206 protein-coding genes and 1 tRNA gene (2 of these 207 cut by a window edge) are annotated in these 227,156 nt (G+C 66.3%); 112 read left to right on the top strand and 95 right to left on the bottom strand.

What is annotated here, in order from left to right:
* The 6 genes in view from rho to ATO3_RS06235 are tightly spaced (at most 27 nt apart) and all read left to right on the top strand, a layout consistent with a single transcriptional unit that may run on beyond the window.
* Positions 1-460: the 3' end of a transcription termination factor Rho gene (gene rho, locus ATO3_RS06260; protein ID WP_088648963.1), read on the top strand. It extends 812 nt beyond the left edge of the window; the window shows 460 of its 1,272 coding nt (coding positions 813-1,272); the start codon falls outside the window, past its left edge; it ends in the stop codon at positions 458-460.
* A gap of 13 nt (positions 461-473) precedes the next feature.
* Positions 474-1,751: a tRNA uridine-5-carboxymethylaminomethyl(34) synthesis GTPase MnmE gene (gene mnmE, locus ATO3_RS06255; protein WP_088648962.1), complete on the top strand. Its 1,278-nt coding sequence runs from the start codon at positions 474-476 to the stop codon at positions 1,749-1,751.
* Between the two features lie 27 nt (positions 1,752-1,778).
* A complete protein-coding gene (gene mnmG / locus ATO3_RS06250) occupies positions 1,779-3,647 on the top strand; it encodes a tRNA uridine-5-carboxymethylaminomethyl(34) synthesis enzyme MnmG (RefSeq protein ID WP_088649356.1) in 1,869 nt (622 codons plus the stop codon).
* Positions 3,644-4,267 (top strand): 16S rRNA (guanine(527)-N(7))-methyltransferase RsmG, encoded by a 624-nt coding sequence (gene rsmG, locus ATO3_RS06245; RefSeq protein ID WP_408630803.1) that lies wholly within the window; start codon positions 3,644-3,646, stop codon positions 4,265-4,267. Before mnmG ends, rsmG begins: the two co-directional genes overlap by 4 nt.
* Complete coding sequence (locus ATO3_RS06240; protein ID WP_088648961.1) at positions 4,260-5,063, top strand: ParA family protein; 804 nt, start codon at positions 4,260-4,262, stop codon at positions 5,061-5,063. Before rsmG ends, ATO3_RS06240 begins: the two co-directional genes overlap by 8 nt.
* Before the next feature lie 17 nt (positions 5,064-5,080).
* On the top strand, positions 5,081-5,974 hold the full coding sequence (locus ATO3_RS06235; RefSeq protein ID WP_088648960.1) for a ParB/RepB/Spo0J family partition protein: 894 nt from the start codon (positions 5,081-5,083) through the stop codon (positions 5,972-5,974).
* 31 nt (positions 5,975-6,005) lie between these two features.
* On the opposite strand, the gene hemW is transcribed toward ATO3_RS06235, so the two are convergent.
* The 3 genes from hemW to rph are packed head-to-tail and all read right to left on the bottom strand — an operon-like array spanning position 6,006 to position 8,483.
* A complete protein-coding gene (hemW, locus tag ATO3_RS06230; RefSeq protein ID WP_088648959.1) occupies positions 6,006-7,169 on the bottom strand; it encodes a radical SAM family heme chaperone HemW in 1,164 nt (387 codons plus the stop codon).
* Positions 7,162-7,773: an RdgB/HAM1 family non-canonical purine NTP pyrophosphatase gene (gene rdgB, locus ATO3_RS06225; protein ID WP_088648958.1), complete on the bottom strand. Its 612-nt coding sequence runs from the start codon at positions 7,771-7,773 to the stop codon at positions 7,162-7,164. Before rdgB ends, hemW begins: the two co-directional genes overlap by 8 nt.
* Positions 7,770-8,483, bottom strand: a complete 714-nt coding sequence (gene rph / locus ATO3_RS06220) for a ribonuclease PH (protein ID WP_088648957.1) — start codon at positions 8,481-8,483, stop codon at positions 7,770-7,772. Before rph ends, rdgB begins: the two co-directional genes overlap by 4 nt.
* Positions 8,484-8,595: 112 nt before the next feature.
* On the opposite strand from rph, the gene hrcA reads away from it, so the two are divergent.
* The 3 genes from hrcA (at position 8,596) to ATO3_RS06205 (ending at position 12,584) form a co-directional block, all read left to right on the top strand.
* Entirely contained in the window at positions 8,596-9,657 is a 1,062-nt protein-coding gene (gene hrcA, locus ATO3_RS06215) for a heat-inducible transcriptional repressor HrcA (protein ID WP_088648956.1), read from the top strand.
* A 9-nt stretch (positions 9,658-9,666) separates the two neighbouring features.
* Entirely contained in the window at positions 9,667-10,227 is a 561-nt protein-coding gene (locus ATO3_RS06210; RefSeq protein ID WP_088648955.1) for a nucleotide exchange factor GrpE, read from the top strand.
* 164 nt (positions 10,228-10,391) lie between these two features.
* Positions 10,392-12,584, top strand: coding sequence for a response regulator (locus tag ATO3_RS06205; protein WP_088648954.1), 2,193 nt, complete (start codon positions 10,392-10,394; stop codon positions 12,582-12,584).
* Here ATO3_RS06205 and ATO3_RS06200 read toward each other — a convergent pair.
* Together ATO3_RS06200 and mutS are read right to left on the bottom strand one after the other, a co-directional pair.
* Positions 12,572-12,994 (bottom strand): response regulator, encoded by a 423-nt coding sequence (locus ATO3_RS06200; RefSeq protein WP_088648953.1) that lies wholly within the window; start codon positions 12,992-12,994, stop codon positions 12,572-12,574. The two genes, ATO3_RS06205 and ATO3_RS06200, sit on opposite strands and share 13 nt — an antisense overlap.
* An 86-nt stretch (positions 12,995-13,080) precedes the next feature.
* The gene (gene mutS / locus ATO3_RS06195) at positions 13,081-15,687 is read right to left on the bottom strand and encodes a DNA mismatch repair protein MutS (protein WP_088649354.1); all 2,607 of its coding nucleotides are present in this window, start codon (positions 15,685-15,687) and stop codon (positions 13,081-13,083) included.
* Between the two features lie 225 nt (positions 15,688-15,912).
* On the opposite strand from mutS, the gene ATO3_RS06190 reads away from it, so the two are divergent.
* A complete protein-coding gene (locus tag ATO3_RS06190; protein WP_088648952.1) occupies positions 15,913-16,779 on the top strand; it encodes a ribokinase in 867 nt (288 codons plus the stop codon).
* Between the two features lie 65 nt (positions 16,780-16,844).
* Here the strand turns inward: ATO3_RS06190 and msrA (ATO3_RS06185) are convergent, their stop codons facing one another.
* Entirely contained in the window at positions 16,845-17,528 is a 684-nt protein-coding gene (gene msrA / locus ATO3_RS06185) for a peptide-methionine (S)-S-oxide reductase MsrA (protein ID WP_408630802.1), read from the bottom strand.
* A 140-nt stretch (positions 17,529-17,668) separates the two neighbouring features.
* Between msrA (ATO3_RS06185) and ATO3_RS06180 the strand changes: the two genes are divergently transcribed.
* Positions 17,669-18,484 carry a peptidoglycan-binding protein gene (locus tag ATO3_RS06180; protein ID WP_088648950.1) on the top strand — a complete coding sequence of 272 codons (816 nt, stop codon included), beginning with the start codon at positions 17,669-17,671 and terminating at the stop codon, positions 18,482-18,484.
* 125 nt (positions 18,485-18,609) lie between these two features.
* On the opposite strand, the gene ATO3_RS06175 is transcribed toward ATO3_RS06180, so the two are convergent.
* Positions 18,610-19,017 carry a DUF1810 domain-containing protein gene (locus ATO3_RS06175; protein WP_233152048.1) on the bottom strand — a complete coding sequence of 136 codons (408 nt, stop codon included), beginning with the start codon at positions 19,015-19,017 and terminating at the stop codon, positions 18,610-18,612.
* A gap of 77 nt (positions 19,018-19,094) precedes the next feature.
* Complete coding sequence (locus ATO3_RS06170; RefSeq protein ID WP_088648948.1) at positions 19,095-20,312, bottom strand: argininosuccinate synthase; 1,218 nt, start codon at positions 20,310-20,312, stop codon at positions 19,095-19,097.
* 102 nt (positions 20,313-20,414) lie between these two features.
* Between ATO3_RS06170 and ilvA the strand changes: the two genes are divergently transcribed.
* The gene (gene ilvA / locus ATO3_RS06165; protein ID WP_088648947.1) at positions 20,415-21,650 is read left to right on the top strand and encodes a threonine ammonia-lyase IlvA; all 1,236 of its coding nucleotides are present in this window, start codon (positions 20,415-20,417) and stop codon (positions 21,648-21,650) included.
* A gap of 28 nt (positions 21,651-21,678) precedes the next feature.
* On the opposite strand, the gene ATO3_RS06160 is transcribed toward ilvA, so the two are convergent.
* Positions 21,679-22,110: an Hpt domain-containing protein gene (locus tag ATO3_RS06160; protein WP_088648946.1), complete on the bottom strand. Its 432-nt coding sequence runs from the start codon at positions 22,108-22,110 to the stop codon at positions 21,679-21,681.
* Positions 22,111-22,461: 351 nt separating this feature from the next.
* Here ATO3_RS06160 and ATO3_RS06155 point away from each other — a divergent pair, with 351 nt between their 5' ends.
* Positions 22,462-23,739, top strand: a complete 1,278-nt coding sequence (locus tag ATO3_RS06155) for a PP2C family protein-serine/threonine phosphatase (protein ID WP_233152047.1) — start codon at positions 22,462-22,464, stop codon at positions 23,737-23,739.
* 170 nt (positions 23,740-23,909) lie between these two features.
* Here the strand turns inward: ATO3_RS06155 and ATO3_RS06150 are convergent, their stop codons facing one another.
* A complete protein-coding gene (locus ATO3_RS06150; protein ID WP_088648944.1) occupies positions 23,910-24,362 on the bottom strand; it encodes an NUDIX hydrolase in 453 nt (150 codons plus the stop codon).
* Positions 24,363-24,437: 75 nt separating this feature from the next.
* Here ATO3_RS06150 and hslO point away from each other — a divergent pair, with 75 nt between their 5' ends.
* The 9 genes from hslO (at position 24,438) to ATO3_RS06105 (ending at position 35,711) form a co-directional block, all read left to right on the top strand.
* On the top strand, positions 24,438-25,421 hold the full coding sequence (gene hslO / locus ATO3_RS06145) for an Hsp33 family molecular chaperone HslO (RefSeq protein WP_088648943.1): 984 nt from the start codon (positions 24,438-24,440) through the stop codon (positions 25,419-25,421).
* Positions 25,418-26,023, top strand: a complete 606-nt coding sequence (locus ATO3_RS06140) for a CoA pyrophosphatase (RefSeq protein WP_088648942.1) — start codon at positions 25,418-25,420, stop codon at positions 26,021-26,023. The genes hslO and ATO3_RS06140 overlap by 4 nt, the downstream gene beginning before the upstream one ends.
* Positions 26,020-27,192, top strand: a complete 1,173-nt coding sequence (locus ATO3_RS06135; RefSeq protein ID WP_088648941.1) for a CCA tRNA nucleotidyltransferase — start codon at positions 26,020-26,022, stop codon at positions 27,190-27,192. Before ATO3_RS06140 ends, ATO3_RS06135 begins: the two co-directional genes overlap by 4 nt.
* Positions 27,193-27,390: 198 nt before the next feature.
* Complete coding sequence (locus ATO3_RS06130) at positions 27,391-29,235, top strand: ABC transporter ATP-binding protein (RefSeq protein WP_088648940.1); 1,845 nt, start codon at positions 27,391-27,393, stop codon at positions 29,233-29,235.
* A complete protein-coding gene (locus ATO3_RS06125; protein ID WP_233152046.1) occupies positions 29,232-31,103 on the top strand; it encodes an ABC transporter ATP-binding protein in 1,872 nt (623 codons plus the stop codon). Before ATO3_RS06130 ends, ATO3_RS06125 begins: the two co-directional genes overlap by 4 nt.
* A 25-nt stretch (positions 31,104-31,128) precedes the next feature.
* Positions 31,129-33,015 (top strand): ABC transporter ATP-binding protein, encoded by a 1,887-nt coding sequence (locus tag ATO3_RS06120; RefSeq protein WP_088648939.1) that lies wholly within the window; start codon positions 31,129-31,131, stop codon positions 33,013-33,015.
* Positions 33,016-33,086: 71 nt separating this feature from the next.
* Positions 33,087-34,316 (top strand): class I SAM-dependent RNA methyltransferase, encoded by a 1,230-nt coding sequence (locus ATO3_RS06115; protein ID WP_088648938.1) that lies wholly within the window; start codon positions 33,087-33,089, stop codon positions 34,314-34,316.
* Between the two features lie 58 nt (positions 34,317-34,374).
* Positions 34,375-35,157, top strand: a complete 783-nt coding sequence (locus ATO3_RS06110) for an ion transporter (RefSeq protein ID WP_088648937.1) — start codon at positions 34,375-34,377, stop codon at positions 35,155-35,157.
* A gap of 59 nt (positions 35,158-35,216) precedes the next feature.
* Entirely contained in the window at positions 35,217-35,711 is a 495-nt protein-coding gene (locus ATO3_RS06105; RefSeq protein WP_088648936.1) for a L,D-transpeptidase family protein, read from the top strand.
* Between the two features lie 31 nt (positions 35,712-35,742).
* On the opposite strand, the gene dalA is transcribed toward ATO3_RS06105, so the two are convergent.
* Positions 35,743-36,243: a divisome-associated lipoprotein DalA gene (gene dalA, locus ATO3_RS06100; RefSeq protein WP_088649352.1), complete on the bottom strand. Its 501-nt coding sequence runs from the start codon at positions 36,241-36,243 to the stop codon at positions 35,743-35,745.
* 165 nt (positions 36,244-36,408) lie between these two features.
* Between dalA and ATO3_RS06095 the strand changes: the two genes are divergently transcribed.
* From ATO3_RS06095 to ATO3_RS06085, 3 genes are all read left to right on the top strand, one after another.
* Positions 36,409-37,035, top strand: a complete 627-nt coding sequence (locus ATO3_RS06095; protein ID WP_088648935.1) for a L,D-transpeptidase — start codon at positions 36,409-36,411, stop codon at positions 37,033-37,035.
* Positions 37,036-37,176: 141 nt separating this feature from the next.
* Positions 37,177-37,359 (top strand): hypothetical protein, encoded by a 183-nt coding sequence (locus tag ATO3_RS06090; protein ID WP_088648934.1) that lies wholly within the window; start codon positions 37,177-37,179, stop codon positions 37,357-37,359.
* A gap of 220 nt (positions 37,360-37,579) precedes the next feature.
* On the top strand, positions 37,580-37,762 hold the full coding sequence (locus ATO3_RS06085) for a hypothetical protein (RefSeq protein WP_088648933.1): 183 nt from the start codon (positions 37,580-37,582) through the stop codon (positions 37,760-37,762).
* A gap of 184 nt (positions 37,763-37,946) precedes the next feature.
* Here ATO3_RS06085 and hemH read toward each other — a convergent pair whose 3' ends face one another.
* Positions 37,947-39,020, bottom strand: a complete 1,074-nt coding sequence (gene hemH, locus ATO3_RS06080) for a ferrochelatase (RefSeq protein WP_088648932.1) — start codon at positions 39,018-39,020, stop codon at positions 37,947-37,949.
* Between the two features lie 64 nt (positions 39,021-39,084).
* Complete coding sequence (locus ATO3_RS06075; protein ID WP_088648931.1) at positions 39,085-39,903, bottom strand: methyltransferase domain-containing protein; 819 nt, start codon at positions 39,901-39,903, stop codon at positions 39,085-39,087.
* 18 nt (positions 39,904-39,921) lie between these two features.
* Here ATO3_RS06075 and ATO3_RS06070 point away from each other — a divergent pair, with 18 nt between their 5' ends.
* From ATO3_RS06070 to ATO3_RS06055, 4 genes are read left to right on the top strand one after another with little or no spacing between them, the layout of a single operon-like run.
* Positions 39,922-40,650 carry a double zinc ribbon domain-containing protein gene (locus tag ATO3_RS06070; protein ID WP_088648930.1) on the top strand — a complete coding sequence of 243 codons (729 nt, stop codon included), beginning with the start codon at positions 39,922-39,924 and terminating at the stop codon, positions 40,648-40,650.
* Positions 40,651-40,685: 35 nt separating this feature from the next.
* Positions 40,686-40,943, top strand: coding sequence for a glutaredoxin 3 (gene grxC, locus ATO3_RS06065; RefSeq protein ID WP_088648929.1), 258 nt, complete (start codon positions 40,686-40,688; stop codon positions 40,941-40,943).
* The gene (locus ATO3_RS06060; protein ID WP_088648928.1) at positions 40,943-41,776 is read left to right on the top strand and encodes a carbon-nitrogen hydrolase family protein; all 834 of its coding nucleotides are present in this window, start codon (positions 40,943-40,945) and stop codon (positions 41,774-41,776) included. The genes grxC and ATO3_RS06060 overlap by 1 nt, the downstream gene beginning before the upstream one ends.
* A complete protein-coding gene (locus ATO3_RS06055) occupies positions 41,773-42,216 on the top strand; it encodes a MarR family winged helix-turn-helix transcriptional regulator (protein WP_088648927.1) in 444 nt (147 codons plus the stop codon). Before ATO3_RS06060 ends, ATO3_RS06055 begins: the two co-directional genes overlap by 4 nt.
* A 278-nt stretch (positions 42,217-42,494) precedes the next feature.
* Here the strand turns inward: ATO3_RS06055 and ubiG are convergent, their stop codons facing one another.
* On the bottom strand, positions 42,495-43,241 hold the full coding sequence (gene ubiG / locus ATO3_RS06050; RefSeq protein ID WP_088648926.1) for a bifunctional 2-polyprenyl-6-hydroxyphenol methylase/3-demethylubiquinol 3-O-methyltransferase UbiG: 747 nt from the start codon (positions 43,239-43,241) through the stop codon (positions 42,495-42,497).
* 49 nt (positions 43,242-43,290) lie between these two features.
* Here ubiG and pip point away from each other — a divergent pair, with 49 nt between their 5' ends.
* The 6 genes from pip (at position 43,291) to infB (ending at position 50,713) form a co-directional block, all read left to right on the top strand.
* Positions 43,291-44,268, top strand: coding sequence for a prolyl aminopeptidase (gene pip, locus ATO3_RS06045; RefSeq protein WP_088648925.1), 978 nt, complete (start codon positions 43,291-43,293; stop codon positions 44,266-44,268).
* Positions 44,265-45,062 (top strand): ABC transporter substrate-binding protein, encoded by a 798-nt coding sequence (locus ATO3_RS06040; RefSeq protein WP_088648924.1) that lies wholly within the window; start codon positions 44,265-44,267, stop codon positions 45,060-45,062. Before pip ends, ATO3_RS06040 begins: the two co-directional genes overlap by 4 nt.
* A 247-nt stretch (positions 45,063-45,309) precedes the next feature.
* Positions 45,310-45,909, top strand: a complete 600-nt coding sequence (gene rimP, locus ATO3_RS06035) for a ribosome maturation factor RimP (protein ID WP_088648923.1) — start codon at positions 45,310-45,312, stop codon at positions 45,907-45,909.
* A gap of 1 nt (position 45,910) precedes the next feature.
* On the top strand, positions 45,911-47,551 hold the full coding sequence (gene nusA / locus ATO3_RS06030; protein WP_088648922.1) for a transcription termination factor NusA: 1,641 nt from the start codon (positions 45,911-45,913) through the stop codon (positions 47,549-47,551).
* Positions 47,552-47,576: 25 nt separating this feature from the next.
* Complete coding sequence (locus ATO3_RS06025) at positions 47,577-48,197, top strand: RNA-binding protein (protein ID WP_088649351.1); 621 nt, start codon at positions 47,577-47,579, stop codon at positions 48,195-48,197.
* Positions 48,198-48,205: 8 nt separating this feature from the next.
* The gene (gene infB / locus ATO3_RS06020; protein WP_088648921.1) at positions 48,206-50,713 is read left to right on the top strand and encodes a translation initiation factor IF-2; all 2,508 of its coding nucleotides are present in this window, start codon (positions 48,206-48,208) and stop codon (positions 50,711-50,713) included.
* 119 nt (positions 50,714-50,832) lie between these two features.
* Here the strand turns inward: infB and ATO3_RS28985 are convergent, their stop codons facing one another.
* The 4 genes from ATO3_RS28985 to ATO3_RS06000 form a co-directional block, all read right to left on the bottom strand.
* Positions 50,833-50,970, bottom strand: coding sequence for a hypothetical protein (locus ATO3_RS28985; protein ID WP_088648920.1), 138 nt, complete (start codon positions 50,968-50,970; stop codon positions 50,833-50,835).
* 170 nt (positions 50,971-51,140) lie between these two features.
* Positions 51,141-51,539, bottom strand: a complete 399-nt coding sequence (locus ATO3_RS06010; RefSeq protein WP_088648919.1) for a (deoxy)nucleoside triphosphate pyrophosphohydrolase — start codon at positions 51,537-51,539, stop codon at positions 51,141-51,143.
* A complete protein-coding gene (gene argJ / locus ATO3_RS06005; protein ID WP_088648918.1) occupies positions 51,536-52,762 on the bottom strand; it encodes a bifunctional glutamate N-acetyltransferase/amino-acid acetyltransferase ArgJ in 1,227 nt (408 codons plus the stop codon). Before argJ ends, ATO3_RS06010 begins: the two co-directional genes overlap by 4 nt.
* A gap of 5 nt (positions 52,763-52,767) precedes the next feature.
* Positions 52,768-53,616 carry a peptidylprolyl isomerase gene (locus ATO3_RS06000; RefSeq protein WP_088648917.1) on the bottom strand — a complete coding sequence of 283 codons (849 nt, stop codon included), beginning with the start codon at positions 53,614-53,616 and terminating at the stop codon, positions 52,768-52,770.
* Positions 53,617-53,795: 179 nt separating this feature from the next.
* Between ATO3_RS06000 and secA the strand changes: the two genes are divergently transcribed.
* The 3 genes from secA (at position 53,796) to ATO3_RS05985 (ending at position 59,351) form a co-directional block, all read left to right on the top strand.
* Positions 53,796-56,567, top strand: coding sequence for a preprotein translocase subunit SecA (gene secA, locus ATO3_RS05995; protein WP_088648916.1), 2,772 nt, complete (start codon positions 53,796-53,798; stop codon positions 56,565-56,567).
* Positions 56,568-56,694: 127 nt separating this feature from the next.
* The gene (locus ATO3_RS05990; protein ID WP_088648915.1) at positions 56,695-57,768 is read left to right on the top strand and encodes a hypothetical protein; all 1,074 of its coding nucleotides are present in this window, start codon (positions 56,695-56,697) and stop codon (positions 57,766-57,768) included.
* Positions 57,769-57,788: 20 nt separating this feature from the next.
* Positions 57,789-59,351, top strand: a complete 1,563-nt coding sequence (locus tag ATO3_RS05985; RefSeq protein WP_088649350.1) for a substrate-binding domain-containing protein — start codon at positions 57,789-57,791, stop codon at positions 59,349-59,351.
* 51 nt (positions 59,352-59,402) lie between these two features.
* On the opposite strand, the gene radC is transcribed toward ATO3_RS05985, so the two are convergent.
* From radC to dnaK, 3 genes are all read right to left on the bottom strand, one after another.
* Positions 59,403-60,158, bottom strand: coding sequence for a RadC family protein (gene radC, locus ATO3_RS05980; protein ID WP_088648914.1), 756 nt, complete (start codon positions 60,156-60,158; stop codon positions 59,403-59,405).
* Positions 60,159-60,456: 298 nt separating this feature from the next.
* Complete coding sequence (dnaJ, locus tag ATO3_RS05975; protein ID WP_088648913.1) at positions 60,457-61,608, bottom strand: molecular chaperone DnaJ; 1,152 nt, start codon at positions 61,606-61,608, stop codon at positions 60,457-60,459.
* Between the two features lie 85 nt (positions 61,609-61,693).
* Positions 61,694-63,616 carry a molecular chaperone DnaK gene (gene dnaK / locus ATO3_RS05970; RefSeq protein ID WP_088648912.1) on the bottom strand — a complete coding sequence of 641 codons (1,923 nt, stop codon included), beginning with the start codon at positions 63,614-63,616 and terminating at the stop codon, positions 61,694-61,696.
* Positions 63,617-63,831: 215 nt separating this feature from the next.
* On the opposite strand from dnaK, the gene ATO3_RS05965 reads away from it, so the two are divergent.
* Positions 63,832-64,440, top strand: a complete 609-nt coding sequence (locus ATO3_RS05965; protein ID WP_088648911.1) for an alpha-ketoglutarate-dependent dioxygenase AlkB family protein — start codon at positions 63,832-63,834, stop codon at positions 64,438-64,440.
* 25 nt (positions 64,441-64,465) lie between these two features.
* Here ATO3_RS05965 and ATO3_RS05960 read toward each other — a convergent pair whose 3' ends face one another.
* A complete protein-coding gene (locus tag ATO3_RS05960; protein ID WP_088648910.1) occupies positions 64,466-65,065 on the bottom strand; it encodes a COG3650 family protein in 600 nt (199 codons plus the stop codon).
* Entirely contained in the window at positions 65,062-65,883 is an 822-nt protein-coding gene (locus ATO3_RS05955; protein ID WP_088648909.1) for an ABC transporter permease, read from the bottom strand. Before ATO3_RS05955 ends, ATO3_RS05960 begins: the two co-directional genes overlap by 4 nt.
* Before the next feature lie 133 nt (positions 65,884-66,016).
* On the opposite strand from ATO3_RS05955, the gene cysQ reads away from it, so the two are divergent.
* The 9 genes from cysQ to ATO3_RS05910 all read left to right on the top strand — a co-directional run bounded on the left by cysQ (position 66,017) and on the right by ATO3_RS05910 (position 76,311).
* Positions 66,017-66,817 (top strand): 3'(2'),5'-bisphosphate nucleotidase CysQ, encoded by an 801-nt coding sequence (gene cysQ, locus ATO3_RS05950; RefSeq protein WP_088648908.1) that lies wholly within the window; start codon positions 66,017-66,019, stop codon positions 66,815-66,817.
* The gene (locus ATO3_RS05945; protein ID WP_088648907.1) at positions 66,814-67,614 is read left to right on the top strand and encodes a 3-deoxy-manno-octulosonate cytidylyltransferase; all 801 of its coding nucleotides are present in this window, start codon (positions 66,814-66,816) and stop codon (positions 67,612-67,614) included. Before cysQ ends, ATO3_RS05945 begins: the two co-directional genes overlap by 4 nt.
* 13 nt (positions 67,615-67,627) lie before the next feature.
* On the top strand, positions 67,628-68,890 hold the full coding sequence (locus tag ATO3_RS05940) for a glycosyltransferase family 2 protein (RefSeq protein WP_088648906.1): 1,263 nt from the start codon (positions 67,628-67,630) through the stop codon (positions 68,888-68,890).
* Positions 68,891-68,992: 102 nt separating this feature from the next.
* The gene (gene galU, locus ATO3_RS05935) at positions 68,993-69,886 is read left to right on the top strand and encodes a UTP--glucose-1-phosphate uridylyltransferase GalU (RefSeq protein WP_088648905.1); all 894 of its coding nucleotides are present in this window, start codon (positions 68,993-68,995) and stop codon (positions 69,884-69,886) included.
* 13 nt (positions 69,887-69,899) lie between these two features.
* A complete protein-coding gene (gene galE / locus ATO3_RS05930) occupies positions 69,900-70,883 on the top strand; it encodes a UDP-glucose 4-epimerase GalE (RefSeq protein ID WP_088648904.1) in 984 nt (327 codons plus the stop codon).
* A gap of 19 nt (positions 70,884-70,902) precedes the next feature.
* Positions 70,903-72,099 carry a glycosyltransferase family 4 protein gene (locus ATO3_RS05925; protein WP_233152045.1) on the top strand — a complete coding sequence of 399 codons (1,197 nt, stop codon included), beginning with the start codon at positions 70,903-70,905 and terminating at the stop codon, positions 72,097-72,099.
* A 55-nt stretch (positions 72,100-72,154) separates the two neighbouring features.
* Positions 72,155-73,165, top strand: a complete 1,011-nt coding sequence (locus ATO3_RS05920; protein ID WP_088648902.1) for a glycosyltransferase family 2 protein — start codon at positions 72,155-72,157, stop codon at positions 73,163-73,165.
* On the top strand, positions 73,162-74,862 hold the full coding sequence (locus ATO3_RS05915; protein ID WP_088648901.1) for a DUF5927 domain-containing protein: 1,701 nt from the start codon (positions 73,162-73,164) through the stop codon (positions 74,860-74,862). Before ATO3_RS05920 ends, ATO3_RS05915 begins: the two co-directional genes overlap by 4 nt.
* Positions 74,863-74,883: 21 nt before the next feature.
* Positions 74,884-76,311, top strand: a complete 1,428-nt coding sequence (locus ATO3_RS05910) for a sulfotransferase family 2 domain-containing protein (protein WP_088648900.1) — start codon at positions 74,884-74,886, stop codon at positions 76,309-76,311.
* A gap of 190 nt (positions 76,312-76,501) precedes the next feature.
* Here the strand turns inward: ATO3_RS05910 and ATO3_RS05905 are convergent, their stop codons facing one another.
* The 7 genes from ATO3_RS05905 to ATO3_RS05875 form a co-directional block, all read right to left on the bottom strand.
* Entirely contained in the window at positions 76,502-76,966 is a 465-nt protein-coding gene (locus tag ATO3_RS05905; protein ID WP_088648899.1) for a PTS sugar transporter subunit IIA, read from the bottom strand.
* Between the two features lie 45 nt (positions 76,967-77,011).
* Positions 77,012-77,575: a ribosome hibernation-promoting factor, HPF/YfiA family gene (hpf, locus tag ATO3_RS05900; RefSeq protein ID WP_088648898.1), complete on the bottom strand. Its 564-nt coding sequence runs from the start codon at positions 77,573-77,575 to the stop codon at positions 77,012-77,014.
* 269 nt (positions 77,576-77,844) lie between these two features.
* Positions 77,845-78,612 carry an LPS export ABC transporter ATP-binding protein gene (lptB, locus tag ATO3_RS05895; protein ID WP_233152044.1) on the bottom strand — a complete coding sequence of 256 codons (768 nt, stop codon included), beginning with the start codon at positions 78,610-78,612 and terminating at the stop codon, positions 77,845-77,847.
* Complete coding sequence (gene lptA / locus ATO3_RS05890) at positions 78,612-79,115, bottom strand: lipopolysaccharide transport periplasmic protein LptA (protein ID WP_088649348.1); 504 nt, start codon at positions 79,113-79,115, stop codon at positions 78,612-78,614. Before lptA ends, lptB begins: the two co-directional genes overlap by 1 nt.
* Before the next feature lie 6 nt (positions 79,116-79,121).
* A complete protein-coding gene (locus ATO3_RS05885) occupies positions 79,122-79,724 on the bottom strand; it encodes a hypothetical protein (RefSeq protein ID WP_088648897.1) in 603 nt (200 codons plus the stop codon).
* Between the two features lie 4 nt (positions 79,725-79,728).
* Positions 79,729-80,691 carry a KpsF/GutQ family sugar-phosphate isomerase gene (locus ATO3_RS05880; protein WP_088648896.1) on the bottom strand — a complete coding sequence of 321 codons (963 nt, stop codon included), beginning with the start codon at positions 80,689-80,691 and terminating at the stop codon, positions 79,729-79,731.
* Positions 80,688-81,302, bottom strand: a complete 615-nt coding sequence (locus ATO3_RS05875; RefSeq protein WP_088648895.1) for a ribonuclease D — start codon at positions 81,300-81,302, stop codon at positions 80,688-80,690. The genes ATO3_RS05880 and ATO3_RS05875 overlap by 4 nt, the downstream gene beginning before the upstream one ends.
* Before the next feature lie 135 nt (positions 81,303-81,437).
* Here ATO3_RS05875 and ATO3_RS05870 point away from each other — a divergent pair, with 135 nt between their 5' ends.
* Entirely contained in the window at positions 81,438-83,171 is a 1,734-nt protein-coding gene (locus ATO3_RS05870; protein ID WP_088648894.1) for an acyl-CoA dehydrogenase, read from the top strand.
* A gap of 148 nt (positions 83,172-83,319) precedes the next feature.
* A complete protein-coding gene (locus ATO3_RS05865) occupies positions 83,320-83,703 on the top strand; it encodes a response regulator (RefSeq protein WP_143747235.1) in 384 nt (127 codons plus the stop codon).
* A gap of 106 nt (positions 83,704-83,809) precedes the next feature.
* On the opposite strand, the gene ATO3_RS05860 is transcribed toward ATO3_RS05865, so the two are convergent.
* Both ATO3_RS05860 and ATO3_RS05855 read right to left on the bottom strand, forming a co-directional pair.
* Entirely contained in the window at positions 83,810-84,277 is a 468-nt protein-coding gene (locus ATO3_RS05860) for a PRC-barrel domain-containing protein (protein ID WP_158217914.1), read from the bottom strand.
* A 130-nt stretch (positions 84,278-84,407) separates the two neighbouring features.
* On the bottom strand, positions 84,408-85,268 hold the full coding sequence (locus ATO3_RS05855) for a formate/nitrite transporter family protein (protein WP_088648891.1): 861 nt from the start codon (positions 85,266-85,268) through the stop codon (positions 84,408-84,410).
* A gap of 317 nt (positions 85,269-85,585) precedes the next feature.
* On the opposite strand from ATO3_RS05855, the gene ATO3_RS28430 reads away from it, so the two are divergent.
* From ATO3_RS28430 to ATO3_RS05845, 3 genes are all read left to right on the top strand, one after another.
* Positions 85,586-85,801 (top strand): hypothetical protein, encoded by a 216-nt coding sequence (locus ATO3_RS28430; RefSeq protein WP_143747234.1) that lies wholly within the window; start codon positions 85,586-85,588, stop codon positions 85,799-85,801.
* Complete coding sequence (locus tag ATO3_RS05850) at positions 85,794-86,063, top strand: DUF7218 family protein (RefSeq protein WP_088648890.1); 270 nt, start codon at positions 85,794-85,796, stop codon at positions 86,061-86,063. Before ATO3_RS28430 ends, ATO3_RS05850 begins: the two co-directional genes overlap by 8 nt.
* A 140-nt stretch (positions 86,064-86,203) precedes the next feature.
* Entirely contained in the window at positions 86,204-86,398 is a 195-nt protein-coding gene (locus tag ATO3_RS05845) for a PLDc N-terminal domain-containing protein (protein WP_088648889.1), read from the top strand.
* Between the two features lie 185 nt (positions 86,399-86,583).
* Here the strand turns inward: ATO3_RS05845 and ATO3_RS05840 are convergent, their stop codons facing one another.
* A complete protein-coding gene (locus ATO3_RS05840; RefSeq protein WP_233152043.1) occupies positions 86,584-87,312 on the bottom strand; it encodes a Crp/Fnr family transcriptional regulator in 729 nt (242 codons plus the stop codon).
* Between the two features lie 80 nt (positions 87,313-87,392).
* Here ATO3_RS05840 and ATO3_RS05835 point away from each other — a divergent pair, with 80 nt between their 5' ends.
* From ATO3_RS05835 to ATO3_RS05815, 5 genes are all read left to right on the top strand, one after another.
* Positions 87,393-87,758 carry a hypothetical protein gene (locus ATO3_RS05835; RefSeq protein ID WP_143747233.1) on the top strand — a complete coding sequence of 122 codons (366 nt, stop codon included), beginning with the start codon at positions 87,393-87,395 and terminating at the stop codon, positions 87,756-87,758.
* 282 nt (positions 87,759-88,040) lie between these two features.
* Positions 88,041-88,208, top strand: coding sequence for a DUF1328 domain-containing protein (locus ATO3_RS05830; RefSeq protein WP_088648887.1), 168 nt, complete (start codon positions 88,041-88,043; stop codon positions 88,206-88,208).
* A 192-nt stretch (positions 88,209-88,400) separates the two neighbouring features.
* Positions 88,401-89,744 carry an NADP-specific glutamate dehydrogenase gene (gene gdhA, locus ATO3_RS05825; protein ID WP_088648886.1) on the top strand — a complete coding sequence of 448 codons (1,344 nt, stop codon included), beginning with the start codon at positions 88,401-88,403 and terminating at the stop codon, positions 89,742-89,744.
* Positions 89,745-89,755: 11 nt separating this feature from the next.
* Positions 89,756-91,456 carry a thiamine pyrophosphate-binding protein gene (locus ATO3_RS05820; protein ID WP_233152042.1) on the top strand — a complete coding sequence of 567 codons (1,701 nt, stop codon included), beginning with the start codon at positions 89,756-89,758 and terminating at the stop codon, positions 91,454-91,456.
* A 10-nt stretch (positions 91,457-91,466) separates the two neighbouring features.
* Complete coding sequence (locus tag ATO3_RS05815) at positions 91,467-91,964, top strand: Dps family protein (RefSeq protein ID WP_088649346.1); 498 nt, start codon at positions 91,467-91,469, stop codon at positions 91,962-91,964.
* 356 nt (positions 91,965-92,320) lie between these two features.
* Here ATO3_RS05815 and ATO3_RS05810 read toward each other — a convergent pair whose 3' ends face one another.
* A complete protein-coding gene (locus ATO3_RS05810) occupies positions 92,321-93,130 on the bottom strand; it encodes a response regulator (protein ID WP_088648884.1) in 810 nt (269 codons plus the stop codon).
* An 87-nt stretch (positions 93,131-93,217) separates the two neighbouring features.
* On the opposite strand from ATO3_RS05810, the gene ATO3_RS05805 reads away from it, so the two are divergent.
* The 6 genes from ATO3_RS05805 to ATO3_RS05780 all read left to right on the top strand — a co-directional run bounded on the left by ATO3_RS05805 (position 93,218) and on the right by ATO3_RS05780 (position 98,136).
* Complete coding sequence (locus ATO3_RS05805; RefSeq protein ID WP_143747232.1) at positions 93,218-93,487, top strand: NepR family anti-sigma factor; 270 nt, start codon at positions 93,218-93,220, stop codon at positions 93,485-93,487.
* Complete coding sequence (locus tag ATO3_RS05800; RefSeq protein ID WP_088648882.1) at positions 93,477-94,028, top strand: RNA polymerase sigma factor; 552 nt, start codon at positions 93,477-93,479, stop codon at positions 94,026-94,028. The genes ATO3_RS05805 and ATO3_RS05800 overlap by 11 nt, the downstream gene beginning before the upstream one ends.
* A 39-nt stretch (positions 94,029-94,067) precedes the next feature.
* Entirely contained in the window at positions 94,068-95,765 is a 1,698-nt protein-coding gene (locus tag ATO3_RS05795; RefSeq protein WP_158217913.1) for a sensor histidine kinase, read from the top strand.
* A 16-nt stretch (positions 95,766-95,781) separates the two neighbouring features.
* Entirely contained in the window at positions 95,782-97,254 is a 1,473-nt protein-coding gene (locus tag ATO3_RS05790) for a phospholipase D family protein (protein ID WP_088648880.1), read from the top strand.
* Between the two features lie 165 nt (positions 97,255-97,419).
* Complete coding sequence (locus tag ATO3_RS05785) at positions 97,420-97,617, top strand: CsbD family protein (RefSeq protein WP_088648879.1); 198 nt, start codon at positions 97,420-97,422, stop codon at positions 97,615-97,617.
* A 3-nt stretch (positions 97,618-97,620) separates the two neighbouring features.
* On the top strand, positions 97,621-98,136 hold the full coding sequence (locus tag ATO3_RS05780; protein ID WP_088648878.1) for a pyridoxamine 5'-phosphate oxidase family protein: 516 nt from the start codon (positions 97,621-97,623) through the stop codon (positions 98,134-98,136).
* Between the two features lie 282 nt (positions 98,137-98,418).
* Here ATO3_RS05780 and ATO3_RS05775 read toward each other — a convergent pair whose 3' ends face one another.
* From ATO3_RS05775 to ATO3_RS05745, 7 genes are all read right to left on the bottom strand, one after another.
* Positions 98,419-99,138, bottom strand: coding sequence for a gamma-glutamyl-gamma-aminobutyrate hydrolase family protein (locus tag ATO3_RS05775; protein ID WP_088648877.1), 720 nt, complete (start codon positions 99,136-99,138; stop codon positions 98,419-98,421).
* Positions 99,135-100,109 carry an amidoligase family protein gene (locus tag ATO3_RS05770; RefSeq protein WP_158217912.1) on the bottom strand — a complete coding sequence of 325 codons (975 nt, stop codon included), beginning with the start codon at positions 100,107-100,109 and terminating at the stop codon, positions 99,135-99,137. The genes ATO3_RS05775 and ATO3_RS05770 overlap by 4 nt, the downstream gene beginning before the upstream one ends.
* 199 nt (positions 100,110-100,308) lie before the next feature.
* On the bottom strand, positions 100,309-102,888 hold the full coding sequence (locus ATO3_RS05765) for an HWE histidine kinase domain-containing protein (protein WP_088648875.1): 2,580 nt from the start codon (positions 102,886-102,888) through the stop codon (positions 100,309-100,311).
* 6 nt (positions 102,889-102,894) lie between these two features.
* On the bottom strand, positions 102,895-103,524 hold the full coding sequence (locus tag ATO3_RS05760) for a heme oxygenase-like domain-containing protein (RefSeq protein ID WP_088648874.1): 630 nt from the start codon (positions 103,522-103,524) through the stop codon (positions 102,895-102,897).
* A gap of 364 nt (positions 103,525-103,888) precedes the next feature.
* The gene (locus tag ATO3_RS05755; RefSeq protein WP_233152041.1) at positions 103,889-104,809 is read right to left on the bottom strand and encodes an NAD(P)-dependent oxidoreductase; all 921 of its coding nucleotides are present in this window, start codon (positions 104,807-104,809) and stop codon (positions 103,889-103,891) included.
* On the bottom strand, positions 104,806-105,702 hold the full coding sequence (locus tag ATO3_RS05750; RefSeq protein WP_088648873.1) for an NAD-dependent epimerase/dehydratase family protein: 897 nt from the start codon (positions 105,700-105,702) through the stop codon (positions 104,806-104,808). Before ATO3_RS05750 ends, ATO3_RS05755 begins: the two co-directional genes overlap by 4 nt.
* A gap of 108 nt (positions 105,703-105,810) precedes the next feature.
* Complete coding sequence (locus ATO3_RS05745) at positions 105,811-106,458, bottom strand: GntR family transcriptional regulator (protein WP_088648872.1); 648 nt, start codon at positions 106,456-106,458, stop codon at positions 105,811-105,813.
* A gap of 79 nt (positions 106,459-106,537) precedes the next feature.
* Between ATO3_RS05745 and ATO3_RS05740 the strand changes: the two genes are divergently transcribed.
* Together ATO3_RS05740 and purU are read left to right on the top strand one after the other, a co-directional pair.
* Positions 106,538-107,602 (top strand): AbrB family transcriptional regulator, encoded by a 1,065-nt coding sequence (locus ATO3_RS05740; protein ID WP_088648871.1) that lies wholly within the window; start codon positions 106,538-106,540, stop codon positions 107,600-107,602.
* Between the two features lie 181 nt (positions 107,603-107,783).
* Positions 107,784-108,668, top strand: coding sequence for a formyltetrahydrofolate deformylase (purU, locus tag ATO3_RS05735; RefSeq protein ID WP_088648870.1), 885 nt, complete (start codon positions 107,784-107,786; stop codon positions 108,666-108,668).
* Between the two features lie 55 nt (positions 108,669-108,723).
* Here the strand turns inward: purU and ATO3_RS05730 are convergent, their stop codons facing one another.
* On the bottom strand, positions 108,724-110,526 hold the full coding sequence (locus tag ATO3_RS05730) for an OmpA family protein (protein ID WP_158217911.1): 1,803 nt from the start codon (positions 110,524-110,526) through the stop codon (positions 108,724-108,726).
* 228 nt (positions 110,527-110,754) lie between these two features.
* Positions 110,755-110,839, bottom strand: a tRNA-Leu gene (locus tag ATO3_RS05725).
* A 180-nt stretch (positions 110,840-111,019) separates the two neighbouring features.
* On the opposite strand from ATO3_RS05725, the gene ATO3_RS05720 reads away from it, so the two are divergent.
* Positions 111,020-112,003, top strand: coding sequence for a complex I NDUFA9 subunit family protein (locus ATO3_RS05720; RefSeq protein WP_088648868.1), 984 nt, complete (start codon positions 111,020-111,022; stop codon positions 112,001-112,003).
* 84 nt (positions 112,004-112,087) lie between these two features.
* Here the strand turns inward: ATO3_RS05720 and ATO3_RS05715 are convergent, their stop codons facing one another.
* A complete protein-coding gene (locus ATO3_RS05715; RefSeq protein WP_088648867.1) occupies positions 112,088-112,897 on the bottom strand; it encodes an undecaprenyl-diphosphate phosphatase in 810 nt (269 codons plus the stop codon).
* Positions 112,898-113,142: 245 nt separating this feature from the next.
* On the opposite strand from ATO3_RS05715, the gene ATO3_RS05710 reads away from it, so the two are divergent.
* From ATO3_RS05710 to queG, 7 genes are all read left to right on the top strand, one after another.
* Positions 113,143-114,591 (top strand): NAD(P)-dependent oxidoreductase, encoded by a 1,449-nt coding sequence (locus ATO3_RS05710; protein ID WP_088648866.1) that lies wholly within the window; start codon positions 113,143-113,145, stop codon positions 114,589-114,591.
* Between the two features lie 64 nt (positions 114,592-114,655).
* The gene (locus ATO3_RS05705) at positions 114,656-115,096 is read left to right on the top strand and encodes a GFA family protein (RefSeq protein WP_088649344.1); all 441 of its coding nucleotides are present in this window, start codon (positions 114,656-114,658) and stop codon (positions 115,094-115,096) included.
* A gap of 33 nt (positions 115,097-115,129) precedes the next feature.
* A complete protein-coding gene (locus ATO3_RS05700) occupies positions 115,130-115,897 on the top strand; it encodes an alpha/beta hydrolase (RefSeq protein WP_088648865.1) in 768 nt (255 codons plus the stop codon).
* Positions 115,898-115,923: 26 nt separating this feature from the next.
* Positions 115,924-120,447 (top strand): glutamate synthase large subunit, encoded by a 4,524-nt coding sequence (gene gltB / locus ATO3_RS05695; RefSeq protein WP_088648864.1) that lies wholly within the window; start codon positions 115,924-115,926, stop codon positions 120,445-120,447.
* A 171-nt stretch (positions 120,448-120,618) separates the two neighbouring features.
* A complete protein-coding gene (gene mtgA / locus ATO3_RS05690) occupies positions 120,619-121,371 on the top strand; it encodes a monofunctional biosynthetic peptidoglycan transglycosylase (RefSeq protein WP_408630800.1) in 753 nt (250 codons plus the stop codon).
* A gap of 55 nt (positions 121,372-121,426) precedes the next feature.
* On the top strand, positions 121,427-122,092 hold the full coding sequence (gene fzlA / locus ATO3_RS05685) for an FtsZ-binding protein FzlA (RefSeq protein WP_088648862.1): 666 nt from the start codon (positions 121,427-121,429) through the stop codon (positions 122,090-122,092).
* A gap of 206 nt (positions 122,093-122,298) precedes the next feature.
* Positions 122,299-123,342 carry a tRNA epoxyqueuosine(34) reductase QueG gene (gene queG, locus ATO3_RS05680; protein ID WP_088648861.1) on the top strand — a complete coding sequence of 348 codons (1,044 nt, stop codon included), beginning with the start codon at positions 122,299-122,301 and terminating at the stop codon, positions 123,340-123,342.
* 108 nt (positions 123,343-123,450) lie between these two features.
* On the opposite strand, the gene msrA (ATO3_RS05675) is transcribed toward queG, so the two are convergent.
* Both msrA (ATO3_RS05675) and msrB read right to left on the bottom strand, forming a co-directional pair.
* Positions 123,451-123,963, bottom strand: coding sequence for a peptide-methionine (S)-S-oxide reductase MsrA (gene msrA, locus ATO3_RS05675; protein ID WP_088648860.1), 513 nt, complete (start codon positions 123,961-123,963; stop codon positions 123,451-123,453).
* Positions 123,960-124,409, bottom strand: a complete 450-nt coding sequence (gene msrB / locus ATO3_RS05670; protein WP_088648859.1) for a peptide-methionine (R)-S-oxide reductase MsrB — start codon at positions 124,407-124,409, stop codon at positions 123,960-123,962. Before msrB ends, msrA (ATO3_RS05675) begins: the two co-directional genes overlap by 4 nt.
* A 102-nt stretch (positions 124,410-124,511) precedes the next feature.
* On the opposite strand from msrB, the gene ATO3_RS05665 reads away from it, so the two are divergent.
* Positions 124,512-125,042, top strand: coding sequence for a glutathione peroxidase (locus ATO3_RS05665; RefSeq protein WP_088648858.1), 531 nt, complete (start codon positions 124,512-124,514; stop codon positions 125,040-125,042).
* Between the two features lie 211 nt (positions 125,043-125,253).
* Here ATO3_RS05665 and ATO3_RS05660 read toward each other — a convergent pair whose 3' ends face one another.
* The 5 genes from ATO3_RS05660 to ATO3_RS05640 form a co-directional block, all read right to left on the bottom strand.
* On the bottom strand, positions 125,254-126,126 hold the full coding sequence (locus tag ATO3_RS05660) for a DMT family transporter (RefSeq protein WP_088648857.1): 873 nt from the start codon (positions 126,124-126,126) through the stop codon (positions 125,254-125,256).
* Positions 126,127-126,317: 191 nt separating this feature from the next.
* Positions 126,318-126,614, bottom strand: a complete 297-nt coding sequence (locus ATO3_RS05655; RefSeq protein WP_088648856.1) for an HU family DNA-binding protein — start codon at positions 126,612-126,614, stop codon at positions 126,318-126,320.
* Positions 126,615-126,919: 305 nt separating this feature from the next.
* Complete coding sequence (locus ATO3_RS05650; RefSeq protein WP_088648855.1) at positions 126,920-128,374, bottom strand: AMP nucleosidase; 1,455 nt, start codon at positions 128,372-128,374, stop codon at positions 126,920-126,922.
* Positions 128,371-130,173, bottom strand: a complete 1,803-nt coding sequence (gene ade / locus ATO3_RS05645; RefSeq protein ID WP_088648854.1) for an adenine deaminase — start codon at positions 130,171-130,173, stop codon at positions 128,371-128,373. Before ade ends, ATO3_RS05650 begins: the two co-directional genes overlap by 4 nt.
* A 121-nt stretch (positions 130,174-130,294) precedes the next feature.
* The gene (locus tag ATO3_RS05640) at positions 130,295-130,630 is read right to left on the bottom strand and encodes an ArsR/SmtB family transcription factor (RefSeq protein WP_088648853.1); all 336 of its coding nucleotides are present in this window, start codon (positions 130,628-130,630) and stop codon (positions 130,295-130,297) included.
* 128 nt (positions 130,631-130,758) lie between these two features.
* Here ATO3_RS05640 and ATO3_RS05635 point away from each other — a divergent pair, with 128 nt between their 5' ends.
* Complete coding sequence (locus ATO3_RS05635) at positions 130,759-131,181, top strand: VOC family protein (protein WP_088648852.1); 423 nt, start codon at positions 130,759-130,761, stop codon at positions 131,179-131,181.
* A gap of 186 nt (positions 131,182-131,367) precedes the next feature.
* Entirely contained in the window at positions 131,368-132,288 is a 921-nt protein-coding gene (locus ATO3_RS05630) for a hypothetical protein (protein ID WP_088648851.1), read from the top strand.
* 37 nt (positions 132,289-132,325) lie between these two features.
* Here ATO3_RS05630 and ATO3_RS05625 read toward each other — a convergent pair whose 3' ends face one another.
* Positions 132,326-133,510 (bottom strand): M24 family metallopeptidase, encoded by a 1,185-nt coding sequence (locus ATO3_RS05625; RefSeq protein ID WP_088648850.1) that lies wholly within the window; start codon positions 133,508-133,510, stop codon positions 132,326-132,328.
* 264 nt (positions 133,511-133,774) lie between these two features.
* Between ATO3_RS05625 and ATO3_RS05620 the strand changes: the two genes are divergently transcribed.
* From ATO3_RS05620 to ATO3_RS05580, 9 genes are all read left to right on the top strand, one after another.
* Positions 133,775-134,875, top strand: coding sequence for an ABC transporter ATP-binding protein (locus ATO3_RS05620; RefSeq protein ID WP_088648849.1), 1,101 nt, complete (start codon positions 133,775-133,777; stop codon positions 134,873-134,875).
* A gap of 81 nt (positions 134,876-134,956) precedes the next feature.
* The gene (locus ATO3_RS05615) at positions 134,957-136,063 is read left to right on the top strand and encodes an extracellular solute-binding protein (protein ID WP_088648848.1); all 1,107 of its coding nucleotides are present in this window, start codon (positions 134,957-134,959) and stop codon (positions 136,061-136,063) included.
* Between the two features lie 58 nt (positions 136,064-136,121).
* Complete coding sequence (locus ATO3_RS05610; protein ID WP_088648847.1) at positions 136,122-136,421, top strand: DUF1330 domain-containing protein; 300 nt, start codon at positions 136,122-136,124, stop codon at positions 136,419-136,421.
* Between the two features lie 104 nt (positions 136,422-136,525).
* Positions 136,526-138,205 (top strand): ABC transporter permease, encoded by a 1,680-nt coding sequence (locus ATO3_RS05605; protein WP_088648846.1) that lies wholly within the window; start codon positions 136,526-136,528, stop codon positions 138,203-138,205.
* 4 nt (positions 138,206-138,209) lie between these two features.
* Positions 138,210-139,391, top strand: coding sequence for an ABC transporter permease (locus ATO3_RS05600; protein ID WP_088648845.1), 1,182 nt, complete (start codon positions 138,210-138,212; stop codon positions 139,389-139,391).
* A 270-nt stretch (positions 139,392-139,661) separates the two neighbouring features.
* The gene (locus ATO3_RS05595) at positions 139,662-140,120 is read left to right on the top strand and encodes a RidA family protein (RefSeq protein ID WP_088648844.1); all 459 of its coding nucleotides are present in this window, start codon (positions 139,662-139,664) and stop codon (positions 140,118-140,120) included.
* On the top strand, positions 140,117-140,884 hold the full coding sequence (locus ATO3_RS05590; protein ID WP_088648843.1) for a glycerophosphodiester phosphodiesterase family protein: 768 nt from the start codon (positions 140,117-140,119) through the stop codon (positions 140,882-140,884). Before ATO3_RS05595 ends, ATO3_RS05590 begins: the two co-directional genes overlap by 4 nt.
* 45 nt (positions 140,885-140,929) lie before the next feature.
* Positions 140,930-142,117 carry a GNAT family N-acetyltransferase gene (locus ATO3_RS05585; RefSeq protein ID WP_088648842.1) on the top strand — a complete coding sequence of 396 codons (1,188 nt, stop codon included), beginning with the start codon at positions 140,930-140,932 and terminating at the stop codon, positions 142,115-142,117.
* On the top strand, positions 142,114-142,410 hold the full coding sequence (locus ATO3_RS05580; protein ID WP_088648841.1) for a 4a-hydroxytetrahydrobiopterin dehydratase: 297 nt from the start codon (positions 142,114-142,116) through the stop codon (positions 142,408-142,410). Before ATO3_RS05585 ends, ATO3_RS05580 begins: the two co-directional genes overlap by 4 nt.
* Positions 142,411-142,493: 83 nt before the next feature.
* Here the strand turns inward: ATO3_RS05580 and ATO3_RS05575 are convergent, their stop codons facing one another.
* Positions 142,494-142,841 (bottom strand): hypothetical protein, encoded by a 348-nt coding sequence (locus ATO3_RS05575; protein WP_143747230.1) that lies wholly within the window; start codon positions 142,839-142,841, stop codon positions 142,494-142,496.
* A 149-nt stretch (positions 142,842-142,990) separates the two neighbouring features.
* The gene (locus ATO3_RS05570; protein WP_088648839.1) at positions 142,991-143,479 is read right to left on the bottom strand and encodes a peroxiredoxin; all 489 of its coding nucleotides are present in this window, start codon (positions 143,477-143,479) and stop codon (positions 142,991-142,993) included.
* A 92-nt stretch (positions 143,480-143,571) separates the two neighbouring features.
* On the opposite strand from ATO3_RS05570, the gene ATO3_RS05565 reads away from it, so the two are divergent.
* The 4 genes from ATO3_RS05565 (at position 143,572) to ATO3_RS05550 (ending at position 147,214) form a co-directional block, all read left to right on the top strand.
* The gene (locus ATO3_RS05565) at positions 143,572-144,789 is read left to right on the top strand and encodes an NAD(P)/FAD-dependent oxidoreductase (RefSeq protein ID WP_088648838.1); all 1,218 of its coding nucleotides are present in this window, start codon (positions 143,572-143,574) and stop codon (positions 144,787-144,789) included.
* A 7-nt stretch (positions 144,790-144,796) separates the two neighbouring features.
* On the top strand, positions 144,797-145,351 hold the full coding sequence (gene rsmD / locus ATO3_RS05560) for a 16S rRNA (guanine(966)-N(2))-methyltransferase RsmD (RefSeq protein ID WP_088648837.1): 555 nt from the start codon (positions 144,797-144,799) through the stop codon (positions 145,349-145,351).
* Entirely contained in the window at positions 145,348-145,989 is a 642-nt protein-coding gene (locus ATO3_RS05555; protein ID WP_088648836.1) for an HAD family hydrolase, read from the top strand. Before rsmD ends, ATO3_RS05555 begins: the two co-directional genes overlap by 4 nt.
* A 364-nt stretch (positions 145,990-146,353) precedes the next feature.
* A complete protein-coding gene (locus tag ATO3_RS05550; protein WP_088648835.1) occupies positions 146,354-147,214 on the top strand; it encodes an LOG family protein in 861 nt (286 codons plus the stop codon).
* A gap of 29 nt (positions 147,215-147,243) precedes the next feature.
* Here the strand turns inward: ATO3_RS05550 and ATO3_RS05545 are convergent, their stop codons facing one another.
* Positions 147,244-149,148 (bottom strand): hypothetical protein, encoded by a 1,905-nt coding sequence (locus tag ATO3_RS05545; RefSeq protein WP_088648834.1) that lies wholly within the window; start codon positions 149,146-149,148, stop codon positions 147,244-147,246.
* 284 nt (positions 149,149-149,432) lie between these two features.
* Positions 149,433-150,617: a 23S rRNA (adenine(2503)-C(2))-methyltransferase RlmN gene (gene rlmN / locus ATO3_RS05540; protein WP_088648833.1), complete on the bottom strand. Its 1,185-nt coding sequence runs from the start codon at positions 150,615-150,617 to the stop codon at positions 149,433-149,435.
* Positions 150,618-150,813: 196 nt separating this feature from the next.
* Between rlmN and ATO3_RS05535 the strand changes: the two genes are divergently transcribed.
* On the top strand, positions 150,814-151,674 hold the full coding sequence (locus ATO3_RS05535) for a class I SAM-dependent methyltransferase (RefSeq protein WP_158217910.1): 861 nt from the start codon (positions 150,814-150,816) through the stop codon (positions 151,672-151,674).
* A 252-nt stretch (positions 151,675-151,926) separates the two neighbouring features.
* Here ATO3_RS05535 and ATO3_RS05530 read toward each other — a convergent pair whose 3' ends face one another.
* On the bottom strand, positions 151,927-152,457 hold the full coding sequence (locus ATO3_RS05530) for an invasion associated locus B family protein (protein WP_088648831.1): 531 nt from the start codon (positions 152,455-152,457) through the stop codon (positions 151,927-151,929).
* 174 nt (positions 152,458-152,631) lie between these two features.
* Between ATO3_RS05530 and ATO3_RS05525 the strand changes: the two genes are divergently transcribed.
* Positions 152,632-153,627, top strand: coding sequence for an asparaginase (locus ATO3_RS05525; RefSeq protein ID WP_088648830.1), 996 nt, complete (start codon positions 152,632-152,634; stop codon positions 153,625-153,627).
* 96 nt (positions 153,628-153,723) lie between these two features.
* Here ATO3_RS05525 and serB read toward each other — a convergent pair whose 3' ends face one another.
* The 12 genes from serB to ATO3_RS05465 all read right to left on the bottom strand — a co-directional run bounded on the left by serB (position 153,724) and on the right by ATO3_RS05465 (position 169,583).
* Positions 153,724-154,602 carry a phosphoserine phosphatase SerB gene (serB, locus tag ATO3_RS05520; protein ID WP_088648829.1) on the bottom strand — a complete coding sequence of 293 codons (879 nt, stop codon included), beginning with the start codon at positions 154,600-154,602 and terminating at the stop codon, positions 153,724-153,726.
* Between the two features lie 131 nt (positions 154,603-154,733).
* Positions 154,734-155,651 carry a Stf0 family sulfotransferase gene (locus ATO3_RS05515; protein WP_158217909.1) on the bottom strand — a complete coding sequence of 306 codons (918 nt, stop codon included), beginning with the start codon at positions 155,649-155,651 and terminating at the stop codon, positions 154,734-154,736.
* A 173-nt stretch (positions 155,652-155,824) separates the two neighbouring features.
* A complete protein-coding gene (locus tag ATO3_RS05510; RefSeq protein WP_088648827.1) occupies positions 155,825-156,796 on the bottom strand; it encodes a glycosyl transferase family protein in 972 nt (323 codons plus the stop codon).
* Positions 156,793-159,420 (bottom strand): nitrate reductase, encoded by a 2,628-nt coding sequence (locus ATO3_RS05505; protein WP_088648826.1) that lies wholly within the window; start codon positions 159,418-159,420, stop codon positions 156,793-156,795. Before ATO3_RS05505 ends, ATO3_RS05510 begins: the two co-directional genes overlap by 4 nt.
* Entirely contained in the window at positions 159,417-159,755 is a 339-nt protein-coding gene (gene nirD, locus ATO3_RS05500; RefSeq protein ID WP_088649343.1) for a nitrite reductase small subunit NirD, read from the bottom strand. Before nirD ends, ATO3_RS05505 begins: the two co-directional genes overlap by 4 nt.
* The gene (gene nirB / locus ATO3_RS05495; RefSeq protein WP_088648825.1) at positions 159,755-162,184 is read right to left on the bottom strand and encodes a nitrite reductase large subunit NirB; all 2,430 of its coding nucleotides are present in this window, start codon (positions 162,182-162,184) and stop codon (positions 159,755-159,757) included. Before nirB ends, nirD begins: the two co-directional genes overlap by 1 nt.
* Positions 162,185-162,198: 14 nt before the next feature.
* Positions 162,199-163,131, bottom strand: a complete 933-nt coding sequence (locus tag ATO3_RS05490) for a GAF domain-containing protein (RefSeq protein WP_088648824.1) — start codon at positions 163,129-163,131, stop codon at positions 162,199-162,201.
* A gap of 101 nt (positions 163,132-163,232) precedes the next feature.
* Positions 163,233-164,915, bottom strand: a complete 1,683-nt coding sequence (locus ATO3_RS05485; protein WP_088648823.1) for an ABC transporter ATP-binding protein — start codon at positions 164,913-164,915, stop codon at positions 163,233-163,235.
* Positions 164,916-164,921: 6 nt separating this feature from the next.
* Complete coding sequence (locus ATO3_RS05480; protein WP_088648822.1) at positions 164,922-166,007, bottom strand: ABC transporter permease; 1,086 nt, start codon at positions 166,005-166,007, stop codon at positions 164,922-164,924.
* 150 nt (positions 166,008-166,157) lie between these two features.
* A complete protein-coding gene (locus tag ATO3_RS05475) occupies positions 166,158-167,525 on the bottom strand; it encodes a CmpA/NrtA family ABC transporter substrate-binding protein (protein ID WP_088648821.1) in 1,368 nt (455 codons plus the stop codon).
* Positions 167,526-167,832: 307 nt separating this feature from the next.
* Positions 167,833-169,002, bottom strand: coding sequence for a CmpA/NrtA family ABC transporter substrate-binding protein (locus ATO3_RS05470; protein WP_088648820.1), 1,170 nt, complete (start codon positions 169,000-169,002; stop codon positions 167,833-167,835).
* Positions 168,999-169,583, bottom strand: a complete 585-nt coding sequence (locus ATO3_RS05465; RefSeq protein WP_088649342.1) for an ANTAR domain-containing response regulator — start codon at positions 169,581-169,583, stop codon at positions 168,999-169,001. Before ATO3_RS05465 ends, ATO3_RS05470 begins: the two co-directional genes overlap by 4 nt.
* 374 nt (positions 169,584-169,957) lie before the next feature.
* Between ATO3_RS05465 and ATO3_RS05460 the strand changes: the two genes are divergently transcribed.
* Positions 169,958-170,986 (top strand): ribonuclease T2 family protein, encoded by a 1,029-nt coding sequence (locus ATO3_RS05460; RefSeq protein ID WP_088648819.1) that lies wholly within the window; start codon positions 169,958-169,960, stop codon positions 170,984-170,986.
* A gap of 296 nt (positions 170,987-171,282) precedes the next feature.
* Here the strand turns inward: ATO3_RS05460 and ATO3_RS05455 are convergent, their stop codons facing one another.
* Positions 171,283-172,071: a tyrosine-type recombinase/integrase gene (locus ATO3_RS05455; RefSeq protein WP_088648818.1), complete on the bottom strand. Its 789-nt coding sequence runs from the start codon at positions 172,069-172,071 to the stop codon at positions 171,283-171,285.
* Between the two features lie 633 nt (positions 172,072-172,704).
* Positions 172,705-173,571 (bottom strand): hypothetical protein, encoded by an 867-nt coding sequence (locus ATO3_RS05450; protein WP_198963215.1) that lies wholly within the window; start codon positions 173,569-173,571, stop codon positions 172,705-172,707.
* Positions 173,572-173,921: 350 nt separating this feature from the next.
* On the opposite strand from ATO3_RS05450, the gene ATO3_RS05445 reads away from it, so the two are divergent.
* The 5 genes from ATO3_RS05445 to ATO3_RS05425 all read left to right on the top strand — a co-directional run bounded on the left by ATO3_RS05445 (position 173,922) and on the right by ATO3_RS05425 (position 179,645).
* Entirely contained in the window at positions 173,922-175,076 is a 1,155-nt protein-coding gene (locus ATO3_RS05445) for a phosphoserine transaminase (protein WP_088648817.1), read from the top strand.
* 98 nt (positions 175,077-175,174) lie between these two features.
* The gene (gene serA, locus ATO3_RS05440; RefSeq protein WP_088648816.1) at positions 175,175-176,770 is read left to right on the top strand and encodes a phosphoglycerate dehydrogenase; all 1,596 of its coding nucleotides are present in this window, start codon (positions 175,175-175,177) and stop codon (positions 176,768-176,770) included.
* A 170-nt stretch (positions 176,771-176,940) separates the two neighbouring features.
* The gene (locus ATO3_RS05435) at positions 176,941-177,546 is read left to right on the top strand and encodes a dimethylsulfonioproprionate lyase family protein (protein WP_088648815.1); all 606 of its coding nucleotides are present in this window, start codon (positions 176,941-176,943) and stop codon (positions 177,544-177,546) included.
* A 102-nt stretch (positions 177,547-177,648) separates the two neighbouring features.
* Positions 177,649-178,377: a metallophosphoesterase family protein gene (locus tag ATO3_RS05430; protein WP_088648814.1), complete on the top strand. Its 729-nt coding sequence runs from the start codon at positions 177,649-177,651 to the stop codon at positions 178,375-178,377.
* A 92-nt stretch (positions 178,378-178,469) separates the two neighbouring features.
* Positions 178,470-179,645: an acetyl-CoA C-acyltransferase family protein gene (locus tag ATO3_RS05425; protein ID WP_088648813.1), complete on the top strand. Its 1,176-nt coding sequence runs from the start codon at positions 178,470-178,472 to the stop codon at positions 179,643-179,645.
* Positions 179,646-179,859: 214 nt separating this feature from the next.
* On the opposite strand, the gene ubiB is transcribed toward ATO3_RS05425, so the two are convergent.
* Positions 179,860-181,389 (bottom strand): 2-polyprenylphenol 6-hydroxylase, encoded by a 1,530-nt coding sequence (gene ubiB / locus ATO3_RS05420; protein WP_088648812.1) that lies wholly within the window; start codon positions 181,387-181,389, stop codon positions 179,860-179,862.
* Positions 181,390-181,393: 4 nt separating this feature from the next.
* Positions 181,394-182,146, bottom strand: a complete 753-nt coding sequence (gene ubiE / locus ATO3_RS05415; protein ID WP_088648811.1) for a bifunctional demethylmenaquinone methyltransferase/2-methoxy-6-polyprenyl-1,4-benzoquinol methylase UbiE — start codon at positions 182,144-182,146, stop codon at positions 181,394-181,396.
* Between the two features lie 131 nt (positions 182,147-182,277).
* Here ubiE and mutM point away from each other — a divergent pair, with 131 nt between their 5' ends.
* The 9 genes from mutM (at position 182,278) to ATO3_RS05370 (ending at position 193,122) form a co-directional block, all read left to right on the top strand.
* Positions 182,278-183,129, top strand: a complete 852-nt coding sequence (gene mutM, locus ATO3_RS05410) for a bifunctional DNA-formamidopyrimidine glycosylase/DNA-(apurinic or apyrimidinic site) lyase (RefSeq protein ID WP_088648810.1) — start codon at positions 182,278-182,280, stop codon at positions 183,127-183,129.
* A 63-nt stretch (positions 183,130-183,192) separates the two neighbouring features.
* Complete coding sequence (locus ATO3_RS05405) at positions 183,193-183,969, top strand: enoyl-CoA hydratase (RefSeq protein WP_088648809.1); 777 nt, start codon at positions 183,193-183,195, stop codon at positions 183,967-183,969.
* A gap of 225 nt (positions 183,970-184,194) precedes the next feature.
* Entirely contained in the window at positions 184,195-184,458 is a 264-nt protein-coding gene (gene rpsT, locus ATO3_RS05400) for a 30S ribosomal protein S20 (protein WP_088648808.1), read from the top strand.
* 541 nt (positions 184,459-184,999) lie between these two features.
* A complete protein-coding gene (dnaA, locus tag ATO3_RS05395; RefSeq protein WP_088648807.1) occupies positions 185,000-186,481 on the top strand; it encodes a chromosomal replication initiator protein DnaA in 1,482 nt (493 codons plus the stop codon).
* A 358-nt stretch (positions 186,482-186,839) separates the two neighbouring features.
* A complete protein-coding gene (gene dnaN, locus ATO3_RS05390; protein ID WP_088648806.1) occupies positions 186,840-187,958 on the top strand; it encodes a DNA polymerase III subunit beta in 1,119 nt (372 codons plus the stop codon).
* Positions 187,959-188,051: 93 nt separating this feature from the next.
* Positions 188,052-189,161, top strand: coding sequence for a DNA replication/repair protein RecF (gene recF / locus ATO3_RS05385; protein ID WP_088648805.1), 1,110 nt, complete (start codon positions 188,052-188,054; stop codon positions 189,159-189,161).
* A complete protein-coding gene (locus tag ATO3_RS05380; protein WP_088648804.1) occupies positions 189,158-189,574 on the top strand; it encodes a VOC family protein in 417 nt (138 codons plus the stop codon). Before recF ends, ATO3_RS05380 begins: the two co-directional genes overlap by 4 nt.
* 318 nt (positions 189,575-189,892) lie before the next feature.
* A complete protein-coding gene (gene gyrB, locus ATO3_RS05375; RefSeq protein ID WP_088648803.1) occupies positions 189,893-192,310 on the top strand; it encodes a DNA topoisomerase (ATP-hydrolyzing) subunit B in 2,418 nt (805 codons plus the stop codon).
* Positions 192,311-192,768: 458 nt separating this feature from the next.
* Positions 192,769-193,122 (top strand): response regulator, encoded by a 354-nt coding sequence (locus tag ATO3_RS05370; protein WP_088648802.1) that lies wholly within the window; start codon positions 192,769-192,771, stop codon positions 193,120-193,122.
* On the opposite strand, the gene ATO3_RS05365 is transcribed toward ATO3_RS05370, so the two are convergent.
* The 8 genes from ATO3_RS05365 to ATO3_RS05335 all read right to left on the bottom strand — a co-directional run bounded on the left by ATO3_RS05365 (position 193,119) and on the right by ATO3_RS05335 (position 201,363).
* Positions 193,119-194,282, bottom strand: coding sequence for a GAF domain-containing sensor histidine kinase (locus ATO3_RS05365; protein WP_158217908.1), 1,164 nt, complete (start codon positions 194,280-194,282; stop codon positions 193,119-193,121). The genes ATO3_RS05370 and ATO3_RS05365 overlap by 4 nt on opposite strands.
* Positions 194,283-194,620: 338 nt before the next feature.
* Entirely contained in the window at positions 194,621-194,791 is a 171-nt protein-coding gene (locus ATO3_RS28980; protein ID WP_198963214.1) for a hypothetical protein, read from the bottom strand.
* 97 nt (positions 194,792-194,888) lie between these two features.
* Entirely contained in the window at positions 194,889-195,128 is a 240-nt protein-coding gene (locus tag ATO3_RS05360; RefSeq protein WP_088648800.1) for a hypothetical protein, read from the bottom strand.
* Positions 195,125-195,331, bottom strand: a complete 207-nt coding sequence (locus tag ATO3_RS05355) for a cold-shock protein (protein WP_088648799.1) — start codon at positions 195,329-195,331, stop codon at positions 195,125-195,127. Before ATO3_RS05355 ends, ATO3_RS05360 begins: the two co-directional genes overlap by 4 nt.
* Positions 195,332-195,663: 332 nt before the next feature.
* Positions 195,664-196,827 (bottom strand): M12 family metallopeptidase, encoded by a 1,164-nt coding sequence (locus ATO3_RS05350; protein WP_088648798.1) that lies wholly within the window; start codon positions 196,825-196,827, stop codon positions 195,664-195,666.
* A gap of 181 nt (positions 196,828-197,008) precedes the next feature.
* A complete protein-coding gene (locus ATO3_RS05345) occupies positions 197,009-198,154 on the bottom strand; it encodes a S8 family serine peptidase (protein ID WP_088648797.1) in 1,146 nt (381 codons plus the stop codon).
* A 123-nt stretch (positions 198,155-198,277) separates the two neighbouring features.
* Entirely contained in the window at positions 198,278-200,332 is a 2,055-nt protein-coding gene (locus tag ATO3_RS05340; protein WP_088648796.1) for a S8/S53 family peptidase, read from the bottom strand.
* Positions 200,329-201,363 carry a phosphatase PAP2 family protein gene (locus tag ATO3_RS05335; RefSeq protein ID WP_198963213.1) on the bottom strand — a complete coding sequence of 345 codons (1,035 nt, stop codon included), beginning with the start codon at positions 201,361-201,363 and terminating at the stop codon, positions 200,329-200,331. The genes ATO3_RS05340 and ATO3_RS05335 overlap by 4 nt, the downstream gene beginning before the upstream one ends.
* Positions 201,364-201,650: 287 nt before the next feature.
* Between ATO3_RS05335 and ATO3_RS05330 the strand changes: the two genes are divergently transcribed.
* Complete coding sequence (locus tag ATO3_RS05330) at positions 201,651-203,225, top strand: hypothetical protein (RefSeq protein ID WP_088648794.1); 1,575 nt, start codon at positions 201,651-201,653, stop codon at positions 203,223-203,225.
* 30 nt (positions 203,226-203,255) lie between these two features.
* Here ATO3_RS05330 and ATO3_RS05325 read toward each other — a convergent pair whose 3' ends face one another.
* The 7 genes from ATO3_RS05325 to ATO3_RS05295 are packed head-to-tail and all read right to left on the bottom strand — an operon-like array spanning position 203,256 to position 210,632.
* Positions 203,256-205,085, bottom strand: a complete 1,830-nt coding sequence (locus tag ATO3_RS05325) for a V-type ATP synthase subunit A (RefSeq protein WP_088648793.1) — start codon at positions 205,083-205,085, stop codon at positions 203,256-203,258.
* Positions 205,086-205,089: 4 nt separating this feature from the next.
* The gene (locus ATO3_RS05320; protein ID WP_088648792.1) at positions 205,090-205,785 is read right to left on the bottom strand and encodes a hypothetical protein; all 696 of its coding nucleotides are present in this window, start codon (positions 205,783-205,785) and stop codon (positions 205,090-205,092) included.
* Positions 205,786-205,789: 4 nt separating this feature from the next.
* Positions 205,790-206,464 (bottom strand): hypothetical protein, encoded by a 675-nt coding sequence (locus ATO3_RS05315; RefSeq protein ID WP_088648791.1) that lies wholly within the window; start codon positions 206,462-206,464, stop codon positions 205,790-205,792.
* Positions 206,461-206,907, bottom strand: coding sequence for an ATP synthase subunit C (locus ATO3_RS05310; RefSeq protein ID WP_088648790.1), 447 nt, complete (start codon positions 206,905-206,907; stop codon positions 206,461-206,463). Before ATO3_RS05310 ends, ATO3_RS05315 begins: the two co-directional genes overlap by 4 nt.
* Positions 206,904-208,700, bottom strand: a complete 1,797-nt coding sequence (locus ATO3_RS05305; RefSeq protein WP_088648789.1) for a V-type ATP synthase subunit I — start codon at positions 208,698-208,700, stop codon at positions 206,904-206,906. Before ATO3_RS05305 ends, ATO3_RS05310 begins: the two co-directional genes overlap by 4 nt.
* On the bottom strand, positions 208,697-209,293 hold the full coding sequence (locus ATO3_RS05300) for a V-type ATP synthase subunit D (protein WP_088649341.1): 597 nt from the start codon (positions 209,291-209,293) through the stop codon (positions 208,697-208,699). Before ATO3_RS05300 ends, ATO3_RS05305 begins: the two co-directional genes overlap by 4 nt.
* Complete coding sequence (locus ATO3_RS05295; RefSeq protein ID WP_088648788.1) at positions 209,271-210,632, bottom strand: V-type ATP synthase subunit B; 1,362 nt, start codon at positions 210,630-210,632, stop codon at positions 209,271-209,273. The genes ATO3_RS05300 and ATO3_RS05295 overlap by 23 nt, the downstream gene beginning before the upstream one ends.
* Positions 210,633-211,433: 801 nt before the next feature.
* Between ATO3_RS05295 and ATO3_RS05290 the strand changes: the two genes are divergently transcribed.
* The 3 genes from ATO3_RS05290 (at position 211,434) to ATO3_RS05280 (ending at position 216,914) form a co-directional block, all read left to right on the top strand.
* On the top strand, positions 211,434-213,353 hold the full coding sequence (locus tag ATO3_RS05290) for an ATP-binding cassette domain-containing protein (RefSeq protein WP_088648787.1): 1,920 nt from the start codon (positions 211,434-211,436) through the stop codon (positions 213,351-213,353).
* An 88-nt stretch (positions 213,354-213,441) separates the two neighbouring features.
* Positions 213,442-215,676, top strand: coding sequence for a glycoside hydrolase family 3 N-terminal domain-containing protein (locus ATO3_RS05285; RefSeq protein WP_158217907.1), 2,235 nt, complete (start codon positions 213,442-213,444; stop codon positions 215,674-215,676).
* Positions 215,664-216,914: a glucoamylase family protein gene (locus ATO3_RS05280; protein ID WP_158217906.1), complete on the top strand. Its 1,251-nt coding sequence runs from the start codon at positions 215,664-215,666 to the stop codon at positions 216,912-216,914. Before ATO3_RS05285 ends, ATO3_RS05280 begins: the two co-directional genes overlap by 13 nt.
* Here the strand turns inward: ATO3_RS05280 and ATO3_RS05275 are convergent.
* Both ATO3_RS05275 and ATO3_RS05270 read right to left on the bottom strand, forming a co-directional pair.
* Entirely contained in the window at positions 216,896-218,197 is a 1,302-nt protein-coding gene (locus ATO3_RS05275; protein WP_088648784.1) for a glycoside hydrolase family 15 protein, read from the bottom strand. The two genes, ATO3_RS05280 and ATO3_RS05275, sit on opposite strands and share 19 nt — an antisense overlap.
* Complete coding sequence (locus ATO3_RS05270) at positions 218,194-218,928, bottom strand: alpha/beta hydrolase (RefSeq protein ID WP_088648783.1); 735 nt, start codon at positions 218,926-218,928, stop codon at positions 218,194-218,196. Before ATO3_RS05270 ends, ATO3_RS05275 begins: the two co-directional genes overlap by 4 nt.
* A gap of 161 nt (positions 218,929-219,089) precedes the next feature.
* Here ATO3_RS05270 and ATO3_RS05265 point away from each other — a divergent pair, with 161 nt between their 5' ends.
* On the top strand, positions 219,090-220,715 hold the full coding sequence (locus ATO3_RS05265) for a glucan biosynthesis protein (protein WP_088648782.1): 1,626 nt from the start codon (positions 219,090-219,092) through the stop codon (positions 220,713-220,715).
* 91 nt (positions 220,716-220,806) lie between these two features.
* On the opposite strand, the gene ATO3_RS05260 is transcribed toward ATO3_RS05265, so the two are convergent.
* The 5 genes from ATO3_RS05260 to sucD all read right to left on the bottom strand — a co-directional run.
* Positions 220,807-221,595: a 3-hydroxybutyrate dehydrogenase gene (locus tag ATO3_RS05260; protein ID WP_233152040.1), complete on the bottom strand. Its 789-nt coding sequence runs from the start codon at positions 221,593-221,595 to the stop codon at positions 220,807-220,809.
* 28 nt (positions 221,596-221,623) lie between these two features.
* Positions 221,624-222,328, bottom strand: a complete 705-nt coding sequence (locus ATO3_RS05255) for an acetoacetate decarboxylase (RefSeq protein WP_233152039.1) — start codon at positions 222,326-222,328, stop codon at positions 221,624-221,626.
* Positions 222,279-223,499: a patatin-like phospholipase family protein gene (locus ATO3_RS05250; protein WP_088648780.1), complete on the bottom strand. Its 1,221-nt coding sequence runs from the start codon at positions 223,497-223,499 to the stop codon at positions 222,279-222,281. The genes ATO3_RS05255 and ATO3_RS05250 overlap by 50 nt, the downstream gene beginning before the upstream one ends.
* Before the next feature lie 332 nt (positions 223,500-223,831).
* Entirely contained in the window at positions 223,832-226,570 is a 2,739-nt protein-coding gene (gene ppc / locus ATO3_RS05245; RefSeq protein ID WP_088648779.1) for a phosphoenolpyruvate carboxylase, read from the bottom strand.
* Between the two features lie 196 nt (positions 226,571-226,766).
* Positions 226,767-227,156 carry the 3' portion of a succinate--CoA ligase subunit alpha gene (sucD, locus tag ATO3_RS05240; protein WP_088648778.1) on the bottom strand. The gene runs 492 nt beyond the window's last position, so 390 of the gene's 882 nt are visible here — the last part of the coding sequence; the start codon falls outside the window, past its right edge; it ends in the stop codon at positions 226,767-226,769.

Genomic DNA, 227,156 nt, shown 5'->3' with positions numbered 1-227,156 from the left:
GATCACAAGACTTGGTAGGGCGTTCAACACTGTCGTGCCGTCCTCGGGCAAAGTTCTTACCGGTGGTGTGGACGCGAACGCACTGCAGCGGCCGAAACGCTTCTTTGGCGCGGCACGAAACATCGAAGAGGGCGGATCGCTGACGATCATTGCAACCGCGCTGATCGATACCGGGTCGCGGATGGACGAGGTCATCTTCGAGGAATTCAAGGGCACGGGTAACTCTGAACTGGTCCTGGATCGCAAGATCGCGGACAAGCGCGTGTTCCCGGCGATCGACATCCTCAAGTCCGGCACGCGGAAAGAGGATCTTCTGGTCGACAAGGGCGATCTGCAGAAGACCTTCGTGCTGCGGCGGATCCTGAACCCGATGGGCACGACGGATGCGGTCGAGTTCCTGATTTCGAAGCTGAAGCAGACCAAGACCAACGGCGAATTCTTCGATTCGATGAACACCTGACCCGGGCGGCCCCATGGACACAATCTTTGCCGAGGCAACGGCGCCTGGAAAGGCGGGGGTCTCGGTGCTGCGGGTGTCAGGGCCGGGGGCTTTCAAGATATGCGAAACGCTGGTGGGCGCGGGCCTGCCGCGCGCCGGGCGATCCCTGCGCGTGGTGCGCGACGGCGCGGCCGAGCTTGACCGTGCGCTGGTTCTGACGTTCGAGGCGCCGGCGAGTTTCACGGGCGAGGATGTGGTCGAGCTGCATCTGCACGGCAGCCGGGCGGTTGTCCTGTCCGTCCTGTCGGCTCTGGGGCGTCTGGCTCGGATGGCGGAGCCGGGGGAATTCACGCGGCGCGCGCTTGAGAATGGCAAGCTGGACCTGGCCCAGGTCGAGGGGCTGGCCGATCTGATCGACGCCGAGACAGAAGCGCAGCGGCGCCAGGCGCAAAGGGTGTTTTCCGGCGGTCTGGGCACGCTGGCGGAGTCCTGGCGGGAGGACCTGATCCGCGCGGCGGCCTTGTTGGAAGCAACGATCGATTTCGCGGATGAAGAGGTTCCGGTGGATGTGACGCCGGAGGTGACCGACCTTCTGGCGAAGGTGCGTGCCGGGCTCGAGCGCGAGGTGTCCGGCATCGGGATGGCGGAACGGATCCGATCCGGGTTCGAGGTGGCCATTATCGGGGCGCCGAATGTCGGAAAATCGACGCTGCTGAATGCTCTGGCCGGGCGGCGGGCCGCGATTACGTCGGAGATTGCCGGAACAACCCGCGATGTGATCGAGGTTCGGATGGACCTGAACGGGTTGCCGGTGACGCTGCTGGATACGGCAGGGTTGCGGGACACGCTGGACAAGGTCGAAGGTATCGGTGTGGATCTGGCGCGGGAACGGGCTGCGGCTGCGGATCTGCGGGTGGTTCTGACCGAGGGGCCTTTGCCCGAGGGGCTGGACCTGGAGCCCGAGGATATCGTTCTGCGTCCGAAGGCGGATCTTCTTGAGGATGCTGACGGTGCCGTTTCCGGTGCGACGGGGCAGGGTGTCGATGCCTTGGTGGCGCAGATTGGCAATGTTCTGTCAGGGCGCGCGCGGCTTGCCGGGACAGCGACACATGCGCGGCACCGCATGGCGATGGAACAGGCGGTCTCTGGCCTGTTGGCGGCGCAAGCGGTTCTGGATGATGGCCCGGAGCTTTATGATATCGCAGCGGAAGAGCTGCGCTCAGCGATTCGGGCCCTGGAGGCCCTGGTTGGCCGGGTTGACGTTGAAAACCTGTTGGACGAGATCTTCTCACGGTTCTGTCTGGGGAAATGAACCCGGAATGGTATGGGAGTGTTTCACGTGAAACATCGTGATCTGGACGTTGTCGTGATTGGCGGTGGTCATGCGGGCTGCGAGGCGGCGCATGCGGCTGCGCGTATGGGTGTCCGGACGGGTCTTGTCACGCTGAGGCGAGACGGAATTGGCGTTATGTCCTGCAATCCGGCGATCGGTGGCCTTGGTAAGGGGCACCTTGTCCGGGAAATCGACGCCATGGACGGGGTCATGGGGCGCGTCGCCGACAGGGCGGGGATCCAGTTCCGTCTGTTGAACCGCCGGAAGGGCCCGGCCGTCCAGGGGCCTCGCGCGCAGGCGGATCGCAAGATCTATCGGGAAACGATGCTGGCCGAGACCGTGGCGCGACCCGGGCTTGAAATCATCGAGGGCGAGGCGGTCGACTTCCTGATGGAGGGCGCGCGCGTCGTTGGCCTGCGGCTTGCCGATGGGGCAGAGATCCGGGCCGGGGCCGTGATCCTGACCACGGGGACCTTCCTGCGCGGTGTGATCCATATTGGCGATGTACGGAAACCCGGCGGCCGGATCGGCGACAAGCCATCGGTGCAATTGGCGGAAAGGATCGATTCCTTTGCCCTTCCGTTGGGCCGACTGAAGACCGGCACGCCACCTCGTCTGGACGGTCGGACGATTGATTGGGAAGGATTGGAAAGTCAGCCGGGCGATGACGATCCAGTGTTTTTCTCGTTCTTGACCCGTGGTGTTCAGGCGCCGCAGATTTCCTGCGGAATTACCCATACAAACGCGCAAACCCATGAGATCATTTCGGAAAACCTCTCGCGCTCGGCGATGTACGGCGGGCATATCGATGGGATCGGTCCGCGCTACTGCCCCTCAATCGAGGACAAGGTCGTGCGTTTCGCCGACAAAAGCTCTCATCAGGTGTTCCTGGAACCCGAAGGCGTAGACGACCCGACGGTCTATCCCAACGGCATCTCGACCTCGCTGCCCGAGGACGTGCAGGAGGCCTACGTGCATTCGATCCGTGGGCTGGAACAGGCGAAAATCCTGCAGCCGGGCTATGCGATCGAGTATGACTACGTCGATCCGCGCGCGCTGACGCAGGAGCTGGCGTTGAAGGACGTTCCGGGGCTGTATCTGGCTGGACAGATCAACGGAACCACAGGATACGAAGAAGCGGCGGCACAAGGTTTGGTGGCCGGGCTGAATGCGGCCCGATATGTGGTGGGTGGAGACCCGGTACATTTCAGCCGGTCCGACAGCTATATCGGCGTCATGATCGACGATCTGACGACGCGCGGTGTAACCGAGCCCTATCGCATGTTCACCTCTCGCGCAGAATTCCGGCTGTCCCTGCGTGCGGACAACGCGGACCAGCGCCTCACACCAAAGGCTATGGAGCTTGGCTGCGTAAGCGACGCGCGCCGAATGACCTTCCTTGCCAAGCAGGAAAAGCTGGCGACTGTACGGGATCGGCTTACAGAAGGGACCTATACGCCGAAACAGGTCGCTGCGGCGGGAATTGCCGTCAACCAGGACGGCACGCGCCGGTCGGGGATGGACGTTCTTGCGTTTCCCAACGTAGGGTTTGCCGAAATCCAGAAGCTTGTGCCCGGTTTGGACCAGGTTGAGCCAGAGATCCAGGCCCAGACCGAGCGCGACGCGCTTTACGCGAATTACATTGCCCGGCAGGAAAAAGATGTCGCGGCGATGAAGCGTGATGAACAGCACGTCATTCCAGCGGATTTTGATTTCGACTTGCTCGAGGGCCTGTCTTCGGAACTGAAAGGCAAGCTGACACGCGCCCGCCCGTCAAATATTGGCCAGGCGGCAAAAATTGACGGTATGACCCCGGCGGCGCTTGCGCTTATCCTCGCGCGTCTGCGGCGGGACCTTCGGGTCAAGCGCGCGTGACGGTGGGCGAGGGGCCCGGAGCCGTCGCTCTCAATGTTTCACGTGAAACATACGAACGGCTTCAGATTTTCGCGGATCTTCTGGTCAAGTGGAATCCGAAGATAAACCTTGTCTCGCGTGCGTCGCTTCCACACCTTTGGTCGCGCCATATCGTTGATTCCCTTCAGGTCTATCGGGCCGCTCCGAGAACGGATCATTGGGCCGATCTCGGCTCGGGAGGAGGCTTCCCGGGCGTGATCGCAGCCATACTCGCCGCTGAACCGGCATCCGACACCCGCGTCACCCTGATCGAAAGCGATCAGCGCAAGGCCGTTTTCCTTCGCACCGCCGCCCGCGAATGCGGTGTTTCGATCAACGTTCTCGCCCAACGCATCGAATCCGCGCCCCCGCAAAGCGCCGGCGTCGTCTCGGCCCGTGCCCTGGCCGATCTCACGACGCTCCTCGGTTACGCCACACGCCACGCCGCCCCCGATGGCACGATGCTCTTCCTCAAGGGAAAAACCTGGGGAAAAGAGGTGGAGGACGCACGGGCCACATGGCAATTTGACTGCGACGCGGTTAAAAGTGAAACGGAGCCCGAGGCGGTTCTTCTGGTCATCAAAGGAGTATCCCGTGACTGATCTGTCGCGTCCGCACGGTCCGCGCATCGTCGCCGTAGCCAATCAGAAGGGCGGGGTCGGCAAGACCACGACAGCCATCAACCTGGCGGCTGCGCTGGTGGAAATGGGACAAAGGGTTCTGGTCGTCGACCTGGATCCGCAGGGTAACGCCTCCACCGGCCTGGGCGTGGACGAACGCGACCTGACCGCCTATGACCTGTTGATCGACGATGCGCCGCTGACCGAGGTCATCCAAAGCACCGGCATAGACAATCTTGGCATCGTTCCGGCCACGGTCGACCTTAGTTCGGCGGATATCGAGCTGATTTCCAACGAAAAACGCAGCTATCTTCTGCACGATTCCCTACGGCAGCCGGCAATGGATCAATACGGCTGGAATTACATCCTCATCGACTGCCCGCCTTCCCTGAACCTGCTGACCGTCAACGCCATGGTGGCCGCGCATTCGGTTCTCGTCCCGCTTCAAAGTGAATTCTATGCTCTCGAGGGCCTCTCGCAGCTCATGCTGACCATTCGCGAGGTGCGACAGACCGCGAATCCCAATCTGCGGATCGAAGGGATCGTCCTTACGATGTATGACCGGCGCAACAACCTGTCGCAGCAGGTCGAACAGGACGCCCGCGATAACCTGGGTGAGCTGGTGTTCCGAACGCTGATCCCCCGGAATGTCCGGGTCAGCGAGGCGCCGTCCTACGCCATGCCGGTCACGGCCTACGACACGAATTCGCAGGGCGCGCAGGCGTATCGCGCGCTTGCAGTTGAATTGATGGAAAAGCACAACAAGGTGGCCGCCTGAGCCGCCGGGAGGTCTGAATGGCAGGATCGAAGAAACCACGCGGGCTTGGCCGGGGGCTGTCCGCCCTGATGTCGGATGTCGTCCCGGAAGAGGGAAACGACGGCGGCGCCGCACCGCGGCGGCCGGATCTCCTTGTTCCAACGGAGAAGCTGGTTGCCAATCCGAACCAGCCGCGGCGCCGGTTCGCGCCCGAGGATCTGGAGGACCTGACCAATTCCATCCGCGAAAAGGGGATCATTCAGCCCCTGATCGTCCGCCCGCGCGACGAAGGCATGTTTGAAATCGTCGCCGGTGAACGTCGCTGGCGCGCCGCGCAGGCCGCGCAGCTGCACGAAGTTCCAGTTCTGGTGCGCGATTTCGATGACGTCGAGGTCCTCGAGATCGCGATCATCGAGAACATCCAGCGTGCGGACCTCAACCCGATGGAAGAGGCGGCTGGATATCGTCAGCTTATGGACAGTTTCGGCCACACCCAGGAGAAACTCGCCGAAGCCCTTGGCAAAAGCCGCAGCCACATCGCGAACCTGATGCGTCTGCTTGTTCTGCCCGACGATGTTCAGGATCTTCTGCGCGAAGGGCAGCTCTCTGCCGGGCATGCGCGGGCGCTGATCACCACGGATAACGCCTCGGTTCTGGCCAAAAAGGTCGTACAGGGGGGACTCTCGGTTCGCGCCACGGAAGCCCTGGTGAAGAAAGAACAGGGCACGCCCGCCAGACCGCGCAACACTGCGCCGCGGATGGCCGAGGAGAAGGACGCCGATACCCGCGCCCTCGAAGGCGATCTGTCGGCAGCGCTCAAGATGCGGGTGATCCTGGACCACGAACCAGGTACGGAATCCGGCGTCATGCGCATCCGCTACAACACGCTGGAAGAGCTTGATACGCTGTGCGGGTTGCTCAGCCAGAACTGAGCACGACATCAGGATAATCTGCCGGACCGGTTCAGGCCTGGTCCGGCAAAAGCTCTGCCAGAACAGAGTTCAGAAGGATGCGGCCCTCGGCCGTGGCTTGCAGAATGCCGCGGTCCCGACGCAGAAAGCCCAGGTTTTCCAGCGAAACCAGCTTTTCTTCCGGCAAATCCGCCCCAAAAAGCCGTGAGAACCGCGCCATATCCAGTCCCTCTGACAGGCGCAGACACATCATGAGGTATTCCGCCCCCTGATCCTGAGGCGACAAGGGTTCGCGGGCCAATTCGCCACGGCCCGCCTTCACCGCGTCCAGCCACAGCCCCGGCGCGCGCGGCGCCTCGGTCGCGAACTTCTGACCGTTCAGCGTCAGCCGCCCGTGTGCGCCCGGCCCGATCCCCGCATAATCGCCATAGCGCCAGTAGACGAGGTTGTGCCGCGATTCCGATCCCGGACGGGCGTGGTTCGACACCTCGTAGGCGGGCAAACCGTGGGTGGCGCAGACCTCCTGAGTCACGGCGTATAGATCCGCGGCAAGGTCGTCCTCCGGCAGGCCGCGCAGCCCGCCTGCGCGAAACCGGTCGGCAAAGGCGGTCCCGTCCTCGACCGTCAGTTGGTACAGCGACAGGTGATCCACCGCCATTTCCAGCGCCTCGGACAATTCCGCCCGCCAATCCGCCATCGACTGATCCTGCCGCGCATAGATCAGGTCGAAACTCACACGATCGAATTCCGCCCGGGCAATGTCGAAGGCGCCGCGCGCCTCGGCCACCGTGTGGATCCGCCCCAGCCGCCGCAGATCCGCGTCGTTCAACGCCTGAACACCCAGGCTGACCCTGTTCACACCGGCCATGCGATAGCCCGCAAAGCGCCCGGCCTCGACCGAGCCGGGATTGGCTTCCAGCGTGATCTCGACATCGTTCGACCAGCGCCAGCCGCGGCGGGCCGCTTCGATCACCTCCGACACAAGCTCGGGCGACATCAGCGAAGGCGTCCCCCCGCCAAAGAAGATCGTGTTCAGGACCTTGTCCGATGTTTCGGCCGCAACCCTTTCGATTTCCTTAACGTAAGCATCCCGCCAGACCGTTTCATCGATCTGGCGGGACACGTGAGAGTTGAAGTCGCAATAGGGGCACTTGGCGGCGCAGAAGGGCCAGTGGACATACAGCCCGAAGCCGCCGGATTGCCAGTCCTCAGCCAAAATTGGCGTCTATGAATTTCGCCGTGGCCCGCGCGCGATGAGAGATCTTGTTCTTCTCCCAGCGGTCCATCTCGGCAAAGGTCACGTCATGGCCGTCGGGGACGAAGATCGGGTCGTACCCGTGGCCCATGTCGCCGCGCATCGGCCAGACGACCTGGCCGGGCATCACGCCTTCGAACACCTCGTCATGGCCGTCGGGCCAGGCCAGCACCAGCGTGCAGCAGAAGCGCGCGGTGCGGGGGTGGGGGGCGTTGGCCTCTTCGAGCAGGCGATGGGTCTTTTCCATCGCCATGACGAAATCGCGGCCGTTTCCGGTTTCCGCCCAGTCGGCGGTGTAGACGCCCGGCGCATTGTCCAGCGCGTCGATCTCGATCCCGCTGTCGTCGGACAGGGCCGGCAGGCCGGTGGCCTTCGCCGCCGAATGCGCCTTGATCCGGGCATTGCCGACGAAGGTGGTCTCGGTCTCGTCCGGCTCGGGCAGGTCCATTTCGGCCGCGCCGACTACCTTCACGCCAAAGGGTTCCAGCAGCGCGGCCATCTCTTCGAGCTTGCCGGCGTTATGGGTGGCGATCAGAAGCGTGTCGCCCTCGAACCGGCGGGTCATGCCACCGCGGCCTGCTGTGCGGCGGCCAGTTCCTTGACGCCCTTGTCCGCCAGGCTCATCAGCTGATCCATCTGGTCGCGCGAAAAGGTCGCGCCCTCGGCGGACATCTGCACCTCGATCAGGCGGCCGTCGCCGAGCATGACAAAGTTGCCGTCGACGCCCGCTTCGCTGTCTTCGGGGTAATCCAGGTCCAGAACCGGCTGACCCGCATAGATCCCGCAGCTGACCGCTGCGACGGGCGACACCAGCGGGTCGGAAATCACGTCGCCGGCCTTCATCAGCTTGTTGACGGCCAGCCGCAGCGCGACCCAGCCGCCGGTGATCGAGGCGCAGCGCGTCCCGCCATCGGCCTGCAACACGTCGCAATCAATCGAAATCTGGCGTTCACCCAGGGCGACGCGATCGACCCCGGCGCGCAAGCTGCGGCCGATCAGGCGCTGGATCTCGACCGTGCGGCCACCCTGCTTGCCGGCGCTCGCCTCGCGGCGCATCCGGGTGTTGGTGGCGCGCGGCAGCATGCCGTATTCCGCCGTCACCCAGCCCAGGCCAGAGCCCTTGATGAAGGGCGGCACACGGTCCTCGATCGTGGCGGTACAGAGCACATGCGTGTCGCCCACCTTGATCAGAACCGAGCCTTCGGCGTGCTTCGTGAAGCCGGTCTCGATTGAAACCGGGCGCATTTCGCTTAAATCTCGACCAGAGGGGCGCATGGGACATCCTTTGTTGACGGCCTCGGGATAGACCCCGGGCCGGCCCCGGCGCAACCCTGATTGACCTTTCAGACCGGTCGATTTTAATGAGGCGCCAGGCAAGGTTTCGCAGATGACCAAGACCAGCGACGTGTTGGAAAGCATGAATGACCGTTCGCGCGAAGTGTTTCGGCGCGTGGTCGAAAGTTACCTGGAGAACGGAGAACCCGTCGGCTCCCGGACGCTGACCCGCAGCCTGTCGGAACAGGTTTCGGCGGCAACGGTGCGCAACGTGATGCAGGATCTCGAATATCTCGGCCTGCTCGACAGTCCGCACATTTCCGCCGGCCGGGTGCCCACGCAGCGCGGGCTGCGGATGTTCGTCGATTCGCTGCTGGAGGTCGACGATGTCGCCGTCACCGACCGCGAGAAGATCGAGGCGACGGTCAGCGGCAATTCCACCGATGTCACCCAATTGCTCGACAAGGTCGGCTCGGCGCTGTCGGGCGTCACGCAAAGCGCTTCACTGGTGCTGACGCCGAAACACGAGGCCGGGCTGCGGCATATCGAGTTCGTGTCGCTCTCGCCCGACCGCGCGCTGGTGGTGCTGGTGTTTTCCGACGGGCATGTGGAAAACCGGCTGTTCACCCCACCGCCCGGACAGACGCCCAGTTCGATGCGCGAGGCGGCGAATTTTCTCAACGCCCTGATCGAAGGGCGCACATTGGGAGAGCTGCGCGGCGTCATCGGCGAAGAGATCACCGCCCGCCGGCAAGAGATCGACAGCCTGGCCCATGCGCTGGTCGAAAGCGGCCTGGCGGTCTGGGACAATTCCGGCGAGGGCGCCGAGCGGCTGATCGTGCGCGGCCGCGCGAATCTGCTGGGCGAGGGCGGCGAGGAAGAGATCGACCGCATCCGGACCCTGTTCGACGATCTCGAACGCAAGCGCGACATCGCAGAGTTCCTCGACCTGACGCAGGACGGCGACGGCGTGCGCATTTTTATCGGCTCCGAGAACAAACTTTTTTCGCTTTCGGGTTCCTCTCTGGTGGTCTCTCCTTATATGAACGCGGATCGAAAGATCATCGGTGCGGTGGGCGTGATCGGCCCGACGCGACTGAACTATGGACGGATCGTGCCGATCGTGGACTACACGGCACAGTTGGTCGGGCGGCTGATTTCCGACCGAAACTAGAGGTGACCAATGGCAGAGCCCAGGAACGAGGATTTTCTCGACGATATCGCCAATGCGGAGGCCGAGGAACAAGAGGCCGAACTGCACGAGGCGGATGCCGACGAGATCGAGCTGGACGCGCTGCGGGCCGAACGTGATGAGCTGCGCGATCGCTTCATGCGCGCGCTGGCCGACGCGGAAAACGCGCGCAAGCGGTCCGAAAAGGACCGGCGTGAGGCCGAGAATTACGGTGGGTCGAAACTGGCCCGCGACATGCTTCCGGTCTACGACAACATGAAGCGCGCGGTCGAATCCGCCTCCGAAGAGCAGAAGGCCGTGTCGGCCGCGCTGATCGAAGGTGTCGAGCTCACGATGCGCGAGCTGGTGAATGTGTTCACCAAGCACGGGATCAACGTGATTTCCCCCGCCGTGGGCGACAAGTTCGATCCGCAGGTCCACCAGGCGATGTTCGAGGCCCCGGTGCCCGGCACCAAGGCCGGCGAGATCATCCAGGTCTCGGCCGAGGGGTTCATGCTGCACGACCGTTTGCTGCGCCCCGCGCAGGTCGGCGTGTCGTCGAACCCGGGCTAAGCCCGCAGCGGACGACACCGGCCCCGCCATCCCCGGGGGGCGCCCTGCAACCAGGGCAAGATTAAAGAAACCGTCAACGCAATTTATCGTCGACGGGCCGTTCACTTTGATCGATTGTGGGCAGGACGCCGGATCCGGCGTTCTGCGGCAATGAACGGGATGGAATGGCAGTCGGGGATACCCTGAAACGGGACATCGGGCTTGGCGTGCTGGCCGTGGTGGTCATGCTCGGGCTCTTGGGCTGGTCGTTCTGGCGGCTTGAGAACGGCACGGACCGGCTGCGCGACACCGAACTGCGCTTCGAAGCTGCCGCACAGGACCTGCTGGCGACCATCGGTTTCGATGGCATGATCCACGATTTCAAGAATTGCGTCCTGCGCCCGGACGAGCCGCGCTATTGCGCGGAGACCGAGGAAAACGCCGCGCTCGCGACAAGCCAGCTCGATACCCTGTCCGGCCTCGCGGCGGAGGCGGGGCTTGGCCTGGAGGTGGAAGCGGTCCGCGACGCGGCTCTCGCCTATGGCGCGGCGGCCGACACGGTGCGCCAGCTTCATGCGCAGGGTTTGCCAATCGCCGAGATCGACGCGCGGGTCCGTTATGACGATGTCCCGGCCTCCCGCCAGATCTATGCCACCCTGACCCTGACCCGGGACGCGATGAACGACCGGATCGCCGAGGTCGTGCGCAGCCTGCGGATCCAGAGCCTGGCCGCCACGGCCGCGCTTCTGCTGGTGCTGGGGGGCTTCGGCATCCTGTTGCGGCGCGACTACTTCCTGTCCGTGGAACGCGAAAGGCGCTTTGCAGCGGTCTTCTCGGCCCTGTCCGGCGGGCTTGCCGGGATGGACGGGCAGGGGCGGATCGTGCTTGCCAATCCGGCCGCCCGCGCCATCCTGCAACTGCCGGACTCCGTGCCGCCCTTTTCCTGGCCCGGGCACCTGCGCCTGAGCCCGCCCGGCGATGACGGCGAGGGGTTCAGCATCGGGCAGCTGCTGGACGAGGTCCAGACCGGCGAGCAGATGAAGGGCCGGATCCTGCTGTTGCGCGACACCACGCGGCCCGACAACGACCTGTATATCCGGCTGTCCAGCGCCGCGCTCGACAAGCAGCTGGGCGAACTGAGTGCGATCCTCGTGATCGACGACGTCACCGACCAGGAACGCAACCGGCAACAGATCGAGCGCAACAGCCGGCTGGATGCGCTGGCCCAGCTGACCGGCGGTGTGGCGCATGATTTCAACAACCTGCTGGCAACGATCCTCTACGCGGTCGATATCGCCCGCAAGGACACCGAGCCCGGCAGGGCCCAGGAGATGCTGACCCGTGCGCACAACGCCGTCAGCCGGGGCAGGGACCTGACCTCGCGCCTGCTGACCTTTGCCAGGCGCAACCCCGGCAGCAGCCAGTCGCGCCCCGTCGCCGAGGTCCTGAAGGACCTGGAACAGCTTGCGCGCCCGGCGGTCGAGGAAAACGTGGAGCTGGTGTTCGAGCTGTCCGAACCCGACCTGAGGGTCTTCTGCGATCCCGCGCAGCTGGACACCGCGTTGCTGAACCTGGTGCTGAACAGCCGTGACGCGATCCGGTCCAGCGGGACGGGCAGCTGGATCCGCATCAAGGCCCGCAGCGTGACCACCAGCAGCCCGGGCCTGCTGCACCGTCAGGTCTATGCCCATGAACCCGGCGACCGCGACCTGCGCTTTGTCGAGATCACGGTCACCGACAATGGCCCCGGCATGACGCCCGAGGTGCGGCGACGCGCAACGGATCCCTATTTCTCCACCAAGTCCGACAGCGACAGCGCCGGGCTTGGCCTGGCGATGGTCTACGGCTTCGTCCGGCAATCCAACGGCGATATGCGGATGTATTCCGATGTCGGCCGCGGCACCACGGTCTGCCTGACCCTGCCGCGCGGGAACGAGGCCGATCAGCGCGAACAGCCGCAATCGCGCCCCAGCGTTCCACAGGGCGCCGGCGAGAGGGTGCTGTTGGTCGAGGATGAACCGGACCTGCTGTTCGCCATGTCGCAGATGCTGACCGACATGGGGTACAGGGTGATACCGGCCAGTCAAGCGACCGAGGCGGTGCGGCTGATCGACGAGGGCACCGATTTCGACATCCTGCTGAGCGACGTCGTCATGCCCGGCGGCATCGACGGCATCGAACTGGCGAGCCGGGTGCGCAAGAGCGTCCCTGACAGCGGCATCCTGCTGATGTCAGGCTATATCAGCCTGTCGGTCGAGGCGCAGGAACAGTATACCTTCCCGGTGTTGCAGAAGCCCTGCATGCCGGAAGAGCTTGCCGCCGCCCTGCGCGAGGTCCGGCCGCGGCAGACGCGCGGCCCGGCGGATCAGGGCCGGTAGCTTGCGAGAAGCCGGTCGATCATGTTGTGCAAGTCTTCCGGAGCAAAGGGCTTGGCCAGCACGGCGTCGGCACCCAGCGACTTGGCCACATCCAGGATATGGTGTTGGCCCGGCCGGCGCGCCGCGCCCGAGATCACGATGATCGGCAGAGACCCGCGCCGATCCTTTTCGTTCGATACCCGTATGTTCTGCAACCGCCCGGTCAGCAGCAGCCCGCCATCGCGCGCAACCTGTCCGTCCTTCCAGATGTAGATATCGGCGATCAGCAGATCATAATCCTGCTGCGACAGAAGTTCGAACGCCTCGTTGCCGGAATCGGTGACATCGACCTCGTAGCCATGGTGCACGAGATCCATCTTCAGCATCTCGGCAAAGTCCATGTCGTCTTCGAGTATCATAATACGGGTCATTGCGACTCCGAAGTCTGTACAACCGAAAGTATAGCACCACGCGCGGACCTTTGTCCCGCCGATGTAGTGATGTCCTGTCTTTAGACCTAGGTCCGTGCGGCGTCTTTCAAGCGATAGACCAGTTCCAGCGCCGCCTTTGGCGTCAGGTCATCGGGATGGATGTCCTTCAACATGTCGGCCAGGGGGCTTGGGTCGGGGCGTTTCGGCGCGGGCGGCGGGGCGGCGGCGAACAGCGGCAGATCGTCGATCAGGGCCTTCGGGCGCGCCTCGCCCTCTCGGTCGCCCTGTTCCAGCGCCTCCAGCACGGTACGGGCCCGTTCGACCACCGAAGCCGGAAGTCCGGCCAGCTGTGCCACCTGCACGCCATAGGACCGGTCGGCCGCGCCCTGCCGGACCTCGTGCAGGAAGATCACCTCGCCTTCCCATTCCTTGACCGCGACGGTGGCGTTCTCGACCCCTTCCAGCTTGCCGGCCAGCTGGGTCAATTCGTGGTAATGGGTGGCAAAGAGCGCGCGGCAGGCGTTCTGCGCATGCAGGTGTTCCAGCGTGGCCCAGGCGATGGACAGACCGTCATAGGTTGCCGTGCCGCGCCCGATCTCGTCCAGGATCACCAGCGCGGCGTTGTCCGCCTGGTTCAGGATCGCTGCCGTCTCGACCATCTCGACCATGAAGGTCGATCGCCCGCGCGCAAGGTCGTCCGCCGCGCCGACGCGGCTGAAGATCTGGCTGACACAGCCGATATGGGCGCTGTCGGCCGGGACATAGCTGCCCATCTGCGCCAGCAGCGCGATCAGCGCGTTCTGCCGCAGGTAGGTCGACTTACCGGCCATGTTGGGGCCGGTCAGCAGGTGGATCGCCGCGCCGTCACGGGCGGTCAGCGTGCAATCGTTGGCGACAAAGGGCGCGCCGTCGCGGCGCAGGCTGGCCTCCACCACTGGGTGGCGGCCAGCCGTGATCTCGAAGGCGCGGCTGTCGTCGACGCGCGGTTTCGTCCAGCCTTCGCCGGCGGCGAGATCCGCCAGCCCCGCGGCCAGGTCGGTTTCGGCCAGCGCCCGCGCGGCCTGATGCAGGCGCGGTGCCTGGTCCAGCACGGCGCGGCGCAGCTCTTCGAACAGCCGCTTCTCGATCTCCAGCGCGCGGGCCCCGGCGTTGAGGATCTTGGTTTCCATCTCCGACAGCTGCACGGTGGTAAAGCGCACCTGGTTCGCCGTGGTCTGCCGGTGGATGAACTTGTCCGACAGCGGCGCCGACAGCATCTTCTGCGCATGGGTCGCCGTGGTCTCGATGAAATAGCCCAGCACGTTGTTGTGCTTGATCTTCAGCGAGTTGATCCCCGTCTCGGAGATGTACTCCTGCTGCATCGAGGCGATGACACCCCGGCCCTCGTCCCGCAATGTCCGCGCCTCGTCGAGCTCTGCGTGGAACCCTTCGGCGATGAACCCGCCGTCGCGCACCAGCAACGGCGGTTCCGCGACAAGCGCCGCGTCAAGCTGCTGGCTCAGCGCGGAGAATCCCGTCAGTGCCGTCAGCGCCTCGGCCAGCAACCCGCTGTCCGCTGCGCGCTCCGCGATCCGCGCGCCGTGCTCCAGCGCCGCCCGCACCGCCGTCAGGTCGCGCGGTCCTCCCCGGTCGAGCGAGAGGCGCGACAGGGCCCGGTCGATATCCGGCGTCTTGCGCAGCACCGCGCGCAGGTCCTCGCGCAGCAGCGGGTCTTCGATCAGCAGGTCCAGCGCGGAAAGGCGCGACTGGATCACCTCCAGATCGCGCGAGGGCGAGGACAGCCGTGTCTCCAGCAGCCGCGCACCACCCGGGGTCAGCGTCCGGTCGATCACCGACAAGAGCGACCCGGCCCGCCCGCCGGACAGCGCATGGGTCAGTTCAAGGTTGCGGCGCGTGGCTGCGTCGATCTGCACGTTACGCTCGGCCCGGTCGCGCAGGGGCGGCTGCAGCAGCGGCAGCTTCCCCTTCTGCGTGATGTCCAGGTAATCGATCAGCGCGCCCATGGCCGACACCTCGGGGCGCGTGAAACTGCCGAAGGCATCCAGCGTCGACACCCCGAACAGGTCGCACAGCCGCGCCTCGCCGCCGGAACTGTCGAAACTGGCGCGCGACAGCGGTGTGACCGGTACTCCCATATCTGAGACAGTGTCTTCGAATTGAGACACAGTCCCGTCGCTCACCAGCAATTCCGCCGGCGCCAGCCGCGCCAGTTCGGGGCCCAGCCGCGCCAGCGACAGGGGCATCACGTGAAACGCACCTGTAGAGATATCGGCCCAGGCCAGCGCCGCCTCGTCACGCAGAACGGCGAAGGCGGCGAGGAAATTGTGCCGCCGCGCCTCCAGCAGGGCGTCCTCGGTCAGGGTCCCGGGCGTCACCAGCCGCACGACGTCGCGCTTCACCACGGATTTCGATCCGCGTTTCTTCGCCTCGGCCGGGCTTTCCAGCTGCTCGCCCACGGCCACGCGGAACCCCTTGCGGATCAGCGTCAGAAGATAGCCTTCGGCCGCATGAACAGGCACGCCGCACATCGGGATATCCTGATCCTCGTGCTTGCCGCGCTTGGTCAGCGCGATGTCCAGCGCCTCGGCCGCTGCCACCGCATCGTCGAAGAACATCTCGTAGAAATCGCCCATGCGATAGAACAGCAGCGCGTCGGGATGCGCTGCCTTGATCTCGAGATATTGCGCCATCATCGGCGTCACTGCGGCCACGATCACCCCCGGTCCTGCTGATTTGCGCGACCTTACAAATGCGCCTCTGGCCCGAAAAGGCGAAAACGCCCGCGCCCTGTCCCGCACCGCCCCGCATGTTGTCGAAAGCGGGGGGCTGCGGTATCAGGTCGGGCGCCTTGAGGGGAGACGCAGGACTGACATCCTCGACATGGCGGTGATCGCCGCCTGCAACATCGGATCTGGTGAATGACCATCTGGAACCTCGGCTCGATCAACGCCGATCTCGTCTATGACGTGCCCCACCTGCCGGGGCCGGGCGAAACGCTTGCCGCCAGCGGCATGAGCCGGGGCCTGGGCGGCAAGGGGGCCAACATGTCGGTCGCCGCCGCGCGGGCCGGGGGCCGGGTGGCGCATGTCGGCGCGGTCGGTGCGGACGGACAGTGGATGGTGCAGCGGCTGCTGGAATACGGCGTCGACACCCGCTTTATCGGCGAGGTCGACGCGGTGTCGGGCCATGCGATCATCGCGGTGGACACCTCGGGCGAGAACCTGATCATCATCCACGGCGGGGCGAACCGGGCGATCTCCATGGATCTGGTGGGCCGCGCGCTGGCGCAGGCCGAGGCCGGCGATCTCTTCGTCACCCAGAACGAAACCAATGCCCAGGCCGAGGCCGCGCGGATGGCGCGCGATCTTGGCCTGCGGGTGGCCTATGCCGCGGCACCCTTCGACCGGGACGAGGTGCAGGCGGTTCTGCCGCTGCTCGACCTTCTGGTGCTGAACGAGGTCGAGGCCCAGCAGCTTGAGGCGGCGACCGGACTGGCGCCGGATGCGCTGCCGGTGGCCGACGTGATCGTGACGCTGGGCGCGCGGGGCTGCCGCTGGTACGGGGCCGAGGGCGCACGGGATTTCCCGGCCTTCAAGGTGACGCCGGTGGATACCACCGGGGCAGGCGATACGTTCACCGGCTACGTGATCGCGGGGATCGACCGGGGTCTGCCGATGCCGCAGGCCATCGCGCAGGCGATGCGCGCCGCCGCGATCATGGTGACGCGGCACGGCACGGCGGACGTCATCCCCGACCTGAAGGACGTGCAGGAGGCGCAGTTCTAGGCCGTGGCACGCCGCCGGGCGCCTCCGGGCCCAACACCTTACCGGCCGGGTGTCACAGCCGGCGCCTAGCCTCCGACAAAGGGCGCATCGTCGCCCCACAGCTCGCGCACCCGCGTGTCGCGATTGCAGGCGGCGCGATAGGCCTTGTAGGCTTCGGCCTTCTTCTTCGGTCCGAACCGGGTCAGGATCAGCTTCGTTCCCTTGTAGTAATCCTGGTGATACTCTTCCGCCGGGTAGAACGGGCCAAGCTCCAGCACCGGGGTCACGACCTGCTGGCCCAGATCGGCCTCCGCCTCGGCGACGACCTCTTCGGCGATGTCGCGCTCGGTCTCGGTCTTGACGAAGATCGCGGTGCGATAGCTGTCGCCCCGGTCACAGAACTGGCCGCCCGCATCGGTGACATCGACCGACCGCAGGAACAGTTCAAGCAGCTGTTCGCGCGACACGACCGTTGGGTCGAACGTGATCTCGACCGCCTCGTAGTGGCCGGTGCCGCCGCGCACGACCTGCTTGTAGGTCGGGTTTTCCACCGTGCCGCCGGTAAAGCCCGACACCACCTCCTGCACGCCGCGCACCTTTTCGAAATCGGCCTCGACGCACCAGAAACAGCCGCCCGCGACGGTCAGCGTGCGCAGCTGTTCGGCCTTCGCGCCCTGGCCGGTGCACAGCGCAAGTCCGATGGCCGTGGCCAGAAGCGCCGGTTTCAACTTGTCCATTACCCGCAGTTTCAACTTGTCCATTACCCGCATGGGTTCTCTCCACAAATGGGCCGTTGGGATCATGCACGGAGAGCGCGCCGCCTCGCAACAGGCTGCAACGCGCCTCACGGGCCCTTGACCCCAAGTCAGTGCGCCGCGATCCTCGGCCAACCGCTTGCCTTGAGGCGCAGATGATCCCGCTTGACGGTCAATTCCTCCTGTCCATCGCCCCGGTCTTTTCCGGGCGAGAGGCGCTGGCACAGCGCCGCATCGTCTTTGCATTGTCGGACCGGATCTCGTCCGTTCTGGCCGAATTCGAGATCGACACGCCGCTGAGGATCGCGCATTTCATGGCGCAGATCACACATGAATGCGCGGGCTTCCGCACCACGCAGGAATTCGCGGATGGCACCGCCTACGAGGGCCGCGCCGACCTGGGCAATACCGAACCGGGCGACGGGCCGCGCTTCAAGGGGCGCGGGCTGCTGCAGCTGACCGGGCGCAACAATTACCGCCGCTACGGCGGGCTGATGGCGCTGCCGCTGGAGGATCAGCCCGAGCTGGCCGCCGATCCCGTGACGTCGCTGCGGATCGCCTGCGTCTACTGGACCGATCACGACATCAACCCGCTTTGCGATGCCGATGACCTGCTGGCCGTCACGCGCAAGGTGAACGGCCGGCTGAACGGGCTGGAGGACCGGCAGGCCTGCCTGGCCCGTGCGAAACGCGAGATCGCCGCGCGATGGGCGGTGGCCGTGGGGGCCGGGCAGGCGCCGGGGCCGGTTCTGCACCTGGGCTCCTTCGGGGCAGAGGTCGAACGGCTGCAACGGGCGCTGGCCGCGCGGGGCTGCCCGGTGCCGGTGGATGCCGATTTCGGACCGGCGACACTGCTGGCGGTGCGGCAGGCGCAGATCGCTGCCGGGATACTGCCCGACGGGATCGTGGGCGGCCGCACCTGGGACGCGCTGTCGGAGCGGAAGATTTCAGGCACCGGAACAAGCGCCTAGCAAAGCGGGCCTACGCCGCGCTGACGGAAGAGGCGCTGCCCTGTTACGAGCGGATGGGGGGCTGCGGCTCGGCGCCTGAACTTCGGACCGGGAGGAGCTGGTTGGCCCCGCTTCGAGCAGAGCGATCACTCGGCCGCGTCGCTCTCGGGACAGCGGTCGCCGTCGTAGAAGACGTCCAGCACCGTGTCGAAGACCTCGGGGGCGCCGTCGACCCGCGAGAAGAGCGTCATCGACGACCGCACCTTCAGCGCATCGACCGGGCCAAGGATGTCTTCGGGCGACGACCCGCGATGCATCAGCAGCAGGTCGCAGACCTCTTCAAGCCGCTCGCGCAGCCGAGGGTGATCGAGATAAGCCTCGGCCTCGGCCAGGTCAGCGATGCCGTAGTGTCGCGCGCGCTCGGACCGACCGAGCGAGGCAAGTTGCGGAAAGACATACCAGATCCAGTGCGAGCTCTTCTCGCCCCGCCGCAATTCCCGCACGACCTGCGGCCAGACCTTGTCCTGGGCATCCAGGAATTTCTGCGCGTCCACCCTCGTCACTCCATCTGTTGGGTGACAGGATCGAATACGGGCACCCCGTCCGTGTCAACGGGGTGCCGAATGGCGTGTCACTTCAGCCGGCGGTTCCGGGCGGCCAGCAGCTTCAGGCGCAGCGCGTTGAGCTGGATGAAGCCCTGCGCGTCCTTCTGGTCGTAGGCGCCGGCGTCGTCCTCGAAGGTGACATGCGCCTCGGAGTACAGCGAGTGATCCGACCAGCGGCCGACGCAGGTCGCCGCGCCCTTGTACAGCTTCAGCCGGACGGTGCCGGTGACATGTTCCTGGCTCTTGTCGATGGCGGCCTGCAGCATCTCGCGCTCGGGCGAGAACCAGAAACCGTTGTAGATCAGCTCGGCATAGCGCGGCATGAGCGAATCCTTCAGGTGGCCCGCGCCGCTGTCGAGCGTGATCTGCTCGATCCCGCGATGCGCTTCCAGCAGGACGGTGCCGCCCGGGGTTTCATAGATGCCGCGGGATTTCATGCCGACGAAGCGGTTTTCGACAAAGTCCAGCCGGCCGATCCCGTGCTTGCCGCCCAGCTCGTTGAGCTTGGTCAGGATCGTGGCGGGCGAGAGCGCCTCGCCGTTGATCGACACGGCATCGCCCTTTTCGAACCCGATCTCGATGAATTCGGGTTCGTTGGGCGCATCTTCGGGCGACACGGTGCGCTGATAGACGTAATCCGGCGCCGCCTCGGCCGGATCTTCCAGCACCTTGCCCTCGGACGAGGTGTGCAGAAGGTTCGCATCGACGGAGAACGGCGCTTCGCCGCGCTTGTCCTTGGCGATCGGGATCTGGTGCTTTTCGGCGAAATCGATGAGCTTCGTGCGCGAGGTCAGGTCCCATTCCCGCCAAGGCGCGATCACCTTGATGTCGGGGTTCAGCGCATAGGCGGCCAGTTCGAACCGCACCTGATCGTTGCCCTTGCCGGTGGCGCCATGGGCGACCGCATCGGCGCCTTCGGCCTCGGCGATTTCCACCAGCCGCTTGGAAATCAGCGGCCGCGCGATCGAGGTCCCAAGCAGGTAGAGCCCTTCGTAGATCGCATTGGCGCGGAACATCGGGAAGACGAAATCGCGCACGAATTCCTCGCGCAGGTCCTCGATATGGATCGAGGTGGCGCCCATCATCTCGGCCTTGGCGCGCGCCGGCTCAAGCTCTTCGCCCTGGCCAAGATCGGCGGTGAAGGTCACGACCTCGCAGCCGTATTCGGTTTGCAGCCACTTGAGGATGATCGAGGTGTCGAGGCCGCCGGAATAGGCGAGCACAACTTTCTTCGGCGCGGACATCTGGGTTTCCTTCGTTGAACGCCCCGGCGGTTATCCTTTTTTGCATGGTTCGGCAAGGTCGGGACGCTTGTATCCGCGTCTGCGACGGGGCAGAGAAGGGCGATGAGCGAGCATTCGAGTATCCAGGACCGCGCCCGCGCCGCCGAACAGGCGATGCGCGATGTCTTCCCGCCCACACCGCTGCAGCGGAACACCCTGCTGTCCGAAAGGTACGAGGCCGATATCTGGCTGAAGCGCGAGGACCTGAGCCCGGTCCGGTCCTACAAGATCCGCGGCGCGCTGAACGCGATGCGCAAGCTGCCGGAGCAGGACCTGTTCGTCTGCGCCAGTGCCGGGAACCACGCACAGGGCGTGGCCTTCATGTGCAAGCATTTCGGCAAGCGGGGCGTGATCTTCATGCCGGTGACGACGCCGGAACAGAAGGTGATGAAAACCCGGATGTTCGGCGAGGACCATGTGGATATCCACATGGTCGGGGATTATTTCGATGCGACGCTTGCGGCCGCGCAGGAGTGGTGCGCGCGCGAGGGCGGGCATTTCCTGGCGCCCTTCGACGATGCCGACGTGATCGAGGGGCAGGCTTCGCTGGCCGTGGAAATGGTCGATCAGCTGGGTCATGCGCCTGACATGGTGGTTCTGCCGGTGGGCGGCGGGGGCATGTCGGCCGGGGTCTATTCCTGGCTCGACGGGCGCAGCGCCTGCCGCTTCGTGGAACCGTCGGGCGGGGCCTGCCTGCACGCCGCCCTGACCGAGGGCGCGCCGGTCTCTCTGGGGCGTGTGGATAACTTTGTGGATGGCGCGGCGGTGGCGCGGATCGGGGCGCTGACCTTCCAGCACCTGAGCCGGGTGCCGGTGCATGACGTGCTGGTTCTGGGCGAGGACCGGCTGTGCCGCACGATCCTGGAGATGCTGAACGTCGAGGGCATCGTCCTGGAACCCGCCGGCGCCCTGGCGGTCGAGGCCCTGGACGAGCTGCGCGACGAGATCCGCGGCAAGACCGTGGTGGCCGTGACCTCGGGCGGGAATTTCGATTTCGAGCGGTTGCCCGAGGTCAAGGAACGCTCGCAAAGGTTCATGGGGCTGAAGAAGTACTTCATCCTGCGGCTGCCGCAGCGGCCCGGCGCGCTGAAGGAATTCCTGAATATTCTCGGGCCGGACGACGATATCTCGCGCTTCGAATACCTGAAGAAATCGGCGCGGAACTTCGGGTCGGTCCTGATCGGGATCGAAACGAAGGATCCGGCGAATTTCGACCGGCTCTTCGCGCGGCTGAACGGGGCCGGGATGACCTACCAGGACATCACCGACGACGAGACGGTCGCGCAGTTCGTCCTGTAGGGCACGGGCGCGCGGGCCGACCGGCCGATCAGCTGCGGATGGCCGAGCCGGGCATGTCGCCGGCCGTTTCCGTGGCCAGCACGCCGGACAGGCCGCCGAGCAGTTCGGCTTTCGCGCCGAAATAGGCAAAGAGCACTTCCGAGACATGCTCGGCCGTGGCCCGGCCGCGCGCGGCCTTCTGTTCGACCTCAAGGCAGATCCTGCAGAAACTGGTGAACCCGAGGCACAGCGCCGAGCCGCGCAGGTAGTGAAGCTGTGCCTCGAGCGGGGTGATCGTGTCGCCGACCGAGGCCGCGTCGGGCCCCTGTCCGGCGGCGATCTGCCCTGGCTGCTGACCCTGGTTGGACTGCAGACCGGTCACGATCCCCTCGACCTCGGCGAGGAAAAGCCGCACGACCTCTTCGAAATCGTCGCTGCCGACCTCGTCGAGCAATTCGCGGACACGTGACCAATCGATCATGACTGGATCGCTTTCATGGTCCGACCTTTCCAAAACAAGCCACCTCTCCGCCCCGGGCCGGTGGACACTGGGGCCGGTGCCGTTAAGGCCATGTAAAGGTAGCAATTTGAAATGACCGGATTTTAGGGTTCAGGGCTCGTTAAGGGCGGCAGGGCAGGCTGGCGCAATCCCATGAACGCTGCGGAGGCCCGTGGCGGAACAGATCCGCAGGCCCATTTGTCCGCACATCTTCCCGATATGGCTCCAGAGCAGCGACCGGACGACGCGCCCCAGGGGGCGGCCGGCGCCGGTGGCGACGCGGGCCCGGCCACCCTGCGCGGCAGGGCGGCGGAGCGTCACCAGTGCCAGTGCTTGGGCCAGAATGTGGGCCAGACCCGGGACCGGGACCCGGACGACGCCGCGCCGCTTCGTGTGCTGGTGGTCGATGACAGCCAGCCGCAGCGAAGGCTTCTGGCCACGCTGCTGAAGAAATGGGGTTACATCGTGGACGAGGCCGCCTCGGGCGAGGAGGCGCTGGCCCGCGCGGCAGAAAGCAGGCCGGATGTCGTCATGAGCGACTGGATGATGCCCGGCATGGACGGGCTGCAGCTGTGTCGGCAGTTCCGGCAGCGCAGCGCGGCGAATTACGGCTACTTCATCCTGCTGACCTCGAAGGGCAAGGCCGATGATGTCGCGCGGGGGCTGGACGCGGGCGCGGATGACTTCCTGACCAAGCCGGTGAATGCCAACGAGCTGCGGGCGCGGATTTCCGCCGGGGAGCGGATCATCGCGATGCAGCGGGAGCTGTCGTCGCAGAACGAGGTGATCCAGGCCACCCTGCGCGAGCTGCAGGATGCCTATGACGTGATCGACCGGGATCTTCTGCAGGCCAAGACGATCCAGGAATCGCTGGTGCCGGATTTCGACCGCGCCTTCGACGGCGGGCGGGTGAGCCTTCTGTTGAAGCCTTGCGGCCATATCGGCGGGGATCTGGTGGGCATGTTCTCTCCGGGGCCGCACCGGGTCGGGTTCTATTCGATCGACGTGTCCGGGCATGGCATCACCTCGGCGATGATGACGGCGCGGATCGGTTCCTACCTGAGCAACGCGCATCTGGAGCACAACATCGCCGTGGCGCGGCGGTTCGGCCGGCTGAACGCGCTGCGCCCGCCGGTCAGCGTGGCGCGGGCGCTGAACGCGCGGCTGCTGGCGGATGTCGGGATCTCGGAATACTTCACGATGGCCTACGCCATCGCGGATCTGCGCCGGGGGATCGTGCGGCTGGTGCAGGCGGGGCATCCGCATCCGCTGCTGATCCGGGCCGATGGCGAGATGCGATTTGTCGGGCAGGGCGGGGTGCCCGTCGGGCTGATCCCCGGCGTGAGCCACGACGAGACCGTGGTGCGGATGCAGCCCGGCGACCGGCTGCTGCTGTATTCCGACGGGTTCACCGAGGCGCGGCTGAAAACCGGCGGCATGCTGGAGGAGGAGGGGCTGCTGCGGCTGGTGTCCGAGGCGCCGCCCGAGCGCTGCGGGCGGGCATTCATGGACGACCTCTATGACCGGCTGGCCGGGCAGATGGCCGACGGGCTGGACGACGATGTCTCGGCCACGTTGTTCGAATATACCGGCACGCCATCATCGGACTGATCCGGTTGCGCGAGGAGGAGAGGGCGTCCGGCTTGCGGATGCTCCCACCCGCCCGCCCCGCATCCGCAAGCCGGACGCGGACCGCAATGCCGGCGACAGGCGGGCAGCGCAGACGGTCAGACCCCGCCACCATGAATCACCGGGCAAAACGGATCACCGGGCCGCGCGGATCACTCCGCCGCGATGCCCCGCGCCAGGGCGGCGGCGAAATAGCGGTCGCCGGCATTGCCAAGCGCCTCGGCGGCGATATCGGGCTCCAGCCAGATCGCGGTATGGCCCGGCTCGATCGGGTCGCCGTGGCACAGCACGGGCCGCGCGATGTAGATCAGGCAGATCTTCTCGGCATGAAGGTCGTATTCCGGCATGTAGGTGAAGCGCCGGAACGCCCCCACCCGGCGCGGCGCCGAGATCGACCAGCCGGTTTCCTCGTGCACCTCGCGGTGCAGCGCGGCAATGGGGGATTCGCCCGGATCGACCCCGCCGCCTGGCAATTGCAGCTCGGGCCCCGGGTCTTCCTGCACCGTGACCAGAAGGCCTCCGTCGCGCTCAAGCAGGGCATAAGCCCCGATCCGTCGTGTATATTTCCGCCCGGCCTCGGGCGGTTCTCCGAACCGTCGGATCATGACTGCCTCTTTCAACGCTGCTTGTTCCGCCTATATAGGCGCGATATGCCAATCCACGGCAACCAAGGAAACCCCATGACCATCGGATCCAAACTCGCGTGGGACGACACGGTCCTGCCCTTTCAGCTTGATGCCTCTGACATGCGCGGCCGCGTGGCGCGGCTTGACGGTGTGCTTGACGGGATCCTGAAGCAACACGATTACCCGCCCCAGGTGGAGGCGCTGGTCGCCGAGATGGCGCTGCTGACCGCATTGATCGGCCAGACCATCAACCTGCGCTGGAAGCTGTCGCTGCAGGTGCAGTCCAAGGGGGCGGTGCGAATGATCGCCACCGATTACTACGCCCCCAAGGAAGACGGCGTGCCGGCACAGATCCGGGCCTATGCCAGCTATGATGCCGAACGGCTGACGGATGAGCCGCCCTTCGCGCAGGTGGGCGAGGGGTATTTCGCGATCCTGATCGACCAGGGCAAGGGCACCGCGCCCTACCAGGGGATCACCCCGCTGGACGGCACATCGCTGGCCCAGTGTGCGCAGGCCTATTTCGCGCAGTCGGAGCAGTTGCCGACGCGCTTCGCGCTCAGCTTCGGGCGATCCTCGACCGCGGACGAGCCCGAGCATTGGCGCGCCGGCGGGATCATGATCCAGCACATGCCCAAGGCGTCGCCCTTCGTGGCCACCAGCCAGGGCGAGGGCGAGATCCTGCGCGCCGCCGACCTGATCGACGGCGAGCAGGAGGAGAACTGGAACCGGATCAACATCCTGCTCGACACCGTCGAGGACATGGAGCTGATCGGCCCGCGCGTGTCCGCGACCGACCTGCTGGTGCGGCTGTTCCACGAGGAACAACCGCGCGTCTACGATGCCCAGGCGGTGCGCTTCGGCTGCACCTGCTCCGAGGACCGCGTGCGGCAATCGCTGTCGATCTACTCGGCCAAGGACATCGAGAAGATGACCACCGACGAGGGCCGCGTAACCGCCGATTGCCAGTTCTGCGGCGCGCATTACGACCTCGACCCCGAAACGCTGGGATTCGAGGCCAAGAAGGACGCGCCGTGAGCGCGCCGGGCGCGCTTGAACACCGGATCGTCCGCGCGCTTGGACGCGCGGGCGACAGGTCGTCCGATTTCGACCTGAACCCCGAGGTAAAGCTGCCGCCGGGCCGGAAACTGCGGCCCGCCGGCGTCTTGCTGGGGATCGACGTGACCGGGACGGCCCCACGGGTGCTTCTGACGAAACGCTCATCGGCGCTGAAACATCATCCGGGGCAGATCGCCTTTCCGGGCGGCAAGCAGGACGAGGGCGACGCGGACGTGATCGACGCCGCCCTGCGCGAGGCCGAGGAAGAGGTGGCGCTGCCGCGCGACGCGGTGCGCGTGCTGGGCACCATGCCGGCGCATGAGACGGTGACCAGCTTCCTTGTCACCCCGGTCGTGGCTTTGATCGAAACGCCTTTCACCATCCGCCCCGAACCGGGCGAGGTCGAGGAAGCCTTTGCCGTGCCGCTGGATCACCTGCTGGAGCCGGCGCATTACTCGGTCCAGTCGCGGCGCTGGCGCGGCAGTCAGCGGCATTATTTCACCGTGCCTTACGGGCCCTACTATATCTGGGGTGCCACCGCGCGGATGCTGCGCGCCTTTGCCGAGCGGATGCGGGCATGACCCGGCTCTCGGCGCCATGGCTGGACCATGCGCCGGCCCGCGCGGTCTGCGCGATGCTTGAACACGGCGGGCACCAGGCGCTGTTCGTCGGCGGCTGCGTGCGCAACGCGCTGCTGGGCGTGCCGGTGTCGGATCTGGATATCTGCACCGATGCGCGGCCCGAGCGGGTGATCGCGCTGGCGAAGGCTGCCGGGCTGAAGCCGGTGCCGACGGGGATCGACCATGGCACGGTGACCGTGGTGGCCGATCACGAACCCTTTGAAATCACGACCTTTCGCCGCGACGTGCGCACCGACGGCCGCCGCGCCGTCGTGGCCTTTGCCGACACGATCGAAGAGGATGCGCGGCGGCGCGATTTCACCATGAACGCGCTTTATGCCCGGATCAACGGCACCGTGACCGACCCGCTGGGCGGTCTGCCGGACCTGAAGGCGCGGCACGTGCGCTTCATCGGCACCGCGTCGCACCGGATCCGCGAGGATTACCTCCGTTCGCTGCGGTTCTTCCGCTTCCATGCCTGGTACGGCGATGCCGCCGCCGGCATGGATGCCGAGGCGCTGGACGCGATCGCCCGCAACCTCGACGGGCTCGACGGCCTGTCGCGCGAACGGGTCGGCGCCGAAAGCGTGAAGCTTCTGACCGCGCCCGATCCGGCGCCGGCGGTGGCGGCGATGCGGATGACCGGGGCCCTGGCCCGGTTCCTGCCCGGCGCGGACGACCGGGCGCTGGCGCCCCTGGTTCACCTGGAACAGCGCTTCGGCCTTGATCCGGAGGCCATGCGGCGTCTTGCGGCGCTGGGCGGAGAGGACACGGTTCAGACGCTGCGGCTGTCCAGGGCGCAGAGAACGCGTGCGGTTCTGCTGCGCGAGGCGGCGACCGCCGGCCAAAGCGCAGCCGAGCTGGGCTATCGCCACGGGGCCGGGATCGCGCGCGACGCCCTGCTGCTGCGCGCGGCGCTACTGGAACAGCCCCTGAGCGGTGACGAACTGCACCAGGCCGAGGTCGGCGCAGCGGCGGATTTCCCCGTGACGGCGCGCGACCTGATGCAGGAACACTCTGGCGCTGCTCTAGGCAAGCAATTGAAAAGACTGGAACAAGCCTGGATCGCGTCAGGGTTCACCCTGACCCGCGCCGCGCTTTTGGAAATGTCGCGCACCCAAGAGGGGTGACAAACATGTTTTCCTCATGTAATTGACCCGCACATCACCATCGTCGGAGGGATGCGCATGTATCACGGGATCTGGTTTCGAAACGGCTGAGGCCGACCGATCTTCGTGACGGTCCGGCCACCGCCCGGACTGCGCATCTAACCCTTTTTCAGTAAAATTCCGCTCTGTTTCTGTACGAGCTCCGACAGGTACTATTCCATGTTCCGTTTCTTCGAGACGCTGGTCGACCCCTATGTCGACTATTCCGAATCCGACCGTCCGGCGGCCGGCCTTTGGTCGTTCTTCCGTGACTATTGCCGCCCCTTCCGCGGTGTCTTCTGGGCGGCCGGCCTGATGTCGGTCGTCGTGGCCGCCGTCGAGGTCGGGCTGATCGCCTACATGGGCCGGGTCGTCGACATCCTGGTGGGCGACCCGGCGCAGGTCTGGGCCGATCACGGCACCGAACTGATCGTCGTGGCGCTGCTGACGCTTCTGCTGCGGCCGGCGCTGCATGTGATCGACGTGCTGCTGCTCAACAACACGATCCTGCCGCAGATGACCACTCTGATCCGCTGGCGCGCGCACCGGCAGGTGATGCGCCAGTCGGTCGGCTGGTTCGAGAACGACTTTGCCGGCCGCGTCGCCAACCGCATCATGCAGACGCCGATGGCCGCCAGCGAGGTCGTGTTCCAGACCTTCGACGCGCTGACCTTCGCGCTGGCCTACCTTGTGGGCGCCGGCGTCCTGCTGTTCGCCGCCGACGCGCGGCTGCTGGTGCCGATGCTGCTGTGGTTTGCCGGCTACGTCGTGCTGATGCACTGGACGCTGAAGCGCGTCGGTCCCGCCAGCCAGGCGTTTTCCGAAGCGCGGTCCGAGCTGACCGGCCGCATCGTCGACAGCTACACCAACATCCACTCGGTCAAGATGTTCGCGCATCACGACCTGGAACTGCAGCACATGAAAACGGCCAACGACCACGCGCTGGATACCGCGCGGGCCGAAATGCGGATCTTTTCGACGATGGATGTCGTGCTGGTGACGCTGAACGGGCTGCTGATCATCGGCGTGGTCGGCTGGGCCGTACTGCTGTGGATGCAGGGCAGCGCCTCGGTCGGGATCGTGGCCGCGGCCACGGCGCTGGCGCTGCGGCTGAACGCGATGACCGGCTGGATCATGTGGGCGCTGACCACCTTCTTCCGCGAGCTTGGCATCGTGCGCGAAGGGCTGGAAACCCTGTCGCAGCCCATCGACCTGATCGACGCCCGGGATGCCCAGCCGCTGGCCCTGCCGCGCGGCCGGATCAAGATCGACGGCCTGTCGCACCATTACGGCAAGGGCACCGGCGGGCTTGACCGGATCGACCTGGTGATCGAGCCGGGGCAGAAGATCGGGTTGATCGGGCGCTCCGGCGCGGGCAAGTCGACGCTGGTGAAGCTGCTCTTGCGGTTCTACGACGTGGAACAGGGCCGGATCCTGATCGACGGGCAGGATATCTCTACCGTGACGCAGGAAACCCTGCGGCGGCACATCGGCATGGTCCAGCAGGACAGCGCCCTGCTGCATCGCTCGGTGCGCGAGAACATCCTGTACGGCCGTCCCGAGGCGTCCGAGCTGGAGATGATTGCCGCCGCGAAAAAGGCCGAGGCGCATGATTTCATCCAGTCCCTCGCCGATCCGCAGGGCCGCACCGGCTATGACGCGCAGGTCGGCGAACGCGGCGTGAAACTGTCGGGCGGGCAACGCCAGCGGGTCACGCTGGCGCGGGTCATGCTGAAGGACGCGCCGATCCTGGTGCTGGACGAGGCGACGAGCGCGCTGGATTCCGAGGTGGAAGCCGCGATCCAGGAAACGCTTTACGGCATGATGGAGGGCAAGACCGTGATCGCCATCGCGCACCGCCTGTCGACCATCGCCGCGATGGACCGGATCCTTGTCATGGATGCCGGCCGCATCGTCGAGGACGGCACGCATGAGAAACTGCTTGCGCGCGACGGGCTTTATGCCGGGCTTTGGGCGCGGCAATCGGGCGGTTTCATCGGAACGGATGTGGAGGCGGCGGAATGAACGCGCGCATCATGAAACCTGTGGGCAAGATCCTGAAAACCTTCGAGGATCTGATCGACCCCTTCATCGACCATCCCGACACCACGCCGCCCAGGCGGCTGGTGCCCTACATGCTGTCGATGCTGAAGCCCTTCGGCAAATGGCTGCCCGTCATGGCGGTGATGTCGGTCTGCGTCGCCGTGGTCGAGGTGTCGCTGCTGTTCTACACCGGGCGGCTGATCGACCTGATGTCGGAAAGCGGTGTCGCGGCCTTCTGGCGGGACAACGGGCTGGAACTGGTGATCGCGGCCATCGCGATCATTGGCGCGCGCCCCTTCATCATCGGGCTGGCGCATCTGTTCCTGGAACAGACTCTGGTGTCCAACACCCAGGATCTTGTCCGCTGGCGGTCGCACCGGCACATGCTGGGCCAGTCGATGACCTTCTTCCAGAACGATTTTGCCGGGCGGCTGTCCAACCGCGTGATGCAGCAGGGCCCGGCGGTCGAAGACAGCTCTTACATGATGTTCGAGGCGGTCTGGTTCGCGCTGGTCTACGTGATTTCCGCCGCGGTGATGATCGCGGCCTTCGACCTGTGGCTGGTGCTGCCGCTGGCGCTGTGGCTGGGCGCCTACATCAGCTACAACATCATGCTGGCCCGCCGTGTCGCCATCGCCTCGGAAAAGGCGTCGGACGCGCGGTCCATGGTGACGGGGCGCGTGGTGGACGCCTATGCCAACATCGAGACGGTGAAGCTGTTCGCCGACGAGCAGCAGGAAGAGGGCTATGTCCTGTCGGCCATGCGCCGGCACCGGCTGCGGCTGCAGCGCTTCCTGCGGCTGATGACGGAAATGCACTTCCTGCTGAACTTCCTCAACGGGGCCATGATCTGCGGGATCCTCGGGCTTGCGATGTACCTGTGGTCGGTCGGTTCGGTGACGATCGGCGAGGTCGCGGCGGCCTCGGCGCTGGTGATGCGGCTGAACGGCATGTCGGGCTGGATCATGTGGGTCACCATCCGGCTGTTCGAACACATGGGCGTCATCCGCGAGGGGCTGCGCTCGATCGCGGTGCCTCATGCGCTGGTCGATGAACCCAAGGCGCCGGCGCTGAAGGTGTCGGAGGGCGAGATCCGCTTTGACCATGTCACCCAGCATTACGGCAAGGGCGCCGGCGGGCTGGATGCGCTGGACCTGACCATCCATCCCGGCGAACGGGTCGGGCTGGTGGGCCGGTCGGGGGCGGGGAAATCCTCGCTCGTGAACCTGCTTCTGCGGTTCCGCGATCCGGAAGCCGGGCGGATCCTGATCGACGGGCAGGATATCGCGCATGTGCGCCAGACCTCGCTGCGGCAGCAGATCGGCATGGTCACGCAGGACAGTTCGCTGCTGCACCGGTCGATCCGCGCCAACCTGCTGTACGGCCGCCCCGACGCGACCGAGGCGCAGATGATCCACGCGGCGAAACAGGCGGCGGCGCATGACTTCATCCTTGGCCTGCAGGACAAGCAGGGCCGGCGCGGCTATGACGCCCATGTGGGCGAGCGCGGCGTGAAGCTGTCGGGCGGGCAGCGGCAGCGGATCGCCATGGCCCGCGTGATCCTGAAGGACGCGCCGATCCTGGTGCTGGACGAGGCGACAAGCGCTCTGGATTCCGAGGTCGAGGCGCAGATCCAGGAGACTCTTTATAACGTGATGTCCGGCAAGACCGTCATTGCCATCGCGCACAGGCTCTCTACCATTGCTCATATGGACCGGATCATCGTCCTTGACCGGGGCCGCATCGCCGAACAGGGCTCGCATAGCGATTTGTTAGCCAAAGGCGGCCTGTATGCCGGTTTCTGGACACGTCAATCCGGTGGATTTCTGAACCCCGAGGCGGCCGAATAAGGCCGCCCCTTTCGGAGCAACATGCATGAGATGGCCTGACGGCGAGGTTGCGGAACGCAAAGTCGCTGATATCCCCCCGATTTATCAACGGCTTGCTGACACGATCGCCCCGTTCCGCAAGGCCGAGGGCTATCCGCCGCAAAAGCTGTTGCCGTTCATGCGCTGGGTGCTGGAAGGCGCCTGGACGCAGATCTGGCTGGCGATTGCCGCGTCGATTTCCGTGGGCATCACGACGGTTCTGGGCTTCTGGCTGATCGGCTGGGTGATCGACCAGGCGCAGGCGGTGGGGCCCGGTTTCCTGGTGTCACACGCCTGGGCGGTGGTGCTTCTGGCGGTGTTCTACCTTCTGATCTGGCCGCTTTCGATGGCGGCCAACGCGGCCTTCAACTCGGTCACGCTGGGCCCGAACCTTTATGCGCTGACGCTGAACCGGGTGAACCGCTATACGCTGGGGCAGAGCCTGTCGTATTTCGACAACGATTTCGCCGGGCGCATCGCGCAGAAAAGCCAGCAGACCTCGCGCGCGCTGACCGAGGTGGTGACCGAGGGCACCAACATCATCGGCAACGCGCTGGCCGCCGTGGTCTCGGCCGCGCTGCTGCTGGGGGCGGTGGACTGGCGGATGGGTCTGACCGTGACGGTCTGGCTGGTGGCCTATGTCTACCTGGTCAAACACTTCCTGCCGCGCATCCGCGAACGCTCGCAGCTGCGCGCGGCGCGGCGGGCCGTGGTGACGGGGCAGATCGTCGACACGATCACCAACATCCGCACCGTGAAGCTGTTCGCCCATGGCGAGGCCGAAGAGACCGCGACCGAGGGCGCGCTGTCGGGCTATCGCGAATCCGGCATCGCCTGGGCCTCGACCGTGGTGACCTTCCGGCTGTGGATCTTCACGCTGGCGGGGCTGCTGCCGACCGCGCTGATCATCCTTGCGCTCTGGCTTTGGGGCCGGGGGCTGGCCACCACGGGCGACATCGCCGCCGCCGGCCTGATCTCGACCCGGCTGGCCACGATGACGGGATGGGTCAGCTTTGCCTCGCTTGGCATCTTCACCAATATCGGCGAGATCGAGGATGGCATCCGCACCCTGACGCCGCGCGACCGGCTGGAGGATGCGCCCGACGCGACCGAGCTTGAGGTTACCAAAGCCGGCGTGAGCTTCGACGACGTGGATTTCACCTACGGCCGGAAGGAAGGCGGGGTCCAGGCGCTGAGCCTCGACATCGCGCCGGGCGAAAAGCTGGGCATCGTCGGCGCCTCGGGTGCCGGGAAATCCACGCTCGTGGCGCTGCTGCTGCGGCTTTATGCGCCAGAAGGCGGGAAGATTTCCATCGACGGGCAGGACCTGGCCCATGTCACGCAGGAAAGCCTGCGGCGGCAGATCTCGATGGTCACGCAGGAAACCGCGATGTTCAACCGCTCGGCGCGGGACAACATCCTCTATGGCCGGCCAAGCGCCACGGACGAGGAGATGATCGCCGCCGCGAAGAAGGCCGAGGCGCATGACTTCATCCTTGGTCTGAAGGACCATCGCGGCCGCACCGGCTACGACGCACATCTGGGCGAACGCGGCGTGAAACTGTCCGGCGGGCAGCGGCAGCGCATCGCCTTGGCCCGCGCCATCGTGAAGGACGCGCCGATCCTGGTGCTGGACGAGGCGACCAGCGCGCTGGATTCCGAGGTCGAGGCCGCGATCCAGTCGGCGCTGCACCGGGTGATGGAGGGCAAGACCGTGCTGGCCATCGCGCACCGGCTGTCCACCCTGTCCGAAATGGACCGGATCGTCGTGCTGGATCAGGGGCAGATCGCGGAATCCGGCACCCATGCCGAGCTTCTCGCGCAGAACGGGCTTTATGCGCAGTACTGGACCCGGCAGTCCGGGGGCTTCATCCAGACGGAAGCGGCCGAATAGGCCGGGCGTTTGACTTTGTTGCCGCTGTCGGTAACGGAGTATTTTTGCAAAGATGAAGCAGGAGTTGCGCCTTGAGCCAGACCGAGCGCCTTCGGATCGAGCGATTGGGCCACCAGGGCGACGGGATCGCGCCCGGGCCGGTATTTGTGGCGCGGGCCCTGCCCGGCGAAGAGGTGGAGGGCCGGCGTGACGGCGACCGGCTGCTGGAGCCGAAGATCGTCACGCCGTCGTCGGACCGTGTTGCCGCCCCCTGTCCGCATTACAGGGGCTGCGGCGGCTGCGGGTTGCAGCATGCCTCGGACGACTTCGTGGCCGCCTGGAAGCTGGGTGTGGTGCGACAGGCGCTGACGGCGCAGGGTATCGAGGCCGAGTTCCGTGATGTGATCACATCGCCGCCGATGTCCCGCAGACGCGCGACGGTTGCGGCGCGGCGGACGAAAAAGGGCGCCATGGCGGGGTTTTACGGCCGTGCCTCGGGTGTGATCACGGAAATTCCGAACTGCCATCTGTTGCGGCCCGCGCTGATCGCCGGGCTGCCGGTGGCCGAAGAGCTGGCCAAGCTCGGCGGTTCGCGCAAGGGCGCGCTGGCGGTGACACTGACCGAGACGGAGAACGGGCTGGACGTGCTGGCGCGCGGCGGCAAGGCGCTGGACGGACGCTTGCGGATGGATCTGGCGGCGCTGGCCGAGGCGCATGACCTGGCCCGGATCGCCTGGGAGGACGAGGTGATCGCCACCCGGCATCCGCCCGAACAGGTCTTTGGCCCGGTCCGGGTCAGCCCGCCGCCCGGCGCCTTCCTGCAGGCCACGCGCGAGGGCGAGGCCGCGCTGCTGGCCGCGATCGAAGAGATCACCGACGGCGCGAAGAGGATCGCCGACCTGTTCTGCGGCTCCGGCACGTTCTCTCTTCCGCTGGCCCGGCGCGCCACGGTCCACGCGGTCGAGGCGGTGCCCGAGATGCTGAGCGCGCTCGACCGCGGCTGGCGCCATGCCCAGGGGCTGCGCCAGGTGACGACAGAGGCGCGCGATCTCTTCCGCCGGCCGCTGCGCCCCGATGAACTGGCCGCCCATGACGCGATTGTCATCGACCCGCCGCGCGCCGGCGCCCAGGCCCAGACCGAGGCGCTGGCCGAGGCACAGGTGCCCGTGATCGCGGCAATTTCCTGCAATCCGGTGACATTTGCCCGCGATGCAAAGCTGTTGACCGATGCCGGCTACCGGCTCAACTGGGTGCAGGTTGTCGATCAATTCCGCTGGTCGAACCACGTGGAGCTTGCCGCGCGCTTTTCGCTGTCGCATTGAGGGCCCGGCAAGAAATGACAGACCGCGGCAGACAAGGACAATCGAGGCAGGCGACAGCATGACCAGGCGCGAGACAGTGGCGAAGTGGCTCGAGAAACCGGCCACCGGGAATTTCGTGATCGGCGTGATCATCTTGAACGCGATCGTGCTGGGGATGGAAACCTCGGACGAGCTCTACGAGGCGATCGGCGGCGTGCTGATGACGATCGATCTGCTTTGCCTGGGTGTCTTCATCATCGAGATCGCGCTGAAGCTCTATGCCTACGGGCTGCGCTTCTTCCGGAACGGATGGAACGTCTTCGACTTCATCATCGTCGGCATCGCCCTGCTGCCGGGGGCGCACAGCCTGTCGGTGCTGCGGGCGCTGCGGATCCTGCGGGTGCTGCGCGTGATCTCGGCCGCGCCGCGCCTGCGGCGGGTTGTCGAAGGTTTCATCCGCGCGGTCCCGGGCATGGCCAGCGTCTTCCTGATGATGGCGATGATCTTCTACATCGGCGCGGTGATGGCCACGAATCTCTTTGCCGACAGCTTCCCGGACTGGTTCGGCACCATCGGACGGTCGGCCTATTCGCTGTTTCAGATCATGACCCTGGAAAGCTGGTCCATGGGCATCGTGCGCCCCGTCATGGAACTGTACCAATACGCCTGGGCTTTCTTCGTGCCCTTCATCATCATCACCTCCTTCGCGGTGGTGAACCTGCTGGTCGGCCTGATCGTGAATTCGATGCAGGACGCCCACGACGCCGAGACCGAAGGCGCCACCGGGGCCTACCGCGACGAAGTGTTGCGCCGCCTGGAGGCCATCGAGGCGCGGATCGAGGCCGCGCAGCGCGAAAAGTAGCTTCTGCGTTCGCGCGGAAACGTGTAGTCTTCGTCCCGAGGTAGACAAGGTTTCAGGCAATGAAACGACGAGTATTGATGATGTCCGCGGTCTCCGCGGCGGTGCTGTCCGCATGCAGCCAGAAGTTTCAGGCATATAACGGCCCCGAGGTCACGTCCGTCGTGATCAACAAGTCGGCGCGCAAGATGTATCTTCTGCACAACGAAGACGTCCTGAAGGACTACAAGATCGACCTGGGTTTTGCTCCGGACGGTCCGAAGCGGTTCCGCGGCGATGGCAAGACGCCCGAAGGCACCTATCGGATCGATCGGAAGAACCCGCGCAGTTCCTTCTTCCTGTCGCTGGGGATTTCCTATCCGAACATGGCCGATCGCGCCTATGCCGCGCTGCATGGCAAGGAGCCGGGCGGCGACATCTTCATCCATGGCCAGCCCAACAACACGCGGGCCAAGGGCAAGGATTGGACGGCTGGCTGTATCTCGGTGAAAGACAAGGAAATCTCCGAGATCTACGCGATGGTCAATGTCGGCACACTGGTGACGATCCGGCCCTGACGCCGGGCCTTTCGCACGGGATCGGGCGGCCTCAGCCGCCCATCACCAGCGTCCACCAGATCTTGCCGTTGTTCTCCTGGAACCAGGCAAAGCCCATGTTCACGGCCGAAGGGTCGAGGATCACGTTGCGTGTGCCGGGCTGTTCCATCCAGGCGCCCAGCGTCTCGATCTCGGATTCGTAGGTTTCCGAGATCGTCTCGCCCAGGAAGCGGCCCATGTAGCCGGCGCGCGCCACGCGATCCAGCGGCGAAGAGCCGTCGGAGCCGAAATGCCACGGCCGGTTCTGCACCGACATGTCGCGCGAATGGGTGGCGGCGGCGGCGTTCAGCTGCGCGTTCAGCTGCACCGGCCCGGCGCCCGAGGCCGCGCGCAGCGAGTTGACCGAATCAAGCATGCGGAACTGGATCTTGGAGGTGTCGTTCGACCTGATCTTGTAGATCTGTCCCCCGGTTCCGCGACCGTTGTCATATTGGGGCGTACAGGCGGCGAGTGCCAGCAGTCCGACCAGAAGCAGTGAGGAAAGGCGCAGCATGAACATTCCGGTGTGAAATTACCCGCAAGCATGTAGCGCGCCAGGCGGGCAGTGGCAAATTCCCATGGGCCTCGGACGGCCCCGGTGCATCCTTTGAATTGCGACTGAGGCTTTCGCGCAATAGAATAGTGCATCCGGTGTTCAGTTTGCGACAGGAGTGGGACTATGGCGAAGCGCTCTCCCTTTTCCGTGCCAACCCGGCGCGCCTTTCTGGCGGGCTCTGCCGCCGCGATCGGCGGTCCGGCGCTTGGCCAGGCCAGTGATCCCGGCGCGCTGGACCCTGAAACCGCCGCGGTCCTGTACCCCGAGCCCGAGCCGGAACCGGCGGTCCCGCGCAACATATCCAGCTTCCGGGCCATGGATTGGCGGCCGCATTTCAGCTCTCTGCGCAACGGGGCGATCCTGGTCGATACCCAGTCCAGGGCGCTGCATTACTGGTCCGAGGGCGAATCGGTCTACAAGCTTTACCCATCTTCGGTGCCTCTGACCGAGGATCTGACCCGCCGCGGGCGTACCTCGGTGATCCAGAAGGTGGTCGGGCCCAGCTGGGCGCCGACGCCGTCGATGAAGAAGCGGAACCCGGAATGGCCCGACTACATTCCGCCAGGGCCCAACAATCCGCTGGGCACCCATGCGCTGTACTTGGGCTGGAAGTACTACCGCATCCACGGCACGCACGACACGCGGAAGATCGGGCGCAGATCCTCCAACGGATGCATTGGCCTCTACAACGAGCAAATCGCCGACCTGTTCTCGATGGCGAAGGTCGGCACCCAAGTGTTGCTAATTTGACGACATTCACGGATGGCAAGCGACGGCCGCGAGACAAGCATTTGCAATGGCCTAAACTTGCTGCTTAGAAGATCCTACGAGGTAAGTCTTGGGTGCGTCGTCTGTTTACCAATTTGGACGTCGCTATATCTGGAGGTTAACATGAAGAAACTCGTCATCGCCGCCGCTTTCGCAGCTGCTGCAACGACCGCTTCGGCCGGCAGCCTGGAAGAGCCGATCGTCGAAGCTCCGGTCATCGTCGAAGAAACCACCGGCTCGTCGGCAGGTATCCTGCTGCCGCTGCTGCTGCTCGTCGTCGTGGCTGCTGCTGTCGCAGCAAGCTGATCGACCGATCAAAGTCATCGGAAAAGGCGGCGCCCTGGGCGCCGCCTTTTTCATTTCGTGAAACTGCCATTGCGATGCGGATCAGTCACAGTACCGGCCGGCTTTTCGCCCGACACAGGCTGCTTGCTTTTCAGCGCCTTGGCGGACTGTTCTAATTTACTCGATTCTTGAAATAGAAGGCGTCGGACCCGAGGGGGCGGCGCGAACCCTGGAGATTACCATGAAGAAACTCATCGCCGCCGCAGCCTTCGCCGCCGCCGCATCCACCGCCTCCGCCGGCAGCCTGGAAGAGCCGATCGTCGAAGCGCCGGTCATCGTCGAAGAAACCACCGGTTCCTCGGCCGGCATCCTGCTGCCGCTGCTGCTGCTGGTCGTCGTGGCCGCGGCCGTCGCCGCAAGCTGATCGGCGGGTTTCCCGGGTCAGCCGGGACAGACCCTAAAGAGGGGCGGTCGCACCATGGTGCGCCGCCCTTTTTGCTGCCGGTTGTCCCCTGTCCGGGGCAGGAGACGCGGTAGGGCGGCGGCGCTTCCGGTTAACAGGGTCCGGAATGGTTTACCCATCCCGTTAACCCAGGCATCCCCAGCGCTCAGGCCGTCTGCGGCACCAACCAGCCGGCAAGGTTATCGGCGATGACCGAGGTCAGCGCGGTGATATGCGCGTCGTCGTCGTTCAGGCACGGCACATAGGTGAAATCCTCGCCGCCGGCCTCCTCGAAGCTTTCGCGGATCTCCTCGTTGATCTCTTCCAGCGTCTCGATGCAATCGGCGGAAAACGCCGGCGCGCAGACCGCGATGCGCTTGTTCCCGGCCTTGGCCTGCCGCGCGACCTCTTCCACGGTGTAGGGCTTCAGCCATTCCTCGGGGCCGAATTTCGACTGGAAGGTCGTCATGATCTGCGTGTCGTCCCAGCCCAGCCGCTCCTTCAGCAGGCGCGTCGTCTTCTGGCACTGGCAGTGATAGGGATCGCCCTCCATCAGGTAGCGTTTCGGAAGACCGTGGTACGAACACAGCAGGATGTCCGGCCGCATCTCAAGCTCGGCGTATTTCCGTTCGATCGAGGCGGCGAGCGCGTCGATGTAAAGCGGATTTTCGAAATAGGGCGGCACCGTGCGGGTCGCCGGCTGCCACTTTTCATCCATCAGCGCGCGGAAGAACTGGTCGTTCGCGGTGGCCGTGGTGGCGCCGGCATATTGCGGATAAAGCGGGAAAAACAGGATCTTCTCGCACCCGGCGGCGACCATCTCGCGCACCTTGCTGGCGGTCGAGGGGTTGCCGTAGCGCATGCAGAAATCGACCATCACCGCGTCGCCGAAGGCCTCGTGCACCTGTGTGCGGATCTTGGCGATCTGCGCCTTGGTGATCGTCATCAGCGGGCTTTCGTCCGCCTCCTCGTTCCAGATCGACCGATAGGCCTCGCCCGAGGAGAACGGCCGCTTCGACAGCACGATCAGCTGCAGGATCGGCTGCCATTTCCACGACGGGTAATCGATGACCCGCTTGTCCGACAGGAATTCGCCCAGGTAGCGCCGCATCGACCAGTAATCGGTCCCGTCCGGGGTCCCGAGATTGGCCAGCAGGATGCCGACCTTCGGCCGTGGCAGCGCCGGGTGATCGGAGGGCGCGGCGGCCGGCCGTGTCTTGGACGGGGTCTGATCAAGCATGCGTGGCCTCCTGCGGCGTGATCGGGCGTGCAAACAAGCCCATGTATCGTCAGATGTTATACGGTCAATCCGGAAGCCTGGTTTCCGAGGTGTTCAGCGCATCGGCGAGGCGTTCGGTCGCAGAACCGGGCCGTAGCGGCTGCGGCTGGTTCGGCCCCGGCGCCCAGCCGGTCAGCGTGATCAGCTCCAGCGTGGCGGCCAGCCGGCCGTCGGGCGTGGCGCCGATGGTGCCGTAAAGCTCGGCCGCCCGGGCAAAAAGGCCGCGCGGGGTCGCGCCGCGCAGCCGCGCCTCCAGGGCGTTGGTCTCGCCGCTGGCGCGCAGGTCGGCGGCCAGGTGCGGCAGGTCGCGGTAGGTCAGCGTGAACGTGTCCGAATCCGCCACCGGCAGAGCCATCCCGGCCCGCTGCAGCAGAGCGCCCAGGTCGCGGATATCCGCCATCGGCAGCACACGGGGCGACAGCCCGCCCTTCAGCTCGGTCTCGGCCTGGGCCAGCACCGCGCGCAGCTCCTGGAAACTGCGGCCGCCGGGCAGGATCGCCACCATGAAGCCGTCGGGCTGCAACGCGCGGCGGCACTGGATCAGCTGGCCGACCGGGTCGTCGGCCCAGTGCAGCGCCATGGCATGGACCACGCAATCATGCGCCTCCGGTTCCAGGTCCAGCACCTCGGTATCCGGCACGACGCGGGCGCCGGTGCCGTCCCAGAGTTCGGGAAAGGGCGACACGACGGCGAGCTTCGTAAAGGTCCTGTTAACCAGGGCCAGGCGATCCTGCGCCTCGTCCCGGGCGAGCCGGTGCAGGAACGGGTCCTCCGCACGGGCGCGCGCGCGCTCGCGGTGGCGGTCAAGCGCCGGTCGGTCGGTAAGGCGACGAGGGGCATTCATGGCGCATGAGGTAGTCTGATGAGGGGCGTTTTGCAAACGCTGGTCGGGCTGATCTATCCGCCGCGCTGCCTGTCCTGCGGCGAACAGGTCGAAAGCGATTTCGGTCTTTGCCCCGCCTGCTGGCGCGACACGCCGTTTCTGGGCGGGCTGGTCTGCGATGCCTGCGGGGCGCCCTTGCCGGGCGAGGGCGATGGCGCCCGCATCGAATGCGACGATTGCATGGCACGCCCGCGCCCGTGGGACATGGGACGCGCCGCACTTCTGTATCGCGACCAGGCGCGGCGGCTGGTGCTGGCGCTGAAACACGGCGACCGGACCGACATCGCCCGCCCCGCCGCCGGCTGGATGGCCCGCGCGGCGGCGCCCCTGGCCGGACAGGGTATGCTGGTCGCGCCGGTGCCGCTGCACTGGACCCGGCTGGCCGGCAGGCGCTACAACCAGTCGGCGCTCCTGGCGCGGCACCTGTCCGACAGGCTTGGGCTCGACCTGTGCCCGGACCTGTTCCAGCGTGTCATCCGCACCCCCAGCCTGGACGGTCGCGGAACCGAGGAGCGTGCAGAGGTGCTGCGGGGGGCGATTCGCGCCCATCCGCGGCGGAGGGAACGGCTGGCCGGGCGGGAGGTTTTGCTGGTGGATGACGTGATGACCTCGGGCGCGACTCTTGCCGCAACGGCGGAAGCGGCGCATGCTGCAGGTGCAGCACGCGTCTGCGTGATCACACTGGCGCGCGTTGCAAAGGATACCTAGATCCCGTCTGATGACGGGACAGAAGGAATGACACGATGAAACCGGTCGAAATCTACACCTCGCCGCTCTGCGGCTTCTGTCACGCGGCCAAGCGGCTGCTGACCCAGAAGGGCGTAAGCTTTTCCGAGATCGACGTCCTGGCCGACCCGGACCGCAAGGCCGAGATGGTGCAGCGCGCCAATGGCGGCCGCACCGTGCCGCAGATCTTCGTGGGCGACACCCATGTCGGCGGTTGCGACGAGCTTTACGCGCTTGACCGGGCCGGCAAGCTCGACCCGCTGCTGGCCGCCTGATGCGCGCCGCCCTCGTCCAGATCACGTCGGGAGACGATCCCGCCGCCAACCTTGACACGGTGCGGGGCCACATGAGGGCCGCGGCCGGGCAGGGGGCGGAGTTCGTGCTGACGCCGGAGGTGACGAACTGCCTCTCGGCCTCGCGCAGCCATCAGGCATCGGTGCTGCAGCTGGAAGAGGACGATCCGACGCTCGCCGGCCTGCGGGCCGAGGCCAGGGCGCTTGGCCTGTGGCTGCTGATCGGCTCTCTGGCGCTGAAGACGGGGGATCCGGACGGGCGTTTTGCCAACCGGTCCTTCCTGGTGGGGCCCGACGGTGAGATCCGCGCGCGCTACGACAAGATCCACATGTTCGATGTCGAGGTCACGCCCGAGGAAACCTATCGCGAATCCGCCGGCTACCGCCCGGGCGAACAGGCGGTGGTGACCGAGGTCGCGGGCACGCCCCTGGGCCTGTCGATCTGTTACGACATCCGCTTTTCGCATCTCTACCGCGCCCTCGCCAGGGCCGGCGCACGCATCCTGACGGTGCCGGCGGCCTTTTCGCCGGTGACCGGTGCCGCCCATTGGGAGGTGCTGTTGCGGGCCCGCGCGATCGAGACCGGCTGCTTTGTCCTGGCCCCGGCCCAGACCGGCACCCACCCGGCCTCCACGGGGAAGCAGCGCAGCACGCATGGCCATTCCATGGCGATCGCCCCCTGGGGCGAGGTGCTGCTGGACGCCGGGACGGAACCGGGGGTCTACATGGTCGACCTGGATCTTGCGGCCGTGGACGCGGCGCGGGGCAAGCTGCCATCGCTGGCCAACGCGCGTGATTTCTCCGGCCCCGCATGACGGACGAAGGGCAGCACCTCGCGGTCGCGCTGTTCAGCGAGGTGCTGACGGCCGAACAGCTGCTGCGCCACAGGCTGGGCCGCAGCCTGCCCAAGGGGATGGAGCTGTCGCATTTCTCGGTGCTGAACCACCTGGCGGTGATTGCCGATGAACGCACGCCGGCGCAGCTGGCGGCGACGTTCCACGTGACGCGCGGCGCGATGACCAACACGCTGGGCAAGCTGGAATGGGCGGGTTATGTTCATATCCGGCCCGACTGGGACGACGCCCGCCGGAAGATGGTCGCGATCTCTCCGGCCGGGCGCCGGGCGCGGGACCAGGCGATCGCGGACATCACGCCGATGATCCGCCAGATCGTCGGGGACCTGGGCGCCGAGAAGGTGCGGTCGGTCCTGCCGGTCCTGCGCGAGCTGCGCGTGAGGCTCGAGACCGACGATTAGGGGTATCGGCCAGGTTTTCAGGGGGCGCTGCCCCCGTCCTCCTTTGGAGGACTCCCCCCGGAGGTATTTGGGCCAAGAAGAAGATGGGCGTCAGGCAATGTCCCACGCGTGGGACAAGGGGCGGGTCTTTGTAAATCAATGTCTTGCAGGGGCGGATTAACAATCCGTTCAGAACTGCAAGCGCCACGTCCCTGGCTTCATCTTTGTCAAAATACCTCCGGGGGTCGCCATAGACGCGCCATTGGTTCAAGCTCAATGGCGACGGGCAGAGCCCCCGATCAGCCCGGTTTCACGGAGGCGGTCACGTAGTTCACCGAGAGATCCCGGTCCGACAGCGACCACGACCACAGGATCGGGTTGAAGACGAAGCCCTTGCGGTCCACCGGCTCCATCCCGGATTGCGCGAGCAGGTCGTAAAGCTCGTCCGGGGTGATGAACTTCGTCCAGTCATGGGTGCCCTTGGGCAGCCAGCGCATCACCTGCTCGGCGCCGATGATCGCCATGACGTAGCTTTTCGGGTTGCGGTTCAGGGTCGAGCAGATCTGGATCCCGCCGGGTTTCAGCAGGTCCTTGCAGGCGGTCAGGTAGCCCAGCGGATCGGCGACATGTTCCACCACCTCCATGTTCAGCACCGCGTCGAACTGTTCGCCGGCCCCGGCCATCGCTTCGGCCGTGGTGTGGCGATAGTCGATCGTCAGCCCCGATTGTTCGGCATGGATCTGCGCGACGGGAATGTTGCGCTCGGCCGCGTCGGCGCCCACGACCTCGGCCCCGAGCCGCGCCATGGGTTCCGACAGAAGCCCGCCACCGCAGCCGATGTCGAGAATCCGCAGCCCCTCGAAGGGCGCCTGCGCTGTCAGGTCGCGCTCGAACTGGGCGGCGACCTGGGTGGTGATGTAGTCCAGCCGGCAGGGGTTCAGCATGTGCAATGGTTTGAACTTGCCGTGGGGATCCCACCATTCGGCGGCCATAGCTTCGAACTTGGCAATTTCTGCGGGGTCGACGGTGGTCTGGGAGGCTTGCATTCCTCACTCCATATGGTCTTGTGGACACGAGGTCTATATAAGGCGACAGATGGACAAATCCGCCGATCAGAAGCGTGCCGTGCAATATCTTTATCCGCCGATCGACCCGTTCGACCAGCGCATGATGGATGTCGGCCAGGGACACCAGATCTACGTCGAACAATGCGGCAATCCGACCGGGCTGCCTGTGGTGGTTCTGCATGGCGGCCCGGGCGGCGGATGCAGTCCGGCGATGCGGCGCTATTTCGACCCGCAGGTCTACCGCGTGATCCTGTTCGATCAGCGCGGCTGCGGTCGCTCGCGGCCTCATGCCGCGGTCAGCAACAACACCACCTGGCATCTGGTCGCCGATATCGAGAAGATCCGCGAGGAGCTTGGCATCGACAGCTGGGTCGTCTTTGGCGGCAGCTGGGGGGCGACCCTGTCCCTGATCTATGCCCAGACCCATCCCGAGGCCGCGCGCCACCTGGTGTTGCGGGGTGTCTTCCTGATGACCCAGTCCGAGCTTGACTGGTTCTACGGCGGGGGCGCCGGGCGGTTCTGGCCGGAAACCTGGGAGCGGTTCGTTTCGGTCATTCCCGAAGACGAGCGCGGCAACATGATCGAGGCCTATAACAAGCGCCTCTTTTCCGGGGACCTGGCCGAGGAGACGCGGTTCGGACGCGCTTGGTCGGCCTGGGAGAACGCGCTGGCGACGATCCATTCGACCGGCATGTCTGGAGAAAGCCCGGGGGAATACGCCCGTGCCTTCGCGCGGCTGGAAAACCATTACTTCATGAATGGCGGCTTCCTGGAGTTCGACGGTCAGATCCTGGCCAACATGGACCGCATCGCCCAGACGCCCGGCGTGATCGTGCAGGGGCGGTATGACATGATCTGCCCGCCGGTGTCGGCCTTCGCGCTGTCCCAGGCCTGGCCCGCGGGCGAGCTGCGGATGGTGCGCAATGCCGGCCACGCGCTGAGCGAGCCGGGGATCAGCGCCGAGCTGGTCCGTGTCACCGACATGATCGCGGAGGCCGAGGGATGAGGCGGCTCGACCGGCGTGCGCTTTTTGCTTCCGGTGCCGCCGCGGCGCTGCTGGCGGCGTCGGGCCTGTCGGCCGAGAACCTGCCGCGGCGCGGCGGACGGCTGCGGATTGCCGCCGCCGATGGCGCCGGTGTGGCCGCGGTCGCGAAGGGCGCGGTGTTCGAGACCCTGACCGAGGTGGCGCCCGACGGGCTGCTGCGCGGAGAGCTGGCGAGCGCCTGGCATGGCAGCGCGGATGCGACCGACTGGCGGATCGGCCTGCGCCCCGGTGCAAAGTTCCACGACGGTCGGACCTGCGCGGCCGGTGACGTGATCGCGACGCTGCTGGGCGAAGCCAGCCCGGTGGCCGACGCGATCGCCGGCGCGCGGGCGGTGCCCGGCGGGCTGGAAATCACGCTGTGGCGCGGCGACCCGGATTTCCCCTACCGCCTGGCCGATCCGGCCCTGTCGGTGGCGCCGGGCGGCGATCTGCCCGGCGCGATGGAAGATTGGGTGGGCACGGGGCTGTACCGTGTGGTCACCGCGCGCGACGGGCGGCAATACCTGGGCCGGCGCGTCGATGCCCATTGGAAGGACGGCCGGGCCGGATGGGTCGATACGGTCGAGGTGATCGCCGTGACCGACCCCAACGTGCGCGACGAGGCGCTGCGGGACGGGTTCGTCGACGTGGCCGAGGCCGGGGACGACCTGACTGACCACCTGGGCCAGGCGGATCACGTCGGGCGACCGCGGGTCGTGTCGGCGCGCGGGCGGCTGGATGACGGGCGGATCGCGGAACGCTGGTGGATCGCCTGAGCTGACCGGGCGATTGGGGGCGCTGCCCCCGTCCGCTGCGCGGACTCCCCCGGAGGTATTTTTGCAAAGATGAAGCAGGGGGTTGCGCGCTGGCGGCCGGCGGTTGACGCGGCCCTGAGCGAATCGGGGTTGCGGAACCGGGGCGTCAGGCGTATATCCCCCTCAACAGCGGCGCGTCGGGCTTCCTGGTCCGAAGCACCATCGGGATGATCGACGGGCCGCGCGCCCGTTTTTTCGTTCTGGACTTATGACCAATACACTCATCGCCAAAGCCGCCATCGACCGACGCCTGGCCGAGATCATCTCTCCGGTGATCGAGGACATGGGCTATGAGCTGGTGCGCATCCGGCTGATGTCCGGCAAGACCACCACGCTGCAGATCATGGCCGACAAGCCGGATGGCGGGATCGAGGTGGACGATTGCGCCGAGATCTCGAATGCCGTGAGCGCCGTGCTGGATGTCGAGGATCCGATCCTGGATGCCTATGCGCTGGAAGTTTCGAGCCCCGGGATCGACCGGCCGCTGACCCGTCTCAAGGATTTCGACACGTTCGAGGGCTACGAGGCGAAGGTCGAGACATCGGAGCTGATCGACGGCCGCCGCCGCTTCAAGGGCACGCTGGCCGGGGTCGAGGGCGACGAGGTGCTGCTGAACCTGCCCGGCGAGGGCGGCGAAGAGGTGACGATCGGGCTGCAGTTCGACTGGCTCAGCGACGCGAAGCTGGTGCTGACCGACGATTTGATCAAGGAGATGCTGCGCCAGCGGAAAGCGGCCGGTGTCCTCAACGAAGATGCCTTTGACCAGATAGAGACCGAAGGGTCCGACGAGACCGAGGAGAAGACCTGAGATGGCGATCACATCCGCAAACCAGCTGGAGCTTTTGCAGACCGCCGAGGCGGTGGCCCGCGAGAAGATGATCGACCCCGGCCTCGTGGTCGAGGCGATGGAGGAATCCCTCGCCCGGGCCGCCAAGAGCCGCTACGGCTCGGAGATGGACATCCGCGTCTCGATCGACCGGAAGACCGGCAAGGCCACCTTCACCCGCGTCCGCACCGTGGTCGAGGACGAGGAGCTGGAGAATTACCAGGCCGAGATGACCGTGGAACAGGCCAAGCAGTACATGGCCGATCCGCAGGTGGGTCAGCAGTTCATCGAGGAAGTGCCCCCCGTCGAGCTGGGCCGGATCGCCGCGCAGAGCGCCAAGCAGGTGATCCTGCAGAAGGTGCGCGAGGCCGAGCGCGACCGCCAGTTCGAGGAATTCAAGGACCGCGCCGGGACCATCATCAACGGTCTCGTCAAGCGCGAGGAATACGGCAACGTCATCGTCGACGTGGGTGCCGGCGAGGCGATCCTGCGCCGCAACGAGAAGATCGGCCGCGAAAGCTATCGCCCCGGCGACCGGATCCGCGTCTATATCAAGGACGTGCGCCGCGAACCGCGCGGGCCGCAGATCTTCCTCAGCCGCACCGCGCCGGAATTCATGGCCGAGCTGTTCAAGATGGAAGTGCCGGAAATCTATGACGGCGTGATCGAGATCAAGGCCGTGGCCCGTGACCCCGGCAGCCGCGCGAAGATCGCCGTGATCTCCTATGACAGCTCGATCGACCCGGTCGGCGCCTGCGTGGGTATGCGCGGCAGCCGCGTGCAGGCCGTGGTGAACGAACTGCAGGGCGAGAAGATCGACATCATCCCGTGGAACGAGGACCAGGCGACCTTCCTGGTCAACGCGCTGCAGCCCGCCGAAGTGTCCAAGGTGGTCTTTGACGAGGAAGCCGGCAAGATCGAGGTGGTCGTTCCCGAAGAGCAGCTGAGCCTGGCCATCGGCCGTCGCGGTCAGAACGTGCGGCTGGCAAGCCAGCTGACGAACCTGGACATCGACATCATGACCGAGGCCGAGGAATCGGCGCGCCGTCAGAAGGAATTCGAGGAGCGCACGCAGCTTTTCGTCGATACGCTGGACCTGGACGAGTTCTTTGCGCAACTGCTGGTCTCCGAAGGGTTCACGAACCTCGAAGAGGTGGCTTACGTCGAACAGGACGAACTGCTGGTGATCGACGGCGTCGACGAGGACACCGCCGAGGAGCTGCAGGCACGGGCCCGCGACTTCCTGGAAGCACAGGCGAAAGCGGCGCTGGAAAACGCGCGGTCCATGGGTGTCGAGGACAGCCTGGTTGAATTTGACGGCCTGACACCCCAAATGATCGAAGCACTGGCGAAGGACGGGGTGAAGACCCTCGAAGATTTCGCGACCTGCGCCGATTGGGAACTGGCCGGCGGCTGGACGACCGAAAATGGCGAACGTGTGAAGGACGACGGCATCCTGGAGCCCTTCGATGTGAGCCTGGAAGAGGCGCAGCATCTCGTGATGACCGCCCGCATCCTGCTGGGCTGGGTCGATCCGGCGGAACTGGAAACCGAGGACGAGGAAGAGACCGGCGAAGAGGTCGACGCCTCGGACGAGGAAACTGCAACGGAGGCCGGGGCCTGATCCCAGGCCCCGTATGGTGGCCAACATGAGTCGCGGAGGCGCCTCGAAGGATCGGACCGAAGGTCTGGACCGCAAGTGCATAGCCACGGGCGAGGTGCAGCCGAAAGGCGGCCTCGTACGTTTCGTTGTGGGGCCCGAAGGCCAGGTCGTGCCCGATGTGCTGGAAAAGCTCCCGGGCCGCGGCGCCTGGGTGTCCGCAACCCGGGCCGCCATGGATACGGCGGTGAAGAAAAAGCTCTTTGCCCGGGCATTCAAATCGCAGGTCCGCGTACCCGAGGACCTGACCGACCAGGTGGAGGCGCAGATCCTGCGCCGCCTGGTCGAGCTGATCAGCCTGGCGCGGAAGTCGGGCGGAGCGGTGGCCGGGTACGAAAAGGTCAAGGATTGGCTGGACCGGGAAGACGCCCGGATCCTGCTTCAGGCCAGCGACGGTTCGGCACGTGGCAAGTCGAAGCTGAGCACGCCGCACTATGGAATGTACGTCGGATGGCTGACCGCCGATGAGCTTGGTCAGGCATTTGGACGTCAAAGCGTGATACACGCGGCTGTCGCCTCTGGTGGACTCAGCCAACGTGTTGTAGAGGAAGCGCATCGTCTTAAAGGCATGCGCATGACGGACGGCGATACGCGCCGTCGGGAAGGATAAGAAGCTTAATGAGCGATACTGACGGCAAGAAGACCTTGGGTGTACGTGGTGGCGGATCCCGTCCGGGGAACGTGAAGCAGAGCTTCAGCCATGGGCGCACCAAGAATGTCGTGGTGGAGACCAAGCGCAAACGCGTTGTCGTCCCCAAGCCCGGCCAGGGCAAGGGCGGTGGCGGCGGTTCGCCGGCCGGTGATCCTTCGCGCCGTCCTGCGGGTATCTCCGACGCCGAGATGGCGCGCCGGCTGAAAGCCGTGCAGGCCGCCAAGGCGCGTGAGGCCGACGAGGTCGCCGCCCGCGAAGCCGAGGAGAAGGCGCGCGCCGAAGAGCGCGAACGCCGTCGTGCCGAGGCCGAACAGAAAGAGCGCGAACAGCGCGAGGCCGAGGAAAAGGCCAAGGCGAAGGCCGAGGAAGAAGAGCGCAAGCGCCGCGAGGAAGAGGAAGCCGCCAAGCGCGCGGCGGCCGATGCCGCGGCGGCTGCCGAAAAACCGGCCGAAAAACAAGCAGATGCACGCGGCCCGGCCTCCAAGCCGGCCGGTGGCGACGCAGGTCCGCGCAAGCAGGACCGCGAACGCGACGCCCGTGCGCCGCGCTCGGGCAAGGGTCGCGACGACAACCGCCGGTCCGGCAAGCTGACGCTGAACCAGGCGCTTTCGGGTGGCGAAGGTGGCCGCCAGCGGTCCATGGCCGCGATGAAGCGCAAGCAGGAACGCGCCCGCCAGAAGGCGATGGGCGGCCCGGTCGAACGGGAAAAGGTGGTCCGCGAGGTCCAGCTGCCCGAAGCGATCGTCGTGTCCGAGCTGGCAAACCGGATGGCCGAGCGTGTTGGTGAAGTGGTGAAATCGCTCATGCAGATGGGCATGATGGTCACCCAGAACCAGACGATCGACGCCGACACCGCCGAGCTGATCATCGAGGAATTCGGCCACAAGGTGGTCCGTGTGTCCGACTCTGACGTCGAACAGGTGATCACCCAGGTCGAGGACAAGGCCGAGGATCTGAAGCCGCGTCCGCCCGTGATCACGATCATGGGTCACGTCGACCACGGCAAGACCTCGCTGCTTGATGCGATTCGCGATGCCAAGGTTGTTGCCGGCGAGGCCGGGGGAATCACCCAGCACATCGGCGCCTACCAGGTGAAGACCGAAAGCGGCGCGCCGCTGACCTTCCTCGATACGCCGGGCCACGCGGCCTTTACCTCGATGCGGTCGCGCGGGGCCCAGGTGACGGATATCGTCATCCTGGTGGTTGCCGCCGACGACGCGGTGATGCCGCAGACGATCGAGGCGATCAACCACGCCAAGGCCGCCGGGGTTCCGATGATCGTGGCGATCAACAAGTGCGACAAGCCGGAGGCCAATCCCCAGAAGGTGCGGACCGACCTGCTGCAGCACGAAGTGATCGTCGAGGAACTCTCGGGCGACGTGCAGGATGTCGAAGTGTCGGCCGTGACCGGCAAGGGGCTCGAAGAGCTGCTGGAAGCCGTCGCGCTGCAGGCCGAGATCCTGGAACTGAAATCCAACCCGGATCGTCCGGCACAGGGCGCGGTGATCGAAGCCAAGCTTGACGTCGGCCGCGGCCCCGTTGCCACCGTCCTGGTGCAGACCGGCACCCTGAAGCAGGGCGACATCTTTGTCGTCGGCGAACAATGGGGCAAGGTCCGCGCGATGGAGAACGACCAGGGCAACCGCGTCAAGGAAGCCGGACCTTCGGTTCCTGTCGAGGTGCTGGGTCTGAACGGCACGCCCGAAGCCGGTGACGTCCTGAACGTCGTCTCGACCGAGGCGCAGGCCCGTGAGATCGCCGATTACCGCCAGGAGGCCGCGAAAGAGAAGCGCGCCGCCGCCGGTGCCGCGACCACGCTGGAACAGCTGCTGGCCAAGGCCAAGGAAGACGAGAACGTCTCCGAGCTGCCGATCCTGGTGAAAGCCGACGTGCAGGGCTCTGCCGAGGCGATCGTCCAGGCGATGGAGAAGATCGGCAACGACGAGGTCCGCGTGCGGGTCCTGCACTATGGTGTGGGCGCCATCACCGAGACGGACGTCGGTCTGGCCGAGGCCTCCGGCGCGCCGATCATGGGCTTCAACGTCCGGGCCAACGCGCCCGCCCGCAACAGCGCCAACCAGAAGGGCGTGGAGATCCGGTATTATTCGGTGATCTACGACCTGGTGGATGACGTGAAGGCGGCGGCAAGCGGCCTGCTCTCGAACGAGATCCGCGAGAACTTCATCGGCTATGCCGAAATCAAGGAAGTCTTCAAGGTCTCGAACGTCGGCAAGGTGGCCGGGTGCCTGGTGACCGAGGGCATCGCCCGCCGGTCCGCCGGTGTGCGCCTGCTGCGCGACAACGTTGTGGTCCACGAAGGTACGCTCAAGACGCTCAAGCGCTTCAAGGACGAGGTCGCCGAGGTCCAGTCGGGCCAGGAATGCGGCATGGCCTTCGAGAACTACGACGATATCCGCCCCGGCGATGTCATCGAGATCTTCGAACGCGAAGAGGTGGTGCGGACGCTCTCCTGAGCATCCGTCGGCCCCTCGGGGCCGGCCTCACCCCCCCAAGCGGGAACCGAAAATGAAAAGAGCACGCCCCGCGAGGCGTGCTCTTTTCATTGTGCGATGTGGTACCCTGGTCCCGTGAGTCAGGCGGCCTTGGCACCGACCGGTTGGCCGGCATAGACAGTCTGACCGACTTTTACAGCGATCCGGCCGTCCGGGAAGGTGCGAACAAATGTCCCCTGAACGGAAACACAGGTCCCAACTGTGATCGTACGAAGCATGTCTCGTCCCCTGATGTTTACATTTCTTTCATACACCAGGAATCGTTAACGAGGCATTCACAAAGTGCATCGAAATTCGTAGAAATTTTGGAGTGTTGCGGATATTTCAGGCATTTACGAAGTTTGAACCGGAAAATTCCATGAATTTCATGGACGGGACGGAACAAAGTTCAAAGCCAGTCCCGCAAAATTGCGACCAAAGGCTTATCCGCCGCCGGCATCGGGTAGTCCGACAGGGACTGCGGGCGCACCCATTTCAGCGCCTGATTCTCCCGGCTCTGAACGATCCCCTCCCACTTGCGGCAGGCATAAAGCGGCATCAGCAGGTGGAAATCGTCGTAGCCATGGCTGGCGAATGTCAGCGGCGCGAGGCACGAGGTCCAGGTGTCGATCCCGAGCTCTTCGTGCAGCTCGCGGACCAGCGCGGCCTCGGGGGTTTCGCCCGGCTCGACCTTGCCGCCGGGGAATTCCCAGAGCCCGGCCATGGATTTGCCTTCGGGCCGCTGCGCCAGAAGGACCCGGCCATCCGGGTCGATCAGCGCAACGGCCGACACGAGGACCATCTTCACGACCGGTAATCCGCGTTGATGTCGATGTAGCCGTGGGTCAGGTCGCAGGTCCAGATCCTGGCCGTGCCATCGCCGATACCCAGATCGACGGAGACGACAAGGTCCTGCTGCTTCATGTAGGCCGCGGCGGCCTCTTCGCTGTAGGACGGGCTGACCCAGCCGTTTTCGGCGACAAGCAGATCGCCGAAGCGGATGCTGAGCGTATCGCGATCGGCCGCCGCGCCGGATTTGCCGACAGCCATGACGATGCGGCCCCAGTTCGGGTCCTCGCCGGCGATGGCGGTCTTGACCAGAGGCGAATTGGCCATCGACAGCGCGTGGGTTCGGGCATCGGCATCGCTAGCCGCGCCGGTGACACAAAATTCGACGAATTTTGTGGCGCCTTCGCCGTCGCGCACAACCTGATGCGCCAGGTTCAGCATCACGCCGTGCAGCGCCTCTTCGAACCCCGCGTCGCCCTCGGCCGACACGCCGGAGGCGCCGGTGGCCGCAAGGATCAGGGAATCCGAGGTCGAGGTATCGCTGTCCACGGTGATGCAGTTGAAGGTCTTGTCCGTCAGGCGGGACAGCATGGTCTGCAGCGGCCCTTGCCCGATCACGGCGTCGGTAAAGATGTAGACCAGCATCGTCGCCATGTCCGGGGCGATCATCCCCGAGCCCTTGGCGAAGCCCGCGATGCGCACGACCTTGCCGTCGATCTCGACATCCGCGGTGGCGCCCTTGGGGAAGGTATCGGTGGTCATGATCGCCCGCGCCGCCGTCTCGGCCGCGTCCGGCGACAGGCCCGCGACCAGCTCGTCCAGCTTGGCGACGATCCGGTCATGGGGCAGCTTTTCCCCGATCACCCCGGTAGAGGCGGTAAAGACGCGCTCTTGCGGGATGCCGGCGGCGCTGGCCACGGCGGCGGTGATCTGGGCGACAGAATCCAGGCCGTGCTTGCCGGTGAAGGCATTGGCATTGCCGGAATTCACCAGAATCGCCGCGCCCTCGCTGGCGTCACCGCCAAGCTTGGCCTGGCAATCCAGCACCGGTGCTGCCCGTGTGGCCGAGCGCGTGAACACGCCCGCTACCGAGGTCCCCGGCGCCAGCAGCGCCAGCATGACATCCGTGCGCCCCTTGTACCGCACTCCGGCGGATACGGCGGCAAAGCGGACCCCGTCGATCGCCGGCAGCTTCGGAAAGCTTGCCGGCGCAAGGGGAGATACAGGCAGGGTGCCGACCATTCGCGTCAGTCCAGCAGGTCGATCTGCTGCAGGATCGCGGGATCGACGCCGGAGATGTCCGGGCGGTCGATCTCGGCCTCGCCGGTGATCGCGTTCACGTGGTCCTCGATCGCCTGCGCTTCCAGCTCGCTCACGATCTCGCCGCGCACCTCTTCCAGGGCGGGCGCCTCGGCGATGCGGCTTTCGTTCAGCTTGACGACGTGCCAGCCGAACTGCGTCTGCACCGGCTCCGAGACCGCACCTTCCTCGAGAGCCATCACGGCCTCTTCGAATTCCGGCACCATCTGGCCGGCGGTGAACCAGCCCAGCGAGCCGCCCGAGGGGCCCGACGGACCGGTTGAGCTGGTCTTGGCGACCTCGGCGAAATCTTCACCTTCTTCAAGCACTTCGATGATCGCCTGAGCCTCTGCCTCGGTTTCCACCAGGATGTGCGAGGCGTTGTATTCCTGCTCTCCGGTGCCGTCGGCATAGCGGGACTCATAGGCCTGCTGGATCGCCTCTTCGGTGGCGACGCCCTGCAGCATCTCGCCCACCTCCGACGCGGCCATCAGCGCGCGTTCCTCGTTCTCGAGCGACAGCACCACGCTGGGCGCGGGCGTGCCGTCAAAGCTCTGGCGCAGGGCCTCCTGCTGGATCAGCTGTTCCAGGATTCCGTCGAACAGCTGCGCGACCGGGATCTGCTTGTACTGTTGGGGCAGGTTTGCATAAAGGATCATCATGTGACCCAGCGTGATGTCTTCACCGTTGACGGTGGCGACCACGGTTTCGGGGGTGACCGCGTCCTGGGCTTTGAGAGGGCCGAACGGCAACGCTGCCACCGCGAGGGCGGGCAGGAGCTTCAAAGCGTTTCGCATGAGATAAAATCCCCGTTTCTGGCCGCGACGGGGCGCGGCGTTGACACTGTTTCCCCTGCCCCTTACATCGCCTTGTGGCCCGTAATCCGGACAGGATGGCTGTCGACGTATCTACGGGTTGCGGTCTGGGCCGACAAGTGGCTGCCGGCCACGAATATGTCAGATCAGCGGGAGAGCATATGCTTGGGATCGGAACACTCGCCAAAAAGGTCTTTGGGACCCATAACGACCGGAAGGTCAAGGCGACGCGCCCGCTGGTCGACAGGATCAACGCCCTTGAACCGGACTTCGAACAGCTCGACGACGCTGGCCTGAAGGCCAAGACCGAAGAGCTGAAGGGACGCTTTGCCGGCGGCGAAAGCCTGGACGACCTGCTGCCCGAGGCCTTTGCCAACGTCCGCGAAGGCGCGCGCCGAGCGCTTGGCCTGCGCGCCTACGACGTGCAGCTGATGGGCGGCATCTTCATGCACCAGGGCAACATCGCCGAGATGAAGACCGGCGAGGGCAAGACCCTGGTCGCCACCTTCGCGGCCTACCTGAACGCCCTGGCGGGCAAGTCGGTGCATATCGTCACCGTCAACGAATACCTGGCCAAGCGGGACGCGGAATGGATGGGCAAGGTCTATGACCTGCTCGGCATGCGCGCCGGCGTCATCTTTTCCGAGATGAGCGGCGAAGCCCGGTCCCATGCCTACGCGGCCGACGTGGTCTTTGCGACCAATAACGAGCTCGGCTTCGACTATCTCCGCGACAACATGAAATCCGAACTGTCGCAGGTCCTGCAGAAGGACCATTATTATGCCATCGTCGACGAGGTGGACTCGATCCTTATCGACGAGGCGCGGACGCCGCTGATCATCTCGGGCCCGTCGCAGGACCGGTCGGAGATGTACCGCACCATCGACACGGTCGCGCCGATGCTGACCGACGCGCATTTCGAGCTGGACGAGAAACAGCGCAACGTCACCTTCACCGAGGATGGCAACGAGTTCATCGAACAGCAGCTGATGGCGCGCGGGCTTCTGGAAGAGGGGCAGACCCTTTACGATCCCGAAAGCACCACGGTGGTCCACCACCTGAACCAGGCGTTGCGGGCTCACAAGCTGTTCCAGAAGGACAAGGATTACATCGTCCGCGACGGCCAGATCGTCCTGATCGACGAATTCACCGGCCGGATGATGCATGGCCGCCGCCTGTCGGACGGCCTGCACCAGGCGATCGAGGCGAAGGAGGGCGTGAAGATCATGCCCGAGAACGTCACGCTCGCCAGTGTCACGCTGCAAAACTATTTCCGCCTTTACGACAAGCTGGCCGGCATGACCGGCACCGCCGCCACCGAGGCCGAGGAATTCGCCGAGATCTACAATCTGGGCGTGGTCGAGGTGCCGACCAACAAGCCGATCGCCCGTATCGACGAGGATGACCAGGTCTATCGCTCGGCGGCCGAGAAATATGCCGCCATGATTGCCGAGATCAAGAAGGCGCATGACAAGGGGCAGCCGATCCTTGTCGGCACCACCTCGATCGAAAAGTCGGAAATGCTGAGCCAGATGCTCGAGAAGGAAGGCATCAAGCACAACGTGCTGAACGCCCGCCACCACGAGCAGGAAGCCCAGATCGTCGCCGAGGCCGGGCACCTGGGCGCGGTGACCATCGCCACCAACATGGCCGGCCGCGGCACCGACATTCAGCTGGGCGGCAACGTCGAGCTGAAGGTGCTGGCCGCGCTGGACGAGAACCCCGATGCCGACCCGGCCGAGCTGCGCGCCGCGGAAGAGGCGAAGCACGCCGACGAGAAGCGCAAGGTGATGGAGGCCGGCGGCCTTTACGTCATCGCCTCGGAACGGCACGAAAGCCGCCGTATCGACAACCAGCTGCGCGGCCGTTCGGGGCGTCAGGGCGACCCGGGCCGGACCTCGTTCTACCTGTCCCTGGAAGACGACCTGATGCGGATCTTCGGGTCCGACCGGCTGGAAAAGGTGCTGAAGACGCTGGGCCTGCAGGAAGGCGAGGCGATCATCCATCCCTGGGTGAACAAGTCGCTCGAACGCGCGCAGGCCAAGGTCGAGGGCCGCAACTTCGACATGCGCAAGCAGCTGCTGAAGTTCGACGACGTGATGAACGACCAGCGCAAGGTGATCTTCAGCCAGCGCCATGAAATCATGGCCGCCGAGGACCTGAACGAGATCACCACCGACATGCGTCACCAGGTGATCGACGACCTGATCGAACGCTATATGCCGCCGCGCAGCTATGCCGACCAGTGGGACACCGAGGGGCTTTACGCCGCGGTGATCGAGAAGCTGGATATCGACGTGCCGGTGATTGAATGGGGCGACGAGGACGGCGTCGACGACGACGTGATGCGCGAACGGCTCGAAAAGGCCTCGGACGAGCATATGGCCAAAAAGGCCGCCGCCTTCGGCCCCGAGACCATGCGCAACATCGAAAAGCAGGTGCTGCTGCAGACCATCGACCAGAACTGGCGCGAACACCTGCTGACGCTGGAACACCTGCGCTCGGTCATCGGCTTCCGCGGCTATGCCAACCGCGACCCGCTGAACGAATACAAGAACGAGAGCTTCCAGCTGTTCGAGGGCATGCTTGACAGCCTGCGCGAGACGGTGACGACCCAGCTGTCGCATGTGCGGCCCATGTCCGAAGAGGAAATGGCCCAGGTGCGCGCCCAGCTGGCCGCGGACCAGCCGGAACTGATGCGCGATGCCCAGCGGGCGATGGCCCCCGCAGATCGCCAGCCCGAGCAAGCCGCTGCCGCCCCGAACGGCGCCGCCCCGGCGCCCGGACCGACGGCCGAGGCCGCGAGCACCGGCGACGCGGCCCCCGGATTTGTCGAGGACGACCCGACCACCTGGGGCAACCCGGGCCGGAACGAGAAATGTCCCTGCGGCTCCGGCAAGAAGTTCAAGCATTGCCACGGGCGCCTGACCTGACACATTCGTGACCCAAGGCAGGCCGGGCATGCCCCGGTCTCGCCTGAATGACTCCCCGAGCGGGCCACATATTGGCCCGTTTCTGCTGGCATCTTTCAGCCTGACGCCGACCTGAAGGAGTGCCAGCATGATGATCTCGACCAGGGTTCCGACCCTCGTGGCCGGCACGATCGCATGCGCTCTGGCCATCGGCTGGGGGATGCAGACCTTCGTGCCCGAACCGGGTTCCGCCACCCCCGGGCCGGCGCAGCCCCGGGTGAACGAAACCGCCCCCGAGCGGCCCACCTCGGACCTTCCCGCCGCCAGCGCCGGGGACGAGACCGCGACCCTGCCGATCCGCATGGGCGCCGCCTTGCCGACCGACGCGGCTGTGCGCGCGGCCCCCGTCCTGCAGGCCCCGGACCCCAGCCCCGATGCCGTCGTCGACCTGGGCGCGGTCGATGCGGCCGATGCCCCGACGGACGGGCAAGACGTGGTCTCGCGCAACGACATCGACCTGCTTGGCGGCGCCGACCTTGCCCAGGATGCCTCGGCCCCCGGCTGTGCCGTGTCTGCCACGGCCGAAGCGGTGGAACGCGCCTCGGTCCGGCTGAGCATCGACGCCCCCTGTTTTCCGAACGACCGCATCGCGATCCACCATCTCGGCATGATGTTCTCGGACCTCGCGGATGAGTCCGGTCATCTCGAGGTCACGGTGCCGGCGTTGAAAGCTCATGCCGTCTTCATCGTTTCGCCGGCCCAGGGCCGCGGCACCGTCGTGTCGGCCGATGTGCCGGACATGGCCGACTGGACCCGTGTCGTGCTGCAATGGCAGGGCGAAACCGGCTTTCAGATCCACGCGCGGGAATTCGGGGCCGATTACGGCAGCCAGGGCCATGTCTGGGCCGAGGCGCCCGGCAACCCCGAAACCGGCAGCTTCCTGGTCCGGCTGGGCGCCGACCAGGGTGATCTGACCCGCAGGGCCGAGATCTATTCCTTTCCGCGCAGCGCCGGGCTGAGCGGGCTTGTCGATCTGACCGTCGAGACCGAGGTGACCGCCGACACCTGCGGCCGCCGGCTGAGCGCCGAGGCGCTGGAGCTGCGCGGCGTGGGCGATCTGAACGGGCGCGGGCTGGACCTGGCGATGCCGAATTGTGCCGCGATCGGGGATTTTCTGGTGTTGAATAATCTGATGGATGACCTGAAGATCGCGATCAACTGACCGGCGATTTGGACAACATCATGACATGGCTCCGTGCGGTGCTGGGCGCCGCACTTCTTGTCTGGCTGGCGGGACCGATGCCCGCCCGGGCCCAGGACATCACGTTGCGCTCGCCCGATGGCGCGGTTGAGATCAGCGGCACATTGCTGGGCTATGACGGTGAATTCTACCGCGTGGACACGCAGTTCGGAGAGCTGACAGTGGACGGCTCCGGCGTGGCCTGCGACGGGCCCGGCTGCCCGAACCTCCTTGAATTCGTTGCAGAAGTCGTCTTCTCCGGTGCCTCCTCCATGACCGAGGTTCTGATGCCCGCGCTGGTCGAGGGCTTTGCCCGCCGCCAGCAGCTGACGGCGCGCCGGGTCGAGCTGGACGAGGGCCGCTTTGCCTACGAGTTGCTGCGCGACGGTGCCGCGCGCCCGGCGGCGCGGTTCGAATTCCGGGTGACGACGACGGACGAGGGCTTTGCCGATCTGCTCGCCAACGAGGCCGACATCGTGCTGGCCAGCCGCGAGATCCGGGCCGAGGAACGCCAGCGCGCGGCAGAGGCCGGAATGGGTGATCTGACCGACGGCACCCGCAGCCGGGTTCTGGCGCTGGACGCCATGGTGCCGGTCGTGGCGCAGACCAACCCGGTGCGCGATATCTCCACCGCCGAGCTTGCCCGGGCCTTCGCGGGCGAGATCACCAATTGGGCCGAACTTGGCGGGCCGGACGCGCCCGTGGTGTTGCACCTGCCCGACGCGGGATCGGGGCTGAGCCAGTCGGCCGAGGACCGGCTGGTGGCGCCGATCGGAGGGACGCTGCCGGAGGATGTGACGCGGCATGACCGCTCGGCCCAGGTGGCCGAGGCGGTGGCGCGGGATCCCTTCGGCATCGGCCTGGCCAGCTTTGCCGAAACGGCGCCGGCCCGGGCGCTGGCGCTGACCGGCAGCTGCGGGTTTTCGTTAAGCGCGACGCGGCGGACGGTGAAAACCGAAGACTACCCGCTGACCTCGCCGCTGTTCCTTTACCTGCCGGCGCGGCGGCTGCCGAAGATGGCGCGCGATTTCCTGGCCTTCACCCGCAGCGCGCCGGCGCAGATCGTCATCCGCCGGTCCGGCTTTGTCGACCAGTCGCCCGAAGACATCGCGATCAACGACCAGGGCGACCGCTTTGCCAATGCGCTGCTGGCCGCGGGGCCAGAGATCGGCCTGGATGCGCTGAAGGCGATGACCGAGACTCTGAAGCCGCTGTCGAGGCTGACCACCTCCTTCAGGTTCGAAGCGGGATCGGCCCGGCTGGATGCGCAGTCGCGCTCCAACGTGGCGCAGCTGGCCGGTGCGATCGAGACGGGGTTCTACGATGCGCGTCGGTTGCTGTTCGTGGGTTTTTCCGACGGTATGGGGCCGGCGTCGAACAACCAGCAGATCGCCATGGCGCGCGCGCGGGCGGTTCAGGCGGCGGTGATCGCGGCGGTCGAGACAGGCGGCTCGGACCGGATCGACATGGGTGTCGCCGCCTTCGGAGAGGCGCTGCCGATGGCCTGCGACGACACGGAGTGGGGCCGCAGCGTGAACCGGCGGGTCGAGGTCTGGATCCGGTGAGCCTTGCCAGGGTGCGGGCGCAGTCCTGCCACCAGAGAACAAGTGCTGCGATCACAGGAAGCCCTCGGCCCGAAAGCTGATTTCCCGCGACTTTCCGATGACCAGGTGATCGTGGAGCGTCAGCCCAAGCGCCTGGCAGGCGCGGTCGACCTGCGCGGTCATGTCGTAATCCGCCTGGCTGGGCGTCGGATCGCCCGAGGGATGGTTGTGTACGAGGATCAGCGCGGAGGCGTTGAGCTCCAGCGCGCGCTTGGCCACTTCGCGGGGGTAGACGGGCACGTGATCGACGGTGCCGCGGGCCTGTTCCTCGTCGGCGATGAGGATGTTCTTGCGGTCCAGGTAGAGGACGCGGAACTGCTCGGTCTCGCGATGCGCCATCGTGGTGTGGCAATAATCCAGCAGCGCGTCCCAGCCGGTGATGGCGTGGCGCTGGATCACCCTGGCGCGGGCCAGCCGGTGCGCGGCGGCCTCGATCAGCTTGAGCTCGCCGATCACGGCATCGCCTACGCCCTTGATATCGGCGAGGCGTTCGGGCCGGGCGCTGATCACGCCGTTGAAATCGCCGAAACGGTCGAGCAGGGCGCGGGCGAGCGGCTTGGTGTCCTTGCGCGGCAGGGCGCGGAACAGGACCAGTTCGAGCAATTCGTAATCGGGCATCGCGGCGGCACCGCCCTCGCGGAACCGTTGTCGGAGACGGTCGCGATGGCCCTGGATATAGGAGGGCAGGCGGGCGCCCTTGGGCAGGACGGGCGCGGCGTCACCGTCGAAAAGCGGCAGCGGGCGTTCGGAGAAGGCATCGGCGGACATGGGGCCGAGGCTAATCCGGGGATGGTTATTGGATGATTAACGTTGATGGGGGGCGCTGCCCCCGTCCTCCGTCGGAGGACTCCCCCGGAGGTATTTGGGCCAAGAAGAAGACAGGGGCCGTTCGCGATGTCCCACGCGTGGGACATTGTGCGGAGCCTGTAATTTCAATGGGTTACAGGGGCGGATTTACCAAATCGTAAGGATTGGGTTCGCCCGAGGGGAGGGAGGAGCCCCGGTGTGGGGGGCTCCGCCGGTGATGGGGTCGGGGCGGTCCTGTCGGGCGTCCCGGGGCGCGGTCTCAGCCCTTCATCGAATCCCAGAAGGATTTGACCGAGGAGAAGAAGCTGCTCATCGCGGGGTTGTTGTCCTCGCTCAGATCCTCGAACTCGCGCAGCAGCTCTTTCTGGCGGCTGGTGAGATTGACCGGGGTTTCCACGGCCAGTTCGATGAACATGTCACCGGGGGCGCCGCCGCGCAGGGCGGGCATGCCCTTGCTGCGCAAGCGCATCTGGCGGCCCGACTGGCTGCCCGCGGGGATCTGCACGCGGCCGCGGCCGCCGTCGATCGTGGGCACCTCGATCGCGCCGCCAAGCGCGGCCTTGGCCATGCTGACGGGCACCTTGCAATAGAGGTTCGTGCCGTCGCGGTCGAAAAGCTCGTGCCGCGCCACGTCGATGAAGATATAGAGATCGCCCGGAGGGCCGCCGCGCAGGCCGGCCTCGCCTTCGCCGGCAAGACGGATGCGGGTGCCGGTTTCGACGCCGGCGGGGATGTTCACGCTGAGCGCGCGGTCCTTTTCGACCCGACCGGAGCCGCCGCAGGATTTGCAGGGGTTCTTGATGATCTGGCCCAGGCCCGAGCAGGTCGGGCAGGTGCGTTCGACGGTGAAAAAGCCCTGCTGCGCGCGGACCTTGCCCATGCCGGAGCAGGTCGGGCAGGAGACCGGTTCGGCCCCGCCTTCGGCGCCGGTGCCCGAACAGGTGGAGCAGGCCACCGCGGTCGGTACGTTGATCGTCTTCTGGAGGCCATTGTAGGCTTCTTCCAGGGTGACGCGCAGGTTGTAGCGCAGGTCGGAGCCGCGCGCGGCGCGACGTCCGCCGCCGCCCCGCTGGCCGCCCATGAAATCGCCGAACAGATCGTCGAAGACATCCGAGAAGGCGCTTTGGAAATCGGCGCCGCCGGGGCCGCCACCGGCGCCGGGACGGGGCCCGCCGCCCATGCCGCCGTCGAAGGCCGCGTGGCCGAAGCGGTCATAGGCCGCCTTCTTGTCGGCGTCCTTCAGGACCTCGTAGGCTTCGTTGGCTTCCTTGAACTGGGATTCAGCTTCGGGATTGTCGGCGTTGCGGTCCGGGTGCAGTTCCTTGGCCTTCTTGCGATAGGCCTTCTTTATTTCGTCCGCGGACGCGGAACGGGACACCCCGAGCACATCGTAGAAATCGCGTTTCGACATCTGTTTGTCCTCTTGAGGCGGTGTGCCTGAACGACCAAGGCCGGCCCGGATCCCGGACCGGCCTCATTCGTGTCAGGCCTGGCCGTTACGCACGCTTGTTATCGTCGTCCAGGTCTTCGAACTCTGCATCGACGATGTCGTCATCGTCGCCGCGCGCCGTATCGGCCGGCTCGGGCTCGTCCGAACCCGAGGCCTCTTCCTGGCTGGCCTTGTAGATCGCCTCGCCCAGTTTCATGGCCGCGTCGGTCACGTTCTGGATGCCCGAGCGGATCTTGTCGGCGTTGTCGTTCTCAAGCTCATCCTTGAGCGCGGCAATGGCCAGCTCGATCGCCTCGACCGTGGAGGGGTCGACCTTGTCCGAATGCTCTTCCAGCGACTTCTCGGTCGAGTGGATGAGGCTTTCGGCCTGGTTCTTGGCCTCGACCAGGTCCCTGCGGGCCTTGTCGGCTTCGGCGTTCTCCTCGGCGTCGCGCACCATCTTGTCGATGTCGTCGTCCGAAAGACCGCCCGAGGCCTGGATGGTGATCTTCTGTTCCTTGCCGGTGCCCTTGTCCTTGGCCGAAACCGAAACGATGCCGTTGGCGTCGATGTCGAACGTCACCTCGATCTGGGGCATGCCACGCGGCGCGGGCGGGATGTTTTCCAGGTTGAACTGACCCAGCATCTTGTTGTCCGACGCCATTTCACGCTCGCCCTGGAACACGCGGATGGTCACGGCGTTCTGGTTGTCTTCCGCGGTCGAGAAGATCTGCGACTTCTTGGTCGGGATCGTCGTGTTGCGGTCGATCAGGCGGGTGAAGACACCGCCGAGCGTTTCGATGCCAAGCGACAGCGGGGTCACGTCGAGAAGAACGACGTCCTTCACGTCACCCTGCAGGACACCGGCCTGGATGGCGGCGCCCATGGCAACCACTTCGTCCGGGTTCACGCCCTTGTGGGGTTCCTTGCCGAAGAATTTCGTCACCTCTTCGATGACCTTGGGCATCCGGGTCATACCGCCGACGAGAACGACCTCGTCCACGTCCGACGCGGAGATGCCGGCATCCTTCAGCGCCGCGGCGCAGGGCTTCATCGAGGCCTTGATCAGGTCGCCGACGAGGCTTTCCAGCTTGGCACGGGTCAGTTTCATGACCATGTGCAGCGGCTGGCCGCCTTTCGGGTCCATCGAGATGAACGGCTGGTTGATCTCGGTCTGAGAGGAGCTCGACAGTTCGATCTTGGCCTTTTCAGCGGCTTCCTTGAGACGCTGCAGGGCCATCTTGTCCTTGGTCAGGTCGACGCCGTTCTCTTTCTTGAACTCGTCGGCCAGGTAATTGACGATCCGCATGTCGAAGTCTTCACCGCCGAGGAAGGTATCCCCGTTGGTGGATTTCACCTCGAACAGGCCGTCGTCGATTTCCAGGATGGTCACGTCGAAGGTACCGCCGCCAAGGTCATAGACCGCGATGGTGTGGCTTTCTTCCTTGTCGAGACCATAGGCCAGGGCGGCGGCCGTCGGTTCGTTGATGATCCGCAGCACTTCGAGCCCGGCGATCTTGCCGGCGTCCTTGGTGGCCTGACGCTGGGCGTCGTTGAAATAGGCGGGCACGGTGATGACGGCCTGCGTCACCTCTTCGCCGAGGTAGCTTTCGGCGGTTTCCTTCATCTTGCCGAGGATGAAGGCGGAAATCTGGCTGGGCGAATACTTGTCACCCTTGGCCTGCACCCAGGCGTCGCCATTGCCGCCGTCGATCACGGCGTAGGGCAGGTTCTTCTTGTCCTTGGCGAGATCGGGATCGTGTTCGCGACGACCGATCAGGCGCTTGACGCCGAAGATGGTGTTTTCGGGGTTGGTGACCGCCTGGCGCTTCGCCGGCTGGCCCACGAGGCGTTCGTCGTCCGTGAAGGCGACGATCGACGGGGTCGTGCGGGCCCCTTCGGAGTTTTCGATCACGCGGGGCTGGGCGCCGTCCATGATGGCAACGCAGCTGTTCGTCGTCCCGAGGTCGATACCGATGACTTTCGACATGTTTGATCCCTCTCAATACAAAGGCGATTTCACGAGACCCGGACCCGTTACGGCATCGAGGTCCCGACTGTGTGGCGCTTCGGTCACAGACCTCGGCGCGTCCCGGCGTATATAGGGATGGCATCAAAAGCCTGCAAGCGCGTGAACGGCTTGCATTCCGCCTTTCTTCTGCGGTTTGCCTTTCAGTGACAAAAAGCTTGCAAAAGGAGGCTCTCATGGCGGCGGCGCCGGTCGATCTGCGGGGATTCAAGATCTGGAAGGGCTACCTGGATGCGGCGGCCCAGGCAGAGCTGGTGGCCGCGTTGCGGCCCGTTCTGAAGGCCGCGCCGCTGGTGCGGCCGGTGACACGGCGGGGCCAGTCGCTGTCGGTGCGGATGACCTCGGCCGGGGAGCTGGGGTGGATCACCGACCGCAGGGGATACCGCTACGAGCCGCGGCATCCCTCGGGCGTGGACTGGCCCGCGATCCCCCGGCAGGTGCTGGAGATCTGGGACGCGGTCACCGGGCTGGACCGGCGGCCGGACAGCTGCCTGATCAACTATTACGAGGCCGAGGCGAAGATGGGCCTGCACCAGGACAAGGACGAGGCCGATTTCTCCTGGCCGGTGGTGTCGGTGTCGCTGGGCGATGACGGGCTGTTCCGGATCGGGAACACGACACGGGGCGGCAAGACCGAGAGCATCTGGCTGAATTCCGGCGACGTGGTCGTGATGGGCGGCGAGGCGCGGCTGACCTATCACGGGATCGACCGGATCCGGTTCGGATCCTCGCGGCTGCTGCCGAAGGGCGGGCGGATCAACCTGACGCTGCGGGTGGCGACCTGAGCGGCCCGGTCGGACGCGGCCGGGGCTACGGCCGGAGTGAGCAGCAGCCGTGCATCGTCTCCGTCTCGTCGATGACCAGCCGGATGCTCAGCCCGTAGGCGCGGTCGGACATGCCGTCGCTGCACAGCTTGGTGGTCAGCATGGCGGCATGACGTTCGCCGAGGTCGAGGAAATACTGGTTCTTCATCGACGGGCTGGGCCGCACACGCCCCGCGGGCAGATCGGCATCGGCCTTGTCCATGCGGCTCAGCGTGGCGCCGGTGCCCTGTGTGATCTGCAGGCCCCAGAAGGGTTCGGTGCCGCCGCAGTCGAGGATCCTGGTAAAGGCAAGTTCCGGATCATGGGGCTGGGGGGCGAGGAAGCCGGTCGCGGCCCATGCGGTACTTTCGGGCAGGGCGATCTGGAGCCAGTAGCCATTGTCGTTGATGCCCACCACCTCGATCCCGGTGGCGTCGTGCGCCAGCGCGCCGATGACCTCGGCCTCGGACGAGGGGCCGGCGCGCAGGTTAAGCACGTCGTCGGCCGAGACGCCGATCACGTCGTAAAGCCAGGGATAGACCGGATCCGCCTGGAGGGTGCCCGCGGTCAGCCCAAAGGCCAGAAGCAGGGCGGCGAGCCGTCTCATCGCCGGGCGCCCCAGCTCATGGAGGCGTTCTTGCGCGTGTAGAATTCGCCCATCAGCCCGACCATCACCAGAACGATGCCGACGACCAGCGGGTAGTGCCAGTTCGAATTGTGCGGAAAGTAATTGATGAAGGCGAAACCGCGCGACTGGTCGATGATGTGGAACAGCGGGTTCCAGTCGAACATCGCCAGCATGAAGCCCGGCATCGTGTTGGCCACGAACATCTTGCCCGAGGCGATCATGTTGGCCCGCTGGTAGACCTGCGAGAACACGCTGGTGAAGGTGGGAAACCACGGCTTGATCGCCAGCAGCACCAGCCCCAGCGCGCAGCCGGTGAACCAGGCCAGCATCAGCATGCCGAGACAGCCCATCGGATCGTAGATTTCGATCGGAGTGAAGGCGGCATGGTAGATGTAGAGGATCACGACCATCGACAGCACCTGGATATACAGGGCCGACAGCGCCGCCGAACAGATCGCGATCGCCGTGTTCATCGGCGCGTGTTTCATGATCGGGCTTGCCGGCCCCTCGGAGCCGAGAACCGCGCTCATCGCCTTGATGTTGGTCATGTAGAGGAAGATCCCCGTCATGATATAGACGAGGAAGTCTCCCCGGATCTGGGCCGAGCGCATGCCCAGCACCCAGAACATCAGGTAGAAGGCCAGCACCATCACCAGCATCTGCAGCATGTTCACGCCGATGGCCATGAAGGCATTGTTGTGCTGCTTGCGGATCGAGCGCACGATTGCATGATAGGTGACCTCGGCCATGCCGAGGGCGATCGAGAGGTTCGATTGGCGCGAAGAGTGCTGAAACACTGACCCGTGATCCTGGTGTGGTCCTGTGACGCTACCCAAAGGTGACACGGAGACCTTGCTGTTCGGTTGTCATGCCACCATAAGATGCGGCTGACAGATTTTCAATTCAGACGACGTTAGGACGGAGTTATTCGTGGATTATGACACTCTTGTGCCCGTGATGAGGAAATTGGCGATCGAAGCCGGTGAAAAGATCATGGAGATCTACAATTCCGACGATTTCGACGTGAAGGTCAAATCCGACGACAGCCCCGTCACCGAAGCCGACGAAACCGCCGACGCCCTGATCTCGGCCGGTCTGCGCGACGCGTTCCCCGATGTCATGCTGGTGACCGAAGAGCAGGCCGCGTCGCATTCCGCCAAGGGCGACACCTTCCTGATCGTCGACCCGCTGGACGGGACCAAGGAATTCATCAACCGCCGCGGCGATTTCACCGTGAACATCGCCCTGGTCGAGGCCGGCATCCCGACGCGCGGCGTCGTCTATGCCCCGGCCAAGAACCGCATGTTCTTCACCCTGGCCAACGGCCAGTCGGTCGAGGAAACCGGCGATTTCGATCCCGAAACCCTGGGCGCCACGGTCGAGATCCACGTCTCGGACCCCGACAACGGCGCGCTGATGGTGGTGGCGTCGAAATCCCACCGCGACCAGGCGACCGACGATTACATCGGCAAGTACGCGGTGAAGGACATGACCTCGGCGGGCTCCTCGCTGAAATTCTGCCTGATCGCCACCGGCGAGGCGGATCTGTACCCGCGTCTTGGCCGCACGATGGAATGGGACACCGCCGCCGGCCATGCCGTGCTGAACGGTGCCGGGGGCCAGGTGGTCCGCTATGATGATCTCAACCCGCTGGTCTATGGCAAGGACGGGTTCGCCAACCCGTTCTTCATCGCCTATGCCCCGGGGGTGGAGCTGAAACCCTCCGCATGAGTGTCCTGGTCGTCATCCCGGCGCGCCATGCCTCGACCCGATATCCCGGAAAGCCGCTTGTGGAACTGACCGGAGCCACCGGCGAGTCCAGGAGCCTTGTCCACCGCACCTGGGACGCGGCGCGTGCCATCCAGGGTGTCGACCGCGTCGTGATCGCCACCGATGACGACCGGATCCGCGATGCCGCCGAAGGGTTCGGAGCCGACGTCGTCATGACCTCGCCCGATTGCGCCAACGGCACCGAACGCTGTGCCGAGACGCTGGAGCTGCTGGGCGGCACGGCCGAGATCGTCGTGAACCTGCAGGGCGACGCGCCGCTGACCCCGCCGTGGTTCATCGAGGATCTGGTTGCCGGCCTGCGGGCCGCGCCCGATGCTGGCATCGCCACGCCCGTGCTGCGCTGTGACGGGGCGACGCTGAACGCGCTGCTGGCGGATCGCAGGGCCGGGCGCGTGGGCGGCACCACGGCTGTCTTCGGGGCCGACAACAGGGGTCTCTACTTCTCGAAGGAGGTCATCCCCTTCCTGCCCGGCACCTATGGGCCCGAGGACGAGACGCCGGTGTTCCACCACGTGGGCGTCTATGCCTACCGGCCCGCGGCGCTTGCCGCCTATGTCGGCTGGACCGCAGGGCCGCTGGAGCTGCTGGAAGGCCTGGAACAGCTGCGGTTTCTCGAGAACGGAGAGACGCTGCTGTGTGTCGAGGTCGATGCCAAGGGGCGCCGGTTCTGGGAGCTGAACAACCCCGAGGACGTGCCCCGCATAGAGGCCATGATGGCCGAGATGGGGATGGCATGACCGGAGGCTGCCCTTGACCGAACCGCTGACCGTCAGCGTGGTCATTGTCAGCCGGGGGCGCCCCGATGCGCTTGCCCGTTGCCTGTTGGGGGTCTCGCAGCTGCGATATCCCGCCTTCGAGGTCGTCATCGTCACGGACCGGGCCGGGGCCGCGCGGCTGTGGAGCATGCCCGAGTCGATCCACGTCAAGCTGCTGCGCTATGAAGAGCCCAACATCTCGGTCGCGCGGAACCTCGGGATTGCCGAGGCGGCCGGCGAGATCATCGCCTTCATCGATGACGACGCGGTGCCCGAACCCTCGTGGCTGACCTACCTGGTGGAGCCGTTCCGCTCGGTCAGTGTGACGGCGGCGGGGGGCTTCGTGCTGGGGCGCAACGGGATCTCCTACCAGTGGCAGGCGCAGTCGGTGGATTACATGGGCCTGTCCGAGGATATCCACGTGGACCCGGACCGGTTCACGATCCTGACGCCCACGGCCGAGCGCGCGATCAAGACGCAGGGCACCAACATGGCGGTTCGCCGGGTCTGGCTGGCGCGCGAAGGCGGGTTCGATCCCGGCTTCCGCTATTTCCTGGACGAGACGGACGTGAACCTGCGGCTGGCCGAGACAGGGTGCATGACAGCGGTGGTGCCGCAGGCGCTGGTGCATCACGGCTTTGCCGCCAATGCGACGCGGACCGCCGAAAGGGTGCCGCGAGACCTGTTCGAAATCGGGGCGAGCTGGGCGGTTTTTCTGGACAAGCATTGTCCGCCGGGTCAGCGCGCCCGCGCCCTGAACCGCGCGCGCCGGATCGAGCGAGTGCGTGCCCTGCGCCACATGGTGGCCGGCCGGCTGGAGCCGCGCGACGTGCGCCGCCTGATGAAGAGTTTCGAGGCCGGGCTAAAGGATGGCCGCGCCCGGGCGCATCGCCGCATGGCCGCGCTGGGCGGTCCCGAGGAGGCGTTCCAGCGCTTCCCGACCGCGATGGAGCGTCCGTCGACGGTGGTGGCGGGCCGGCCCTGGCAGCGGCAAAGCCGCCTGGCCCACGCGCTCTGGGAGCGCGGGGCGGGGCGCGTGGTGACGGAAATCATACTCTCGCCCACCGCGTGGCGGCACCGGGTGCGCTTTGGCGCGGACGGAATATGGCACCAATGTGGGGGTCTCTTCGGCAAGTCCGACCGAAGTGATTCGCGTTTCGCCCTGTGGAGTTTCAACCGCAGGGTGAGCAGAGAGATACGGCGTGTCGTAAACGTGAGACTAATTTCACGGGAACAAGTTGAAAGCCCACGGCGTTGAACTAATCGTGGCACCTTTTCCGTGTGCTGTCCGCAAATGTGTTATGCAGTTGCAGAAAGCACTTCTTCAGTGATCACCCAATTGTGTCGAGGTTGAGAGAACATGCGCAAACGAGTAACCAAAGCGATCTTCCCGGTAGCCGGGATGGGGACACGCTTCCTTCCAGCGACAAAGTCTGTCCCGAAGGAGATCATGACCCTGGTGGATCGCCCCCTGGTTCAGTATGCCATCGATGAGGCGCGCGCCGCAGGCATCAAGGAATTCATCTTCGTGACCTCGCGCGGCAAGAGCGCGCTCGAAGATTATTTCGACCATTCCCCGATCCTGGAACAGGAGCTGCGCAAGAAGGGCAAGGACGACCTTCTGGAGCAGCTCAAGGCGACCAACATGGACAGCGGCGCGATCGCCTACATCCGCCAGCACAAAGCGCTGGGCCTCGGCCACGCGATCTGGTGCGCGCGGCGTCTGATCGGTAACGAACCCTTCGCGGTCATGCTGCCCGATGACGTGATCGCCGCCGAGACCCCCTGCCTGCAGCAGATGGTCGAAGCCTACGAGGAAACCGGCGGCAACATGGTCGCGGCGATGGAAGTGCCGCCCGAGAAGACCAAGTCCTACGGCGTTCTGGATGTCGAGGAAGACATGGGCCACATGGTCAAGGTCAAGGCGATGGTCGAGAAGCCGCAGCCGGAAGAGGCGCCGTCCAACCTTGCCGTGATCGGCCGCTACATCCTCAGCCCCTCGATCTTCAAGACGCTGAACAACATGAAGACCGGCGCCGGCGGAGAGATCCAGCTGACCGACGCGATCGCCGCCGACATCGGCACCGAGAACGGCGTCTACGGCTACCGCTTCCGCGGCCAGCGGTTCGACTGCGGCTCCAAGGCGGGCTTCCTGCAGGCCACCGTGGCCTTCGGCCTCGCCCGCGAAGATCTGCGTGAGGACCTGCATCGCTTCCTGATGGAGATCACCCAGGTCGACAAGGCCGCGCAGTAAGGCACCGGACAAGGTGCAGAATGTACTTGTGACAGGCGGCGCGGGCTATATCGGCTCGCACGCCTGCAAGGCGTTGAAGGCGGCGGGATATAATCCCGTGACCTTCGACAGTTTCGTGACCGGCTGGCGACAGGCGGTGAAATTCGGCCCCGTGGAAGAAGGCGACCTGCTGGATCGCGCCCGGCTGGACGAGGTGTTCGCCAGGTACCAGCCCGTGGCGGTCATGCATTTCGCCGCGCTCAGCCTGGTCGGCGAGGCGATGAAGCTTCCCGGAAAATACTGGCGCAACAATGTGCTGGGCTCTTTGACCCTGATCGAAGCGGCCTGTGCCGCCGGGGTGGACAAGTTCGTCTTCTCTTCGACCTGCGCCACCTATGGCGAACATGACAACGTCGTGCTGGACGAGACCACGGCGCAGGAGCCTCTGAACGCCTACGGCGCGTCGAAACGTGCGATCGAGGATATCCTGCGGGATTTCGAGGCATCCGACGGGCTGAACCACGTGATCTTCCGCTATTTCAACGTGGCGGGCGCGGATCCGGATGGCGAGGTCGGGGAATTCCACCGGCCCGAGACGCACCTGATCCCCCTGATGCTGGACGCGATCGACGGCAAGCGCGATGCGCTGACCGTCTTCGGCACGGATTACGACACGCCCGATGGCACCTGCATCCGTGATTACGTCCATGTCTGCGACCTGGTGGATGCCCATGTGCTTGGCCTGAAATGGCTGGAGGACGGCAAGGGCAGCCGGGTGTTCAACCTTGGCACCGGCTCGGGCTTTTCGGTGCGCGAGGTCATCGACCAGTCGCGCGCCGTCACCAACCGCGAGGTCCCCTATACCGAGGGGCCGCGCCGGGCCGGCGATGCGACGAAGCTGGTCTCGGGCTCGACCCGGGCGGTGGAGGAACTGGGCTGGACACCGGAGCGGTCGAAGATGCACACCATGATCGAGGACGCATGGAAGTGGCATCAAACTGGGCATTACGACGAATAGACAGCCCCCCGCGCGGCTTTTGGATCTGACCCGGAGCCTGAGCCGCGCCGGACGCCAGCCCACCGGCATCGACCGGGTGGAGCTGGCCTATCTCGATCACCTTCTTCACGACGACATTCCGCTGTTCGGGTTGCTGCGCACCGGCGCGGGTTACCTTCTGCTGGACCGCGAGGGGCTGTCTGCGGCTCAGACGCGGCTGCATGGGACAGAGCCCTGGGGCGAGGCGGACCTGCTGTCGTCCATGTTCCGCAAGCGGCCCGAAATGGTGCGCCGCGCCGAAAGCGACCTGCGCGCCCTGGCCATTGGACGGTGCCGGCCCAGGGGGCTGGCGCAGATGCTGCGGCGGCATCTGCCGGCGGGGGCGGGTTACATCAACACCGGCCACGCGGGGCTGAACCTGCGGGCGCTTGGCGCGATCCGCAACGGGACAGGCGGGCCGATCGCGGTTCTGGTCCACGACACGATCCCGCTGGATCATCCGGACTACCAGCGCCCCGGCACGGTGGAGCGCTTTCGCCGGAAACTTGCCGCGGTCGAGGAGATGGCGGACCTGGTGATCTGCAACTCGCGATTCACCGAAACGCGGCTGCGGGAAACGCTTGCGCATTGCCCCGAGACGATTGTTGCCCCTCTGGGCGTAACACCGGCGCAACCGGATCCATTGTTGCTGCCCGAGGGTTTGCCGCCGGCGCGGCCCTATTTCGTGACCGTCGGCACCATTGAGCCCCGCAAGGGCCATGACCTGCTGCTGGATGTCTGGGACAGCCTGTGCGCCACGCGGCCCGGGGAAGAGATCCCCGGCCTGCTGATCTGCGGCGCGCGGGGATGGAACAACGCCGAAGTCTTCGCCCGTCTTGATGCGCTGCCCCCGGACGGGCCGGTGAAAGAGCTGCGGGGCCTGCCCGATGGCGCGATTGCGGCCTTGCTGCAAGGCAGCTGCGGCCTGCTCTTTCCAAGCCATGCCGAAGGCTACGGCCTGCCTCCGCTGGAGGCCGCCAGCCTGGGTGTTCCGGTGGTCCTGCGCGACCTGCCGGTCTATCGCGAAACCCTTGGCAACATTCCAGTTTACCAGAATGAAACCGATTGTTATCTATGGAGAAACATCGTCGATCAACTCTCGGCGGTGAAACAGGGTCATGATCGGAACAGCAAGGTGCCAAGGTTCGCAGCCCCAGGTTGGTCGGACCATTTCGACGTGGTAGGCAACAGGATCTGAGGCGCTCGCCTGAACCCAAGCGCCCGGGCGGAGCGCGGCAACGAGAGGCAGGACGTTGGGTGCCTGGAAATCCTACAAGCTACGGGTAAAGCGTCAGCGCTGGCGCGCGCGCGCATGGCGCAAGCATGGCGAGCTTTCGACCGTCGTGGACCGCACCCGGCAGATCCGCCGCGACGATCTTCTGGTCTTCTCCACCCAGCGCAACGAACAGATCCGACTGCCCTATTTCCTGGACTACTACCGCGACATGGGCGTCGCGCATTTCCTGATCGTCGACAACGACAGCACCGACGGCTCGCTCGACTACCTGGCCGACCAGCCCGATGTTTCGGTCTGGCATACCGAGGCGAGCTACAAGCGCTCGCGGTTCGGTGTGGACTGGCTGAACTGGCTGCAGGGCAGATACGGCCATGGCCACTGGTGCCTGGTGGTCGACCCGGATGAATTCCTGATCTACCCGTTCTGCGATACGCGCCCGCTGCGCGCGCTGACCGACTGGCTCGACGCCAGTTCGATCCGGTCGTTTTCGGCCATGTTGCTAGACATGTATCCCAAGGGCCGGCTGGACGATCAGCCCTATCGCCCGGGCCAGGATCCGCTTGAGATCGCGTCCTGGTTCGACAGCGGCAATTACACGCTGAAACGCAACCACGAATACGGCAACCTCTGGATCCAGGGCGGGCCGCGCCGCCGCATCTTCTTTGCGGACGAGCCCGATCGCGCCCCGGCGCTGAACAAGATCCCGCTGGTGAAATGGGACCGGCGCTATGCCTATGTCAGTTCGACCCACATGCTGCTGCCCCGCGGTCTGAACCTGGTCTACGACGAATGGGGGGGCGAGAAGGCGAGCGGGATCCTGTTGCACGCCAAGTTCCTCGACACGTTCGACACCAAGGCAAGGGAAGAGCTGGAGCGCAAGCAGCATTACGCCGCCTCGGTCGAATACCGGGCCTATGCCAGCCGGATGACGGACGATCCCGAGCTTTGGTGCACCTGGTCGGAGAAATACATCAACTGGCGCCAGCTCGAGATCCTCGGGCTGATGTCCAAGGGCAACTGGGCATGAGCAGCGTCGGCATCGTCATGCTGGTGCACACCGCGCTGGACCGGGCCGAACAGGTGGTGCGGCACTGGACGGCGGCCGGCTGCCCCGTCGTGCTGCACGTGGACAGCAACCTGCCGCGCAAGACCTACCGCGCGTTCGAGGCGGCGCTGGCCGATGACAAGCGGGTGCGGTTCTGCCGGCGCCATCGCTGCGAATGGGGCACCTGGGGGATCGTGGCCGCCTCGCAATCGGGGGCCGAGCTGATGCTGGCCGAATTCCCGGATGTGCGCCATGTCTACCTGGCCTCGGGATCCTGCCTGCCGCTGCGCCCGGTGCAGGAACTGATCGACTACCTTGCCGCCCGCCCCCGCACGGATTTCATCGAAAGCGCGACCACGGCCGACGTGCCCTGGACCGTCGGCGGGCTGGACGAAGAGCGGTTTTCGCTGCGCTTCCCTTTCTCGTGGAGGAAGAACCGCCTTCTCTTCGACCGTTACGTGGATCTACAGCGCCGGCTGAAGCTGCATCGCGAGATGCCCATGGGGCTGGTGCCGCATATGGGCAGCCAGTGGTGGTGCCTGACGCGGCAGACGCTGTCGGCGATACTCGAGGATCCGGACAGGCAGACCTATGACCGCTACTTCCGGCAGGTCTGGATCCCCGACGAAAGCTATTACCAGACGCTGGTGCGGGAATTTTCGACCAATATCGAAAGCCGGTCGCTGACCCTGTCGAAGTTCGATTTCCAGGGCAAGCCGCACATCTTCTACGACGATCACCTGCAGCTTCTGCGCCGCTCCGACTGCTTTGTCGCGCGCAAGATCTGGCCTCATGCTGATCGCCTCTACAAGGCGTTCCTCAGCGATGGTGGCGCGGCGATGAAGCGGACCGAACCGAACCCGGGCAAGATCGACCGCATCTTCGCCAAGGCGGTCGAACGTCGGACGCGCGGGCGTGCAGGGCTTTACATGCAAAGCCGCTTTCCCAACCAGGACTGGGAAAACGGGATCACCTCGGCGCAATATTCGGTCTTCGAAGGCTTCGCCGAGCTGTTCGAGGATTTCGAGCCATGGCTGGCCCGGATCACCGGCACCCGCGTGCACGGCCATCTCTTTGCGCCGGAGCGGGCGGAATTCTCGGGCAGGTCGGCCCTGATCAACGGGGCGCTCAGCGACAACGCCGCCTGCCGGGACAATGACGTAAAGGCCTTCTTTACCTCGCTGATCTGGAACACGCGCGGGGAACGCCAGTGTTTCCAGTACGGGCCGCGCGACAATGCCGATATCGAATGGACCCTGGCCAGGGACCCGAACGCGCAGATCTCGGTCATCTCCGGGGCCTGGGCCGTGCCGCTGTTTCGCAGCAACCGGTCCTTCCCGACCCTGCGGCGCGAGGCGGCGGAATTGCAGAAGATCGAGGCGGCCCATCTGAAGGTGCTGCGGTCGACCTGGACCAAGGCGCGCGTGCGGATCTGGACCATGGCCGAGTTCATCGAAAGCCCGATGGAGCCGTTGCAGACCATCATCGACGAGATCGGCACCGTCACGCCCCGCCGCCTGGCCGAGGCGCCGCGCATGGTCGACCTTGAAGGCTTTGGCCGCTTCCTGCAGAACCTCAAGAACCAGGGGATGCATCCCTACCTTATGGGCGATTTCCCTGTGGAGAGAGAGGTCAAGCATGCGCCGAAACCCCCGCGCAAACCCTACCTTGTGCAGTAAGTCCGGGGGCCGCCGCGCCTCATGAGCCGCTTCGACTATTTCATCGTCTTCGCCGAGATGCGCACCGGTTCGAATTTCCTCGAGGCGAACCTGAACGCCTTCGACGGGGTTCATTGCCTGGGCGAGCTCTTCAATCCGCATTTCATCGGCTATCCGAACAAGACCGAGATGCTGGACTTCAGCCAGGAACAGCGCGACGCGGACCCGATGAAGCTGGTGCGCGCGGTTAAGCAGCACGACGGCCTCGCCGGGTTCCGCTGCTTTCACGACCACGATGCGCGGGTGATCGACAAGGCGCTGGCCGATCCGCGCTGTGCCAAGATCGTGCTGACTCGCAATCCGCTGGAAAGCTATGTCAGCTGGAAGATCGCGCAGGAAACCGGGCAGTGGAAGCTGACCAACGTGACCCGGCGCAAGGATGCGCAGGCGACCTTTGATGCAGCTGAGTTCGACGCCCATGTCGAGGCGCTGCAGGCGTTCCAGCTGCGGCTGATGCGGGGGCTGCAGGTTTCGGGGCAGACGGCCTTCTACCTGGCCTACGAGGATCTGCGCGATCTCGACGTGATGAACGGCCTCGCCGCCTGGCTGGGGATCGAGGCGCGGCTGGAGGCGCTGGACAGTTCGCTGAAGCCGCAGAACCCGGCGCCGATCATCGACAAGGTCGCCAATCCCGACGCGATGGAAAAGGCGCTGGCCGGGGTCGACCGGTTCAACCTGACGCGCACCCCGAATTTCGAGCCGCGGCGCGGGGCGGCGACGCCGTCCTACGTGGGTGCTGCGCAGACGCCGCTGCTGTTCCTGCCGATGCGCGGCGCGCCGGAGGACGAGGTGATCGATTGGATGGCCGCGCTGGACGGGGTGGACCGCGACGCACTGGCCGCGAAGATGAGCCAGAAGGACCTGCGCAAGTGGAAGCGGCAGCATCAGGGCCATCGCAGTTTCACCGTGATCCGCCATCCCGTCGCCCGCGCCCATGCCGCCTTTTGCCGGCGGATCCTGCCGGCGGGCGAGGGCAGTTACCTGCAGATCCGCGACACGTTGCGGCGGGTGTTCAAGGTGTCGATCCCGAAGTCCGGCCCCGACGCGGACTGGAGCCGGGCCGCCCATCGCAAGGCCTTCGTGGAATTCACGGATTTCCTGCGCGCCAACCTCGCCGGGCAGACGGCGATCCGCGTGGATGCGACATGGTGCAGCCAGTCGCAGGCGCTGCAGGGTTTCGGGGATTTCGTGCCGCCCGACCATGTCTTCCGCGAGGCCGAATGGCGGACCGAGGCGCTGGCGCTGGCCCGCAGCCTGGGCGCCGGAGAGGCGGAACTGCCCCCGGCCGCGGCCCCCGACACGCCCTATGCGCTGGACGAGATCTATGACGACGAGATCGAGGAGATCCTGCGCAAGATCTACCAGCGGGATTACATGATGTTCGGCTGGGGGTCCTGGAAAGACGAATGAGCGCGACGTGGCGGGCGGCTCTCGACCCGGGCTGAACCGGAGGGGCCGGTGATGGTGCCGCGCCGCATCGGGCAAGGCCATGGGCCGGGCGCACCGAAACTGGCAGGTCCGCACCACGGCATGGGCGGGCCCGGTCAATCGGTGTGGTCCGGCCCGGAACGCGCAGGACGCTTCGGGCCGGCGCCGGTCGTCAGGCCGCCTGCACCGAGCGTCCTTCGGTGAGGATGGCATAAAGCGTCGCCGCGTCGTGGTTGGCGCGCAGCTTGGAACACAGGGTCTGGTCCCGCAGGGTGCGCGAGACTAGGGCCAGTGCCTTGAGATGTTCCACGCCGGCCTCTTCGGGGGCGAAAAGCGCGAATGCCAGGTCCACCGCCTGCCGGTCGATGGCGCCGAACTCGATCGGTTTGTCCAGGCGCAGGAACACGCCCTTCACACCGTCCAGCCCGGACACCCGGCAATGGGGCAGGGCGACGCCGTGGCCCACGCCGGTGGGGCCAAGGCTTTCACGCTCCATAAGGGCTTCAACGGTCATCGGCGCGTTCAGCCCATAGGCCGTATGCGCCAGATCACCGATATCCTGGAACAGCCGCTTCTTGCTCGAGGCCGATGCCAGAACCTTTACAGCCTCGGGATCGAGGATTTTCGAAAGATCCATGTTTTCTGCTCCGGCCCGCCTCCACCCTGGCGGGGTTGATTATTATTACGGGTCGATCCAGCCTATGTTGCCGTCATCCCGCCTGTAGACCACGTTCAGGGCTTCCTTGCCCTCGTTCCGGAACACCAGCACGGGCGCGCCGGCCAGTTCCATCTGCATCACGGCTTCGCCGACAGACAAAGACGGTATCTTTGTCTCCATCTCTGCGACGATGATCGGCTGCAGCGTTTCCGGCTCGGCATCCTCGGCCAGCTCTTCCGAGGCGAGGATATACGAGGAGGCTCCGAGGAGTTCAACCGGTTCCACGCGGTCCCGATGATGGTCCTTCAGCCGCCGTTTGTAGCGCCGCAGCTGCTTGTCCATCTTCTCGGAACAGGCGTCGAAGGCGGCGTAGATCTCGGTTGCATGGGCCTTGGCCTGGGCCGTCAGCCCGGTCGAGAGGTGCACGGTGCATTCACAGACGTATTCATGACCCGAGCGCGAAAAGACGACCTGCGCGTCCGTCGGGCGCTGCGAGTATTTCTCGACCACGCCGCTCAACTCGACTTCGACATGGGTGCTCAGGGCCGCTCCGACGTCGATCTGGTGTCCGCTGATCTGGTATTGCATGCGCTCTCCTTGTGGCAACTCACCCGTGAACCGGCCTTGGCCGGGCGTAGATCTGGGCACTACAGGGTGAAGGTGAAAAGCCGGCCCGTCACCGAATAGCAGATCCGGGTCTCCATCCTGTGGATGGCATTGGCGGGAACTGCGTCGCGTTGAACTGGAGCCATACATTCCATTGAGCCCCTGCAAAGCCGCCCTGTCAATCAAAACACGCGCGCGACTTGGCCAAAAAGCGGATCAATGCGCGCGAACAAAAATTGCTTGAGAAAGCGTTAAGAAATCCGAAAATTCTCGCCAAGGTAGACCCGGCGAACATTTTCGTTCTCGACGACATCGCGCGGCGTGCCGGACATCAGCACGCGCCCATCATGAAGAATATAGGCACGCTCCACGATATCCAAAGTCTCGCGGACGTTGTGATCGGTGATCAGCACGCCGATGCCACGGGTTTTCAGGTCCTGCACCAGGTGCCGGATGTCGCCGACCGAGATCGGGTCGACCCCGGCAAAAGGTTCGTCCAGCAGCAGGTACTTGGGATTCGCGGCCAGGCAGCGCGCGATCTCGACCCTGCGGCGTTCGCCGCCCGACAGGGCCAGCGCCGGAGCGCGGCGCAGATGTTCGATCGAGAAATCCGACAGAAGCTCTTCCAGCCGCTCGCGGCGGGAATGGCGGTCGGGCTCCACCGCCTCCAGAACGGCGAGGATGTTGTCCTCGACCGACAGCCCGCGGAAGATCGACATCTCCTGCGGGAGATAGCCGATGCCCAGCCGGGCGCGACGGTACATGGGCAGGGTGGTGACGTTCTGCCCGTCGATCGTGACGGTCCCGGCCTCTGGATAGACCAGGCCTGCCACCGCGTAAAATGTGGTCGTCTTGCCCGACCCGTTGGGGCCCAGCAGCGCCACGACCTCTCCGCGATCGAGATGCATGGAGAAATCCCGAATCACGACCTTCTTGCGGTAGGACTTGCGCAGGTGCTCCACGCGCAGCCCGCCGGTGCCGGCGGTGACGTTCAGGTCTGGCATGTCCGGCCCGTCCATCAGCCGTCTTCTTCCGGGCTGCCGTTCTCGGGCATGAAGATCGTCCGGACCCGCCCGGTCATCCGCGCGGTGCCGGTGGCAAGGTCGACATTCAGCTGCTCGCCGCTCAGCGCGTTGGGGCCCTGGCTCAGAAGCACGTCGCCGGTCATGATGACGATGCCGCTGTCGATCGTGTAATCGGCCTTCTCGGCCTCGGCGGCGTCGGGGCCGTTGACCAGAACCACCTTGCCGGTGGCCACCAGCCGGTCGATGCCCGAGCGGTCGGGCTTGTAGACCACCAGCACCTCGGTCGCGGTCAGGCGCATTTCGCCCTGTCCGACCACGACGTTGCCGGTGAAGATCGCGGTGCCGTCTTCCTGGTCGACATCTAGCGCGTCGGCCGTGACCTCGACCGGTTGCGAGGTATCGGCGCGCAGCCCGCCAAAGGCCAGGTTGGTGCCCTGTGCTGGTGCCGTCGTGGCAAGCCAGCTGGCTGTCAGGGCGAGGCAGAGAATTCGCGGCAGCAAGGCTTACCTCTCGGTTGACTGTGGGTCATATACCAGCTTGACGCCGTTGAGGAACACTAAATGCGTCGCGCCCGGGTCATTGTCAGGTGACATGATCCGCATCGCCCCGGCGTCCAGCTCTCCGAGCGGGCCGTTGCCTGCCACGGGGCCGGGCGCGGTGGCGTCGATCCGCTTTATCGCCGTTTCCAGCCGGTCGGTCACCAGCTGGTAGCCGGTGTCGGTGGTGATCGTCACCGTTCCGCGGAATTCCGCCAGGTCGCGGCGCAGGTTGACCCAGCCGCTGGCCGCCTCGAGCGTGATAACCCCGCCGCTTGCCAGCCGGATTTCCCCGCGCAGGTTCTGCGCCGCGCCGGGTTCGTCGTCGGTGCCGGGCACCGCCTTGTCGGCAGAGAGCGACACTTCGTCCCCACGCTCGGTGCTGCCGGCAAAGCGCGGCTCGGTGATCTGTTGGTCGCGGATCCTTTCGGCGATTTCGGCGTCCGAGAAGGGGATCGTGGCATTGGGATCCGCGCTTTGTGACAACAGGAAAAGCGTGGACAGGATCGCAAGCGCGGCCAGCGGAAGCACCACTTTCAGAAAGGCCACACGCCGCGAATAGCTGTCCATGGTCTCAGCCCACCCCGGCGCGCAGGCAATCGTGCAGGCGGATCAGGCCTTCGGCCCTGCGCGATCCCTCGGGCACGACGAACAGGCAGGTAATCTTGCCGGTCATCTGCGCAACCGCCTCTTCCGCCAGGGCGCCGGGGCCGATGGTGCGGGGGCCACGGGTCATCACGTCGGCGGCCTTCTGCGTCAGCAGCCCGTCCATGTGGCGGCGCAGGTCGCCGTCGGTGATGATGCCGGTCAGCAGGCCCCGGTCGTCGGTTACGCCCGCGACGCCGAATTCCTTGCGAGTCATCTCGATCAGGACATCGGGCATCGCCGTGTCTTCGGACACCAGCGGCAGGGCGTCGCCGGTGTGCATCAGGTCGCCCACTGTGGACAGCCGCGCGCCCAGCTTGCCGCCGGGGTGGAAGTTGCGGAACGCCTCGGGCCCGAAATCGCGGTGCTGCATGATCGCCACGGCCAGTGCGTCGCCCATGGCCAGCGTCAGCGTCGTGGAAATCGTCGGTACCATGCCGAAGCCGCAGGCCTCGCCCAGCGACGGGATCAGCAGATGAGCGTCGGCGGCCTGCATCAGCGTGCTGTCCATCCGGCTCGACAGGCCGATCAGCGGGATCTGGAACCGGCGGGTATAGCTGAGCAGGTTCGCCAGCTCCGGCGCCTCGCCGGAATTGGAGATCGCCAGCACCACGTCGCCCCGCGCCACCATGCCGAGATCGCCGTGCGACGCCTCGGACGGGTGCACGAAATGGGCCGGCGTTCCGGTGGAGGCCAGCGTCGCCGCGATCTTGCGCCCGATATGGCCCGACTTGCCGATGCCCGAGACGATGACCCGCCCCTCGGCCTCGAGCATCATCTGCACGGCCTCGGCAAAGCGCTCGTCAAAGGCGCCGGCCAGCGCCTCGAGCGCCTTGGCCTCGTCCTGCACGACCTGCCGCGCAGTGGCCAGGAAGCGCTCGGCCTCGGTCATGAGTGGGCGAAGATGTCGGTTTCGGGCCAGCCCGCGAGGTCGAGCTTCGCGCGCATGGGCAGGAAGTCGAAGCAGGCCTGTGCCATCTCGGTCCGGCCCTCGCGGGCGAGCATGTCGTCGAACTTCTCGCGCAGCTTATGCAGGTAGAGGACATCCGACGCGGCATAATCCAGCTGCGCGGGCGTCAGCTCGGCGGCACCCCAGTCGCTGGACTGCTGCTGTTTCGAGATGTCGACGCCCAACAGTTCGGAACAGAGGTTCTTCAGCCCGTGCCGGTCGGTATAGGTGCGCACAAGGCGGCTGGCGATCTTGGTGCAATAGACCGGGGCCGCCAGCGCGCCGAAGGTGTTGTACATCGCGGCGATGTCGAAGCGGCCGAAGTGGAACAGCTTCAGCACGTTCGGGTCTTCCAGCATCTTCGCGAGGTTCGGCGCCTCGGTCTGGCCCTTTTCGACCTGGACGATATGCGTGTTGCCGTCGCCGCCCGACATCTGGATCACGCAGAGCCGGTCGCGATGAGGGTTCAGCCCCATGGTCTCGCAATCGATGGCGACGACGGGGCCCATGTCGAGCCCGTCGGGCAGGTCGTTCTTGTAAAGTGTATTGGCCAAGGCAGCTCTCCGCGTTTGGGCCGAGATAGGGCTTTCGCGCCATGAACTCAACAGACGCAAGGTCACGAGACGCGGCGTCTGGCCTGACATATGTCAGATTGGCTAGGGTCCGGCGGGGAGCCTGAGGAGGATGTAATGCGAGCCTATGATCGCGAGGACCTGCTGTTTCAGTTGTTCGACGTGGCCGGCGTGGAGGAGATCATCGCCGGCACCGAGCTGGATGCGGACGCCGTGCGCGGGATTCTCGACACCGCCGACCAGATCGCTACGGATCACTACCTGCCCCATGCGCACGAGATCGACGAGAATGAGCCGGTTTTCGACAACGGCCGCGCGATCCTGCCCGACGCGGTGAAACCGGCGGTGGATGCCTTCATCGAGGGCGGGTTCCTGGCCGGTCCGTTCCGGCCCGAGCACGGCGGGCTGGGCCTGCCCGAGACGGTGCACCAGGCGGCGTCCTTCGTCTTCTCGGCCTCCAATGTGTCGATCAAGGGCTATGCCATGCTGACGATCGGCGCCGGGCGGCTGATCCAGTCGTTCGGCACCGAGGATCAGAAGACCCGCTACCTGGAGCCGATGGTCGAGGGGCGGTATTTTGGCACCATGTGCCTGAGCGAGCCGCAGGCCGGGTCGAGCCTGTCGGACATCACCACGAAGGCCGAGCCGATGGAGGACGGGCGCTACCGGATCTCGGGACGGAAGATGTGGATCTCTGCCGGAGAGCACGAGCTGTCGGAGAACATCGTGCACATGGTGCTGGCCAAGATCCCGGGCGGGCCGCCGGGGGTGAAGGGGATATCGCTGTTTATCGTGCCCAAGATCCGGCTGGACGGTACGCGCAACGATGTCACGCTCGCCGGGCTGAACCACAAGATGGGTTATCGCGGCACCACCAACTGCGCGCTGAACTTCGGCGAACAGGGCGATTGCATCGGCGAGCTGGTGGGCGAGCCGCACCAGGGCCTGCGCTATATGTTCCAGATGATGAACGAGGCGCGGATCGGGGTCGGCATGGGCGCGACGGCGCTGGGTCAGGCGGGGTTCCAGGCCTCGCTGGCCTACGCCAGGGACCGGCCGCAGGGGCGGTCGCCGGTGGCGAAGGACCCGGCCTCGCCGCAGGTGCCGCTGATCGGTCACGCCGATATCCGGCGGCTGCTGCTGGCGCAGAAAGCGGCGGTGGAACCGGCCCTGGCGCTGGCATTATACTGTGCCGTTCTGGTGGACCGGCACCGCGCGGGGGATGCCGACGCGCTGACCCTGCTGGACGTGCTGACACCCGTGGCGAAATCCTGGCCTTCGGAATTCTGCCTGGAGGCCAACAAGCACGCGATCCAGGTGCTGGGCGGCGCCGGCTATACCCGCGATTACCCGGTGGAGCGGCATTACCGCGACAACCGTCTGAACCCGATCCACGAAGGCACGCATGGCATCCAGGGCATGGACCTGCTGGGCCGCAAGGTGATGATGCAGAACGGCGCGGGCTTCACCGCGCTGACCGGGGCGATCCGCGCCGATATCACGGGGGCCGGGCATCCGCTGGGCGATCCGCTTTCGGCCGCCGTCGACCGGCTGGAGGAGGTGACGCGCAGCCTGACCGCGCAGGTGCTGGCCGATCCCGAACGCGGGTTGGCCAATGCAACGCTGTACCTGGATTTAACCGGGCACGTGATCATGGGATGGATGTGGCTACGCATCGCGCGTGCCGCGGCCGAGAAGGCCGGGCGCGAGGGAGACAGCGATTTCCTGAAGGGAAAGCAGCAGGCCGCGCGGTATTTCTATGCGCGTGAACTGTCGCGGACGGAAGGCTGGGCGCGGACGCTGCTGGCCAATGACGCTTCGGCCTTCGAGATGCAGGCCGGCTGGTTCTGAGACCTACATCCGAACGGCTGGCTTGTGTTGCCGCAACGCCATGTTACCCAGGTTGTCGCGAGGGAAGCGAGGAAAGCGGTTTGAATTTGATCGCCTAATGGTGTAGTGAACATAATCTTACACCCGCATAGGTTGAGTCATTCTTGTCGTGTCAGAGTCCAGGAAAAAGATACTGCTTGTCGAAGACGACTGGTTCACCCGGTTCATGATGCAGGAAATCCGGGACACGCTGAACGTCGAAATCGACATCGCAGACAGCGTAAGCGACGGTCTGAGCCGGTTCCGCGACAATCCCGATGCTTACGGGCTTGTCCTGATGGATGCGCAGATGCCCGTCGACAACGGGCACGACGCGGGCCAGCCGTTCCATGACATGCCCGAGCGGTTCGGACAGGAGGTGCCGATCATCGCGGTCTCGACCGACGAACGGCTGCTGGATGACGGGCTGCTGCGCAGCTACGGCATTTCCGGGCACCTGCGCAAACCGGTGACCCCGGGCGAGCTGATGGCGCTTATCGACCGCTACTGCTGAGCGCGGTGGCCCAAGGCTCAAGATGCGGCGGCCCAACGCGCAGGGCTTCAAAGAAAAAGGGGCCGGTGACCCGACCCCTTCTTCCGTAGTTCCGGTTTAACGCGGGTTACGCGTCATACTCGGGCATCTGTTCCAGCTGCTCTTTCGTCACATCGGCGTAGATGCGCATGGAGCCGTCTTCGATGTTCTCGGTCAGCATCAGCGTGTCGAAGCTGACGACGACGTCTTTCTCGCCGATCCCGAGGAACCCGCCGACACCCAGGATGGCGGCCACGATCTCGCCATCCGGCGTCACGACGAGGTTCTCGATCTCGCCGACACGCTCCTTGGAGGCGTCATAGACCCACTTGCCCATCACATCCGAAGCGGCGACGGCGCCGGCGTCAATCTTGCGATAGCCTTCCGGCTCCGATGTCAGCAGTTCCAGGTCAGTGATGCTGAAGTCCCAGCGCTCATCCATGATGATCGGGTCGGCCATGTCGGACGAAGCGCTCGACTCGGTGGCGGTCGACGCTGCGAAGGACGGGGCCGCGATTGCAAGTGCAAGGGTCGATGCGGTCATAAGACGAAGCATGATGATCTCCTTTCCAACTATGGTAGTCGTATTCCTGACCCGGGATCGTCCCGGGCCGTCTGGTAGGAAAACCCGAAGTCCCCAAACGCGTTCCGAAGATTTTGCTTGGAACATTCGGCCGCAGCCCGCGTTACCGCGCGCTCCTTTGGCGGTCGTTTTCCTTCTCTTCGACCTCGGGCCGGATCTGGCCCCAGGCGAGCATGGTGAAGACCATCGTGCCGCCCAGCACGTTGCCCGCCAGCACCGGCAGGAAAAAGTCCAGCACCGCGCCCCGCGCGCCCAGTTCGCCCTGCACGACCAGGAAGGCCATCTCGACCGAGCCGGCGACGATATGGGTGAAATCCCCCAGCGCGATCAGCCAGGTGAACAGGATGATCACGGGCACCTCGCTGTGCTCGACCACCGGCAGCATCCAGACCAGCGCCGCGATCAGCACGCCGGCGGGGATGCCGCGCATCATGCCTTCGAAAGGCGGCATGGAGGTCGCGTGATGGCTCAGCTCCATCATCGCGGTCCTCACCTCGTCCGACAGCACCGGGGCATAGACATAGAATGCCGCGACGATGAACGCGCCCACGACATTGGCCAGCAGCACGACGGACCAGAGCCGCCCGGTCCGCAGGTAGGACCGCCAGTCTTTCGACAGCATGACCGGCACCACGGTGGTGATCGTGTTCTCGGTGAACAGCTGCATCCGGCCCAGGACCACCAGCAGGAAGCCGAAGCTGTACCCGAAGTTCTCAACGATATAGGCCCAGTCGGCGTCGGGCAGGTGGGCGCGCAGCACCGCTTCGCCCAGAACGGAGAACGAGATCAGCATCCCGGCCATCACGCCGGAGTTCCACGTCGAACTCACCGGTCGCTGCAGTTCCTCTTCGCCGTTGCGGCGGATCGCTTCGAAGATCAGGCGGGGCGAGAGCATGGCCGCCTCCTTGACGGCCTCTTGCTCTTCCTCCCGCAGCGGCAGATCTTCGGATAGTTCGTCTTCCATTGTGCGCCCCTGGGCTGATGGCTGCCGTGCTCCGCAGGCCCCGTCCGGATGAAGAGGCGCGCGCGAGGTGCGGCAGCCACCTCGCGCGCGCGGAGTCTGATGCAGGCGTGATGTCACCGGACATACGCGCGGGCGGCCGGGTTGGTTCCCTTACGGCACCCTGCGACACGCGGGCGCGGGGCCTGGGGACATCCCGCCTTGCTCTGATGTCCCACGATATCGCGCAATCCGCATTGGGCGGGAAATTCGGATTTCAAGGGAACCGCCGTACGGATCGCGCGTTGTTCAACCAAATCAAATCAAAAAGGAAACAGCCGATGCCGACGTCGTCATCGAACAGGAGAGTTGTACGTTTCGAACCCCGCGTGCCCGTCCTTATCGGCACGATCCTTCTGGTGGGGGTCCTTGGCGAAAGCGGCATGGACTGGAGCAAGTGCGGCAGCGATCAGGACCTGATCTCGGCCTGCGCGCTTGAGATCGACGCGCTGCCCGAGCTGGTGCAGGGCGTGATGATGGAGACGGAAAATGGCTGACGCCAAGACATCCGACCCGTCCATCAAGGACGAGGAAACCTACGAAGCCCTGCGCGACAAGGGCTACGGCAAATCCAAGGCCGCGGCGATCGCGAATGCGCAGGCGAATGACGACATGGCCCCCTCGAAGAAAGGCGGCAAGTCGCCGCCCTACGAGGAGTGGACGAAGAGCGAGCTTTACGATCGTGCGCGGGAACTCGACATCGCGCAGCGCTCGGAAATGAGCAAGGACGAGCTGATCGACGCCCTGCGCAATCAGTGACCCGAGAGCCGCGCGCCAGCGTGGCCCCCTGACTGCCGTGCGTCAGCGCGGTTTACCGGAGCGGGCACGCGCGCCAGCGCATCCGCTTCCCCGAACTTGTCGCGTGCAGCGCGGCCCGATCATCAAAAAGGAGACCTGACATGGGTTTGGAAATCACCGGCATTGGCGGCCTCATTCTTCTTATCCTCGACATCTGGGCGATCGTGTCCATCGTGAACTCGTCCGCGACAACCGGCGCCAAGGTGCTGTGGTCGCTGCTGGTTCTGGTGCTGCCGCTGATCGGCTTCATCATCTGGCTGATCGCCGGCCCGCGGTCGTCTTCGGCCCACGCCTGATCGCATCGCCCGCAGAGGGCAGCATTTTCGAAACGCCCGGTGTCACAACCGGGCGTTTTCGCTTTCGGGGAATGAAAAAGAGGCCTGGCGAGCCATGCCAGGGGATGCGCAACGTCAAGACACGCGAAAGCCCCGCCGTGGTCAGAGGCGGGGCATCGACAGGCCGGGACAGGCCCGCGCGGCGGTCAGATCAGCGGGCGGGTTGCCGTAATGCTGGACTCGAAATCGTAGAGGCTGGCCAGCGTGTCGGGCTCCGGAACCCTCAGCCAGCCTTCGGACCAGTTCGCCAACTGCCGCGACCGGAACCGCGCCAGCGTCTTGTTCGTGTGCACCAGTGAAAGCCCCAGGGCATCGGCCAGGTCCTGCTGGCGATAGGGCAGCGGCACCCGTCCGTTCTTGCGCAGGCCCACCGCGGTCAGCCGCCTGTCGAACCGTAGCAGGGCCCAGGCGATCCTGGCCTGCGCGTCCATCTGGCCCAGCACGGTCAGGGCCTCGCCCAGCAGGTGTTCCTCGTTCGCGGCCAGGTGGGTCAGGCTGAACGCCAGGTCCGGCTGCGAGCGGAACAGCGTCCAGAGGTCGGACCGGTTGAACACGCACAGCCGCATCTCGGTCGAGGCCTCGACCGAGTGTTGCATGACATCCATGACCCCCGATTGCAGGCCGATGAAGTCCCCGGGCAGGACAAAGCCCACCACCTGCCGATCCCCGTCGCTTGTCGTCTTGTATCGCAGGCCCATGCCGCTCAGCGTGGTGAACAATTGCGAAGAAGACGCCTGTTCCGTCAGAATCTCGGTCCCCGGCTGGGCCACCAGTTCACCGGTCTTGAACCGCGACAGGAAAGCCAGCGTGGATTTGCTGATCGGCGAGAAAAGGTCGAATTGACGTAACGGACAGTTGGCGCAATCGATGGTCAAACGTGATGTCCTATGTCGTGGTTTAATGCAGAGCCCGCATTTTTCCATGATACCGGCGGTGAAACCCACTGGAGGGACCCATGGAAGATGCATGCATGAATGCCATCATTGGCACCTTGCTCATCGTCGAGAGCTTCGTGGAGGCCGACGATCTTCAGGATGCGTTCGAACAACGCCGACTGGGTCCGGTCGTGCATATGCGCTCGGTCGAAACCGCCCGGGCGATGTTGCAGGAAACCGGTCGCAAGCCTCAGATCATCGTTGTCGGAGCTGCCGCCGACGCCGTCCTGGTGCGTGCCCTGATCGAGGAACAGAACGCTCTCAAGGTGCGTCTTCTGATCCTCAACGACGATATGGGCGACGAATTGACCCCGGGCGTGATTCACCTGTCGCGGCCTTACGGCGAACGCGAGCTGAGTTCGGCGATCGACCAGCTCGTCGGGTAGGGCCGGTCCGGTCCGGGTGGCCTCTGGCATGACTGCTGGTGCTCCCCTCACATGCTCAAAAGAGCGCGCCGCCAGGCTTGGAATGGTCGGGACGCCTCTCGGATCCAACTCTTGCGAGGTAAGTTAAAGAGCGGATCCGGGAGGCGCCCGACAGGGTCGCGCCTGTGCGCGCTTCCCCTCCTGAACGCCGCTCAAATCCAAAAAGTTCCCGGGTTAATTTCGGGAACCCGGCATCATGCATCTCGTTTTTCCTCCAGATGAACGATGTGGAAGGATGCAAGGATGCTATACTGGGCTTTGATTTTTTTCGTTGTCGCCGTGATTGCCGGACTGTTCGGCTTCGGCGGGATCGCGGCGGCCTCTTCCGGCGTTGCGCAGATCCTGTTCGTGCTGTTTCTTGTGCTGTTCCTGGCAACTCTGGTTATCCGCCTGGTGCGCGGCACCTGGTAACACCATGACGCAGACACGACACTGACCGCCTGATCGGCGGGCGCCGGAATCCGACGCCCGCCCATCCGGTGTTGGGCCCCTGTTCAGCCACAGGACGTCAGTCACGGCACGCCGGACCCGGCCCAGACTTTCACGGCATATCCGACACATCCCCCCGATGTCTCCAGACACCCAAAGACCGAAGGACACCATATGGATCGCCGCAGCGCGCTGACCGAAACTTTCATGGCCTCCCTCCTGCCCTGTACCGAACAGGAAACGCTTTACCGGCAGGCCGTCCGCGAGGTCGCCGAAGACGTGCTGACCATCGAGAAGAACAATCCCGCTTATGCCGAAGCCCGGGTGCTGCACCGCCTGGCCGAGCCGGACAGGATCCTGTCCTTCCGCGTGGTCTGGGAGGACGACGATGGCGGCGTGCAGATCAACCGGGCCTGGCGGATTCAGTGTTCGAACGCCATCGGCCCCTACAAGGGCGGCCTGCGCTTTCACCCGCGGATCAGCCTCGATGTGCTGAAGTTTCTCGCCTTCGAGCAATGCTTCAAGAATGCCCTCACCGGTCTGCCGCTGGGCGGCGCCAAGGGTGGCGCGGATTTCGATCCGCGCGGCCGGTCCGAGCGCGAGATTATGCGCTTCTGCCAGGCCTTCATGCGCGAGATGGCGCCCTTCATCGGCCCGGATACCGACGTGCCCGCCGGTGACATCAATGTCGGCCCGCGTGAGATCGGTTATCTCTTCGGTGCCTGGCGGAAGGCCTCGCATGTCTATGGCGGTGCGCTGACGGGCAAGGGGCTAAGCTATGGCGGCTCCGAAGGACGGGTCGAGGCAACCGGCTACGGGCTGATCTATTTCCTTCAGGCGATGCTGGCCCATCAGGGCGACGATGTCGCGGGCCGGCGCATCGCCGTATCCGGCAAGGGCAACGTCGCGACCCACGCGGCCGAGAAGGCCATCGCCGAAGGTGCGGTGGTCACGACGCTGTCGGATACCTCGGGGACGCTGCTGGCCGAGGATGGGCTGACCCAGGACGCCGTCGAATGGGTGCGCGCACGGAAAGCCGCCGGAGAGGACATCGCCGATCCGCCCGCGCGCTTTGGCGCGACCTATCGCGAAAACGCTACCCCGTGGGAGACGGGCCCCGAAATCGCGCTGCCCTGCGCCACCCAGAACGAGCTGGACGCCGACATGGCCCGCGCGCTGGTCGATGGCGGGGCGAAGATCGTGGCCGAGGGGGCGAACATGCCGCTGACGGCCGGGGCCTCGGACGTGATCCGCCGCGCCGGGCTGTGCCATGTGCCGGGCAAGGCCTCCAACGCGGGAGGCGTCGCGGTCAGCGGGCTGGAGATGAGCCAGAACCGCCACGGTCGCCAGCTTAGCGCCGACGCCGTCGACAAGGCCCTGCGCGACATCATCCTGCGGATCCATGACAGCGTGGTCCGTGAGGGCCGCGATGACGGCCGGATCGATTACATCCGCGGCGCCAATATCGCCGGGTACCGGCGTCTGGCGCAGGCCATTTCCGCGCAGGGTGTCCTTTGAGGAGCGATCAAGTGAAAGACACGATGACCACCCCCGAGGCCAGAACCGGGGCCGAAGCGCTTGTCGCCGCGCTTCAGGCGCTGGGCGTGACCACGATCTACGGTGTTCCGGGCGAGGAAACGACCGAGCTGATGGAGGCGATCTCGGCCTCGTCGCTGGAGTTCGAACTGTGCCGGCACGAGCAGGCGGCGGCCTACATGGCCTCTGTCCACGGGCGCATGACCGGGCGGCCGGCGGTTTGCCTGTCGACACTGGGGCCGGGGGCCACCAACCTGGTGACGGGTGTCGCCGATGCCAACCTGGATCACGTGCCGCTGATCGCCCTTACGGGGCAGGGCGCGCGGGGCCGGATCGGGCGGGACGCGCACCAGATGATCGACCTCGAGGCGCTGTTCCGCCCGGTGACGAAGCTGAGCCGCACCATCCTGACCGCCGATGCGGTGCCGGGCAGCGTGGCCGAGGCCTGGCGCCAGGCGGTGTCGGGCCGCCCCGGGGCGGTGCATCTGTGCCTGCCCGAGGATGTCGCCGCCGCGCCGACCGATCGTCCGCCCGTTCCGGTGCCCGCACCGCAGGCCACCTGTCCGTCACCCGAGGCGCTGGACGCCGCCGCGGACCGGATCCGGGCGGCGGAACGGCCGCTGATCCTGGCCGGTGCCGGGGTGTTGCGGGGCAGGGCCGCCGACGCCCTGCGCGCCTTCGCCGAGACGACTCGGGTGCCGGTTGTGACCACCTTCATGGCCAAGGGCATCCTGCCCGCCGAACATCCCCAGACGCTGTTCACCATCGGCCAGCCCGGCGGCGATTACATCGACCTGGCGCTGGGCGCGGCCGATCTGATCATCGCCATGGGCGTCGATCCGGTCGAGCTTTCGGCCGCCGATTTCACCCGCGACGGGCGGATCCCGGTCGTGGCCATCGGGCCCGAGGTCATCCCCGCCGATGCCGGCTGGCGCCTGAGCGAACAGGTCTGCGGCGATATCGGAATGGCGACCGAAGGGCTTCAGCAGTGCATCGCCCCGTTTTGCTGGGCCGACGTGCCCACCTTCACCGCCACGCGCGATGCCATGCGCCGCACCCTGCGCCGCGAACGCAGCGAGGCGCCGCAAGGACCGGTGGCGCCGCAGGACATCTGCCGGGTGATTTCCGACAACCTGCGGCCCGGCGACACGGTGCTGTCGGGCGTGGGGCTGCACAAGCTCTGGATCGCGCGCCATGTCTCGCCGCGCCGGCCGGGGCAGCTGATCGTGCCCAACGGGCTGGCCGGCATGGGCCTGGCCCTGCCCGGGGCCATCGCGGCGGCGCGGCTGAACACCGAGGGCCGGGTGCTGGCGATCTGCGGCGACGGCGACCTGATGATGAACCTGCAGGAGATGGAGACCGCCGCGCGGCTGGGCCTGTCCCTGACGGTCATGGTCTGGGATGACGGCGCGCTCAGGCTGATCGAGGAACACGGCGGGGCGGACAGCCCCGATTTCCGCTTCGGCAATCCCGGCTGGGATGCCCTCGCGCGCGCCTTCGGCTGGGTCCATGCCCGCGCGGGCGGGCTCGAGGACCTGCCCTCGGTGCTGCGCGACGCGCAGGACGCGGCGGTGCCTGTGCTGATCTCGATCGCGGTGGACCATGCGGCCGGCGGCGGCCTTCCCGGCACGAAATCCGGTACGCCACAGGAACCCGAGGCCGGGCCGGACGTTTATACCTCAGATGGAAAATAAGGAGAAAAAGATGAAGGACGCACTGCAAGTTGTTCCCTCCGCCAGCGACGTGTCCACGGGTGTCCGGGACGCGGGCGCAATCTCCGATGCGCTGGCCGGAGTGCTGGCCGATACCTACCGGCTGGTCTTCAAGACCCACGCCTATCACTGGAATGTCGAAGGGCCGCTGTTCTACTCGATCCACAAGCTGACTGAAGAGCAGTACGAGAACATGTTCGCCGCCGCCGACGAGCTTGCCGAACGGATCCGTGCCCTGGGCAAACTGGCACCGTCGACCCTGGCGCAGATCATGGAGCATTCGAAGATCGAGGATCGCGGCATCGAGCTGACCGCCGCCGAGATGGTGGAAGACCTTGCCTCGGACCACGAGCGCGTTGCCCACCGCCTGCATGCCGTCGTCGAACTGGTCGATGGCCGCAAGGACCCGGTGACCGAGGACCTCGCCACCGCACGAAGCGCGTTCCACGAGAGCGCCGCATGGATGCTGCGCGCCATTGCCAAGTCGTGATCTTGAGGGGCCGAACGGGTCCTGCCGCAATGGCACGCAATAGCAAAGTTGTCCCGTAGGCACCTCTGCCTGCTACCTGCCCCGCTTTCGAGCGGGGCTTTTTTCGGCCCTGGCCAAGATCGCCCCCCTCGTGGCCTGAGCCAGCAGCGGGGCCTTGTCGTCAGAGCCTTTGGACCCGCGGCACACGTCTGCATCGCCGGAACACGTCGCTTGATACGAAGTTAAGGAACTGTTTGGCACCTTTGCGCGTAGTTCCATCAGGAGGCCAAACGGGCGCGGAACCGAGCGACGTACACCAAAAAAAGGGGACCCGCAGGCCCCCTTTCGAACACATAAGCGTTGCGCATCCTGTGCTGTCAGGCTTTCAGCGTTTCGGTGGAGGCGAAGAACATCGCCTGGCTGACCGCAGACCGCACCTGGTCTTCGCTGTAGGGCTTGGAGATCAGGAAGGCGGGTTCGGGACCTTCGCCGGTCAGAAGACGCTCGGGATAGGCGGTGATGAAGATGACAGGGCAATCTCCATGCTTGGCCAGGATCCGGTTCACCGCGTCGATGCCGCTGGAATTGTCGGCAAGGTGGATGTCGGACAGGATCAGGTCGGGCTTCTCGGCTTCGGCCAGCTTGATCGCGGCCTCTTCGGTCCGGGCGACGCCGGTGATCTGATGGCCCATTTCCGACACGATCGCTTCCAGGTCGATGGCGATGATCGCTTCGTCCTCGATGATCATCACGCGACCCGAGACGGACTTGGACATTTCCGAGTAGGCGATGTCGACCAGTTCACGCGCCTCGTCCTGGGACACGCCAAGGATGGCGCCCAGGTCTTCGAAGGTGAATTCCTCGATGGTGTGGAGCAGCAGCGCCTCGCGGGTGTCGTTGGTCAGGCTCGACAGATGCGCCTGCGCGCGCGCCGCCAGGCCGGTATCACCGTCTTCGAAGGTCGCGCCGCTGGTGGACCAGATGCTGTGGAAAACCTGGAACAGGGCTGCCTTGGGCGAGATCGACCGATCATAAACCTGCGGATCGGCCAGGATCGCCTCCAGTGTGGCCATCGCGTACTTGTCACCACTGTTCTGGGCCCCCGTCAGTGCCCGGGCATAGCGGCGCAAATAAGGAAGATTGGTCCCGACCTGTGCGGCAAGATCTCCGTTAGAGGCAGTGGTCATCCTTGAGTCTCACTTTTTTGAACTATCTACGGAACCAAACCGGTAACTCGGCGTTTCGTTCCAGTCGTGGACGTAAAAAAAGCAAAGTTGAGCGCAGAAGACATGCCTGAAAAAGACCGCGCAGCGAAAATGGAACAGTTGATCGACGCCAACCTGAAGCGGGCGTTCAACGATGTTCTGAAAGAGGACGTGCCCGATCGGTTCACGAACCTCCTGGCCGAGTTGCGCGCGGCCGAAAGCAAAAACCGGTCCTCGGACAATGAGCAATCAGCGCAGGTGGCGCAGGCGCCGAACGTCATGGAAGACGATGCGCCCGTTGCCCAGCAACAGGCGGGAGGCGTCCGCAATGGTCGCTAATCCGCGTGAAGAGATCGTGGAGCACATCAAGTCGCTCCGCGCCTTCGCCTTCAGCCTGACCCGGAATTCCGCCCTGGCCGACGACATGGTGCAGGATGCGCTGGTCAAGGCGTGGACGAATATCGACAGTTTCGAGGCGGGCACCAACATGCGCGCCTGGCTGTTCACGATCCTGCGCAACACCTATTATTCCCACCATCGCAAGCGCCAGCGCGAAGTCGAGGATGCCGACGGCAGCCACGCCGAGAGCCTGTCGCAGAAACCGGACCACGACGGCCGACTGCAGATGCGGGATTTCAACGAGGCATTCGCCCAGCTGAAGGAAGAGCACCGCGAGGCGCTGGTCCTGGTGGGCGCAAGCGGCTTCTCGTACGAAGAAGCGGCGGATATGTGCAACGTCAAGGTTGGCACGATCAAAAGCCGCGTGAACCGGGCACGCGCCCGACTGGCGGAACTGATGCACCTTGAAGACGACCATGGGCTGGACCTGACCGACTCCGTGACCGCCGGTATCGTGTCGTCCCCGACGCGCGCCGCCTGAACTTCGGAGCAACCTTGAATGAAGGGATTGCTGGCCCCCATGCGGAGCTTGACAGGGCAGCTGGTGATCCTGTTGACCCTCGCTCTGCTTCCGCTGGGGCTTATCTCCGTCTACCAGACCCGGGCCGTTGTCGACGAGGCGGAGCGGCTGAACCAGGCCGCGCTTCAGGCAGAAACCGAAAGCGCGGCGGCCGCCGAACGGGAACTGATCCGCGAAGCCCTTGGCGCGGCCAAGGGCATGTCCGCCCTGGGGCTCGAAGAGCTGCGCGACGAATGCGATTCCCTGCTGGCTGAATTCGTTCGATTCCACCCCAGGTTTGCCTATGCCGGCTTTGCCGATCCCATGGGCAACATCGTCTGCGCCTCGCGCGCGACGGGCATCAACATCCTCGATTCCGAGGCTTTCCAGGGCGTCGTAGAAAGCGGCGGGCCGCATATCGAACTGGTTGGCCGCGGCCGCGTGACCGGCATTCCCGTGGTTGTCGTGGCCGATGCCGTCCAGCGCGAGGGGGCCGTCGAAGGCTATGTCATGATCTCGATCCCCTCGCGGATCGCCGACGCGCTTCTGAACGACGAATCCACCGAGCGCGGGCTGCACCTGGCGGCGATCAACAACAGGGGGCAGGTGATTTCTGCCACCGGCGGCACCGAGACCGCCGAGGCCCATATGCCGACGGGCGTCCTGCCCGAAGCGCTGTTCGATCGGATCGGCGATACCTTCGAGGGCTGGAGCAACGACGGAGAACGGCGCGTCTTCGCCATCTCCGAGATCGTGCCCGGCTCGGCCGCGATCGTGGGCAGCTGGCCCGCCGCGGTGGCCGTGGACGGCCATGCGCTCTGGCGTGCGCGCCTGTCGGTCACCTTCCCGCTGCTGATGTGGCTGGCCGGGATGGGCGTCGCCTTCTTCGGGGTGCAACGCCTGGTGATCCGCCACGTCTCGGCCCTTGCCTCGGCGATGCGGCAGCACGCGCTCGGGCGGCTCTCGGGCGGCCGGATCGAACTGGATCGCCCACCGGACGAGCTCAAGGCGGCGGAAACCGCCTTCAACAGGATGATCCTGTTGCTGGCCCAGGCCGAGGCAAAGCAGGAACAGGACCTCCGCGACAAGGAGGTCCTTCTGCGTGAAGTGCACCACCGCGTGAAGAACAACCTGCAGCTCATTGCCTCGATCATGAACATGCAGTCGCGGCTGACCCATTCGAAAGAGGCGCGCCGCATCCTGGCCGACCTGCAGCGCCGGGTGCGCGGCCTGGCGACGCTGCACCGCTCGCTTTACACCGGGGCCGAGACAACGACGATCGACGCGGCCGAGCTGATCCGCACGCTGCTGGCCGACCTTGCGCCGCTGGGCCCGGAATCGGGGCTGGAGATCGAAACCGACCTGCAGGAGGTGCATCTGTATCCCGACCAGGCGGTGCCGTTGTCGATGTTGTTCTCGGAGGCGATGACCAACGCGATCAAGCATGCCGGCAAGCCCGACACCGGCCCGGCGAAGATCCGGGTGACCCTGTCGGTCGACGACGATGACATGGTCTATTTCATGCTGGAAAACACCCTTGGCGAGCGCCTGTTGCCGGAGAACGATTTCGACACCGGGATGGGCGGCCTGGGAACGCGGCTGATGCGGGCCTTCATCAGTCAACTCGAGGCGCGGGCGGAACAAGAGCAGGACGAACGGACTTATCGTTATGGTGTGCACTTCAAGCGCGCCGAGTTCACCAACGACATGCGACAGTAAACTCAGGACCGAACTCATGGACGATTTCGAGGTCCTCATTACGGCGGCGCAAGCCTGGCCCGCCTTTGAAAGGGCTGTACTGGCCGCCGAGAGCGAGATCATCGGCGGCTTTCGCATTTTTGACATGCGCACGAAGCTGCGCAGTGCAGAGGCGCGGGCGATCGGCGAGACCTGGTTCGACCTGTTGGCCGATGCGCTGGAACGCGGCGTTTCGGTCACGCTGATCGTGTCCGATTTCGATCCGGTCATGGCGACAGAGCTGCACGAACTGACCTGGCAGACCAAGCGCCAGGCCGGGGCGTTGGCGGAAATCGCCCGGCCCGCGCCGGGCCAGCTGCGTGTGATCGCCGATCTGCACAGGGCCGAGGCCGGGCTGCTGCCCTGGGTCGCGCTGCTGCCGGCGGTGGCGATGAAGTGGCGCGAGAAGCTCCGCCAGATCAAGGGTGTGCGCCGCCGCTTGCAGGCCGTGCGGCTTGATCCCGACCGCCTGCCGGTGCTCAGCCCCGTAAGTCACCACCAGAAGATCGCGGTGATCGACGGCAAGGTGCTGTATGTCGGCGGGCTCGACCTGAACGAACGCCGCTGGGACACGCCGGACCACGACCGCCCCGCGGCCCATACCTGGTCCGACGTGCAGCTGATGATCCGCGGCCCCGAGGCCGAGGAGGGACGCCGCCACCTGAAGGAAATGCTCGAGGTCACCTCGGGCCGGGCGCAGCCTTCACAGCTGAACCGTCTGCGCCGGACCATGTCGGCCCCACGAAAGGTGCAGTTCCCCTTCCTGTCGCCCCGCAATGTCCTGCACGAGATACAGGACGATCACCTGGCGGCCTTCGGGCGGGCGAAACACCTGATCTACGTGGAAACCCAGTTCCTGCGCTCCTCCATCATTGCCGATGCGCTGGCGGAGGCCGGGCGAAAGACCCCGGACCTGCGCCTGGTGGTGGTGCTGCCCTCTCTGCCGGAAGAGGTGGCCTTTTTCGGCAATCGGGAAATCGACGTCCAGTTCGGCATGGCCAGGCAGGCCGAGGCGATTGCCCGGATCAAGGACGCCTTTGGCGACCGCGCGACCTTCGCCAGCCCTGTCCAGCCGCGCTATGCCGCGCGTGACACGGTAGAGTCATCGTCCGGCTCGCCCATCGTCTACGTCCACAACAAACTGCTGGTGCAGGACGCGGACTTCGCCATGGTCGGCTCGGCCAACCTCAACGGCCGCTCGATGCACTGGGATACCGAGGCCGCAATCCGCATCGAGGACCCCGACCGCATCGCCGCCCTGCGCGCGGCCCTGTTCCGGCACTGGTGGTTCGACGAGATCCCGCCCGAGGCGCAGGATCCCAAGACCCTGCAGCAATGGTGGGGCAAGGAGATCATCCGCAACGGCATGCGCCAACCCGTGAACCGGACCGGTTTCCTGGTGCCCCATGCGCCCGATGCGCTGGCCGATCTGCAGACGGATCTGCCCGGCGTGACCGAAGATCTGGTCTGATCGAAATCGCGGCGACGCGCGCGATTTTCAGGAACTTCGCCGCGTCCGAGACGTTCTTACCATACAAGACGGGCGACAGCGGTGCGCCGCTATCCCCAAGGAATAGCTCAACGTTTTCAGGCATTTAGCCTGAGACATAGTCGCAGACCGCAAAGGAGTGACGCTATGAACAATGATCAGATCATGGGTAAATGGACCGAGGTCAAAGGCAAGCTGCGCGAGAAGTACGGCGAGCTGACCGATGACGAGCTGGAGCAGGCCAAGGGCGATCGTGAACAGATCGAAGGCAAGCTGCAGCAGCGCTATGGCCAGACCAAGGAAGAAGCCAAGCGCAGCGTGGACGATATCCTGGCCGAGGTGTAAGCCATGGCCACGCGGACCGAAGATCCGGTGAAGGCCAAGGGGCAACTCTGGGACAAGCTGGATGACACGCGGGTCGGCATGCTTTGGGTCAAGGATTCGGGGCAACACCCCCAGCCGATGACCCATTATGCGGACCCGGGCACGGAAAGCATCTGGTTCATCACCTCTTCGGACACCGACCTCGTGGCCGCCATCGGCCATGGGGCGGAGGCAGGGTTCACCCTGCAGGCGCCGAGCGGTGATTACCAGGCCAGCCTTCAGGGCAGCCTGGTGGTCTATGACAGCGCCGAAAAGCTGGACGAGCTGTGGAGCTACGGCGCCGCAGCTTGGTTCGAGCACGGCCGTGATGACCCGAAGGTGACCCTTCTGCGCTACACGCCGCGCGAAGCGTCGGTCTGGGTGTCTGATGGCAACCCGGTCGTCGTGGGGCTGAAGATGATGCGCGCCGCCATGTCGGATGAAAAAGGCGATCCGGACGTCGGTGAGCATCACGTGCTGCACCTGAACCTCGCCGCATGATGCAGTAAGCGGACAGGCTTTAACAAGTGAACGACCGGCCGGATCTTTCCGGCCGGTCTTTTTTTATGCGCCGGGCTGCCTGAGGTTCGGGGGAGCTGTCCGGTTCACACGGACCCTCCGGTCGCGCGGCTCTTGGTTGGCGGGGTGGGGCCCGAGGGCGAAAAAGCTGCCTCGCTTTCGTCTGTTCAACGCCCAAAAGCCGCTTCCCGCCATGCAAAAGCCGCGAGGAACAGCCCGCGGCTCCTGGCCTGTCTCGACTTTGCGCTGTCCTGTCAGGCGGGATCAGGCGTGCACCGCATCCTCGCGCACGGCGCGCCCCTGGTTCCGGGCCTCGGCCCGCGCCTTTGCGGCGACAACCAGCGCGCGGAAGATCGCGCGCTGGCGGCGGGCGTAGAACAGGTGCTCGGGGTGCCATTGCACCCCCAGCGCAAAGGGATCGCGCGACCGTTCCACCGCCTGGATCATACCGAATTCGTCCCGGGCAGACACCTGAAGCCCTTCGCCCAGGGACTGGACCGCCTGGGTGTGAAGGGCGTTGACGCTCATGTCCTCCTGTCCCGCGATCCGTGCAAGCTGCGTTTTGTCCAGCACGTCGATGCGGCGGCGGGGCAGGATGGTGCGGATCTTGTTGTCGGAACCGAAGGTCGCCCAGGCGTCCTGGTCCAGGTCGCCTCCAAGCGCCACGTTCAGCATCTGCGCGCCACGGCAGATGCCGAGCAAAGGGATGTTTCGGGCGATCGCCTCTTCGGCCAGCCGCCGTTCCAGCGCGTCACGCTCGGGATCCAGCCGCACGCCGATCACCGGCGTGCCGCCGTAAAGATCGGGCGAAATGTCGTCGCCGCCGCCGATGATGACGCCGTCGACCTGGTCCAGGTCGGCCGGACGGCCCGCGCCCCAGCGCAGGCCTCGGCCCCCGGCAAGCCGGAGGTTCAGGTTGACCAGTGGAAAGATGCGCCAGCCGGAGCGGCGCGATGTGGTTACTCCGATGACAGGGCGGGTCATGCGGCCGACTTCTGACCGCCATCCCCCATGCGCAGCGCAACCTGGTCGGCCCAGGCGTCGCGCGCTTCTCCGCGCATCGGGCGGGTCGCGTAGCGGAAGGCCTGCCAGTCGTCGCAGAGCGTCCACAGCAGCTCGGTCCGCTGTGCCAGTCTCTCGACCTGCCACCAGCAGGCCCAGGGTTCGGCAAGCGACCAGCCGGCTTCGTCGATCCGGCAGTCGGGCAGGCGGAAATGGAAGGCGGGGCGGGCCGAGACGGATTCGCCGCCAGCGACGACCACGTCGAACCGGTCGGGGTCCAGATGCCGGAACAGCGGCATCAGGTCGAGCCCGTGGTTCCGCGTCTCGGTGTGGTCGGAATAGATCGAGAACAGGTCGTCCAGCGACGCATCCGGAACGCTGACCAGGGCATCCACCAGGCTGTGCGGCCACGGCGTGACAAAGGGCATCCAGCGCCGCGTCGTGTCCACCGGGTAGGTGGCGCGCAGCCAGTCCTCGATCAGGCCATAGGCCAGGATCAGGCGCGAGCTGTCCAGCGGGTCCGACGGGATCTCGGGGTTGAGGTGCACGCCGAAGCCGAAGAACAGCCCGTCGCGCGATCCTTGCGCGCCTTCCTTGCGCAGGGCCTCGCGCAGGCTGTCCAGCAGCGGCATTTCCTTGGGGGTCAGCGGCGGCGTGATGACCTCGACAGGCACGACGCGGCGCGCCAAGTCCAGCCCCATTTCGATGAGGGGGCGGGCGCTTGCCTTGCGCAGCGCGGTGTCGAGCTCGACCTTGAGCGTGCCGATCGCGGTGTTGCGGATGTCATAGGTGCGATGGCCGCTTTCAACCACCTCGCCGCCCAGCGTCCGGGCGACGATCTTCGCAGCATCCAGCTCTGTCAGGCCCGAGAATTCGATTTCGACGCCGCAGCGCCGCTCGGACCCGGCATCGACCGGGAAGGGTGGAAAGGGGAGGTTGGAACGGTGTGTCATGGTCCCGGAACGCCTGCCCGGGCGTCCGGGTTCCCGACAGGTTCCCCGCATTTAGGTCAACTTTAACCTGTGGCGTCCGGGTGCCACACCGTGCGGCCCGGCCCGAAGCGGGCGCGCACGGCGCCTTTTCCCGGCCGCCGCCGCCCGCCCGGACACCCCGTACGGGCCGGCGATCAGGGCCAGAGATCAAGGCCAGCGATCAGGCGAAGAGATCGGCCAGAACCGCGCGCACGTGTTCCACGTCGTAGGGTTTGCGCAACACCGGTGCCGGCGGGTAATCGGCCAGCAGATCCTCGTTTTCGCCATAACCGGTGGCCATGGCGAAGGGGATGCCGCGCGCCGCGCAGGCCTCGGCCACGGGCAGCGAATTCTCGGACCCGAGGTTCACGTCGACCAGCGCGAAGCGGATCGGCACCTGGTCCAGGATCGCCAGCGCCTGCGCCACCGAGGCCGCGGTATGCACCCGCTCGGCGCCCAGATCCGTCAGCCCGTCCGAGGCATCCAGCGCGATGATCATGTTGTCCTCGACCACCAGGGCCTCGCCCTCAAGCCTCACCTCGGACCGGGGCCGCACGTGCACCGGCGCTTCTGCCGGTTCCGGTGCCAGCTCGGCCGGCTTCACGACGGCTTCCGGCAGGCGGAACCGCGCCTGCAGGCCAGAGACAAGAAAATCGACATCTGCTTCTCCCTTGAGTTCGAACGGAACCGACCGTTCGATGATCGTTGTGCCAAAGCCACGCCGCTTGGGCGGTTGCACCGGCGGGCCGCCGCGTTCCTGCCAGTGCAGCAGCGCAGCGCCGTCGCGGTCCAGCGTCACACTCAGGTCCACGGTGCCGGAACTGTCGCTGAGCGCGCCGTACTTGGCGGAATTGGTTACCAGCTCGTGGATGACCAGGGCCATGGTGGTGAAGGCCGCCGGAGACAGGTCGATCGTGTCCCCGGTCAGGCGCACCCGGTCGGACTGGGCATTCAGGTAGGCGCGGGTTTCGGTTTCGACCAGGAAATTCAGCGGCACCCAGGTCCAGCTTTTCGAGGTCAGCTGGTCATGGGCCCGGGCCAGCGCATGGATCCGCGCATTCAGAACGTCGGAATAGGCATCGATCGTGGCGGCATCGCCCCGGCCCTGGCTGACCAGACCCTGGATCAGGTTCAGGATGTTGCGCACCCTGTGGTTCAGCTCGGCGATCAACAGCTCCTGCTGCTGCTGAGCCCGCTTGCGCGAGGCATTGGCCTCGTCCGCCAGCTTCAGCACGATTTCCAGAAGCGTGACCCGCAGCGCATCGGCCGCGCGCCGTTCGTTCGGGCGCCATGGCGACGAGGTGCCGCGCACGATCTCCTGCCAGGCCTCGAAGCTGCGGCGCGGGGTCAGGCGCTGGCCGTTGGGGCCGACCTCGACCGGTTTTTCGGGGTTCCCGGCCCAGGACACCGATCGCGCGATCTCGCGCCGGAAGAGCACGATGTAATCCCGCGGCTGCCGCGAGATCGGCAATGCCATCAGGCCTGCGGCACGATCGACGAAACCGGCCCCCGCCGGATAGCGGTTCGAGATGCAGTCCGTCGTGAAGACCGAACTGGCCTGCGCCGTGTTCAGGAAGCGCACGAGGCCCAGGAACTCTTCCTCGGTCGGGGTGGAGCCGATGGCGCGGAACTGGCCGTCCCAGTAGGCGACGATGCCGTCGAACTCGACCACCTCCTCGATCGCCTTGGCGATGGTGTCGAGGCTGCTGGTCACGTCGGGCTGCGAGGTCATCTGCGCCAGCAGCCGGTCGTGCATCTCGCGGGCGCGGTCCATCTCGGCCAGTTCGCCGTTCATCTCTAGCTGCGTCAGTTCATAGCTGAAGAGCTGGGCGAACAGTTCGGCGGCCGAGCGCGTCTCGTAATCCACGTAATGCGGTTCGCGGTGGTGGCAGGCCAGCAGGCCCCACAGCTTGCCCTTGCTCAGGATCGACACCGACATCGAGGCGCCGACCTCCATGTTGCGCAGGTATTCCAGGTGGATTGGCGACACCGCGCGTGTGGCCGACAGCGACAGGTCCAGCGCGTGCCCGTCGGGGGAATGCGTGGGCAGGATCGGGACGGTCTCGGCGTTCACGTCGGCGATCAACCGCAGCAGGTTGCGCTTGTAAAGCGCGCGCGCCTGCTTCGGGATGTCACTGGCCGGGTAGCGCAGCCCGAGAAACGGCGCCTGCCCGGGCTCCAGCGCCTCGGCCATGACGGTTCCGGTGTCGTCCTCGTTGAAGCGATAGACCATGACCCGGTCGAAGCCGGTCAGCGCCTTGAGCCCGCGCGCAGCCTCGCGGGCCATCCGTTCGACGGTGGTCTGCCGCTGGATCCGGCCCATCAGGGACCGCACCAGCTCGCTGTCCTGCACCCTCTGGCCGCCGCCGTTGACCGAGGCCTCGAACTCGAACACGTAGTTCCGTGCGGAGCGATGGATCGACACGTCGTAAAGCCGCCCGTCCCGCATCAGGTCGATCCCGAACAGCCGGGCGATGGCGTCCTCGTGGGTCAGCATCTGCAGGCGCGCGCGCAGGTCGTGGATGGTCTGCGCCGGCAGCAGCGCCGACAGCGGCTGACCGATCAGCGCGTCGGCGTCCGCCGGCATCAATGTGCCGGCATTGGCCGAGGCATGCCCCACGATCCAGTCGGGGGACACGGCCAGGAGGATCCCGAAGGGCTGGACATGGCCGATGACGTGGATCGGTTCGCGGTCGCAGTTGGTCAGGTCGACGGGCTGTCCCGCTTGGGACTGGCGCTGTTCGAAAGGGTCAGAAGCCATGGTGTGTCAGAAATCAGAGCTTTGGGAAGGGTGCCTCGGGAGCGCACCGTCGAGAAACAGTCGAAGGATCCGGCATGTGTCGTCCAGTATACGATCCGCGTCGGCACCGTCGGGCCGCATGTCGCATGTTCTTTTGCAGAACGCCTGCCATTCCGTCACGCGCGCCGGCGCGCTGAAATAGGCCGCGGCCCCGCGCACGCGGGGATCGGTGGCGGCGCGCCAGTGGCGGGCCAGCACCGTGCTGCCAAGCCGCGAGCCGAGCACGACGTAATCCACCGCCACCGGGCACAGCGCGCTGAGCGGGGCGGCCGCGGGACGCGTGGCCGCGCCCAGCCCGGCAAGGTCCGCGCGCAGCCGACCCGCCAGGTCGGCCGCCAGGGCCCTGCCGTCGAAGGCGGCGTCCGTCGCATCCTCGTAGGCGGTGTCGTGCGCGGGGTCTTCGGGCTCCAGCAGGGTCGAGGCGCCCAGGGCCGCGAACCCGCGTTCATTCGCGCGCAGGAACCCCGCCAGCCCCTCGGGCGCATGCAGGTCGAATGCCCCCAGCGCCGCATCCAGCGCATGGTGCAGTTCGGCTGTGTCGGACCGCAGCCTGTCCCGGAGGGAGGCATCGGCCGCGGCAGGATTATCAAGGGGCAAGGCGGACTCCGGCAATATCGATGGTGATCTAGGGGGCCGCTTGTTTTCGTCCACCCCAATATCTGGATTCAAGTCGTAATTTCACTCAATATTAACGAGCATGAGCAGCAAGGCGGTTCAACCGCGGGCAATAGCAGGGGTCGTGGCGCTCTGTTGCCCAGGCTTTGCGCATGCGTGACTTCGGACCTTCCTACATGCGACCTGCATGCGTCGGGTTCAGCAGATGTCCGGGCTGAAGATCCTGGCCATTGCCCGCGGATTATTGGACCGGAAGCCATGCCCGGACAAGATGAAATCGGATGCCTGCGGGCCGCGCGCGGCGGCAGCGCCGGGTCAGGTGAGCGGCATCGGCTGCGCCTGTCCTTCAGCCCTTGCCGGGGCTCTCGTCCTCTGACGCATCACCCGGAAGCCCGTTGGTCTCGGCGATGAAATCGGCCAGCATCGGCAGGAACCGGTCGCCCTGGCCCGCCGCCTCCATCGCCGCGAGGCTGTTGCGCACGGCCGCCTGCACCGGGTTCACCGCGCCCAGGCTGACGGCAAGGTTCGACATGTAGGACATGTCCTTGTGCGCGTTGGTGATCGAGAAGCGATGTGCGTTCTCGTCCCGCTCGAGCGTCCATTTCATGAAGGTCTCGTAAAAGCCGTTGGCCATGCGCGACGATCCGATCACCGCGTCGAACTGCTGGGCCGACAGGCCGGATTTGCGCGCGATCGCCAGCGCCTCGGCATAGAGCGCGCCGTAGCCCAGCGAGATGAAATTGTTGATCAGCTTCATCTTGTGGCCCTGACCCACCGGGCCCAGGTGCACGACATTGCCGGCCCAGGCGTGCAACAGCGGCTCGATCCTGGCAAAGGTCTCGGGATCGGCGCCGACCATCGTGTCCAGCTTGCCCTCCCAGGCCTCCTTCGGCGTCCGGCCCAGCGGCGCGTCGGCGAACCCGATGCCCTTGTCGGCGGCCATCCCGGCCAGCTTCATGGTGCTCACCGGGTCCGAGGTCGAACAATCCACGATGATGCTGCCCTTGGCCGCGTTTTCCAGGATGCCATCGGGGCCCAGCACGTTGGCCTCGACCTGCGGGCTGCCCGAGACGCAGAGAAAGATCACCTCTGCCTTCCGCGCCATCTCGGCCACGCTCTCCGCCTCGGTCGCGCCGCGGCCGATCAGATCCTCGACGTTGGTGCGGCTGCGGTGGGCGATGACGGCCATCTCGTGTCCCGCCTCCAGCATGTTCTTGGCCATGCCGTGGCCCATGAGCCCCAAACCGATGAAACCGACCTTGGTCAATGCTGATCCTCCGGGACGTATTTGCGCCAGTCGTGCTCTTCGACGAACCCCAGCATCTCGCGGATCTTGCGGTTCGAGAACAGGGCCTCGTTTTCGCCCAGCTCCCGCGTGACGGGGACGCCGGGGAAGAACCGGGCGAGGATTTCGGAATTGGGGATGTTGACCGAATTGGTGTCGTTGCCGGCGTTGAACACCTGAAAGCCGAGCCCGTCTGTCTTCAGGCAGCGGTCGACGATCTGGCCCAGGTCGCGGGCGTCGATGTAGCAGAACAGGTTGCGCCGCCGCACGCCGGGATCGGCGAAGAAGCCGGGGAAGCGGTCGTATTCGTCGGGCTCGATCACGTTGCCGATGCGCAGCGCGTAGATGTCGGCGCCTGACCGGCGCTGAAAGCTGCGGCCCGTGACCTCGTTGACCACCTTGGACAGGCCGTAGCTGTCCATCGGGTTCACGTCGTAATCCTCCTCCACCGGGAGGACGTCGGGATCGGCCGTGCCGTCGGCGAAACAGACCCCATAGGTGGTTTCGGACGAGGCGAAGACGATCTTGCGGATGCCCAGTTTCACCGCCGCCTCGATCACGTTGTAGGTGCCCTGCGTATTGACGCGAAAGGTCTCCTGGTCGGGGGCGATCAGGATCCGGGGGATGGCGGCGAAATGCACCACCGCATCGTAGCGGGGGACGCCGGTGCCGGGTTCCAGCTCGTCGAAATCGGCGTAGCTGGTCAGGACGTTGAACATCGATCCGCTGTCGGTGATATCGGCGGTCAGGTTGTCGATGCCGGGCTCGTCCAGCGGCGTGAGGTCGACATTGACGACCCGGTGCCCCTGGTCGCGCAGATAGCGGCAGACGTGGCGGCCGGCCTTGCCCGAGCCGCCGGTGAACAGGATGCGCATGATGTTCCCCCCATATTCTCCCGTCTCCGCCCCTCGGGCGCGCGCCGGAAGCGGTTGCGATAACAGGGTGCCGCGCGGGCAGGCCGGTTGCAAGGGGGGGGCCGCCGTTCAGGACCGGGCGCGGAACTGGCGCAGGCGGGCGCGGTGGCCGGCCTCGACATGGGCGCGCATCGCGGCTTCGGCGCCGGTCTCGTCCCGGGCGCGCAGGGCGGCGATCACCCGGTCGTGTTCGGCGATGGCCTCGTCGGCGCGGAGGCCGTCCTCCATGGGTGTGGGGCCAAGGATCAGCAGCGTCTTGTAGACCGCTTCGACCGCGCGGCGCAGGTAGCGGTTGCGCGCGGCTTCCAGCAGCACGGCGTGGAACTGGCGGTTGACCTCCTGCAGGCGGACAACGTCGTCGCGGGCGGCGCGCATCTCGTCGTTGATCGTCTCCAGCTCGGTCAGCTCGATGTCCGAGGCAGCGCGCGCAGCGAACCGCGCCGCCGTGGCTTCGAGCACGGCGCGCATCTCGTAAAGCTCGCTGACCTCGCGGTAATCCAGCTTGCGCATCGCGGCGCCGACCCGCGGCACATGGGTCACCAGCCCGTCCGATTCCAGCTGCCGGATCGCCTCGCGCACGGGCGTGCGCGACAGGCCAAGCCGCCTGGCCAGATCTGCCTCGGTCAGGCGGTCGCCGGGTTTCAGCGTGCCCGCCTTGATGTCGTCGATCAGCCTGGCATAGGCCTCACGCCCCTGGCCGCTCGTGGTCTCCGTCATGGCTGGGCCCTCTCCCTTGCAACTGGGATACAGTGGGATACAACCGAATGCAACTGGACCACAAACCGACTCGGACTTTATGCGCGACCGACTTTCCCCGACCCACCGCCGGATCCTGACCATCGTGCTGGCGGTGCTGGGGGTGGGGGTGTTCCAGCGGCTGTCCCTGCCTCTGCCGTTTCTCTTCGGGCCGATGTTCGCCTGCCTGGTGGCGGCGCTGGCGGGGATGCCGCTGAAGGGGCTGGGCGAATTCGGCGTGGCCTTCCGGACGATCCTGGGCGTCGCGGTGGGCGCCTCGGTCACGCCCGAGGTGATCGGGCGGCTGCCACAGATGGCGCTCTCGGTCTCCCTGATCCCGATCTACATCGCGGTGATCGCCTGCGTCGGCGTGCCCTTCTTCCGCAAGGTCTATGGCTTCGACTGGGCGACGTCCTGGTATGCGGCCATGCCCGGCGGCCTGCAGGACATGGTGATCTTCGGCACCGAGGCCGGCGGCGACGTGCGCGCGCTGTCCCTGATCCACGCGACGCGGGTTCTGATCATCGTGACCCTTGCGCCGCTGATCCTGACCCACGGCTTTGGCGTCTCGCTCTCCAACCCGATCGGCGCCCCGGCGGCCAGCCTGCCGCTGTCCGAGATGGGGCTGATGCTGCTGGCGGCCCTGGTCGGATGGAAGGGGGGCGAGCGGATCGGGCTGTTCGGGGCCTCGATCCTTGGGCCGATGATCGTGACGGCGGTGCTGTCGCTGGCCGGGCTGATCCATTCGCGCCCCCCGGCCGAAGCGATCCTGGCCGCGCAGTTCTTTATCGGGATGGGCATCGGGGTCGGCTATGTCGGCGTCACGCTGCTGGAGCTGCGGCGGATCGTCAGCGCCGGGGTGCTCTTTGTGGTCCTGCTGGCGGCGCTGGCGGCGCTGTTCACCGAACTGGTGGTGATGCTGGGCCTGGCCGAGCCGGTGAACGGATTCCTCGCCTTCGCGCCGGGCGGGCAGGCCGAGATGACGGTGCTGTCGATCATCGCCGGTGCGGACCTGGGCTTTGTCATCGTGCATCACCTGACCCGGATCCTGCTGGTGATCACCGGCGCGCCCATCGCGGCGCGGCTGTTTCGCGTGAAGGACGCCGGGCCCCGCGGCCCGGGTTAGCCGCGCCGTCCCCGATCCGCGTCGCCGCGTGTCGGATAATGGACCGCGGTGCCGCTGCGGAACGCCGCCGCGCCGTAGAACGCGCCTGACAGGTCGCATCCGAAATTGACCGCCAAACCAGACGCATAGAGGAATACCCCAGCGTCTGCGCCGCAGCGCAGCACAAACCGGGGAACCCCACATGACGACATACGTCCTTACCGTTCAATGCCCGTCCAGGCGCGGGATCGTCGCCGCCGTTTCAGGCTTCCTGGCCGACCATGGGTGCAATATCACCGATGCCGCCCAGTTCGACGACACCGAGACCGGCCGCTTCTTTGCCCGGATCACCTGCACACCGGAAACCGGCACGGGCCTTGAGGCCCTGCGCGAGGGGTTCGTCCCGGTCGCGCAATCCTTCGACATGGACTGGGGGATCCATGACGCCGGCGAGCGGATGAAGGTGCTGGTGATGGTGTCGAACTTCGGCCACTGCCTGAACGACCTGCTCTACCGCTGGCGCATCGGCGCGCTGCCGGTGGATATCGTCGGTGTCGTGTCGAACCACCACACCTACCAGAAGCTGGTGGTGAACCACGACATCCCTTTCCACCACGTGAAGGTCACGAAGGAAAACAAGCCCGAGGCCGAGGCGCGTCTGCTGTCCATCGTCGAGGAATCGGGCGCCGAACTGGTGGTGCTGGCCCGCTACATGCAGATCCTCAGCGACGGGCTGTGCCAGAAGATGTCGGGGCGGATCATCAACATCCACCATTCCTTCCTGCCGTCCTTCAAGGGCGCGAACCCCTACAAGCAGGCCTATCAGCGTGGTGTGAAGCTGATCGGGGCGACGGCGCATTACGTGACTGCCGATCTGGACGAAGGCCCCATCATCGAACAGGACACCGTCCGCGTGACCCATGCGCAAAGCCCGCAGGATTACGTCTCGCTCGGTCGCGACGTCGAGGCGCAGGTGCTGGCGCGGGCCGTCCATGCCCATATCCACCGCCGCTGCTTCATGAACGACGACAAGACGGTGGTCTTTCCCGCCAGCCCCGGCTCCTACGCGTCCGAGCGGATGGGCTGACACGAAAAGGCCGGCCCCAGGAGGCCGGCCGTTCCATTTCCGGGGGGTGCCGGGATCAGTAGAGCAGCCCGGTGATGTTGCGCACCGCCGCGCGGCGGTTGGCGCGTTCGTCGGTCAGGGTCTGCACCTTCAGATCGGTCTCGCCGTAGCCCTGGGTGATCAGGTTCTGCGGCGGCACGTCGAAATACTGGGTCAGGGCCAGAGCCACCGTCTCGGCCCGGCGGTCCGACAGGGCGAGGTTCGTGCTGGCGCTGCCGACCGCGTCGGTATGCCCTTCGATCAGAAAGACCGAATCGGGTTCCCTGGCGATGATGTCGCGCATCGACAGGCCCAGGTCGGCCAGCGCATCGGCCTGGCTTGGCTGGATCGCGGCGGAGCCGGTCGCGAAGGTTACGGCGGTCAGCTCGACCTCGGGCGCCAGCGCGCGCACCTGCTTGTAGTCGCGCACCTGCTGGAGCGAAAAGCGGCGGCCCACGTCATCGGCGATGGCGGCCTGCAGGGCGCGTTCCAGCGCCTGCTGATCGGCATCCATCGGCGCGGCCTGTCGGAACGCCACGGAATCGGGTTCCGGCAGGGTGTCGAAATCGATCGGATCGGCGGCCTGGGTGTCATCGAAAAGCACGACCTCTTCGCCATTCTCGGCGCGGATCACGCTGCGGCGCAGCACGGTGCCGTCCGCGCCACGCACGGTGATGACCTGGCGGCCGTCTTCATAGGTGATCGTCTCGCGCGTGGAGCCGTCCCGGTAGGTCTGGCTCGCCACTTCCGCGCCCGGCTGGGCAAGCAGCTCGTCGTCGTTCTTCAGCACGCGCAACTCGCCGTCGCGCTCCACCACGACCCGGTCGCCCGAGTTCGAGACGACCTCGTCGCCGTTGTTCAGGAAGGCGCCGACCGCGGCGGTGCCGAGGCCGAGCAGCAGGGCTTTCTCGAAGGTCGAGAGTCCCTCGTCGTCGTCGTTGTCCTGCGCCTGGGCCTGGACGTTCTCGTTCACGGCGGTGTCGAAATCCTCATCGGCGCGGCGCACGTCCTCTTCGGCCACGGTGCGGGTCTGCACCTCGGCCTGCGCCTCTTCGCCGGTCTCTTCACCGGCGGCGGCCTGCCGTTCCGCGCGGGCGGCGGCGGCCGCTTCGCGGCGCTCGGCCCGGGCCTGGGCGCGCCGCTGGCGCTGGGCATCGGTCAGCTGCTGTTGCCCGGCTTCGCCGACCTGGCGGTCGGCATTCGCGGATTGGGCGTTCTGCTGGCGGTTGCCGTTGGCCGACTGATCGTCTTGCGCCTGCTGCTGGCGGGCGGGATTGGCGCGCTGGTCGTTTCCGGCCTGCTGCTGGCGGTTGCCATTGCGGGGCTGATCCTGGTTACCCTGCGCACGCTGCTGACGCTCGGCCGCCGGCGGGTTGGCGGTGTCCGGATCGGCCTGGGCGTTCTGCGGCTCGCCCGGGGCCTCTTCCTGCGCGCGGGGCGCGTCTGCCTCGGCCTGCCGGGGCGGCTCCTCCGCGCCCGGGGCGGGAAGCTCGCCCTGGTTGGCGGGTGCGGCCAGCACGCCGAGCGCCGTCAGCTCGCGCCGCACTTCGTCCGAGCTGTTGCCGATCGCGGCCTGAAGCGCGTCTCCGCCCCGGTCGACGCCGCGCTGCAGGGCGCCGGCGGAACAGACCTGGATGCTGTCGGGGCCGCCACGGCCGATGATGGCGGGGTCTCTGACCATCTCCATCAGCTGTTGGGACAACTCGCGGGGGTTTTCCGTCACGACACCGGTCGGGGCTACACACGGGAAGGGGCGGTTGCCCTGGGCCATGGCCGCCGGTGCGTTGAGCGTCAGGCAGATTGCCACGGCTGTGGTCGAAGTCAGGGCTCGGATTGTCATTGGATCCTCCATCGTGCTGAACCCTCGCGGGCGCATATTGTGAAGGAAACGAGGCCGGCCGTGCGGGGGTTCCCGCCTATACCCCTTCGGGTATCCCGGACGGGGCGCGCACGGGCCGGACGCCCTTTGTCTCATGGGCCTGCGCGTGAATGCGGCAACCGGGGCCGGCCCAACGAAAAAGCGCCACAACCCGAAGGTTGCGGCGCTTTTTCGTCGCTCCGGAGAGCTTGGTGCCCAGGAGAGGACTCGAACCTCCACGACCGAAGTCACTGGTACCTGAAACCAGCGCGTCTACCAATTCCGCCACCTGGGCAGGTAACGTGAGAGCGGCGTTTAAGGATAGTCGCGGGGGGTGTCAAACGCTTTCTGGAAAGTTTTTCGCATTACATGGGCCGCGAAGGACCCGTCTTGGGGCAAGCGGCGATTTGCGCCTTGTTCGAGGGGCCTTGCAACGGTAATTCCAAGGGAAGTGCAGACAAAGGAGAGGCCCCCCATGTCGAAGCTGGTCACGATCTATGGCGGATCCGGGTTCATCGGCCGTTATGTTGCGCGGCGTATGGCCAAGGCGGGCTGGCGTGTCCGCGTGGCAACCCGGCGCCCGAACGAGGCGCTGTTCGTCAAGCCATACGGCGTTGTCGGACAGGTGGAGCCCGTGTTCTGCAATATCCGCAACGACGAGTCGGTCGCCGACGTGATGACCGGCGCGGACGCGGTGATCAACTGCGTCGGCGTGCTGACCGAAAGCGGCGCCAACAGCTTCGAGGCCGTGCAGGCCGAGGGCGCAGAGCGAATCGCCCGCATCGCCGCAGAGAAGGGGATCGGCACGCTGGTCCAGATCTCGGCCATCGGTGCCGACGCGGACAGCGACAGCGAATATGCCCGGACCAAGGCTGCCGGAGAGGCCGCCGTGCTGGAACACATGCCCGGTGCCGTGATCCTGCGCCCCTCGATCGTCTTCGGGCCGGAGGACGAATTCTTCAACCGTTTCGCGCAGATGACGCGGCTGGGCCCGGTCCTGCCAGTCGTGGGTGCCGAAACGAAGTTCCAGCCCGTCTATGTCGACAACGTCGCCGAGGCGGCCGAGAAGGCGCTGAAGGGCGGGGTGCCCGGCGGTATCTATGAGCTGGGCGGCCCGGACGTGATGACCTTCCGCGAGCTGATGCAGAACATGCTGACCATCATCCGCCGCCGCCGGCTGGTGATGAACATGCCGGGCTTTGCCGCGAAGGGGATGGCCGCGGGCCTGAGCCTGGCCGAGAAACTGACGCTGGGCCTGTTCTCGAACACGATCCTGACGCGGGACCAGATCGCCAACCTGTCGACCGACAACGTGGTGGCCGAGGATGCCAAGGGCCTGCAGGACCTGGGCGTCGATCCCGTCGCGATGGAGGCGGTGCTGCCCGACTACCTGTGGCGCTTCCGCCCCTCGGGCCAATATGCCGAGATCAAGGAATCCGCGCGCGATCTGAAGATCTGATCGCGCGTGCCCTCAGGGCCTGATGGTTGAAGCAGGTGATCAAAGGCCGGCGCGACCGGCCTTTTTCATGCCCGGTGGCCGGAATCAGAGCCAGCCGTAGGCGTAGATCAGCAGCCCGGTGCCCAGGATCACGCGGTAGATGACGTAGGGCGTGAAGCTGACCGTCTTCAACAACCGCATCATCAGCGACAGCGCCAGCAGCGCGGCGGCAAAGGCCAGCACCGCGGCCAGCCCGGCATCCTGCGCCAGCGTCCAGTCTCCGGCCTCGATCACGTCCAGCCCCAAAAGCCCGCCCGAGGCGAGGATCGTCGGGATCGACATCAGCATGGCCAGCCGCGCGGCCTCTTCCCGGCTGTAGCCCAGGTGCCGCCCGCCGGTGATCGTGATGCCCGACCGCGAGGTGCCCGGGATCAGCGCCACCGCCTGCCACAGCCCCATCGCCATCGCATCGCGGAATCGCCAGTCCTCGGCCGTCTTGTACTCGGCCCCCTTCTGGTCCGCCCAGTACAGCACCAGCCCGAAGATCAGCATCGACCACCCGATCACCGCGACCGAGCGCATCGCCTGGTCCAGCCCCGTAGCGTGCAGGATGAAGCCCACCGCCATGACCGGCGCGGTGGAGGCGATCAGCCCGATCGCCAGCCGCGCGCCATGGGTATCGACCTTGCCCTTCACCAGCCGGCCAAGCCCGCCGATGGCCACGGCAACATCCTGGCGGAAATAGAGGATCACGGCGAAGAGCGTCCCGATATGCACCGCCACGTCGATCAGCTGACCCTGGTCTTCCAGCCCGGTCAGCCCGGGCAAGAGAATCAGGTGACCCGACGAAGATATCGGCAGAAACTCGGTCAGGCCCTGGATCACGGCGAGCAGGACAATGTGGAACAGCGGCATGTGGAAAGAGATCCTGTGCAAGAGGTTGGCCAAGGTGTATAAGATGCCACTGGGGAAAGAAATTCGCTAAATAGGTCCGGTTCGTGACCTAAAAATGCATCCCGGAGCGTCAGAATCTGTACTGGCGCCCTCTTTTACCCCTATATAGGTCAATACTGCTGACTTTTCTTCCTGCGAGACTTGGCTTATTCAACCCGAGCTATCGCACCCAGGGATCAACCAAGGGATATCGAGGGGACATCGACATGGCCAAGCAGCCGATGCTCAAATTCGTGAAGATCGAACGGGACATGCCCGTCAAGCGCACCGCCGAGGAGCGCCGCGGCGATTTCCACGAGATCTATGCCGAGTATGCCGATGCCAAGGCAAAGGAACAGTCGAGCCGCTGCAGCCAGTGCGGCGTGCCCTATTGCCAGTCGCACTGCCCGCTTCACAACAACATCCCCGACTGGCTGCGCCTGACCGCCGAAGGCCGCCTGCAGGAGGCCTATGCGATCAGCCAGGCCACCAATACCTTCCCCGAGATCTGCGGCCGCATCTGCCCGCAGGACCGTCTGTGCGAAGGCAATTGCGTCATCGAGCAATCCGGCCACGGCACCGTGACGATCGGCGCGGTCGAGAAATACATCACCGACACCGCCTGGGACGAAGGCTGGGTCGAAGACATCACCCCGCAGGCCGACCGCCCCGAGAAGATCGCGGTGATCGGCGCCGGGCCCGGAGGGCTGGCGGCGGCGGATGTGCTGCGGCGCGCGGGCTGCCAGGTCACGGTCTATGACCGGTATGACCGCGCCGGCGGGCTGCTGACCTACGGCATCCCCGGCTTCAAGCTGGAAAAGGACATCGTCATGCGGCGGGTCGAACAGCTGAAGGCCGGCGGCGTGGAATTCGTGATGAACTGCGACGTGGATGCCGCGATCTTCGCAAAGATCCGCTCCGAGAATGACGCGATCATCATCGCCACCGGCGTCTACAAGTCCCGCGACCTGGAGCTTCAGGGCTCGGAAGCGGGCGGCATCGTGAAGGCGATCGATTACCTGACCGCCTCGAACCGTGTCGGCTTTGGCGACAGCGTGGCCGAATACGACAGCGGCGTGCTGAACGCCTCCGGCAAGAAGGTCGTGGTAATCGGCGGCGGCGACACGGCGATGGATTGCGTGCGCACGGCGATCCGCCAGGGCGCGGAAAGCGTGAAATGCCTATACCGCCGCGACAAGGCCAACATGCCCGGCTCGCAGCGCGAAACCCAGAACGCCGAGGAAGAAGGCGTGATCTTTGAATGGCTCAGCGCGCCCAAGGGGTTCGTCACCGAACCCGGCGAGGGCGGGGCGAAGGTCACCGGCGTGCAGGTCCAGAAGATGCGCCTTGGTGCACCGGACGCCACCGGCCGCCAGTCGCCCGAGATCATCGAGGGCGCGGATTACGTCGAGGAGGCCGACCTCGTGGTAAAGGCGCTCGGCTTCGAGCCGGAAGAGCTGCCAAAGCTCTGGGACCAGCCGGAACTGGCCGTGACCCGCTGGGGCACGATCAAGGCCGAATTCACCACCGGCGCGACCGAGATGCCCGGCGTCTATGCCATCGGGGACATCGTGCGCGGCGCCTCGCTGGTGGTCTGGGCGATCCGCGACGGACGCGATTGTGCGGCCGCCGTGCTGGAAGGCTTTGACAGCAAGGCTGCCGTCGCTGCCGAATAAGGGTGACTCGGCCCTGCGCCAGGCGCGCGGCGGCCGAGGGAGGATTGCAACTGGGATGAACGCCATGGCTTCGACGACCGGAGGATGCCTTTGCGGTGCCGTGCGCTTCACCGTGAGCGACTTGCCGGCACAGTTCGGCATCTGCCATTGCGAGACCTGCCGCCGCTGGACCGGGTCGGCGCTGTTGGGCGTCACCGTGGCCGAGGCCAACGTGGCCTGGCATGGGGCCGAGAATATCGCCCGCCGCCAGAGTTCTGCCATCGCCGAACGCGCCTGGTGCCGGGACTGCGGATCGAACCTGTTCTTCCGCTTTACCGGCGGCGGCGCGCCGGTGGGCGACATCGAACTGCCCATCGGCCTGCTGGACGATGCCAACGGCATGGAGCTGAGCAACGAGATCTATATCGACCACAAGCCCGACGCCTACGCCTTTGCCGCCAATGACCGGCAGGTGCTGACCCGGGCGCAATGCGTCGAGAAATTCCCGCTTCTGGACGCGCTGTAGGCCAATGGGCGCAGGACCTGACGGAGAGACCGCTTGAACGTGACGAACCATCCCGACCAGCAGACCACCCCGCAGCCCGACGCGGGCCGGGCGGACATGCGCATCGTGCTGGACGAGCCGGACCTGCGGATTTCGCATTACCAGGGCGTGACGGACATGGCGGTGGTGGCCTTCACCGGCATCGGCCATGGCATGGGTGCGATTCAGCAGGACGAGTTCATCGGCTCCGCCCTGGGCGAGGACCGCAACCACGTGATCTCGGTCATCGACAAGGACCGCAGCTGGTATTCCGCGCCCGGCATGCAGGAGCGCATCGTCGCCACACTGCGCGCGCTGAAGGCCGAGCTGGGCGTGCGGCGCGTGGTCTGCCTGGGCAATTCCATGGGGGGGTTCGGCGCGCTTCTCTTCGCGGAACGCATCGGCGCCGACACCGCCATCGGCTTCGTGCCGCAATACACGATGCGCAACGATTTCGGCGAACGCCGCTGGGCCAACTTCCGCGAGAAGATGGTCAACGACAATCTCGACACGCTGGGCCCGCACCTGAACGGACGCACCCGCGCCTACGCGGTCTTCGGTGCCGAGGACCTGCGCGACCGCCTGCATGTTCAGCGGATCAAGACGAACTGCATCGCCCGGATCCACCTGGTGGCCGGCAGCGATCACAATGATCTCACGGGGTTCCTGAAGCGCGAGGGCCTGCTGGCCCCGCTCATCGTTGCCATGATCGCGCATGACGATCGCGAAGTGGCGCGGCTTCTGGCCTCGTATACCGTCAACCCGGGCCTGGGCCCGACCTGAGAAGGGGTACTGACATGTCTGACGCAATGATGGACAACTGGGCCGAAACCGAACGCCAGAAACGCAAGTGGCTGGCCGAGCACGGCATGTATTCCGAGACCGAGGAGAAGGCGAACTGCGGTGTCGGACTTGTCGTGTCGATCGACGGGCAGAAAAGCCGCAAGGTCGTCGAGGCCGGGATCAACGCGCTGAAGGCGATCTGGCACCGCGGTGCCGTCGATGCCGACGGCAAGACCGGCGACGGCGCGGGCATCCACGTGCAGATCCCGGTGCCCTTCTTCCACGATCAGGTCACGCGCACCGGGCATCACCCCCGCAAGGACGAGCTGATGGCCGTCGGCCAGGTCTTCCTGCCGCGCACCGATTTCGGCGCGCAGGAACGCTGCCGGACCATCGTCGAGACAGAGGTCCTGCGGAAGGGCTATTACATCTACGGCTGGCGCCACGTGCCGGTGGACATCTCGGTCCTGGGCGAGAAGGCCAACGCGACGCGGCCGGAGATCGAGCAGATCATCATCTCGAACTCCAAGGGTGTGGACGAGGAACGGTTCGAGCGCGAGCTTTACGTGATCCGCCGCCGCATCGAGAAGGCCGCCGCCGCCGAAGGCATCCACGGGCTTTACCTTGCGTCGCTGTCCTGCCGGTCGATCATCTACAAGGGCATGATGCTGGCCGAGCAGGTCGCGGAATTCTATCCCGACCTGAAGGACGAACGCTTTGAGTCGGCCTTCGCGATCTATCACCAGCGCTATTCCACCAACACCTTCCCCGAATGGTGGCTGGCCCAGCCCTTCCGCATGCTGGCCCATAACGGCGAGATCAACACGCTGAAGGGCAACACCAACTGGATGAAAAGCCACGAGATCCGGATGGCCTCGGCCGCGTTCGGAGAGATGGCCGACGACATCAAGCCGATCATCGCCGGCGGGTCCTCGGATTCGGCCGCGCTGGACGCGGTGTTCGAGGTGCTCGTCCGGTCTGGCCGCTCGGCTCCGATGGCCAAGACGCTGCTGATCCCGGAAAGCTGGTCCAAGCAGGCGGTCGAACTGCCGCAAAGCTGGCGCGACATGTATTCCTACTGCAACTCGGTGATGGAGCCCTGGGACGGCCCCGCAGCACTTGCCATGACCGACGGCCGCTGGGTCTGTGCCGGGCTGGACCGCAACGGGCTGCGGCCGATGCGCTATGTCGTGACGGGCGATGGCCTGGTCATCGCCGGATCCGAGGTCGGCATGGTGCCGACCAACGAGGCGACCGTGGTCGAAAAGGGCGCCCTGGGCCCCGGCCAGCTGCTGGCGATCGACATGGTCGAGGGCAAGCTGTTCCACGACGTCGACATCAAGAACAAGCTCGCCGCGTCCCAGCCCTTTGGCGACTGGGTCGGCAAGATCAACGACACGGACGAGGTGCTGGCCAAGGCCGACGAGGCGCCGTTGTTCGAAGGCGCCGAGCTGCGCAAGCGGCAGATCGCTTCCGGTTACAGCATCGAGGAGATCGAGCAGATCCTCATGCCGATGGCCGAGGACGGCAAGGAAAGCATCGCCTCGATGGGCGACGACACGCCCTCGGCGGTGCTGTCCAAGCAATACCGCCCGCTCAGCCACTTCTTCCGGCAGAACTTCAGCCAGGTGACCAACCCGCCGATCGACAGCTTGCGCGAATTCCGGGTCATGAGCCTGAAGACCCGGTTCGGCAACCTCAAGAATGTGCTGGACGAGGACAGCTCGCAGACCGAGATCATCGTTCTGGAAAGCCCCTTTGTCGGCAACGGCCAGTGGGATCAGCTGACCGAGCAGTTCAACGCCCCGCTGGTCGAGATCGACTGTACCTTCGCCCCCGGCTCGCGCGCCCTGAACGAAGGGCTGGCGCGGATCCGGTCCGAGGCCGAGGATGCCGTGCGCTCGGGCGCCGGGCACCTGGTGCTGACCGATCAGCATTCCGGCGAGGACCGCGTGGCCATGCCGATGATCCTTGCGACCTCTGCGGTGCATTCGCACCTGACGCGGCAGGGTCTGCGGACCTTCTGTTCGCTCAACGTGCGGTCGGCCGAATGTATCGACCCGCATTACTTCGCGGTGCTGATCGGCTGCGGCGCGACCATCGTGAACGCCTATCTGGCCGAAGACACGATGGCTGACCGGATTTCGCGGGGTCTTTATGACGGGTCCCTGAACGAGGCGGTCGCCAAGTATCGCGAAGCCATCGATCAGGGCCTGCTGAAGATCATGGCGAAGATGGGGATCTCGGTCATTTCGTCCTATCGCGGCGGTCTGAACTTCGAGGCCGTGGGCCTCAGCCGCGCCATGTGCGCCGAATACTTCCCGGGCATGACCTCGCGGATCTCGGGGATCGGGGTCAGCGGCATCCAGCGCAAGGCCGAAGAGATCCACGCCAAGGGCTGGACCAGCGGTCTGGACGTGCTGCCGATCGGTGGCTTCTACAAGGCGCGGAAATCGGGCGAGACCCACGCCTGGGAAGCCAGCTCGATGCACATGCTGCAGATGGCCTGCAACTCGGCCTCGTTCGAGATCTGGAAGCAGTATTCGAAGAAGATGCAGGCGAATCCGCCGATCCACCTGCGCGACCTGCTGGACTTCAAGCCGCTGGGCAAGCCCGTGCCGCTGGAAGAGGTGGAAAGCATCACCGCGATCCGCAAGCGCTTCGTGACGCCGGGCATGTCGCTGGGCGCGCTGAGCCCCGAGGCGCACAAGACGCTGAACGTCGCCATGAACCGCATCGGGGCGAAATCCGACAGCGGCGAGGGCGGCGAGGATCCGGCACATTTCGTGCCTGAACCCAACGGCGACAACCCGTCGGCCAAGATCAAGCAGGTGGCCTCGGGCCGCTTCGGTGTGACCGCCGAATACCTGAACCATTGCGAAGAGCTTGAGATCAAGGTGGCCCAGGGCGCCAAGCCCGGCGAGGGCGGCCAGCTGCCGGGTATGAAGGTCACCGACCTGATCGCGCGGCTGCGCCATTCGACCAAGGGCGTGACCCTGATCTCGCCGCCGCCGCACCACGACATCTACTCGATCGAGGACCTCGCGCAGCTGATCTACGACCTCAAGCAGATCAACCCGCGCGCCAAGGTGACGGTGAAGCTGGTGGCGTCCTCGGGCGTCGGCACGATCGCTGCCGGCGTGGCCAAGGCGAAGGCCGATGTCATCCTGATCTCGGGCCATAACGGCGGCACCGGGGCGTCTCCGGCGACCTCGATCAAATATGCCGGCCTGCCGTGGGAAATGGGACTGACCGAGGCGCACCAGGTTCTGTCGATGAACCACCTGCGCGGCCGCGTGACGCTGCGCACGGACGGCGGTCTGCGCACGGGCCGTGACATCGTCATGGCCGCGATGCTGGGAGCCGAGGAATACGGCATCGGGACAGCCGCTCTGATCGCCATGGGCTGCATCATGGTCCGCCAGTGCCAGTCGAACACCTGCCCGGTGGGCGTCTGCACCCAGGATCCGGCCCTGCGCGAGAAGTTCACCGGCAACGCGGACAAGGTGGTGAACCTGATCACCTTCTATGCCCAGGAAGTGCGGGAAATCCTTGCCGAGTTGGGCGCGCGCTCGCTGGACGAGGTGATCGGCCGGGCCGACCTGCTGAACCAGGTCAGCCGTGGCTCGGCACACCTGGACGACCTGGACCTGAACCCGCTGCTGATCACAGTCGATGGCGCGGACAAGATCGTCTACGACCGCGACAAGCCGCGCAACCCGGTGCCGGACACGCTGGACGCGCAGATCGTCAAGGACGCCGCGCGGTTCCTGAAGGACGGCGAGAAGATGCAGCTGTCTTACGCGGTGCAGAACACGCACCGCACCGTGGGCACGCGCACCTCGAGCCACATCGTGCAGAACTTCGGCATGCGCAACGCGTTCCAGCCGGACCACCTGCACGTCAAGCTGCAGGGCTCGGCCGGCCAGTCGCTGGGCGCCTTCGCGGCTCCGGGCCTGAAGATCGAGGTTTCGGGCGATGCCAACGACTATGTCGGCAAGGGGCTGTCGGGCGGTCTGATCGTCGTGCGTCCGCCGCAGGTATCGCCGCTGCAGGCGTCGGAGAACACGATCGTCGGCAACACCGTGCTGTACGGGGCGACGGACGGCTATCTCTTTGCCGCCGGCCGCGCCGGAGAGCGGTTCGCGGTGCGGAACTCGGGCGCAAAGGTGGTGATCGAGGGCTGTGGGTCGAACGGGTGCGAATACATGACCGGCGGCGTGGCCGTGATCCTGGGCGACATCGGGCCGAACTTCGGCGCCGGGATGACCGGGGGCATGGCGTATCTGTATGACCCGGAGGGCAAGGCGCAGACCATGATGAACATGGACACGCTGGTGACCTGCCCGGTCAGCGTCGATCACTGGGAAGCCGAGCTGCACGAGCTGATCACGGGCCACGCGACCGAGACGTTCTCGCGCAAGGCCAAGGACATCCTGCAGCACTGGGACATGGAGAAGGGCAACTTCCTCCAGGTCTGTCCGAAGGAAATGCTGGCCCACCTGCCGGCACCGCTGAGCATCGAAGAAGCGGCAATGCCCGCCGAGTGATCCTCGGGCTGGCCCGGGCGCGACACCACCGCGCCCGGGCCGGGGCGGCGGATGTCACGCGCGCCCACCCCGTGCGACCCGGGCGCGGTGGCCGTGGCGTGGTCGCGGGGCGTTTCACCGGACCGGCAAACGCGGTAGTCTGGGCACCCAGGCATGGAAATCGGGCAGGCCGTGGCAAAACAGGCATCGAAATCGAAGAAGACGGCCGCGAAGGCCGGTGCGGGCGAGGACAGGCCCGCGATCCGTCGGATCCGGCCGCTGCGCTGGCTTGGCCGCATGGCGCTACGGCTGGCGATGGTGCTTGCCGCCGTGATCGTCGCCCTGGTCCTGCTGTTCAGTGTCGTGAACCCGCCGCTGACCCATACGATGTGGGTGGAATACGGGCTCTACGGCCCGCTTGAGCGCGCGTGGGTCCCGATGGAGGACATCGCGCCGGTCATGGCCCGCTCTGCCGTGGCCGCCGAGGATGCGAATTTCTGCCAGCATTGGGGGTTCGACGTCGACGCGATCAAGGCGGCGATGGAGGACGGGGCGCAGCGCGGCGGGTCGACCATCTCGCAGCAGGTGGCGAAGAACGTGTTTCTCTGGCAGGACCGGTCCTGGCCCCGCAAGGCGCTGGAAACCGTGATCACCATGATGATCGAGGCGGTCTGGTCGAAACAGCGGATCCTCGAGGTTTACCTGAACATCGCCGAGACCGGCCGCGCGATGTTCGGCGTGGAAGCGGCGGCGCAGGAATATTTCGGCGTCTCGGCCGCCGATCTGACCGCGTCCCAGGCCGCGCGGATCGCCGCGATCCTGCCCTCGCCCAAGTCCCGGGACCCCGGCAACCTGTCGCCCTCCCTGCAGCGTCGGGCCGCCGGGATCGCTGACGGCGCGGCAACGATACGGGCGGACGGACGCGCAGCGTGCTTCGAGGATTGAAACCCGCCGCCACGAAGCGGTAGTAGTTAACCGTTCCCTTATGACGAAGATTTAGATGGCCCGCCTCTTCCACGTCCCGCTTTCACCCTTCTGCCGCAAGGTTCGACTCTCTCTCGCCGAGAAGAAGGTGGAGGTGGAGCTGGTCGAGGAGCGGTATTGGGAGCAGGAGCCCGATTTCCTGCGCCGCAATCCGGCGGCCAAGGTGCCGGTGCTGAAGCTGGACGGCAAGATGATGGCCGAAAGCGCGGCGATCTGCGAATACATCGAGGAAACCCGCCCCGAGCCGCCGCTGCTGCCGCGCGACCCCGATGGCCGGTACGAGGTGCGCCGCCTGATCGGCTGGTTCGATGACAAGTTCCACAACGAGGTGACCTCGAAACTGCTCTACGAGCGGGTCAACAAGAAGGTCATGAAGCAGGGCTTCCCGGACAGCCGCAACGTCAAGGACGGGGCCAAGGCGATCAAGTACCACCTCGATTACATGTCCTGGCTGCTGGATCACCGGCGCTGGCTGGCCGGTGACGTGATGACGCTGGCCGATTTCGCGGCGGCCGCGCACCTGTCATCGCTGGATTACATCTCGGACGTGGACTGGAACCGGTCGGCGGTGGTCAAGGACTGGTACGCGAAGATCAAGTCGCGCCCGGCGTTCCGCTCGATCCTGGCAGACCAGGTGCCGGGTTTTCCGCCGCCGCCGCATTACGCCGATCTGGATTTCTGATCCTCTGATACGGTGCGTGTGGCGGGCTTTGCACGTCCGGGCAGCGGCGGTTTAGGCGGTGAACGCCGGGGGCTGTCTGCCCGTCGCCATCGGGCTCGAACCGATGGCGACGCGATGGCGACCCCCCGAAAGATATTTTTCCAAGGTGAAGACGGGGTGTGGCGCGGATTTGCCGATGGGGATGCCTATCGGGTAAGGAGCGGAATATGGATCCGGTCGCGTTCAGACACAGCCTTAAAGCGCGGGCCCTCGAGGAGGGGTTTGTCGCCATGGGCGTGTGCCGGCCCGATGCGGTGCCGGAGGTGCCGGAACGGCTGCGTGCCTTTCTTGAGGCGGGGTATCATGGGCAGATGGGCTGGCTGGCCGATCGCGTGACCTGGCGCGAGGATCCCGCGGCGCTCTGGCCCGAGGCGCGGAGCATCGTGATGCTGGCCGAGAGCTATGCACCCGACAGCGATCCTCTGCCGCTGCTGGAGAGGCGGCAGGAGGGCGTGACCTCGGCCTATGCGCGGGGGCGGGATTACCACGACATCGTCAAGAAGCGGCTGAAGCGGGTCGGCCGCTGGCTGATCGACGAGGCGGCGCGGCAGGGGGAGACCGCGCAGATCAAGGTCTTCGTCGATACCGCGCCGGTGTCGGAAAAGGCGCTGGGGCAGGCGGCGGGGCTGGGCTGGCAGGGCAAGCACACCAACCTGCTCAGCCGCGACTGGGGCAACTGGTGCTTCCTGGGGGCGATCTTTACCACGCTGGAGCTGCCGGCCGACGCGCCGGAGGTGGACCATTGCGGATCCTGCCGGCTGTGCCAGGACATCTGTCCGACGCGTGCCTTTCCCGAACCCTACCGGCTGGATGCGCGGCGCTGCATTTCCTACCTGACGATCGAGCACAAGGGCCCGGTGGATGAGGCGTTGCGCCCCCTGCTGGGCAACCGGATCTACGGCTGCGACGATTGTCTGGCGGTCTGTCCGTGGAACAAGTTCGCGCAGGCGGCTTCGGACCTGCGCTATGACGGGCAGGCGACGGCGCCTCTGGGAGAGCTGGCGATGCTGGACGATGCCGGGTTCCGCGCGCGGTTCTCGGGCTCTCCGATCAAGCGGATCGGGCGCGACCGGTTCGTGCGCAACGTGCTGTATGCAATCGGGAATTCGGGAAAGCCGCGGCTGGCCGACACGGCGCGCGCACTGCTGTCCGATCCGGACGAGACCGTGGCCGAGGCGGCGCGATGGGCCATCGCCCGCCTCGACGGATAGGTTTTCGCGTGATGCCCGGGACGCCGCGACGTGCACGCGGTGTCCCCTGGCCTGATCGTCAGGCGGGCGGCGCCAGGGCGCGCGACCCGTCCCGCGATCGGTGCGCGATCACTCGGCCGCTTCGCGCCGGGGCAGAACCCAGTCGGGGCGCGGGAAGTGGCAGGTGTAGCCCGAGGGCAGACGCTGCAGGTAATCCTGGTGCTCCGGCTCGGCCTCCCAGAAATCGCCGACCGGCTCCACCTCGGTCACAACGCGGTCGGGCCAGAGGCCGGAGGCGTTGACGTCGGCGATCGTGCTAAGCGCCGTCTGGCGCTGGGTCTCGCCGTCGAAGTAGATCGCCGACCGGTAGCTCAGGCCGATGTCGTTGCCCTGGCGGTTCAGCGTGGTCGGATCATGGATCTGGAAGAAGAATTCCAGGATTTCCCGGTACGAGATCACTTCGGGGTCGAACCAGATTTCGATCCCTTCGGCATGGGTGCCGTGATTGCGATAGGTCGCGTTGGGGACATCGCCCCCGGTATAGCCGACCCGGGTCTTCTCAACGCCCGGAAGCTTGCGGATCAGATCCTGCATGCCCCAGAAACATCCCCCGGCAAGTACGGCACGTTCGCGCTTTGTCATTGAACTTCCTCCACCAAATGAGAGTATTCACCATAACCTTCGGCCTCCATCTCGTCACGATGGATGAAACGAAGTGCCGCCGAGTTGATACAATATCGCAACCCGCCCCGATCGCGCGGCCCGTCGGGGAAGACATGGCCCAGGTGGCTGTCACCGTGTTTCGAGCGCACCTCGGTGCGGACCATCCCGTGCGTGCGGTCCTCGATTTCGACCACGTGTTCGGGTTCGATCGGCTTGACGAAGCTGGGCCAGCCGCAGCCGCTTTCGTATTTCGAGGACGACGCGAACAGCGGTTCGCCCGAAACGACATCGACGTAGATACCCGGCTCCTTGTTGCCGAGATACTTGCCGGTGCCGGGGCGTTCCGTGCCGCTTTGCTGGGTGACGTAGAATTCCTCTTCGCTCAGCGCGGCAATGGCGTCGTCCGTCTTGGCATATCGGGGCATTCAGAGCTCCTTTTTGTCGGCAATCCCCTAAGATTTGGCACTGGCCGGGCGAGTTCCAAGACCTAGGTTAACGTCCGTTTACTAATGACGTGAGGTAAAGCAATGCTCCGCCTGCTTTTTCCGGGCCTTCTGTCACTTCTGACACTCTTCGCGCCCGCGGCACATGCCGGCGGGCTGACCGGGACCTTCGCCTCGATCGACGGTGGCACCCTGTCGCTCGAAGACTGGCGCGGGCGTCCCGTGCTGGTGGTGAACACCGCGTCGAAATGCGGCTTCACCTATCAGTACGAGGGGATGCAAGCGCTCTATGACAGCTATCGCGACCGCGGGCTGGTGGTTCTCGCGGTGCCCTCGGATGACTTCAACCAGGAGCTCGGCAGCGCCGAGGAGGTGAAGGATTTCTGCGAGCTCAACTACGGGCTGGATTTCCCGATGACCGACATCACCCATGTGACCGGCGCGGCGGCGCATCCCTTCTATGCCGCCGTCCGTGAGACAAGCGGATTTTCGCCGCGCTGGAACTTCAACAAGATCCTTCTGGGCCCGGATGGAGAGATCGTTGCCACCTGGCGCTCGGGTGTGCGGCCCGAAAGTGCTCAGGTGACCGGCGTGATCGAAGGGCTGTTGAACTAGGCGTCCTGTTCTGAAGTGTCGCTCTTTCTGCGACGGAGCGGCGGAGTATTTGGGCAAAAGTGAAGACAGGGGGGGGCGCCGCGCGACCGCCGTTGGCCCCTTGTGACGATCGGACAGCGGCAGGTCGTCGAGGGGCCGTGGGCATCCAGTCTTCATCTTTGCCCAAATACCTCCGGGGGAGTCCTCCGCAGGAGGGCGGGGGCAGCGCCCCCTACACGGTTCGGCCCTGCCGCGCCAATTGAACCGCAAGGATCCCGGCGGTGATGATCGCCACCCCGATCATGTCCGTCAGGGTCAGGCGTTCGCCCAGCAGCAGCGCCGCGATGCCCACGCCGAACACCGGGTTGAGGAAATGGAAGGTCGCCGCCCGGATGGCGCCGATCCGGTTCAGCAGCATCACCCAGACGAGCGTCGCCAGCAGCCCCGGCACCAGGGTCGTGTAGGCAAAGGCGATCAGAAGCGGCCATGAGGGATCGACCCGCGGGGTTTCCACGGCCAGGGCCGCCAGGGTCAGGGCGGCCGAGCCGATCAGCATCTGCAGCCCGACGATCATCATGAAGTTCCCCCCCGAGGTCGCGCCCCGGATCGCCAGCGTGGCGAAGGTCAGCGCCAGAACGCCCACCAGGCAAAAGACCACGCCCAGCGGGTCAGCCCCGCCCGAGATCCGCGCGCCCATGATCAAGGCCACGCCGGCCGTTCCCGCGATCAGTCCGATGATACCCAGCGGGCCAAGCTTTTCCCCGAACACCAGCCAGCTTGCCAGCGCCACCAGCAGCGGCATGGCCGAGGCGATGATTGCGGCCATCGACGCCTCGATCCATTGCATGGCGACGAAATTGAACCCCAGGTACAGGGCGTTCTGGCAGATCCCGAACAGGATCGTCGCGCGCCATTGCGCCCGCGTCAGGTGCCAGCTTTGCCCCAGCGCGCGGGCGATGATCACGCCCAGAAGCCCCGACACCAGAAAGCGCGCGGCCAGTGAGAACAGCGGAGAGGCATCCGCCACGATGATCCGGGCCGAGGTGAAGGCCGAGGACCACATCAGGGCAAAGGCCAGCCCCATGCCAAGCGCGCGCAGGTCCATCGTATCGTCCTTCCGGTCCGTTCGCGCGGACCATTGGGCAATCGCGCGGGGATCGCAAGGCCGCGCAAGCCGAAGGCTTGCCACCGGCAGCCCCCCGACCGGAGGGAGGGGCCTCGGGCTGCCGGGCTTGTCCCCAAAAGAAAAGGGCCGTCGCATGACGGCCCCGTCCAAGCTGTGCGCAATGCCTGGCGTCAGGCGTCTGCGTTCACGCTGTCTTTCAGCGCCTTGGCGATGGTCATCTTCACCACCTTGTCGGCTTCCTTGGTGAAGGTCTCGCCCGTGGCCGGGTTGCGCACTTCGCGCTCGGGGCGCTCGCGGCAGTAGATCTTGCCGACGCCCGGCAGGGTCACGGCGCCACCGGCCGAAACTTCGCGGGTGATGATGCCCACGATGGCGTCCAGCGCGCCGGTCGCGGCTTTCTTGTCGGTTCCCATTTCTTCGGCCAGAGCGGCCACAAGCTGGGTCTTCGTCATGGGTTTGTTGGCCATGTGCTGTGCTCTCCTTGTTCTGCCCGAGTTATGGGGCCTCAGTGCAGAAATGTAACGCGATCTTGTGGGCTCACACAACTCGTAGGGGCTCGAAAGATGCACAGATGCCGCACTTTTCAGGTGTTTTCGGCAATTCACCGCCCGTTGCCCCGCGTTTGGTGTGCCCGCGGACCTTGCTGGCGTGGCTATGACGCGTCGCGGCGGCGGTCAAGTCACCATTTCCGAGGGATGGCCGCCATGCGTCATGCGCCGGGCCACCGAGTCTATATCTTGTGCCGGTGGCCTCTGGCACGGGCGGCGGCGGATCACAGGAAGGCGGTTTCGTCGAACGAGCGCAGCTTGCGGCTGTGCAGCCGTTCCAGCGGCATGGTGCGCAGCGCCTCCATCGCCCGGACCCCGATCGCCAGGTGCCGCGACACCTGCGTCCTGTAGAAATCCGAGGCCATGCCGGGCAGCTTCAGCTCGCCATGAAGCGGCTTGTCCGACACGCAGAGCAGCGTGCCATAGGGCACCCGGAAGCGATAGCCGTTGGCCGCGATCGTGGCGCTTTCCATGTCCAGCGCGATGGCGCGCGACTGCGACAGGCGCTGCACCGGGCCGGACTGGTCGCGCAGCTCCCAGTTGCGGTTGTCGATCGTGGCGACGGTGCCGGTGCGCATGATCCGCTTCAGGTCATAGCCCTGCAGCTCGGTCACGTCCTCGACCGCTTCCTCCAGCGCCACCTGAACCTCGGCCAGGGCCGGGATCGGCACCCAGACGGGCAGGTCGTCGTCCAGCACGTGATCCTCGCGCAGGTAGCCATGGGCCAGCACGAAATCCCCCAGCGCCTGGGTATGGCGCAGCCCGGCGCAATGGCCGACCATCAGCCAGGCATGGGGGCGCAGCACGGCGATATGGTCCGTGGCCGTCTTGGCGTTCGACGGGCCGACGCCGATATTGACCAGGGTGATGCCGCTGCTGTCGGGCCGCTTGAGGTGAAACGACGGCATCTGCGGGACCTTGTCGGCCGGGGGCAGCACGCCGTCCGGCGTCGTGATCTCGGCATTCCCGGTCGAGACAAAGCTGGTATAGCCGCTGTCCGGATCGGCCAGCGCGGCGCGGGCGAAGGCCTCGAACTCGGCCACGTAGAACTGGTAGTTGGTGAACAGGACGTGGTTCTGGAAATGCTCCGGATCCGTCGCCGTGTAATGGCTGAGCCGCGCCAGCGAATAATCCACCCGCTGTGCCGTGAAGGGCGCCAGCGGTCCGGTGCCATCGGGCGAGACATAGGTGCCGTTGACGATATCGTCGTTGGTCGTCGTCAGGTCGGGCACGTCGAAGTAATCGCGCAGCACGAAATCCACTGCGCCTTCCTGTGGCACGGTCAGGCCGCCGACGGCGAAATGCACCGGGATCGGCGTGTCCGAGGCGCCGATGGTCACCGGCTGGCCATGGTTGGCGATCAGCAGGCCGATCTGCTGCGTCAGGTAATTGCGGAACAGGTCCGGCCGCGTGATCGTCGCCGCATAGGTGCCGGGCTGGTAGACATGGCCAAAGCTCAGCCGGCTGTCGACCCGCGCATGGGTTGTCGTGGTCAGCCGTACCTCGGGGTAATAGGCGCGCATCCGGCGGTCCGGCGCCTGTCCGGACATGGCGGCGGTGAAGCCCTCGGTCAGAAAGGCGGTGGCCGCGGCGTAAAGCTCTTCCAGCCGCGCGACGGCGGCCTCGGCCGTGTCGAAGGCCTCGGGGCCGGGGATCTTGGGCGTGGTCAGCTGGGTCATGACAGCGCCTCGAACAGCTCGATGCGCTGGAAGGTCCGGACGTCGACAAGCCCGAGGTCCGAGATACGCAGTTCCGGGATCACCACAAGCGCCAGCAGCGAATGCTGCATGTAGGCGTTGTTGAGCGTGCAGCCGCAGGCCTCCATCGCCTCGCCCAGCTTGCGGGCCTTGTCGGCGACGGTCGCCGCCGGCGCGTCCGACATCAGCCCGGCGATCGGCAGCTCGACCATCGCCAGTTCCTCGCCATCGCGGAACAGTGTCACGCCGCCGCCGACCTCGGCCAGCCGGTTGGCGGCCAGAGCCATCTGTGCGCGGTCGGTGCCCACGACGATCATGTGGTGACTGTCATGCGCCACGGTCGAGGCCATGGCCATCCGCCCCTTGTAGCCGAAGCCCGAGACAAAGGCGTTGGTCACGCCGCCCGTCGCCCGGTGACGTTCCACCAGGGCGATCTGGATGGTCTCGCCCTCCATCTCGACCAGACCGTCCTTCACCGGCAGATCGGCCTTCAGCGCCTTGGTCGGCGCCTGGTTCTCGACCACGCCGATGACATTGGCGCGCACCGCGTTGGCGCCTTCGGGGGCCGCGATCTCGAAATCGCTCTCGCTCAGCTGATGGCCCAGCCGCACGGTCTGCCGCGCCGTGTCGGGCCAGTCGTAATGCGGGCAGTCGACAAGGCATTCGCCGTCTTTCGCGACCACCCGGCCGCGCGCGATCACCAGTTCGATGGGCAGCTCGGTCAGGTCCGAGGTCAGGATCACATCCGCCCTGCGCCCCGGTGTCAGCGAGCCGATCTCGCGCTCCAGCCCGAAATGCGTGGCGGTGTTCAGCGTCGCCATCTGCAGGGCGATCAGCGGGTCGCAGCCGCAGGCGATGGCATGGCGCACCACCCGGTTCATGTGCCCGTCATGCACCAGCGTGCCGGAATGGCAATCGTCGGTGCACAGGATGAAACTGCGCGGATCCAGCCCCTTTTCGGTGACCGCGGTGATCTGCGCCTCGACATCGTACCAGGCCGAGCCGAGCCGCAGCATCGAGCGCATGCCCTGCCGGACGCGGGCTATGGCATCTTCCTCGCGTGTGCATTCGTGATCGTCCGCCGGGCCGCCGGCGACATAGGCGGCGAAATCGTCGCCCAGGTCGGGCGAGGCATAATGCCCGCCGACCGTCTTGCCGGCGCGCTGGGTCGCGGCGATCTCGGCCAGCATCTTGGGATCGGCGGCGGCGACACCGGGGAAGTTCATCATCTCGCCCAGGCCCACGATGCCGGGCCATGTCATCGCCTCGGCCACATCCTCGGGCGTGATCTCGAAGCCTGTGGTCTCCAGCCCCGGGGCCGAGGGCGCGCAGGACGGCATCTGGGTGAACACGTTGACCGGCTGCAGGATCGCCTCGTCATGCATCATCCGCACGCCGTCGAGGCCAAGGACATTGGCGATTTCGTGCGGGTCATGGAACATCGAGGTCGTGCCATGCGGGATCACGGCGCGCGAGAATTCCGCCGGCGTCAGCATCCCGCTCTCGATATGCATATGCGCGTCGCACAGCCCCGGGATCATGTAACGCCCATCGGCCTCGATCACCTGCGTATCGGGCCCGATCCTTTCGCCGGCATCCCCGACGACACAGGCGATACGCCCTTCGGCGATGCAGATGTCATGGCCCGGCAGGGACTCGCGGGTGTGGACATTGACCCAGATGCCGCCGCGGATGACCATGTCGGCGGGCGCGCGACCGGCAGCAACGGAGATAAGCTTGGGGGCGACGGCGGGCCAGTCGGCGATAACGTTCTGTGTCATGATCCGATTTTGGGAATCCCTGCGGCAGGTGCAAGCGGTTTTCGGCCGCGCATAGGCCGCTCCCGTGACGCCGGCGTGACACCGCTGCCACGCCGGTCCTCCCGCACCGCGCAGCCGTTGCTTACGACCTGCCGTCCTGGTCCTTGTCCAGGGTCTGAACCTGGGCCAGCCGGTCCAGCCCGGCGGCCCAGAAGTCGCGGTGCAGTTTCAGCCAGGCGTCGATACGCGCCACGGCCGAGGGGTCGATCGCGTAGATCCGGCGGGTTCCATTCACCTCCTGCGTGACGATCCCCGCCTTGCGCATGACCCGCAGGTGGCGCGAGATCGCCGGGGCCGAGATATCGGCCACGTCGCGCAGTTTGCCCGCGGGCATGGCGCCTTGCTTCAGAAGGCGCTCGGCGATGGCAAAACGCACAGGATCCCCCAGCGCCGCGAAGGTCGTGGTCAGTGGTGGCATATCTAAACTTTTCTTGGGTTAATTAACGGTAAGGTTACTCTGACCTTGCGTCAACCGGCTTGGCCAATTTATTTCGCAGACGGTATCAAATCATCGGGGCATGTCTGCCTGCAGGGGAGAGCACCGGGATGAATTACGACAAGGTTGGGCCGGCGGATTTCGGGCGCAGTCTGAGGGGGCTCGGGCTCAACCTTTTGGTGCGCGACGTGGTGGCGCGGGCGGCTTTCCTTGGGGAGGTCTTTGACATGGAGGCGCATCAGGTGACGCGGGATTTCGCCATCCTGCGCTATGGTGCGCAGCTGTTTCAGCTGCATTCCGACGGCACCTATCACGCCAACCCCTTGCTGGGCCTGCTGCCTGAAACACCTCCGCGCGGCGGCGGGATCGAGCTTCGGCTTTACGACAGCGACCCCGACGTGGCGGTGGCGCGGGCCGAACCGCTGGGCGCCACGATCCTGCAGCCCCCCACCGACAAGCCCCACGGGCTGCGCGAGGCCTATATCCTTGACCCGGACGGGTATGCTTGGGTGCCCAGCCGCCCGCTGGCGTGACGGCTGGCCCGGACGCGGGCCGGCACGCTCCCGCCCGCCCACCCCGCGCGCCGGCCCGCGCCCGTCCGTGGTCCGCGCCTCGCGGTGCCGTGGGGCAGGGTGGCTTGCCGGGCGGGGCAGGGGCAGCGATACTGCCGCCAACCGGAGCGCGCCGGGTTTGGCCGGCGTGACAGGAGGATCGTCGCCATGCCCCGCCCCATCTTCAGCGCCCGGTCAGATTCCCAGACCGGACCCCAGACCGTCGGACTGTCCGAGGCGGCGCGGCGCGAGGCGCTGTCGGAATTCGCGCTGGAGCAGTTCGGCACCCTCGACAACAAGGTGCAGGCCTTCGTCAATGTCGCCGCCTATTCCGTGCATCTGGCGGAGGGGCTGGAGGGGGCCCCGGACATCGTGATCGAGGATCTGAAGCTGGTGCTGGTCGGGCTCGACTACAGCGACAGCGGCCGGAACCAGGGTCCCTGGTTCGTGGATCCGACCCTTGCGGTGCTGAACGGCAACGGCGGCTTCCAGGATCCGTTCCGCCAGCCCGACGGCCTGAACCAGGTGTCGCACGCCATAGGCGCGATCGGGCTGAGCTACGAGGCGAGCCGCGATCCCGGGGAACTGATCCGGGTGTTCCTGGGCGACGTTTTCGGGCCACCCGCCGGAGAGCGGCTGGCGCGGGTGGCGGATCACCTCGTGGAGGGGGTCTTTGGCCGGTTCGTCGGCGCGGCGGCCGAGCGGGTGGTGGAACGGGCCCTGCTGCTGCAGGAGCAGGAGCCATGGGACGACGCGCTTTACCTTGCCGGCTTCGCGGTGGCCGACGGTTTGGACGGTGGCGATATCGGCGATCTGCCGGCGCTGATCGCCAGCCTGATCGGGGACGAGACCGTGTCGCTGGCTGCGGTGCCCGCATTCCCGGACGCCGTGGCCGAACCCCCGCAAGAGGACATCTTTGTCTTTGCCTTCGAGGACGGCCCCGCGCCCTTCCTGGGGGACGGCGGCCCCTGGCCGTTCGAACGCGGCGAGGGGCTGAGGGCACTGGCGGAGGATGCGGCGCTGCACGATCTGGCCGCGCATGAGACGATCTTTGCCGGGATGTCCTGGACGGACGACCTCTTGGCCTGAGCCGGGGCCGGGCCATGCAGGCCCGGCGGTACCGCTGTCAGCGCTTGATGAACAGCTCGCGCGGGCGCGAGCAGAAGGTTTCGGCGGGGCCGTCCTCGGTGATCAGGATGCTTTCGGTGATCGAGAGCCCCCAGCTTTCCATCCAGAGGCCGGGCATGAAGTGGAAGGTCATCCCGGCCTTCAGCTCTGATTCGTCCTCGGACCGCAGCGACATGGTGCGTTCGCCCCAGTCGGGCGGGTAGCTGAGGCCGATCGGATAGCCGCAGCGGGCGGCGCGGATGATGCCGACCTTGGCCAGCTCTCCGTTCATGGCGTCGGCGATGTCGCGGCAGCGGTTGCCGGCGCGGGCGGCCTCCAGCCCGGCCTCGAGCCCGTGGGCCAGGGCATCGGCGGCGCGCAGCATCTCGTCCGGGGGATCGCCCAGGTACATGGTCCGGCAGAACGGCGCGTGGTAGCGGCGGTAGCAGCCGGCGATCTCGAAGGTGGTGCCCTCGCCGGTGCGGAAGGGTTCGCCGTCCCAGGTCAGGTGCGGCGCGGCGGCGGCGGGCCCCGAGGGCAGCAGCGGCACGATCGCCGGGTAATCGCCCCAGGCACCGTCGACGCCGCGGATCGCGTCGCGGAAGGTTTCGGCGACCACCTCGTTCTTCGGCACGCCCGGTTCGACGCGCTCGGCCAGCCCGTCGATCAGCGCCTCGGAGATGCGCGCGGCCTGGCGGATAAAGGCGATCTCGGCCGGGGATTTCACCGCGCGCTGCCAGTTCACCAGCGCGGTCGCATCGACCAGCGAGGCGTCGGGCAGGTTTTCCGTCAGGACGGTGAAGGCCTTGGCGGAAAAGTAATAATTGTCCATCTCGACCCCGATCCACGCGGTGCCGTGGTTGTGGTCGATGATCCGGTGGGCCAGATCCTCCATCGGGTGGCGGGCCGTGGTCTGGACGTAGTCCTCGGCATAGGAGGTGACGTTTTCGTCGTCCATCCAGACGGTGCGCACGGCGCCGGCGGCATCCTGGCGGCGGCCCCACCACATCGGGTCGCCCTCGGGGAACACGACCACGGCCTGGTGCACGTAGAAAGACCAGCCGTCATAGCCGGTCAGCCAGGCCATGTTCGACGGGTCGGTGACGATCAGCACGCCCACGCCCGCCTCGGCCATCGCGGTGCGTGTCTTGGCAAGCCGGGCGGCATATTCGCTGCGGTCGAAGGGGAGGTCCTGACTTGGCATTCCTGGGTCCTTTTTACTGCATTGCGGCCGGAACGAACCCGGCACCGGGCCTTTTCGGACCCGGATGAGGCCTGTGTAACCCCGGGAGCGCGGCAAAGGCGCTGCCCAAAGCGGCGACAGGGCCGTGATTTTCGACCTTTTAAGGGCGAAATCTGAACATCTGCCTTTTTCAAGGGCGTTCCAGTTGCGCCCTGAGGCCCGATGTGGTTGGTTTCTATCAAATGAGCCGCAGAAGACGGCCGGTCACAACACGGGGAGCTGCCCTTGGCAGACAAGAACGTCGATAACGCGTTTGTCGAATTCGATCGCGTGCAGAAGAGCTATGATGGCGAAACGCTCGTCGTCAAGGATCTGAACCTCACCCTGCCCAGGGGCGAATTTCTTACCATGCTTGGTCCGTCCGGTTCCGGGAAGACCACCTGCCTGATGATGCTGGCGGGGTTCGAGACGGCAACCTACGGCGACATTCGCCTGGGTGGAGTTTCGATCAACAACATCCCGCCCCACAAGCGCGGCATCGGGATGGTCTTCCAGAACTACGCGCTTTTCCCGCACATGACCGTCGCCGAGAACCTCAGCTTTCCGCTCGAGGTTCGGAAGATGGGCAAGTCGGAGCGCGAGCAGAAGGTGAAGCGCGCGCTGGACATGGTGCAGATGGGCGCTTTCGGCGGCCGGCGTCCGGCGCAATTGTCGGGCGGCCAGCAGCAGCGGATCGCCCTGGCGCGCGCGCTGGTGTTCGAGGCCGAGCTGGTTCTGATGGACGAACCGCTGGGCGCGCTCGACAAGCAGCTGCGCGAACACATGCAGTTCGAAATCAAGCGCATCGCCGACGACCTGGGCATCACCGTGGTCTACGTGACCCACGACCAGACCGAGGCGCTGACAATGTCGGACCGGGTCGCCGTGTTCAACGACGGCAGGATCCAGCAGCTGGCGCCGCCGGACAAGCTGTACGAAGAGCCGGAAAACAGCTTTGTCGCGCAGTTCATCGGTGAGAACAATACGCTGGAAGGCGTGGTCCAGGAGATCAACGGCAACCGTGCCACGGTGCAGCTGGACGGCGGCGAGGTGATCGACGCCAAGCCGGTCAACGTCTCCAAGCCGGGTGAACGCACGCGTGTGTCGATCCGTCCCGAGCGGGTCGAATACAACAAGGACCGCCTGCAGGAAGGCGTCCATACGCTGAAGGCCGAAGTGCTGGAATTCATCTACATGGGTGACATCTTCCGCACCCGCCTGAAGGTGGCCGGCAACGACGAATTCATCATCAAGACGCGGAACGCGCCGGACCAGGTGCGTCTCCAGCCGGGAACCCAGATCGAAATCGGCTGGCTTCCCGAGGATTGCCACGCGCTCGACGCCTGACCGGCGCGGCGCATGGCTGCTAACCCGGCGCTCAAGACCGGGAGGGGCAAGAAGAACGCTATCAAACAAGGAGAGACATATATGAAACTCAAGTCACTCACGGCACTCGTGGCGTCGACTGCGATCGCAGCTCCGATGGCCATGGCACAGGACATGGCGGATTCGATGACGCTGGTGTCCTGGGGCGGTGCCTACCAGGAGAGCCAGAAGCTCGCCTATGCGGATCCCTACCAGGAAATGCACCCCGACGTGGAGATCACCTGGGACGAAAGCTCGGCCGAAGCCGTCGCCAAGCTGCGCGCGATGAACGAAGCCGGCAACATCACCTGGGACCTGGTCGACGTCGTGGCCGCGGATGCGATCCGTCTGTGCGACGAAGGCCTGGCGATGGAATACGATGCCGATGACCTGCTGGCCGAAGGCGATGACGGCACCTCGGCCGAAGACGATTTCGGCGACCTGATCGTGTCGGATTGCTTCATCCCGCAGATCGTCTACTCGACCACCTTCGGCTACCGTACCGACATGGTCGGCGACACGCCTCCGACCGAGGTCTGCGCCATCTTCGACATGGACACCTATCCGGGCAAGCGGGCTCTGGAAAAGCGTCCGATCAACAACATGGAATGGGCGCTGTATTGCGACGGCGTTGCCAAGGACGAAATCTATGATGTCTTGGCCACCCCGGAAGGCCAGCAGCAGGCTCTCGACAAGCTTGCCACCATCAAGGACGATGTCGTCTGGTGGTCGGCCGGCGCCGACACGCCGCAGCTTCTGGCCGACGGCGAAGTCGTGATGGGCTCCACCTACAACGGCCGCCTCTTCTCGGTCATCGAGGAGCAGGACCAGCCGGTCGCGATGCTGTGGGACATGCAGGTCTTCGACCTGGATGGCTGGATCATTCCCGAAGGTCTCGATGACGCCGCCCTGGCGCGCGTGAAGGACTTCGTGAAGTTCGCCACCGACACCCAGCGTCTGGCCGACCAGGCCAAGTACATCTCCTACGGGCCGGCCCGTGCCTCCTCGGCACCGCTGGTGGGTGAGCATGCCGAACTGGGCATCGCCATGGCACCGCACATGCCGACCGATCCGGAGAACTCCAAGAACACGCTGCTCTACAACTACGAGTTCTGGGCCGACTATCGCGACGACATCGACGCGAAGTTCCAGGCGTGGCTGGCGCAGTAATCTGACGACCGGGGCGGGGGATCATCCTCCGCCCCGTTTTCCTGGCGGGGAAGCGACCATGCCGAAGGGCTACATCATCGGGCACATCACGGTGAAAGATCCGGAGGCCTACAAGGAATACGTCGAGAAGGACACGCCGCTGCTGAAGGCGTTCGGCGCGAAGTTCCTGGTGCGAGGCGGACAATCGGAAACGCCGGAAGGCGCGGCACAGACCCGCCACGTCGTGTTCGAATTTCCCAGCTACGAGGCCGCGAAGGCGGCCTATTACGACCCGGACTACCAGGCCGTTGCCGAAATCCGCAGGCGCACGGCCGAAAGCACGATCATTCTGGTCGAAGGCCACGACGAAGACGGCTGAGACCCAAGCGGTTCGCGGGCGCGGGATCAAGAGATCTTTCCGCTTCGTTTCCTTCCGGGAAAACGGGATGCGCACCCGGACCGCACAACAGGACAGGGACGCGCATGACAGACGCGACGCAGGAACAGACTGGCCCCATGGTGGCCGCGGACGGCACGCCTCTGAAGAAGAGCCTGGCCAGGTCCTTGAGAAACCAGAAGATGCGGGCGCTGGCCCTGATCGCACCCTTGCTGATCTTTGTCCTGCTGACCTTCCTCGCCCCGATTTTCGACATGCTGTTCCGCTCGGTCGAGAACCAGATGGTGTCGGACACGCTGCCCGAGACGGTCGCCGCGCTGGACAGCTGGGATGCCTCGGGCACCGAAGAGCCGGGCGAGGATGTCTTTCGCGCGCTCTACTTCGATCTCTTCCTCGCCGCCGAGGCCAAGGAGCACACCAAGCTCGGCACCCGGCTGAACTATGAACAGGTCGGCATCTCGTCGCTGTTCCGGACGTCGGGGCGCAGCCTGGATGACGTGGGCGAGGTCTGGCAGGACTGGCTGGAAGACGATGTCGACGAGATCTGGGGCGAAGGATCGTTCTGGTACGACATGATGTCCGGCGAGCCGGCCGACGAGGCCGTGCTCGACGACGCGCGCGACCGGATGGCGACGCTGACCGGCGATTCCATGCGCGGCGACATCGGCTTTGCCCCGGGCGAGGCGATTTCGGCCCTGCTGCCGAGGACCGCGCGGGAATACGCGGCCTTCGCCGTTTTCACCGCGATCGAGGACGAGGATGTCGTCGCCGAGGAGGATCCCTGGGAAGCGGTCTATGCCGCCTTCGCCTATGACCTGTCGCAGCCCGGCACGGCCGATGCGATCGGGTCCTACACCGGCACCGGCGCCGATCAGCTGCAGGCCGTGGTCGCGCAGCTGGACACGATGCCGCCGGTCGATTTCAAGGCCGCCTTCGCCGCCATCGACCAGGACTGGATGTCGGTCGAGAACTGGGCCGCGATCAAGGTCTATTCCTCGCGCTATACCTCGGGCTATTTCCTGAACGCCGTCGACATGCAGCTGGGCCCCGACGGGCCCGAGGCGCGGCCGGAGAACCAGCAGATCTACATGATGCTGTTCCGCCGCACGCTGGTGATGTCGCTGGTGATCACCTTCAGCTGCATCGCGCTGGGCTACCCGGTGGCCTGGCTGCTGGCCAACCTGCCGGCGCGGCGCGCGAACCTGCTGATGATCCTGGTGCTGCTGCCGTTCTGGACATCGCTGCTTGTGCGAACCTCGGCCTGGAAGGTGATGCTGCAACAGCAGGGTGTGATCAACGACGTGCTGGTCTGGCTGGGGATCGTGGCGGACGACGCCCGATTGGTGATGATCAACAACCAGTTCGGTACCATCGTCGCGATGACGCATATCCTGCTGCCATTCATGATCCTGCCACTATATTCGGTGATGCAGACGATCCCGCCAAGTTACCTGCGCGCGGCAAAGTCGCTGGGGGCGAACAACTGGACAGCCTTCTGGCGGGTCTACTTCCCGCAATCGGTGCCGGGCATCGGGGCGGGCTCGATCCTCGTGTTCATCCTGGCCATCGGCTACTACATCACGCCCGAACTGGTCGGCGGGACAACGGGTACCTTCATCTCGAACCGGATCGCCTATCACATCTCGTCCTCGCTGAACTGGGGCCTCGCGGCCGCGCTGGGGACGATCCTGCTGCTGGTGGTTCTGTTGCTCTACTGGGTCTACGACCGGATCGTGGGCATCGACAACGTGAAGCTGGGGGGCTGAAGACATGGCCATGATGACACCGATTCACCGCACAGAGGTGAAGTTCTATGTCCCCGTCGTCGCCGCGTTCGGTGCCCTCGCGGGTCTCTTCGTGGGCACTGCGCAGGGGTCGGGCCTGATCGGGATCGTGGTCGGCGCGATCCTGGGCGCGGCCATCGCCTGGGTCCTGACCCAGCCCCGCGACGGGATCGAGAAACCGGCCCGCTGGGCGCTCGTGGCGGTCTTTGCCGTCGCCGGCTACCTCTTCGGCGCCATCCCCGGCGCCGTGATCGGGGCGATCTTCGGCTGGTTCTTCGGCTGGCTGACCTTCTGGCTGTTCGAGGGCCGGTATCGCGGACCGCTGGCGCCCTACCTGACGCCGAACCAGGTGCTGTGGTATTACACCTTCCGCGTGATCTGCTGGGCGATCCTGATCTTCCTGATCACGCCGATCCTCGTGGTCATGCCGCTGTCGTTCAACGCCGAGGACTTTTTCACCTTCACGCCCGAAATGCTGCGCTTCGATCCGGCCGGCTATTCGCTGAAGCATTACCGCGACTTCTTCACCAACGACGACTGGCAACAGGCGCTGCGCAACTCGGTCCTGATTGCGCCGATGGCGACGCTGCTGGCCGTCAGCTTCGGCACGCTCGCCGCCATCGGCCTGTCCCAGCCTCACGTGCCGGGGCGGCAGGCGATCATGGCGATCCTGATCTCGCCGATGATCGTGCCGCTGATCATCTCGGCCGCGGGGATGTATTTCTTCTATTCGCGGATCGGCCTGCAGGGCACCTATCTGGGCGTGGTGCTGGCCCATGCCGCTTTGGGCATTCCCTTCGTCATCATCACGGTGACCGCAACGCTGGTGGGCTTCGACAATTCGCTGACGCGGGCGGCGGCGAACATGGGCGCGGATCCGGTCACGACCTTCTTCCGCGTGCAGATGCCGCTGATCCTGCCGGGCGTGATCTCGGGCGGGCTGTTCGCCTTCATCACCTCCTTCGACGAGGTGGTCGTGGTGCTGTTCGTCGGCTCGGCCGGGCAGAAGACATTGCCCTGGCAGATGTTCACCGGCCTGCGCGAGCAGATCTCTCCGACGATCCTGGCTGTGGCGACAATCCTCGTGGGGATCTCGATCTGCCTGCTGACGGTGGTGGAGCTGCTGCGGCGCCGGTCGGAAAGGCTGCGGGGCATGTCGCCCTCGTAAGACCCTGTCATCCTGGGATCAGACCGGACACGCCTGCCCATTGTGGCAGGCGTGTTGCGTTCCGGGTGTCAAGCGGGACAAGTGATGCGCCCGGCCTTGCCACTTTCCGGGTCGCGCTGCCTTGATCGCCCGGCAGACACCAGAGGCCGCGCAGGCATCGTCGTCATGTTACAATACATCTATACGGGGACGGACGGCGCAATCCGGTTTCACCCGGCGCGCGGCGCCTATAGGGTCCAGTTCGGACCCTGTGTAAGAAGGAACAGACCCATGAGCATCGAGAAAAAGCTTGCAGATCTGGGCGTGACCCTGCCCGACGCCCCGGCACCGGCCGCCAACTACGTGCCCTTCGTGAAAAGCGGCAACATGGTCTATGTCTCGGGCCAGATCTCGATGGATGCGAACGGTCCGATCAAGGGCAAGCTGGGCGACGGCATGGACGTCGAGGCCGGCGCGGCCGCGGCGAAAACCTGCGCCATCGCCCTGCTGGCGCAGCTGAAGGCCGCCTGTGACGGCGATATCGACCGGCTGGTCCGGGTCGTGAAGCTGACCGGTTTCGTCAATTCGACCGGCGATTTCACCGACCAGCCCAAGGTGATCAACGGCGCCTCCGACTTCCTGGTCGAGGCGCTTGGCGATGCCGGGCGCCACGCGCGGTCGGCTGTCTCCGCCGCCTCGCTGCCGCTGGGCGTCGCGGTCGAGATCGAAGGCATCTTCGAAATTCGATGACGGCCGAGCTTCCCGAGGCGTTTCTGCGCCTGCCCGTCGCGCACCGCGCCTACCATGACCGCGCCGCCGGGCGCCCGGAAAACGGGCCCTCGGCGATCGCGGCCGCCATCGCGGCGGGCTACGGGATCGAGATCGACCTGCAGCTCTCCGCTGATGGCGAGGCGCTGGTCTTCCACGATTACGAGCTTGATCGGCTGACCGGCGCCACGGGGCCGGTCAGCGGGCTGAGTGCCGCGGAGGCCGGGAAGACGCGGTTGACCGGCGGTGGCGAGGGCGATTGCATCCCCACGCTGGCGCAGGTTCTAAGCCAGGTCGCCGGGCGCGTGCCGCTGCTGATCGAGATCAAGGACCAGAGCCAGGGCGCCGGCGTCAGCCCGTTGGAGGCCGCCACGGCGCGGGCCCTTCTGGGATACGCCGGTCCGGTGGCGGTGATGTCCTTCAACCCGGATTCTGTGGCCGAGATGGCGCGCCTCGCGCCTTCCGTGCCGCGCGGGCTGACCACCTGCGCCTTCGACCCCGGGGACTGGCCACTGGATCCCGAGACCTGCGCGCGCCTGCGCCAGATCCCCGACGTGGACCGCGTCGGCGCCAGCTTCATCAGCCACCATGCCGCGGACCTTGACCGCCCGCGCGTGCGCGAGTTGCACAAGAGCGGGCTCGGCGTGCTCTGCTGGACGATCCGCACGCCCGGGGAAGAGGCAGAGGCACGCAGGCGCGCTCACAATATCACGTTCGAAGGCTACGCGGCGGCTTTGCCCGCTTGAAGCGCCGCCCGGGCGGGCCACATTCTGACCGAGAACGGAGGCCCCATGGATCAGGCACAGATCGAAGTCCAGGTGCGCGCGACGCTGGCCGATGTCGACCCCGGGGAATGGGACGCCTGCGCCTGCCCCGAGGCCGCGGATGGCGGTCGCCCGATGGACCCATTCACCACCCACCGCTTCCTGAGCGCGCTGGAGGACAGCGGCTCGGTCGGGCGGGGGACCGGCTGGCAGCCGCAATACCTGACCGCCTTCCTCGACGGCGTGATGATCGCGGTGGCACCGATGTATGTCAAAAGCCACAGCCAGGGCGAATACATCTTCGACCACAACTGGGCCCATGCCTACGAAGGCGCCGGCGGGCGCTATTACCCCAAGCTGCAGATCGCGGTGCCCTTCACGCCGGCGACCGGGCGGCGCTTCCTCGTGCGCGAGGGCTATGACGGGATCGGCCAGTCGGCACTGGTGCAGGGGGCGGTGCAGCTGGCCTCGGACAACGGCGTGTCATCGGTCCACGTGACCTTCTGCACCGAGGCCGAGGCCGACATGGGCGAAGAGATGGGGCTGATGCCGCGCATGACGCAGCAGTTCCACTGGCTCAACCACGATTACGCGGATTTCGACGGCTTCCTCGCGTCGCTGTCGTCGCGCAAGCGCAAGAACATCCGCAAGGAGCGCCGCCAGGCCAGTGATTTCGGCGGCCGCATCGTCATGCTGACCGGCGATGACATCCGGCCCGAACACTGGGATGCCTTCTGGAGGTTCTACCAGGACACCGGCGCGCGGAAATGGGGCAGCCCGTACCTCACGCGGGCCTTCTTTGACCTCGCGCAGGAGCGGCTGCGCGACGACATCCTGCTGGCCCTGGCCGAGCGCGACGGCCATTACGTGGCGGGCGCGCTGAACTTCATCGGGCGCGAGACGCTCTACGGCCGCTACTGGGGCTGCGTCGAACATCACCCCTGCCTGCATTTCGAACTTTGCTACTATCGGGCCATCGACTTCGCCATCGCACAGGGCATGAAACGGGTCGAGGCCGGCGCCCAGGGCGAACACAAGCTGGCGCGCGGCTACCTGCCGACCCAGACCCATTCGCTGCATTGGGTGGGCGACCCGGGTTTCGCAAAGGCGATCGCGCGCTACCTTGATGCCGAGAGGACGGCCATCGAGGAAGAGATCGAGATTCTCACCGATTACGGGCCGTTCCGCAAAGCCCAGGTGGAGGAACAGGAATGAGCGACAAGCTGAACGAAACCGAACGGGCCGAGGCCCTTGCGACGCTGAAGGAAACCGGCTGGGAAGAGGTCGAGGGCCGCGATGCCATCGCGCGCACCTTCGAGTTCGCCAATTTCGTCGAGGCCTTCGGCTGGATGGCCAGGGTGGCGATCTGGGCCGAGAAGATGAACCACCATCCCGAATGGGAAAACGTCTACAAGACGGTCAAGGTGGTGCTGACCAGCCATGACATCGGCGGGCTCAGCGAACGCGACGTGAAACTCGCGCTGAAAATGGAAAAGCTGGCGCTCTGAAACGCCCGGTCCCGCCGGCAGATCCCGAGGCGGCCCCGCCCGGGGCCGACGAGGGACCCGGTGCGACCGCCCGGCCTTGCGCCCTAGTCGTTCCGCTGGCCCAGGGTCTGGGCCATCATGCCCTTCTGGAAGGTCGCGCTGAACTCTGACGGGGTGATCGACCCGCTGGCCAGCGACACACCCGGCGGCGGTGCCACGTCGCGCCGCCCGGTGACCGAGATCGTGCCGTTGGACGGATCGTACTTGAAGCACTTGTTGTCGTAGCAGTTGAGACCCGAGGTGACCTGGATTTCCGTCACGCCGCCCGGCCCGACGGTTGTCGCGTTCTGCTGAACCTCGCAGGCGGCCAGGGTAAAGCCGGACAATCCCAGGATCAGCGCCCCGCGAAAACGCATGCGGGACAGGGGCATTGACGAGAACAGGGGCGACATGGGGCGGTTCCTCGTTATCAGGGATCGGGGGAAATTGATCGTTACCTGACAAAAGGTTACCCGAGGGCCGCGACGCTCGGGAAGTCACGTGCCCATCACGTTCGCGTGGGCGGGGCGGCGACACTGCGGTCGCGCCCCACCCTGCAGGCTCAGATCGCGTCCAGCATCGCCTCGCCGCCCGAAACCTCGCAGGTGCCGGGGCTGTCTTCCTGCTGCAGGACCTTCACGACGCCGTCCTCGGCCATCATCGCGTAACGCTTCGACCGCGCGATCAGCCCGGCGGGCGGCGCGTCGAAGTTCATGCCGATGGCGGTGGTGAACTTGCTTTCCGCGTCGCCCAGCATGGTGATGCCGGCCTCGGTCGCGCCGGTGGCCTCGCCCCATGCGCCCATCACGAAGGGATCGTTCACCGAGATGCAGATGATCTCGTCCACGCCCTTGGCGTCGAACTGGTCCTTGGTGCGGATGAAGCTTGGCACGTGGGCCATGCTGCAGGTCGGGGTGTAGGCCCCGGGCACGGCAAAGATCACCACCTTGCGGCCGGCCGTCAGGCTTTTCAGCTCCACGGGTTCGGGGCCCTCGGCGCCCATACGCGTCAAGGTGACCTCGGGAAGGGTATCGCCCGGTGCTATGGCCATGGATCAGCTCCTTTTGATGAATTGCGTTTCCGTTCAGGGGGACTATAGGCTTTGCACGCAACGAGACCATGGCAAAATCAGGAGGCTCGGGCATGAGCGGTATTGTGGTGATCGGCGCGGGCCAGGCCGGATCGTCCCTTGTGGCAAAGCTTCGCAAGGAGGGGTTCAAAGGCCCCGTCACCCTGATCGGCGCCGAACCCGTACCGCCCTATCAGCGCCCGCCGCTGTCCAAAGCCTATCTTCTGGGCGAGATGGAGCTGGAACGCCTCTATCTCCGCCCCGAAAGCTACTACGCCGACCAGGACATCGCCCTGCGCATGAATGCCACGGTCACCGGGATCGACCCGGCGGCAAAAACCGTGACGCTGGCGGATGGCGAGGTGCTGTCCTACGACCAGCTCGCGCTGACCACAGGATCGGTGCCCCGCCGCCTGCCGGACGAGATCGGCGGCGCGCTGAAGGGCGTCTACGGGGTGCGCACGCTGGCCGATGTCGATGCCATGGCGCACGAGATCCGCCCCGGCGCCCGCGCGCTGATCGTCGGCGGCGGCTATATCGGGCTCGAGGCCGCGGCGGTGGCCGCCAAGAAGGGCATGCAGGTCACGCTGGTCGAAATGGCCGACCGCATCCTGCAACGCGTCGCCGCCCCCGAAACCAGCGCCTATTTCCGCAAGCTGCACGGCGACCACGGCGTCGACATCTGCGAAGGCATCGGGTTGCAACGCCTTCTGGGCGACGAAGGCGGCCATGTCACCGGCGCCGAACTCTCCGACGGGACGCAGCTCAAGGCCGACATGGTCGTGGTCGGCGTCGGCATCGCCCCCGCCACCGCCCTGGCCGAGGCCGCGGGGCTGGACATCGACAACGGGATCCGCACCGACGCCCATGGCCGCACCTCTGACCCGTCGATCTGGGCTGCTGGCGATTGCTGCTCCTTCCCCTACCACGGCGAGCGCCTGCGCCTGGAAAGCGTCCCCAACGCCATCGACCAGGCCGAGGTGGTGGCGCAGAACATGCTGGGCGCAGGCATCGATTATGTCGCCACGCCCTGGTTCTGGTCGGATCAATACGACGTGAAACTGCAGATCGCCGGCCTGAACCGGGGCTACGACCAGGTGGTCGAACGCCGGACCGACGACAAGGTGGTGTCCTTCTGGTACTACCACGATGGCCAGCTGATCGCGGTGGATGCGATGAACGACCCGCGCGCCTACATGGTCGGCAAGCGGCTGATCGACGCCGGTAAATCCGCCGACCCGGCGGTGGTCGCCGATGCCTCGGCCGACCTGAAACCGCTGCTGCGCGCATGAGGCCCGCATGAGGATCGTCTCGGGCCGGTTTCGCGGGCGGCGCCTGGCGGCGCTGGGCAAGGGCGATGCGGGCGCTCACCTGCGCCCCACCGCAGACCGCGTGCGCGAAAGCCTGTTTTCCATGCTGACCCACCTGGACGCGATCGACGGCGCGCGGGTGCTGGACCTTTTCGCCGGCACCGGCGCGCTGGGGCTCGAGGCGCTGTCGCGCGGTGCGGAGCACGTCACCTTCGTCGACAGCGGGCGCAAGGCCCTGTCCCTGATCAAGGACAATGTCTCACTTCTGGGTTGTGGCGACGAGGTCGAGGTGATCGCCCGCGATGTCCTGAAACTGGGTCCCGGACCGGCCTGCGACCTCGTCTTCCTCGATCCGCCCTATGGCCGGGACCTTGGGGCAAAGGCGCTTCTGGCCGCGGCTGCGGCCGGGCGCATCGACCCCGGCGCGCTGATCGTCTGGGAAGAGGCGCAGCCCATGGCCGCACCCGACGGGTTCGACCTTGATGACCACCGCCGCTACGGCGACACCCATGTGACACTCCTGCGCCGAAAGGACATATCATGACCGGCCTTGTGATCTTCGACTGCGACGGCGTTCTGGTGAACAGCGAACGCGTCGCCAACGAGGTGCTGGTCGCCAACCTTGGCCGCCACGGCCTGACCGTGACGATAGAAGACTCGGAAAAGATGTTCGTCGGCGGCACAATGACCGGCGTCTACCGCACCGCGCTCGACATGGGGGCCACCCTGCCCGACGACTGGATCCCGCTTATCTACAGGGAGATCTTCGACCGCCTCGCCCAGGGGGTGGAGCCGATGCCCGGCGTCCATGACCTCCTCGACACGCTCGAGGCGCGCGACATCCCCTATTGCGTCGCCTCCAACGGGCCAGTGGAAAAGATGCGCATCACGCTGGGTCAGACCGGCCTCTGGGACCGGTTCGAACGGCACATGGTCTCGGCCTATACCCACGGGGTGGCCAAACCCGATCCGGGCCTTTTCCTTCAGGCCGCCGTGCCCTTCGGCGTCGCCCCGGAACACTGCCTGGTGATCGAAGACAGCCACAACGGTGTTCTCGCCGCCTCGCGCGCCGGCATGCGCTGCCTTGCCCTTGTTCCCGCCGGCGAGGCCCCCGCGCTCACCGCCCTCGGCGCCCATGTCATCCGCCACATGAACGAGGTTCCCGCCCACCTGGGCCGCTGACCGACAGACCCCTGGTTCTTCTTGGCCAAAATACCTCCCGCCGGAGGCTCCCACCCGCTCCACCGCCGCGCCGCGTGATCCGGCGCGGGGCCATGACACCCGTGTACAGAAGCCGAAAGCGCCCCGTTCAGGCCGATATCACAACCCCGGCCCTTCATCTTTGCCCAAATACCTCCCGCCGGAGGCATCGCGCGGCACGCGCGATTTCCGGTGCCCGGCCCGCCGCCCCGCCACAGATCCCGGCGCTTTCCCACGCCTCCGGCGCCGAAGTCCTACGTCGGCAACCCTGTACCCGTCCATGCGCTGGCGCTTGCCCACGGAACGCTATACCTCTGGGACAGACCCGCAAGAAGGGACACGACCAATGAAAGACGACCGCCAATCCAGCCTGCGCGATGCCCGCGAGGACATCTCGACCGCATCGGATGTGCCGCGCACGCCGCAGACGGAATCCCCGGCCTACCGGCTGGCCTTTGCCGATGACGAATTCCTTTGCCGGGATGAACTGCGCCCCGTGCGGCTTCAGCTGGAGCTGCTGAAGGTCCAGATGATGCTGGAAGAAAAGCAGATCGAGTCGACCATCGTACTCTTCGGCGGCGCGCGCATCCCCTCGCCCGAGGAGAAGGACAAGGCGCGCACCCCGCGCCTGGCCGAATTGTCCAGCTTCTACGAGGAAGCCCGGACCTTCGCCCGCGTCATGACCGAGAAATCGCTCGCCGACGGCGGCCATGAGAACATCATCTGCACCGGCGGCGGCCCCGGCGTGATGGAGGCCGGAAACCGCGGCGCGCAGGAGGCCGGCGGCATGAGCATCGGCCTGTCGATCGTGCTGCCGCATGAACAGGCGCCCAACGAATACGTCACGCCCGAGCTCAGCTTCAACTTCCACTATTTCGCCATCCGCAAGATGCATTTCCTGATGCGCGCGCGGGCGATCTGCATCTTCCCGGGCGGTTTCGGCACGATGGACGAGATGTTCGAGGCGCTGACCCTGATCCAGACCGGGCGGATGGAGCAGGTGCCGTTCCTGCTTTTTGGCAAATCCTTCTGGGAGGAGGTCGTGAACTGGCAGGCGCTGGCCGAGAGCGGCACGATTTCCGACGAGGATCTGAAGCTCTTCCGCTTCGTCGACTCCGCCGCCGAGGCGGTCGAGATCATCGAGGCCTGGAAACCGCTGCCGAAACGGACGGAGATCCCCGGCCGCGCGGACAAGGATCGGGGCTGACCCCCGCCTGACCCTCTGGTCGCCGGGGCTCAGGCCGTGCCGGAGCGGCGGCGATCCAGCATCGCGCGGCCCTTGCGCCGGATCCTGGCCATCAGGCCCGGAGCCGCATCCGCAGGCGGTTTCGCGCGCGGGGGCGCGCGCCGGGCCGGGCGGCCACTGGGCGTCGGGTCGATCTCGGCCACCTTGGTGCGGATCAGCTCGGCCAGGGTCACGTAGCAGTCGCGCCGGAAATGGTTGAGCGACACCTCCTGGTCGGGGCTGGTGACGCAGTCGGAGAAGCGGACGAAATGCACCAGCGGGCAGTCGTCCAGCACCGAATGCACCATCTCGTTGAAGGCGACCTTGCTCTGATAGGCTTTTCGGTCAATCAGATTGTGGTTGTCGAAGACATCAACGACGATCACCGGCTTGCCCGTCGCCTCGATCTTCGCGGCCAGTTTGCGCAGATCCTCCAGCAGCCGTTCCTCCGGATCGGCCTCGACGCGCTCGAAGGCCTTGGCCACCTGTGCGTAATGCGCGCGCTTGACCGATCGTTTCTCGGCGATCGTCTCGTAGGGAAACGTCGTCAGGTCCTCCTGGTGAAAGCCGGCGACCGACAGGGGAAAGACCAGACCGGTCTTCTTGTTGCGATAGAGGCCGATCCCCAGCTCAAGCGAGAAGCTCCAGACCAGCACGTCCTCGCCATCCTCGCGGAAGAAGCCGGAGCCGATCGCATCCAGGTCGATGCCGGCGAAATCCTCGGTCAGGTCCAGCTGGCGCTTGGAGTGAATGCCCTGTTCGGCCATTTCGTCCGCCAGGGCCATGTTGCGCACCACCGGCAGGATCGCCCAGCCCTGGTTGGGATACTGGAATTCCTCCTCGACCCGGAAATCGGTGCGCAGGTAATGCGAGGTCTGGCCCAGGACGCAAGGCCCGTGCAGGCAGATCGACAGTTCGGGCGCCTTGCCGGGCAGGGCGGCGTCGACCTCGGCATCCTCGACCACGGTGATCCAGTCGACCACCTCTTCGTTTCGAAGGGTCGTCACCACCGGGTCGGCCACGGTCAGCGGCGGATAGTCCAGCCGCTGGTAGACGAATTGCTCGACCCCCATGTTCATCGACCGGCAGGAGAACAGGAAGTGCTTCAGCGCGTTCTGCCCGCCCCGCGCGCTGCGGTTCTCGAAGAAGCCGCAGATGCCGTAATAGCCGAACTTGTCGCGCACCTTGATATAGGCGGTGGGGTTGGTCTGGCCGCTGCCGACATCCGACATATAGTCCCGGCGGGCGGTTTCCAGGTCGGGATCCCAGCGCAGCTTGGTGAAGTTCAGCTGGTTGGTGCGGTTGACCATGTCGTGGATGCGCTCGAACTGCTCGGCCACGTCATAATGGAAGGACACGCGGATATCGCAGCTGCGCAGAAACTCCTCCGGCGCCTCGGCGGTGGTAATGGCCTCGTGCTTGGTCTGCAGCACGCGGTACCGGTCAAGGCGCGAGAGCTCCGGGTCGGGCTTGCCCTGAAGCTGCGGGTGGTCGAGCAGGGAGGCGATGACGGTCTCGTCGGCGACGTTGATCCCGTCGACCAGTTCGGCGACCTCGCCCCGGTTGAAACTGTTGTCGTCGATGAACAGCACCGTCGGCGCGCGCAGGCCCATGGCGTCAAGCGTGGCCTGCACCATGCCGGATTTGTTCACATAGGCGACGGCGGGAAAGACGAACCAGTCCCACAGCTCCTCGGCCTCCAGACGCGCGCGCACCGGGTCCATCAGGTTCTTGGAACAGATGGAACTGACGATGCCGCGTTGTGCGAGCGTTTTGACGATCTCGGCATGGGCGGGCGGAATGGTAATCTCGCCCTCTTCCAGCGTGCCGTCCCAGAAGGTTTCGTCGAGGTCCCAGATGACCAGGCGGATGTCTTCGGCAAAGGCGGGGGTCTTGCCGTTCGGGTTGCCTTGCATCGGAACGTCTCCTTGCGGTGGGGTCGCCCGGAGGGCGGGATGCCCCTGGCCCCGGTCGCAGACCGGTCGATCCGGTCCCGGCGGGCCGGGCGGCAGCCGGATTACTGTTACTTTGTCGCGTCTTGGACAATCTCGGACACATGGCTGGTCGCCTTGCCACAAAGGGTCTGCGACAGAGGGCAGGGACCTGTCAACAGGCATGGTCCCGGGCGCTGCAATAGGCAGCAGCCCGCTTCGGGACACCGCGATGGAAGGGGGGCGCCGCCGCCTTCGGAACGGGGCCCTCAGCCCTCGCGCAGCTCGGCCTCGATCTGCTTGCGCGACTTGCGGGCACGCTCCGTGGCCGATTTCAGCTGCCCGCAGGCGGCCATGATGTCCTCGCCCCGCGGGGTGCGGATCGGCGAGGCGTAGCCGGCCTTGTAGATGATGTCGGCGAAGGCACGGATGCGGTTGTTCGACGACCGCTTGTAGGGCGCGCCGGGCCATTCGTTGAACGGGATCAGGTTGATCTTGGCCGGGATGCCGTGGTCCTTGATCAGCTTGATCAGGCGGCGGGCGTCGTCATCGGTGTCGTTGATGCCGTCGAGCATGACGTATTCAAACGTGATCCGCTCGGAATTCGACACCTTGGGATAGCTGGCCAGCGCGCGGCAGAGCTCGTCGATGTTCCAGCGCTTGTTGATCGGCACAAGGATGTTGCGCGTCTCGTCCGTGGTGGCGTGGAACGAGATCGCCAGCTGGCAGCCGATTTCCTGCGCCGTGCGCGCGATTTCGGGCACGACGCCCGAGGTCGACAGCGTGATCCGGCGGCGCGAGAGCGAGATCCCCTCGGGATCCATGGCAATCTTCATCGCGTCGCGGACGTTGTCGAAATTGTAAAGCGGCTCGCCCATGCCCATCAGCACGATGTTGGACAGCAGCCGCGTCTCGTCCTTGGGCGCGCCGCGTTCGGGCCATTCGCCAAGGTCGTCGCGCGCCATCATGATCTGACCGACGATTTCCGACGCGGTCAGGTTGCGCACCAGCCGCTGGGTGCCGGTGTGGCAGAAGGAACAGGTCAGCGTGCACCCCACCTGAGAGGAGATGCAGAGCGTGCCGCGATCCTCTTCGGGGATATAGACCACCTCGACCTCGTGGCCGCCGGCGATGCGCACCAGGTACTTGCGCGTGCCGTCGGTCGAGACCTGTTTCGACACCAGCTCGGGGATCGAGATGGTGAAGGTCTCGGCCAGCATGGCGCGATAGGGCTTGGCGAGGTTCGTCATCTCGGCGAAGTCGCGCACACCCCACTGGTAGATCCATTGCCAGACCTGGTTCACCCGCATCTTCGCCTGTTTCTCCGGCGTGCCGGCGGCGATGAAGGCATCGCGCATCTCGGCGCGGGTCAGCCCGACAAGGTTCTGCGGCCCGTCGGGAGCTTTCCGTGGGATCGTGTGAACGTCCTGCGTGATCGGCGCATTGGCTTGCATGGGTGACTCGGGTCTCATGGGTGGGATGCGGCTTCATATAGGAAGGATGGGCCGGATCCAAAGGGAAATGTCGCGGAACGGCACGTTCCCGGCGCCTGCCCGGGCGGAAAGTGATGAAAATCCGCGTGTATCGGCGCCCCGCCGGGGTGGGAACGTGCTATGGTCGTCCGACCGAAGCGGATCGGAGGGGAGGCCGATGAGCGACGTGGACACGATCGACGATGTCGAGCTGTTCTATCACAGCCATCCGATCAGCCTGCGCCAGATCCTGGGCAAGCTGAAACAGAAGGGGATCGCGTTCGGCGAGCCGGGCACGCTTCTGGATCCCGAGACCCTGCAGGAGCATGACCAGGATCATTTCGGAGGCATCCAGGCCAATGACGTGCTGGCCGACCTGGCCGGGATCGGCAGGGGCAGCAAGGTGCTGGACCTGTGCTGCGGCCTGGGCGGGCCGGCGCGCTACCTGGCGCGGCACCACGGGTGCTGCGTGACCGGGCTGGACCTGACCGATAGCCGCGTCGAAGGCGCCCGGGCGCTGACGCGGATGACCGGACTGGACGACCGCGTCGGCTTTGTCCGGGGCAACGCGCTGGACCTGCCGTTCGAGGCGGCAAGCTTCGACGTGGTGATCGGGCAGGAGGCGTTCTGCCACATCGGCGACAAGCGGCGGCTGATCTTCGAATGCGCGCGGGTGCTGCGCCGGGGCGGGCGGCTGGCCTTCACCGACATCCTGGCGACGGAGGCGACGAAACCGGCCACCCACGCCCGGCTGGAGCGCGAGATGACCTTTCACGCTCTGGGCAGCCGCGCGGGTTACGAGGCGCTGATGGCCGAGGCCGGGCTGCAGCAGGATTGCTTCGAGGACCTGGGCCGGGTTTGGGAGGCGATACTCGCGGACCGGCTGGCCATGTACCGCGGGCTGAAGGCGCAGACGATCGAGGCCTTCGGTGAGAGCCACTTCCGCAGCTGGGACGCGGCATATGCGTTCTTCGTGGGGTGCTACAGCACAGGGGAGCTGACGGGCGGGCGGTTCCTGGCGCGGAAACTGAACGATTGAGCCGGAGCGGCGCGGCGCGCCTGAGGCCGGCGGGGTCAGACCCGCGCGGCCCGGTTCAGCGCCTGCTCCAGCCGGTCGTCGCCAATTTCGCGCGAGGCTTATGGCCGACGACACCCGGTGTCAGCACATCGCCGCGGGGCCGGCGGTCGGGGCTGGCAGGGGGCATTGAGGACCATGGTCTTCGGGCTTCGCTCCGCAAGGGGGATGCGGCCATAGCGCCAGATCCCGTGTCGCGGAACGAGGCCCCGGAGATCAGCCGCCGCAGCGTTTCTGCGCGTCTTCCACCGCCGCGGTGAAGCCCAGCAACGAGAACGTGTCCTGCGTGCGGGTTCCGCGCGACGACCGCGCCGACAGCTCGGCCTCGACGCCGCGTTTCATCGCGGTGATGATCCGCGAATCCTCGGCCTCGCTGGCCGGCCAGGCCCATTCGCCCTCGGTAAAGAGTTCGAACTGGTCGTCCCCGATCGTCAGGGTGACCGTCGAGCCTTCGGCGAAGGGATAGCCGCCGGTGAAGGTGACCTGGCCCGTCACGTTGTCACCCGGGCGGTAGAACACGAACAGGAGAATATCGCTCCGGCGCACGGCGACGACGCGACCGTCCCGGGTATTGACCGTTTCCTTGGGCGCGGAGACGCTCCAGCACTCGTTCGGGTCGTCCTCGACGAAGACGGACCAGTCCGTCTTGGCGGCGACCCGGTTGGTGGAGATGTCCTGCGCGGTGCCGCTCGTGGCAAGCAGGGCGCATGCAAGCCCGGCTGCCGCGGGCAAGGCAGTGAATTTCATCAAACCAGCCTCCAGCTGTGTCATGACCTCAATGTACGGGGTCCCCGCGGCGACATTCGCTGCCGTCTCGTCTGGCGCACCCCACTGCTTTTCGACATACACATGATATGGCAAATGTGCGCCCGCGCGAAAGAGTGATCGGCTGAATTATGCCGGCATCGTGAGGAGGAATTCATGATCGAACCGCTGCCCCTGGCCGAGATCTGGCGTGGACCGCTTCTGGAGAGCCTGCACAGGGGACATGTGGTGATTGCCGACGACCGGGGGATTCGCGCGGCCTGGGGCGATCCCGAGGCGATGATCCTGCCGCGCTCGTCCTGCAAGATGGTCCAGGCACTGCCCCTGCTGACCTCGGGCGCGGCGGATGCGTCGGGCCTGACCGCGCGCCACCTGGCGCTGGCCTGCGCCAGCCACAACGGCGCCGATATCCATATCGACCTGGTGGCCGACTGGCTGGCGGCCCTGGGGCTGGAGGAGGACGATTTCCGCTGCGGCCCGCAGGTGCCGAGAGACGAAGCGGTGCATCGCCGGCTGCTCTGTTCGGACACGCAGCCGGGGCAGATCCACAACAATTGCTCGGGCAAGCACACCGGCTTTCTGACCCTGGCAAAGCACCTGGGCGCCGGGCCCGACTATGTCGAGATCGGCCATCCCGTGCAGGCCGCCGTTCAGGAGGCCTTTGCCGAGCTGACCGGCGCCGACGGGCAGACCTGGGCCGTGGACGGCTGCTCGGCCCCGAATTTCGCGTGCACGGTCAGCGAGTTGGCGCGGGCCATGGCCTGGTTCGCCACGGCGGGACACCGGGGCGACCTGCAAAGCTCGGCCGCGGCGCGGCTGACGCAGGCGATGATGACGCACCCCGAGATGGTCGCGGGCGAGGGCCGGGCCTGTACCGAACTGATGCGCGCCGTGCAGGGTCAGGCGGCGATCAAGACGGGGGCCGAGGGGGTTTTCGTGGCGATCCTGCCGGGCAAGGGGCTGGGCGTCGCGCTGAAGGTGGCCGATGGCGCGACACGGGCCTCGGAATGCGCCATGGCGGCGGTGCTGGTGCATCTGGGCGTGCTGCCGGCCGAGCATCCGGTGGCGGTGAAGTACCGCAGCCCCAGGATCACCAACCGGCGCGGGATCGAAACCGGCTTCATGCGTCCCGCCTCCGGCTTTCCGGGCTGAGCAAGGCCCCGGCCGCACCTGCCGGACGCTCCCGCCCGCCCTCCCCGCGTCCGGCAGGCGCGGCCGGGGCGGCGGGCGGATAAGCCGGGTGGTCGCTCAGCCCGCCACGATCTCCTCGTCGGAATAGCCCTGCAGGTAGAGCAGCGCGGTCAGGTCGCCGTGGTTCACGCGGACGGTGCATTCCGCCGCCACCGCCGGTTTCGCATGCAGCGCCACGCCGGTGCCCGCCCGGCCCAGCATCCCGAGGTCGTTCGCCCCGTCGCCCACGGCGATCACGTCACCCTCCGAGATCCCCAGCCGCGCCGAGATCTCCTCGAGCGCCCGCACCTTGGCATCGCGGCCAAGGATCGGGCGCGCGACCTCTCCGGTCAGCCTGCCACCCTCGGTCAGCAGGGTATTGGCGCGGTTCTCGTCAAAGCCCAGCCGGGCGGCCACGGCTTGCGTGAAGGCCGTGAACCCGCCCGAGACCAGCGCCGCATAGGCGCCCTGCGCCTTCATCGTGGCCAGCAGGGCCGGTCCGCCGGGCATCAGCTGGATCCGCTCTTTCAGGACCTGTCCGATCACCGCTTCGTCGAGCCCCTTCAGCAGGCCGACCCGTTCGGTCAGCGCCCCTTCGAAATCCAGCTCGCCGTTCATCGCGCGGGCGGTGATCTCTTTCACGCGGTCGCCGACACCGGCCTCGTCGGCCAGCTCGTCGATGCACTCCTGCCGGATCATCGTGCTGTCCATGTCGGCCAGCAGCATCTTCTTGCGCCGTCCCTCGGCCGCCTGCACGACAAGGTCGACCGACAACCCCTGCAGGTCGGACCAGACATCCCACAGGTTGGCCGGCAGCACGCCGAGGTCGAACTCGGCCGCCCGGTCTGGCGAGAGCCAGCGCGCCTCGGCTCCGCCCCAGGCATTGCGCAGCGAGGCGACCAGCGCGGGATCGAGTGGGGCGGCGCCGGGGGCGGTCATCAGGGTGGCAACGAACATGGGGCCTCCGGAGGTTGGGGCGGTCATATCAGGTGAGCGCCGCGTCGCGCGGTCGGGAGGTTCTGACCAGAGCGGCGGGGAAATGTCGAGGCTCGGGCGCAGGAACGGGGGCCGCGCGGTCGCGTCCGGTCTCAGGCCGCGTCGTCGGGCATGCCGGGCAGGATGCCGCGGTCCAGCTTCTCCTGCGCCTCGGCGTGGGTGGCCAGCATCGGGGCGCGCTCTTCCTCGATCTTGGCGATCAGGTCGGGATGTTCGTCGCGGAAGCGCTGGGCGAAATCGCCGCTCTTGGTGCCGGAAACCTTCTTGTGGTCGCTTTCGACCGCGTCCAGATCCATCCGCCGGGGCCGCACGCCCACATGCGCGCCCATCAGCACCATCAGCCGGCGCGGACGCATCTTCACCGTGGTCTCGTAGCTTAGCCGCAGCGGGTTCAGCCCGGCCTCGCGGATCAGCGTTTCGGTCCCGTCCTCCATCCAGCGCATGCGGCGCAGCACGTTGCGGATCACGCGGGGCTGGTAGGTAAAGACATCCTCTGCTCTGGCGATGGCGGTCTCGTCGGACATCACCGAATGCGACACCTTGGTCTGTATCATCCGCGACACCGACACCGCCTGCGCCACGATGTCCTCGCGCAGAAGCCAGATCGTCGCCGTCGGCTCCAGCGCGTCCAGAAACGCCTGCCCGGTGCGGAAATTCGCCGTCACGTGCATATGCGTGACCTCGCAGCCGAAGACGCCCCTGGTCTGCCGGTGCCGCTGCAGGAGCGGCACGTATTCCTGCATGGTGCGGGCGGAATAGGCCTGGCCGATGGCGGGCACGAAGGCGGGGTTGAAACATTCGCCGGGATGGCCCAGCCCCTTGGTCTTCACCGCCAGGTCGGTCAGCCGGGACGAGCCGGAGCGCGGGGTGAAGAAGACCACGTAGCGCAGCTTTGGCCGCGGCCAGCTCATGGCGCGGTCGAACTTCTTCTGGTCGAAGACGACGTCCTTGAACGGGTCCACGGCTCCGGACGTGAATTTCTCGCGAACCCACTCGAATTTCGAAAGCATCTGGATCCAGACTATCCGTTCCGCCGGCACGACAGGCCCCCAGCGGGCGGCGCGCGGGGACGGCGCAGTGTTTAACCCGTTCGCGGTCCGCAGGAAAGCAAACTTTGACCGCATCGGTTACCGCGCCGGGCCTGCCGTAGGGTCAGGCGGCAGGGCATCAGCCCGGGGACCGCTCAGGCGGCGGTCAGCGCCCGGCGGCCGGCCCAGAGATCGCGCGCCTGCGCCTCGGCCGTGGCCAGATCGGGGGCCGCGCCCAGGGTCAGCAGCACCAGCGCGGCGGTGCCGGTCACCGTCGCCTCCGCCGCCGGGTCCGAGATCTGCCCGGACCAGAGATCGGCCGGCGCGCTGTCGGGCAGGTCCAGGTCGCCCAGGCGGCGGGCCTCCTCGATCTGCGGGGGCGCGGGCGGAAAGGGCTGGCCGTCGCGGGCGCCGAAGAGGGCCACGGCCTTGAACGGCGTGCGCTCGAACTCGCCGCCGCCGCCCTTCAGGATCATCGTGGCGGGATCGCCCAGCCGTTCGGCCACGTCGGCCTGCAGCGGGCGGTAGCCGGGGTGGAACACGCCCTGGACAGAGGCACCGGCGCCCGAGGGATTGGCCATGCGCAGGCAGGAATTCATGCAGGACCTCAGCCCCAGATGAGCGCGCAGCGCCAGGATGCGGGCGGCCTGCGCGCTCATCGCCTCGACCGGCAGATAGGCGAGCCCGCTTTGCGCCAGCGCCTGCCGCGCGGCGTCGGGCGTTTCGACCACCACGGCGCCCATCGGCGCCAGATGCTCGCGCAGGTGGCTTTCGGTGGCATTGCGCCCGTGCAGCAGCACCGGGTGGCCGGCATCGGCGACCAGTCGCGCCGACAGCAGGTACCAGGGCGCGCCCCGCGTCCGGCCGGACGCATAGCTGGGCCAGTCCAGCGCCGCGCCGCTTCCGTGCCAGCGGGTCAGCGTGGCGCGCAGGGCGGTGACGAAACCGGCGATCTCGTCCACCGTCTCGCCCCGCAGCCGCAGCACCATCAGCAGCGCGCCGACCGCCTCGGGCGCCGGATCCCCGGTGAGGATCTCGGTCATCGCGGCTTCGGCTTCTTCCATGGTCATGGACCGGGCGCGGCCCTTTCCCTGGGCGACGATGCGGACGTAAGGGGCAAGTGTCATTCGGCAGCCATGGGGTTCTGGGCGCCGACCTGGTCGATCAGCGCCTGGAGTTCGGGACGGCACGACCCGCAGTTCGTGCCCGCGCCCAGCTTTTCTCCCAGCGCGGCGAGGCTCTGGCAACCCCCGGCGATGGCGGCGCGGATATCTTCCGAGCCCACGCCGAAACAGGCACAGACCTCGGCCCCTTTCGACGGCCGGTCGGCGCCCGGCACACCGGCCAGCACCACGGCGGCGGGGATCTCCTGCCCGATCAGGTCGACGACCAGGCTGCGCGCGACCGGGACGGGGACTGGCGCGGCGAAGAAAGCGCCGATCAGCTGGCCGTCGCGGGTGATCGCCACCCGGGCCAGGCCGCGCGCCGCATCCTCGACGACCGAGGCGTCGCCGTCGGCGATGTCGAGCACGGTGCGCGCCTCGGCCTCCCAACTGGCGGGGCGCTTGTGCCCGGCGAACTCGGCGCGCCAGCCGCTGCGGGTGCGGGCGATGGCGGCGTAGGGGCGGGTGGGGTGCATCTGCGCGATCCCGGCGGCAAAGCCGTACCAGCCTGCCGCGTAGCGTGTCAGCGAAACGGCGGTGCCCTTCGAGGCCGGCTGGCCCGAGACAGGGTCGGTGACCGGCGCCACCAGCGTGTTGACCCGGCCAAGCGCCGAGGTCACGCCGGTCCAGTGCATCGGCGCGAAGGCGCTGCCGGGGCGGGCGCGGTCGGTGACCATCACGCGCAGGACGGCGCGGCCATGCGGGCTTTGGACCTCGGCCAGGTCGGCGGGGGAAAGGCCCGCGGCCTCGGCATCCTCGGGGTGGATCTCGATATAGGGTTCGGCCAGGTGCGCGCCCAGCCGCGGCGCGCGGCCGGTGCGGGTCATGGTGTGCCAGTGGTCGCGGACTCGGCCGGTGTTCAGGATCACCTGTGCGGGCGGCAGGGCGGCCGTCGGATCGGGGGGCGTGATCGGCAGCATCCGCGCCTTGCCGCCGGGATGATAGAAGCCGCCCTCGGCAAAGAACCTGTCGCGCGGGGCGCCGTCCCTGGGCACCGGCCAGGTCGTGGGCGCAAGCCGGTCGTAATCGCCATCGCTCAGGTCGGCGAGGCCGGAGATGTCGAAATCCCGCCCGAACCGCGCCGCGACACCGGACAGAGCGGCGTATTCGCGAAAGATCTCGGCCTCGGACGCATAGTCGAAGGCGGCGTTCCAGCCCATCCTGCGTCCCACGTCCGAGATGATGTCCCAATCGGGCCGAGCCTGTCCCGGTTTTGGGAGGAACGGGCGTTGACGGGAAATGCGGCGTTCGGAATTGGTGACGGTGCCCGATTTCTCGCCCCAGCCGGTGGCGGGCAGCAGCACGTCGCACAGCCGGTTGGTGTCGGTGTCCTCGACGATGTCCGAGACCACGGTGAAGGGCACATTGCGGATCGCCTCGGCGACGCCATCGGCTTCGGGCAGGGACACGGCGGGGTTGGTGGACATGATCCACAGCGCCTTGATCTGCCCCCTGGCGCAGGCGCGGAACAGGTCCACGGCCTTCAGCCCCGGCTTTTCGGGCATGGCGGGGGCGGACCAGAAGGTCTGGACCGCGTGGCGATGATCGGGGTTCTCGATATCCAGGTGGCAGGCCAGCATGTTGGCCAGCCCGCCGACCTCGCGCCCGCCCATGGCATTGGGCTGGCCGGTCATGGAAAACGGCCCCATCCCGTCGCGCCCGATGCGCCCCGTGGCCAGGTGGCAGTTGATAATCGCGTTGACCTTGTCGGTGCCATGGGCCGACTGGTTCACGCCCTGGGAATAGAGGGTGACGACCTTTTCGGTGCCGCAGAAGAGATCGGTGAAGGTGTCGATCTCGGCCCGGCTCAGCCCGCTTTCGGCCGGGTCCGAGGCGGCGGCGGTGGTCAGCGCCTCGGCCAGCCCGTCGACATGAGCGGCGGTGAAACCGGTGTCGATCAGCCCGCGCCGGGCAATCTCGGCCAGCAGCGCGTTGAACAGCGCGGCATCGCCATCGGGGCGCACCGAAAGGTGCAGATCGGCGATCGAGGCGGTCGCCGTGCGGCGCGGATCGACCAGCACGACTTTCATTTGGGGTCGCGCCTCTTTCGCGGCCGACAGCCGCTGGAACAGCACCGGGTGGCACCAGGCGAGGTTCGATCCCACCAGCACGACAAGGTCGGCACTCTCGAAATCCTCGTACTGGCCGGGGACCGTGTCGGTGCCGAAGGCCCGCCTGTGCCCGGCCACCGAAGATGCCATGCAAAGCCTTGAATTCGTGTCGATATTCGCCGACCCGATGAACCCCTTCATCAGCTTGTTGGCGACGTAATAATCCTCGGTCAGCAATTGCCCCGAGACGTAGAAGGCCACCGAGTCCGGCCCGTGTTCGGCCACCGCTTCGGAGAACTTGCGCGCCACGAGGTCCAGCGTGCTGTCCCAATCGCTGTCGATCCCGTGGACGCGCGGGCTGAGCAACCGGCCGTCAAGGGAGATCGTCTCGCCCAGGGCCGAGCCCTTGGAGCAGAGCCGCCCGAGGTTTGCCGGGTGGGAGGTATCCCCCCGGATGCAGCCATCCGACGTGGCCAGCACCCCGCAGCCCACCCCGCAATAGGGGCAGGTTGTGCGGATCTCGGGCGGCCCGCTCATTCCGCGGCCTGCCGTTTCAGGAAGGCCGCCTCGATCAGGATGCGGCCGTTTTCGACCCGGGCAGGGTAGGTTTCGACCGCGCCTTCGTCGGCGCCCTGCGCCAGCCCGGTTTCCAGCGAGATCACCCAGTTGTGCAGCGGGCAGGTGACCTTGTTGCCATGCACGATGCCGTCGGCCAGCGGGCCCTTCTTGTGCGGGCAGGCGTTGTCGAGCGCGAAGACCTCGTCCGTTGCCGTCCGGAACACGGCGATGCAGCCCTGCGGCGTGCGTACCATGCGCGCGCCGCGCGCCGGGATGGCGTCAAAGGCGCCGACGTCGATCCAGTCCGTGGTCATCATTCTGCGGCCTCCAGCCGGAAATCGGACAGGGGCGTGTAGGCATCCGTCTTTGTCGCGGCATGCTCGGCCCAGGGGTCCTTCTGGTAGACGGATTGCGAGATGGCGAAGCGCTCGATCAGGGCGGCGCGGTTGTCCAGGTCGTGGACGACCCTCTCCTTGACCCAGTCGAGGCCCACCTTGGCGACCCATTTATAGGGGCGATCGAGGTACTTGGCGTTCTCGCGGTAGAGCTGGACGAAGGCGATGGTCAGGTCGATCGCCTCCTGCTCGGTCGGCACGTCGGCAAGGCGTTCGGTCTCCTTCACGTCCATGCCGGCGGCCCCGGCGACTCCGATCTGGTAGCCGGAGTCCACGCAGATCACGCCGACATCCTTGCAGGTCGCCTCGGCGCAGTTCCGGGGGCAGCCCGACACGGCCAGCTTGACCTTGTGCGGCGTCCACGACCCCCAAAGCGCCTTTTCCAGCTTGATGCCGAGGCCCGTGCTGTCCTGCGTGCCAAAACGGCAATGGTCGGTGCCGACACAGGTCTTCACCGTGCGCAGCCCCTTGGAATAGGCATGACCCGAGACCATGCCGGCGGCGTTCAGATCGGCCCAGATATGCGGCAGATCCTCGGATTTCACGCCCAGCAGGTCGATGCGCTGGCCGCCGGTGACCTTGACGGTGGGCACGTTGTACTTGTCGGCCGCGTCCGCGATGGCGCGCAGCTCGGCGGGGTTGGTGATGCCGCCCCACATGCGCGGCATGACCGAAAAGGTGCCGTCCTTCTGGATGTTGGCGTGCTTGCGCTCGTTGATGAAGCGGCTCTGCAGGTCGTCCTGGTATTCCAGTGGCCAGTCGGCGAGCAGGTAGAAGTTGATCGCCGGCCGGCAGACATGGCAGCCGTCCACGGTCTTCCAGCCCAGCTCCTGCCAGACGGCGGTCTGGCTTTTCAGCTCGCGCGCCTTGATCAGGCGGCGGACCTCTTCATGGGTCAGATCGGTGCAGCCGCAGATCCCGGCCTCTTTCGACCGGAAATCTTCGCCCAGGGTGACGGCCAGCAGCTGTTCCACGAGGCCCGTGCAGGTCCCGCAGGAGGCCGACGCCTTGGTGGTGGCGCGGAGCGATCCGAGGTCGGTGGCGCCGGCGCCGATGGCCTCGGTGATGGTGGATTTGCACACGCCGTTACAGCCACAGATCTCCGCGTCAGGCGGTAAGGCTGCAACGGCCGCCATAGGGTCCACCTGGGCACCCCCCTGGTAGGCCGGGCCGAAGATGAGCGTGTCGCGCATCTCGGAGATGTCGGTCTTGTCCTTGATCAGGCCGAAGTACCAGTTGCTGTCGGCGGTATCGCCGTAGAACACGGCGCCTAGCACCACGTCGTCCTCGATCACCAGCCGCTTGTAGATGCCCCGGCCCGGATCGCGGAACACGATGTCCTCGCGCCCCTCGCCATCGGCGAAATCGCCCGCCGAGAACAGGTCGCAGCCGGTGACCTTCAGCTTGGTCGACAGCTCGCGCATGCGGAACACGTCGTCCTCGCCCAGCAGGGTTTTCGCCGCGACCCTGGCCTGGTCGTACAGCGGCGCCACGAGGCCGAAGAGGTTGCCGTCGAATTCCACGCATTCGCCCACGGCCAGCACGTCGGGGTCCGAGGTCACCATCTGCGCGTCGACCTTGATCGCGCGGCCCATCTCCAGCCCGGCGGCCTGGCCAAGCGCGACCGAGGGGCGGATGCCCACGGCCATCACGACGATATCGGCGGGGATCACGGTGCCGTCTTCCAGAACGACCTTTTCGACGCGGCCCTCGCCCATGATCGCCTTGGTCGAGGCGCCGGTCAGCACGGTGATGCCGCGCCCTTCCAGGTCCTTCTTCAGCAGGTAGCCAGCGGCCTCGTCCAGCTGGCGTTCCATCAGGTGGCCCATCAGGTGCAGGACGGTGACCTCCATCCCCTGCAGGCGCAGGGCGGCGGCGGCCTCAAGCCCCAGCAACCCGCCACCGATCACCACCGCGCGGCCATCGCTGCCGGCGGCGGTCTTCATGGCGTCGACGTCCTCGAGATCGCGGAAGGCCACCACGCCGGGCAGGTCATGGCCCGGGCAGGGGATGATGAACGGGGCGGAGCCGGTGCCGATGACCAGCTTGTCATAGGGCGTTTCGCCCTTTTCGCTGATCACCACCTTGCGGTCGCGGTCGATGCCGGTGATCCGCTCGCCAAAGCGGCAGGTCACGGCATTGTCGGCATACCAGGCATCGTCATGGGTGACGATTTCCTCGTAGCTCTTCTCGCCCGACAGGACCGGCGACAGCATGATGCGGTTGTAGTTCCCGCGCGGTTCCGCGTTGAACAGCGTGACCTCGTAGGCCTGCGGGTCGGCTTCGAACATGTGTTCCAGCATGCGGCCAGAGGCCATGCCGGCACCGATGACGACGAGTTTCTGCATCTTCTCGGCCTCCTTCACGAATACCAGGCGACGATGTGGGCGATGGCGCTGCCGCGGTAGATCGGCAGGCCGACGACATCCGAATACCCGGCCGGCAGGCCCGGCGCGGACTTCTGCGCGACGGGCAGGCCGGAGCCGAGGACCTGGCCGATCGGGCCCTGCCAGGCGCTGATGCGGCGGGGGTTGTCCTCGCTCCAGAGCGGGCCCTCGCGGTCGCAGATGCCGTCGATCATGACGGCGGAATTGGCGCTGCCAACCTTGGCGGCGCGGGCATCCCAGATCTCGAACCGATGGGCGATGGGGGTGCCGCGGGCCGACAGCAGGGTCAGCACGCTGTTCTCGCCGTCGGGCCGCGCGATGGGCAGGCCGAGGCCGGTGGTCAGCCCGGCCTTGCCGGCGCTTTCCGACCGGATGAAGCGGTAGCCGGAGCCCAGGTCACGCATCAGGATCGGCGTCTGCGAGGCCCAGACCCCGCCCGGCAGGCCCTGTCCCTTGGGGAAATGGGTGTGCTGGCTGACCCATTCGAAATGTTTCGCGGCGCCGTAATAGCCGTCGTCCAGCATCAGGTAGCCGTCTTTCTCCGACCAGAGCTCGATCGCGCCGGTGCGGATGTCGTCATCCGAGCAGAGCACCACGAGGACGGCCTTCAGCTCTTCGCCGGCGAAGACCGGGATCGCGACGGCGGCGGTCAGTCCGGCCTCTTTCGCGGCCTCGGTGCGCTTGAAATAGGACCCGTCGAAGGCCTTCAGCACGACGGGGCGGCCTTCGGCCCAGGCCTTGCCGGGCAGGCCCTCGCCCTTCTTGAAGCTGGTGTGGCCGCTGATGGCCTCGAAAGCGTCGAGCCCGCCGTAATTCCCGCCGGCCTGGACCAGCGTGTCGCCCTCGGGGCGCCAGATCTCGGTGACTTCTATGAACGGCCGCGTGGCCTGTTCGACTGCCGTATCCATGGCAAACATCCTTGCTGTCGGTCTGTCGCAGGTTGGCCTGCTGGTTGGCTTGCGTGTTTGGCTTGGGCCGGTTCCGCCGGGGGAAGTCGGCGGAACCGGCGTCACTCTGCCGCGATGGGCTTGGGCTGCGCCTTTGCCTTGGGCGTGGCGCCGTGCTCGTATTCCTCGAGGAAATTCAGCACCTGTTCGCGGTAGAGGTAGTAATCGGGGTGTTCGAGCAGCGCCTTGCGGGTGCGCGGGCGCGGCAGGTTCACATCGACGACCTTGCCGATGGTGGCCTGGGGGCCGTTGGTCATCATGACCACGCGGTCGGCCAGCAGGATCGCCTCGTCCACGTCGTGGGTGACGCAGATCGCGGTGACCTTGGTGCGGCTCCAGACCTCCATCAGCACCTCCTGCAGTTCCCAGCGGGTCAGGCTGTCGAGCATGCCGAAGGGCTCATCGAGCAGCAGGAGCTTGGGCGAGAGGGCGAAGGCGCGGGCGATGCCGACACGCTGCTTCATGCCGTTGGACAGGTCGTTGGCGGACTTGTCCATCGCATCGCCAAGGCCGACGCGTTCGAGGTAATATTCCACCACGTCCTGACGTTCGGCCTGCGACGCCTTGGGATAGACCTTGTCGACCCCGATCGCCACGTTCTCCTTCGCCGTCAGCCAGGGGAACAGCGAGGGCGACTGGAACACCACCGCGCGCTCCGGATCGGCGCCGCGGACCTCGTAGCCGTCAAGCTTGATGACACCCTTGGAGATGTCGTTGAGCCCGGCGGCCATGGTCAGCACGGTGGACTTGCCGCAGCCGGAATGCCCGATCAGCGAGACGAATTCGCCCCGGTTGAGCTTCAGGTTGAAATCCTCGACCACGGTCAGCGGCCCCTTGGGCGTCGGGTAGATCTTGTGCAGCTGTTCGAAGGTCAGGAAGCGGTCGTCGATCAGGCCTTCCTGCGCCTTGGTCACGGCGGCGGGGACCGAGTGGATGGGCGTGACGTTGGGCAGGGTCTTCGTGCCCTCGGCCCTGGACTGGATGCCCACGTCCATCAGGTAATTGGTGACCCGCGCGCGCAGCGTCTTGAACCCCTCGTCATGGTTCATCTCGCCCCGGTCGCGGGGGCGCGGGATGGTGACGGGGAATTCCTCGCCCAGCGAGCCGTCTGGGTTCAGCGCGATGATGCGGTCGGCCAGCAGGATCGCCTCGTCCACGTCGTTGGTGATCAGGACACAGGTCTTCTTGTCGGCCTCCCAGATGCCTTCGATCTCGTCCGCCAGGTTGGCCCGCGTCAGCGCGTCGAGCGCCGAGAGCGGCTCGTCCAGCAGCAGGACCTCGGGATCCATGGCCAGCGCCCGGGCGACGTTGACGCGCTGGCGCATGCCGCCGGAGAGTTCCGCCGGGCGGCGCGTGGTGGCGTGGCCGAGGCCGACCATCTTGACGTAATGGGCGACCTTCCCGGCCTTCTCGGCCTTCGACATGCCGGGGAAGACCGTGTCGACGGCCAGCTGCACGTTGCCGTTGACCGTGAGCCAGGGCATCAGCGAGTAGTTCTGGAAGATCACGCCGCGTTCGCGGCCCGGGCCGTCGATCGGCTGGCCCCGATAGGTGACCGTGCCTTTCGTCGGTTTCTCAAGCCCCGCCATCAGGTTGATCAGCGTGGTCTTGCCGGTGCCGGAGAAGCCGAGCAGCACGAGAAACTCGCCGTCTTCCACTTTCAGGTCGATGTTCTTCAGGACGTCGGTGCGGGCGGTGCCCTCACCGAAGCTTTTGGAGACGTTGGAAAATTCGATGACAGCCATGGGACCTTACCGGTTGTTGGTGAAGGTGAAGAGGGACTGGATCGCGAACATCAGCCGGTCGAGCAGGAAGCCGATGATGCCGATGGTGAAGACCGCGACCATGATCCGGGCGAGCGAGTCGGACGAGCCGTTCTGGAATTCGTCCCAGACGAATTTGCCCAGGCCCGGGTTCTGGGCCAGCATCTCGGCGGCGATCAGGACCATCCAGCCGACGCCGAGCGACAGGCGGAGACCGGTGAAGATCAGCGGCAGCGCCGAGGGCAGGACCAGCTTGGTGATCTTGGTCCAGGTGCCCATCTTCAGCACCTTGGAGACGTTGACGAGATCCTTGTCGATCGAGGCCACGCCGAGCGCGGTGTTGATCAGCGTCGGCCAGAGCGAGCAGAGCGTCACGGTGATGGCCGAGGTCAGGAAGGATTTGGTGAAGAGCCCGTCGTCGACGGTGTAGGTGGCCGAGACGACCATGGTGACGATGGGCAGCCAGGCGAGCGGCGAGACCGGCTTGAAGATCTGGATCAGCGGGTTCATCGCGGCGTTGGCGGTGGCCGAGAGACCGCCGAGGATGCCCAGCGGGACCGCGACGATGGTGGCCAGCAGGAAGCCGAAGAAGACGGTTTTGATCGAGGTCCAGATCTGCTGGTAATAGGTCGGCTGGCCGGTGTAGTCGCGCCACTTGATACGGTCGGTCTCGCCGGCCTCCTCGAAGCGGGCGTTGCGTTCGTCCTGACGCTCGTAGAAGGCGGCGCGCTTCTCGCGCTCGCGCACGGCATCCTCGTTGAGGTTGATCACCTGTTCCCAGACCTGGGCCGGGCCGGGGATGGCGCCGAGCGAGGTCTGCACGGTGGGCGCCAGGGCGGACCAGGCGACGAGGAAGGCGACGATGGCGACGAGGGGCACGCCGAGCAGGCGCCAGACGTCCTTCATCTGGGCCTTCGGGTTGTCGCCGGCGGCGGCCTTGAGCAGCGGGGTCATCCAGGCCAGGCCCAGGACCTGGAACCAGGCGCCGGCCTTGTTGATGCGGTTGAAACGTCGCGCCTGCCGGGCCTCGGCTTCGGCGTCGCGGCTGAGCGTATCGGGGTCAGTGGCGGTCATTGGCTCGTGGCTCCGGTTGGATGGGGCGGCTTTTGGGTGGACGGCGGGACGACGCTCGCGCCTTTGGCGCATCGCCCCGCCCACCATCCCTTGCGGGTCTTGGGGAGAGGAGAGGTGGTCCGCCCCGGACGCGGGGCGCGACGGCCGGGATCAGCCCTGGACTTCGTTTCCGACGACTTTCTGCTCGCCCTTCAGGCCGATCGGCAGGCTGTCGAGATAGGCGTTGGGCGTGCGGCCGTCGAAGGGGATGCCGTCGATGATGTCCCCGGCCGGGGTCGGTGCCTTGTAACCATCGCTGTCGAAGGGGAAATCCGCTTCCGACGCATAGCCGTCCTCGATCACGAGGCGGGCGGCTTCGAGGTAGATCTCGGGCTTGTAGACCGACTTGGCGACCTCATCGAACCAGCTGTCCGGCTTGGGATCGGCGATCTGGCCCCAGCGGCGCATCTGCGTCAGGTACCAGACGGCATCGGAATAGAACGGGTAGGTCGCGTTGTAGCGGAAGAACACGTTGAAATCGGGGACCTCGCGGGTGTCGCCCTTCTCGTATTCGAACGTCCCGGTCATCGAATTCGCGATCACCTCTTCATCGGCGCCGACGTATTCCGAGCGCGACAGGATCTCGACCGCTTCTTCGCGGTTGGCATTGTCGTTCTCGTCCAGCCAGATCGCCGCGCGGATCAGCGCCTTGACGATGGCCAGCGTGGTGTTCGGATTTTCCTCGGCGAATTCGGCGGTGATGCCGAAGACCTTCTCGGGGTTGTTCTTCCATAGCTCGTAATCGGTGATCACCGGCACGCCGATGCCCTTGAACACGGCCTGCTGGTTCCACGGCTCGCCCACGCAATAGCCGGAGATCGTGCCGGCCTCGAGCGTGGCGGGCATCTGCGGCGGCGGGGTCACGGACAGCAGCACGTCGGCGTTGATCTGGCCGGAGATGTTGTCGGGCGAGTAATAGCCCGGGTGCAGGCCGCCGGCGGCGAGCCAGTAGCGCAGTTCGTAATTGTGGGTGGAGACGGGGAAGACCATGCCCATGTTGAAGGGCTTGCCCTCGTTGCGGAACTGCTCGACCACCGGCTTCATCGCCGCGGCCGAGATCGGGTGCTGCGGCAGGCCGTCTGCGTTGGTCGGGATGTTGGGCTTCATCATCTCCCAGACCTCGTTCGACACGGTGATGCCGTTGCCGTTCAGGTCCATCGAGAAGGGGGTGATGATATGCGCCTCGGTGCCGAAGCCGATGGTCGCGGCCAGCGGCTGGCCGGCCAGCATATGCGCGCCGTCGAGCTGGCCGTCGATCACGCCGTCCAGCAGCACCTTCCAGTTGGCCTGGGCCTCAAGCGTCACGAACAGGCCTTCGTCCTCGAAATAGCCGTTTTCATAGGCGATGGCGAGAGGCGCCATGTCGGTCAGCTTGATGAAGCCGAACGTCAGCTCGTCCTTTTCGACATCGAGCCAGTCGGCAAAGGCCGGGGCGGACAGCAGGGTGGTGGCAAGGAGGGCGGTCAGGGTGGTCTTCATGGTCAGGTCCTTCGGTCTGGCCCCGGGCTGGGAAGGAGGCGAGGCAGAAAACAGAAAAAGCCGCTGAACCGAGAGGACACGCGCGAATATTGCTGGCGCATGCACAGATCGGATCAAGCAGCTTTGCTCGAAACCCACGACATTGGGGAAGGTCTATGCGGGAACGCCATTGTTCGACCGCGTACCCAAACGTTGCTGCATTGCGGACAAGGATGCAAGCAAAACGAAGCTGGAGGGGTTAATTGCTGCGAATTCTAACAATCCCGAACGGGGATTGCCTGAAAATCGGGCTGAAAATCAGGCCGATTCAGGCCGACGGGTCAAAAATCTGGCCGTCGAAGAACGGATCGGGCGCCAGAATCAGCGTGCCCGAGGCCGAGGCGACCTCGGTCGGGACGGTAATCGCGCCTTCCAGTTTCTCCGATGCGCCGGGCAGATCCACGTGCAGCGGCGCCAGCGCCTGGCGGTAGATGTCGGCGCGGAAGACCTGGGCCGCCTCGCGCGCCGCGCTGCGATCGAGCCCCATGCGCGCGGCCAGCCGTTCGGCGATCCAGGCGGCCTGACTGCGCCACGGGAAGCCGGCGGCCCCCGCGTGGAAGGCGATGAACCCCTCGCAGATGCGCAGGTCGCCCTCGGGCGAGATCACCATGCGGCCCGACAACGCGCGTTCCAGCACCTCTGCGCTGATATCCAGGTATTCGGTGCGCGACAGGATCTCGGAGGCGGTCGCCAGGTTGTCGGGCTGGCCCAGCCAGCGCCCGGCCTGCCACATCGCCCGGACGAGGCTGCGCGCAAGGCCGGGCTGCTCTTCGGCCCAGCTTTCGCGCACGGCCAGCACCTTTTCCGGCGCGCGGGCCCAGATCGCGTTGCCGGGCAGCAGCAGCGCGCCAACCCCGGTTTCCACGGCGATGGAGCCCCAGGGCTCGCCCACGCAGAAGGCGTCGATCTCGCCCCGGGCCATGGCCTCGGCCATCAGCGGCGGCGGGATGGTGCGCACGTCCAGACCCTGGGGCGTCTGAACGCCGATGGCGCCCAGCCAGTAATAGAGAAGCTCGGCATGCATCGAGAAGGGGAAGGGCACGCCGATCCGCAGCCGCCCGTCGACCGCGGCCATCAGGGCTGGGCCGGCGGCCTTGGGGTCGGCGAAATCGAACCGGTAGCCGGCATCGCGCATCCGGGCGGCCAGCGCGGTGGAGACGCCGATGACATTGCCGTTGACGGACAGGACCGACAGCGCGTTCAGCCGCGCCGCGATCCCGCCCAGCCCCAGCGCGGCCGCAACCGGCACGGGTGAAAGCATATGCGCGGCGTCGATCTGGCCCATGGCGACCCAGTCGCGCAGGGTGGACCAGCTGGGCGCCTTGGCCAGCTGCAGGTCCAGCCCCTCTTCCTCGGCATAGCCCAGCTCCTTCGCGACGATGAAGGGCGCGGAATCCACCAGCGGGATGAACCCCGCCTTCAGCTGTGCCAGGCTCATGACAGCAGCCCCGCCGCCGTCACGATCGCCTCGGCCACGTCGGCCATCTTGCGGCCCTGCGCCATCGCCGTCTTGCGCATCAGCGCATAGGCCTCGTCCTCGTCGATCTTGCGGGCCTTCATCAGGATGCCCTTGGCGCGGTCGATCACCTTGCGCTCTTCCAGCGCCTTCTTGGTCGCCTCAAGTTCCGTGCGCATGCGCTGGAACATGTGGAAGCGGGTGATCGCGGCGTCCATGATCGGCTTGATCCGCTCGGGCCGCAGCCCGTCGACGACATAGGCCGACACGCCCGCCTCGATCGCGGCCTTGGTCAGCCCGTCGTCGGACTGGTCCACGAACATCGCCACCGGCCGCTCGGTCGCGCCCGAGGCCATGGTCAGCTCTTCGAGCATGTCGCGCGACGGGCTGGCCATGTCGACCAGCACGATGTCGGGGTTCCGCTCCTTGATGCGGCGGGCCAGCGCGGTCTCTTCCGAGACGACAAAGATGTCATGCGCGCCCGAGTCGCGCAGGCTGTCGACGATGAGCAGCGCGCGGTCCCGGTCCTGTTCGACGACGACGATGGAGAGTGGTTTTTGCATCGCGACCATCTGACAAGTGTTGCCGGGCAGGAGAACGCTCCGCGTGACGCCTGGCACGGGTATGGTGATATCGTGTTCGGATTCTGGGCATCCGGCGCGAGTTGTGCCTGCCTTTTGGGCAGATCCTTGCGCCGCATGGTGGCGTGATCCCGGGGGCCGGACCGCGCGGCGCGGGGTTTTGCGTCTGCAGGCGCGCGACTCATGGCAGGTCTTCTGCTGTTTCCCGTCGTGCGCGCGCTCTGCCATGCGGCGTCTTGTTTCCACGCGCATCACGGCACATTGCTTGGTCGGGGTTCTTTCGCCGCGGCCTCCGGTTCCGCGCCGTCCTGGCGGTGTCCAACCCTTGTGTCCGGGTCCATCAGCGAGGTCGTCGCATGTTCCGCTTTCTGCTGTCCGCTGTCCTTCCCGCGCTGTCCCTTGCCGCTTTGGGCGGCGCCGTGCAGGCGCAGCTTCGGCTTGACGGCTGGTTCATCGCGCAGGACCGCTGCGAGCTATATCAATCGAAGAACAGCCTGACGAATCCCGGCGGCCTGCGGGCCGAGCCGCGGCTGACCTATGACATGATCGGCCGGAACACGCAGGGCGGCGACTGGTACCAGGTGAAGGTCCCCGGCGCGCCGGTCACGCCGGATCGCTGGATCCATGGCGATTGCGGGATCCACGTGGTCGCCGCCACGCCCGGCCCGGACGGCCGCGGTCCCCCGCCTGAAGGGTTCGAGCCCGCCAAGGGCGAAGAGGCTACCGACCTGCTGATGGCCGTCAGCTGGCAGCCGGCCTTCTGCGAACAGCGTCCCCTGAAGACGGAATGCCGACAGCTCAACGATGGCCTGCTGCCCTTCACCGAGACCCGGCTGTCGATCCACGGGCTCTGGCCGCAGCCGCGCGGGGTGGAGTATTGCGGTGTCCCGCAGCCGCTCATCGCGCTGGACCGCGACGGCCGGTGGCAGGACCTGCCCGCGCCGGAGCTGGACGCCGACACCGCCGAGCGACTGGCCACCGCCATGCCCGGCACGGCCAGCTTCCTGGAGCGGCATGAATGGATCCGGCACGGCACCTGCTTTTTCGGCGCGGGCGGAGCGGACGAGTATTTCGACGACACGTTGCGGGTGCTGGACGCGATCAACGACTCTCCGGTCGGCGCGCTGATGGAGGCGCGCGTGGGCGCCGAGCTGTCGGGGGCCGAGCTGCGGGCGGCCTTCGACGCGGCCTTCGGAGTCGGCGCCGGGGACCGGGTGACGGTGGAATGCCGGGGTGACCGCGGCCGGCTGCTGATCCAGGAGCTGAAGATCGCGCTGAAGGGGCAGATCACCGAGACGGCGGATGTCGGCGTTCTGATCCTCGCCGCCGATCCGCTCAGCCCGGGCTGCGATGCGGGCATCGTGGATGCGGCCGGGCTGCAATGACCCGATGACGGGACCTTGTCGGCCGGGGGCGACGCCGCATCAGGCCCCCCGTTCCCGGCCCGAGGCAAAAAAATCGCCGTTTTCCGTCTTTGTGCCGATCCGGGGCTGATGTTTCCTGTTCGCACCGGAGGTTTCCGCGACCTGCTTCAATTCAACCGACTTTGGATCTTGTTTGTTCTGAAGGGCAGGCGTATGCCCGGCGGTGGGGCACCCCTCCCAACGAGGGACAGGTGTTGTCCCGGATTCTTCCCTATATTTCATGAGCTTGGTTCCTCCTTGTCGGGGCGCTGTGTCGCTTATGTGTCAAACAGCGTGTCGGTGACGGTCTTGTCCTCGATCGCGTGGGCGTATGTGCGCAGCACCGTGGTGGCATCCTTCCAGCCGCCACGCTCGGCCACGGTCTTCACGTCAAAGCCGTTTTGCAGCATCGAGGTGGCGAAGCCATGGCGGCAGCAATGGGGCGTCAGGCGCTCGATCCCGGCGCGGGCAGCGACGTTGTTCCAGGGGCCCCGGACGCTGCCGCGACCGGCATAGCCAAAGACGCTGTCATCCGGCTTGCGGTTCGAGGGGATGCTCTCCAGCGCCCGGACGAGGTCTGGCTGAAGGTGGGCAATCCGGCTCCACGGCCGTGGCTTGTGCAGCTGGATCTTCGCGGTTGATCCGGCCAGGTCCACATCCCGCCACTGAAGGCGGCAGGCTTCCCCGACCCGCGCGGCGGTGCCAAACATGAACAGGCAGATGGCAGCGAGGTGCGGCAACCCGTCCTGCTCTGCCTGACGGGCGAAGGCGCGCACCCATGCCAGGGTGGCTGGCGTCTTGATCGCAGGGTCTTCGCTGTATCGTCTCACGGATATCCGCTGGCACCAGCCAAGCTCGGCCGCGTGATTGATTGCAGCCTGCGTCGGCTTGATCACCTGGCGGTTCCAGGTCGGCTCTGCCGCATGCGGATAGATCTTCCGGGCGGCCTGACGGATCGTTTCGGCGCGGACCTCGTCGACGGGCATGTCCTTCCAGAAATCCGCAAGGCGCAGCAGGAACCGTTCCGGCTTTTCGGCGTCCAGATATGCGGTGAAGACCTGTGCCATCGTCAGCCCTGCGCCCGGCCCGTCGAACTTCCGGTCCCATGCCTTGGCTTCCGTTTCTGCCTTGATCCGCTCGGCGATGTTCCGGTCAGCATCGTATGCCGATCCTGTCTAACAGCCCGCCGCGCATTGCGGCCATCCTTTAGGCGGACCTCGACGCTGCCCGAACTCAGCATTTCATCGTGCCGCTGACGGACTGCCTCCGGTGATGCTCCGAAGACGATACTTGGGTTCTTTGGGCATTTAACGTGCAGGGAGAACTCCGGCGCGCGCGCTGCTTCGGCCAGCACCTGTTCGACTGACTGGCCTGCCGGATTGCTCTTGCGTGAAAAGGTCTGAAATCTCACAAACTGCGGACCGGACATCATCGGTCCCCCGTGATCACGGAACGCAATAAGGACCGACTATTATGTTGCGAGCAACATGTCGGCGAGGGCGCTGCGCCCCTCGACCCCGCGAGCGGCTTCGCCGCCGATCCGTGCCGGATCGAAGCCACTTTCAGTGGCTGCCAAACCCACCCTCCGCCAGCCGTCTGATGGGCGCTGCGGGTGTGTTTGGCGAAGGGACGACGCGGCGGCGCTTGTGTCGTTTCGGCGCCGTTGGTCCGCTTCCGGGAGCTTTGGCTGCGTGTCCGGGTCATTTCAGAACACCGGCTGCCGAGGCTTCGTCGCGCGTGATCAGGCCTCGCTGCATGGCGGCTGCGACCTGGCCGCTTGTCACGTGCCTGCACATCCCGTGGCGGGTCTTCACCCAGCCAGCGACCTGTCTCAGGATCTTCTCCGCACTCTCCGTTGATGTGGCCTTCTGCTGCCGCAGCGCATCCACATGCCGCCGCCATTTTGCGAGCCGCAGCCAGTTGTCGAGGAAGCACACCTTCGAGCGCGTGTAGCCATCGGTTTCGGCGGCGTACGCAGCGGCAGCGGCAGCCAGCTCTTCGACCGACGCGTCGCCAAGCGCCTCGGCGAGGTGGCGGCGACACCCCTCGCGGTCCCGGCGACGGTCGGAGGGATAGGCGGCCCAGATCTTATCCAGATCCACCTCCTCCGCCTCGAGCGCCTCTGCGCGCGTAGGAGGTTTCAAAGGATTGTTTTTAGGATTGTTAGGGGGTCGTGGTGAACCCCGTCGAGGGGTCACTGTGACCCCCCTTGGGGTATCATCGTGAACCGGGTTCACCGTGAGCCCGGTCTCTTTGAGCCCCTTTGGCGGCAGCAAAGAATCCAGTTCGGAGACCGCTTCTAGGACGAGGCGATAGACCAAGGTATGGCCATGATCGCAGGGCCGCAGTTCGCCGGTTTCGACGAGCAAGCCCTCGTCCAGGAAATCGCGGATCGTCCGCTTGACGGTGGCGAGGCTCAGTTCCGTGTGCCGCGCGATTGTGTGCTTCGAGCACCAGATACCGGCCCCGTCGTCGCTCGCCTTGTTCGCGAGGTACATGGCGATCTGCTTGCGGGCGGCACTGCCGAATCTGCGGCGGTCGCAGAGCGCTTCGACGTGATAACTCATCGCGCGGCCCTCTTCGCAGGGGTGCCACCGAGATGAAATCCATCATCGGCAGTGGTCCTGTGGGCCCTAAAATCGGCAAGGCGCAGGGAGGAGCCGCAGCGCGTGCCAACAGGCGGGGAAGCTGCCGTCAGACCATGCCAAACGGCTTGATTGCCTGCTTCGGCCCGAAAGATCGCTGTGTCAGATTTGTGCCAATCCGGGGGTGATGTTCCCTCATCGTTCCGGAGCTTCCCGCAGCCAGCTTCAATGCAAACCACTTTGGATCTTGCTTGTTTTAAAGGGCAGGCGTATGTCCGGCGGTGGGACACCCCTCCCCAACGAGGGGCGTTTATCTGGAAGGGTAGATAGATATGACCATCGCACAACCGGCCACGCGGCCGGCCAATCCGCGTTTTTCCTCCGGCCCCTGCGCCAAACCCCCCGCATTCGACCTCGCCAATTTGGCTGACGCGCCCCTGGGCCGCTCGCACCGCTCGGCTGAAGGCAAGGCCCGGCTGAAGGCCGCCATCGACCGCACCGCCGACATCCTCGGCGTGCCCGAGGGCTACAAGGTCGGCATCGTGCCCGCCTCCGACACCGGCGCCTTCGAGATGGCGATGTGGAACCTGCTGGGCGAGCGTCCGGCGGAAATGCTGGCCTGGGAAAGCTTTGGCGCGGGCTGGGTCACCGACGTGGTCAAGCAGCTGAAGATCGAGGCCGAGGTGAAGACCGCCGAGTATGGCGAGATCGTGGACCTGGCATCGGTCGATTTCGACAAGGACGTGTGCTTCACCTGGAACGGCACGACCTCGGGCGTGCGCGTGCCGAACGGCGACGCGATCCCGGCGGACCGCAAGGGTCTGACGCTGTGCGACGCAACCTCGGCCGCCTTCGCGCAGGACCTGCCGTTCGAGAAACTCGATGTCACCACCTTCTCCTGGCAGAAGGTGCTGGGCGGCGAGGCGGCGCACGGGATGATCATCCTGTCCCCCCGCGCGGTGGAACGTCTGGAAAGCTACACCCCGGCCTGGCCGCTGCCGAAGATCTTCCGCCTGACCAAGGGCGGCAAGCTGATCGAGGGCGTCTTCAAGGGCGAGACGATCAACACGCCGTCGATGCTGGCGGTCGAGGATTACCTGCTGGCGCTGGACTGGGCCGAAAGCGTGGGCGGGCTGAAGGGCCTGATCGGCCGCGCCGATGCCAATACGGCGGCGGTCACCGCCTTTGTCGAGGCGCATGACTGGATCGACTTCCTCGCGACCGATCCGGCGACGCGGTCGAACACCAGCGTTTGCCTGAAGTTCACCGATGCGCGCATCACCGACGGGGCCACCTTCGCCAAGGCCGTGGCCAAGCGGCTGGCCGACGAAGGCGTGGCGCTGGACATCGGCGCCTATCGCGACGCGCCCGCGGGTCTGCGGATCTGGTGCGGCTCGACGGTTGAGACCTCGGATGTCGAGGCGCTTCTGCCCTGGATCGACTGGGCCTTCCAGGCCGAGATCGCAGCGCAAACCGAAGCCGCCTGAGCACCCGGTGGGGTAAAACCCCACCCTACACCAGACACATGCGTAGGGTGGGGTTGTTACCCCACCGCTCCTCCCAATTCTTTCAAGGATCCCTCGATATGGCTCCCAAAGTTCTCGTTTCCGACAAGCTTTCCGAAACCGCCGTCCAGATCTTCCGCGATCGCGGCATCGACGTGGATTTCATGCCCGACCTGGGCAAGGACAAGGACAAGCTGGCCGAAGTCATCGGCCAGTATGACGGCCTTGCCATCCGCTCCGCCACCAAGGTCACGCCGACGATCCTGGCCAAGGCCGACAACCTCAAGGTCATTGGCCGCGCCGGCATCGGCACCGACAATGTCGACAAGGAAGCGGCCTCGAAGAAGGGCGTGATCGTCATGAACACACCCTTCGGCAACATGATCACCACGGCCGAGCACGCCATCGCCATGATGTTCGCCGTCGCCCGCCAGATCCCCGAGGCCTCCGCCTCCACCCATGCGGGCAAGTGGGAGAAATCGAAGTTCATGGGCGTCGAGCTGACCGGCAAGACGCTGGGCGTCATCGGCGCCGGCAACATCGGCTCCATCGTCTGCGACCGCGCGCGCGGTCTGAAGATGAAGGTCGTGGCCTACGATCCCTTCCTGGGCGAAGAGAAGGCCCAGAAGATGGGGGTCGAGAAGGTCGAGCTGGACGACCTGCTCAAGCGGGCCGATTTCATCACCCTGCACGTGCCGCTGACCGATCAGACGCGCAACATCCTGTCGAAAGAGAACCTGGAGAAGACCAAGAAGGGCGTGCGCATCGTCAACTGCGCGCGCGGCGGACTGGTCGACGAGGCCGCTCTTGCCGAGCTGCTGAAATCCGGCCACGTCGCCGGCGCGGCCTTCGACGTGTTCTCGGAAGAGCCGGCCAAGGAGAACCCGCTGTTCGGCCTGCCCAACGTGGTCTGCACCCCGCACCTCGGCGCCGCCACCACCGAGGCGCAGGAGAACGTCGCCCTGCAGGTGGCCGAGCAGATGTCGAACTACCTGCTGACCGGCGCCGTGGAAAACGCGCTGAACATGCCCTCGGTCACCGCCGAGGAAGCCAAGGTCATGGGCCCCTGGGTGAAGCTTGCCGGCCATCTCGGCGCCTTTATCGGCCAGATGACGGACGAGGCGATCAAGGCGATCAACATCCTCTACGACGGCCAGGTGTCCGAGATGAACCTCGAGGCGCTGAACTGCTCGGTCGTGGCCGGTATCATGAAGGCCGTGAACCCGGACGTGAACATGGTCTCGGCCCCGGTCATCGCCAAGGAACGCGGCGTGAAGATCTCGACCACCAGCCAGGACCAGTCCGGCGCCTTCGAAGGCTACATCAAGGTCACCGTGGTCACCGAAAAGCGCGAGCGGTCGATCGCCGGCACCGTCTTCAGCGACGGCAAGCCGCGCTTCATCCAGATCAAGGGCATCAACATCGATGCCGAGATCGGCGCGCATATGCTCTACACGACGAACAACGACGTGCCGGGCATCATCGGGACGCTGGGCAACACGCTGGGTTCGAACGGCGTGAACATCGCGAACTTCACGCTTGGCCGTTCCAACCAGGGCGGGCAGGCCATCGCGCTGCTTTATGTCGATGACGAGGTCCCGGCCCCCGTGCTGCAGAAGCTCAAGGACACCGGCATGTTCAACCAGGTCCGCCCGCTGCAGTTCGAGGTCGCCTGAACGGCGCGCACGGCGCGCCCCGGCCCGGCGAAGTCTGAAAACGGCTGATCGGGGCGGAAACGGACCAATCGGTGCAAAAAAGCGACCAGATCCGGGTCGCCGGATGAAAAGATCCCGCGGCCCGACCGCGTCATGATCCGCCCACGATTTCTTTTTCGGTGGAGCGGGCCATGGTCCATGCACTGTCTTCTTTCGTCGATGAAATGGCCCGGGTGTTCGAAGCCGAGGGCCGGGCCGATGGCGCGGCCCTTGCGGTGGTTCTGAAGACCCTTCCGCAGGATCTCTGGCTGCAGGGCTCGGATTGCGGCGCTGACAGTGCGATCCGCGACCTTCTGGGCACCTCGGCGATGCCGGTGGCCCAGGCCGCGCTCGAAGCCCACGACGTTCTGGGCTGGGCGCCGGAAACCTATGCCTCCCGCACCCCGGACCTGGCCGCGCTCAGCCCCTATGTCGTGGCCGACCTGCTGGGTCCCGAGCAGGCGTTCCGCTGCGATCACCTGCGCGCGGGGCTGTATTACCAGAAGCCCAACACCCGCTACGGGCTGCATTCCCACGCGGCCGAGGAAACCTATGTCATCATCGCCGGCGCCGCGACCTGGACCGCCGGAGAGCGACAGCGCCTGCTGCTGCCGGGCGATTACGTGCACCACACGACCTACCTGCCCCATGCCTGCGAAACCGGCCCCGAGGGTGTCGTGGCGCTCTGGCGCTGGAGCGGGGAGATCGGCAAGGAAAGCTACCGTGTGCATGACGGGCAGGGCGCCTTCGCCGCCTGAGACCACGGGCGCCGCGCCGGGACCCGGGGCGCGTGCGGGAAATCTCGCGCTGCGACGCGGCGGCGGCTTTTCTTCCGTGGCGCGGCGGGTTAGCTCCTCTGCATGACACAGCCGCTTTATGCCGTGGGCGATGTCCACGGGCAGAAATCCGAATTCGACAAGGTTCTGGATCAGATCGCCGCCGATGGCGGCCCCGAGGCCGAGATCATCTTTCTCGGCGATTACGTGGATCGCGGCCCGGACAGCCGGGGCGTGATCCAGGCGCTGATGGACGGGGTGGCCGGGGGCCGGCCCTGGCACGTGCTGCGCGGCAACCACGACCGGATGTTCTGCCGCTTCCTGCGCCAGGCCGACCAGCACGATGCCAATATCCTGTCCGGCAAGGGCTGGCTGCATCCCGCGCTGGGCGGGATGGCGACGCTGGCCTCCTACGGCGTCGAGGGGGTGGAAGACGGCGACATCGCCGCGATCCATGCCGCCGCGCGGGACGCCGTGCCCGAGGCGCATGTGGATTTCCTGGCCTCCCGCGATCTGACGCTGGAGCGCGACGGCAAGCTGTTCGTCCACGCAGGTATCCGGCCCGGCGTGCCGCTTTCGGCGCAGGACGAGGAAGACCTCGTCTGGATCCGGGGCCCGTTCCTTGAATTCGAGGAGGCGCATCCCTGGCTGGTGATCCATGGCCATACAGCGCTGGAGGACCACACCCATTTCGGCAACCGCGTCGATCTGGACGGTGGGGCGGGATATGGCCGGCCGCTGCACGCGGCGGTGATCGAGGGTGACAGCCTCTGGAGCCTGAAGGACGACGGACGCCAGCCGCTCGTGCCGTAGCGGCGCGGGTGACGGCCGGGCACAGGGCCGGCATAGTGTCTCCCGAGAGTCATGACGCGTGACGGCACGTGACACGAAAGAGGGAGAATTCCATGACCGATATCGTTTTGCTCGACGGGGCCCGCACCGCCATCGGCACCTTCGGGGGCGCGCTGGCTTCCACCGCGCCGATCGACCTGGCCACCGTGGCCGCCGAGGCCGCCCTGGAGCGGTCCGGCGTCGAGGGCGGCCAGATCGGGCACGTGGTCTTTGGCCACGTGATCAACACTGAACCGCGCGACATGTACCTGTCCCGCGTGGCGTCGATGCAGGCGGGCATCCCCGAGGGGACGCCGGCGATGAACGTGAACCGGCTGTGCGGTTCGGGCGCGCAGGCGATCGTGTCGGCGGTGCAGTCGCTGATGCTGGGCGATGCCGAGTTCGCCCTGGCGGGCGGCGCCGAATCGATGTCGCGCAGCCCCTACATCATGCCGCAGGCGCGCTGGGGCCAGAAGATGGGCGATATCAAGTCGCTCGACATGATGCTGGGCGCGCTGAACTGCCCCTTCGGAACTGGGCACATGGGTGTCACCGCCGAGAATGTCGCGACCGAGCATCAGATCACCCGCGAGGACCAGGACGCCTTTGCCATGACCTCGCAGGAACGGACGGCGGCGGCGCAGGCGGACGGGCGGTTCGAGAGCCAGATCACCCCGGTGAAGATCCGCGTGAAGCGGGACGAGGTCGATTTCATGGTCGACGAGCATCCAAAGCAGACCTCGATGGAGAAGCTGGGCAGCCTGAGGCCGGTCTTCAAGAAGGACGGCACCGTGACGGCGGGCAATGCCAGCGGCATCAATGACGGCGCGGCGGCGCTGGTTTTCGCCACGGCGGAGGCGGCCGAGAAGGCCGGGTTGAAGCCGAAGGCGCGGGTGCTGGGCTATGCCCATGCCGGCGTGCGGCCCGAGGTGATGGGCGTGGGCCCGATCCCGGCGGTGCGCAAGCTGCTGGAGAAGACGGGCCTGAGCGCGGGCGATTTCGACGTGATCGAATCGAACGAGGCCTTCGCCGCGCAGGCGATCGCGGTGAACCGCGAGCTGGGGCTGGACACCGCGAAGGTGAACCCGAATGGCGGGGCCATCGCGCTGGGGCATCCGGTGGGGGCCACGGGGGCGATCATCACCGTCAAGGCGCTGTACGAGCTGGAGCGGATCGGTGGGTCGAAGGCCCTGATCACCATGTGTATCGGGGGCGGGCAGGGGATCGCCCTGGCCATCGAGCGGCTCTGATTTCCGGCCGGAGGCTCTGCCCCCGGAGCCCCCGGAGGTATTTAGGCCAAGAAGAAGACATGAGGGCGGTGCGTGTCCCACGCGTGGGACAGGAGCCGCCCTTTGGGTTTTCAAGGGGTTACAGAGTCGAATTTACGAGTCGTTAGGGTTTGGGCCACGCGGGGGGCCGCATTCGCCCGGGGCCGTGGCGCCGCCCCGGGGAGGGCGATGCCGGTCAGAGCAGGGCTTCGGCGGCCAGCACGATCAGCGCGCCCAGCACGGCGCCGCCCAGACCCGAGGCCAGCATCCAGCGCTTCAGGCGGGGCGGTTCGGGCGGCGGGTTGTTCTGGGCGATGAGCAGGCCTTCGACCAGGCGGGGCAGCTGGGGGCCGAAGCGGGTCAGGACGCGGGCCGTCTGGGCCAGGTCCGTCATCAGCGCGCGGGGGCCGACATGGGTGCGGATGTAATCCGTCACGATCGGGCCGGTCACATCCCAGATGTTCACATGCGGGTTGAGCGAGCGCGCCACGCCCTCGACCACGACCATGGTGCGCTGCAGCAGGATCAGTTCGGTCCGGGTTTCCATGCCGAAACGTTCGGTGACCTCGAAGAGATAGGCCAGCACGCGCGACATCGAGATGCGGGTGGCGTCCATGCCGAAGATCGGCTCTCCCACCGCGCGCAGGGCGCGGGCGAATTCGTCGACATCCTGGTGGGCGGGGACATAGCCGGCTTCGAAATGCACCTCGGCGACGCGCTTGTAATCCTTGCGCACGAAGCCATAGAGGATCTCGGCATAGACCCGGCGGGTGTATTCGTCGATATGGCCCATGATCCCGAAATCATAGGCGATGATGTCACCGTTGGACGCGACCTTCAGGTTGCCCTGGTGCATGTCGGCGTGGAAATAGCCGTCGCGCAGGGCGTGCTGCAGGAACAGTTTCAGCACGTTGTGCGACAGCCGCACGCGGTCCAGCCCGGCGGCGTCCAGCGCGTCGTTGTCGCCCAGGGCCAGGCCGTCGGCCCAGCCCAGCGTCATGACCCGGCGGCCCGACAGGTGCCAGATGATCGGCGGCACGCGAAAGCCCTCGTCTTCCTTCGTGGTGGCGGCGAATTCGCTGGCGGCCGCGGATTCGAGCCGCAGGTCGAGCTCTCCGCGGACCACGCCGTCGAAATGTTCGATCACCTCCATCGGCCGCAGGCGGCGGGCGCCGGGCGCGAAGAGATCCACGATCCGCGCGGCGAGGTAGAAGGCGTCGACATCCTTGCGGAAGGCGCGTTCGATCCCCGGGCGCAGCACCTTGACGGCGACGGCCTCTCCGGTGGAGGCGAGCCGCGCCTTGTGGACCTGGGCGATGGAGGCCGCGGCGATCGGTTCGGAGAATTCGAGGAAGGCGGCATCCGGGTCCACGCCCAGCTCGCGCGCGATCGTGGCCCGGGCGACCGAGGCGGGGAAGGGCGGCAGCTGATCCTGCAGGACGCGCAGCTGTGTCGCCAGCTCGTCGCCGACCACGTCCGGCCGGGTCGACAGGATCTGGCCGAACTTGATGTAGGCCGGCCCCAGCGCGGTCAGCGCGCGGGTGAGGGGCGGCATCGCGGGATCGCCGGGATAGCCGAGCCACTGGAACGGCCAGCCCAGCACGCGGGCGAGGATGCGCAGGGCGCGCGGCGCCTCGAAGGCATCGAGCACGAGGCGCATGGCGCCCGAGCGTTCGAGCGTGGCGCCGGTTCGGATCAGGCGCCAGATATTGTGGGGACCGCGCAACGGCTCAGATCTTCCAGCCGGAATGGAGCACGGCAATGCCCATCGACAGGTTGCGGTACTTGGCCTGTTCGAAGCCGGCGTCGCGGATCATCTGCAGGAAGGTGTCTTGGTCCGGGAACTTGCGGATCGATTCGACGAGATACTGATAGCTGTCGCGGTCGTCGGCCACGACGCGGCCGATCTCGGGGATGACGTTGAAGCTGTAGAGGTCATAGGCCTTTTGCAGCATGTCGTTGGGAATACGCGAGAATTCCAGCACCATCAGACGGCCGCCGGGCTTCAGCACGCGGAAGGCCTCGGCCAGGGCCTCTTGCGGGCGGGTCACGTTCCGGATGCCGAAGGAGATCGTGTAGACATCGAAGGTGTTGTCGGGGAAAGGCAGCGCCATGGCGTCGCCGACGACCCAGTCGAGGCTGTCGGCCATGTCCTCGGCCTCGGCGCGTTTCTGGCCTTCGATAAGCATGGGTTCGGTCATGTCGAGAACGGTGGCGTGGCCCGACCCGGCGCGCTTGAGGAAGCGGAAGGCGATGTCGCCGGTGCCGCCGGCCACGTCGAGCAGTTTCTGCCCGGGTCGCGGGGCGAGCCAGTCCATCATCGCATCCTTCCAGATGCGGTGGATGCCCGCGCTCATCAGGTCGTTCATCACGTCGTAGCGCGACGCCACGGAATTGAAGACGCCCTGAACCCGGCCCTTCTTGTCGGCCTCGGGGATGTCCTGGAACCCGAAATGGGTGGTGTTGGTGTCGTCCTGGGTCATGGCTGAATCGCGGGCCCTTGCCGTTTGGGTCGGTGCGGCCTGATATAGGCTGCTGGTGCTGTGGGACGTTATAGGCCGCTTGCGCGCGGGCACAATGCGGGTGAGGCGAAAGGCCCGGGAAAGGAAGACGAATGCCGGAATTGCCGGAGGTGGAAACCGTGAGGACCGGGCTGGCCCCGGTGATGGAGGGCGCGACGATCGCGCGGGCCGAGGTGAACCGGCCGGACCTGCGCTGGCCCTTTCCGGAGCGGATGGCCGAACGGCTGACCGGGCGGCGGGTGCTGCAGCTGCGGCGGCGGTCGAAATACATCCTTGCCGATCTGGACAGCGGCGAGACGCTGCTGATTCACCTTGGCATGTCGGGGCGCATGGTGGTGTCGGGCGATACGCTGGGGCGTTTCGTGCACGATCACCCGGCGCCCGAGAAACACGACCACGTGGTGTTTCACATGGCCGATGGCGCGCGCATCACCTTCAACGATCCGCGCCGGTTCGGCGCGATGGACCTGATGCCGACGGCGGGGGCCGAGGCGCACAAGCTGCTGGCCGCGCTGGGGCCGGAGCCGCTGGGCAACCGGTTCGACGAATCCTACCTGATCGCCGCCTTCAGGGGGCGCAACACGCCGGTGAAGGCGGCGCTGCTGGACCAGAGGATCGTCGCCGGGCTGGGCAATATCTATGTCTGCGAGGCACTTTTCCGGGCAAGGGTGTCGCCACGGCGCAAGGCGGGCAAGATCGCGGCGCCGAGGGTCGCGGCGCTGGTTCCGGCGATCCGCAACGTGCTGCAGGAGGCGATCGCGGCGGGGGGATCGTCGCTCAGGGATTACCGGCAAGCCGATGGGGAACTTGGGTATTTCCAGCATTCGTTCGACGTTTACGGCCGCGAGGGGCAGCCCTGCCGGACCCCGGGGTGCCCCGCGCCGGTGCGGCGGATCGTGCAATCGGGGCGGTCGTCCTTCTATTGTGCGGCCTGTCAAAGATAGCTTGAACAGCGGACACTGCGTGTTAAGGCTTCGGATTTGAACGGAACAGCCGAAAGCGAACCCATGGCTTTTGAAACGATCATCGTCGATATCGATGACCATGTCTGCACCATCAAGATCAATCGCCCCGATGCGATGAACGCGCTGAACCAGGTCGTCCTTCACGAGATCTGCACCGCCCTCGAGGAGGGCGATGCCAACGAGAAGGTGCGGGTGTCGATCATCACCGGATCGGAGAAGGCCTTTGCCGCGGGCGCGGATATCAAGGAGATGTCCGAGCAGAGCTTTGTCGACGTGGCCTCGTCCGACCTGTTCGGCGCGCCGCACAGACGGCTGCAGAAGATTCGCAAGCCGGTGATCGCGGCGGTGTCCGGCTATGCGCTTGGCGGCGGATGCGAGCTGGCGATGGCCTGCGATTTCATCATTGCCGCGGAAAACGCCAAGTTCGGCCAGCCCGAGATCAACCTTGGTGTCATGGCCGGGCTGGGCGGGACGCAGCGACTCACCCGGTTCGTGGGCAAGTCCAAGTCGATGGACATGAACCTGACGGGTCGTTTCATGACCGCCGAAGAGGCCGAGCGCGCCGGCCTGGTCAGCCGCGTGGTGCCGGCCAAGAAGCTGATGGAAGAGGCCCAGGGCGCGGCCCAGAAGATCGCCGAGAAGTCGAAATTCGCCACGCTGGCGATCAAGGAATCGGTCAACCGCTCGTACGAGACGACCCTGTCGGAAGGGCTGCTGTTCGAGCGCCGCGTGTTTCATTCGCTGTTCGCAACCGAGGATCAGAAAGAAGGCATGGCCGCCTTCCTCGAAAAGCGCGAACCGCAGTTCCGCGACAAATGACGTAACGGTGCCGCCCCCGCGAGGCGGGGCGGCGCAGTTTCCCCTTTTCATTTCCGGCGCGTCGCCTTATAGACGCCCGTCATACATGCGCGTGCGGCCCGCTCAGGCTTGATTCCCGTGATTCCCGTTTAAGGAGAGTCGTGTCGGTCAGTCTTGTGCAAGATTCGTACGCATACAACCGAAACGCAGACCCGAAATACAGAAACACGAAGGAAGTCAGATCGCATGGCAAATTCGCCCCAGTCCAAGAAACGCGCCCGTCAGAACGAAACCCGCTTTGCCGTGAACAAGGCGCGCCGGTCGCGGATCCGCACCTACCTGCGCAAGGTCGAAGAGGCGATCGCATCGGGCGATCAGGGCGCCGCTCAGACCGCGTTCAAGGCCGCTCAGCCCGAGCTGATGCGCGGCGTGACCAAAGGTGTCTTCCACAAGAACACCGCGGCCCGGAAATTGTCCCGCCTGTCCTCGCGCATCAAAGCGATGGCCTGAGGCTTTTCTGCAAGCCTATCAGAATTAATGTTTGAAAACAGGGCGTTGCCGCAGGCTGCGCCCTGTTTTCTTTTTATCCATCGGCGAGATTTTTAAGATTCTTTGCCCCCCCGGCCGGAGTCAAGGCAAGAGATTCATTGCCGCCTTACCCGCCATATTGCTACCTATGATCCAGCGATTCACTCGCCTGGGGGGACAGGTCGCAGCGAACGGGCCGGACGCAAAAATAAGGCTCAAGCTGCGTATGTCGGACAGGTCGATCCAACGACCTTGAAGATGTGCCGGAACCGGCGCAGGCTGCTCTGCGCTTTTGCCGGCCCTGTCATTGATACTGTGTGTGCCATGGATCTGGCTGCCCGGCTTCCTTCGCCGGTCGGTCCAGTCTCACTGCTGCCATTTGTCCCGTCAAGGGACCATCCGCGCTTTCTGGCAGGGAAAGCGCCGGGTGCCCTCGTGCGTCGTGAATGCCGCCGGCTGACGCCGGTCAACGACATGAAGAGGCTGAAAAAGCCACTATAATCGGGATGTTACGAGGCACCGAATGACACAAGAGAAGTGGGGACAACTCCGTCAGAATCTGCTCAGGGCGATCGGGCAAAACAATTACAAGAATTGGATCGAGCCGCTTGAATTCGCAGAGCTGAACGACGGCGTCGCAGTATTCACCGTTCCGACCACCTTCACGGGAAACTACGTTCTTCGTAATTTCGGCGACCTGATCCTGTACGAGCTGAACAATTCGGGAGAGCGCGTGCAGCGCGTGACCTTCGAGGTCGCCAACCTTGCAGGACGACCGGCCAGCCGAGCCGCCGCCGCGGCGCGGCCCCGGCAGGAGATGGTGTCCGGCGATGCCGCACCCGGCACCCAGGGCGTGCCCGCCTCCCGGTCCGCAAACAGCCAGGACGAGCGTACCATGGCCGAGGCGGATCGTTCCTCGGACCGGACCCCGGCAACCGCCGGGCGCAGCGATGCACTGGAGGATCTGCAGGCCGCCCCTCTGGACGCGCGCTTCACCTTCGACACCTTCGTGGTCGGCAAGCCGAACGAGCTGGCCCATGCCGCGGCGCGCCGCGTCTCGGAAGGCGGCGTGGTCACGCTGAACCCGCTGGTGCTTTATGGTGGCGTAGGCCTCGGCAAGACCCACCTGATGCACGCGATCGCCTGGGAACTGCAGGCGAAACACCCCGAGCTGAACGTGCTGTACCTGTCGGCCGAACAGTTCATGTACCGTTTTGTCCAGGCGCTGCGCGAGCGCCGCATGATGGATTTCAAGCATCTTTTCCGCTCGGTCGACGTGCTGATGGTGGATGACGTGCAGTTCATCGCCGGCAAGGATTCGACGCAGGAAGAATTCTTTCACACGTTCAACGCGCTGGTGGACCAGAACAAGCAGATCATCATCTCGGCCGATCAGGCCCCGGGCGAGATCAAGGACCTGGAAGAGCGTCTGAAGTCGCGCCTGCAATGCGGGCTGGTCGTGGACCTGCACCCGACCGATTACGAACTTCGCCTGGGCATTCTGCAGACCAAGGTGCAGCATTACCGCACGACCTACCCGGACCTGAAGATCGCGCCCGGCGTGCTGGAATTCCTGGCGCATAGAATCTCGACCAACGTGCGGGTGCTGGAAGGCGCGCTGACGCGGCTGTTCGCCTTCGCCTCGCTGGTGGGGCGCGAGATCGACATGGACCTGACGCAGGATTGCCTGGCCGACGTGCTGCGCGCTTCCGAGCGGAAGATCACCATCGAGGAGATCCAGCGGAAGGTGTCGGATTACTACAACATCCGGATTTCCGATATCGTCGGCCCCAAGCGGGTGCGCAGCTTTGCCCGGCCACGGCAGATCGCGATGTACCTGTGCAAGCAGCTGACCTCGCGCTCATTGCCCGAGATCGGACGGCGCTTCGGCGGCCGCGACCACACCACGGTGATGCACGGGGTGCGCCGGATCGAGGAGCTGAAGCTGACAGACGGGCAGATCGCCGAGGACGTGGAGATGCTGCGGCGCGCGCTGGAGGCGTGAGCCGGGCGCGTCCCGGTTTCGGGACAGGCGGCCGGACAGGACGGCCACGCATCGAAGGCAGATGCGACGGGACATGCGGCGGCTTCGGGCCGCCGCGTTTCGTCCGGGCCCTGTGCGCGCCGGGCGGTGGGTTGAAAACCCACCCTACGCCGGTCACGGGCCTGCGCGCAGGGCCCGCGGTGCGGCCCCTGGCCCGGCGGCGCGGCGCGATTTTCCCACAGTCCGGATGCATTCGCAGATGCGGGGTTGCACCCCTCTTGACCCCTGCTGCCGAACGCAAGAGAAACTTCGAAAAAACCTTGTGCCGCAGGGGAGAACGGGTAACCTGCCCCTCCCGGCTCAGCGATAGGGATGGGACATGAAGATCAGCATTGAACGCAGCGTGCTCCTGAAGGCCGTGGCCCAGGCCCAGTCCGTGGTGGAGCGCCGCAATACCATCCCGATCCTGGCCAATGTGCTGATCGAGGCCGAAGGCGACTCGGTGACCTTTCGTGCCACCGACCTGGACATCGAGGTGGTGGACCGCGCGCCCGCCATGGTGGACCGCGCCGGCGCCACGACGGTTGCCGCCACCACCCTGCACGAGATCGTCCGCAAGCTGCCCGACGGGGCGCTGGTGACCGTGGTGTCGGACCCGGCTACGGGTCGGCTGACGGTGGAGAGCGGGCGCACGACCTTCTCGCTTGCGACCCTGCCGAAAGAGGATTTCCCGGTCATGGCGACCTCGGAATATGCCTCCAACTTCTCGGCGCCCGCGCCGCTGCTGCGCCGGCTGTTCGACAAGTCGAAATTCGCGATCTCGACCGAGGAGACGCGGTATTACCTCAACGGCGTCTACATGCACGTGGCCGACGGCGAGGACGGCAAGGTGCTGCGCTGCGTGGCGACCGACGGCCACCGGCTGGCGCGGATCGACGCGGATCTGCCCGACGGCGCGGCCGAGATGCCCGGCGTGATCGTGCCCCGCAAGACCGTGGGAGAACTGCGCAAGCTGCTGGAGGACGACGAGGCGGAGATCGCCGTGTCGGTGTCCGAGACCAAGGTGCGCTTTGCCACGCCCGAGATCACGCTGACCTCGAAGGTGATTGACGGCACCTTCCCGGATTATTCGCGCGTCATTCCGCAGGGCAACACCCGGCGGCTGGAGGTCGACGCGAGCGAGTTCGCCCAGGCGGTGGACCGGGTCGCGACCGTCAGTTCGGAACGCTCGCGCGCGGTGAAACTGCAGCTGGGCGACGACAAGCTGACCCTGTCGGTCAACGCGCCCGACAGCGGTGCCGCCGAGGAGGAGCTGGCCGTGGCCTATGGCGACGAGCGGCTGGAGATCGGGTTCAACGCCAAGTACCTGCTGGAGATCGCCAGCCAGGTGGATCGCGAGAATGCGGTGTTCATGTTCAACTCGTCCGGCGATCCGACCCTGATGCGGGAAGGCAACGACCTGAGCGCGGTCTATGTCGTCATGCCCATGCGGGTGTGACGGAGCAGGTCGTTTCCATCTTTTGGGACAAGATTTTTCGCCGAAAAATCTCGGCCGGTGGCGGGGTGGATCCGCTGAACCGGGCCAAGTGACATGTCGCTTTACCTGACCGAGCTGACCCTGTCGCATTTCCGGTCGCACAAGCGCGTGCGGCTGGAGGCGGATGCGCGGCCCGTGGTGCTGTTCGGCGCCAACGGGGCGGGCAAGACCAACATCCTGGAGGCCGTCTCGCTGATGTCGCCGGGCCGTGGCCTGCGCCGCGCCAGCGCCGAGGAGATGACGCGCCGGCCCGAGGCGCTGGGCTGGAAGCTGCGGGGCGGGCTGGTCTCGATGGGCCATGGCCACGAGGTCGAGACGTGGTCCGAAAACGGCGCCGCGCGGCAGGTTCGCATCGACGGCAAGGCGGCCAGCCAGGTGGCGCTGGGGCGGCTGGCGCGGGTGCTGTGGCTGGTGCCGGCGATGGACCGGCTGTGGATCGAGGCGGCGGACGGGCGGCGGCGGTTTCTCGACCGCATGGTGCTGAGCTTCGAACCCGCCCATGCCGAGGCCGCGCTGGCCTATGACAAGGCGATGCGCGACCGCAACCGCCTGTTCCGCGACGAGGTTCGCGACCCCCATTGGTATGCCGCGCTGGAGGCGCAGATGGCCGAGGCCGGGCACCGGATGCATGTCGCCCGGGTCGAGGCGCTGGAGTTGGTGCAGGCGGCGCAGGCCGAGGCCGAGACGGCCTTTCCCGCCGCCGAACTGACGCTGGTGCAGAGCGAGGGCGAGATGCCGGAGACCGAGGGCGACCTGCGCGAGGCTCTGGTCGAGAGCCGGTTCCGCGACATGGCCGCCGGGCGCGCCCTGGTCGGGCCGCACAGGACGGATCTGCGCGGTGTCTACACCGCCAAGGGCGTGGACGCGAAGGATTGCTCCACCGGCGAGCAGAAGGCGCTTCTGGTTTCGCTGATCCTGGCCAATGCGCGGGCGCTGGCGGCGCGGATCGGGGCGCCGCCGCTCTTGCTTCTGGACGAGGTCTCGGCGCATCTGGACATGCAGCGTCGCGCGGCGCTTTACGACGAGATCTGCGCGCTGGGGGCCCAGGCCTGGATGACCGGCACGGGCCCCGAACTGTTTGCAGAGTTGGGTGCGCGGGCCCGCGGCTACGAGGTATCGGACACCGAAGGCGCAAGCGCGATCGTGGAAAGGGACCTGGCATGAAGTCAAACCGCATCACGCTGGTCACTCTGGCGGCCGAGGATGTCCCGGCGCTGACGGCGTTCTACAGCAGCCTCGGCTGGGTGATCGAAGAGTCGCTGGAAGGCACCTGCTTCTTCGACATGGACGGGGCGAAATTCGGGATCTACGACAAGGCCTTGCTGGCGCGGGATCTCGGTCGCGATCCCGACAGCCTGGGCACCGGCGCGATGACGCTGGCGCAGAACTTCCCCGACCGGGCGGCGGTGGACGCGGCCTATGACAGGGCGATCGCGGCTGGTGGTACGGTCTGCAAGCCGCCCGAGGCGGTATTCTGGGGCGGCTATTCGGGCACCTGGGCAGATCCCGAGGGCCATGTCTGGGAATATGCCCACAACCCCTTCTGGGAGCTGACAGAGGACGGCAGGCTGGCGTGACCGGGCGGCTTTCTCGGCCGAAGGCGTCATCCCGGGCCCGGTCAAGGCTGGCCGCGTTCGTTGGAAAGCTGCGCACCGCTGCCTGACCGCCCGGGACGGGCGCTGCACGCCGGGCGCTGCGGTGCTTCATGCCCGGGTCATGTAGGGTGGGGTTCTACCCCACCGGCAGTCTCAGCTGACCGCCCGGCGAAGGCGGCTGCGGCCGGCCTGTCGGCAGATCTGCAAACCCCGCCCTGTCCCCACAAAATCGGGTAGGAAGGCGTGACATTCCCCCCCGGATTTCGTAGGTTCGTGACGAAATAATGAAGGGAAATCTTCATGTCCCAGGACAATCAGGTCCCTGAAGAATACGGCGCGGATTCCATCAAGGTTCTCAAGGGCTTGGAGGCCGTCCGCAAGCGGCCGGGCATGTACATTGGTGACACCGACGACGGGTCGGGCCTGCATCACATGGTCTACGAGGTCGTGGACAACGGGATCGACGAGGCGCTCGCCGGTCACGCCGATGTCGTAACGGTCACGATCCACGCCGACAGCAGCGTGTCGGTGACCGACAACGGGCGCGGGATTCCGGTGGGCATCCACGAGGAAGAGGGCGTCTCGGCGGCCGAGGTCATCATGACCCAGCTGCACGCCGGCGGGAAATTCGACCAGAACTCGTACAAGGTCTCGGGCGGTCTGCACGGGGTCGGCGTTTCGGTGGTCAACGCGCTGTCGGACTGGCTGGAGCTGCGCGTCTGGCGCGACGGCAAGGAGCATGTGGCGCGCTTCGAACGCGGCGACACGGTCAAGCACCTTGAGATCGTCGGCGATGCCGAGGGCAAGACCGGGACCGAGGTGCGGTTCCTCGCCTCGACCACGACGTTCTCGAACCTGGATTACGATTACCACACGCTGGAAAAGCGCCTGCGCGAGCTGGCCTTCCTGAACTCGGGCGTGCGCATCCGGCTGCGCGACGAACGCCCCGCCGAGGTGCAGGAGATCGAGCTGCATTACGACGGCGGCGTGAAGGAATTCGTGCGCTACCTCGACCGGTCGAAAAGCCCGATCATGGAAGAACCGATCTTCATGACCGGGGATCGCGACGGGATCGGGGTCGAGGTCGCGATGTGGTGGAACGACAGCTACCACGAGACCGTGCTGCCCTTCACCAACAACATCCCGCAGCGCGACGGCGGCACCCACATGGCGGGCTTCCGTGGCGCGCTGACCCGGACGCTGACGCGCTACGCCGCCGACAGCGGCATCGCCAAGAAGGAGAAGATCAGCTTTTCCGGCGACGATGCCCGCGAGGGGCTGACCTGCGTGCTGTCGGTCAAGGTGCCGGATCCGAAATTCTCCAGCCAGACCAAGGACAAGCTTGTCTCGTCCGAGGTGCGGCCGGCGGTCGAGAGCCTGGTGAACGAAAAGCTTTCGGAGTGGTTCGAGGAAAACCCGGGCCCGGCCAAGCAGATCGTCGGCAAGATTGTCGAGGCGGCGCTGGCCCGCGAGGCGGCGCGCAAGGCGCGCGAGCTGACGCGCCGCAAGACGGCGATGGACGTGAATTTCCTCTCCGGCAAGCTCAAGGATTGCTCCGAGAAGGATCCGTCCAAGACCGAGCTGTTCCTCGTCGAGGGTGACTCGGCTGGTGGCTCGGCCCAGACCGGCCGCGACCGGCGCACCCAGGCGGTGCTGCCCCTGCGCGGCAAGATCCTGAACGTGGAACGCGCCCGGTTCGACCGGATGCTGTCCAGCCAGGAGATCGGCAACCTTGTCATGGCGCTTGGCACCGGAATCGGGCGCGACGAGTTCAACATCGACAAGCTGCGCTACCACAAGATCGTCATCATGACGGACGCCGATGTCGACGGCGCGCATATCCGGACGCTGCTGCTGACGTTCTTCTACCGGCAGATGCCCGAGCTGATCGAGGGCGGGTATCTCTATATCGCTCAGCCGCCGCTCTACAAGGTCAGCCGGGGCAAGTCCGAGGTCTATCTCAAGGACCATGGCGCGCTTGAGGATTACCTGATCGCGCAGGGCGTCGAGACGGCGATGCTGAAGCTGGGCACGGGCGAGGACATCATGGGCCAGGACCTGGTCCGCGTGGTGGACGAAGCCCGGCAGCTGAAGCGCGTGCTGGACGCCTTCCCGACGCATTACCCGCGCCACATCCTGGAACAATCGGCGATCGCGGGGGCCTTCGTGCCCGGCGCGGTGGATGCCGACCTGCAGGGCGTGGCCGACCGGGTCGCGGCGCGGCTGGACATGATCGCGCTGGAATACGAACGCGGCTGGCGCGGCCGGATCACCCAGGACAAGGGCATCCGCCTGGCGCGGATCCTGCGCGGGGTTGAAGAGGTCCGCACGCTGGACGGCCAGATGCTCCGCTCGGGCGAGGCACGGCGCACCGGCAGCTTCACCCAGTCGCTGCAGGACATCTATGGCACCCCGGCGACGCTGCACCGCAAGGACCGCAGCCAGCTGATCCACGGGCCGCTGGACCTGCTGAAGGCGGTGCTGGACGAGGGTGAGAAGGGGCTGGCCCTGCAACGCTACAAGGGCCTGGGCGAGATGAACCCGGATCAGCTGTGGGAAACCACGCTGGATCCCGACGCGCGCACCTTCCTGCAGGTGAAGGTCGACGACATGGTCGAGGCCGACGATCTCTTTACCAAGCTCATGGGCGACGTGGTGGAGCCGCGGCGCGAATTCATCCAGGCCAACGCGCTGAGCGTCGAGAACCTGGATTTCTAAGGGCCGTTGGCCAGACCGACGGTCCGTCGCGGCGCGCATGTCATGTCGCGCCGCGAGAGGATCCGGAGGCGAAACTCAGCACCTGTTTCAGTGCGTTGTGTGAGCGGCATTCGGGAGGCAGACGGCGTCCTGCTGGTGCCGATCGCTTTTGCCTGGCTGCACGGGGCGGCGTGACGGCTTATCCCTGACGTCTGCCGTTGTCCCGACCGGCGGCGCGTGCAAGGCGCTGGACCCACCAACTCTCTCTGCCAACCGGTCGTCTGTCCTGCACTGGCCTCGTGCCGCCCGTGTTGCCCCTTTGTGGCGGCCAGATCACGGCAAATCACAATTCACGCCAAACCGGGACGACGGGACGCGCGGCCGGAACCCATCGGCGCGCCGGACGGTTGGCCCTGTGTATCGTGGAGCGTTCGTGTGCGGGCTGCGCTGCAGACCCCTTGGCACAAAGGAGCACCGACATGACCGAAACGCCCCTCACCATCCTCGTTGTCGAAGACGAAGCGCTTATCAGAATGGACCTGGCGCTCGGTCTTTCCGACCTTGGGCACAAGGTTCTGGAAGCCGGAAATGCCGACATGGCGATGCAGACGCTCCGCGACGAAGAGGCCATCGACGTGCTGGTCACGGATATAGACATGCCGGGCGAGATGGACGGGCTCGACCTTGCCGGCAAGGTGCGGGGCCTGTCGGAGACATGCCGTATCGTCGTCATGTCCGGCCGCTCTCATCCCACGCAGGATGCCCTTCCAGAGCACAGCACGTTCCTTGGAAAACCGCTCGACGTCGATGACATCATGCGGGCAATCGCCTAGATCGCGGAGCCTCGGTTCGGCCTGGCGGGCATCCGAAGCGCGAAGGTCGTCCCGGCCTCCTGCGTGGAGGTGACATCGATCCGCCCTTCATGCGCGCGGGCGATCTCCGACGCGATGTAAAGGCCGAGGCCCAGGCCCTGCAGGCTCTTATCCGTGCTTTCCCGACGCGAGAATGGAAGGAACAGCGACGCTTTCACGTCCTCCGTAAGCGGCATGCCCCGGTTCGTGACGCTCACATGCAGCTCTCCGTCGCGCTCGGCGATGTCGACGCTGATGGGATCGGACGGGGGACCATGGGTGACGGCATTGCCCAGCAGGTTCGACAGAAGCTGCCCGAGCCGCTGCGGATCGGCGACAAGAGCCCGCGGCAGGTCGATCCGGGTCTCGACAGGCTGATGGGCAACCTGTTCGATCTCGCCGATCACATCCCGGAACACCGGCGCAAGATCGACGGGACCGGGCGCATTGACCTCGATCCCCGCGCCAAGGCGGCCGCGGGCGAAATCCATCAGGTTGGTGATGATCTGACTGGCCCGGGTGAGGGCGCGCTGCATCTCGAGAACCACGACCGCCCTGCGCTCCGGAGCCAGGTCGCGTTTCTGGATCATCCGCAAGCCCGCCGTGACCGCGGCGATCGGGTTGCGCAGGTCGTGCCCGACGATGGCGATGAATTCCTCGCGCAATCGCGCCGTATCGCGTTCCGTTTCCAGCGTGGCAAGACCCGCCGCAAGCTCTTTGCGGCCTTCATCAAGCTCGTCCTGCCGGTCAAGCTCGCGGGCGATCATCCGGGTAAAAAGCGTGAACAGCTGTTCTGACTGCGCGGTGATGTCGTGCGGGTCGGGATCGAGTGCGCAGAGCGTGCCCCAGACCGTGCCGTCGCCGCGGATGATCGGGACGGAGATGTAGCTTTTGAAACCGTATTGCCGCAGCGCGGGATGATCGCGGTAGGCGTCGCTGGCATCGGCATCCGGGATCGTGATCATGCTGCGGCTGCCACGCACCTCCCGGCAGATGGTCGAACCCACGGCGAGTTCATCCCCGGGCCGCAGGCCGAAGCCGATGCGGTCGAGAGAGGCGCAGGTGATCCAGCGGTCCGCCGTCACGCGGGCCACGGCGACAAAGCCCATGCCGGTCGCCGCGCTGCAGGCGTCGAGTACCATTGAAATGTCCGAGATGTGCCCGACCTGCCGGACATCTTGAAGAAAAGGATCGTTTTCGGATGGCATGGTCCGGCCCGTGGCACTGGTTACCGGCAAACTACGCGGCAGGAAGACAAATTCAAGGGGTGTGGCCCCGTTCGGACGGGCGCGCGCGCTTCGGGTCGCTTTGAAGGCGGGGAAGACCCCGGCCGTCGGCGCCGCGACGGGACCGGCGGGGCGCGGTCGCGGCCACGCTCTCCATCGCGGCTGCGCGCGCGCCCCGTGTCAGGGCGGCCCGTGTTGCGGGGCCGGCCTTGCTGCAAACGCGCCGGATGCCGGGCGCGAAGGGGCCTCGCGGCTCAGGTCGCGGCGTCGTCCGGTTTGGCGTCCGGCGTCGCGGAGGGCTTGGGCGCCTCGGCCTTGGCCAGCGCCCTGGCGCGTCCGAACTGGCGGTTGAACGGCAGTTTCTTTGCCGGTGTGCTCAGGAATTCCTTGAGATCAAGCTGCTTCTTCGGCTGGGAATAGCCCATGACCGTCTCCTTTTGTCATTGCGTGATATGCCCGCGCGGCACATGTCGGACCATGCCGTTCGGGGCCGTATTGTCAGAAGGTGCCCCCGGGCGGCGGTCAGCCCTTGCGGCCGGCGTCGCGTTGCTCGCGGGCGGCCTTCAGCTGCGCCGTCTTGTTGGCCCGGGCCTGCGCCTCGTCCTGCAGAACGAGCTTGGCAATCGCGGTTGTCTTGTCGATGGGTGTGACAGGCTCGGCACGTCTTGCCTTCGAGGCGGAAACACTGGGCGACAGGAGCTGCCCGCCGTTTCCGTCCTGAGCCGGAACGCCTGCAAGCAGGTCTTCCAGCGTCATCTTCATGCGCGTGCCAGGTTGCTGGCGGAACAGAGACCGTCCTGGCCGGTCCCGATGTCGAAGGTCACGGCTTGGCCGTCCTCGATCCGGGGGATCCCGGCGCGTTCAACGGCAGTGATGTGAACAAAGACATCCTTGCTGCAGTGCTCCGGCTGGATGCGGCCGAAACCCCTGGTCGCGTTGGACCATCTCACGGTGCCATTAGGCATGTCCGTGGCTATCCTTGATAAATGCTGCCCACACGATCGCGGCAGCCCGTTACGGTCGATCCGGGTTCGTTGCCCTCGGACCAGGTCACTGGCCGCGGCAAGGCGAACGGAAAAAACACCACCTGTTAACAAGTGGGGTGTCAGGCAGGTTTTTCAAGGGGCTGGCCGATCATGCGGCCAGCCCGGTTTCGACATGTCCCGTGGCGCGCGCCGCGGCGGGTACCGCCGGTCCGGTCGGGGAGGGGAAGACCCCGGACCGGCCTCGGGCTGGCCAAATCGCGCTGGCCCGGCTTTTCGTGAGGATGGGACACAAGCGCGCCACGGGATCCGGTTTACCTGCAGAGCACGGCGGCCGCGCCGGTGCCGTATCGGCTGAGCATGCGAATGCGCAGCAGGTAGGTCGCGCCGCGCTCCAGCTGCACGTCGATCCTGGCCGAGCGCCCGGTGCCGGCCTCCTTGCTGGCGGCGATGCGCCGCTCGCGGTCTCCCTCCTGCCGGAACAGGACGGCCAGGGTGTCGGCGGGGCCGATCGTGCGGATGCTGTAAAGCCGGGTCTCCTCCGGCGTCAGGCGCAGGGTTTTCTGGCCGGTCGGCGCGATGTCCAGCGGGGCACATCTGCAGGTCTGCAGACGGGGATGGTCGGCCGGGTCCACCGGCGGGTAGAACTTCAGCGCCTCGGACCGGTCGGATTCCGAGAATGCCGGCGGCCGGGCCATCCCGTCGCGGCAATCCACCGGGTGCAGGATCATCCCGGACTCGAAGCTGTAGTGCATGATCGAATCCGGATCCCAGCCGGCGCCGCCCTCGGCGTTGCGGGGATGTTTGTTCAGGATGGTGCGGCGGAACCGGTCGCGGGTCCACTCGGCCGGGGCGCCCGAGAGCTGCGCGGCGACCTCGTCCTCGTCCCAGGCGACGCAGGCAAAGGGGTTCTGGTGTTCATGCGGAAAGCCCAGGGCATGGCCGATCTGGTGCAGAGGGGTATCGAGCCCGCGCGGATCGTGGCGCAGGCTGCGGCCGAAATTCATCGTCGGCGCGGTCGGCGCGGGGACGTTCAGCGCATCGGTGCCCACGTGGGACCAGCATCCGTTGCCCTGCTGGAAGGCGATGCGCAGCTCGGCCTGACCGATGTCGCGTGTCTCGACGATGTTCAGCCCCAGGCCCAGGCCTTTCCAGGCCGCGAAGGCCTGGCGCACCATCTGCACGTCGACGGGGTCGCCCTTCAGGGGCGCCTCGTCGTAGAAATAATAGTGCAGGGTCATGCCGTTGACCCACTTCTTCTCGGAATAGGCGATCAAGGCCTCGCGGAAGTCCGAGATCGGGCCGACGGGCCGCCCTTGCCGTGTGGCCGGCAGAGAGCAGCATGCCTCGGAGGAATAGGAGCGTTCCGGTGCGCCGCTGCGGGTGGTGTGAAGCAGCCGGTCGAGAAGGCTGCCGGCCGCGCCGGTACCGGAGTCGATCAGGTCGACGGGACGGTTGGGTCTGCGGGAACTTGCCATGATCTGGTCCTTTCAGGAAACGGGTCGGCCGGCGCGCCGCAGGGCGCGGCAACGGTCGCAAGGGGGGCGGGACGGCGGGCGGGACAGGGCGTGTCCGGGCCGGGCGGCCCACCTGTGGATCGGGCGGGCGGGGGGCGGACCGGGATCTGCGGACGTGATGGGGATCATGGCGGCATCCTCCTCATACCATCACCAGGCCGCGGCCGCGTTCGGCCCGGCTGAGGCCCGGCAGGGTGCGCGCGCGGGCCAGCAGGGCAGTGCGCAGATCCTGGCCGGTGAAGAACCCGTTGCGCGCCAGTGCCGCGGCTTGCAGGACAGCGACGCCGGCGACATGCGGGGCCGCCATGCTGGTGCCTGACAGGCGCACCAGCCTGCCATCCTGGGCGGCGCCGAGGATCCCGACGCCGGGGGCGACGCAATCGGGCGCGCTGTTGGAAAAGGCGGCGATATTGCCATGCGTGTCGATCGCCCCCACCGACAGGATCCCGGCGGCAGAGGCCGGGGCCGCTGTGCCTATCTCGCATTCCGGGCGGCGGCTGTCGTTGCCGGCGGCGGAAATCAGCACCGGCGCGTCGGTCGCCGTCGCGTCTCCGAACAGCGCCGCGATCCGGTCGAAAAGCCGCAGGTTGTCGCGGTAGCCCTGCAGCGCCAGCGCGGTGGCGTCCACCTGGCTCCACCCGCGGGACAGCAGCTGCCTGTGGAAGCCCGCGAAATCCATGCCCAGCGACATCGAGATCACCCTGGCCCCGTTGCGCCGCGCCCAGAGCAGGCCTTCGAGGATGGTCTCGCTGTCGCCGCCGCCGCGGCCCATAACCTTGCCGATCAGCGGCCGGCGCACGCCGCGGGCCACGCCCAGGCGGCGGCCGTCCACGTCCTGGCCAAAGATCGTGGAGGCGCAATGGGTGCCGTGGCCGTCGGTGTCCTCGGGCACGTCGTCGGTGAAATTCTCGGTCAGAGGGTCGAGCCCGTCGAAGGCGGGGTGATCCTCGGCGATGCCGGTGTCCAGCACGGCGACCTTCACGCCCTGGCCGGCGCAGGCGTCGGTCTCTTCGGCGCCGATCGCGGCGATGCCCCAGTTGTCGCCGCGGCCGTCGTCGGCCTCGGTCGCGTAGGGGGCGACCAGGGTGAAGGGGATCGACAGGCCGATGGCCACCGTCTCGGCCTCGCTCGCAAGCTCGGCGCGTTCGCCTTCCACGGCGTCCAGCGTGTCGACCGTCAGGACCGGCGGCTCCATCGCGCGGGTCGGATGGGGGGCGCAGCCGCCATCGCCCGTGGCAGGCGTGGCCGGGCTGCGGCGCAGCACGAAGGTTCTCAGCTTCCCCTCCATGGGTGGCGGTGTCCTTTCGTCGTCAATCTGGATCCGCGCGGACAGATCTCTCCTGTCCGGGCGCGCGGATGCGGTCCGGGGTGGGGCAGGCCGGGGCGGCCTGCCAAGGGGTCTGGTGTCAGGTCAGGTCCGGCTGATCGGGGTCGTCCGGGCCATGGGTGGCGCCGGCAGATGACCCGCGCCGCCCTTCAGTCGTCGTATGTTGCGATAATGCTCCGGCCGCTGCGCCCGCCAGGCGCGGGCGCGCTCGCGCAGCCAGTCCGAGCTGCCGATCGTGTCCGCCGCCCCGGGATTTCGCTGCAATTCCAGCGTGATATCCCGTGTCGCCAGCGCCGCGGCCATAGAGGTGCCGCGAAAGGCCACGGTGGATCCGTCCCGCGCCCCGGCCGCCAGCAGCCCAAAGAGCGAGAGCGCGTCCTCGGACGGATAGGTCACGTCGATCAGTTCGACCCCGTTGCCGCGGCGGCGGCTCTCGCGGTCGGTCGTCGCCGAGTAGATCGCCGGGCACCCGTCGCTTTGACGGTGGCCGCCGATCACCAGCAGGTCGTGGGTCGTGGCCAGGGCGTTCTGAGTGCCCTTCATCTGCACCGGCCCATAGACCTGCCAATTGTCGGTATGCGCGCCGGTCCGGTGATCGAAACTGTCTCGCCGCCGTCCGTCCGGCAGATGCGTGGCACAGGCCTCGTGGTCGAAATAGGAAGTCCGCCCGGTCAGGCTGTGCCGCATGCCGGACTGGTCGGACTGGATGTGCAAGGTCGCGTTGACCGGCGTGCCGGCATAGGTCACGCGGATCTGCCAAAGCCCGGCCCGCGCCACCGGCTGGCCGCGCACCAGCCGTTCGGTGGGCGCAAGGCACAGGACAAAGCCCAGTTGCTCGGACCCGTCGCCGCGGCAATAGACCCGGGCGTGGTCGCCCAGTGTCGCAAAGCCGCCGCGTTCCAGCGCCGGCACCGGCACGGCGGTGGCGGGATCGCCGCCGGGCGGAACCAGGCGGATCTCGACCTCGGACGGATCGGGCGGCGTGCCGGTCGCGTCCAGCAGGTTCAGCCAAAGCTCCACCATGTTCGAGGTCTGGTCCTGCGGCATCACCCGCCAGGGCAGCGTGATCTCTCGGCGCAGCGTGTAGCTGCGGCCATCGGCATCGGCCCAGGTCCGGGCGCCGCCCATGTAGACCCGCGCGCTGCAGCGTTCGAGGTTGTCGTTGCCCACCGGCATCACCAGTCGCGCGGGGCTGCGGCCCTGAGCCTGTCGTTCGGACATCACCGCGCCCAACGCCTGTTCCCATTGCGACCGGCCGTCCTTCGATCCGGCCTGCATTCCGTAAGAGAAGTTGATCACCAGCGGAAAGCCGCCCTCGGGCGCGGTCGCGGCACTGGCCGCGCTGATCGCGTCGGCAAGGTGCAGCACGCGCTTCACCGCAAACAGCGCCCAGAAGGCCAGGAAATTGCCGGCCGAGCCGTGCAGCGATTGCGGCGGCAGGTTGACCAGCAGCATCGGGTGCGCGCGCAGCTCGGACTCGGGCAGCGCGGCGGGGTCGAACCCGGCGGCGAGATCGGCGACATGGGTGCCGTGGGCGGTGCGGTGATCCAGGTCGCGGTGGCCGAGGTCTTGCTGCGGTTCCACCAGGCGCAGGGCGCGGTTGAACCCGTCCTCCATCAGCCGGCCGGTCAGCGTGCCGTCATGGGAATAGGCGGTCAGTGCGCAGTCGATATCGCCGGAATAAAGCTCCTGCCCGAAGGACATGTAGGGCTGGCCGCCAAAGCTGGCGGTCTGCTGCCAGGCGGCCAGCACGCGGCTGTGGCCGGCCGCATCGCGAAAGCGGCGATGGCCAAGCGCGATGCCGGTGTCGATCACGGCGGTGATCACCGTGTCGGCGGGAAGGTCGGTCGGGAAGCGGTCGACGATGTCGTCGATGTTCCAGGGGTCGACCTGCGGGAAATCGGTGCGCGCGCGCTCGGGGATCGGCACGCGGGCGTCGAGGATCGGCTCGCGCGGATCGGTTGCGTCTTCCCCGCCTGCCAGCGTCAGCGGCGGATCGGCCAGCAGCGCCGCGAGCGAGGCCGCCACCGGCGTCACGTCGCCAAAGAGGTTTCGGCGCGCATCGTTTTCCTGCCACCACCACCAGTGGATATAGGGGTTGCGCGCGCCGAGGTTTTCTTCGCCCGGGGTCCAGGTCATGTCTCGGCCTCTCCGTCGTCACCGTCGTCACCCGGCCCGGTGTCCAGAGCGGGCCATTCCGCGGCGGCCTTGGACCAGAGGGTATTGGCCACGCCGATGACCTCGGGCGTCAATTCGCGGTCCTGGGGCAGATCTTCGAGCAGGGGCAGCAGGAAATCCTGCGTGGCACCGCCGTCATCCCGCGCTGGCAGGCCGATGTCGCCGCAGGGCAGGGGCACGCCGTGCGCAAGGCTGTGCAGCGCGTCGCCCACCAGGCAGCCGACGCTGGCGCCGGCATGGGAATCCACCGGGAAATGCACGCCCGCCACCGTCCGGTTCACCGCGATCCGATGCGCCAGCCGGAACGGCAGCGCGCCGTTGCGGATCCCCTCCAGAGGGCCCTGGCCGGTCTGCAGACGGTGCAGCACCGTGGCGATGGCAAAGGCTTCCATCGCGTGGCCCGAGGGATAGCTGGAGTGATCCGGCGTCTGGATCATCGGCTGCACCTCGATCGCGAGGTCGATGGGCCGCGCCGCGCGGCATATGAATTTCATCGTCACCTCGACATGGATCGCCAGCCGCCGCGCCATGTCGAGCATCAGCATCGTGTGGCTGCGCCGCGACGGGCCCAGGTAGCCCAGGCTGCCGAAGAACGACAGCAGGTCGTCGAGCTGAAGATGGATCTCTTCGATGCGCTCGCCGCGCAGGTCGGCATAGGCGCGGACCCAGGCCAGGTCATGGGCGAAGTAATCGGCATCCGGTTTGGCCAGCCGCGCGACGGGCTGGCCCGCAATCCGAACCTCGGCCTGACCTTCGGCCTGACCTTCGGCCTCGCCCACCGACACAACGCTGCACAGCGCGCTTTCCAGGACCGAGGCCTGGCCCGACAGGCCAAGCATGTCCAGATAGGCGTCATCGTCGGGGATCGGCGTCGGCACCATGCTCGGCGTGCCGTCCCAGTGGCCGGTGATCCCGTCCCGGGTGGTGACCAGCGCGGCGTTCATCATCGGCGAGGCGGGGCTTTCGGCATGGGCGACGTTCTTGCCGCGCACCTGACCCGAGGTGCCCCCTGATGTCCCGCCCGATGTCCCGCCCGATGTGCCTCCCGAGGTTCCTCCGGAGGTGCCCCCCGAAGTGCCGCCGGACGTTCCGCCCGACGTTCCGCCACTTGTCCCACCATATACCGGCATTTCGCCCTCCATGTCCCATCGGTGTCGATGTTTTCGGCACGGGCGCTGTTAAACAAGGTAAAAGCAAAACGACTCGAAAATTAACGAAGAATTAACGATACTGTCAGCGCGGTAATATTATTGTGCAGGGCGCAGGGGATTTCGGAAGATTGGGAGAAACGGACCTGAAACCCGTACTCTATCTGAAAGGCCCGTTCCGGCTGGAATCGGCGGATGGCGCTGTTTTGCGGGTTTCGCTGCGCAAGGCACAGGCGCTTCTGGTGCTTCTGGCGACCGCCGAACAAGGCCGCCGTGAACGGCGCTGGATCGAGGATCGGCTGTGGTCCGATCAGGATCGCGAGCGCGCCGCGGCCAGCCTGCGGCAGGCCCTTTCGGCGCTGCGGCGTGTGTTGTCCGACAATGGCGTGACGCTGCAGGCCGACCGCCAGAGCCTGTGGCTGGAGCCCGGCGCGCTGCGCGTCGACAGCGACGGCACGTTTCTCGAAGGATTTTCCGCCGGTGATCCGGTGTTTCAGGCCTGGCTGGACCAGGAGCGCGCGCGCCATGACGGCACGCCGCTGCCGGAGTCACGCCCGGCCCCGGCGCAAAGCGTCTGGCACGTCAATATCGAGATCGCCGAGCAGGACGGGCCCAACGGCTGGTTCAACCTGACCTTCGCAGACATCGTCGCCCGTGGCCTGCGCGAGACGCAGAACACGCCGGTGTCTGTCCTGACCCGCGCCGAACCCTCGGCGCGGCTGCTGACCGTCGCGGTCAGCTCAGTGCCCTTCGACGGGCTGCTGGGCGTGCGCGTTTCGCTGGAACGGCGCGCCTCGAACCGGCAGATCTGGTCGGGTCAGCGGCTGCTGCAGATGCGGGGCGGGCCGCCGACGGAATCGCAGGATTGCCTGAGCCTTGCCAACGAGGTGGTCGGCGCGGTGGACCAGTACCTGTACCGCAACAGCCGGGACGTGGGGCTGGACGAACCGGACCGGCTCTATCACCAGGCGGTGCGCGACCTGTTCTCGATGGAGCCCGAGCGCATCGCCGCCGCCGATGCCGCGCTGGACCAGGCGCTGAAACTGAGCGAACGGGGGCTGTTCCTGGCGCTGCGCGCGCAGCTGAAGACGATCGAGCGGGTCGAGCGGCTGCAGAACGACACCGCCGACCTGATCGAGGCGGCCGAGGCCTACAGCGCCCGCGCGCTGGAGCTGGAGCCCGACAATTCCATGGTCGCGGCCTTCCTCGCCAACACCGCCGGCCACCTGATCCGCGACCAGGAGCGCAGCCACGAGCTGGCGCAGCGCAGCGTCGACCTGAACCCCGCCAACCCGATGGCCTGGTGGGCGCTCAGCTCGGCCTCGATGTACCTCGGCCGGAACCAGAAGGCGCTGACCTACGCGCTGAACGGTCAGCGGCTGTCGGCGCGGTCGCAATACCGGTTCTGGTGGGACCAGCAGAGCTTTGGCACCCTCTTTGCCATTGGCAAGCACGAGGAGGCTTTCGAAATCCTGAAAGCCACCCATGCCCGAAATCGCAATTATCGGCCGCCGATGCGATATCTATTCGCCTTGGCCGCGCATTTCGACGATCAGACTCTCGCAGAAGAATTTCTACACAAGCTGGAAGCAAGTGAGCCCAATTTCTCAGTGACCCGCATGCTGGAGGATCCGAGTTATCCTGCATCGCTCATTCATTCCGCGCCCAATCTGGATCTCGGGAAACTCCGCGCATTCATCAAGTGATTTTCCCCGATCCGTGCCTGTTGCTGGCGCTCAGCCGGGCTCGGGCTGGCGCAGGGCGGTTTCGATCCGGTCGAGATACGCGCGGTAATCCGGCGTGCCCTGCGCGGCATAGTGGAAGTTCTTGAAATCGCGCGTCAGCCGCGTGAAGAACCCGCGCGCCGCCGCCTTGTCGTCGAAATCCAGCGGCGCCTCGATCACCCGGCGGACCAGATGAAATGTCAGCTTCTGCCGCTCCAGCGGCACCGTGGCGTCGACGCTGTCAAAGGCATCCTGCTGCAGGTAGACCATGTCGAGGAACAGCGCCTTCTGGTGGGTGACGAAATCCTCCATCGTCACGCCCTCTTCCCCGGTGACCTGCATCATCTGCGCCACCTGCTCGCCCCGCTCCAGCAGGTCGAGACAGGCCTTCACCTGTGCGGTCCATCCCGGCTCCACGTTCCTTTCGAACCACGGTGCCAGCTGGTCGGTATAGCGCGACCAGCTCAGAAGCGGGTCGACCGCCGGGTAAAAGCGTTTGTAGGCGCGGTCGGACGACAGGCCGAGGAAGCATTTCACCGTCGACAGCGTCGCCTGCGTCACCGGCTCGTCGAAATTGCCGCCCGCGGGGGAAACGGTGCCGATCATCGTCAGGCTGCCCTTGCTGCCATCGTTGGTCTCGATCACCCCGGCGCGCTCATAGACACCCTTGATCGCGCTTTGCAGGTAGGCGGGAAAGCCCTCCTCGCCCGGGATCTCCTCAAGCCGGCCCGAGGTTTCGCGCATCGCCTGCGCCCAGCGCGAGGTCGAATCCGCGATCAGCAGCACGTCATAGCCCATCTGGCGGTAGTATTCACCAAGGGTGATGCCGGTGAAGATCGACGCCTCGCGCGCGGCGACGGGCATGGAGGAGGTGTTGCAGATGATGATCGTGCGATCCATCAGGCTGCCGCCGGTCATCGGGTCGGTCATCTTGGGGAAGTCCGAGATGGTTTCCACCACCTCGCCGGCGCGTTCGCCGCAGGCCACGACGATGACGATATCGACCTTGGCATTCCGCGCGATCAGGTTCTGCAGCACCGTCTTGCCCGCGCCGAAGGGGCCGGGAATACAGGCGGTGCCCCCGCGCGCGACCGGGAAGAAGGTGTCGATCAGCCGCTGCGAGGTCAGCACGGGTTCATCCGGGTAGGTCCGCCGCGACAGGTCGCGTTTCAGCAGACCGGCGGGCAGGGCGCGGCGGACCGGCCAGCGCTGGGCCAGCGTCACCTCGCGCTCGTGTCCCGCCTCGTCGGCCAGCCGGGCGACCGGGTCATGCACCTGGGCGGTGCCCTGCCAGATCCAGCTGACGCTCCAGCTGCCGCGCCAGTTGAACGGCACCATGATCTTGTGGGCGAAATGGCCCTCGGGCACCGTGCCCAGCGTATCGCCGGCCTGCAGCTTGTCGCCCTGCGCGACGGACGGCTCGAACGACCACCGCGTCTCCGTCTCAAGCGAGGGCACATCGGCGCCGCGCGGCAGAAAGGTGCCGTATGCCTCGGCCAGGGTCTTCAGCGGCGCCTGCAGCCCGTCATAGACCGAGCCCAGAAGGCCGGGACCCAGCTCCACCGACAGCAGCGCGCCGCTTTGTTCCACCGGATCGCCCACCGCGACGCCATTGGTGGATTCGTAGACCTGCGCATCGGCGGTGCGGCCCTTCACGCGCAGGATCTCGGCCTTCAGCCGTTCCTGCCGGCCGCCGGGCCCGGGGCGCGAGGGCAGGATATGGACGACTTCGTTCATCACCAGCGCGCCGGGATGGCCATCGGCGGTGTCCAGCGCCTCGATCTCGACCAGGTCTTCCTGCACGGCGGTCACGCGGGCGGTGATTATGGGGGCATCCGTCATGGTCTCAGCTCTTTGCAAGTTGCGCGTCGTGGCCGGCGAGGGCGGCCTCGGCCAGCGCGTTGAACCGCCGCGATGCGGCTTCGGCGTTGGTGCGGGCCCAGCGGTCGTAGATGTTCCAGGTCAGGACATAGATGACCACGGCCTCGATATCGAAATCATGCCCCGCCCCGTGACGCCGCATCAGGCGTTCGGTCACGGTCAGGACCAGCCGTTCGAAACCCAGGGCATCGTCCTGTTCCAGCAGGCCATGCGCCTCGCGCAGCCAGGGAAAGACCGGGTCCAGCCCGAAGGTCGGTTCGGCCCAGTGGGCGATGATGCGCCGGGAGAAACGGCCATGGCCCCAGCCGGGCGGCGGCGGCGCCTCGCCCGCGCGGCGACGGCGGAGTGCTGCGATCACGGTCCGGATCTCCATCCGGTCGCGCAAGATCGCCCGCAGCGCGGGCTGGGTCACGTGATCCATCGCGCGGCGCGCGCGGCGCGTCACCTCGGCATCCTCGGTGTCCAGCCGGTAGTGCCGCAGCGCCAGCGCCTCCTCCATCAGCCGCAGCGTTTCGGCATCCTCGGGCGCCAGCGCCTTCAGCCGCCGGTCCAGCCGCAGGCGTGACAGGGGCGGGCGCTTGGCCACGAAGAGGCGCTCGCTGTCGGGCAGGCTCGCCATCAGCGTGACATAGGCATCCGGGTCGGAGGGACGGTCGAACAAGGGCTCAGCTCCGGATCACGCCTTCGAGCACGGCGCGAAAGCGGGGCTGCATGTGCTCCAGCAGCAGCGCGGCGATGGCCGTGTCGGTCAGGTCGATCTCGACCGCGCCGTCCTGCACCCGCAGGCGGATGCCGCTTTGCCCCTCGTCACCCGCATGCAGGGTCACGCCCCCGCGCAGCATCTCGCCGGTCAGGCCCAGCACGTATTGCGTCAGCTCGCCCGAGCGGATGTCGCCGGCCTGTTCGCGGATCTGCTCGGGGCCAAGTACGGCGGGCGGCAGGATCACCTCGACCGTGTCGCCCGACTGCGCCTCGGCCCGCATGACGCCGGCCACCTCCAGGATCATGCGTTTCAACAGGTCCTCGTCGGCGAGACAGGCGCTGACCAGCCGCTGCACGTGATCGCGCAGCTGGCTTTCCACGCCGGCCTTCATCCGCAGCACCGCGTCGCGCATGGCGGTGTCCAGCGCCTGTTCCCCGGCGGCGCGGTAGGTGTCGGCCTCGTCCCTGACCTGCGCCCGGTGGCGCTCGGCCTCGGCGCGGGCGGTCTCGCGGATCTCGGCCGCCTCCGCCTTTGCCTCGGCGATCAGCCGCGCGGCCTCGGCCCGTCCGGCGGCGACGCCGTCGTCCCTCAGCCGCGCGATCAGCGCGTCGACGCCCTTTGCCGTGGCTTCGGTCATGACGGGATCCCCGCGCTGATCACCAGGGCGAAGACAAAGGCGAAGACGGCGAAGCCTTCGATGATCGCCGCGGGTGCCAGCGACAGGCCGAAGATCTCGGGCTTCTCCTTGGCCGCGTTGATCGCGCTGGCGCAGGCGCGGCCCTGCCAGAGGCCGGTGTAATAAAGTGAGATCGCCGACATGAAGCCCACGCCAAAAAGCCCCCCGGCATTGGCTGGCGTGACCTCGCGGTTGAGGGTGAACATGATGACGATGCCATAGATCACCATGGTCGAGGGCAGGGCCGAGATCCCGACGAAACGGCCATAGCCGCCCTCGGTCTCCAGCATCGCGCCGATGCTGGCCTGGCCTGCGATGGAACAGCCGATGGCGCTGGCCGCGGCGCCCAGGGCCACGGGCGCATAGATCCCGAGCCAGCCGAGTGTCAGTACCAGTTCGTTCATTCCTGAACCTCCTTGCGTGCGAACGGGCGGAAGGCGGTGCCTTCGCCGGTCAGCCCCCATTTGAAGAACTCGATGTAATTGAGCCGCAGCCCGTGGACGACGCCGCTCATCAGGGCGAGGCCGAAGTTCAGCGTATGGCCCACCACCAGGATCATCAGCGCCAGCAGCAGGCCCAGCCCCGGCACCGCGTCGCGCACCTGTCCGGCAAGATCGTTGAACGTCAGCGCCAGAGAGGCCGAGGCCAGCCCCAGCGCGAAGAGCCGCATGTAGGACAGGACATCGCCAAAGGCCCCCATGGCCCCGGCCAGCCCCTGCAGGCCGCCGGCCGCGCGCCAGAACCAGCCTTTCGGGGAATCGAGCGGCTGATCGCTGGAAAAGGCCAGGATCGCCAGCAGCCCGGCGCCCGCCAGCCCGGCCGAGCCGACGCGCAGGGCGGTGCCGGGATCCGCCAGCCAGACCCCGAGCCCGCCGATCAGCACAACGCACCAGCCAAGGCTCGCATAGGCCGTGGTGCTGCCCCACCGGGTCCGGGCGCCCAGCAGGTTGGCCAGCACCAGATGCAGCACGCCGATGACGATCGACAGGGTCATCATCGTCCCGAAATCGTCGATATCCATGATCTTCAGCCGCATCAGCGGCGAAGAGGCGGGCAGCGGATAGCCGAAGTAGCTGCCGATCAGCACGCCGAACAGGATGGTCGCCGCGGCCACGATCCCGATCATCCGGCGCCACGACCGGCTGTGCGGCGTGGCGCCCAGCCGCCCCCAGAGCGCCCCGGTGATCAGCGCGATCACCATGCCATATCCCGCATCGGCCACGATCATCGCGAAGAAGACCGCGAAGGACACGGTCACGAGGATCGTCGGATCCCAGTCGCGGTATCCCGGCACCTGGTAGAACAGCGCCAGGTCGCGGCCGGCGCCGCGCATCTCGGGCTGCTTCAGCAGGGTCGGCGGCGTGTCCTGCCCTGCGGGCGGCTCGGTCAGCATCGCCAGGCCCAGCCTTTGGGCCGCCTCTCCCACGGCGCCGATCCGGTCCTCGGGCACCCAGCCCTGCACGGCAAAGAGCCCGTCATCGTGCAGCACCTGCCTGCGGGCATAATCCAGCTCGGCCCGGGTTTCGGCCAGCGACATCCGCTCCCGCATCAGGTCGAGGTAGCGGGTCAGCCCATGGCGCTCGGCAGCGAGCTCCTCCAGCTCGATCTCGGTCTCTTCCAGCTGCGCCTGCAGTTCGGACACCGGCAGCGCGCCCGTATGGGTGCGCGGTACCGGCAGCAGCGCCGGATCGGGTTCGTCATGGGCGATCAGCACGACATAATGAAAGCGGCTGTCGCGATGGACGATCTGCCAGGGGATCTCCAGCGTCTCCAGTGCCGCACGTTCTTTCAGCGGCAGCTTGTAGAACCACAGGTGCAGCCCGGCGAGCTCTTCCCTCGGCGGGAAGATCAGGTCGCCCCAGGGCGTGACCTCGGAAATGCGGTGGGCCAGGAAATCGCGCCGGTCGCCGGTCTCGCGCAGGCGGTCGCGCAGGTCCAGCACGCGGGGCACGAAAGTCAGGATGTCGAAATCGGGATCGCGCCGCAGCTGACGCCGGGGATCGGGCAGTTCCGACAGGAAGCGCAGCGCCTGCAGGGCCGCCTTGGCGCCGCGGTCCGGCACGTCCTCGGGCTGATCCGGGGGCGGGGCCAGCGGCAGCAGATGCATGCAGCCCAGGTCCTGCAGCGCCTCCAGCGCCGGGCGTTCCTCCGCCTGCGGTCCGACCACGCTCAGCTTCTGCAGGCGCGCGATGCTCATGTCGCGGCCCGCTTCCGCTTGGAGATCTTGGACCGTACCACCGCCTGCATCTCCTCGTCCGAGAGATAGACGCGGATCCTGCGGATATTGGCCCGCGCGTTGGGGATCAGCACCTTGTCGAAGAGGTTCACGCGCTGGGTGATCGTGGCCACCGCCGCGTCCAGCTCGGCCAGCCGCCGCTGCGCCACCTGCAGCCGCAGCCGCAGTTCCAGCGTCTCGCGCAGAAGGGCGGCGACGGTGTCGACCCATTGCGGCTTGGCCAGCGGAGAATAGGGATGCACGATCACTTCGACGCGGTCGAGCCGGGGCAGCATGACGCCGACGACGTTCTCGGTCGTGACCGTCACCTCGCCCAGCTTTACCAGCCCGTCCAGGTCGATGTCGTCATTGGCCAGCATCGGCACCTCGCGGCCCACCCGCCGGGCCACATCGTCCACACGCGCCTGAAGCGCCGCCGCCTCGGCCCGGGCTTGCGCGCGGGTCGCCATCAGCTGCTGCCGCTTCAGGTCCAGCGAGGGCAGGAACCTCTCATAGGTCTTCAGCTGCGCGCTTTCCCGCGCCAGCGCGGATTTATTCAGCTGCAACCGTGCCATCGCCCTGCTCCGGGAAATACTTTTCCACCAGCGTCTCGCGCATCAGCAGCTGTTCGCGGCGGAAACATTCGGCCAGCGTCTGCCAGCACAGATCCAGCGCCTCTTCCAGCGGCATCGACACGTCGATCCCCATGAACCGCGACCGGAACAGACGCCCGAACTTCAGCAGCTGTTCGTCATAGGCCGACAGGTCAAAGGCCATCGCCTGTTTCTGCGCGGCATCGCGGCTTTCGGAATAGAAGCGGATCATCGTGTTCATGATCTGCCCGTGATCCTCGCGCGTGACCTTGCCGATGACGTTCTGCTTCAGCCGCGACAGGCTGCCGAACGGGTCGATCTCCCCCGAATGCAGATAGATCTGGCCTTCGGTTATATAGCCGGTGTTGTCCGGCACCGGGTGGGTCACGTCGCCCCCGGGCATCGTCGTCACCGTCAGGATTGTCACCGACCCGCCACGCGCGAAATCGCAGGCCTTTTCGTACCGCCGCGCCAGCTGGCTATACAGATCGCCCATGTAACCCCGGTTGGACGGCACGCGCTCCTGGCTGATGCCGACCTCCTTCATCGCGTCGGCATAGGCGGTCATGTCGGTCAGCAGAACCAGCACGCGCTTGCCTTCCTCGACAGCGAAGCGTTCGGCCACGGCCAGCGCCATGTCGGGCACCAGCAGCCGTTCGACCAGCGGGTCCGAGGCCTGGTTCACCAGCATCACGGTGCGCGCGAAAACCCCGGCATCCTCGAAGGCCTGCCGGAAGGTGTGGTAATCGTCGAACACCAGCCCCAGCCCGCCAAAGACCACGATATCCGCATCCGCCTGGATCCCGATCCGCGCCAGGAACGGGTTATAGCTTTCACCCGAGACCGAGAAGATCGGGATCTTCTGGCTTTCCACCAGGCAGTTGAACAGGTCGATCATCGGCACGTCCGTGCGGATCATGTGCCTGGGCACGATCCGCTCCGCCGGGTTCACCGACGGCCCGCCGATCGTCACCTTCGGCTCCGACGTCAGTTCGGGCCCGCCGTCGATCGGCTGCCCGGTGCCATCCATCACCCGGCCCAGGATATTGCCGGAATAGGGCGCCTGCATCGCATGCCCCAGGAACGTCGCCGAGGCCCCGGTGGAAACACCCTTCGTCCCGGAAAACACCTGCAGCGTGACCACGTCCCGGTCGATGAAGATCACCTGCGCCAGCGATGACTGCCCGTCGATGCTGCGGATCATTGCGAGATCCCCGAAGCGCACCGCCGGGCCGCTCGCGCCCGTGCCGGGCACCCGGACCTTCAGCGTGTCGCCGACGATCTCCAGCACGCGCGTGTAGCTAAGCAAACCCTGGGACATGGGACCCTCGTCTTCGCCGCGCGGGAAGGGCAGGCCCCCACGTCGGAGGCGGACGAAACGCCGGCCTCACCGGCCGCCGGGGGCGCGGCCTGTTCCCACTCCTGTCCAAGACTGCACCAGGGATCGGCTCGTGGGAATGCCCGCCACGCTCTCCGCGCTGTCGTGCCGCGCTGCAGCAGGATTTGCTGCACTGCAGGGCGGTTGCGCGGGTGCTCCGGGGTGATCGGGGGGCCGAACAAAGTCGGGGAGCGGGTCAAGCCCCCGGGTGATTCGCGGCAGATCTTGGCACGGACAGGGCCCGGATCCTCCCTGACGGGCCGGCTCAACCGCCAAACCGTGCCCGGGTGCCGATGATTTTGACGTGATCCTGAGGCCACAATCCCGTCTTGTCCTGAGACGACCCGCCATCCTGCCCGATTGCAGCGCCCCGGGCGTCGGCGCGACCGCACGAGAGGGGCAAGTTCCCGGCCCGTCGGACTTTCCCCGGACCGGCACCCGCCGCAGACGGCAGGCGCGGTCTTGTCCTGCGACAAGTGCGGCGCGTGATTCGGGCGAATCACGGCGCGATATTGCCGTCGGGGAAACGCGGTCCACGCGGCAAAAGTTCCCGACAATTTGCATCAGGCGGTTTACCGCCGACGATTCCATCGGTTAGGCTTTGTCTCACGGGTACAAATCGAGCTGCCGGAACAAGGCAAAAACGCCCGTCAGGACTTCTACATAAAGCGGTGCGTCAGGCCTTCAACGACGATATGTTGTCTGGGCCCGGGAAGACTCCGCCTGCGAAATGGGGCATGCGAGATGGGCAAGTTGACCGGTTTCTGGGGGCTTCTGGGCGCCTACTGGGTCTCGGACCGCTGGAAAGAGGCATGGTTTCTTTCTGCCGTCGTGATGGGGTTGACGACCCTTCTCAGCAAGGCCTCCGTCTGGACGGCGATGGCCAGCGCGGATTTCATCGCCTCGCTGGCCGAATTCCACTCGGGCACCCTGGGCGCCGATCCGGTACGGGTCGTGCTGCTGGCGGCGATGGCCTTCTTCGCGATCTTCTTCGCCCGCATGTGCGGCGTCGCCCTTCGGCATTTCGTCTCGGCCACGCTGCACCGCCGCGCGCGCGGCTGGCTGGTGGGCCAGTACAACGCCGCCGTGCTCAGGGACGAACGCGTCGCCTACGACCTGATGAGCGACCGGAGCGAGACCGGATCGGGCTCGCGCCTGCCGGATGCGCTGGACCAGCGGGTCGACGAATGTTCCATCGGCCTCTACGGCGGGCTGATCGGCCTGACGATGGGCCTGTGGGGCGCGATCACCTCGATCTGGTTCATCTCGCGCGCCATCCTCGAACGCTCGCAGCCGGTCGCCTTCCTCGATCGCTGGGGTGCGGCCGCGAACGATGCGCTGGGCGCCTTTGCCCCGGTAATGGCCACGCGCGTCAACCTGGTGCCCGGAGAGTACGGCACCGCGATCCTCGTCGCCGCCCTGATCGCCGTCTACGTGCCCACGATCACATGGGTCGCCTGGATGCTGGGCCGCGTGATCGAACGCCTGAACCTCGAACGCCAGCGTCGCAACGGTGCGTGGCGCGGCGAATGGGGCGCCTTCTTGAACCGGGTCAGCCAGATGGCGGCGTCGCGCGGCGAACGCGCGCAGGCCCGGATCAACGGGCGCCTCTATGCCGATGTCGACCAGACCTGGGGCCGGCAGAACCGCGTCGATTCCGGGATGCTGCTGTTTTCCAACACCTACAATTTCCTCTCCAGCCGGCTGCTCGCCTATCTTCCGGCGCTGCCCGCCTACATGGCCGGCAACCTCAGCTTCCGCAATTTCGCGGCCTCGTCGGAACTTACGGCCGAGCTGATCGGCGACGTGTCGTGGTTCATCAACGTGATGCCAGCCATCGCCATGCTGAAGGCCAACGCCGCCCGCCTGACCGAGGTCGCGCGCGCCGTCGACCGCGTGACCGAGCGCCACAGCTTCTACGCCGAAACCGGGGTCAGCCGGTTCGAACGCGCCCGCTCGGCCACCGGCCCGGTGCTCGCGCTTGACGATCTCGGCCTGTGCCATCGCGGCCACGATGCCGATCCCTTCGTGCTGGTCCCGCACCTGGCGCTGCAGCCGGGCGACCGGGTCTACCTGCGCGGGCAGAACGGGTGCGGCAAGAGTTCGCTGCTGAAGGCGGTGGCGGGTCTGTGGCCCTATGGCCATGGACGCGTCACCCTGCACGAGGGCGCCGACCTGTTCTTCGCCGGGCAGGAGCCCGACATCCCCGACCGCCTCACGCTCAAGGCGCTGGTCACCTATCCCGACCACCCCGAGGATCATTCCGACATCGCCGTGGCCCATGTGCTGTCGCGCGTCGGGCTGGGCGATTTCATCAACGCGCTCGACCGCGATCTGCACCAGGGCAAGAATTGGCGCAACGTCTTCTCGGGCGGGCAGAAACAGCGGCTCGTGCTGGCCCGGATCCTGCTGGCCAAGCCGAAGGTCCTGCTGCTGGACGAGGCGACCTCGGCGCTTGACGTGGACGCGGTGGTGGATTTCCACCTCGCGCTTTGCGAAGCCCTGCCCGACACCGCGATTCTGGCCGTGCTGCATGGCGACACCGTGCCGACCGACCCCGACGGGGCGCCGTTCTATGGCACCGTGCTGGATATCCGGAACGGTCTCGGCAGGTCTCTGCCGGTTGCGGCGCAGCCGATGATCGCCCGCCACGCGGCCGAGTAACGGCGCCCCGGGACATCATCGACAAAGACCCCGCGCACCCCATATGCCTGGCAGTGGTCGAAACCGTAACCAACCGGGGCAACAGGATATGCAGGCGCAAGTCGAACGGCTGATGGCCGAGATGACGCTGGCCGAGAAGATCGGGCAGCTCAACCTCCTGGCGGCGGGCGAAGGGCTCGTCACCGGCGCGGCGCAAAGCACGCCGCTGGCGAGACGGCTGGATTCGGGCGAGGTCGGCGCGATCTTCGGGACGAAGTCACTGGCCTCCGCCCGCGCCATGCAGGAGCGTGCTTTGGAAGGCTCGCGCCTGCGCATTCCCCTCTTCTTCGCCGAAGACGTGATCCATGGCCATCGCACCGTCTTCCCGCTGCCCGTGGCGCTCGCCTGCAGTTGGGACCTCGACCTTGTCGAGGACACCGCCGCCTTCGCCGCGGCCGAGGCCGCCTCGGAAGGCATCCACCAGGTCTATGCGCCGATGATCGACGTGTCGCGCGATCCGCGCTGGGGCCGGATCGCCGAAAGCCCGGGCGAAGATCCGTTGCTGGCCTCCCGCTTCGCCGTCGCGGCCACCCGCGGCTTTCAGGGCGGCGGGATCGGCGAACCCGACCGCGTGGCCGCCTGCCTGAAGCATTTCGTCGCCTACGGCGCCCCGGATTCGGGCCGCGACTACGACAATGCCAGCCTCTCGTGGGAGGATCTTCTGGCCATCTACCTGCCGCCCTTCACCGCCGGGCTGCAGGCCGGCGCGGCCAGCGTCATGGCCGCCTTCAACGCGGTGAACAAGCTGCCGATGCATGCCAATGCGCCGCTGATCCAGGGCTGGCTGCGCGGCACCTCCGGTTTCAACGGCCTCGTGGTCTCGGACTACACCGGCGTGAAGGAACTGACGCCCCATGGCCTTGGCCCCGCCGCTGTCGTCGTCGCGCGCGCCCTGCACGCGGGCATCGACATGGACATGGTGGGCGAGGATTACCTGGCCGAGCTGCCCGCCCTGGCCGAAACCGGTCTGGATGCGCCCGAGGCCGGGCTGTCCTTCGGTGCCTCCCGGATCCGGGAGATGATCGACACGGCCTGCCGCCGCGTGCTGACCTTCAAGGCCAGCCTCGGCCTGCTGGACGATCCGTTCCACGGCATGTCCGGCACGGCCGCGCCGTCCCGCAGTGACGGCCGCAAGCTGGCCCGCCGCGCCGCCGCACGATCGACGGTCCTGCTGAAGAACGACAACGTCCTGCCGATCGCGCAATCCACCCGCGTCGCCCTTGTCGGACCCTTCGCGCGCGACCGGCGCAACATGCTGGGGACCTGGGCGGTGTCGGGCAATTGGGACGATGTCGTGCCACTGGACGCGGCGATCACCGCGCTGACCGGCACCGCGCCCGCCACCGCCTGGGGCGTCAACATCACCGACCGCGACTGGCTTGCCGCGCGGCTGAACGTGCACGGCGTGACGGTCGAAACCGACCCCCGGTCCGAGGACGAGCTGATCGCCGAAGCCCTGGACGCCGCGCGCCAATCCGACATCATCATCGCGGCCCTGGGCGAGGCGAAGGAACATGCCGGCGAAAGCTCCTCCGCGCTCTCTCCGGCGCTGCCCGAGGCGCATCTGCGCCTTGTTCGCGCGCTGAAGGCCACCGGAAAGCCGGTCGCGGCCATCGTCTTCGCCGGCCGACCCCTCGCCCTGGGCGACCTGCCCGAAACCGCCGATGCGCTGCTTTATGCCTGGCACGGCGGGATCGCCGGCCCCGAAGGCGTGGCCGATCTGCTGTTTGGCGCCGCTGCGCCGTCGGGCCGGCTGTGCGTCACGCTGCCCGCGCATCCGGGCGAGACCCCGGTCAGCCATGCCGAGGAACCCACCGGCCGGCCCTTCCCGGGAAGGTTTGCCAAGTTCCGCACCGGCTGGCTTGATATGCCCGACGGGCTGACGCGCTATCCCTTCGGCTTCGGCCTGGGCTATGCGCCGATCCGCTACGGTGCGCCCTCGCTGTCCTCGACGGTGGCCGATGTGTCCCAAAAGGTGCTTTTGCGACTCACAATTGAAAACACCGGACAAACCGAGGCGATCGAGACGGTGCAGCTCTATGCCTCTGACCCGGTGGCCCGCATCACCCGCCCCGCGCGGTTCCTGGTGGATTTCAAACAGCTCACCCTGTCCCCCGGCGAGGCGCGCGAACTGGTGTTCGAGATCCGCGCCGATCAATTCGCCTACCCCGTCGCGCCCTCTCTGGAGAGCGCCGAATGGGTCCGCGACCCCGGCCTGGTCCAGCTTCATGTCGGACCCAACAGCCGCGATACGGACACCGTGGAGCTTACATGGTCCAGCTGATGCGCGGTCTTGACGATGCCGCCCTGCGCGACCGCGTGGCCCAGGCCACCGCGCTCTACTTTCTCGACTGGAGCCACCCGGTCTCGGGCATGGCGCGCGAACGCAGTGCGGGATCATTCGGCTATGATGTCGCGGAAACCGTCTGCACCGGCGGCACCGGCTTCGGCCTGCTGGCCCAGATCGTCGCGGCCGAGCGTGGCTGGCGCCCCCGCCGCGACATCCTCGACCGGGTGGAACGCATCGTCACCTTCCTGGAACAGGCCGACCGGTTCGACGGCGTCTATCCGCATTTCCTGAACGGCACGACCGGCCGCGTTCTGCCCTTCATGGCCGGCGACGATGGCGGCGATCTCGTGGAAACCGCCTTCCTCTTCACCGGTCTGCTGGGCGCGGCCGGCTATTTCATCGAGGCCCCCGAGATCGGCGCGCGGATCGAGGCGCTTTACGAAGAGGTGAACTGGGCGTCCCATATCCAGGACAATGTCTCACTTATGTGGCACCGCCATCCGGATCGGCCCTGGCCGCCGGGCGCCCTGCCGATCCGGGGCTGGAACGAATGCCTGCCGGTCTTCGTCCTTGCCGCCGGGTCCGACACGCATCCGGTCCCGCCGGCGATCTACCATGACAGCTGGGCCACCGCGCCGGCCTTCCACAATGGCCAGTTTTACGGCGACACGCGCCTGCCTCTGGGCTCGGACTGGGGCGGGCCGCTGTTCCTGTCGCAATATCCCTTCCTCGGCATTGACCCGCGCGGGTTGCGTGACGTCCATGCCGATTACGGCGTCCAGGCCCGGGCGCATGCGCTGGTCAACCGGCACCATTGCCTGCAAAACCCGCAGGCCTGGACGGGCTATGGCCCCGCCTGCTGGGGCCTGACCGCCAGCGACGATCCCGACGGCTATGCCGCCCATGCGCCGACCGAAGACACCGGGACGATCACGCCCACCGCGGCCCTGTCCTCGCTGCCCTATGCGCCACAGGAGGCCATGCCCGTCCTGCGCCACCTGCACGATGACCTGGGCGACCGGATCTGGGGCGAGGCGGGGTTCGTCGATGCCTTCAACCTGTCGCGCGACTGGGTGGCCGAAAGCCGGCTGGCGATCGACCAGGCGCCCATCGTGATCGGGCTGGAGAACCATCGCTCGGGCTTGATATGGGACATTGTCTCAAATCGGCGCGAAGTGCGGCAGGGCCTCGCGCGGCTTGGGTTCCGCGCCCCTTACCTGGACAGCGCCTGAACCGCCGCCTCCCGCGCGCCGGTGGCCCCAAGAAACGCCGCCGCCGACCAGGTCAGCGCGAGGCAGGCGGTCGGGCTGCCATCAGTCTTGGCCACCTGTTCGGGCAGGGGCTGGCCGGGATCGGGGCAGATTTCGGCGATCCGCCGCATCCGCGCTTCGGCCCTGTAGAAGACGGCGCCGTCGCCGGTCAGCGCGGCGATGCGATAGTCCAACTCGGCAAAGCCCAGCGTGTTGGGCAGCCAGGGGTTGCCGCCGAAATACACGTCCGCGCGCCAGCGTCCGATCAGGGGCACCGCGTGGCCGTGGTTGATCGGGTAGAGATCGGCAAAGAGCGTCTCCAGAGCCTGCATCGTCGCACGCGTCCGGGGCGCGGTCAGGGCAAAAGGCCCGGCCTCGCGCGCGGCATGGGCGATCGCCAGAACCGTGGCGCTGTCAAGCGCGCCCTCCGGCGCCTCCACCGACTCGCGCCAGCCGCCCGAGGCAGGGTCCGCTGCCTCGTCCATCAGCGCGACGACCCGCTCGGCCGCTGCACACCAGGGCGTATCGGGCGCGCCGCGCTCGGTGGCGCGGGCGGCGCCATGCATCAGCGCATCCCATTGCGCGATGAGGGTGAAGGTGGTCCGCCGGGCCGGGGCCTCTTCCCAGGGGCCGATCGAGTCGCGGCCGGCGGTGCGCAGAACCTGCGCCAGGTCACGGTCGACAAGCGCTTCGGCCTCGGGGCTCCGGGCCTCGGCCATCAGTGGCCGAAGATGCAAAAGCGACACCGCGCGCAGCGCCGGGCCATCGTCCTGCGGGCGGCTCCAGCGTTCGAGGTCGGGCGTGCCGTCGGCGGCGACGCGCGGTTCCTCCAGCCGGCGATGCCCGGTCAGCGCGGCCAGCTCTGCGTCGGGGCGGAGGTAGTCGAGGTGATCGGGGCGTGTCGCAGGTTTCAGCGGGTTCTCGGAAATCGGACAAGCGTCCGGATCAGAGACACGCAGCGAAAACGCGACGTAATCCGTGACGGCCTGACGCCAGAAGGCTTCGGAGCCCGGATCGGCGGCCATTGCCTGGGGCACGGCGCCGATCGCGATGGCGGCGTCGCGGATCCAGTGGTGGAAATAATCCGGCTCGGGATCCCATGAAGCCACGCGCGGCGAGGCGAGGATGGAGCCGGGCGCTGGCGTCACATCCCAGCCGAAACCGGCGCGGCAGCGGGTCAGATGCGTGGCCGAGGTGGCGGCGCGCATCATCGCCGCGGCGTTGCGCCGCTGGGCGGCGAGCCAGGAAGGGTCCGGGCCGCTCATGCGTCGAGCGCGGTGAGCGCGGCGGCCAGCGCCTGGGCCATATCAGAGCCTTCGGGGCAATGGTGCTGGCCGGGCAGGGCGGTGAAGAACCGCGCGCCGGGCGCGGCGGCGAACCAGGCACGGGCGTGGTCGGGGGTGACCAGCCCGTCCTCAAGCCCGGTGATCACCGCCGCCGGCGCGACCGACCCGGCCAGGGCGGGCGTGGCATCGGCGTGTTCCAGCTCGGCGCGGTAGGCGGGGGCCTCGCGCGCAAGCTCGTCCATCGCCTCGGGGCCCAGCGCGCGGCGCGCCTTCAGCATGCGGGGGCCCGAAAGCACGGGCGAGACGGCAAGCAGGTGGTGCAGCCCCGGCTCCCGCGACAGGGCGGCCGTGGCGTAGCCGCCCATGCTGTGTCCGGCCAGCGCAAGCGCCGCATCGGGGTATTCCGCCCGCAGCCATGCCAGCACCTGACCGGCGGCGGCGGCATGGCCGGCCAGCGTCACGTCAGAGGGCGGGCCGGAGCGCGGCAGGACCGCGCTGTGCGGCAGCTCGGGCGCGGCCACACGCCAGCCCCGCGCAAGGTAGGCCCGCGCGATTTCCGACATGTGGGGCTGGTCCGGCGCGCCGTTGCGGCCATGGATCAGCAGGACCGTCCCCCGCACCCCGGCGGCCGGCACGGCCAGCCGCAGCGGGATCGCCCCGACACTGGCGTGGGCGTGGGTCCTGGGCAGGGGGCAGGCGGCGTCTGTCATGCCCGCAGAGGTAGCGCAGGACGGGCCGCGCGCAAAGCCCGGCGATGCGCGTGGCAAATTGCTGCCGCCGCGCGCGGGCCGGTATTTGCGATCTCGCGGAATGGCTTAAATCAGCTACGATCGATTAGCCGTTCCTGTCACAGCCGAGAGTTTCGTTCGCGATGGCCAAAGCTTCTTCCCGCCTGCCTCTTCCGCCCTTCCATATCCACCGCCGGCGCTTTCTTGGCACGGCTGCCGCCGCTGCCGGGCTTGCGCTGCCCGCCCTGGGGCCCGTCCTGGCGCAGGAGACCACGGCAGACCAGGCCGCAGACCAGACGGGGGGCGAGACCTTCTCTTTCGATGTGCTGTCCGAACGGATGCGCGCGCTGGCCGCCGATCCCTACCAGCCGCCGGAACCGGTGGAGGGATTCCTTGCCGATCTGACCTACGACGCCTACCAGCGCATCCGCTTCAACGGCGACCGCGCGCGCTGGGCCGACACGGGCGCGCCCTTCCGACTGCAGACCTTCCATCCCGGCTGGCTCTTCAACGAGCCGGTGAAGGTGCACGAGATCGTCGACGGACAGGTGCGGGACATGACCTTTACCACCGACGATTTCGAATATGACGACGAAGAGCTGGCGGCCAGCGTGCCGGAAAACACCGAAATGCCGGGGATCGCGGGCTTTCGCCTGCATACGCCGCTGAACCGGGCCGATATCTTCGACGACCTGGTCGTGTTCCAGGGCGCCAGCTACTTCCGGGCGCTGGGGCGCGGCACGGCCTATGGGCTCAGCGCGCGGGGCCTTGCCCTGAACACCGGTCTGCCGGAGGGCGAGGAATTCCCGCGCTTCTCGCATTTCTGGCTGGAACGCCCGGCGGAGGGACAGCAAAGCGTCACGCTTTATGCCGCGCTCGACAGCCCGTCGGTCACCGGGGCCTACCGCTTTGTCATCACCCCCGGGAAAGACACCCGAATGGAGGTCACCGCGCGGGTCTACCTGCGCGAGGATGTCTCCGAGGTGGGGATCGCGCCCCTGACGTCGATGTACCTCTTCTCGGGGGCCGACCGGGGCGGGTTCGACGATTACCGCGCCGCCGTGCATGACAGCGAGGCGCTGGTGGTCAACCTCGCCTCGGGCGATACGGTGTTTCGCGCGCTCAACAACCCGCCGCGGCTGGGCAATTCCTATATCGGGGCGCAGGCGCCGAAATCCTTCGGGCTGGTGCAGAGGTCCCGCGATTTCGAGGATTACCTCGACGCGCAGGCGCATTACGGCGAACGCCCCTCGCTGATGGTCGAACCCCTGGGCGACTGGGGTCCGGGCGCGGTGCGCCTGGTCGAGATCCCCTCGGACCTTGAGATCAACGACAACATCGTCGCCTTCTGGGTGCCCGAGGGCGAGCGCAGGGCGGGCGATGCTCTGGAGCTGTCGTACAACCTGTACTGGGGTCTGAACCCGCCGGGGGCCGCGCCCGCGAACCTGGCGCGCGTGGTGCGCACTCGGGTCGGCGAAGGCGGCGTCGCCGGGGTCGAGACCAAGGCCGATACCCGCAAGTTCGTCGTGGATTTCGCCGGCGGCGTGCTCAGCGGTCTGCCCCGCGATGCCGAGATCGAACCGGTGGTCAGCGCCGCCGGCGGCGAGGTGGCCGAGGCGATCCTGTCCCCGGTCGATGGCAAGGACATCTGGCGCCTGGTGATCGAAGTGCGTGCCAAGCGCGATGCGGTGGTAGAGCTGAAGGCCGCCATCGAGGGGTACGACCGCCGCCTGACGGAAACCTGGGCTTACCAGTGGATCGACGCCTGAGCGCAGGCCCGACTGGGCGGCTGCGGCGTCTGACACGAAAACGGGCGGGGCCATGCAGCCCCGCCCGTGACACCGGCCCAGGGGCCCGGGATCAGTTCATGAACCAGCCGTGGCTGACCACAAGCGATTGCCCGGTCAGCGCATTGCTCGGGAAGGCGGCAAAGAGATAGGCGACTTCGGCCACGTCCTCGACCGTGGTGAATTCCTTGTCGACCGTGCCCGACAGCATGATGTTGTTGACCACGTCCTCTTCCGAGATCCCCAGCTCTTTCGCCTGCTCGGGGATCTGCTTTTCCACCAGCGGGGTCTTCACGAAGCCGGGGCAGATCACGTTGGCGCGGATGCCATGGGCCGCGCCCTCTTTCGAGATCACCTTGGCCAGCCCGATCAGCCCGTGCTTGGCGGTGACATAGGCCGATTTCAGCGGCGAGGCTTCCTTGGAATGGACCGAACCCATGAAGATGATCGAGCCCGAGTTCTGCTTGTACATCTGCTTCATCGCCGCCTTCGAGGTCAGGAAGGCACCGTCCAGGTGGATCGAGAGCAGCTTTTTCCAGTCGTCATAGGGGAAATCGACCAGCTCGTGCACGATCTGGATGCCGGCGTTCGACACCAGCACGTCGACAGTGCCCCAGGCCTCGACCACCTCGGCGACGCCGGCGTTCACGGCCTCTTCGTCGGTGACGTTCATGGCGATGCCCATGGCTTCGCCCGGGCCCATGTCGGTCAGCTCCTTCGCGGTGGCCTGCGCCGAGGCCAGGTCCAGGTCCGCGATCGCCACCTTGGCGCCGCCCTGCACATAGCGCTTGGCGATTTCCGCCCCGATGCCGCGCGCGGCGCCGGTGACGATGCAGGATTTGCCGGTAAGATCCAGTGTCATGTCTGTGCTTCCTTGTCTTGAAAGGGGATCAGGCGAGGTAGTCGTGGACAACCTTGCCCAGGCCCAGCGTCAGGTCAGTGTGAATCTGGGTCGCACCCAGAACCTCGAGGATCGGCAGGTCGGTCAGCGGCGCCAGCGCGTGCTGGTAGAACTGCAGCCCGGCGGGGCCGGACCAGGCGCCCTTGACGTTCAGGTCTTCCAGCCGGAATTCCACCAGTTCGCAGATCTGCGGGCCCGAGGCATCGGCGCGGGGGATGATCTTCAGCAGCCAGCCGGGGGCGTCCATGCTTTTGGCCATCTCGGCCGCATCCAGCGTTTCGTATTTGTACCCCATGGTCGCCGTCGCCACCCGCACGCCGTTCATGTCCAGCGTGCCGACCAGCGTGTCCTGCACCACCTCGACCGAGGGCTGCGCCAGCTTCTTCGGGAAGCCCCAGATCTCGCGCCCGCCGGCGATGGGGGCCTCGTCGTTGAGGAACATGGCGTGGGTATAGCTGCCCTGGACCCCGTTGAATTCCACCGGGATGACCTGGCCGCTTTCGTTGTAGGACCCGAAGCCGGTGCTGTCGGGCATCATCATGAACTCGTACTTCACCACGTCGCCGACGACCTTCAGCGGCTCGGGCACCACGGCTTCCAGCGCCTTGGGATCGGTCCGGTAGGCGATGGTGAAATAGGTCCGGTCAATGAATCTGTACGGGCCCTTTGGGTAGGCGGGGCTTGTCAGAGGCATCGAGAACGCCCTTGCGACCACGTCCGTGGCTTTCATGTTCTGTCCTTTCGGGGGATGCGGGATGGTCTTGCGGGATCTCGGCCAGATCGAAGGTCTCGATCAGGTCAGAGCCGGAATGACGGTTCTGCCAGCGCGAATGGGCCAGCGTGCGTTCGGCATCGCGCTTGCCCTGCTCCCAGTGGAGCTGCATGGACCGGTGCGAGAATTCGTAATCGCTGGAGCCGGTTTCGGCCGCGGAGCGGCGATAGATCAGGTGGGCGATGTTGATCCGGGGGTCGCGGTCGCCGCACATCAGCTTTGCAAGGTCGGGATCGTCGCGGAATTCGGGCGGCAGCTTGCGCGCCAGCCGCCGCGCGGTCTTGTGCATCTCGTGCAGGCCCAGGAGCACGTCGGTGTTCAGCCGCGTCCGGCTGGAGAACCGGATCTCCTTCTCGCGCGCTTCCGAGCCCCAGACCGACTGCGGGCAATCGCCCCTGGCCGGGAACAGGTCGACCTGGAAGATCGACAGGTCCGACTGGCCGTCCTGCGATTCAAGCACCCATTGCAGCGGCGTGTTCGACACCAGCCCCCCGTCCCAGTAGAGCGATCCGTCGATCTCCACCGCCGGAAAGCCCGGGGGCAGGGCGCCTGAAGCCATGATATGCTCGGGGCGGATCTCGGTCTCGTGGCTGTCGAACCAGGTCATGTTGCCGGTCTCCACGTTGACCGCGCCGACGCTCAGCCGGCAGCCATCGTTGTTGATCCGGTCGAAATCCACCAGCTCCAGCAGCGTGTCGCGCAGCGGCGCCGTGTCGTAGAAGCTGTGCGCGCCGGGGGTGCCGGGCGCGCGGAGCGAGGCGGACGGGATGCGCAGCTGGAAGAAGCCCGGCGCGCCGGTGATCGTGGTGCGGAAGGCCGACATGTTGTTGGCCATGCGGCGCGGGTGCCAGGCCGTCCAGAAATCGAAGGGTTTCGAGATCGAGGTGATGCGCTCCCAGAAGGAGCGCATGGCCGGGATCCGGTCTTCGGGCGCGTTGCCGGCGATCAGGGCCGAGTTGATCGCCCCGATCGAGATCCCGGCGACCCAGTCGACCGGGGTGTTGGCCGCGCCCAGCGTTTCTGCGACGCCGCATTGATAGGCGCCGAGCGCGCCACCGCCCTGCAGGACCAGTACCGTCTTTTCATCAGACATGTCGCTCTCCGTTGATATCCCGACCTCCAGACAAGCTGTTGATCTGCTGTATTGATTGCTTGGTACCCTCGGGATGTGGCACTGCCGTGGCAGTGACGCGGCCGGGGTCGTTCCGGGCGTTCGGGCGGAGCTTAACAGTGTGATCTGCCATGTGGCGAGTGCAGAATGCACCGCCGGCCGCGCAGGGCGCGCGGATTTGGCCCGGTGCAGTCGCCCGGGCGCCGCAGCGCCGCCATCCCGTGCAGGTCCGGCACCGCGATTCGCCTGATGTCCGGCGTATCCTCCGGTGCGGCCGGGGCAAATGCGCTGCCCCCGGCCCCCCGACCGCCGGCCTAGCCGGTGTTGCGCAGCCCCGAGGCGACCCCGTTGATCGACAGCAAGAGCCCGCGCCGCAGCCGTTCCGACACGTCCTCGCCCGAACGCGACCGCTTCATCAGCGACACCTGGATGTGGTTCAGCGGATCGAGATAGGGGCTCCGGTCAGACAGGCCGGTATCGGGCCGCTCGCCGGTGATCTGCTCGACCGCCTCGACCGTCGCTTCCCATTCCTCGCGGATCCGCGAGAAGATCCGGTCGCGCAGCGCCTTGTCCTCGACCAGGTCGGCGTAATGCTCGGCAATCGACAGGTCGCTCTTCTCGATCATCGAGATCACCTTGGACACCATCGAATGGAAGAACGGCAGCTCCTCATAAAGCCGCGCCAGCGCGTCGCTGCCCGGGTTCTCGGCCCGCCATTTCGCCACCGCCGTGCCGAACCCGTACCAGCCGGGCAGCATGATCCGGCATTGCGCCCAGGAAAACACCCAGGGGATCGCCCGCAACGAGGTGATCTCGCGCGATTTCGACCGCGAGGCCGGGCGCGAGCCGATGTTCAGCTCGGCCACCTCGTTGATGATCGTGGAGCTCCAGAAGAAATCCTCGAACCCCGGCGTTTCGAACACCAGCTCGCGATAGGTGCGGAAGGCATGGGCCGACAGGCTTTCCAGGATCGCCTCGGCCTCTTCCGACACCAGGTCGGCGCCCGGGATCAGCGAGGCCTCGACCGTCGCCGCCACCAGCGTCTGCAGGTGGTCATAGCCGATCACCGCGTTGGAATAACGCGAGGAAATCACCTCGCCCTGTTCGGTCAGGCGGATCTGCCCGTCCACGGCGCCCGGCGGCTGGGCGACGATCGCCTCGCGCGCGGGGCCACCGCCCCGGCCGACCGATCCGCCGCGCCCGTGGAACAGCCGCAGCTTCAGATGGCGCTCCTTGAACAGCTTGACCAGCTCGCGCTCGGCCTTGTGCAGTTCCCAGCCCGAGGTGACGAAACCGCCGTCCTTGTTGCTGTCGGAATAGCCCAGCATGATCTCCTGCCGTCCGCCCTGTGCGTCCAGCACGCGGGCATATTCCGGCAGGTCCATCAGCTCGGCCATGATCTGCGGGCCCATCTGCAGGTCGGCGATGGTTTCGAACAGCGGCACGACGGCCACCTCGCAATTGCCCTGCGGGTCAAGGATGCCGGCCTGCTTCAGCAGCACCATCAGCTCCAGCACGTCCGACACCGATTGCGCGTTCGAGATGATCGAGGTGGTGATCGCCTGCGGCCCGAACCGGTCGAGGATCTCGCGCGCGGCGTTGAAGATCCGCAGCTCCTTCTCGGTGGCCTCGCTGTATTCCCAGAACGGGCGCAGCAGCGAGCGGGGCGAATTCAGCTCTTCGCGCAGCAGGGCGCGGCGGGCGTCTTCGTCCATTTCCATGTAATCGGTGCCGGGCGCGACCGCCTCGAACAGCTCGGCCACCGTCGCCTCGTGGATCGCCGAGTTCTGGCGCAGGTCCACGGTCGACAGGTGAAAGCCGAAGCTGCGCACCTTCTGGCGCAGATCGCGCAGCCGACCGCTGGCGATGATCTCGCCGTGGTTGGCGCGCAGCGAGGTGTCTATCGCGTTGAGATCGGACAGGAATTCCGAAGGCCGGCCATAGGGCGCGGCGGGCAGTGTCTTGCGCGGCGGCGGGCTGTCGGGGTCGATCTCCTTCAGCGTGGCGGCCAGCCGGGCAAAGACGCCCACCAGCACCTTGCGATAGGGCTCGTCCATCCGGTGATTCGACGCATCGGGCGAGGCCTCGGCCATGGCCTCGATCTCGTCGCTGGCCGGGATTACCCGGGTCGACATCGACAGTTCTCCGCCAAGCTTGTCGACCTCGGTTATGTAATGGCGCAGGGCGTGGCCCGATTGCATCCGGAAGCAGTCGCGCAGCACCGCCTCGGTCACGAAGGGGTTGCCGTCGCGGTCGCCGCCGATCCATGTGCCGATCCGCAGAAAGGGCGGCACCTCGGCCGATTTCTCCAGCCCCATGGCGCGATGGGCGGCCATCATGATCTTCGGCACCGCCTGGAAGAAGGTGTGATCGAAATAGGCCAGCCCGTTTCGGATCTCGTCGTTCACGGTCAACTTCGACCGGCGCAGCATGTGGGTCTGCCACAGGGTGGCGATCTCGCGCTCGATCGCGTCGTCGATATCCTGGTGGTCGAATCCCACCTGCCGGGCGCGGGCGCGTTCGTCCAGCAGGCGGACGATCTGGAACTCCGAGCGCATGATGCTTTGCCGCCGGATCTCGGTCGGGTGGGCGGTCAGCACGGGCGAAACCAGCGCCTCGCGGAAGAATCGCTGGATCTGCTCGGTGGTCATGCCGGTGTCGCGGACATGGTCCAGCACATCGGCCAGCTGCGAGGTCCGGTACCGGCCCGAGGCCAGCATCTCCTGGTCCTGGGCGATGTTCAGCAGGTGCAGGAAATAGGTGAAGGCGCGGACGACATGCAGGGTCTGCCCGTCCGAAAGCCCGTCGATCGTCTTGCGCAGGCGGTCATAGGCCACTTCGGCCCCGCCCCGGTGATAATCGATCGAGGCCAGGCGGATGGTCTCCACCGTGTCGTAGGCCATGCCGCCTTCCTGCACGTGCAGGACGCGGCCAAGGATCTTGCCAAGGAACCGGATCCCCTCGTCCGCCGGTTTCCCGTCGGTCTCGGGAGGGGCGGTGCCCTGCGTCAGGGCGCCGTTGGTGGCTTGGGTCGGTGTCTGGGAAAGGGCCATGTCTCGGGCTCCCTGAACGTGTGGGTCAATGCGTCAACGTTTGCGTTAACTGTCCCATGAGCCGGGCATAGCTGTCACCCGGAGCAAAGGTCGGGTGCGGCAAAAGTTACCAAAGTGTAAATCCGCCTCTGTAACCTGTTGGTTTTATAGGCAGCGCCGGGTGTCCCACGCGTGGGACACCCGGTTGTCTCATGGATCAGCCGATGGCTTCCAGCACGGCTTCGCCCAGGCCTGCGGGGCTGTCGGCGACGACGATTCCGGCGGATTTCATCGCCTCGATCTTGTCGTCCGCGCCGCCCTTGCCGCCGGCCACGATGGCCCCGGCATGGCCCATGCGGCGGCCCGGAGGCGCCGTGCGGCCCGCGATGAAGCCGGCGGTGGGCTTCCAGCGACCCTTCTTCTTCTCGTCGGCCAGGAACTGTGCCGCGTCTTCCTCGGCCGAGCCGCCGATCTCGCCGATCATGATGATCGCCTCGGTCTCGTCATCGGCCAGGAACCATTCCAGCACGTCCAGGTGTTCCGTCCCCTTGATCGGGTCGCCGCCGATGCCGACACAGGTCGACTGGCCCAGGCCCACGTCGGTGGT

It is taken from the genome of Marinibacterium profundimaris (assembly GCF_002210095.1).
Lineage (GTDB): Bacteria > Pseudomonadota > Alphaproteobacteria > Rhodobacterales > Rhodobacteraceae > Marinibacterium > Marinibacterium profundimaris.
The sequence above is the reverse complement of the archived record's forward strand: the minus strand, read 5'-3'. Positions and strand labels throughout refer to the sequence as shown.

Bases quoted from the DNA above. Each gene is read 5' to 3' on its own strand.
- mnmE (WP_088648962.1), top strand. From the start codon at position 474: ATGGACACAATCTTTGCCGAGGCAACGGCGCCTGGAAAGGCGGGGGTC.
- ATO3_RS06235 (WP_088648960.1), top strand. From the start codon at position 5,081: ATGGCAGGATCGAAGAAACCACGCGGGCTTGGCCGGGGGCTGTCCGCC.
- rdgB (WP_088648958.1), bottom strand. From the start codon at position 7,773: ATGACCCGCCGGTTCGAGGGCGACACGCTTCTGATCGCCACCCATAAC.
- rph (WP_088648957.1), bottom strand. From the start codon at position 8,483: ATGCGCCCCTCTGGTCGAGATTTAAGCGAAATGCGCCCGGTTTCAATC.
- hrcA (WP_088648956.1), top strand. From the start codon at position 8,596: ATGACCAAGACCAGCGACGTGTTGGAAAGCATGAATGACCGTTCGCGC.
- ATO3_RS06210 (WP_088648955.1), top strand. From the start codon at position 9,667: ATGGCAGAGCCCAGGAACGAGGATTTTCTCGACGATATCGCCAATGCG.
- ATO3_RS06205 (WP_088648954.1), top strand. From the start codon at position 10,392: ATGGCAGTCGGGGATACCCTGAAACGGGACATCGGGCTTGGCGTGCTG.
- ATO3_RS06200 (WP_088648953.1), bottom strand. From the start codon at position 12,994: ATGACCCGTATTATGATACTCGAAGACGACATGGACTTTGCCGAGATG.
- mutS (WP_088649354.1), bottom strand. From the start codon at position 15,687: ATGATGGCGCAATATCTCGAGATCAAGGCAGCGCATCCCGACGCGCTG.
- ATO3_RS06190 (WP_088648952.1), top strand. From the start codon at position 15,913: ATGACCATCTGGAACCTCGGCTCGATCAACGCCGATCTCGTCTATGAC.
- msrA (WP_408630802.1), bottom strand. From the start codon at position 17,528: ATGCGGGTAATGGACAAGTTGAAACTGCGGGTAATGGACAAGTTGAAA.
- ATO3_RS06180 (WP_088648950.1), top strand. From the start codon at position 17,669: ATGATCCCGCTTGACGGTCAATTCCTCCTGTCCATCGCCCCGGTCTTT.
- ATO3_RS06170 (WP_088648948.1), bottom strand. From the start codon at position 20,312: ATGTCCGCGCCGAAGAAAGTTGTGCTCGCCTATTCCGGCGGCCTCGAC.
- ilvA (WP_088648947.1), top strand. From the start codon at position 20,415: ATGAGCGAGCATTCGAGTATCCAGGACCGCGCCCGCGCCGCCGAACAG.
- ATO3_RS06160 (WP_088648946.1), bottom strand. From the start codon at position 22,110: ATGATCGATTGGTCACGTGTCCGCGAATTGCTCGACGAGGTCGGCAGC.
- ATO3_RS06150 (WP_088648944.1), bottom strand. From the start codon at position 24,362: ATGATCCGACGGTTCGGAGAACCGCCCGAGGCCGGGCGGAAATATACA.
- hslO (WP_088648943.1), top strand. From the start codon at position 24,438: ATGACCATCGGATCCAAACTCGCGTGGGACGACACGGTCCTGCCCTTT.
- ATO3_RS06135 (WP_088648941.1), top strand. From the start codon at position 26,020: ATGACCCGGCTCTCGGCGCCATGGCTGGACCATGCGCCGGCCCGCGCG.
- ATO3_RS06130 (WP_088648940.1), top strand. From the start codon at position 27,391: ATGTTCCGTTTCTTCGAGACGCTGGTCGACCCCTATGTCGACTATTCC.
- ATO3_RS06125 (WP_233152046.1), top strand. From the start codon at position 29,232: ATGAACGCGCGCATCATGAAACCTGTGGGCAAGATCCTGAAAACCTTC.
- ATO3_RS06120 (WP_088648939.1), top strand. From the start codon at position 31,129: ATGAGATGGCCTGACGGCGAGGTTGCGGAACGCAAAGTCGCTGATATC.
- ATO3_RS06110 (WP_088648937.1), top strand. From the start codon at position 34,375: ATGACCAGGCGCGAGACAGTGGCGAAGTGGCTCGAGAAACCGGCCACC.
- ATO3_RS06105 (WP_088648936.1), top strand. From the start codon at position 35,217: ATGAAACGACGAGTATTGATGATGTCCGCGGTCTCCGCGGCGGTGCTG.
- dalA (WP_088649352.1), bottom strand. From the start codon at position 36,243: ATGCTGCGCCTTTCCTCACTGCTTCTGGTCGGACTGCTGGCACTCGCC.
- ATO3_RS06095 (WP_088648935.1), top strand. From the start codon at position 36,409: ATGGCGAAGCGCTCTCCCTTTTCCGTGCCAACCCGGCGCGCCTTTCTG.
- ATO3_RS06090 (WP_088648934.1), top strand. From the start codon at position 37,177: ATGAAGAAACTCGTCATCGCCGCCGCTTTCGCAGCTGCTGCAACGACC.
- ATO3_RS06085 (WP_088648933.1), top strand. From the start codon at position 37,580: ATGAAGAAACTCATCGCCGCCGCAGCCTTCGCCGCCGCCGCATCCACC.
- hemH (WP_088648932.1), bottom strand. From the start codon at position 39,020: ATGCTTGATCAGACCCCGTCCAAGACACGGCCGGCCGCCGCGCCCTCC.
- ATO3_RS06075 (WP_088648931.1), bottom strand. From the start codon at position 39,903: ATGAATGCCCCTCGTCGCCTTACCGACCGACCGGCGCTTGACCGCCAC.
- ATO3_RS06070 (WP_088648930.1), top strand. From the start codon at position 39,922: ATGAGGGGCGTTTTGCAAACGCTGGTCGGGCTGATCTATCCGCCGCGC.
- grxC (WP_088648929.1), top strand. From the start codon at position 40,686: ATGAAACCGGTCGAAATCTACACCTCGCCGCTCTGCGGCTTCTGTCAC.
- ATO3_RS06060 (WP_088648928.1), top strand. From the start codon at position 40,943: ATGCGCGCCGCCCTCGTCCAGATCACGTCGGGAGACGATCCCGCCGCC.
- ATO3_RS06055 (WP_088648927.1), top strand. From the start codon at position 41,773: ATGACGGACGAAGGGCAGCACCTCGCGGTCGCGCTGTTCAGCGAGGTG.
- ubiG (WP_088648926.1), bottom strand. From the start codon at position 43,241: ATGCAAGCCTCCCAGACCACCGTCGACCCCGCAGAAATTGCCAAGTTC.
- pip (WP_088648925.1), top strand. From the start codon at position 43,291: ATGGACAAATCCGCCGATCAGAAGCGTGCCGTGCAATATCTTTATCCG.
- ATO3_RS06040 (WP_088648924.1), top strand. From the start codon at position 44,265: ATGAGGCGGCTCGACCGGCGTGCGCTTTTTGCTTCCGGTGCCGCCGCG.
- rimP (WP_088648923.1), top strand. From the start codon at position 45,310: ATGACCAATACACTCATCGCCAAAGCCGCCATCGACCGACGCCTGGCC.
- nusA (WP_088648922.1), top strand. From the start codon at position 45,911: ATGGCGATCACATCCGCAAACCAGCTGGAGCTTTTGCAGACCGCCGAG.
- ATO3_RS06025 (WP_088649351.1), top strand. From the start codon at position 47,577: ATGAGTCGCGGAGGCGCCTCGAAGGATCGGACCGAAGGTCTGGACCGC.
- infB (WP_088648921.1), top strand. From the start codon at position 48,206: ATGAGCGATACTGACGGCAAGAAGACCTTGGGTGTACGTGGTGGCGGA.
- ATO3_RS28985 (WP_088648920.1), bottom strand. From the start codon at position 50,970: ATGCTTCGTACGATCACAGTTGGGACCTGTGTTTCCGTTCAGGGGACA.
- argJ (WP_088648918.1), bottom strand. From the start codon at position 52,762: ATGGTCGGCACCCTGCCTGTATCTCCCCTTGCGCCGGCAAGCTTTCCG.
- ATO3_RS06000 (WP_088648917.1), bottom strand. From the start codon at position 53,616: ATGCGAAACGCTTTGAAGCTCCTGCCCGCCCTCGCGGTGGCAGCGTTG.
- secA (WP_088648916.1), top strand. From the start codon at position 53,796: ATGCTTGGGATCGGAACACTCGCCAAAAAGGTCTTTGGGACCCATAAC.
- ATO3_RS05990 (WP_088648915.1), top strand. From the start codon at position 56,695: ATGATGATCTCGACCAGGGTTCCGACCCTCGTGGCCGGCACGATCGCA.
- ATO3_RS05985 (WP_088649350.1), top strand. From the start codon at position 57,789: ATGACATGGCTCCGTGCGGTGCTGGGCGCCGCACTTCTTGTCTGGCTG.
- radC (WP_088648914.1), bottom strand. From the start codon at position 60,158: ATGTCCGCCGATGCCTTCTCCGAACGCCCGCTGCCGCTTTTCGACGGT.
- dnaJ (WP_088648913.1), bottom strand. From the start codon at position 61,608: ATGTCGAAACGCGATTTCTACGATGTGCTCGGGGTGTCCCGTTCCGCG.
- dnaK (WP_088648912.1), bottom strand. From the start codon at position 63,616: ATGTCGAAAGTCATCGGTATCGACCTCGGGACGACGAACAGCTGCGTT.
- ATO3_RS05965 (WP_088648911.1), top strand. From the start codon at position 63,832: ATGGCGGCGGCGCCGGTCGATCTGCGGGGATTCAAGATCTGGAAGGGC.
- ATO3_RS05960 (WP_088648910.1), bottom strand. From the start codon at position 65,065: ATGAGACGGCTCGCCGCCCTGCTTCTGGCCTTTGGGCTGACCGCGGGC.
- ATO3_RS05945 (WP_088648907.1), top strand. From the start codon at position 66,814: ATGAGTGTCCTGGTCGTCATCCCGGCGCGCCATGCCTCGACCCGATAT.
- galU (WP_088648905.1), top strand. From the start codon at position 68,993: ATGCGCAAACGAGTAACCAAAGCGATCTTCCCGGTAGCCGGGATGGGG.
- ATO3_RS05915 (WP_088648901.1), top strand. From the start codon at position 73,162: ATGAGCAGCGTCGGCATCGTCATGCTGGTGCACACCGCGCTGGACCGG.
- ATO3_RS05910 (WP_088648900.1), top strand. From the start codon at position 74,884: ATGAGCCGCTTCGACTATTTCATCGTCTTCGCCGAGATGCGCACCGGT.
- ATO3_RS05905 (WP_088648899.1), bottom strand. From the start codon at position 76,966: ATGGATCTTTCGAAAATCCTCGATCCCGAGGCTGTAAAGGTTCTGGCA.
- hpf (WP_088648898.1), bottom strand. From the start codon at position 77,575: ATGCAATACCAGATCAGCGGACACCAGATCGACGTCGGAGCGGCCCTG.
- lptB (WP_233152044.1), bottom strand. From the start codon at position 78,612: ATGGACGGGCCGGACATGCCAGACCTGAACGTCACCGCCGGCACCGGC.
- ATO3_RS05885 (WP_088648897.1), bottom strand. From the start codon at position 79,724: ATGGACAGCTATTCGCGGCGTGTGGCCTTTCTGAAAGTGGTGCTTCCG.
- ATO3_RS05880 (WP_088648896.1), bottom strand. From the start codon at position 80,691: ATGACCGAGGCCGAGCGCTTCCTGGCCACTGCGCGGCAGGTCGTGCAG.
- ATO3_RS05870 (WP_088648894.1), top strand. From the start codon at position 81,438: ATGCGAGCCTATGATCGCGAGGACCTGCTGTTTCAGTTGTTCGACGTG.
- ATO3_RS05860 (WP_158217914.1), bottom strand. From the start codon at position 84,277: ATGCTTCGTCTTATGACCGCATCGACCCTTGCACTTGCAATCGCGGCC.
- ATO3_RS05855 (WP_088648891.1), bottom strand. From the start codon at position 85,268: ATGGAAGACGAACTATCCGAAGATCTGCCGCTGCGGGAGGAAGAGCAA.
- ATO3_RS28430 (WP_143747234.1), top strand. From the start codon at position 85,586: ATGCCGACGTCGTCATCGAACAGGAGAGTTGTACGTTTCGAACCCCGC.
- ATO3_RS05850 (WP_088648890.1), top strand. From the start codon at position 85,794: ATGGCTGACGCCAAGACATCCGACCCGTCCATCAAGGACGAGGAAACC.
- ATO3_RS05845 (WP_088648889.1), top strand. From the start codon at position 86,204: ATGGGTTTGGAAATCACCGGCATTGGCGGCCTCATTCTTCTTATCCTC.
- ATO3_RS05835 (WP_143747233.1), top strand. From the start codon at position 87,393: ATGGAAGATGCATGCATGAATGCCATCATTGGCACCTTGCTCATCGTC.
- ATO3_RS05830 (WP_088648887.1), top strand. From the start codon at position 88,041: ATGCTATACTGGGCTTTGATTTTTTTCGTTGTCGCCGTGATTGCCGGA.
- gdhA (WP_088648886.1), top strand. From the start codon at position 88,401: ATGGATCGCCGCAGCGCGCTGACCGAAACTTTCATGGCCTCCCTCCTG.
- ATO3_RS05815 (WP_088649346.1), top strand. From the start codon at position 91,467: ATGAAGGACGCACTGCAAGTTGTTCCCTCCGCCAGCGACGTGTCCACG.
- ATO3_RS05810 (WP_088648884.1), bottom strand. From the start codon at position 93,130: ATGACCACTGCCTCTAACGGAGATCTTGCCGCACAGGTCGGGACCAAT.
- ATO3_RS05800 (WP_088648882.1), top strand. From the start codon at position 93,477: ATGGTCGCTAATCCGCGTGAAGAGATCGTGGAGCACATCAAGTCGCTC.
- ATO3_RS05795 (WP_158217913.1), top strand. From the start codon at position 94,068: ATGCGGAGCTTGACAGGGCAGCTGGTGATCCTGTTGACCCTCGCTCTG.
- ATO3_RS05790 (WP_088648880.1), top strand. From the start codon at position 95,782: ATGGACGATTTCGAGGTCCTCATTACGGCGGCGCAAGCCTGGCCCGCC.
- ATO3_RS05785 (WP_088648879.1), top strand. From the start codon at position 97,420: ATGAACAATGATCAGATCATGGGTAAATGGACCGAGGTCAAAGGCAAG.
- ATO3_RS05780 (WP_088648878.1), top strand. From the start codon at position 97,621: ATGGCCACGCGGACCGAAGATCCGGTGAAGGCCAAGGGGCAACTCTGG.
- ATO3_RS05775 (WP_088648877.1), bottom strand. From the start codon at position 99,138: ATGACCCGCCCTGTCATCGGAGTAACCACATCGCGCCGCTCCGGCTGG.
- ATO3_RS05770 (WP_158217912.1), bottom strand. From the start codon at position 100,109: ATGACACACCGTTCCAACCTCCCCTTTCCACCCTTCCCGGTCGATGCC.
- ATO3_RS05765 (WP_088648875.1), bottom strand. From the start codon at position 102,888: ATGGCTTCTGACCCTTTCGAACAGCGCCAGTCCCAAGCGGGACAGCCC.
- ATO3_RS05750 (WP_088648873.1), bottom strand. From the start codon at position 105,702: ATGCGCATCCTGTTCACCGGCGGCTCGGGCAAGGCCGGCCGCCACGTC.
- ATO3_RS05745 (WP_088648872.1), bottom strand. From the start codon at position 106,458: ATGACGGAGACCACGAGCGGCCAGGGGCGTGAGGCCTATGCCAGGCTG.
- ATO3_RS05740 (WP_088648871.1), top strand. From the start codon at position 106,538: ATGCGCGACCGACTTTCCCCGACCCACCGCCGGATCCTGACCATCGTG.
- purU (WP_088648870.1), top strand. From the start codon at position 107,784: ATGACGACATACGTCCTTACCGTTCAATGCCCGTCCAGGCGCGGGATC.
- ATO3_RS05730 (WP_158217911.1), bottom strand. From the start codon at position 110,526: ATGACAATCCGAGCCCTGACTTCGACCACAGCCGTGGCAATCTGCCTG.
- ATO3_RS05720 (WP_088648868.1), top strand. From the start codon at position 111,020: ATGTCGAAGCTGGTCACGATCTATGGCGGATCCGGGTTCATCGGCCGT.
- ATO3_RS05715 (WP_088648867.1), bottom strand. From the start codon at position 112,897: ATGCCGCTGTTCCACATTGTCCTGCTCGCCGTGATCCAGGGCCTGACC.
- ATO3_RS05710 (WP_088648866.1), top strand. From the start codon at position 113,143: ATGGCCAAGCAGCCGATGCTCAAATTCGTGAAGATCGAACGGGACATG.
- ATO3_RS05705 (WP_088649344.1), top strand. From the start codon at position 114,656: ATGGCTTCGACGACCGGAGGATGCCTTTGCGGTGCCGTGCGCTTCACC.
- gltB (WP_088648864.1), top strand. From the start codon at position 115,924: ATGATGGACAACTGGGCCGAAACCGAACGCCAGAAACGCAAGTGGCTG.
- fzlA (WP_088648862.1), top strand. From the start codon at position 121,427: ATGGCCCGCCTCTTCCACGTCCCGCTTTCACCCTTCTGCCGCAAGGTT.
- queG (WP_088648861.1), top strand. From the start codon at position 122,299: ATGGATCCGGTCGCGTTCAGACACAGCCTTAAAGCGCGGGCCCTCGAG.
- msrA (WP_088648860.1), bottom strand. From the start codon at position 123,963: ATGACAAAGCGCGAACGTGCCGTACTTGCCGGGGGATGTTTCTGGGGC.
- msrB (WP_088648859.1), bottom strand. From the start codon at position 124,409: ATGCCCCGATATGCCAAGACGGACGACGCCATTGCCGCGCTGAGCGAA.
- ATO3_RS05665 (WP_088648858.1), top strand. From the start codon at position 124,512: ATGCTCCGCCTGCTTTTTCCGGGCCTTCTGTCACTTCTGACACTCTTC.
- ATO3_RS05660 (WP_088648857.1), bottom strand. From the start codon at position 126,126: ATGGACCTGCGCGCGCTTGGCATGGGGCTGGCCTTTGCCCTGATGTGG.
- ATO3_RS05655 (WP_088648856.1), bottom strand. From the start codon at position 126,614: ATGGCCAACAAACCCATGACGAAGACCCAGCTTGTGGCCGCTCTGGCC.
- ATO3_RS05650 (WP_088648855.1), bottom strand. From the start codon at position 128,374: ATGACCCAGCTGACCACGCCCAAGATCCCCGGCCCCGAGGCCTTCGAC.
- ade (WP_088648854.1), bottom strand. From the start codon at position 130,173: ATGACACAGAACGTTATCGCCGACTGGCCCGCCGTCGCCCCCAAGCTT.
- ATO3_RS05640 (WP_088648853.1), bottom strand. From the start codon at position 130,630: ATGCCACCACTGACCACGACCTTCGCGGCGCTGGGGGATCCTGTGCGT.
- ATO3_RS05635 (WP_088648852.1), top strand. From the start codon at position 130,759: ATGAATTACGACAAGGTTGGGCCGGCGGATTTCGGGCGCAGTCTGAGG.
- ATO3_RS05630 (WP_088648851.1), top strand. From the start codon at position 131,368: ATGCCCCGCCCCATCTTCAGCGCCCGGTCAGATTCCCAGACCGGACCC.
- ATO3_RS05625 (WP_088648850.1), bottom strand. From the start codon at position 133,510: ATGCCAAGTCAGGACCTCCCCTTCGACCGCAGCGAATATGCCGCCCGG.
- ATO3_RS05615 (WP_088648848.1), top strand. From the start codon at position 134,957: ATGAAACTCAAGTCACTCACGGCACTCGTGGCGTCGACTGCGATCGCA.
- ATO3_RS05610 (WP_088648847.1), top strand. From the start codon at position 136,122: ATGCCGAAGGGCTACATCATCGGGCACATCACGGTGAAAGATCCGGAG.
- ATO3_RS05605 (WP_088648846.1), top strand. From the start codon at position 136,526: ATGACAGACGCGACGCAGGAACAGACTGGCCCCATGGTGGCCGCGGAC.
- ATO3_RS05600 (WP_088648845.1), top strand. From the start codon at position 138,210: ATGGCCATGATGACACCGATTCACCGCACAGAGGTGAAGTTCTATGTC.
- ATO3_RS05595 (WP_088648844.1), top strand. From the start codon at position 139,662: ATGAGCATCGAGAAAAAGCTTGCAGATCTGGGCGTGACCCTGCCCGAC.
- ATO3_RS05590 (WP_088648843.1), top strand. From the start codon at position 140,117: ATGACGGCCGAGCTTCCCGAGGCGTTTCTGCGCCTGCCCGTCGCGCAC.
- ATO3_RS05585 (WP_088648842.1), top strand. From the start codon at position 140,930: ATGGATCAGGCACAGATCGAAGTCCAGGTGCGCGCGACGCTGGCCGAT.
- ATO3_RS05580 (WP_088648841.1), top strand. From the start codon at position 142,114: ATGAGCGACAAGCTGAACGAAACCGAACGGGCCGAGGCCCTTGCGACG.
- ATO3_RS05575 (WP_143747230.1), bottom strand. From the start codon at position 142,841: ATGTCGCCCCTGTTCTCGTCAATGCCCCTGTCCCGCATGCGTTTTCGC.
- ATO3_RS05570 (WP_088648839.1), bottom strand. From the start codon at position 143,479: ATGGCCATAGCACCGGGCGATACCCTTCCCGAGGTCACCTTGACGCGT.
- ATO3_RS05565 (WP_088648838.1), top strand. From the start codon at position 143,572: ATGAGCGGTATTGTGGTGATCGGCGCGGGCCAGGCCGGATCGTCCCTT.
- rsmD (WP_088648837.1), top strand. From the start codon at position 144,797: ATGAGGATCGTCTCGGGCCGGTTTCGCGGGCGGCGCCTGGCGGCGCTG.
- ATO3_RS05555 (WP_088648836.1), top strand. From the start codon at position 145,348: ATGACCGGCCTTGTGATCTTCGACTGCGACGGCGTTCTGGTGAACAGC.
- ATO3_RS05550 (WP_088648835.1), top strand. From the start codon at position 146,354: ATGAAAGACGACCGCCAATCCAGCCTGCGCGATGCCCGCGAGGACATC.
- ATO3_RS05545 (WP_088648834.1), bottom strand. From the start codon at position 149,148: ATGCAAGGCAACCCGAACGGCAAGACCCCCGCCTTTGCCGAAGACATC.
- rlmN (WP_088648833.1), bottom strand. From the start codon at position 150,617: ATGCAAGCCAATGCGCCGATCACGCAGGACGTTCACACGATCCCACGG.
- ATO3_RS05535 (WP_158217910.1), top strand. From the start codon at position 150,814: ATGAGCGACGTGGACACGATCGACGATGTCGAGCTGTTCTATCACAGC.
- ATO3_RS05530 (WP_088648831.1), bottom strand. From the start codon at position 152,457: ATGAAATTCACTGCCTTGCCCGCGGCAGCCGGGCTTGCATGCGCCCTG.
- ATO3_RS05525 (WP_088648830.1), top strand. From the start codon at position 152,632: ATGATCGAACCGCTGCCCCTGGCCGAGATCTGGCGTGGACCGCTTCTG.
- serB (WP_088648829.1), bottom strand. From the start codon at position 154,602: ATGTTCGTTGCCACCCTGATGACCGCCCCCGGCGCCGCCCCACTCGAT.
- ATO3_RS05515 (WP_158217909.1), bottom strand. From the start codon at position 155,651: ATGCTTTCGAAATTCGAGTGGGTTCGCGAGAAATTCACGTCCGGAGCC.
- ATO3_RS05510 (WP_088648827.1), bottom strand. From the start codon at position 156,796: ATGACACTTGCCCCTTACGTCCGCATCGTCGCCCAGGGAAAGGGCCGC.
- ATO3_RS05505 (WP_088648826.1), bottom strand. From the start codon at position 159,420: ATGAGCGGGCCGCCCGAGATCCGCACAACCTGCCCCTATTGCGGGGTG.
- nirD (WP_088649343.1), bottom strand. From the start codon at position 159,755: ATGACCACGGACTGGATCGACGTCGGCGCCTTTGACGCCATCCCGGCG.
- nirB (WP_088648825.1), bottom strand. From the start codon at position 162,184: ATGCAGAAACTCGTCGTCATCGGTGCCGGCATGGCCTCTGGCCGCATG.
- ATO3_RS05490 (WP_088648824.1), bottom strand. From the start codon at position 163,131: ATGGATACGGCAGTCGAACAGGCCACGCGGCCGTTCATAGAAGTCACC.
- ATO3_RS05485 (WP_088648823.1), bottom strand. From the start codon at position 164,915: ATGGCTGTCATCGAATTTTCCAACGTCTCCAAAAGCTTCGGTGAGGGC.
- ATO3_RS05480 (WP_088648822.1), bottom strand. From the start codon at position 166,007: ATGACCGCCACTGACCCCGATACGCTCAGCCGCGACGCCGAAGCCGAG.
- ATO3_RS05475 (WP_088648821.1), bottom strand. From the start codon at position 167,525: ATGAAGACCACCCTGACCGCCCTCCTTGCCACCACCCTGCTGTCCGCC.
- ATO3_RS05470 (WP_088648820.1), bottom strand. From the start codon at position 169,002: ATGAGCCTGGCACAGCTGAAGGCGGGGTTCATCCCGCTGGTGGATTCC.
- ATO3_RS05465 (WP_088649342.1), bottom strand. From the start codon at position 169,583: ATGCAAAAACCACTCTCCATCGTCGTCGTCGAACAGGACCGGGACCGC.
- ATO3_RS05460 (WP_088648819.1), top strand. From the start codon at position 169,958: ATGTTCCGCTTTCTGCTGTCCGCTGTCCTTCCCGCGCTGTCCCTTGCC.
- ATO3_RS05455 (WP_088648818.1), bottom strand. From the start codon at position 172,071: ATGGCACAGGTCTTCACCGCATATCTGGACGCCGAAAAGCCGGAACGG.
- ATO3_RS05450 (WP_198963215.1), bottom strand. From the start codon at position 173,571: ATGAGTTATCACGTCGAAGCGCTCTGCGACCGCCGCAGATTCGGCAGT.
- ATO3_RS05445 (WP_088648817.1), top strand. From the start codon at position 173,922: ATGACCATCGCACAACCGGCCACGCGGCCGGCCAATCCGCGTTTTTCC.
- serA (WP_088648816.1), top strand. From the start codon at position 175,175: ATGGCTCCCAAAGTTCTCGTTTCCGACAAGCTTTCCGAAACCGCCGTC.
- ATO3_RS05435 (WP_088648815.1), top strand. From the start codon at position 176,941: ATGGTCCATGCACTGTCTTCTTTCGTCGATGAAATGGCCCGGGTGTTC.
- ATO3_RS05430 (WP_088648814.1), top strand. From the start codon at position 177,649: ATGACACAGCCGCTTTATGCCGTGGGCGATGTCCACGGGCAGAAATCC.
- ATO3_RS05425 (WP_088648813.1), top strand. From the start codon at position 178,470: ATGACCGATATCGTTTTGCTCGACGGGGCCCGCACCGCCATCGGCACC.
- ubiE (WP_088648811.1), bottom strand. From the start codon at position 182,146: ATGACCCAGGACGACACCAACACCACCCATTTCGGGTTCCAGGACATC.
- mutM (WP_088648810.1), top strand. From the start codon at position 182,278: ATGCCGGAATTGCCGGAGGTGGAAACCGTGAGGACCGGGCTGGCCCCG.
- ATO3_RS05405 (WP_088648809.1), top strand. From the start codon at position 183,193: ATGGCTTTTGAAACGATCATCGTCGATATCGATGACCATGTCTGCACC.
- rpsT (WP_088648808.1), top strand. From the start codon at position 184,195: ATGGCAAATTCGCCCCAGTCCAAGAAACGCGCCCGTCAGAACGAAACC.
- dnaA (WP_088648807.1), top strand. From the start codon at position 185,000: ATGACACAAGAGAAGTGGGGACAACTCCGTCAGAATCTGCTCAGGGCG.
- dnaN (WP_088648806.1), top strand. From the start codon at position 186,840: ATGAAGATCAGCATTGAACGCAGCGTGCTCCTGAAGGCCGTGGCCCAG.
- recF (WP_088648805.1), top strand. From the start codon at position 188,052: ATGTCGCTTTACCTGACCGAGCTGACCCTGTCGCATTTCCGGTCGCAC.
- ATO3_RS05380 (WP_088648804.1), top strand. From the start codon at position 189,158: ATGAAGTCAAACCGCATCACGCTGGTCACTCTGGCGGCCGAGGATGTC.
- gyrB (WP_088648803.1), top strand. From the start codon at position 189,893: ATGTCCCAGGACAATCAGGTCCCTGAAGAATACGGCGCGGATTCCATC.
- ATO3_RS05370 (WP_088648802.1), top strand. From the start codon at position 192,769: ATGACCGAAACGCCCCTCACCATCCTCGTTGTCGAAGACGAAGCGCTT.
- ATO3_RS05365 (WP_158217908.1), bottom strand. From the start codon at position 194,282: ATGGTACTCGACGCCTGCAGCGCGGCGACCGGCATGGGCTTTGTCGCC.
- ATO3_RS28980 (WP_198963214.1), bottom strand. From the start codon at position 194,791: ATGGGCTATTCCCAGCCGAAGAAGCAGCTTGATCTCAAGGAATTCCTG.
- ATO3_RS05360 (WP_088648800.1), bottom strand. From the start codon at position 195,128: ATGAAGATGACGCTGGAAGACCTGCTTGCAGGCGTTCCGGCTCAGGAC.
- ATO3_RS05355 (WP_088648799.1), bottom strand. From the start codon at position 195,331: ATGCCTAATGGCACCGTGAGATGGTCCAACGCGACCAGGGGTTTCGGC.
- ATO3_RS05350 (WP_088648798.1), bottom strand. From the start codon at position 196,827: ATGGCAAGTTCCCGCAGACCCAACCGTCCCGTCGACCTGATCGACTCC.
- ATO3_RS05345 (WP_088648797.1), bottom strand. From the start codon at position 198,154: ATGGAGGGGAAGCTGAGAACCTTCGTGCTGCGCCGCAGCCCGGCCACG.
- ATO3_RS05340 (WP_088648796.1), bottom strand. From the start codon at position 200,332: ATGACCTGGACCCCGGGCGAAGAAAACCTCGGCGCGCGCAACCCCTAT.
- ATO3_RS05325 (WP_088648793.1), bottom strand. From the start codon at position 205,085: ATGACGGATGCCCCCATAATCACCGCCCGCGTGACCGCCGTGCAGGAA.
- ATO3_RS05315 (WP_088648791.1), bottom strand. From the start codon at position 206,464: ATGACCGAAGCCACGGCAAAGGGCGTCGACGCGCTGATCGCGCGGCTG.
- ATO3_RS05310 (WP_088648790.1), bottom strand. From the start codon at position 206,907: ATGAACGAACTGGTACTGACACTCGGCTGGCTCGGGATCTATGCGCCC.
- ATO3_RS05305 (WP_088648789.1), bottom strand. From the start codon at position 208,700: ATGAGCATCGCGCGCCTGCAGAAGCTGAGCGTGGTCGGACCGCAGGCG.
- ATO3_RS05300 (WP_088649341.1), bottom strand. From the start codon at position 209,293: ATGGCACGGTTGCAGCTGAATAAATCCGCGCTGGCGCGGGAAAGCGCG.
- ATO3_RS05295 (WP_088648788.1), bottom strand. From the start codon at position 210,632: ATGTCCCAGGGTTTGCTTAGCTACACGCGCGTGCTGGAGATCGTCGGC.
- ATO3_RS05290 (WP_088648787.1), top strand. From the start codon at position 211,434: ATGGGCAAGTTGACCGGTTTCTGGGGGCTTCTGGGCGCCTACTGGGTC.
- ATO3_RS05285 (WP_158217907.1), top strand. From the start codon at position 213,442: ATGCAGGCGCAAGTCGAACGGCTGATGGCCGAGATGACGCTGGCCGAG.
- ATO3_RS05280 (WP_158217906.1), top strand. From the start codon at position 215,664: ATGGTCCAGCTGATGCGCGGTCTTGACGATGCCGCCCTGCGCGACCGC.
- ATO3_RS05275 (WP_088648784.1), bottom strand. From the start codon at position 218,197: ATGAGCGGCCCGGACCCTTCCTGGCTCGCCGCCCAGCGGCGCAACGCC.
- ATO3_RS05270 (WP_088648783.1), bottom strand. From the start codon at position 218,928: ATGACAGACGCCGCCTGCCCCCTGCCCAGGACCCACGCCCACGCCAGT.
- ATO3_RS05265 (WP_088648782.1), top strand. From the start codon at position 219,090: ATGGCCAAAGCTTCTTCCCGCCTGCCTCTTCCGCCCTTCCATATCCAC.
- ATO3_RS05260 (WP_233152040.1), bottom strand. From the start codon at position 221,595: ATGACACTGGATCTTACCGGCAAATCCTGCATCGTCACCGGCGCCGCG.
- ATO3_RS05255 (WP_233152039.1), bottom strand. From the start codon at position 222,328: ATGCCTCTGACAAGCCCCGCCTACCCAAAGGGCCCGTACAGATTCATT.
- ATO3_RS05250 (WP_088648780.1), bottom strand. From the start codon at position 223,499: ATGTCTGATGAAAAGACGGTACTGGTCCTGCAGGGCGGTGGCGCGCTC.
- ppc (WP_088648779.1), bottom strand. From the start codon at position 226,570: ATGGCCCTTTCCCAGACACCGACCCAAGCCACCAACGGCGCCCTGACG.